Annotated in this window: 216 protein-coding genes, 2 tRNA genes, 2 pseudogenes and 1 riboswitch; of the genes and pseudogenes, 88 read left to right on the forward strand and 132 right to left on the reverse strand. The window is 66.4% G+C overall.

The features are described 5' to 3' along the window. The 3 genes from FR943_RS18575 to FR943_RS18585 all read left to right on the forward strand — a co-directional run. Nucleotides 1–1566, forward strand: a 1566-nt coding sequence (locus FR943_RS18575) for an HNH endonuclease signature motif containing protein (RefSeq protein ID WP_246585123.1), incomplete at its 5' end; no start/stop codon positions are given. 136 nt (nt 1567–1702) lie between these two features. Then, nucleotides 1703–1984, forward strand: coding sequence for a WhiB family transcriptional regulator (locus tag FR943_RS18580; protein ID WP_217159736.1), 282 nt, complete (start codon nt 1703–1705; stop codon nt 1982–1984). After that, nucleotides 1981–2454, forward strand: coding sequence for a hypothetical protein (locus tag FR943_RS18585; RefSeq protein ID WP_217159737.1), 474 nt, complete (start codon nt 1981–1983; stop codon nt 2452–2454). The genes FR943_RS18580 and FR943_RS18585 overlap by 4 nt, the downstream gene beginning before the upstream one ends. Here FR943_RS18585 and FR943_RS18590 read toward each other — a convergent pair. Continuing rightward, entirely contained in the window at nt 2447–4672 is a 2226-nt protein-coding gene (locus tag FR943_RS18590) for a heavy metal translocating P-type ATPase (protein WP_217159944.1), read from the reverse strand. The genes FR943_RS18585 and FR943_RS18590 overlap by 8 nt on opposite strands. A gap of 112 nt (nt 4673–4784) precedes the next feature. Between FR943_RS18590 and sigC the strand changes: the two genes are divergently transcribed. Continuing rightward, on the forward strand, nt 4785–5339 hold the full coding sequence (gene sigC / locus FR943_RS18595; protein WP_217159738.1) for an RNA polymerase sigma factor SigC: 555 nt from the start codon (nt 4785–4787) through the stop codon (nt 5337–5339). Here sigC and FR943_RS18600 read toward each other — a convergent pair. From FR943_RS18600 to FR943_RS18635, 8 genes are read right to left on the reverse strand one after another with little or no spacing between them, the layout of a single operon-like run. Further along, nucleotides 5336–6688 carry a PepSY-associated TM helix domain-containing protein gene (locus FR943_RS18600; RefSeq protein ID WP_308170599.1) on the reverse strand — a complete coding sequence of 451 codons (1353 nt, stop codon included), beginning with the start codon at nt 6686–6688 and terminating at the stop codon, nt 5336–5338. The genes sigC and FR943_RS18600 overlap by 4 nt on opposite strands. Then, nucleotides 6681–7007, reverse strand: coding sequence for a heavy-metal-associated domain-containing protein (locus tag FR943_RS18605; protein ID WP_308170600.1), 327 nt, complete (start codon nt 7005–7007; stop codon nt 6681–6683). The genes FR943_RS18600 and FR943_RS18605 overlap by 8 nt, the downstream gene beginning before the upstream one ends. A gap of 9 nt (nt 7008–7016) precedes the next feature. Continuing rightward, on the reverse strand, nt 7017–11090 hold the full coding sequence (locus tag FR943_RS18610; protein ID WP_308170601.1) for an AMP-binding protein: 4074 nt from the start codon (nt 11088–11090) through the stop codon (nt 7017–7019). Beyond that, nucleotides 11087–11326 (reverse strand): acyl carrier protein, encoded by a 240-nt coding sequence (locus tag FR943_RS18615; RefSeq protein ID WP_217159948.1) that lies wholly within the window; start codon nt 11324–11326, stop codon nt 11087–11089. The genes FR943_RS18610 and FR943_RS18615 overlap by 4 nt, the downstream gene beginning before the upstream one ends. Nucleotides 11327–11330: 4 nt before the next feature. Next, nucleotides 11331–12839: a fatty acid--CoA ligase FadD10 gene (gene fadD10, locus FR943_RS18620; protein WP_217159739.1), complete on the reverse strand. Its 1509-nt coding sequence runs from the start codon at nt 12837–12839 to the stop codon at nt 11331–11333. Continuing rightward, complete coding sequence (locus FR943_RS18625) at nt 12839–13357, reverse strand: FcoT family thioesterase (protein WP_372448184.1); 519 nt, start codon at nt 13355–13357, stop codon at nt 12839–12841. The genes fadD10 and FR943_RS18625 overlap by 1 nt, the downstream gene beginning before the upstream one ends. Before the next feature lie 2 nt (nt 13358–13359). Next, nucleotides 13360–14229: a (3R)-3-[(carboxymethyl)amino]fatty acid oxygenase/decarboxylase gene (scoE, locus tag FR943_RS18630; RefSeq protein ID WP_217159741.1), complete on the reverse strand. Its 870-nt coding sequence runs from the start codon at nt 14227–14229 to the stop codon at nt 13360–13362. Between the two features lie 41 nt (nt 14230–14270). Continuing rightward, the gene (locus tag FR943_RS18635; RefSeq protein ID WP_246585130.1) at nt 14271–15653 is read right to left on the reverse strand and encodes a PPE domain-containing protein; all 1383 of its coding nucleotides are present in this window, start codon (nt 15651–15653) and stop codon (nt 14271–14273) included. A gap of 110 nt (nt 15654–15763) precedes the next feature. Between FR943_RS18635 and FR943_RS18640 the strand changes: the two genes are divergently transcribed. Then, nucleotides 15764–16573 (forward strand): class I SAM-dependent methyltransferase, encoded by an 810-nt coding sequence (locus FR943_RS18640; RefSeq protein ID WP_217159742.1) that lies wholly within the window; start codon nt 15764–15766, stop codon nt 16571–16573. Nucleotides 16574–16588: 15 nt separating this feature from the next. On the opposite strand, the gene FR943_RS18645 is transcribed toward FR943_RS18640, so the two are convergent. Genes FR943_RS18645 through FR943_RS18655 form a run of 3 tightly spaced genes read right to left on the reverse strand, consistent with a single transcriptional unit; the run spans nt 16589 to nt 20079 of the window. Then, a complete protein-coding gene (locus FR943_RS18645) occupies nt 16589–17497 on the reverse strand; it encodes an HpcH/HpaI aldolase/citrate lyase family protein (RefSeq protein WP_217159743.1) in 909 nt (302 codons plus the stop codon). Nucleotides 17498–17526: 29 nt separating this feature from the next. Further along, nucleotides 17527–18711 (reverse strand): CaiB/BaiF CoA transferase family protein, encoded by a 1185-nt coding sequence (locus FR943_RS18650; protein ID WP_217159744.1) that lies wholly within the window; start codon nt 18709–18711, stop codon nt 17527–17529. A gap of 9 nt (nt 18712–18720) precedes the next feature. Beyond that, nucleotides 18721–20079, reverse strand: a complete 1359-nt coding sequence (locus FR943_RS18655; protein WP_217159745.1) for an LLM class flavin-dependent oxidoreductase — start codon at nt 20077–20079, stop codon at nt 18721–18723. 68 nt (nt 20080–20147) lie between these two features. Here FR943_RS18655 and FR943_RS18660 point away from each other — a divergent pair, with 68 nt between their 5' ends. Beyond that, nucleotides 20148–20798 (forward strand): GntR family transcriptional regulator, encoded by a 651-nt coding sequence (locus FR943_RS18660; RefSeq protein ID WP_217159746.1) that lies wholly within the window; start codon nt 20148–20150, stop codon nt 20796–20798. A 15-nt stretch (nt 20799–20813) separates the two neighbouring features. Here FR943_RS18660 and metE read toward each other — a convergent pair whose 3' ends face one another. Continuing rightward, the gene (gene metE, locus FR943_RS18665) at nt 20814–23087 is read right to left on the reverse strand and encodes a 5-methyltetrahydropteroyltriglutamate--homocysteine S-methyltransferase (RefSeq protein WP_217159747.1); all 2274 of its coding nucleotides are present in this window, start codon (nt 23085–23087) and stop codon (nt 20814–20816) included. 142 nt (nt 23088–23229) lie between these two features. Further along, a riboswitch (cobalamin riboswitch) is annotated at nt 23230–23423 on the reverse strand. Between the two features lie 77 nt (nt 23424–23500). Between metE and FR943_RS18670 the strand changes: the two genes are divergently transcribed. Next, on the forward strand, nt 23501–24253 hold the full coding sequence (locus FR943_RS18670) for an enoyl-CoA hydratase (RefSeq protein ID WP_217159748.1): 753 nt from the start codon (nt 23501–23503) through the stop codon (nt 24251–24253). Nucleotides 24254–24263: 10 nt separating this feature from the next. Here the strand turns inward: FR943_RS18670 and FR943_RS18675 are convergent, their stop codons facing one another. The 8 genes from FR943_RS18675 to FR943_RS18710 all read right to left on the reverse strand — a co-directional run bounded on the left by FR943_RS18675 (nt 24264) and on the right by FR943_RS18710 (nt 33841). Then, nucleotides 24264–25457 (reverse strand): dihydrolipoamide acetyltransferase family protein, encoded by a 1194-nt coding sequence (locus FR943_RS18675; RefSeq protein WP_308170602.1) that lies wholly within the window; start codon nt 25455–25457, stop codon nt 24264–24266. Then, a complete protein-coding gene (locus FR943_RS18680) occupies nt 25454–26512 on the reverse strand; it encodes an alpha-ketoacid dehydrogenase subunit beta (RefSeq protein WP_217159750.1) in 1059 nt (352 codons plus the stop codon). The genes FR943_RS18675 and FR943_RS18680 overlap by 4 nt, the downstream gene beginning before the upstream one ends. Before the next feature lies 1 nt (nt 26513). After that, complete coding sequence (gene pdhA / locus FR943_RS18685; protein WP_217159751.1) at nt 26514–27614, reverse strand: pyruvate dehydrogenase (acetyl-transferring) E1 component subunit alpha; 1101 nt, start codon at nt 27612–27614, stop codon at nt 26514–26516. 219 nt (nt 27615–27833) lie between these two features. Then, complete coding sequence (locus tag FR943_RS18690) at nt 27834–28640, reverse strand: HpcH/HpaI aldolase/citrate lyase family protein (RefSeq protein WP_217159752.1); 807 nt, start codon at nt 28638–28640, stop codon at nt 27834–27836. Continuing rightward, nucleotides 28640–29128 carry a MaoC family dehydratase gene (locus tag FR943_RS18695; RefSeq protein ID WP_217159753.1) on the reverse strand — a complete coding sequence of 163 codons (489 nt, stop codon included), beginning with the start codon at nt 29126–29128 and terminating at the stop codon, nt 28640–28642. The genes FR943_RS18690 and FR943_RS18695 overlap by 1 nt, the downstream gene beginning before the upstream one ends. After that, on the reverse strand, nt 29125–30288 hold the full coding sequence (locus tag FR943_RS18700; protein ID WP_217159754.1) for an acyl-CoA dehydrogenase family protein: 1164 nt from the start codon (nt 30286–30288) through the stop codon (nt 29125–29127). The genes FR943_RS18695 and FR943_RS18700 overlap by 4 nt, the downstream gene beginning before the upstream one ends. Continuing rightward, nucleotides 30285–32282 (reverse strand): acetyl/propionyl/methylcrotonyl-CoA carboxylase subunit alpha, encoded by a 1998-nt coding sequence (locus tag FR943_RS18705; protein ID WP_217159755.1) that lies wholly within the window; start codon nt 32280–32282, stop codon nt 30285–30287. Before FR943_RS18705 ends, FR943_RS18700 begins: the two co-directional genes overlap by 4 nt. Before the next feature lie 17 nt (nt 32283–32299). Beyond that, complete coding sequence (locus FR943_RS18710; protein ID WP_218045929.1) at nt 32300–33841, reverse strand: carboxyl transferase domain-containing protein; 1542 nt, start codon at nt 33839–33841, stop codon at nt 32300–32302. Between the two features lie 82 nt (nt 33842–33923). Between FR943_RS18710 and FR943_RS18715 the strand changes: the two genes are divergently transcribed. Further along, on the forward strand, nt 33924–34520 hold the full coding sequence (locus FR943_RS18715; RefSeq protein ID WP_217159756.1) for an SACE_7040 family transcriptional regulator: 597 nt from the start codon (nt 33924–33926) through the stop codon (nt 34518–34520). Here FR943_RS18715 and FR943_RS18720 read toward each other — a convergent pair. Further along, a complete protein-coding gene (locus FR943_RS18720) occupies nt 34517–36376 on the reverse strand; it encodes an alpha/beta hydrolase family protein (protein WP_217159757.1) in 1860 nt (619 codons plus the stop codon). The two genes, FR943_RS18715 and FR943_RS18720, sit on opposite strands and share 4 nt — an antisense overlap. Before the next feature lie 118 nt (nt 36377–36494). Between FR943_RS18720 and FR943_RS18725 the strand changes: the two genes are divergently transcribed. After that, nucleotides 36495–37268 carry an MmpS family transport accessory protein gene (locus FR943_RS18725; RefSeq protein ID WP_217159758.1) on the forward strand — a complete coding sequence of 258 codons (774 nt, stop codon included), beginning with the start codon at nt 36495–36497 and terminating at the stop codon, nt 37266–37268. Nucleotides 37269–37277: 9 nt separating this feature from the next. Here the strand turns inward: FR943_RS18725 and FR943_RS18730 are convergent, their stop codons facing one another. Then, nucleotides 37278–38576 (reverse strand): MFS transporter, encoded by a 1299-nt coding sequence (locus FR943_RS18730; RefSeq protein ID WP_217159759.1) that lies wholly within the window; start codon nt 38574–38576, stop codon nt 37278–37280. A gap of 43 nt (nt 38577–38619) precedes the next feature. Here FR943_RS18730 and cmrA point away from each other — a divergent pair, with 43 nt between their 5' ends. Then, nucleotides 38620–39426, forward strand: a complete 807-nt coding sequence (gene cmrA, locus FR943_RS18735; RefSeq protein WP_217159760.1) for a mycolate reductase — start codon at nt 38620–38622, stop codon at nt 39424–39426. A gap of 88 nt (nt 39427–39514) precedes the next feature. Here cmrA and FR943_RS18740 read toward each other — a convergent pair whose 3' ends face one another. Next, complete coding sequence (locus tag FR943_RS18740; protein WP_217159761.1) at nt 39515–41089, reverse strand: helicase HerA-like domain-containing protein; 1575 nt, start codon at nt 41087–41089, stop codon at nt 39515–39517. 117 nt (nt 41090–41206) lie between these two features. Between FR943_RS18740 and orn the strand changes: the two genes are divergently transcribed. Then, nucleotides 41207–41854 carry an oligoribonuclease gene (gene orn, locus FR943_RS18745; RefSeq protein ID WP_217159762.1) on the forward strand — a complete coding sequence of 216 codons (648 nt, stop codon included), beginning with the start codon at nt 41207–41209 and terminating at the stop codon, nt 41852–41854. A gap of 41 nt (nt 41855–41895) precedes the next feature. Continuing rightward, nucleotides 41896–41971 (forward strand) — tRNA-His (locus tag FR943_RS18750). Between the two features lie 643 nt (nt 41972–42614). Here the strand turns inward: FR943_RS18750 and FR943_RS18755 are convergent. After that, on the reverse strand, nt 42615–44111 hold the full coding sequence (locus tag FR943_RS18755) for a PPE family protein (protein WP_217159951.1): 1497 nt from the start codon (nt 44109–44111) through the stop codon (nt 42615–42617). A gap of 32 nt (nt 44112–44143) precedes the next feature. Here FR943_RS18755 and FR943_RS18760 point away from each other — a divergent pair, with 32 nt between their 5' ends. After that, nucleotides 44144–44302: a hypothetical protein gene (locus tag FR943_RS18760; protein WP_217159763.1), complete on the forward strand. Its 159-nt coding sequence runs from the start codon at nt 44144–44146 to the stop codon at nt 44300–44302. A 43-nt stretch (nt 44303–44345) separates the two neighbouring features. On the opposite strand, the gene FR943_RS18765 is transcribed toward FR943_RS18760, so the two are convergent. Both FR943_RS18765 and FR943_RS18770 read right to left on the reverse strand, forming a co-directional pair. Next, entirely contained in the window at nt 44346–47363 is a 3018-nt protein-coding gene (locus FR943_RS18765) for an MMPL/RND family transporter (protein WP_246585124.1), read from the reverse strand. Then, nucleotides 47360–47788, reverse strand: coding sequence for an MmpS family transport accessory protein (locus FR943_RS18770; RefSeq protein WP_308170603.1), 429 nt, complete (start codon nt 47786–47788; stop codon nt 47360–47362). Before FR943_RS18770 ends, FR943_RS18765 begins: the two co-directional genes overlap by 4 nt. Nucleotides 47789–47961: 173 nt before the next feature. Here FR943_RS18770 and FR943_RS18775 point away from each other — a divergent pair, with 173 nt between their 5' ends. Next, nucleotides 47962–48360, forward strand: a complete 399-nt coding sequence (locus FR943_RS18775; RefSeq protein WP_217159765.1) for a DUF7715 family protein — start codon at nt 47962–47964, stop codon at nt 48358–48360. Between the two features lie 8 nt (nt 48361–48368). Here the strand turns inward: FR943_RS18775 and FR943_RS18780 are convergent, their stop codons facing one another. Continuing rightward, nucleotides 48369–49148, reverse strand: a complete 780-nt coding sequence (locus tag FR943_RS18780) for an SDR family oxidoreductase (RefSeq protein WP_217159766.1) — start codon at nt 49146–49148, stop codon at nt 48369–48371. 141 nt (nt 49149–49289) lie between these two features. Here FR943_RS18780 and FR943_RS18785 point away from each other — a divergent pair, with 141 nt between their 5' ends. Both FR943_RS18785 and FR943_RS18790 read left to right on the forward strand, forming a co-directional pair. Then, entirely contained in the window at nt 49290–49976 is a 687-nt protein-coding gene (locus FR943_RS18785) for a DUF899 domain-containing protein (RefSeq protein ID WP_217159767.1), read from the forward strand. Continuing rightward, nucleotides 49973–50443, forward strand: coding sequence for an SRPBCC family protein (locus FR943_RS18790; protein WP_217159768.1), 471 nt, complete (start codon nt 49973–49975; stop codon nt 50441–50443). Before FR943_RS18785 ends, FR943_RS18790 begins: the two co-directional genes overlap by 4 nt. A 6-nt stretch (nt 50444–50449) precedes the next feature. Here FR943_RS18790 and FR943_RS18795 read toward each other — a convergent pair whose 3' ends face one another. Beyond that, nucleotides 50450–51652 (reverse strand): L,D-transpeptidase, encoded by a 1203-nt coding sequence (locus tag FR943_RS18795; RefSeq protein ID WP_372448192.1) that lies wholly within the window; start codon nt 51650–51652, stop codon nt 50450–50452. Nucleotides 51653–51817: 165 nt separating this feature from the next. On the opposite strand from FR943_RS18795, the gene FR943_RS18800 reads away from it, so the two are divergent. After that, a tRNA-Lys gene (locus tag FR943_RS18800) sits at nt 51818–51893 on the forward strand. Between the two features lie 64 nt (nt 51894–51957). Here the strand turns inward: FR943_RS18800 and FR943_RS18805 are convergent. Together FR943_RS18805 and FR943_RS18810 are read right to left on the reverse strand one after the other, a co-directional pair. Further along, nucleotides 51958–52140 carry a hypothetical protein gene (locus FR943_RS18805; RefSeq protein WP_217159770.1) on the reverse strand — a complete coding sequence of 61 codons (183 nt, stop codon included), beginning with the start codon at nt 52138–52140 and terminating at the stop codon, nt 51958–51960. A gap of 960 nt (nt 52141–53100) precedes the next feature. After that, on the reverse strand, nt 53101–53328 hold the full coding sequence (locus tag FR943_RS18810) for a DUF3618 domain-containing protein (RefSeq protein ID WP_217159771.1): 228 nt from the start codon (nt 53326–53328) through the stop codon (nt 53101–53103). Between the two features lie 105 nt (nt 53329–53433). Here FR943_RS18810 and bcp point away from each other — a divergent pair, with 105 nt between their 5' ends. Then, a complete protein-coding gene (gene bcp, locus FR943_RS18815; RefSeq protein ID WP_217159953.1) occupies nt 53434–53907 on the forward strand; it encodes a thioredoxin-dependent thiol peroxidase in 474 nt (157 codons plus the stop codon). A 10-nt stretch (nt 53908–53917) separates the two neighbouring features. On the opposite strand, the gene FR943_RS18820 is transcribed toward bcp, so the two are convergent. The 5 genes from FR943_RS18820 to FR943_RS18840 all read right to left on the reverse strand — a co-directional run bounded on the left by FR943_RS18820 (nt 53918) and on the right by FR943_RS18840 (nt 67023). Continuing rightward, complete coding sequence (locus FR943_RS18820) at nt 53918–54907, reverse strand: calcium/sodium antiporter (protein WP_217159772.1); 990 nt, start codon at nt 54905–54907, stop codon at nt 53918–53920. 6 nt (nt 54908–54913) lie between these two features. Further along, nucleotides 54914–56242, reverse strand: coding sequence for a dipeptidase (locus FR943_RS18825; protein WP_217159773.1), 1329 nt, complete (start codon nt 56240–56242; stop codon nt 54914–54916). 31 nt (nt 56243–56273) lie between these two features. Further along, nucleotides 56274–56666, reverse strand: a complete 393-nt coding sequence (acpS, locus tag FR943_RS18830; protein ID WP_217159774.1) for a holo-ACP synthase AcpS — start codon at nt 56664–56666, stop codon at nt 56274–56276. A 35-nt stretch (nt 56667–56701) separates the two neighbouring features. Then, the gene (locus tag FR943_RS18835; RefSeq protein ID WP_217159775.1) at nt 56702–65995 is read right to left on the reverse strand and encodes a type I polyketide synthase; all 9294 of its coding nucleotides are present in this window, start codon (nt 65993–65995) and stop codon (nt 56702–56704) included. 545 nt (nt 65996–66540) lie between these two features. Next, entirely contained in the window at nt 66541–67023 is a 483-nt protein-coding gene (locus tag FR943_RS18840; protein WP_217159776.1) for a MerR family transcriptional regulator, read from the reverse strand. A 315-nt stretch (nt 67024–67338) separates the two neighbouring features. Here FR943_RS18840 and FR943_RS18845 point away from each other — a divergent pair, with 315 nt between their 5' ends. Then, nucleotides 67339–68607, forward strand: coding sequence for an MFS transporter (locus FR943_RS18845; protein WP_217159777.1), 1269 nt, complete (start codon nt 67339–67341; stop codon nt 68605–68607). Here FR943_RS18845 and FR943_RS18850 read toward each other — a convergent pair. Continuing rightward, a complete protein-coding gene (locus FR943_RS18850) occupies nt 68592–69812 on the reverse strand; it encodes a low temperature requirement protein A (RefSeq protein WP_217159778.1) in 1221 nt (406 codons plus the stop codon). The two genes, FR943_RS18845 and FR943_RS18850, sit on opposite strands and share 16 nt — an antisense overlap. A 203-nt stretch (nt 69813–70015) precedes the next feature. Between FR943_RS18850 and FR943_RS18855 the strand changes: the two genes are divergently transcribed. Beyond that, nucleotides 70016–70510: an AfsR/SARP family transcriptional regulator gene (locus FR943_RS18855; protein ID WP_217159779.1), complete on the forward strand. Its 495-nt coding sequence runs from the start codon at nt 70016–70018 to the stop codon at nt 70508–70510. A 141-nt stretch (nt 70511–70651) separates the two neighbouring features. Here the strand turns inward: FR943_RS18855 and FR943_RS18860 are convergent, their stop codons facing one another. From FR943_RS18860 to FR943_RS18880, 5 genes are all read right to left on the reverse strand, one after another. Continuing rightward, nucleotides 70652–71323, reverse strand: a complete 672-nt coding sequence (locus FR943_RS18860) for a twin-arginine translocation pathway signal (RefSeq protein ID WP_217159954.1) — start codon at nt 71321–71323, stop codon at nt 70652–70654. Nucleotides 71324–71325: 2 nt separating this feature from the next. Next, entirely contained in the window at nt 71326–72213 is an 888-nt protein-coding gene (locus FR943_RS18865; RefSeq protein ID WP_217159780.1) for an Rv1363c family protein, read from the reverse strand. Between the two features lie 148 nt (nt 72214–72361). After that, nucleotides 72362–73849 (reverse strand): FadD3 family acyl-CoA ligase, encoded by a 1488-nt coding sequence (locus FR943_RS18870; RefSeq protein WP_308170605.1) that lies wholly within the window; start codon nt 73847–73849, stop codon nt 72362–72364. After that, the gene (locus FR943_RS18875) at nt 73846–75036 is read right to left on the reverse strand and encodes an amidohydrolase family protein (RefSeq protein WP_217159781.1); all 1191 of its coding nucleotides are present in this window, start codon (nt 75034–75036) and stop codon (nt 73846–73848) included. The genes FR943_RS18870 and FR943_RS18875 overlap by 4 nt, the downstream gene beginning before the upstream one ends. A gap of 71 nt (nt 75037–75107) precedes the next feature. Beyond that, complete coding sequence (locus FR943_RS18880; protein ID WP_217159782.1) at nt 75108–76649, reverse strand: AMP-binding protein; 1542 nt, start codon at nt 76647–76649, stop codon at nt 75108–75110. 58 nt (nt 76650–76707) lie between these two features. Here FR943_RS18880 and FR943_RS18885 point away from each other — a divergent pair, with 58 nt between their 5' ends. After that, the gene (locus tag FR943_RS18885) at nt 76708–77424 is read left to right on the forward strand and encodes an enoyl-CoA hydratase/isomerase family protein (protein ID WP_217159783.1); all 717 of its coding nucleotides are present in this window, start codon (nt 76708–76710) and stop codon (nt 77422–77424) included. 80 nt (nt 77425–77504) lie between these two features. On the opposite strand, the pseudogene FR943_RS18890 reads toward FR943_RS18885, so the two are convergent. Continuing rightward, nucleotides 77505–78030: pseudogene (locus tag FR943_RS18890) on the reverse strand (VOC family protein). A 66-nt stretch (nt 78031–78096) separates the two neighbouring features. On the opposite strand from FR943_RS18890, the gene FR943_RS18895 reads away from it, so the two are divergent. Continuing rightward, nucleotides 78097–78528, forward strand: coding sequence for a Zn-ribbon domain-containing OB-fold protein (locus FR943_RS18895; protein ID WP_308170606.1), 432 nt, complete (start codon nt 78097–78099; stop codon nt 78526–78528). 12 nt (nt 78529–78540) lie between these two features. Then, nucleotides 78541–79686, forward strand: coding sequence for a thiolase family protein (locus FR943_RS18900; RefSeq protein WP_217159784.1), 1146 nt, complete (start codon nt 78541–78543; stop codon nt 79684–79686). A gap of 76 nt (nt 79687–79762) precedes the next feature. On the opposite strand, the gene FR943_RS18905 is transcribed toward FR943_RS18900, so the two are convergent. Then, on the reverse strand, nt 79763–80368 hold the full coding sequence (locus FR943_RS18905; RefSeq protein ID WP_217159785.1) for a TetR/AcrR family transcriptional regulator: 606 nt from the start codon (nt 80366–80368) through the stop codon (nt 79763–79765). Nucleotides 80369–80558: 190 nt separating this feature from the next. Between FR943_RS18905 and FR943_RS18910 the strand changes: the two genes are divergently transcribed. From FR943_RS18910 to FR943_RS18920, 3 genes are all read left to right on the forward strand, one after another. Further along, nucleotides 80559–81851: a cytochrome P450 gene (locus FR943_RS18910; RefSeq protein WP_217159786.1), complete on the forward strand. Its 1293-nt coding sequence runs from the start codon at nt 80559–80561 to the stop codon at nt 81849–81851. A 155-nt stretch (nt 81852–82006) separates the two neighbouring features. Beyond that, a complete protein-coding gene (locus FR943_RS18915) occupies nt 82007–82489 on the forward strand; it encodes a hypothetical protein (protein ID WP_217159957.1) in 483 nt (160 codons plus the stop codon). A gap of 3 nt (nt 82490–82492) precedes the next feature. Next, entirely contained in the window at nt 82493–82939 is a 447-nt protein-coding gene (locus FR943_RS18920) for an Rv2576c family protein (RefSeq protein WP_372448185.1), read from the forward strand. A gap of 102 nt (nt 82940–83041) precedes the next feature. Here the strand turns inward: FR943_RS18920 and FR943_RS18925 are convergent, their stop codons facing one another. Further along, nucleotides 83042–83398 (reverse strand): hypothetical protein, encoded by a 357-nt coding sequence (locus FR943_RS18925; protein WP_217159959.1) that lies wholly within the window; start codon nt 83396–83398, stop codon nt 83042–83044. A 211-nt stretch (nt 83399–83609) separates the two neighbouring features. On the opposite strand from FR943_RS18925, the gene FR943_RS18930 reads away from it, so the two are divergent. Continuing rightward, nucleotides 83610–84119: an Rv2253/PknI dimerization domain-containing protein gene (locus FR943_RS18930; protein ID WP_217159787.1), complete on the forward strand. Its 510-nt coding sequence runs from the start codon at nt 83610–83612 to the stop codon at nt 84117–84119. 124 nt (nt 84120–84243) lie between these two features. On the opposite strand, the gene FR943_RS18935 is transcribed toward FR943_RS18930, so the two are convergent. The 11 genes from FR943_RS18935 to FR943_RS18980 all read right to left on the reverse strand — a co-directional run bounded on the left by FR943_RS18935 (nt 84244) and on the right by FR943_RS18980 (nt 97130). Next, complete coding sequence (locus FR943_RS18935; RefSeq protein WP_217159788.1) at nt 84244–85971, reverse strand: MCE family protein; 1728 nt, start codon at nt 85969–85971, stop codon at nt 84244–84246. Further along, on the reverse strand, nt 85971–87353 hold the full coding sequence (locus FR943_RS18940) for an MCE family protein (RefSeq protein ID WP_217159789.1): 1383 nt from the start codon (nt 87351–87353) through the stop codon (nt 85971–85973). The genes FR943_RS18935 and FR943_RS18940 overlap by 1 nt, the downstream gene beginning before the upstream one ends. Continuing rightward, nucleotides 87350–88822, reverse strand: coding sequence for an MCE family protein (locus tag FR943_RS18945; protein WP_217159790.1), 1473 nt, complete (start codon nt 88820–88822; stop codon nt 87350–87352). The genes FR943_RS18940 and FR943_RS18945 overlap by 4 nt, the downstream gene beginning before the upstream one ends. Then, nucleotides 88822–89904: an MCE family protein gene (locus tag FR943_RS18950; RefSeq protein ID WP_217159791.1), complete on the reverse strand. Its 1083-nt coding sequence runs from the start codon at nt 89902–89904 to the stop codon at nt 88822–88824. The genes FR943_RS18945 and FR943_RS18950 overlap by 1 nt, the downstream gene beginning before the upstream one ends. Then, the gene (locus FR943_RS18955) at nt 89904–90929 is read right to left on the reverse strand and encodes an MCE family protein (RefSeq protein ID WP_217159792.1); all 1026 of its coding nucleotides are present in this window, start codon (nt 90927–90929) and stop codon (nt 89904–89906) included. The genes FR943_RS18950 and FR943_RS18955 overlap by 1 nt, the downstream gene beginning before the upstream one ends. After that, on the reverse strand, nt 90926–92140 hold the full coding sequence (locus FR943_RS18960; protein ID WP_308170607.1) for an MCE family protein: 1215 nt from the start codon (nt 92138–92140) through the stop codon (nt 90926–90928). Before FR943_RS18960 ends, FR943_RS18955 begins: the two co-directional genes overlap by 4 nt. A gap of 72 nt (nt 92141–92212) precedes the next feature. Then, nucleotides 92213–93070, reverse strand: coding sequence for an MlaE family ABC transporter permease (locus tag FR943_RS18965; RefSeq protein WP_217159794.1), 858 nt, complete (start codon nt 93068–93070; stop codon nt 92213–92215). 9 nt (nt 93071–93079) lie between these two features. Continuing rightward, nucleotides 93080–93877, reverse strand: coding sequence for an MlaE family ABC transporter permease (locus tag FR943_RS18970; RefSeq protein WP_217159795.1), 798 nt, complete (start codon nt 93875–93877; stop codon nt 93080–93082). 126 nt (nt 93878–94003) lie between these two features. After that, nucleotides 94004–94135 carry a hypothetical protein gene (locus FR943_RS26690; RefSeq protein ID WP_275957468.1) on the reverse strand — a complete coding sequence of 44 codons (132 nt, stop codon included), beginning with the start codon at nt 94133–94135 and terminating at the stop codon, nt 94004–94006. 281 nt (nt 94136–94416) lie between these two features. After that, the gene (locus tag FR943_RS18975; protein WP_217159796.1) at nt 94417–95661 is read right to left on the reverse strand and encodes a CaiB/BaiF CoA transferase family protein; all 1245 of its coding nucleotides are present in this window, start codon (nt 95659–95661) and stop codon (nt 94417–94419) included. Continuing rightward, complete coding sequence (locus tag FR943_RS18980; protein WP_217159797.1) at nt 95658–97130, reverse strand: aldehyde dehydrogenase family protein; 1473 nt, start codon at nt 97128–97130, stop codon at nt 95658–95660. The genes FR943_RS18975 and FR943_RS18980 overlap by 4 nt, the downstream gene beginning before the upstream one ends. 266 nt (nt 97131–97396) lie before the next feature. Here FR943_RS18980 and FR943_RS18985 point away from each other — a divergent pair, with 266 nt between their 5' ends. The 5 genes from FR943_RS18985 (at nt 97397) to FR943_RS19005 (ending at nt 101109) form a co-directional block, all read left to right on the forward strand. Further along, nucleotides 97397–98098, forward strand: coding sequence for an SDR family NAD(P)-dependent oxidoreductase (locus FR943_RS18985; protein WP_217159798.1), 702 nt, complete (start codon nt 97397–97399; stop codon nt 98096–98098). Between the two features lie 45 nt (nt 98099–98143). After that, nucleotides 98144–99019, forward strand: coding sequence for a mycofactocin-coupled SDR family oxidoreductase (locus tag FR943_RS18990; protein WP_217159799.1), 876 nt, complete (start codon nt 98144–98146; stop codon nt 99017–99019). Nucleotides 99020–99053: 34 nt separating this feature from the next. Continuing rightward, nucleotides 99054–99248 (forward strand): ferredoxin, encoded by a 195-nt coding sequence (locus FR943_RS18995; RefSeq protein WP_217159800.1) that lies wholly within the window; start codon nt 99054–99056, stop codon nt 99246–99248. A 31-nt stretch (nt 99249–99279) separates the two neighbouring features. After that, complete coding sequence (locus FR943_RS19000) at nt 99280–100641, forward strand: cytochrome P450 (protein WP_217159801.1); 1362 nt, start codon at nt 99280–99282, stop codon at nt 100639–100641. Between the two features lie 120 nt (nt 100642–100761). Continuing rightward, nucleotides 100762–101109: a hemophore-related protein gene (locus FR943_RS19005; RefSeq protein WP_217159802.1), complete on the forward strand. Its 348-nt coding sequence runs from the start codon at nt 100762–100764 to the stop codon at nt 101107–101109. A gap of 27 nt (nt 101110–101136) precedes the next feature. Here the strand turns inward: FR943_RS19005 and FR943_RS19010 are convergent, their stop codons facing one another. Both FR943_RS19010 and FR943_RS19015 read right to left on the reverse strand, forming a co-directional pair. Further along, nucleotides 101137–102309: a cytochrome P450 gene (locus FR943_RS19010; protein ID WP_218045949.1), complete on the reverse strand. Its 1173-nt coding sequence runs from the start codon at nt 102307–102309 to the stop codon at nt 101137–101139. A gap of 76 nt (nt 102310–102385) precedes the next feature. Further along, entirely contained in the window at nt 102386–103168 is a 783-nt protein-coding gene (locus FR943_RS19015; RefSeq protein WP_217159804.1) for a spirocyclase AveC family protein, read from the reverse strand. 260 nt (nt 103169–103428) lie between these two features. On the opposite strand from FR943_RS19015, the gene FR943_RS19020 reads away from it, so the two are divergent. Next, nucleotides 103429–104070: a TetR/AcrR family transcriptional regulator gene (locus FR943_RS19020; RefSeq protein WP_217159805.1), complete on the forward strand. Its 642-nt coding sequence runs from the start codon at nt 103429–103431 to the stop codon at nt 104068–104070. Here FR943_RS19020 and FR943_RS19025 read toward each other — a convergent pair. The 9 genes from FR943_RS19025 to FR943_RS19065 form a co-directional block, all read right to left on the reverse strand. Further along, complete coding sequence (locus FR943_RS19025) at nt 104064–104939, reverse strand: mycofactocin-coupled SDR family oxidoreductase (protein ID WP_217159806.1); 876 nt, start codon at nt 104937–104939, stop codon at nt 104064–104066. The genes FR943_RS19020 and FR943_RS19025 overlap by 7 nt on opposite strands. Before the next feature lie 31 nt (nt 104940–104970). After that, nucleotides 104971–106239 (reverse strand): cytochrome P450, encoded by a 1269-nt coding sequence (locus tag FR943_RS19030; RefSeq protein WP_217159807.1) that lies wholly within the window; start codon nt 106237–106239, stop codon nt 104971–104973. 99 nt (nt 106240–106338) lie between these two features. After that, a complete protein-coding gene (locus FR943_RS19035) occupies nt 106339–107547 on the reverse strand; it encodes a cytochrome P450 (RefSeq protein ID WP_217159960.1) in 1209 nt (402 codons plus the stop codon). 34 nt (nt 107548–107581) lie between these two features. Continuing rightward, nucleotides 107582–109066 carry an aldehyde dehydrogenase family protein gene (locus FR943_RS19040; RefSeq protein WP_217159808.1) on the reverse strand — a complete coding sequence of 495 codons (1485 nt, stop codon included), beginning with the start codon at nt 109064–109066 and terminating at the stop codon, nt 107582–107584. Next, nucleotides 109059–110111: an SDR family oxidoreductase gene (locus FR943_RS19045; protein ID WP_217159809.1), complete on the reverse strand. Its 1053-nt coding sequence runs from the start codon at nt 110109–110111 to the stop codon at nt 109059–109061. The genes FR943_RS19040 and FR943_RS19045 overlap by 8 nt, the downstream gene beginning before the upstream one ends. Then, nucleotides 110104–111249, reverse strand: coding sequence for a spirocyclase AveC family protein (locus tag FR943_RS19050; protein ID WP_217159810.1), 1146 nt, complete (start codon nt 111247–111249; stop codon nt 110104–110106). Before FR943_RS19050 ends, FR943_RS19045 begins: the two co-directional genes overlap by 8 nt. Continuing rightward, nucleotides 111246–112367, reverse strand: a complete 1122-nt coding sequence (locus tag FR943_RS19055; protein WP_217159811.1) for an ABC transporter substrate-binding protein — start codon at nt 112365–112367, stop codon at nt 111246–111248. Before FR943_RS19055 ends, FR943_RS19050 begins: the two co-directional genes overlap by 4 nt. 89 nt (nt 112368–112456) lie before the next feature. Continuing rightward, on the reverse strand, nt 112457–113305 hold the full coding sequence (locus FR943_RS19060) for a CbbQ/NirQ/NorQ/GpvN family protein (RefSeq protein ID WP_217159812.1): 849 nt from the start codon (nt 113303–113305) through the stop codon (nt 112457–112459). 144 nt (nt 113306–113449) lie between these two features. Beyond that, the gene (locus FR943_RS19065; protein WP_217159813.1) at nt 113450–115144 is read right to left on the reverse strand and encodes a nitric oxide reductase activation protein NorD; all 1695 of its coding nucleotides are present in this window, start codon (nt 115142–115144) and stop codon (nt 113450–113452) included. A 150-nt stretch (nt 115145–115294) separates the two neighbouring features. Between FR943_RS19065 and FR943_RS19070 the strand changes: the two genes are divergently transcribed. Then, complete coding sequence (locus tag FR943_RS19070) at nt 115295–116266, forward strand: SDR family NAD(P)-dependent oxidoreductase (RefSeq protein WP_217159814.1); 972 nt, start codon at nt 115295–115297, stop codon at nt 116264–116266. Between the two features lie 83 nt (nt 116267–116349). After that, nucleotides 116350–117684, forward strand: a complete 1335-nt coding sequence (locus FR943_RS19075; RefSeq protein WP_217159961.1) for a TetR/AcrR family transcriptional regulator — start codon at nt 116350–116352, stop codon at nt 117682–117684. Nucleotides 117685–117863: 179 nt separating this feature from the next. Here the strand turns inward: FR943_RS19075 and FR943_RS19080 are convergent, their stop codons facing one another. Further along, nucleotides 117864–119039, reverse strand: a complete 1176-nt coding sequence (locus FR943_RS19080) for an acyl-CoA dehydrogenase family protein (protein ID WP_217159815.1) — start codon at nt 119037–119039, stop codon at nt 117864–117866. Between the two features lies 1 nt (nt 119040). Then, the gene (locus FR943_RS19085) at nt 119041–120045 is read right to left on the reverse strand and encodes an acyl-CoA dehydrogenase family protein (RefSeq protein WP_217159816.1); all 1005 of its coding nucleotides are present in this window, start codon (nt 120043–120045) and stop codon (nt 119041–119043) included. Nucleotides 120046–120321: 276 nt separating this feature from the next. On the opposite strand from FR943_RS19085, the gene FR943_RS19090 reads away from it, so the two are divergent. The 4 genes from FR943_RS19090 to FR943_RS19105 are packed head-to-tail and all read left to right on the forward strand — an operon-like array spanning nt 120322 to nt 123929. Continuing rightward, nucleotides 120322–121446 carry an amidohydrolase family protein gene (locus tag FR943_RS19090; RefSeq protein WP_217159817.1) on the forward strand — a complete coding sequence of 375 codons (1125 nt, stop codon included), beginning with the start codon at nt 120322–120324 and terminating at the stop codon, nt 121444–121446. Nucleotides 121447–121465: 19 nt separating this feature from the next. Beyond that, on the forward strand, nt 121466–122620 hold the full coding sequence (locus FR943_RS19095) for an amidohydrolase family protein (protein ID WP_217159818.1): 1155 nt from the start codon (nt 121466–121468) through the stop codon (nt 122618–122620). Then, complete coding sequence (locus FR943_RS19100; RefSeq protein WP_217159819.1) at nt 122620–123012, forward strand: Rieske (2Fe-2S) protein; 393 nt, start codon at nt 122620–122622, stop codon at nt 123010–123012. Before FR943_RS19095 ends, FR943_RS19100 begins: the two co-directional genes overlap by 1 nt. Then, a complete protein-coding gene (locus FR943_RS19105; RefSeq protein WP_217159820.1) occupies nt 123012–123929 on the forward strand; it encodes an alpha/beta fold hydrolase in 918 nt (305 codons plus the stop codon). The genes FR943_RS19100 and FR943_RS19105 overlap by 1 nt, the downstream gene beginning before the upstream one ends. A 17-nt stretch (nt 123930–123946) precedes the next feature. On the opposite strand, the gene FR943_RS19110 is transcribed toward FR943_RS19105, so the two are convergent. Beyond that, nucleotides 123947–124420, reverse strand: coding sequence for a hypothetical protein (locus FR943_RS19110; RefSeq protein WP_217159821.1), 474 nt, complete (start codon nt 124418–124420; stop codon nt 123947–123949). Nucleotides 124421–124453: 33 nt separating this feature from the next. Here FR943_RS19110 and FR943_RS19115 point away from each other — a divergent pair, with 33 nt between their 5' ends. From FR943_RS19115 to FR943_RS19155, 9 genes are all read left to right on the forward strand, one after another. Beyond that, nucleotides 124454–125746, forward strand: a complete 1293-nt coding sequence (locus FR943_RS19115) for an NADH-ubiquinone oxidoreductase-F iron-sulfur binding region domain-containing protein (RefSeq protein ID WP_217159822.1) — start codon at nt 124454–124456, stop codon at nt 125744–125746. Continuing rightward, complete coding sequence (locus FR943_RS19120) at nt 125743–125964, forward strand: ferredoxin (RefSeq protein ID WP_217159823.1); 222 nt, start codon at nt 125743–125745, stop codon at nt 125962–125964. Before FR943_RS19115 ends, FR943_RS19120 begins: the two co-directional genes overlap by 4 nt. Nucleotides 125965–126047: 83 nt before the next feature. Next, nucleotides 126048–127703, forward strand: a complete 1656-nt coding sequence (locus FR943_RS19125) for a thiolase C-terminal domain-containing protein (protein ID WP_217159824.1) — start codon at nt 126048–126050, stop codon at nt 127701–127703. A gap of 4 nt (nt 127704–127707) precedes the next feature. Continuing rightward, nucleotides 127708–128589, forward strand: a complete 882-nt coding sequence (locus FR943_RS19130; protein WP_217159825.1) for an alpha/beta fold hydrolase — start codon at nt 127708–127710, stop codon at nt 128587–128589. Continuing rightward, nucleotides 128589–129407, forward strand: a complete 819-nt coding sequence (locus FR943_RS19135) for an NAD(P)-dependent oxidoreductase (protein ID WP_217159826.1) — start codon at nt 128589–128591, stop codon at nt 129405–129407. Before FR943_RS19130 ends, FR943_RS19135 begins: the two co-directional genes overlap by 1 nt. Further along, the gene (locus FR943_RS19140; RefSeq protein ID WP_217159827.1) at nt 129407–130195 is read left to right on the forward strand and encodes an NAD(P)-dependent oxidoreductase; all 789 of its coding nucleotides are present in this window, start codon (nt 129407–129409) and stop codon (nt 130193–130195) included. The genes FR943_RS19135 and FR943_RS19140 overlap by 1 nt, the downstream gene beginning before the upstream one ends. 149 nt (nt 130196–130344) lie before the next feature. Next, the gene (locus FR943_RS19145) at nt 130345–131547 is read left to right on the forward strand and encodes a cytochrome P450 (protein WP_217159828.1); all 1203 of its coding nucleotides are present in this window, start codon (nt 130345–130347) and stop codon (nt 131545–131547) included. After that, nucleotides 131547–131747: a ferredoxin gene (locus FR943_RS19150; protein WP_217159829.1), complete on the forward strand. Its 201-nt coding sequence runs from the start codon at nt 131547–131549 to the stop codon at nt 131745–131747. Before FR943_RS19145 ends, FR943_RS19150 begins: the two co-directional genes overlap by 1 nt. Nucleotides 131748–131757: 10 nt before the next feature. Beyond that, a complete protein-coding gene (locus FR943_RS19155) occupies nt 131758–132525 on the forward strand; it encodes an alpha/beta fold hydrolase (protein WP_217159830.1) in 768 nt (255 codons plus the stop codon). A gap of 34 nt (nt 132526–132559) precedes the next feature. Here the strand turns inward: FR943_RS19155 and FR943_RS19160 are convergent, their stop codons facing one another. The 5 genes from FR943_RS19160 to FR943_RS19180 form a co-directional block, all read right to left on the reverse strand. After that, complete coding sequence (locus FR943_RS19160) at nt 132560–133477, reverse strand: LLM class F420-dependent oxidoreductase (RefSeq protein ID WP_217159831.1); 918 nt, start codon at nt 133475–133477, stop codon at nt 132560–132562. Between the two features lie 13 nt (nt 133478–133490). After that, entirely contained in the window at nt 133491–133787 is a 297-nt protein-coding gene (locus FR943_RS19165; protein WP_217159832.1) for a DUF1330 domain-containing protein, read from the reverse strand. A gap of 15 nt (nt 133788–133802) precedes the next feature. After that, nucleotides 133803–134006, reverse strand: a complete 204-nt coding sequence (locus FR943_RS19170) for a ferredoxin (RefSeq protein WP_217159833.1) — start codon at nt 134004–134006, stop codon at nt 133803–133805. Next, nucleotides 134006–135286, reverse strand: a complete 1281-nt coding sequence (locus FR943_RS19175; protein ID WP_217159962.1) for a cytochrome P450 — start codon at nt 135284–135286, stop codon at nt 134006–134008. The genes FR943_RS19170 and FR943_RS19175 overlap by 1 nt, the downstream gene beginning before the upstream one ends. A 137-nt stretch (nt 135287–135423) precedes the next feature. Beyond that, on the reverse strand, nt 135424–136176 hold the full coding sequence (locus FR943_RS19180) for an SDR family NAD(P)-dependent oxidoreductase (protein ID WP_217159834.1): 753 nt from the start codon (nt 136174–136176) through the stop codon (nt 135424–135426). 65 nt (nt 136177–136241) lie between these two features. Here FR943_RS19180 and FR943_RS19185 point away from each other — a divergent pair, with 65 nt between their 5' ends. The 4 genes from FR943_RS19185 to FR943_RS19200 are packed head-to-tail and all read left to right on the forward strand — an operon-like array spanning nt 136242 to nt 140262. After that, nucleotides 136242–136895 (forward strand): TetR/AcrR family transcriptional regulator, encoded by a 654-nt coding sequence (locus tag FR943_RS19185; protein ID WP_217159835.1) that lies wholly within the window; start codon nt 136242–136244, stop codon nt 136893–136895. A gap of 15 nt (nt 136896–136910) precedes the next feature. Further along, the gene (locus FR943_RS19190; RefSeq protein ID WP_217159836.1) at nt 136911–138218 is read left to right on the forward strand and encodes an acyl-CoA dehydrogenase family protein; all 1308 of its coding nucleotides are present in this window, start codon (nt 136911–136913) and stop codon (nt 138216–138218) included. Between the two features lie 59 nt (nt 138219–138277). Continuing rightward, the gene (locus FR943_RS19195; protein ID WP_217159963.1) at nt 138278–139267 is read left to right on the forward strand and encodes a phosphotransferase family protein; all 990 of its coding nucleotides are present in this window, start codon (nt 138278–138280) and stop codon (nt 139265–139267) included. Further along, complete coding sequence (locus FR943_RS19200) at nt 139264–140262, forward strand: NADPH:quinone oxidoreductase family protein (RefSeq protein WP_217159837.1); 999 nt, start codon at nt 139264–139266, stop codon at nt 140260–140262. The genes FR943_RS19195 and FR943_RS19200 overlap by 4 nt, the downstream gene beginning before the upstream one ends. Here FR943_RS19200 and FR943_RS19205 read toward each other — a convergent pair. After that, entirely contained in the window at nt 140226–140597 is a 372-nt protein-coding gene (locus tag FR943_RS19205) for a limonene-1,2-epoxide hydrolase family protein (RefSeq protein ID WP_217159838.1), read from the reverse strand. The genes FR943_RS19200 and FR943_RS19205 overlap by 37 nt on opposite strands. 312 nt (nt 140598–140909) lie before the next feature. Here FR943_RS19205 and FR943_RS19210 point away from each other — a divergent pair, with 312 nt between their 5' ends. Then, the gene (locus FR943_RS19210) at nt 140910–142100 is read left to right on the forward strand and encodes a cytochrome P450 (protein WP_217159839.1); all 1191 of its coding nucleotides are present in this window, start codon (nt 140910–140912) and stop codon (nt 142098–142100) included. A gap of 97 nt (nt 142101–142197) precedes the next feature. Here FR943_RS19210 and FR943_RS19215 read toward each other — a convergent pair whose 3' ends face one another. The 9 genes from FR943_RS19215 to FR943_RS19255 form a co-directional block, all read right to left on the reverse strand. After that, the gene (locus FR943_RS19215) at nt 142198–142701 is read right to left on the reverse strand and encodes a hypothetical protein (protein WP_217159840.1); all 504 of its coding nucleotides are present in this window, start codon (nt 142699–142701) and stop codon (nt 142198–142200) included. Nucleotides 142702–142715: 14 nt separating this feature from the next. Then, nucleotides 142716–143369 carry a TetR/AcrR family transcriptional regulator gene (locus tag FR943_RS19220; protein ID WP_372448187.1) on the reverse strand — a complete coding sequence of 218 codons (654 nt, stop codon included), beginning with the start codon at nt 143367–143369 and terminating at the stop codon, nt 142716–142718. A gap of 117 nt (nt 143370–143486) precedes the next feature. Then, on the reverse strand, nt 143487–144635 hold the full coding sequence (locus FR943_RS19225; protein ID WP_217159841.1) for an acyl-CoA dehydrogenase family protein: 1149 nt from the start codon (nt 144633–144635) through the stop codon (nt 143487–143489). Between the two features lie 15 nt (nt 144636–144650). Continuing rightward, a complete protein-coding gene (locus tag FR943_RS19230) occupies nt 144651–145808 on the reverse strand; it encodes a thiolase family protein (protein ID WP_217159842.1) in 1158 nt (385 codons plus the stop codon). After that, nucleotides 145808–146623, reverse strand: coding sequence for an enoyl-CoA hydratase/isomerase family protein (locus FR943_RS19235; protein WP_217159843.1), 816 nt, complete (start codon nt 146621–146623; stop codon nt 145808–145810). The genes FR943_RS19230 and FR943_RS19235 overlap by 1 nt, the downstream gene beginning before the upstream one ends. Further along, complete coding sequence (locus FR943_RS19240; protein ID WP_217159965.1) at nt 146620–147837, reverse strand: CaiB/BaiF CoA transferase family protein; 1218 nt, start codon at nt 147835–147837, stop codon at nt 146620–146622. Before FR943_RS19240 ends, FR943_RS19235 begins: the two co-directional genes overlap by 4 nt. Before the next feature lie 31 nt (nt 147838–147868). Next, entirely contained in the window at nt 147869–148627 is a 759-nt protein-coding gene (locus FR943_RS19245) for an SDR family NAD(P)-dependent oxidoreductase (RefSeq protein ID WP_217159844.1), read from the reverse strand. Between the two features lie 16 nt (nt 148628–148643). After that, a complete protein-coding gene (locus tag FR943_RS19250) occupies nt 148644–149834 on the reverse strand; it encodes an acyl-CoA dehydrogenase family protein (protein ID WP_217159845.1) in 1191 nt (396 codons plus the stop codon). Nucleotides 149835–149889: 55 nt separating this feature from the next. Next, a complete protein-coding gene (locus FR943_RS19255; RefSeq protein WP_217159966.1) occupies nt 149890–151185 on the reverse strand; it encodes an amidohydrolase family protein in 1296 nt (431 codons plus the stop codon). 237 nt (nt 151186–151422) lie between these two features. Here FR943_RS19255 and FR943_RS19260 point away from each other — a divergent pair, with 237 nt between their 5' ends. From FR943_RS19260 to FR943_RS19290, 7 genes are all read left to right on the forward strand, one after another. Continuing rightward, nucleotides 151423–151953 carry a carboxymuconolactone decarboxylase family protein gene (locus tag FR943_RS19260; protein ID WP_217159846.1) on the forward strand — a complete coding sequence of 177 codons (531 nt, stop codon included), beginning with the start codon at nt 151423–151425 and terminating at the stop codon, nt 151951–151953. A 24-nt stretch (nt 151954–151977) separates the two neighbouring features. Further along, nucleotides 151978–153336, forward strand: coding sequence for an aromatic ring-hydroxylating oxygenase subunit alpha (locus tag FR943_RS19265; RefSeq protein ID WP_217159847.1), 1359 nt, complete (start codon nt 151978–151980; stop codon nt 153334–153336). Continuing rightward, nucleotides 153329–153658 carry a hypothetical protein gene (locus FR943_RS19270; protein ID WP_217159848.1) on the forward strand — a complete coding sequence of 110 codons (330 nt, stop codon included), beginning with the start codon at nt 153329–153331 and terminating at the stop codon, nt 153656–153658. Before FR943_RS19265 ends, FR943_RS19270 begins: the two co-directional genes overlap by 8 nt. Before the next feature lie 11 nt (nt 153659–153669). Beyond that, nucleotides 153670–154896 (forward strand): metal-dependent hydrolase family protein, encoded by a 1227-nt coding sequence (locus tag FR943_RS19275; RefSeq protein ID WP_217159967.1) that lies wholly within the window; start codon nt 153670–153672, stop codon nt 154894–154896. After that, nucleotides 154880–155326 carry a nuclear transport factor 2 family protein gene (locus FR943_RS19280; RefSeq protein WP_217159849.1) on the forward strand — a complete coding sequence of 149 codons (447 nt, stop codon included), beginning with the start codon at nt 154880–154882 and terminating at the stop codon, nt 155324–155326. The genes FR943_RS19275 and FR943_RS19280 overlap by 17 nt, the downstream gene beginning before the upstream one ends. Next, on the forward strand, nt 155323–156447 hold the full coding sequence (locus tag FR943_RS19285) for an acyl-CoA dehydrogenase family protein (protein WP_217159850.1): 1125 nt from the start codon (nt 155323–155325) through the stop codon (nt 156445–156447). Before FR943_RS19280 ends, FR943_RS19285 begins: the two co-directional genes overlap by 4 nt. 74 nt (nt 156448–156521) lie before the next feature. Further along, a complete protein-coding gene (locus FR943_RS19290) occupies nt 156522–157262 on the forward strand; it encodes an acyl-CoA dehydrogenase family protein (protein ID WP_217159968.1) in 741 nt (246 codons plus the stop codon). Nucleotides 157263–157352: 90 nt separating this feature from the next. Here FR943_RS19290 and FR943_RS19295 read toward each other — a convergent pair whose 3' ends face one another. Both FR943_RS19295 and FR943_RS19300 read right to left on the reverse strand, forming a co-directional pair. Further along, nucleotides 157353–158834, reverse strand: a complete 1482-nt coding sequence (locus tag FR943_RS19295; RefSeq protein ID WP_217159851.1) for an adenylate/guanylate cyclase domain-containing protein — start codon at nt 158832–158834, stop codon at nt 157353–157355. Nucleotides 158835–158850: 16 nt separating this feature from the next. After that, entirely contained in the window at nt 158851–159633 is a 783-nt protein-coding gene (locus tag FR943_RS19300) for an enoyl-CoA hydratase (RefSeq protein WP_217159969.1), read from the reverse strand. Nucleotides 159634–159804: 171 nt separating this feature from the next. On the opposite strand from FR943_RS19300, the gene FR943_RS19305 reads away from it, so the two are divergent. Continuing rightward, nucleotides 159805–160524, forward strand: a complete 720-nt coding sequence (locus FR943_RS19305; RefSeq protein ID WP_217159852.1) for a TetR/AcrR family transcriptional regulator — start codon at nt 159805–159807, stop codon at nt 160522–160524. A 397-nt stretch (nt 160525–160921) separates the two neighbouring features. Continuing rightward, nucleotides 160922–161767: a mycofactocin-coupled SDR family oxidoreductase gene (locus tag FR943_RS19310; RefSeq protein WP_217159853.1), complete on the forward strand. Its 846-nt coding sequence runs from the start codon at nt 160922–160924 to the stop codon at nt 161765–161767. Here the strand turns inward: FR943_RS19310 and FR943_RS19315 are convergent. Further along, a complete protein-coding gene (locus tag FR943_RS19315; RefSeq protein WP_217159854.1) occupies nt 161760–162584 on the reverse strand; it encodes an SDR family NAD(P)-dependent oxidoreductase in 825 nt (274 codons plus the stop codon). The two genes, FR943_RS19310 and FR943_RS19315, sit on opposite strands and share 8 nt — an antisense overlap. A gap of 39 nt (nt 162585–162623) precedes the next feature. Between FR943_RS19315 and FR943_RS19320 the strand changes: the two genes are divergently transcribed. After that, nucleotides 162624–163901, forward strand: a complete 1278-nt coding sequence (locus FR943_RS19320) for a hypothetical protein (protein WP_217159855.1) — start codon at nt 162624–162626, stop codon at nt 163899–163901. 5 nt (nt 163902–163906) lie between these two features. Here FR943_RS19320 and FR943_RS19325 read toward each other — a convergent pair whose 3' ends face one another. The 9 genes from FR943_RS19325 to FR943_RS19365 form a co-directional block, all read right to left on the reverse strand. Beyond that, nucleotides 163907–166333, reverse strand: coding sequence for a CaiB/BaiF CoA transferase family protein (locus FR943_RS19325; RefSeq protein WP_217159856.1), 2427 nt, complete (start codon nt 166331–166333; stop codon nt 163907–163909). Between the two features lie 74 nt (nt 166334–166407). Continuing rightward, nucleotides 166408–167376, reverse strand: a complete 969-nt coding sequence (locus FR943_RS19330; RefSeq protein ID WP_217159857.1) for an enoyl-CoA hydratase/isomerase family protein — start codon at nt 167374–167376, stop codon at nt 166408–166410. After that, on the reverse strand, nt 167373–168530 hold the full coding sequence (locus FR943_RS19335) for a M24 family metallopeptidase (RefSeq protein ID WP_308170608.1): 1158 nt from the start codon (nt 168528–168530) through the stop codon (nt 167373–167375). Before FR943_RS19335 ends, FR943_RS19330 begins: the two co-directional genes overlap by 4 nt. Before the next feature lie 14 nt (nt 168531–168544). After that, a complete protein-coding gene (locus FR943_RS19340; RefSeq protein WP_217159858.1) occupies nt 168545–169807 on the reverse strand; it encodes a M24 family metallopeptidase in 1263 nt (420 codons plus the stop codon). After that, nucleotides 169804–170976 carry an amidohydrolase family protein gene (locus FR943_RS19345; protein WP_217159859.1) on the reverse strand — a complete coding sequence of 391 codons (1173 nt, stop codon included), beginning with the start codon at nt 170974–170976 and terminating at the stop codon, nt 169804–169806. Before FR943_RS19345 ends, FR943_RS19340 begins: the two co-directional genes overlap by 4 nt. A gap of 41 nt (nt 170977–171017) precedes the next feature. After that, entirely contained in the window at nt 171018–172247 is a 1230-nt protein-coding gene (locus FR943_RS19350; RefSeq protein WP_217159860.1) for a cytochrome P450, read from the reverse strand. Between the two features lie 20 nt (nt 172248–172267). Further along, nucleotides 172268–172462 carry a ferredoxin gene (locus tag FR943_RS19355; RefSeq protein ID WP_217159861.1) on the reverse strand — a complete coding sequence of 65 codons (195 nt, stop codon included), beginning with the start codon at nt 172460–172462 and terminating at the stop codon, nt 172268–172270. Then, entirely contained in the window at nt 172459–173124 is a 666-nt protein-coding gene (locus FR943_RS19360; RefSeq protein WP_217159862.1) for a TetR/AcrR family transcriptional regulator, read from the reverse strand. The genes FR943_RS19355 and FR943_RS19360 overlap by 4 nt, the downstream gene beginning before the upstream one ends. A 75-nt stretch (nt 173125–173199) precedes the next feature. Further along, nucleotides 173200–174009: an SDR family NAD(P)-dependent oxidoreductase gene (locus FR943_RS19365; RefSeq protein ID WP_217159863.1), complete on the reverse strand. Its 810-nt coding sequence runs from the start codon at nt 174007–174009 to the stop codon at nt 173200–173202. Between the two features lie 180 nt (nt 174010–174189). Between FR943_RS19365 and FR943_RS19370 the strand changes: the two genes are divergently transcribed. From FR943_RS19370 to FR943_RS19380, 3 genes are read left to right on the forward strand one after another with little or no spacing between them, the layout of a single operon-like run. Then, complete coding sequence (locus FR943_RS19370; protein ID WP_217159864.1) at nt 174190–175263, forward strand: oxygenase MpaB family protein; 1074 nt, start codon at nt 174190–174192, stop codon at nt 175261–175263. Next, on the forward strand, nt 175263–175496 hold the full coding sequence (locus FR943_RS19375; protein ID WP_372448190.1) for a hypothetical protein: 234 nt from the start codon (nt 175263–175265) through the stop codon (nt 175494–175496). Before FR943_RS19370 ends, FR943_RS19375 begins: the two co-directional genes overlap by 1 nt. A 5-nt stretch (nt 175497–175501) precedes the next feature. Then, a complete protein-coding gene (locus FR943_RS19380; RefSeq protein ID WP_217159865.1) occupies nt 175502–176125 on the forward strand; it encodes a TetR/AcrR family transcriptional regulator in 624 nt (207 codons plus the stop codon). Nucleotides 176126–176135: 10 nt separating this feature from the next. On the opposite strand, the gene FR943_RS19385 is transcribed toward FR943_RS19380, so the two are convergent. The 9 genes from FR943_RS19385 to FR943_RS19425 are packed head-to-tail and all read right to left on the reverse strand — an operon-like array spanning nt 176136 to nt 185988. Next, nucleotides 176136–176975 (reverse strand): alpha/beta fold hydrolase, encoded by an 840-nt coding sequence (locus FR943_RS19385; RefSeq protein WP_217159866.1) that lies wholly within the window; start codon nt 176973–176975, stop codon nt 176136–176138. After that, entirely contained in the window at nt 176972–177553 is a 582-nt protein-coding gene (locus FR943_RS19390) for an NADPH-dependent FMN reductase (protein ID WP_217159867.1), read from the reverse strand. The genes FR943_RS19385 and FR943_RS19390 overlap by 4 nt, the downstream gene beginning before the upstream one ends. 6 nt (nt 177554–177559) lie before the next feature. Next, the gene (locus FR943_RS19395; protein WP_217159972.1) at nt 177560–178546 is read right to left on the reverse strand and encodes a cyclase family protein; all 987 of its coding nucleotides are present in this window, start codon (nt 178544–178546) and stop codon (nt 177560–177562) included. A 14-nt stretch (nt 178547–178560) separates the two neighbouring features. Further along, nucleotides 178561–179388 carry a coniferyl-alcohol dehydrogenase gene (locus tag FR943_RS19400; RefSeq protein WP_217159868.1) on the reverse strand — a complete coding sequence of 276 codons (828 nt, stop codon included), beginning with the start codon at nt 179386–179388 and terminating at the stop codon, nt 178561–178563. 14 nt (nt 179389–179402) lie between these two features. Continuing rightward, complete coding sequence (locus FR943_RS19405; protein ID WP_217159869.1) at nt 179403–180710, reverse strand: LLM class flavin-dependent oxidoreductase; 1308 nt, start codon at nt 180708–180710, stop codon at nt 179403–179405. Continuing rightward, a complete protein-coding gene (locus tag FR943_RS19410; RefSeq protein WP_217159870.1) occupies nt 180707–182521 on the reverse strand; it encodes an FAD-binding protein in 1815 nt (604 codons plus the stop codon). Before FR943_RS19410 ends, FR943_RS19405 begins: the two co-directional genes overlap by 4 nt. Continuing rightward, complete coding sequence (locus FR943_RS19415) at nt 182518–183441, reverse strand: 3-carboxyethylcatechol 2,3-dioxygenase (RefSeq protein WP_218045938.1); 924 nt, start codon at nt 183439–183441, stop codon at nt 182518–182520. Before FR943_RS19415 ends, FR943_RS19410 begins: the two co-directional genes overlap by 4 nt. Then, the gene (locus FR943_RS19420; RefSeq protein ID WP_217159872.1) at nt 183398–185080 is read right to left on the reverse strand and encodes a bifunctional 3-(3-hydroxy-phenyl)propionate/3-hydroxycinnamic acid hydroxylase; all 1683 of its coding nucleotides are present in this window, start codon (nt 185078–185080) and stop codon (nt 183398–183400) included. Before FR943_RS19420 ends, FR943_RS19415 begins: the two co-directional genes overlap by 44 nt. Further along, nucleotides 185077–185988, reverse strand: a complete 912-nt coding sequence (locus FR943_RS19425; protein WP_217159873.1) for an alpha/beta fold hydrolase — start codon at nt 185986–185988, stop codon at nt 185077–185079. Before FR943_RS19425 ends, FR943_RS19420 begins: the two co-directional genes overlap by 4 nt. A 130-nt stretch (nt 185989–186118) precedes the next feature. On the opposite strand from FR943_RS19425, the gene FR943_RS19430 reads away from it, so the two are divergent. Both FR943_RS19430 and FR943_RS19435 read left to right on the forward strand, forming a co-directional pair. Further along, nucleotides 186119–186844: an IclR family transcriptional regulator gene (locus FR943_RS19430; RefSeq protein ID WP_217159874.1), complete on the forward strand. Its 726-nt coding sequence runs from the start codon at nt 186119–186121 to the stop codon at nt 186842–186844. Between the two features lie 7 nt (nt 186845–186851). Beyond that, a complete protein-coding gene (locus FR943_RS19435; RefSeq protein ID WP_217159875.1) occupies nt 186852–188492 on the forward strand; it encodes an FAD-dependent oxidoreductase in 1641 nt (546 codons plus the stop codon). Nucleotides 188493–188535: 43 nt separating this feature from the next. On the opposite strand, the gene meaB is transcribed toward FR943_RS19435, so the two are convergent. Together meaB and FR943_RS19445 are read right to left on the reverse strand one after the other, a co-directional pair. Continuing rightward, a complete protein-coding gene (gene meaB / locus FR943_RS19440) occupies nt 188536–189417 on the reverse strand; it encodes a methylmalonyl Co-A mutase-associated GTPase MeaB (protein ID WP_217159876.1) in 882 nt (293 codons plus the stop codon). Nucleotides 189418–189428: 11 nt separating this feature from the next. Next, a complete protein-coding gene (locus FR943_RS19445; RefSeq protein WP_217159877.1) occupies nt 189429–190589 on the reverse strand; it encodes a thiolase family protein in 1161 nt (386 codons plus the stop codon). Nucleotides 190590–190668: 79 nt separating this feature from the next. On the opposite strand from FR943_RS19445, the gene FR943_RS19450 reads away from it, so the two are divergent. Beyond that, the gene (locus FR943_RS19450) at nt 190669–191433 is read left to right on the forward strand and encodes an SDR family NAD(P)-dependent oxidoreductase (RefSeq protein WP_217159878.1); all 765 of its coding nucleotides are present in this window, start codon (nt 190669–190671) and stop codon (nt 191431–191433) included. Between the two features lie 88 nt (nt 191434–191521). Then, nucleotides 191522–192307, forward strand: a complete 786-nt coding sequence (locus FR943_RS19455; protein WP_217159879.1) for an SDR family NAD(P)-dependent oxidoreductase — start codon at nt 191522–191524, stop codon at nt 192305–192307. Nucleotides 192308–192431: 124 nt separating this feature from the next. Here the strand turns inward: FR943_RS19455 and FR943_RS19460 are convergent, their stop codons facing one another. The 4 genes from FR943_RS19460 to FR943_RS19475 are packed head-to-tail and all read right to left on the reverse strand — an operon-like array spanning nt 192432 to nt 196379. Further along, nucleotides 192432–193196: an enoyl-CoA hydratase/isomerase family protein gene (locus FR943_RS19460; RefSeq protein WP_217159880.1), complete on the reverse strand. Its 765-nt coding sequence runs from the start codon at nt 193194–193196 to the stop codon at nt 192432–192434. A 4-nt stretch (nt 193197–193200) separates the two neighbouring features. Next, nucleotides 193201–194289, reverse strand: a complete 1089-nt coding sequence (locus tag FR943_RS19465; RefSeq protein ID WP_217159881.1) for an acyl-CoA dehydrogenase family protein — start codon at nt 194287–194289, stop codon at nt 193201–193203. After that, nucleotides 194276–195106 carry an acyl-CoA dehydrogenase family protein gene (locus tag FR943_RS19470; protein WP_217159882.1) on the reverse strand — a complete coding sequence of 277 codons (831 nt, stop codon included), beginning with the start codon at nt 195104–195106 and terminating at the stop codon, nt 194276–194278. Before FR943_RS19470 ends, FR943_RS19465 begins: the two co-directional genes overlap by 14 nt. Beyond that, the gene (locus tag FR943_RS19475; protein ID WP_372448193.1) at nt 195084–196379 is read right to left on the reverse strand and encodes a class I adenylate-forming enzyme family protein; all 1296 of its coding nucleotides are present in this window, start codon (nt 196377–196379) and stop codon (nt 195084–195086) included. Before FR943_RS19475 ends, FR943_RS19470 begins: the two co-directional genes overlap by 23 nt. 236 nt (nt 196380–196615) lie before the next feature. On the opposite strand from FR943_RS19475, the gene FR943_RS19480 reads away from it, so the two are divergent. Next, nucleotides 196616–196927 carry a 2Fe-2S iron-sulfur cluster-binding protein gene (locus FR943_RS19480; protein WP_217159883.1) on the forward strand — a complete coding sequence of 104 codons (312 nt, stop codon included), beginning with the start codon at nt 196616–196618 and terminating at the stop codon, nt 196925–196927. A 58-nt stretch (nt 196928–196985) separates the two neighbouring features. Here FR943_RS19480 and FR943_RS19485 read toward each other — a convergent pair whose 3' ends face one another. The 4 genes from FR943_RS19485 to FR943_RS19500 all read right to left on the reverse strand — a co-directional run bounded on the left by FR943_RS19485 (nt 196986) and on the right by FR943_RS19500 (nt 201102). Beyond that, entirely contained in the window at nt 196986–198047 is a 1062-nt protein-coding gene (locus FR943_RS19485; RefSeq protein ID WP_217159884.1) for a CaiB/BaiF CoA transferase family protein, read from the reverse strand. A 73-nt stretch (nt 198048–198120) separates the two neighbouring features. After that, a complete protein-coding gene (locus FR943_RS19490) occupies nt 198121–199077 on the reverse strand; it encodes an LLM class F420-dependent oxidoreductase (protein ID WP_217159885.1) in 957 nt (318 codons plus the stop codon). Beyond that, nucleotides 199077–199475, reverse strand: coding sequence for a cobalamin B12-binding domain-containing protein (locus FR943_RS19495; protein ID WP_217159886.1), 399 nt, complete (start codon nt 199473–199475; stop codon nt 199077–199079). Before FR943_RS19495 ends, FR943_RS19490 begins: the two co-directional genes overlap by 1 nt. 37 nt (nt 199476–199512) lie before the next feature. Next, a complete protein-coding gene (locus FR943_RS19500) occupies nt 199513–201102 on the reverse strand; it encodes a methylmalonyl-CoA mutase family protein (protein ID WP_217159887.1) in 1590 nt (529 codons plus the stop codon). A 255-nt stretch (nt 201103–201357) separates the two neighbouring features. On the opposite strand from FR943_RS19500, the gene FR943_RS19505 reads away from it, so the two are divergent. From FR943_RS19505 to FR943_RS19515, 3 genes are read left to right on the forward strand one after another with little or no spacing between them, the layout of a single operon-like run. Then, nucleotides 201358–202206, forward strand: coding sequence for an SDR family oxidoreductase (locus FR943_RS19505; protein WP_217159888.1), 849 nt, complete (start codon nt 201358–201360; stop codon nt 202204–202206). Further along, the gene (locus tag FR943_RS19510) at nt 202203–203705 is read left to right on the forward strand and encodes a class I adenylate-forming enzyme family protein (protein WP_217159889.1); all 1503 of its coding nucleotides are present in this window, start codon (nt 202203–202205) and stop codon (nt 203703–203705) included. Before FR943_RS19505 ends, FR943_RS19510 begins: the two co-directional genes overlap by 4 nt. Nucleotides 203706–203714: 9 nt before the next feature. After that, a complete protein-coding gene (locus FR943_RS19515) occupies nt 203715–204017 on the forward strand; it encodes a hypothetical protein (RefSeq protein WP_217159890.1) in 303 nt (100 codons plus the stop codon). A 73-nt stretch (nt 204018–204090) separates the two neighbouring features. Here the strand turns inward: FR943_RS19515 and FR943_RS19520 are convergent, their stop codons facing one another. The 7 genes from FR943_RS19520 to FR943_RS19550 all read right to left on the reverse strand — a co-directional run bounded on the left by FR943_RS19520 (nt 204091) and on the right by FR943_RS19550 (nt 210861). After that, entirely contained in the window at nt 204091–204828 is a 738-nt protein-coding gene (locus FR943_RS19520) for an SDR family NAD(P)-dependent oxidoreductase (RefSeq protein ID WP_217159891.1), read from the reverse strand. Between the two features lie 53 nt (nt 204829–204881). Next, a complete protein-coding gene (locus FR943_RS19525) occupies nt 204882–205970 on the reverse strand; it encodes a phosphotransferase (protein WP_217159892.1) in 1089 nt (362 codons plus the stop codon). Next, entirely contained in the window at nt 205967–207169 is a 1203-nt protein-coding gene (locus FR943_RS19530) for a cytochrome P450 (protein WP_217159893.1), read from the reverse strand. Before FR943_RS19530 ends, FR943_RS19525 begins: the two co-directional genes overlap by 4 nt. Before the next feature lie 114 nt (nt 207170–207283). Beyond that, complete coding sequence (locus FR943_RS19535) at nt 207284–208234, reverse strand: LacI family DNA-binding transcriptional regulator (RefSeq protein WP_217159974.1); 951 nt, start codon at nt 208232–208234, stop codon at nt 207284–207286. A gap of 83 nt (nt 208235–208317) precedes the next feature. Beyond that, nucleotides 208318–209652, reverse strand: a complete 1335-nt coding sequence (locus tag FR943_RS19540; RefSeq protein ID WP_217159894.1) for an MFS transporter — start codon at nt 209650–209652, stop codon at nt 208318–208320. Between the two features lie 85 nt (nt 209653–209737). Continuing rightward, nucleotides 209738–210271 (reverse strand): alkyl hydroperoxide reductase AhpD, encoded by a 534-nt coding sequence (gene ahpD, locus FR943_RS19545; RefSeq protein ID WP_217159895.1) that lies wholly within the window; start codon nt 210269–210271, stop codon nt 209738–209740. Nucleotides 210272–210273: 2 nt separating this feature from the next. Then, nucleotides 210274–210861: a peroxiredoxin gene (locus FR943_RS19550; protein ID WP_055116075.1), complete on the reverse strand. Its 588-nt coding sequence runs from the start codon at nt 210859–210861 to the stop codon at nt 210274–210276. A 269-nt stretch (nt 210862–211130) separates the two neighbouring features. Between FR943_RS19550 and FR943_RS19555 the strand changes: the two genes are divergently transcribed. From FR943_RS19555 to FR943_RS26695, 5 genes are all read left to right on the forward strand, one after another. Continuing rightward, nucleotides 211131–212519 carry a neutral zinc metallopeptidase gene (locus tag FR943_RS19555; protein ID WP_217159975.1) on the forward strand — a complete coding sequence of 463 codons (1389 nt, stop codon included), beginning with the start codon at nt 211131–211133 and terminating at the stop codon, nt 212517–212519. Between the two features lie 46 nt (nt 212520–212565). Then, complete coding sequence (locus tag FR943_RS26480; protein ID WP_246585125.1) at nt 212566–213084, forward strand: DUF4333 domain-containing protein; 519 nt, start codon at nt 212566–212568, stop codon at nt 213082–213084. A 92-nt stretch (nt 213085–213176) separates the two neighbouring features. After that, nucleotides 213177–215009 carry a fatty acyl-AMP ligase gene (locus FR943_RS19565; RefSeq protein WP_217159896.1) on the forward strand — a complete coding sequence of 611 codons (1833 nt, stop codon included), beginning with the start codon at nt 213177–213179 and terminating at the stop codon, nt 215007–215009. 228 nt (nt 215010–215237) lie between these two features. Beyond that, a complete protein-coding gene (locus FR943_RS19570; RefSeq protein WP_217159897.1) occupies nt 215238–215453 on the forward strand; it encodes a ribbon-helix-helix domain-containing protein in 216 nt (71 codons plus the stop codon). A 39-nt stretch (nt 215454–215492) separates the two neighbouring features. After that, the gene (locus FR943_RS26695) at nt 215493–215651 is read left to right on the forward strand and encodes a PIN domain-containing protein (protein ID WP_275957469.1); all 159 of its coding nucleotides are present in this window, start codon (nt 215493–215495) and stop codon (nt 215649–215651) included. Between the two features lie 243 nt (nt 215652–215894). Here FR943_RS26695 and FR943_RS19580 read toward each other — a convergent pair whose 3' ends face one another. Continuing rightward, entirely contained in the window at nt 215895–216245 is a 351-nt protein-coding gene (locus tag FR943_RS19580; RefSeq protein WP_217159898.1) for a hypothetical protein, read from the reverse strand. 27 nt (nt 216246–216272) lie between these two features. Next, entirely contained in the window at nt 216273–216629 is a 357-nt protein-coding gene (locus tag FR943_RS19585; RefSeq protein ID WP_217159899.1) for a DUF732 domain-containing protein, read from the reverse strand. 155 nt (nt 216630–216784) lie between these two features. Here FR943_RS19585 and FR943_RS19590 point away from each other — a divergent pair, with 155 nt between their 5' ends. The 5 genes from FR943_RS19590 to FR943_RS26885 all read left to right on the forward strand — a co-directional run bounded on the left by FR943_RS19590 (nt 216785) and on the right by FR943_RS26885 (nt 222073). After that, complete coding sequence (locus FR943_RS19590; protein ID WP_217159900.1) at nt 216785–218242, forward strand: type I restriction-modification system subunit M; 1458 nt, start codon at nt 216785–216787, stop codon at nt 218240–218242. A 2-nt stretch (nt 218243–218244) separates the two neighbouring features. Beyond that, the gene (locus FR943_RS19595; protein WP_246585144.1) at nt 218245–219408 is read left to right on the forward strand and encodes a restriction endonuclease subunit S; all 1164 of its coding nucleotides are present in this window, start codon (nt 218245–218247) and stop codon (nt 219406–219408) included. Continuing rightward, nucleotides 219408–220631 carry an exonuclease domain-containing protein gene (locus FR943_RS19600; RefSeq protein WP_217159902.1) on the forward strand — a complete coding sequence of 408 codons (1224 nt, stop codon included), beginning with the start codon at nt 219408–219410 and terminating at the stop codon, nt 220629–220631. Before FR943_RS19595 ends, FR943_RS19600 begins: the two co-directional genes overlap by 1 nt. An 80-nt stretch (nt 220632–220711) precedes the next feature. Next, a complete protein-coding gene (locus tag FR943_RS19605) occupies nt 220712–221338 on the forward strand; it encodes a hypothetical protein (RefSeq protein WP_217159903.1) in 627 nt (208 codons plus the stop codon). 66 nt (nt 221339–221404) lie between these two features. Further along, the gene (locus FR943_RS26885; protein WP_217159904.1) at nt 221405–222073 is read left to right on the forward strand and encodes an exonuclease domain-containing protein; all 669 of its coding nucleotides are present in this window, start codon (nt 221405–221407) and stop codon (nt 222071–222073) included. On the opposite strand, the pseudogene FR943_RS26485 reads toward FR943_RS26885, so the two are convergent. Both FR943_RS26485 and FR943_RS19615 read right to left on the reverse strand, forming a co-directional pair. Continuing rightward, nucleotides 221990–222541 (reverse strand): annotated as a pseudogene (locus tag FR943_RS26485) (RES family NAD+ phosphorylase); the annotation flags it as partial. The gene FR943_RS26885 and the pseudogene FR943_RS26485 sit on opposite strands and share 84 nt — an antisense overlap. A 6-nt stretch (nt 222542–222547) precedes the next feature. Beyond that, nucleotides 222548–223219 carry a hypothetical protein gene (locus FR943_RS19615; protein WP_217159905.1) on the reverse strand — a complete coding sequence of 224 codons (672 nt, stop codon included), beginning with the start codon at nt 223217–223219 and terminating at the stop codon, nt 222548–222550. Nucleotides 223220–223278: 59 nt separating this feature from the next. On the opposite strand from FR943_RS19615, the gene FR943_RS19620 reads away from it, so the two are divergent. Together FR943_RS19620 and FR943_RS19625 are read left to right on the forward strand one after the other, a co-directional pair. Beyond that, a complete protein-coding gene (locus tag FR943_RS19620) occupies nt 223279–223512 on the forward strand; it encodes a type II toxin-antitoxin system Phd/YefM family antitoxin (protein ID WP_217159906.1) in 234 nt (77 codons plus the stop codon). Beyond that, nucleotides 223509–223904 (forward strand): type II toxin-antitoxin system VapC family toxin, encoded by a 396-nt coding sequence (locus tag FR943_RS19625; RefSeq protein ID WP_217159907.1) that lies wholly within the window; start codon nt 223509–223511, stop codon nt 223902–223904. Before FR943_RS19620 ends, FR943_RS19625 begins: the two co-directional genes overlap by 4 nt. Nucleotides 223905–224531: 627 nt before the next feature. Here the strand turns inward: FR943_RS19625 and FR943_RS26490 are convergent. Genes FR943_RS26490 through FR943_RS19635 form a run of 3 tightly spaced genes read right to left on the reverse strand, consistent with a single transcriptional unit; the run spans nt 224532 to nt 226510 of the window. Beyond that, nucleotides 224532–225518: a DUF4185 domain-containing protein gene (locus FR943_RS26490; protein ID WP_308170609.1), complete on the reverse strand. Its 987-nt coding sequence runs from the start codon at nt 225516–225518 to the stop codon at nt 224532–224534. Beyond that, nucleotides 225434–226192 carry a hypothetical protein gene (locus FR943_RS26495; protein ID WP_246585127.1) on the reverse strand — a complete coding sequence of 253 codons (759 nt, stop codon included), beginning with the start codon at nt 226190–226192 and terminating at the stop codon, nt 225434–225436. Before FR943_RS26495 ends, FR943_RS26490 begins: the two co-directional genes overlap by 85 nt. A gap of 3 nt (nt 226193–226195) precedes the next feature. After that, the gene (locus tag FR943_RS19635; RefSeq protein ID WP_308170610.1) at nt 226196–226510 is read right to left on the reverse strand and encodes a type VII secretion target; all 315 of its coding nucleotides are present in this window, start codon (nt 226508–226510) and stop codon (nt 226196–226198) included. A 192-nt stretch (nt 226511–226702) separates the two neighbouring features. Here FR943_RS19635 and FR943_RS19640 point away from each other — a divergent pair, with 192 nt between their 5' ends. After that, nucleotides 226703–228478, forward strand: a complete 1776-nt coding sequence (locus FR943_RS19640) for an ATP-binding protein (protein ID WP_217159908.1) — start codon at nt 226703–226705, stop codon at nt 228476–228478. After that, nucleotides 228475–229368 (forward strand): hypothetical protein, encoded by an 894-nt coding sequence (locus tag FR943_RS19645; protein ID WP_217159909.1) that lies wholly within the window; start codon nt 228475–228477, stop codon nt 229366–229368. Before FR943_RS19640 ends, FR943_RS19645 begins: the two co-directional genes overlap by 4 nt. A 7-nt stretch (nt 229369–229375) precedes the next feature. Here FR943_RS19645 and FR943_RS19650 read toward each other — a convergent pair whose 3' ends face one another. Both FR943_RS19650 and FR943_RS19655 read right to left on the reverse strand, forming a co-directional pair. Next, nucleotides 229376–229744 (reverse strand): SpoIIAA family protein, encoded by a 369-nt coding sequence (locus FR943_RS19650; RefSeq protein ID WP_217159910.1) that lies wholly within the window; start codon nt 229742–229744, stop codon nt 229376–229378. Nucleotides 229745–229961: 217 nt separating this feature from the next. Then, entirely contained in the window at nt 229962–230615 is a 654-nt protein-coding gene (locus FR943_RS19655) for a nitroreductase family protein (RefSeq protein WP_246585128.1), read from the reverse strand. Nucleotides 230616–230686: the final 71 nt, after the last annotated feature.

Raw genomic sequence — 230686 nt, forward strand, 5'->3', positions numbered from 1 at the left:
GAGTTGGATCTGCGCCGGGAAGCCGAACTGGCCGACACCATCTTTTGGACCACCGACCCCTTCGAAGCCGTCACCGCCGAAATCTCGGCCGCGCTGCGCATCACCCGCCAGCGCGCCGGCACCCAAATCCGCTACGCCCGCGCATTGCGCGACCGGTTTCCCCAGGTGGCCGCCCTGCTGGCGGCCGGGCTGATCGATTTCCGGATCGTGCTGGCCATCATTTTCCGCACCCAGAACGTCAGGGCTGAGGTGTGCCAGGAGCTCGATGCCATGCTGGCCCGCCACGCTGGGAAGTGGATGCGGCTCTCAGAGAACAAGCTGCACGACCACATCGATGAATGGGTGATCAAACTCGACCCCAACGGACAACGCGTCCCCACCCCCGTCGATGACAGCCGCCACATCACCGTCGAACCCGGAGTGGCCCCCGGTGTGGCCAGCATCTGGGCCAACGTGCACGCCGAAGACGCTGCGGCCTTCGACCAAGAACTCAACTCCCTGGCCCGCACCGTGTGCAAAGACGACCCCCGCACCCACGCCCAACGCCGCGCCGACGCCCTCGGACCCCTGTCACGACGCGAAGCCCAACTGCCCTGCCGGTGCGGACTCGATGACTGCCCAGCCAAACAAACCCGCGCCGCGGCCGAAGCCGCCGTGATCCATGTGCTGGCCAACCAGTCCACCCTCACCGGGGACTCCAACGATCCGGGCTATCTGCCCGGATACGGCATCCTGCCCGCCGACACCGTGCGCCACCTGGCCGCCAACGCCAAGTGCAAACCGGTCGTGATACCCACCAACAGCAGTAGCGGCGACCGCGTAAGCACCAGCGACGCGGCCGACACCGCAGACAATGCTGACGCCGGGCAGACCCGCACAGCCGAAGCGACCGGCGCCGCAAACACCGCTGACACCGCGCAAACCGGCACCGCAGATGCTGCCGACACCGACGCCGTCGATTCGCCCAGCGGCCCGGTGGATACCGACACCGCCGGCAACTCCTCCACCCCAGATGCCGAGCCCGGTTACCGCCCGTCGGTGGCGTTACGCGAGTTCATCTACTGGCGAGATCTCACCTGTCGCTTCCCCGGCTGCGATGCCCCCGCCATGGGCTGCGATGTCGACCACACCGTGCCCTACCCCCACGGCCCCACACACCCGTCGAACCTCAAAATGTATTGCCGCGCACATCATTTAGTGAAGACTTTCATCACCGGCTGGTCCGACCGCCAACTACCCGACGGCACAATAGAATTCACCACACCCACCGGCCACACCCACCACACCACACCCCACGGCGCTGAACTGTTCCCCACCCTGGCCCAGCCCACCGGAGAGCTGGATTTCCCTGAGAACGCCGAACCGCAGGAGCCGGAAACTCCCAGCGGCGACCGCAGCCAACGCACCATGAAAATGCCGCGCCGCTCCAAAACCCGCGAACAACAACGACTCGAACGCATCGAGGACGAACGCCAAGAACGCTCCGCCCTCAACACCGCCCTGCAAGTCGAACACGACTACCAAGCCTGGATCGCCGAACACCACGCACCACCCCCACCATTCTGAACAGTGGGCCTTACCCCTCGGCGCAGTCCTCAGGCGCTGTGGGGTCGGCCGGATGTGCTCGGTGTCGGAACTAACCGCGCCGCGCTCCCGACCAATGGGCAGGACCACCCGACCAAGGCGAAGGGATATTTCGCGTATGCACCAGTCGCGGCGATTGCCCGAACCCCGCGTTGAACTGTGGGACTGGCAACAGCTGGGCCGCTGTCGCGATACGGGGCCGGCAGTCTTCTTCGGGGCCGACGGCGAGGATCGCCGCACACGGCTCAACCGGGTTCGGCAGGCCAAGCAGGTCTGCGCGGACTGCCCGGTGCTCTCCGCCTGCCGTGACCACGCGCTCACCTCGGCCGAGCAGTACGGTGTCTGGGGTGGACTGACGGCAAGCGAGCGCAGCGCGCTGATGAGCAAGGCATTCCAATGACATCTGGAGAGATCACCACCGAAATCGAGACCGAGCTGCGGGCCATCGAGCAGCGGGTCTTCGAGGACGTGTGGATCGGTACGTGGCGGGCTCGCGCCCTGGCCGGGCTGGCCGCGGTGCTGGCGGCCACGGCGGTGGCGGCGGTGGCGGTGGCGGCCGGGGCAGCACCGGCGACCGGCGGGCACCGGGTATCCGTGGTGGCCGTCGCCCTGTTCGGACTGTCGGCCGGGGCATCCACTTTTGCGCTGTTGCGTCGCCGATTTCGCTGGTGCTGTCTGGCGACCTGTCTTTCGGCGCTGGCCACGGTGAGCGGCGCGGGCACGTTCTGGTGGCATCACACCGCACACACGAGCTTCTGGCTGCCGGCGGCGGGTGGTCTGACGGCCGCCGCGCTGACCGCGGGATGGCTGGGGGTGTGTCTGGCTCCGGTCGCGTCGTCTCAACCGGATATGCGCGCTGGGCTCAGCTGAACGTATTCGGTTGCACGGTCCCGTAATTACGCAACCGCAGACTGTTCGACACCACCAGGAACGACGACACGGCCATCGCCGCACCGGCGATCAACGGGTTCAGCAGGCCGGCGGCGGCGATCGGAATCGCGGCGATGTTGTACCCGAACGCCCAGATCATGTTCACTCGAATCGTCCGCATCGTGGCGCGGGCCAGCCCCAGGGCCTGCGGTACCGAATCGAGGTTGTCGCGGACCAGGATGATGTCGGCCGCGCCGATCGCGACGTCGGTCCCCCGACCGATCGCCAACCCGAGATCAGCACAGGCCAGGGCCGGCCCGTCGTTGATCCCGTCGCCGACCATCGCCACCACGCGGCCTTGTTCGCGCAGCCGCTCGATCGCGCCCACCTTGTCCTCGGGCAGCACCTCGGCGACCACATCGTCGATGCCCACCTCCGCGCCGATCGCGGCGGCGGTGGCAGCGTTGTCACCGGTCAACAGCATGGTTTTCATGCCCTCGGCGTGCAGGTGCGCGATGGCCTCGGCCGCCGAGTCCTTGACCGCGTCGGCCACGCAGACGGCGCCGCAGACGGTGTCGCCGTGCGCGACGAACACCACGGTCTGGCCCTGCGACTCGCCCTTTTTGCGGGCGGCCGCCAGGTTGGCGGGCACCACCCGATCCCGGGTGACCCAGGCCGGCCGCCCGACGGTCACCTCGACGCCGTCGACCGAGCCAACGACACCGTGGCCGGCGAATGCCTGAAAGTTGTCCACCGCGGCGAGATCACGCCCGGCGCACGCGGCGACGATCGCATGCGCCACCGGATGTTCAGACGCCGCTTCGACGGCCGCCGCGTAGCCGAGCACATCCTCGGAATTCCACTGCTCGGCGGCAACCACATTGGTGACCTGCGGCTGACCGGTGGTCAGGGTTCCGGTCTTGTCGAACACGACGGTGTCGACCGTGCGGATCGCCTCCAACGCCCGATGTCCCTTGAGGAAGATCCCCAGCTGAGCCCCGCGTCCCGAGGCCACCATCATCGCGGTTGGGGTCGCCAGGCCCAGGGCACACGGGCACGCGATCACCAGCACGGCTAGGGCCGCCGCCACCGCCCGGTGCACGTCACCGTCGACCAGCAGCCAACCGAGGGCGGTGGCCGCTGCGATGGCGAGCACGCACGGTACGAACACGGCCGAGATGCGGTCGGCGAGCCGCTGCGCATCGGCTTTCTGCGCCTGGGCCTGCTCCACCAGGCGCACCATCCCGGCGAACCGGGTGTCGGGTCCCACCGCGGCCGCCTCGACGACCAGTCGGCCGTCGAGCACCACGGTGCCGCCGACCACGCTCGAACCTTCTTGGGTGTGTACCGGTTTCGACTCGCCGGTCATCGCACTGACGTCGACCGCGGCTGCTCCGCTGACCACGAGTCCGTCGGCCGCAATGGCCTCACCGGGGCGGACGACGAAGCGCTGGCCCTCCTTGAGTTCGTCGGCCGGCAGCACGAGTTCGTCACCGTCGGGCAGCAGCACCGTCACCGACTTGGCACCCAACGCGGCCAGCGCCCGCAGCGCTCCCCCGGCCCGGGAGCGGGCCCGGGCCTCGAAGTAGCGGCCGGCCAGCACGAAGACCGTGACGCCCGCCGCGACCTCCAGGTAGATGGCCTTGCTGCCCAGCAGTGCCTGCCAGATGCCGGTGGCCTCGTAGGTCTGGTGATCGAAGAAGATCGTGTACATCGACCACACGGTGGCCGCGGTGACGCCGATGGAGATCAGGGTCTCCATGGTCGCGGTTCCGTACCGCGCGTTGCGCAGCGCGGCGCGGTGGAACGGCCACGCGGCCCAGGTCACGATCGGCGCCGCCAGCGCCGTGAGCACCCACTGCCACCCGGTGAAACGCGTGTCGGGGACCACGGCGAACATCACCGACAGATCAGCCAGTGGAATGAACAACACCGCGGCCACGGCGAGGCGCCGGAGCAAACTGCGAGCATGTGCGGCGTCGGGATCGACGTCGGGCACCGATCGCTCCACGCGAGGAGCCGCCTGGTAGCCGGCTCGCTCGATGACCCCGCACAGTTGCTCGATCTCGACATCCGGGGTGGCTTCCACGGTGGCCACGCGGGTGGCGAAGTTCACCGACGCGCGCACCCCGTCGATCTTGTTGAGTTTGGTCTCCACTCGCGCAGCGCAGGCACCACACGACATTCCGGTGATGTCCAGCGCGATGCGCTGCTTCATCTCCTGGTCGGGGACAGTTGCTGTCGTCACCGCCACTCCCAATTGCTCACTCTCATTTGTCGCGCGAGCCCAGTGCAAAGTTCCCGGGCCGCATCGCATAGTGTCGACGTCTGTGACTACCGAACGCCGCGAGGACCAGGTTACGACGCTGGCGCTGGCCGCCGGCCGCGGTGATTCGGCAGCGCTCGAGCAGTTCATCCGGTCCACGCAGACCGACGTCTGGCGAACTGTCGCCTACCTGGGCGACGCGGGTTCGGCCGACGATCTGACCCAGGAAACCTTTCTGCGCGCGATCTCCGCGCTTCCCCGGTTCAGTGGCCGGTCCTCGGCCCGCACCTGGCTGCTGTCGATCGCGCGGCGGGTGGTGGTCGACCAGATTCGGCACAAGCAGAGCCGGCCGCGCACCCACCACGGGGTGGACGTGGAGCAGGTGCTCGACAGCTACCGCCCGGTGGGCGGGTTCGAGAAGATGGTGGAGATCCGCTTGCTGCTGGACGGGCTGGACCCGGACCGGCGGCACGCGCTGCTGTTGACGCAGGTGCTCGGCCTGTCCTATGCCGAAGCCGCCGAGGTGTGCGGCTGCCCCGTGGGCACCATCCGGTCCCGGGTGGCGCGGGCCCGCGAAGATCTCGTCGCGGCCGCCGAGCGCGACGATCTGACCGGTTAGACCGGCTGCTCCGCTCGCCGGTACTGCCACCACCCGACCACGACGTCGACGGCCACGAAGGCCGCCAGGCTCACCCCGAGCAACGGAACGAACCAGCCCACGACGGCCGTCACGATCACCACGGTGACCGCGGCGGCCGGTGGTAGTTCGGTGAGCACACCGCGGCGCGGCGGCCGGCCCCACCGTCCCCGACCGACGGTGGGGCGACGCCGCCACCACAGCAGGTAGCCACGCACGATCACGGTGACCAACGCCACCGCGAGACCCAGGAGCAGGAGCTGGTTGGCCAGGCCGAACAGCAGCCCCATGTGGAGCTGGATGCCCCAGGCCGAGAGCTTTGCGGCCCACGGCCAGTCGGCGAACCACGAGATGTCGGTCACCCTCCCCGACAGGCCGTCGACGGCGACCGCGTTGTTCGACATCACCCAGGGCTGTCGAGTCTGGGTGACGGTGAAGGCGGTGTGGGCGTCGGCCGGGATGGCGGCCTCGACGTGGCCACCGACGCCGGCCTCGCGGGCAGCTGTCAGCACCCGGTCGATGTCTGCCACCCTCGGGTCAGCGGGTGGACTGTTCGCGCCCGACGGGGCAGCGCTGTGATGTCCTTCGTGGCCCGACGATGTCGACACGGTGGGCGTCGTCCACGACAACGCCGCACGCAGCTCGTCGACGTTCGCCCCCGCGTACCGCGACCAGGTCAGCCCGGTCGCCGACAGGAACAACAATCCCACGGCAATCCAGATCCCCACGGCGCCATGCCAGTTCAGCGTCCGTACCCGTCCGCGTCCAGAGCGGTCAGGCGTGAACAGCCTCGCGGCCGATTCTCCGCGGCTCGACATGCGCCGGTAGCGGTCCCACCAGAGAAACACCCCGGCCAGGGCGATCAGCCACAGCCAGGAGGCGGCCAGTTCGCTGTACAGCCGCCCCGGCTCACCCAGGTGCAGGCTGCGGTGGAGCTGGTCGATCCAGGTGCGCAGCGGCAATGCGCCGCCGCTGCCGTACACCGTCAGCTCACCGTGTGAGGCGGCGGTCACCGGGTCGATGAACACGGCGTGCCGCTCGGATTCGCCCAACGCCGGATCGTCGAACATCACCCGGGTGGTCTCGTCCGGTCCGGTTGCCGGCCGGACGGCGGTCACCGGCAGATCGGGCCGTTGCGCCTGGGCCGCCCGAATCTGTTGGGCCACCGGCAGCATCGCCCCGCTGCTGTCGGTGTGCAGTTGATCGCGATAGACCAGCTGTTCGATGCTGGGAGCAACGGCGTACAGCCCGCCGCTGACGGCGGCGATCAGCAGGAAGGGGCCGACGAAGATCCCGGCATAGAAATGCAGGCGGCGCAGGAAGTCAGCCACCCAGATGCCCAAAACTCAGCCGGCCGACCAGCCTGGTCAGCGCCGAGGGTTGGGGGCGGTCTGGTGCCGCGGTGGTGCGCTCTGCGGCTCGGTAGCCGGCCTGTTCGACGGCTGCGCACAGCTCCGCGACGGTGACGCCGTCGTGGGTGTCGACCGTCGCGATCTTGGTGGCGATGTCGACCGAGGCGCGCACGCCGTCGATCGAGTTCAGCTTCTTCTCCACCCGGCTGGAACATGCTCCGCAGGACATTCCCGTCACGTCGAGGTGAATGCGTCGGACACCAGATGCCTGGTCGCTGCGTGCTGCTGCCTCTGTCACTGCCGTTCCTCACTGTCGCGGGCACCGTCGATTGATAGGTCGTTCCGAAGGGGCGATGAGTTCCTGGATCGACGGCGGTATCGCCGTGAGCGTGTCGACGGAGTCGATTTCCAGTGGTAGGGCCGGGTAGGAGGCCAGATATTCGGGGTAGGACCGCCCGCCGAGCATCGTGCCCAGGCTGATCCAGGCGTCGATCACCGACCATCGGCCCGGATTGGCCCTGGCCCATTCGCTGCGGTCCAGACGCTGTTTCCAGTCCGGGGCGGCGAGGGGTTCGGCGCCGAATGCGCCGAGCAACTCCGGATAGGACACTGGCGGTGCACACAGCACGTCGATCTTGCGTCCCAGCCGCGGCGGTCCGCCGAACTCCGGCAGCCGGCCCAGGACGGCGCGCGCGGCGGCGTGGCCGGTGGTCACCTGCTCGGTCAGCTCCACCGCGGGATAGGCGTGCAGCGCAGCGCAGGCGTCGGCGAGCGAAACCAGAATGTCGGCACCGGCGCGCACCTGCCCGGCGGTCCCCAGAATGCGGGGCAGCCGCACGATCGTGAAGTCGAGTTCCCCGGGCGCCCCGGCCACCGCCAGCTCGGCCAGGGCCTTGGACGCGGCGTACGGGTACGGTGCCTGCCGTGGGTCGACCACCGTCGGCGCGAACACGTCGGCACTGACCACATACGTCGACAGGTGCACCAGCCGGGTACTCGTGGCCGCGCAGGCGTCGGCGATGGCCGAAACCAATTCCAGGTTGACCCCACGTATTTCGCGGTACGGGAGCACCGCGTTGGTGTTGCCCGCGCAGTTGACGAGGGTGCCGGCCCCGGTTCTGCGGATCAGCGCCGCCACTTCCGACGCGTCGAACCCGGCCGACAGGTTCTCGATCCGGACACCGGGCGTGTGGCGCAGCCTGGACCAAATTCCGCCGGGCGGAAACGATCTGGAGGCGAACACCACTTCCGGGATCTGCCTGCCTGATTCGGCAAACTCCAGAATCGCCTCGGCGACACCGGTTCCCACGATCCCGGATGCGCCCAGCACCAGGACCGGGCCCTGGCGGGCCGGGCGGCGAGGAGTCGACACCGCGATGAGGTCGCGTTCGATCGCGGCGGCGTCGGCCCTGGGTCTGTCGGCGGTTGCGGATTCACCGACCAGATTCGCCGCGGTGTCGGCACTGATCAGGTCCAGAATGGAGATCTCGCGTCCGAGCCGGCGCCGTGTCTCGGGCAGTATCCGCACCAGGTCCAGCGATCCGACGCCCTCGCGCAACAGCGAGGTATGGGGTGCGATCGGCCGGCCGAGGTGCCGACCCCACACGACGGCCAGATCGGCTGCCTGCTCCGCGAATTCGGGGTCGTTCGGCCCGGTGTCGCCGGTCGGCACCAATGCGCACAACCGCGCGGTGTCGATCTTCCCGCTCGGTGCCCTCGGGATGCTCGCGACCGCCGTGACGAAGAACGACGGCACCCGGGCACCGACCAGGATGTCTTTGATCCGCTCGGACACGTCCATGCCCGCGCCGCCGTCGGCGTTCGGCCGGCCGGCGAACCAGACTCCCAAACTGCCGTTGTGCGGGTGCACCGCGACGTCGTACACGCCGGGCTGCGCCGCGACGCGGCGGGTGACCTCCGCGGTGTCGACACGCTTGCCCGCCACTTTGACAACCGCATCTTTACGCCCGGCGAAGACCGCACACCCGGCATCGTCGACGATTACCCGGTCGGCGGTCGCATAAGCCCGACGCTGCGCGCCATCGGCCAGGGTGACGGTGCCGAAACTGGGGCTCGCGGCGCCGAGGTAGCCGTCGGCCACCAGGTCCCCGATTACCACGACCTCGCCGAAGGCCACCACCACCGTGTCCGCCACCAGCGGCCGGCCCAGCCGCCGGCGCGCGTCGTGTTCGATGACGCGACCATCGTCGATGATCGGCAGGTAGGTCACCACCACGGTGGCCTCGGTCGGCCCATAGCTGGAGATCAGTGAGATACCTTCAGCGGCAGCGGTATCGAGCCACCTGTCCACGGCGTCGGGGCGCACGGGCTCGCCGCCGATCACGATCTGTCTGAGCCGAGTCTCGCCGACATCACACCACAGGTGCCACACGGCGGTCGGCAGGTCGACGATCGTGGCGGAGCTCGTCACGAGATCTCGGTTCAGCGCCGGCAGATCTCCGGTTTTCACCGCGGTCGAACGCACCAGGGTGGCACCGCTGAGCGCGGCTCCGAAAATCTCCTCCACACTGATGTCCGATGTCAGTGGTGCGCATTGCAGGACGGTGTCCTCCGGTCCCCACCCGTAGGCACGGACCTGCGCGGCGCAGAACATCGCCAACGAACCGTGGTTGACCCGAACGAGTTTCGGTTCCCCGGTCGATCCCGACGTCGGCATCACGTAGGCGATCCGGGTCGACAACAGCGGATCTGCGCGCACCTGCGCGATGCGTGCGTCCACCAGGCGGCGACGCGCCGCGTCCAGGGGTGCCTGCAGATTCGCCGACGTAATGTCGAGTACGTGTGCCGCGATGTCGCCGGCCTGGGCCGTGATCCGCTCGACCCGCGAGGCGAATTGCTCCGGGTCGTCACAGACGCTGTAGCCACAGCCGGCCAGGTGACAGGCGATGATGAGAGCGGTTGTCCTGTCGGTGTTGTCGTCGGTGAACACCACCACATCGCCCGGGCGGGCACCGTGGTGGAGTAGCCAGGAGATCCAGGGATCGACGTGGCGGCGACGACATTCGGCGATCACCCCGTCGCGGGCCAGGAACCACGCCGGCGCTGCCGGGGGGCAGGTCGCGCCGTCGGCGATGACACGCCAGTCGTCGACGATCATCGCGAGGGGGCGGTCCCACATCTGCGGCATCGACGTCAGGGCCTGCGCGATCCGACCCGGCGTGGCCGCAGCGGCTTGTGGCGCATCGGCTCTGTCCCAGATGTCGAGGGTCAGGGTGCGGGCCGATTCGTCCAGGATTGCGGCCACGGTCATCCCCTCGACGGGGCCGATCTCGGTGGTCGCCGGCGTGTCGACCAGGTACGGTCGCAATTCCGGCGCGCAGGGCGCACGCAGGAAATTGAGCGTCACGGCCTCGACGGCCGTGGTCCGCTGTAGTGCCAGATACATTCGGCGGTAGTGTTCTTCGCGCAGCCAGCGGCGCCGCCCAGCTCTGACGTAGCCGCGGTCCATGGTGCGCACCACGTCGGCCACCGAGGCGAATGCCGGGAAGCGAACGGGCTGCGCTATCGAGTTGACGAGGCACGTGGCCACCTCGAGGGCGGGATCGCCGAATCGGTTGTCCACCGCGTGCACCAGCAGGCTCGCGGTGGTCTGCCGCACACTGGCATCCACGGCGGTGGCCGCCGCGGCGACCAGGACGTTGAGGGCGATTTGTTCGCGGTCGGCCAGGTCGGCGATGCGGTCATAGTCCGATCCACGGATCACCACCGAGCCGATGCGGATCCCCTTGGCCGCCATACCGGGAACGGTGTCGGCACGATATTGCGGGCCGCCGTGGCCGGCGTCCGTGGTGAGTTCACGCCGCACGGCATCGCTGAGCCGGCCGTGGGATTCGTCGATCCGGCTCGCCTCCCGCCGGTGTGCCGCGGCCACGTCGGTGAGGTTTGTGCTCGGGCCACCGGCGCAGTCGATGTCGTCGGCCGAGTCGGTGCGCAGGTGGCGGCCGAGGTGGGCCTCGATGATTCCGATGGCGCCGCCGTCGAGCAGGATGTGGTGGGCTTGAATTTCAAGACCCTGCACCAGTCCATTGCTGTCCACCTCGACGGTGTGGCGCACCAGCGGCTGTTCGAGAATGCCCGACGTCCACAGCGGGGCCGGTTCGTCAGCGCTGGACAGGTGCACGATGTCATCGACCCGCAATCGGGGTACCAGATCGGGATATCGATCCGCTCCCGTCCGGTCCGCCAGCACGCACAGCTGGATCGGATTGGCCAGGATCGTCTTCCGCAGCGCCGCCAGGAATTCCGCCTGGCCGATCGGCTCAAACCGGTACCGTCTGCCGATCAAATACAGGTGCGGATCATCGTCTCGCAGGACACCGTTGTAGATGTTGCGCTGCGACCGGCTCAGCGGGAGGTTCACGAGGCCTGCCTCGTCTCCCAGGCGCGGACCTCTCGCACCCAGCCTGCGACCGACAGGGTCTCGGCCAGTCTCCGCGGCAGGTCCGACTCCCGGTCGATGCCAAGGTGTTTGATCAGCAGGACGAACCGGACGGAGTCGAGCCCGAGATCTCTCAGGTCGGTGTCATCGCCGTCGACGAGATCGGATTCCTCGACGTAGAGCACCTCCGCCAGCGCGGCGACGATCCTGCTCCGCAGGTTCTCATCCACCTGCGGTCACCAGTGACGACCGGATGATCTTGCCGGACTGCGTTCGCGGAATCTGCGCTACCACAACGATTCTCGACGGCCGGGCCATGGGTTCGGACTCCTGGCGAAAACGCGCCGCGATGGCGTGCTTGAGCTGCCGGGCTCCAGATTCGTCGAGATCAGTGGCCGGAACCACGGCCAGGCCCACCAACGCCCCGAACTCATCGTCGGGGATCTCGTAGCAGGCAGCTTCGCCGACTCCGGCGACGCCCTCGGCGATACGGTCGACCTCGTCGGGCACGATGTTCACACCCCCGCAGATGATCATCTCCGACGACCGTCCGACGATGTAGAAGAATCCGTCGTCGCGGCGGTCGAGCACGTCGCCGGTGTTCACCCAGCCGTCGACCAGCGTCGCCGCCGTCCGAGCGGGATCGTCCCAGTACCCCAGCATGTTCGCCGGAGACTTGATCCACAGCGTACCGTCGGGATCGAGGCGAACCTCGACACCGGGATAGGGCCGCCCGACCGCACCGGCGGCAATTTTGGCCAGCGATCCGTCCTCGGTGGGCAGACACAAAGCGGTACAACCGGTTTCGCTGAGCCCATACACCTGTGCCGTGTGCACTCCGGCCGCCTCGACAAAACCGATGTCGTCGGCAATCGCCCGGGAGCCGCCGTAGCCCACCATCCGCAGGGACGGCGGAACTGGCGTGCCCGTCGAACGCAGCTCGGATACCAGGCGGGCCAGCAGGGTGGGTACCAGACACGTGGTGGCCACGTCATTGGCGATGAGGATCTCCGCGATGGATCCGGCGCCCTCACCGCCGGTGAGGCACAGCCCGCCCTGCATCAGGCAGTTCAGGATCCACCACAGTCCGCCGATGTGTGTGGCGGGCAGCGGCGAGTACGTGGTTTCCCCGACCACCCAGTTCACCCAGCTCAACTGCTCGGCCTGCAGGATGTCGGCGATGGCGTAGAAGGTCCGGTTGGACAGCAGCACAGCCTTGGGCGCTCCGGTGGTCCCGCTGGTGAAGATCATGGCCAACGGATCGTCGGCTCCCAGGGCGACAGCGGGGGCAGAGCTGGGCGCGCCCGAGGCGGGGCCGACCGCGTGTTCTACGGCGAAGGTGGGTATCGACCGAAGTGATTCCGAGAGCCCCGAAACCCGGAGCCGACTGCGTGGTGTGATCAGTATTGCGCCGGGGCGGGTGATCTCGGCGAATCGGTCGATGGTCGCCGGTGGCAGGCCGCTGTCCACCAGCACGGCGATCGCGCCCACGCGCGCGCATGCCAGCACCGACAGGTAGGTGTGCGGACCGTTGTCCGAGATGACGAAGACACGGTCTCCCCGGGCTATCCCGCAGGACACGAGAACAGTTGCCAACCGCTCGATCTCGGACATGAGTTCCCGGTACCGCAACACGGCTGAACCGTCGCAGCGGCGCAGGGCGATGGCCTCGGGCCGCTGCCGGGCCTGCTCGCCGATGCGGCCCAGCACAGTCGCGGGTGGGTATGCCATCACGGGATATTGAGGGCGGCCAACTCGACTTCGCCGCAGGCAGCCCCGCCGTCGGCATCCCAAAACTCGACCGAGCAGGGAATCTTGAGATAGCGGATGGTTCGATCGACGACTTCGAAGTCCTTGCACAGCAGGCGTGCCGAGAAACTGTGGGATTTGATCGGACGTTTGAACCGTGAAGTCGTGCTCTTGATCAGCATGCTCGGCAGCTGGTGATCGAAGTAGTCCTCGATGGACCAGCCCCGGAATTCCGGGATCACCTCGTTGAGGATGGCCGGCGCGAACGCACTATAGGCGAGCTGGTTGAAGCACAAGACCCATTCCGCGGCATTGAAGTGGCCCGTGTCGCGGATGTATGCGGGTTCTTTGATGCTGAAGTTCCCGGTGGCCGACACCGAATGCGCGGTGGCCTCGTACTCGGCGTCCAGAAGATAGCGGCAGCCTTTGTAGGCATACGGTTCCAGAACCTTGACCAGAAGGTCCTCGGGGATCGGCGTGGTGCGCAGCGCGGTGCTCATGGTCATACTCCGTATCCAGGTGTCGTAAGGCCGTCCAGCATGGTCAGCCGATGAGTCGTCAACGTGCCCGTCGTGGTGCCATGTTTGGCCCGGTGCATCAGAACCCGGTTGTCCCACAACACGACATCGCCGACTTCGTAGTGTTGGGTGTGGATGAACGGCGAGCTGAAGTCCGGGTCGAGTTGCCCGGTGGCCGCCAGTAGGTCGGTCAGCACGGTGGGCTCCAGAACGTTGCCCTCTGCGTCCTCGATCTTCGTGGTGCCGGAGGCACAGATGTAGAGGATTTCCTGCCCGGTCCTGGGGTGTCTGATCACCGTCGGCCAGCTGATCGGCGGTGTGGTGGTCGAGATCTCGTCCCAGACTTCACCGATCGGCCGGTAGACGTCATGTGGCCGAATCTTGATGTGCCGCCGGGGATCATGGGTGGCGAACGTGCCGCGAACCCGATCCCGCATGTCCTCGGGCAGAGATTCCCAGACCTTGTTGAGATCGATGAAGTAGGTCCCGCGGTCGGCTCCCGGAACGGCCAGCGGCACCACCATGGAGAACGCGAAAGGCTCGGGCATGAACATGTAGTCGATGTGCCAGAACGCCCCGGTCCGGGGTACACCGGCACCTTCCTCGGTCGACGAGACGAAGATCTCCGAGTGGTCGTGGTGGTGATAGATCGGCTCGTAGTACGTGACGACATCACCTACGATGCGGCCCAGCTCGAGGAACTCTTCCGGGCTCGGGTGGACGTCTTTGAGGACGACCAGCTTGTTCTGGTAGACGATCTCACGGATCTCGTCTCGGGTGACGGTGTCGAGATACTTGGGGTCGATTCCCGTGACCTTCGCCCCGAGCCCCTCGCCCTTCACATTCAGCGGCATGTCGGATTGGTCGCATCAAACCTCTTGAAAGTTCCCGCTATTCACGAACCGCTTCCCGGATCGCGTCGCCAACTGGCGGGAAGCACGGGGGCGGCGGCCTCGGCGGTTTCGGATGCGCGTTGGATCAACCCCGCCGCGGGTGCGTTCACCTTCACCTGAGCCGTCCCGGCGAAACCCAGGGCTGTCGTTCCCGTCTCACTCGGCGACGGTGCCGCAGTATCGACCTCGTCGGGCTCGCCGGCGGAATCGAGGAACTCGTAGCGGTGACTGTGTGCCCGCGTGCGGTTGCGCCCGGTTCGATTCCGACGGCTGCGGCGCACGGCCGCCGCACGCGCAGCGGTCACGGCGGAGCCGACATCGGCCATGCTCTCAGGGGATTTCGTGCCGGCTCTGGGCCCCGATGTCACTGCGGGCGGATCGAAGCCCGGCACGGCGTAGCTCACCGCGGGTCCCGCCGCCGAGCCGGTGGTGGGCGCGGCGGTGCTCGTCGCCGCACCCGAACCATTGGACTGCGGGACGCCCGGGGCCGACCCGGATACCACCGTTGTCGCCCCGAATTGCGTGGCCGGGCCGCCGCGGCGCCCGTCGGCACCCGCGGCGGTCATCGGAACCACCCCCGTTGGCAACAGCGGGTTCTGCAGTACCGCCAGGGCGGCGAGCGCGCTGAGCGCACTCAGCGCCGGCGCGAAGAACGGGAGCAGCAACAGCGCATAGGAGGCGTAATAGGGGTACCAGAGCATGTCGTAGAGCACCAAGGCAATGACCGCGAGGATGGCAGACTCGACCGGGCCGAAGCCCAGCCGGCCGAAGAACTGCTGAAACATCTCCAACAACTGTTCGGGATCACCGGCGTTCGTCAGGAGATCCGAGATCGACTGCTGCGCACGTTGCGTTTCGGCTCCCGGCGCGAGGATCGGTGGGGCCGGTCCGGTCTGTGGAACGGCCGCGGCCGCGCTTGTCGCGACTGCCTCGTAGGTCGTCATCACCTCGGCAGCCTGCAGCCACATCCGAGCGTAATCGGCCTCGTTGATCGCGATTGGGATGGTGTTGACGCCAAAGAAGTTGGTGGCCAACAGCACACCGTGGGTGACATGGTTCGCCGCGAGCTCGGCCAACGTCGGCATGCTCGCCACCGCGCCGGCATACGCGGCGGCGACGGTCTCGTGCTGGACAGCGGTGACAGCGCTGTCGGTAGCGGCCTGCTCCAGCCAGGCCAGGTAGGGACCGTGGGCAGCCAGGTACTGCGCAGCGCTCGGGCCTTGCCAGCCACCGGCCTGCACCTCGGCCAGAATCTGCGTGAGTTCGACTGCTGCCAAGCGGTATTCGGTGCCCAACGCCTGCCATTGCGCTGCCGCCGCATGCAGGGAGCCCGGGCCCGGACCCGCGGTCAACAGCGCCGAGTGCACCTCTGGCGGCATCGCCAGCCACACCGGTGCGGTCAGGTCATCACCTCCTCGCCGTTCGGCTTGTCGGTGTGTTGGTCGATCCGTGGCGCCGGAAAGTTCCCGCCGGGTTGCCGAGTACGGTCGTGCCCATGCCAGTCATCGACGCTCGCCATCTGACGGCGATATCAGAAACCGCATTGCTGACGCTGCACCAGCGAGCAACCGAGGCGGCCCGCCCCGACGGCGTGATCGAGGACCCGATGGCGATCACCCTGCGCGACAGCCTCGGCTACGACTATGCGCGGTTCGGCCGCACCCACCAGGCCACTGCCCTGCGGGCCCTGGCCTTCGATGCCGCATCGCGCCGGTACCTGCAGACGCATCCCCGGGCCACGGTGGTGGCCCTGGCCGAGGGGCTGCAGACCAGCTTCTGGCGCCTCGACAACGGCGAAATGACCTGGCTGTCCATCGATCTGGAACCGGTGGCGCAGCTGCGGCGGGACCTACTGCCGGCCTCCGATCGGCTGGCCCTGCTCGCGCAGTCCGCGCTCGACCAGTCCTGGATGGATCGCGTCGACACCGCCGACGGTGTGCTCATCACCGCCGAGGGACTGTTCCAGTATCTGGAGCGCGACGCAGTGTTCGACCTCATCGCGGCGTGCGCCGGCCGGTTCCCCGGGGGACAGCTGATCTTCGACAGCGTGCCGCGTCTGCTGAGTGTCTTCTCGCAACGGCGTGGCATCAGGCTCAGCCCGCACTACACCGCGCCGCCGATGCCGTTCTGGTTCACCGCCGACCGCTACCACGAGCTGCGCGCGATTCCCGGGGTCCGCGCCGTGTACGAGCTGGACATGCCTGCGGCGCGGGGCACGATCGTGCCCCGCGCCGCGGCGGTGGTCTACCGATCCCGGTGGCTGCGACGCTTCCGGGCGCCCACCAACGTCGTCGAGTTCGGCTGAGGTGTTCGGACGAACTCAGGCCGCGCTGATCAGCGCGGCACGCGCCAGGACCTCTTCGGCCTTCTTCACGTGGGCGGCGTCGACGAGGACGCCGTCGACCCCCACCGCACCGCGCCCGGCGGCCTCGGCCTCGCGGTAGGCCGCGACGTTGCGGTGGGCCAGCGCGATCTCCTCGGCGCTCGGGGCGAACACCTCGTTGGCGATCGGCACCTGGCTGGGATGGATGGCCCATTTGCCGGTGTAGCCGTACAGCGAGGAGCGTCGCGCTTCGGCCTCGTACCCGGCCACGTCCGCATAGTCCGGGTACGGCGAATCGATCGCGTCGATCCCGGCGATGCGCGCCGCCACCATGATCTTGTTGCGGGCGTACGCCCAGAAGTCGCCCGGGTACTCACCCATCGGCACGAAGTTGGTGTCCACCCGCGCCCCCTGCGACAGCGAGAAGTCGCCCACTCCGAAGATCACCGCATCCAGCCGCGGACTGGCCCGGACGATCTCTTCGGCATTGGCCAGCCCTTCGACCTCCTCGATCAGCACCTCCAACCGAATCTTGCGATCCAGCCCCAGTTTCTCCTCCAATTGGGTGAGCAGCACGTCGACCCACCAGACGTCCCGGGCCGTGCGTGCCTTGGGAATCACGATGGTGTCGAGTTGGGCTCCGGCGTGGGTGACGACCTCGATGATGTCGTCGTGACACCACGGGGTGTCCAGGCCGTTGATGCGGATGGCGCGGGCGGTGCGGCCCCAGTCGAGTTCGGTCAGGGCCCGAATGGCCTTGGCACGCGATTCCACCTTGAGCCCCACCGGGGTGGCGTCTTCGAGATCGAGGAACACCAGGTCGGCACCACAGGTGACACCCTTGACGAACATGTGGTCATTGCAGGCCGGCAGCGCCAGCTCGGAGCGGCGGATCAAATCAGTCATCGTTGCTTATTCCTTTGCGTCACTGAGTGTTAGAGCACGCCGGCGGCATGCAACTTGTCGATTTCTGCAGCGGTCAGGCCCAGTAGCTCGTGGTAGACCTCGGCGTTGTGCTGACCCAGGCGCGGGCCCAGTGAGTCCACGCGTCCGGCGTTCGCCGAGAAGCGCGGCACCGGTGCCTGCACCGTCATCGCACCGAGTTCCTCGTCGTCGAGCCGGACGAAGACCTCGCGGTGGCGCAGTTGTTCATCGGCGACCAGCTGGGTGATGTCGTACACCGGCGCCGCGGCCACCTCAGCGGCGTCGAACACCGCCATCGCCTCCGACAGCGTGTGTGCCCCAACCCATTCCGCCACCACGGCGTCCACCTCGGCCGCGCGGGCCAGCCGACGTTGCGGATCGGCGAAGTCGGCATCCGACACCAGGTCGTCGCGACCGATCGCCCGAAATACCCGCAGCGCCAATGCCGGCGAGCTGCCGGACATGGCCAGCCAGCGGCCGTCGGACGTGCGGTAGGTATTGCGCGGCGCCGAGATGTCCCAGCGATTGCCGGCCCGCTGCGGCACGATGCCCAGCTGGTCGTAGCCCAGCAGGGTCTGCTCCAACAACCGGGCCAGCGGGTCGACGAGGTTGATGTCGATCAACTGGCCGGCCGCACCGTGCACGTCGCGGTGGTAGAGCGCCATCATCACCGCGTAGGCGGCGTTGAGCGACGCGATGCCGTCGGCCAGCATGAACGGCGGCAGGGTCGGCGGTCCGTCGGATTCCCCGGTGATGTGGGCGAATCCGCTCATCGCCTCGCCGAGGGTGCCGAATCCCGGCCGCTCACTCTTGGGGCCGCTCAACCCGAATCCGGTGATGTGCAGCATCACGATGCGGTCGTTGACCTCGCGCAGCGACTCGTAGTCCAGACCCCATTTGCACAGTGTCTGCGGGCGGGTGTTGACGATCACCACGTCGGCATGGGCGACCAGACGCCGCACCAACTCCTGTCCTTCGGCCACCCGCAGGTTGGCCGTGATCGATCTCTTGTTGCGGGACACTGATTTCCACATCAACCCGATGCCGTCACGCTGGTGGCCCCAGGTGCGGATCGGGTCACCCTGGCCCGGTTGCTCCACTTTGATCACGTCGGCGCCGAACTCACCCAGGTAGGTGGCGGCCAGTGGTGCCGCCGCCAAGGTGGCGAGGTCGAGTACCCGTACACCCTCGAGCATGCCGCCCATCTACGACGCGGACCGGGTCAGTGTGCGGGCGGGGCGATCCAGCCCCAGGTGATCGCGCAGCGTGGAGCCCGTGTAGGCGGTGCGGAACAGTCCGCGGTGCTGCAGTTCCGGCACGACCATCCGGACGAAGTCCTCGTAGGAGCCGGGGGAATGTGTTGCAGCCATGACGAATCCGTCGCAGGCGCCGCTGGTGAACCATTCCTCCATCTGGTCGGCCACCTGCCGGCCGGTCCCGACGAAGCGGGGGCCTTGCAGCAGGGTGGCGCGGTGCCCGGCCAAATCCCGCACGGTCACGGTGTCCCCGCCGATGTGGGCCCGCAGGTTCTGCACCAGGCCGCGGATCCCCGACACCGAGGCGATCAGATCGTCGGTGACCGGGTCGTCGAGATCGTGTTGGGCGAAGTCGTAGTTCATCAGCTCCGACAGCAGCGTCAGTGAAGCCATCGGATCCACCAGGTCGTTGAGGAACATGTCCTCGCGTTCCTTGGCATGGGATTCGCTCTCCCCCACCACGGCATAGGCCATCGGGCAGATCCGCACCGAGGCCGGGTCCCGGCCCGAATCGGCGACGCGCTGCTTCTGATCGGCGTAGTGCGAGCGGGCCACATCGATCCCTGGGTCACCGGTGAAGATGAGATCGGCCCAGCGCGAGGCGAATTCCCGTCCCCGGCCAGACGAGCCGGCCTGCAGGATGACCGGACGGCCCTGCGGGGTACGCGGTACGGTCAGTGGTCCTCGGGCCGAGAAGTAGCGCCCGACGTGGCCGAGTTCGTGCACCTTGGTGGGGTCGGCGTAGCGTCCGGAGACCCGGTCGTGGGCGATGGCGTCGTCTTCCCAGGTGTCCCAGAGCCCGGCCACCACGTCGAGGAATTCGTCGGCCCGGTCGTAGCGCTCGTCGTGGCCGAGGTGGGATTCGATGCCGAAGTTCTGGGCCTCGCTGTCGTTGACCGAGGTGACCACGTTCCACGCGGCCCGCCCGCGCGACAGGTGGTCCAAGGTGGCGAAGGTGCGGGCCACATGGAACGGGGCGTAGTAGGTGGTCGAGTAGGTGGCGCCGAGCCCGATGTGCGACGTGGTCTGCGCGAGCACCCCGAGGATGACGCTGAGATCGAGCTTGACCGGGCGGGCTCCGTAGCGCACCGCCTCGGCCACCGAACCGCCGTAGATGCCGGGCATCGCCAGCCGGTCATCGAAGAACATCAGGTCGAAACAGCCCTCTTCGAGCTGGCGGCCGATCTTGGCGTAGTACGACGCGTCGAGATAGCCGTGTTCGGTGGCCGGATGGCGCCAGGAGCCGGCGTACACCGATGTGCTGCCGGCCTGCATGAATGCCACGAGGGACATCTGATCGGTTCGCATGGCCAGAATCTAACATCTGATATATCAGATATCAAGGGTATCGTGCACCGCGCCGGTACGCTGCACGGATGACCCCGGTCGACATCTCCGGCACCGTGCGCGAGCGAGCGGCCCGCGAGCTGCGCAACCGCATCATCACCGGCGCGATGGCACCGGGAACCCGGATCGACCTGGATGCCATCACCGAGGAGTTCTCGACCAGCCGCACCCCGGTGCGCGAAGCCCTCCTGGAGCTGTCGTTCGAAGGGCTGGTGCGGGTGGCGCCGCGCAGTGGCATCACCGTCATCGGGGTCAACGTCGAGGACGTGACGGACAGCTTCACCATCCTCGGCGTGCTCACCGGCCAGGCCGCCGCCTGGGCCGCAGAGCGGATCAGCCCCGACGAACTGACCCACCTGCGTGACCTCGCCGCCGACGTCGCGCGACGCTCCGGCGACGACAGCATCGGCGAGGCCAACTGGCTGTTCCACCAGGCGATCCACCGGGCGGCCCACTCCCCCCGGCTGCTCACCCAGATCCGGCAAGCCGCCCGGGTGGTCCCGTCGAATTTCCTGACCGTGTTCCCCGAACACGAGAAACATTCCCTCGACGAGCACGAGGAGTTGCTCGACGCCCTGGAAGCCAGGGACGCCGACCGGGCCAGAACGATCGCCGAACGTCACGTTCTGGAGGCCGGCCGGTCCCTGGCCACCTGGCTGGAACAGCAGTCGGCGGTGTGACCCGGCCGGCGTGACTCAGCCGGCGCGCACCTCCTCGGCCGCAGCGACCAGATTCTGCAGCGACGCAGTCACCTCGTCGGTGCTGCGGGTCTTCAGTCCACAGTCCGGGTTGACCCAAAGCCGTTCGGCCGGAACCGCTTCGAGCGCCTCCCGCAGCGATGTCGCCATCTCCTCGATGCCGGGCACCCGCGGTGAGTGGATGTCATAGACACCCGGGCCCACACTGTTGGAGAAGCCCACGGCGTTGAGATCGCCCAACACCTCCATGTGTGAACGCGCCGCCTCGATGGACGTCACATCCGCATCCAGCTCCGCGATCGCGCCGATCACCTCACCGAACTCGGAATAGCACAGGTGGGTGTGGATCTGCGTCGAGTCGGCGACGCCGGACGTCGACAACCGGAAGGCATCCACCGCCCAACGCAGGTATGGCTCTTTGTCTTTGGAACGCAGCGGCAACAGCTCCCGCAGCGCCGGCTCGTCGACCTGGATGATCGCGATGCCCGCCGACTCCAGATCGACCGTCTCGTCGCGGATCGCCAAAGCCACCTGCGCGGCGGTCTCGGCCAACGGCTGATCGTCGCGGACGAACGACCAGGCCAGGATGGTGACCGGCCCGGTCAGCATGCCCTTGACGGGTTTGTCGGTCAGCGACTGGGCGTAGGTGATCCAGTCCACCGTCATCGGCTTGGGCCGGGCCACGTCGCCGTACAGGATCGGCGGGCGCACGCAGCGGCTGCCATAGGACTGCACCCAGCCGTTCTGGGTGGCGAAGAACCCGTCGAGTTGTTCGGCGAAGTACTGCACCATGTCGTTGCGCTCGGGCTCACCGTGCACCAGCACATCGAGGCCCAACTCCTCTTGGAGCTTGATGACGTCGGCGATCTCGGCTTTCATCCGCCGCTCGTACTCGGCGGCGTCGATCTTGCCCGACCGCAGCTCGGCACGAGCAACGCGAATGGCCGTGGTCTGCGGGTAGGAGCCGATCGTGGTGGTGGGCAGCGCCGGCAGGTTGAGCCGATCCTGTTGTGCCGCACGACGTTGATCGGCCGGACCGCGCTGCGCACCGGACGCCACGATCTCCGAGATCCGGCCTCGGACCGCAGCGTTGTTGAGCCGCGGGTCGGCCTTGCGCGAGGCAATGGCCGCATCGGATGCGGCGATCTCTGCGCCGATGGCCTCGCGCCCGTCCCGCAGGCCGCGCGACAGCGCGACCACCTCGGTGACTTTCTCGAAACCGAAGGCCAGCCAGCTGCGCAGCGCCGCGTCGATGTCGTGTTCGGCATCGAGGGTGTACGGCACGTGCAGCGTCGAGCACGACGTAGAAACTGCGACGGCCTCCGCCGACCCCGCCAGCGCGGCCAGCGTTCCCAGCGCTTTCTCCAGGTCGGTCCGCCAGACGTTCCGTCCGTCGACCACACCGGCGACCACCAACTTGTCGGCCAGTTCCGGCGCCGCGGCAACCGCGGAGGAGTTTCCGGCGACCAGGTCCACACCGATGGCCTCGACCGGGGTCCGCGCCAACGCCGGCAGCGAGTCGGTCAACTCGCCGAAATAGGTCGAGACGAAGATCGCCGGACGCTTCGCCCGGCCACCGAGCCGGGCGTACGTGCGCTCGGCGAGCTCTGCCGCGTTTTGCAGACCGTCGGTCACCAGGACCGGCTCGTCGAGTTGCACCCACGGCACGCCCCGATCCGCGAGCAGTTCCAACAGTTCGGCATACACCCCGACCAGCTCGTCGAGCCGGGTGATCGGCGTGTCCGCGCCGTCGACCGCTTTGGCGAGCGCCAGGAACGTGATCGGACCGACGAACACCGGCCTTGCCGGAACACCTTGGGCCACAGCCTCGTCCAACTCACCGACCACCTTGGCCGGGTTGAGCGAGAACGCGGTGTCCGGGCCGATCTCGGGCACGATGTAGTGGTAGTTGGTGTCGAACCATTTGGTCATTTCCAGCGGCGCGATCGCGTCGTTGCCGCGAGCGGCGGCGAAGTAACGATCCAGCTCGTCGGCCACGCCGGCCACCCGCTGCGGCAACGCCCCCACCAGAACGGCCGTGTCGAGCACCTGGTCGTAGTAGGAGAAGGTGTTGACCGGAACCGAATCCAGCCCTGCGGCCACGAGCGACTCCCAGGTGTCGCGACGCAACGTGGCCGCCACCGCCGCGAGTTCGGCCCGGTCGATACGACCGGCCCAGTATTTTTCGACGGCGCGCTTGAGTTCCCGGTTCGGGCCGATACGCGGCGATCCGAGGATGGTGGCGGTGAACGGTGCTGCAGTGGTGCTCATGACGTAGTCCTCATGGCGATGTCCTCCAAGTACATACGGGATGGCCACCGCCAGGAGGCATTGAGCCGAGCACGGTCACCCGCCACGAGTGAGCCGTTTTCGGCCACTGCCCATTCCACGAGGCGATGAACCACCGGACGCGGCGCGCCCGGTACAACTGGCAGGTCTTCGGACTCACAGGCGCGCACTCACGTACACCTACTGGCCGTCGCTTCCCGGCCCTGCGGGCCAGTGCTGATGACGGCGGTCGTTCCTGCATACCGCTGCGGGACAGTCCCGGATTCTCACCGGGTTCCCTCTCATGTCGCACCTCAACCAGCATGCGACATTCGGTGTCGGCGCCGCACATACCCCGGCGCCGGCAAACCAGCTGCGCCGCCCAGGTTACCCGCCGCACGGGCTAGGGTGAATCCATGCCGGATTCCGTGTTGGTCAGCGTCGACGACCACGTCGCCGTCATCACCGTCAACGATCCCGATCGCCGCAACGCGGTCACCTTCGAGATGTCGGCCGCGCTGCGTGCCGCGGTGGCCGACGCCGAAGCCAACCCCGACGTGCACGCCGTCATCGTCACCGGTGCGGGCAAGGCGTTCTGTGCCGGCGCCGATCTCACTGCCCTCGGCGAAGCCACCGAGGACGGCCTGCGCAAGATCTACGACGGGTTTCTGGCGGTCGCCAATTGCACGCTCCCGACGATCGCCGCGGTCAACGGTGCCGCAGTGGGCGCCGGGCTGAACCTGGCGCTGGCCGCCGACGTGCGGATCGCCGGCCCGGGGGCATTGTTCGATCCGCGATTCCAGAAGCTGGGCATCCACCCCGGCGGCGGCGCCACCTGGATGCTGCACCGGGCCGTCGGGCCGCAGGTGGCGCGTGCGGCTCTGCTCTTCGGTGTGCGGTTCGATGCGGAATCCGCAGTGCGCCACGGGTTGGCGCTGTCGATCGACGGAGATCCGGTGGGGGCGGCCCGCCGGCTGGCCGCCGGTCCGGCCGCCGCACCGCGTGACGTGGTGATCGCCACCAAGGCCTCGATGCGGGCCACCGCCAACCCGGGGGTGGTGGATCTCGATCAGCATCGCATCGCGGTGGACACCGAGCTCGGCCCGCAGGCGCGGTCCATCGAATCCCCGGAATTCGCCGAGCGTTTGGCCGCCGCCAAACGTAAGTAGCGGCCCCGGGTTACCGGTCGAGCAGCGCCAGTTCGGGCGTCTCGATCAGGCGGCGCAACTCACCGAGGAATGCCGCAACCTGGGCACCGTCGAGCACGCGGTGGTCGAACGCACAGGTCAGGGACATGGTCGGACGGGCAACCACGGCGCCCTCGAGCACCACCGCACGCGGCTTGATCGAGCCCATACCCAGGATGGCCGCCTCGGGATAGTTGATCACCGGCACCCCGTCGTCCAGACCGAGGGCACCGAAGTTCGACACCGTGAACGTCGAACCGGCCAGCTGTGCCGGGCCCAGGGCCCCGGCCCGGGCCTGCTCGACGAGCTGGGCCACGGTCACCGCCAGCTCGCGGGTGGTCAGCGACTGTGCGTCGCGGACCACCGGAACCAGCAGCCCGCGCGCCGCGGCCACCCCGAAGCCCAGGTGGACCGCCGGATGCCGGTGGACCTGCGGGCCGTTCGCGGTTTCCAGCCAGGTGGAGTTCAGCAGCGGATGGCGTCCCAACGTCAGTACCAGCAACCGCAGCGTCAGCAGGAACGGGGTCACCGGCACCTCCGGATCGGCCACCCGGATCCGGTCCCGCAGCTGCAGCAACGCGGTGCAGTCGACCTCCACCCGCCCATGGGCGTCTGGGATCTCCTTGTGTGACAACGCCATCCGGCGTGCCATCGTGGCCTGCACCGCGCCCACGTCGAGGACCTCCGCACCGCCCGCGGCGGCCAGCACGTCGTCGCGGGTGACGATGCCGTCGGGACCGGACCCCGGCGCCAACGTGTCGAGATCGACCTGTAGATCGGCGGCCAGTTTGCGCACCGGTGGCTTGGCGAGCGCCCGCGGGCGGCCCGGTTTCCGCCGGCTGGTGTCCATCGTGTCATCGGCCCCGTAGCCGACCAGCACCGACTTCCGGGGTGTGGCACCGTTTTTGACGGGCTCGGCGGGCGTCGTGGTCGGCTCGGTGGTCGGCCCGGCGGTCTCGATCCGGACCAGCACTGACCCGACGGTCAAGGTGCCCCCGGCCGCGCCGCCGAGCTCGAGCACCTGCCCGGCGAAGGGGCTGGGGATCTCGACCTCGGCCTTGTTGGTCTCGACGGTGCACAACGTCTGATTGAGCTCGACGGTGTCGCCCACCGCCACACTCCAGCTGGTGATGGTCGCGTCCTGCAGTCCCTCGCCGAGGTCGGGGACCAGGAACTCCCGGTTCACGGTTGCCCCATCGCACGCTCGACGCAGTCGAGCAGCCGATCCACCCCGGGCAGCCATGCCTTCTCCAGGCGTGCCGGCGGGTAGGGCGTGTCGAATCCGGTGGCGCGCAACACCGGGGCCTGCAGGTGGTAGAAGCATTCTTCGGAGATTCGGGCGGCCAGCTCAGCCCCGAAGCCCAGGGTGCGCGGGCCCTCGTGCATCACCACGGCTCGGCCGGTGCGCCGCACCGACTCGGCCACCGTGTCGAAGTCGAGCGGGTTGAGCGAGCGCAGGTCGATCACCTCCAGGTCCCAGCCGCGCTCGAGCGCCAAGTCGGCCGCGCCCAGCGCGGTGCCGACCAGCCCACCGTAGGTGATCACGGTGGCGTCAGTCCCGTTGCGCCGCACCACAGCCCGGCCGATCGGAGGTGCCGGGGCGTTGGTGTCGACCGGTTCGCGGGCCCAGTAGCGCCGCTTGGGCTCCAGGAAGATCACCGGATCGGGGCTGCTGATCGAATACCGCAGCAGCCAGTAGGCGTCGGTCGGGGTCGACGGGACGACAACCTTGAGACCGGCGGTGTGCAACCAGTACGTCTCGGTGGATTCCGAGTGGTGTTCCACCGCACCGATTCCACCGAACGACGGGATCCGCACCGTCACACCCATGTTCACGTCACCGTGGGTGCGCATCCGATATTTGGCCAGATGGCTGGCGATCTGGTCGAAAGCCGGATAGCTGAACCCGTCGAACTGGATCTCGGGCACCGGGACGAACCCGCGGATCGCCAGGCCGACGGCAATGCCGATGATCGCGGACTCGGCCAGTGGGGTGTCGAAACACCGCTGGGTGCCGAAGGTTTCGGACAACCCCTCGGTGACCCGGAAAACCCCACCGAGGGTGGCGACGTCCTCACCGAACACCAGGACCCGCTCGTCGGCGGCCATCGCATCGTGCAGCGCCCGGTTGATGGCGGCCACCATGGTCAGCTCGGTGGGCGGCGCCATCGTGGTCAGTATCGGTTCCCAGGGCTCCGGTGAATCACCTTGAGCAGCAGGCCGGTCGATGATTTGGGTCATGTCACGCCTCCTTCGCCAACTCCACCGACAACGCGTCGCGCTGGTTCGCCAGATCCGGGGTGATCTCGGCGTACACGGTGTCGAACAGCTCGGCCGGATCGGTGTCGGCGGAGCCGACGAGGGCGTCACGCACCTCGGCGCACAGCCGCCGCGACCGCGCCTGGACGCGCTGCTCCAGACGCTCGTCGAGCACGCCCACGGTCTGCAGATAGGTTCGGTAGCGCGAGATCGGATCACGGGCCCGCCATTCCTCGAGCTCCTCGGCCGGCCGGTAGCGGGTGGGATCGTCGGACGTGGTGTGGGGACCCATCCGATAGGTGACGGCCTCGATGAGGGTGGGACCACCGCCGCGGCGAGCCCGCTCGGCGGCCTCGGCCATCACCGCATAACAGGCCAGGACATCGTTGCCGTCGACGCGGATGCCGGGCATGCCGTAGCCGATGGCTCGGTGTGCGATGGACGGGCCGGCCTGCTGCCGGCTGACCGGCACCGAGATCGCCCACTGGTTGTTCTGCACGAAGAACACGCAGGGCACGGCGAACACCGACGCCAGGTTCAGCGCCTCGTGCACGTCGCCCTCGCTGGTGGCTCCGTCACCGAGAAACGCGACGGTCACCGACTTCTCGCCGAGACGCTCGGCGGCCATCGCCGCCCCGACGGCGTGCAGGCCGTGGGTGCCGATCGGGATCGCGATGGGGGCCACGCAGCGGTCGGTGAACCCCCGGCCTCCATGCCAATTGCCCCGCCACAGCGCGCCCATCTGGGCCGGGGTGATCCCGCGCAACACGAACGCACCGATCTCCCGGTACTGCGGGAACAACCAGTCGGTCTTGTGCAGGCAGGCTGCCGCGCCGATCTGCGCGGCCTCCTGGCCCCGGCAGGAGGCGTACAGGGCCAGCTCGCCCTGGCGCTGCAGGTTGACGAATTCGGTGTCCAGATCGCGAGTGACAACCATCGACTCGTAGAGCCAGGCCAATGTCTCGGGGGGCAGTTCGCGGCTGTAGCGGCTTTCCTCGGTCGGTGACCCGTCGGCGTCGACGAGACACACCGGATCGAGTTCGACGTTCAGCGCCGCAGACGACGCCGTATACGACTCAGCCATACCGCCTCCTTCTCGGGTGGCGGCATGTTGCGCCGCCAGTCCATGAGGTGCTCAGGGCGGCGGCGGTACAAGCAAAACCCCTGGTGAGAGGCCTCCGACCAATGCCTGGGTGTGGCGCTAGTCGGACGATCCGCTCGGCCCGTCGCAGCACTGGGGCATACCGCCATTATGCGCTCGAGGTGACAGCGGTCCGCGTCATCGACGCGCGAGCGGACGAAATCAGGGCGCCAGGGCGACGATGCGCTCAGCGCGGCGCAGGACCGGAGCGTCGACCATCAACCCGTCGTGCTGAAAGACGCCACGCTCCGTCGCCACCCGGTCGAGCACCGCGCGGGCCCAGGCGACCTCCTCGTCGGTCGGGGCGTAGGCCGCCCGGATCACGGCCACCTGGGTCGGGTGAATCGCGACCTTGGCGTCGAAACCGACGGCCACCGCGTCATCGGACTCGGCGCGCAGCCCGTCCAGGTTCTTGATGTCGACGTACACCGCGTCCAGCGCCACCTTGCCGTAGGCCTTGGCGGCCAGCAGGGTCTGTGACCGGACGTGCTGGGCCACGTCGCGGTACGTGCCGTCGGGCCACCGGTTGGCCGTGCCGCCGGTGACCGCGAACAGATCCTCGGCCCCCCACATCACCGCGCAGGCGTTGTCGGGTTTCACCAGCTCCACCACGTTCAGTGCGGCCAGCGGGGTTTCGATCAACACCACGACGTCCAGCGGTGCCAGCGCGCGGACCTGCTCGGGATGCTCGGACTTCGCCAGCATCACCGTGGTGTAGTCGGTGGCCGCCACGGCCTTGAGGTCGAGCTCGTGATCGGGCGTGGTGGTCGGGTTGACCCGCACCACCGTGCGGGCCGGGTCCAGCCGGGTGTCGATCAGGGCCTGACGGGCCGCCTCACGGTCCTTGGCCGCCACCCCGTCCTCGAGGTCGAGAATCACTACATCGGCTGCCGCCGCGGCCTTTTCGAACCGCTCGGGCCGGTCGGCCGGGCAGAACAGCCAGCCCGGGCCCGGTGCTTGCAATGCCATCAGGAATCCCCCTCCGGACGCATCCGCATCAGGGCCTTGCGGGTGGCTGTGGCCACGACGTCTCCGTGCTGGTTGCGTCCGGTGTGCACGAACGTCACGATGCCCTCCCCCGGCCGGCTCTTGGATTCCCGCTTCTCGGTGACGACGGTTTCGGCGTAGAGGGTGTCGCCGTGAAACATCGGCTTGGGGAAGGCGATCTCGGAGAACCCGAGGTTACCGACGGTGGTGCCCTGGGTCAGCTGCTGAACCGAGAGCCCGACCAGGGTGGCCAGGGTGAACATCGAGTTCACCAGCCGCTGGTTGAACGGCGGTTGCTGCTCCGACCAAGCCGCATCGAGGTGCAGTGCCTGAGTGTTCATGGTCACCGCGGTGAACAATGTGTTGTCGGCCTCGGTGATGGTGCGGCCGGGACGGTGCTGGTAGATGACGCCGGGCTCGAACTCCTCGAACCACAGCCCGCGCTGCTCTATGACTTTCTGTTCTGTCACAGGCCCGCCTCTCGCGCGATCAGCATCAACTGCACTTCCGTTGTCCCTTCCCCGATTTCGAGAATCTTGCTGTCCCGGTAATGCCGCGCCACCGGGTACTCGTTCATGAACCCGTAACCGCCGAAGATCTGCGTGGCGTCGCGGGCGTTGTCCATCGCGGCCTCGCTGGAGACCAGCTTGGCCACCGAGGCGGCCTTCTTGAACGGCTTGCCCGCGAGCATCAGGGCCGCGGCGTCATAGTAGGCGGCGCGGGCGGCGTGGGCGCGGGCTTCCATCCGGGCGATCTTGAAGGCGATGGCCTGGTACGTGCCGATCGCCGCGCCGAACGCCTGACGTTCCTTGGCGTATTTGACGCATTCATCCACGCAGCCCTGGGCCACGCCGACCGACAACGCGGCAATGGCGATGCGGCCCTCGTCGAGGATGCGCAGGAAGTTGGCGTAGCCGCGGCCCCGCTCACCGAGCAGGTTCTCGGCGGGCACCCGGACATCGTCGAAGCTCAGCGGGTGGGTGTCCGAGGCGTTCCAGCCGACCTTGTTGTAGGCCGGTTCGGCGGTGAAGCCCTCGGTGGGCACCGGCACCAGGATCGACGAAATCTCCTTCTTGCCGTTGGCGGCCTCGCCCGTCACGGCCGTCACGGTGACGAGCTTGGTGATGTCGGTGCCGGAGTTGGTGATGAACTGCTTGGAGCCGTTGATTACCCAAGTTGACTCATCCAGCTTCGCGGTGGTCTTGGTGGCCCCGGCATCGCTGCCGCCGCCGGCCTCGGTCAGCCCGAACGCACCGAGTGCCTTGCCGCTGGCCAGCAACGGCAGCCACTCCTGCTTCTGCGCCTCGTTGCCGAAGCGGTACACCGGCATCGCGCCGAGCGAGACCCCGGCCTCCAGCGTGATCGCCACGCTCTGGTCGACCTTGCCGAGTTCTTCCAGGGCCAGGCACAGCGCGAAGTAATCGCCACCCATGCCGCCGTACTCCTCGGGGAACGGCAGGCCGAACAGGCCCATGTCAGCCATGCCGGCCACGACCTCATACGGGAACGAGTGTTCCTCATCGTGTTTGGCGGCCACCGGTGCGACGACGCTCTGGGCGAAGTCACGAACGGTCTTGGCCAGCTCCGCGTAGTGATCCGGCAGCGTGCCGGTGGACAAAAAGTCGGTCATCCTTCGATCTCCTGTGTTGCAGCGGTGATTCGAGCCAACGGCTGACCCACCTTGACCTGGTCGCCGACGGCGACGAGTAGTTCGGCCACACCATCGGTCGGTGCGGTCAGGGCATGCTCCATCTTCATCGCTTCCACGGTGACCACCATGGTGCCCGCAGTCACCTCGGCCCCGCTGGACACCCCCACGGCGACAACGGATCCCGGCATCGGGCTGAGCAGTTCGGCATCACCGCTGTGCTCGTCGTCCGGCCGCACCGGCGCCTCGCGCACCTCTTCGACGGCGTAGCTGTGCCCGCCGCCGGCGAGCCAGAGCTGACCGATCCCCTGGCTGAGCTGAGCGGTGACCAGATACTCGGTGCGCAATCCGTCCAGGGTGAGGATCAGCCGATCGCCGGCCAACGCCGCACTGACGGTGTGGATGTCACCGTTCTCCACGGTGGCGGTGGCCCGCTCCGGGGCTCCGGTGAGGTACACGTGGTCGGTGCGGTCGGCAGCGCGCAGCCGGAACGCGGCCGGGGCGCGTTCCCCGATCCGCCAGCCCGTCGGCCGGGCCCACAGACGGTCGCCGGCCTGCACCCAGGTGCTGATCCACTGGTAGGCCGCCGCGGCGATCAGCTCGGCATCTCCGAGGGGCTGCGGCGTGAAATCCGGTGCCCGCCGGTCCAACAGGCCGGTGTCCAACCGGCCGGCCGCGACGTCGGGATCGGCCAGCAGGAAGCACAGGAACTCCACGTTGGTGGTCAGGCCCAGCACCGCGGTGTCGGCCAGGGCCCGGTCCAGCTTGTGCAGCGCCGCGGTCCGGTCCGCGCCGTGAGCGATCACCTTCGACAGCATCGGGTCGTAGTCGCTGCCGACGACGGCGCCGGCAGCCAGGCCGGAATCCACCCGCACGCCGGGTCCGTCGGGCTCGCGCAGCCCGAGCACCGGGCCGCCGGTGGGCAGAAATCCGTTGGCCGGATCCTCGGCGTACACCCGGGCCTCCACCGCATGCCCGGTCATCACGATGTCGCCCTGGGCGAGTGCGAGCTTCTCCCCGGCGGCGATGCGCACCTGCTGTTCCACCAGGTCGACTCCGGTGACCATCTCGGTGACCGGGTGTTCCACCTGCAGCCGGGTGTTCATCTCCATGAAGAAGAACTCGTCGGGCGCATCGGCGGACACGATGAATTCCACCGTGCCGGCACCCGTGTAATCGACACTACGCGCGGTGTCGCACGCCGCGGCGCCGATGCGCGCCCGGGTTTCGGGATCCAGCAGCGGCGAGGGCGCCTCCTCGATCACCTTCTGGTGGCGTCGCTGCAGGCTGCATTCCCGCTCCCCCAGATGGATCACGTTGCCGTGACCGTCGGCGAGCACCTGCACCTCGATGTGGCGGGGCCGCAACACGAACCGTTCCAGGAACAGGGTGTCGTCGCCGAACGCCGACGCGGCCTCGCGGCGGGCACTGGCCAGCGCGGCCGGGAGATCGGCGGACTGCTCGACCACCCGCATGCCCTTGCCACCGCCACCGGCCGACGGCTTGACCAGGACCGGGAAACCGACCTCAGGCGCGCCCGCGATCAGGTCCTCATCGGTCAGGCCCGGACGCGAGATACCCGGCACCACCGGGACACCGAACGCCGAAACCGCGGCCTTGGCCGCGATCTTGTCGCCCATCGTGGCGATCGCCGAGGCCGGCGGGCCGATGAAGACGATGCCAGCGGCCTGCAGCGCGGCGGCGAATTCGGCGTTCTCCGAGAGGAATCCGTACCCGGGATGGACTGCCTGGGCGCCGGTGCGCTGCGCGGCCGCCACCACCGCGTCGATGTCGAGGTAACTCTGCCGGGCCGCGGCCGGACCGATCCGGACGGCCACATCGGCTTCGGCCACATGGCGCGCCCCGGCATCGGCGTCACTGAACACCGCGACCGACCGGATGCCCATGGCCCGCAGGGTGCGGATGACCCGCACCGCGATTTCGCCGCGGTTGGCGACCAGAACGGTGTCGAACATTGAACTCGATCCCATCATCACATCCGGAACACGCCGTAGGAGACCGGCTCCAGCGGAGCCTGGCCGACAACCGAGAGAGCCAGTCCGAGCACGGTTCTGGTGTCTGCCGGGTCGATCACCCCGTCGTCCCAGAGCCGCGCGGTCGAGTAGTACGGGTTGCCCTGGTGCTCGTACTGGGCCCGGATCGGCGCCTTGAACTGCTCTTCCTCTTCGGCGCTCATGTCACCACGCACGGTGGCCAGCACCGAGGCCGCCTGCTCGCCGCCCATCACCGAGATGCGTGCATTGGGCCACATCCACAGGAACCGCGGCGAGTAGGCGCGTCCGCACATCGAGTAGTTGCCCGCGCCGTAGGAGCCCCCGATCACCACGGTCAGCTTCGGCACCCGGGCACAGGCCACCGCGGTGACCATCTTGGCGCCGTGCTTGGCGATGCCCGAGGCCTCGTAGTCGCGGCCGACCATGAAGCCGGCGATGTTCTGCAGGAACAGCAGCGGGGTCTTGCGCTTGTCGCACAACTCGATGAAATGTGCTCCCTTGAGCGCAGATTCGCCGAACAGCACCCCGTTGTTGGCAACGATGCCGACCGGTTGGCCGTGGATGCGGGCGAACCCGGTGACCAGGGTGGTGCCGTATTCGGCCTTGAACTCGTTGAATTCGCCACCGTCGACGATGCGGGTGATCACCTCGTGTACGTCATAGGGCACCCGGGCGTCCACCGGGACGACGTCGTAGAGCTCGGTCTGGTCGGCCACGGCGTCCACGGTGGGCGCCACCTCCCACGGCGGGGCGTCAGCCGGGCCCAGGGTCGCGACGATGTTGCGCACGATCCGCAGCGCGTCGCGGTCGTCGTGCGCCAGATGGTCGGTGACCCCGGAGGTCTTGGAGTGCAGATCCCCACCGCCGAGCTCCTCGGCGGTGACCACCTCACCGGTGGCGGCCTTCACCAGCGGCGGGCCGCCGAGGAAGATCGTGCCCTGATTGCGCACGATCACGGCCTCGTCGCTCATCGCCGGCACATAGGCCCCGCCCGCGGTGCAGGATCCGAGCACGGCGGCGATCTGGGCGATGCCCTGCGCGCTCATGGTGGCCTGGTTGTAGAAGATCCGGCCGAAGTGCTCGCGGTCCGGGAACACCTCGTCCTGGCGGGGCAGGAATGCCCCGCCGGAATCGACCAGGTAGATGCACGGCAGCTTGTTTTGCAGCGCGATCTCCTGGGCGCGCAGGTGCTTCTTGACCGTCACCGGGTAGTAGGTGCCGCCCTTGACCGTCGCGTCGTTGGCCACGATCAGGCACGCCCGGCCCGAGACCCGGCCGATACCGGCGATCATCCCGGCACCGGGACACTCGTCGTCATACATCCCGTCGGCGGCCAGTGCGGCGATCTCCAGGAAGGGGCTGCCCGGGTCCAGCAGTCCGTCGACGCGGTCGCGGGGCAGCAATTTCCCCCGGTCCACATGGCGTTGACGGGCCCGTTCGGGGCCGCCGAGGGCGGCGGTGGCGAGCTTGGTGCGCAACTGCTCAACCAGCGCCAGGTGCTCGTCGCGGTGCGATGACAAGGCAGCTCCATTTGAGTTAATGACAACTAACTCATGGTAGGTTAGTTTCCATTAACCGAGTTGTCTACCCTCCGGAGGCGCCATGCCCGACAGCGCCGTCACCCGTCGCAGCAAGGCCAAATCGGATCGCCGCGACCAGCTGATCGCCGCCGCCGAACGCCTTGTCGCCGAACGCGGTTATCTGGCGGTACGGCTGGAGGACATCGGCGCCGCCGTCGGCATCAGCGGGCCGGCCATCTACCGGCACTTCCCCAACAAGGAAGCCCTGCTGGTCGAACTCCTCGTCGGCATCAGCACCCGACTGCTGGCCGGCGCCCAGGCGGTCATCACATCCGGCGAGAACCCCGCCGATACGCTCGACGATCTGGTGGATTTCCACCTGGACTTCGTCTTCGGCGAACCCGACCTCATCCGCATCCAAGATCGCGACCTGGCCCACCTGCCCGAGGCCGCCAAACGGCAGGTACGGCGCTCACAGCGGCAGTACGTCGAGATCTGGGTGTCGGTACTGACCCAGCTCGATCCGGACCTGGCCACCGACGACGCCCGGGTCATGGCCCACGCCGCGTTCGGCCTGCTGAACTCCACCCCGCACAGCGTCAGACCCGCTGTATCGAAAGCACATTCGCGCGCCATCCTGCGCCGGATGACGCTGGCCGCGCTCACCGCCGGCGATTAGACATCGAACGCCTTGGACAACCACCGGGTCGCGGCGTCGACCAGTGCCGCGCGATTCTCCCGCTTGACGATCTCATGCCCGTCATCCTCGAAGATCAACAGCTCGACGGTGCGTTCCAGTTCGGTCAGCGCCTCGAACATCTGCAGCGATTCGTCGGGCAGCACGTTGGTGTCGTTGCCACCGTGTACCAGCAGCAACGGAGCGATGATCTCGGCCGCCCTCGGCAGCGGCGAAAGCCGTTCCAGCAGATCACGATCCGCCACCGGGTGGCCGTACTCGGGATACGAGGCCGCCGCGATCCAGGGCTCGGTGGTGCGGTAGAAGCTGTTCAGGTCGCTCATCCCGCAGATGCTGATCCCGGCGACGAACAACTGTGGATGAAAGGCCAATGCCGCCTGGGTCAGATAGCCACCGTAGGACCACCCGGTACAGGCCAGCCGATCCGGCGCGGCCACCCCCTGATCCACCAGATACCGCGCGCAATCCGCGACGTCGTCGATCGCGGCGAAGCGCAACTCCTTGTCGTCCGCGTGCACGAATGCCCGGCCGAATCCCCCGGAGCCCCGCACATTCGGCGTCAACACCGCAAAGCCGGCATCGACGAGGGCGCTGAAGATCTCGTTGTAGGCCGGCCGGGCCTGCCCCTCCGGGCCGCCGTGCAGGAACATCACCGCACCCACCGCCGCGGCCGGCGGCCGGTACAGCCACGCCGTCAGCTCCAAGCCGTCCCGCGCGGTGATCCGCTCCAGCGTCGGCGCGGAGGCGAGCGGGCCGCGGCTGGGTTCGCGGTCGATCCGCTCCCATTCCAGTGAGCGAGGATCGACGAGTTCGACCGTGCGCGGCAGCGACGGCCCCTGCACCGTCATCGCCACCATCGACCCACCGGCACTGATGCTGAGCTCACCGGCCACCGGACCCGGCAACGGAATCGGCGCCGATAATGTCTCGTCGGCATACTCCAAGATCTGCAATTCGCTGCGGCCGTCGATGTTCCACAACATCGCCACCGTGGACAGGTCGTCGCTCACCACGAACTCGTCGAGGTCGTACCCGGGCCGCTCGGCGACCACGTGGTACCACACCCCCTCGGCGGTAACCGTGATCTCCAGCAGCCGGGCGTAGCCGGCACCGTTGTCGCTGCGGATCAGTGCGCGCACAAAGCCTTCGGTGCTGTTGGGTCCGTAGGTGCCGGCCGGGTGATACAGCGTCGTCTCACCGTCGAGGCCGCTGCGCAACCGGCGGGGGGTGTGATCGTCGAGGATCACCCCGAAGTCGGTGACCGAGCCGGGATCGGCTGGTAGCAGCGCGATCTCGGTGAGCCCCCACAGCAGGATGAGTTCCTGGTACCCACGCGGGCCGACCCGCACCAACGAGGCGCCGGCCCAGGCGTCCACCAAGCGACCGCCCGAGCGGCGATCGAGCACCAGGGTGTCCCCGGTGGCCGGATCGATCAGACACGAACTGCCGACACCGTCCTGCCCGGTGAGGATCGCCGCCACCTGGGTGCCGTCCCAACCGATCAGTTCGGCGGTGCCCTCGGCGTCGGGCGGCCAATAGTCGATACGACGAGCGTCTCGATCGTCGGGGTCGGTGGTCACCACCCAGATCTGGCTGCGGGTCCCACCCTCCGGGGCCACCTCACAGGCCAGCCAGTGCCCGTCGGCGGAGTGGATCACCTTCGTCACCGGCCCGATCACCGGCAATTCCACGTCACGCGAGGAGCTGGCCCGCCACCCGCGCAGGAAACGCTGGACCGCGCGCGGATAGCCGCCGTCGTCGACCAAATGCGCAAAGGCCGTCGCGTCCGGCGACAACGACGCGCCGTAATTCACCCGCACGTGCTGATCTGCGGCCACCTCGCATCCTCCCGTCTGCTTCGCGCTCTACACCGACATCTTCCCGCGACAGCGCGCGTGACCTCGGTCGCGGCACACTGAGCATCCGCACAGGTACCCTCGCAGCCATGAGGTGGGCATGACCGATTCACCACGCCGCGACGGGTCCGAAACGACCCAATCGTTCGACAGCGGCTACCCCGTGGACTATCCAGATCCGGCGTACGCGAACCAACCGCAGTACGGCGCGTACCCGGCTGTGCCGCAAACCGGGCCCGCGTCGGTGCCGAACCCCACCCAGCAACTGCCGTCCTATCCGCCCTACGGGTACGACGCGGGCGGCACCGGGCAGTACGGCGCGGGTTCCCCGCCGCCGAACGCGCCGGCCCCACCAGAGCCCGACAACCCCGAACCTCGACTGTGGCTGTGGATCCTGGCCGCCGTCGCCGTCCTGGTGGTGCTGGGCCTGGTCGTCGCGCTGGTGATCGCCAACGGGTCCCGGCAGGAGACCGTGGTGGCACCGCAGCCACCGCTGGCCCCGCAGCCGGGTTTCACCACGTCACCGAGCACCCCCACCACCACCTCGCGGGCCCCGCGGCCCGTCCCGGCCCCCGGCACCGCGCCGCCGACGACGTCGCCCACCGGGCCGACCGAGACCGTCACCTATGAGGTGACCGGCGAGGGACGTGCCATCAACATCACCTACCTGGACACCGGGAACATGCTCCAGACCGAGTTCAACGTGCTGCTGCCGTGGAGCAAGCAGGTCGAGCTGGCCCAGCCGGCGAGTGAGACTGCCAGTGTGAGCGTGGTGAACTTCGGCCCCGAGGTGGCGTGCACCGTGACCGTCGGCGGCGTCCAGACCCAACACCGCACCGGGTCGGGTATCACGATCTGCGTCGGCACCCGCTGAGCCGTCGGCTCAGTGCGCCGGCACGGCGGAACTGGGCTTCCGTGCCGGCACCCGCACGGCCAACATGCCCGCCAGTCCCAGCGCCAGCACCAGTACCAGTCCACCCATCCCGGCCCGGTCGGCGCCGAACACATTGATGAAAATGGAGAACAGCAACGGCGCTAGGGGGGACGCTGCGCGTCCGACGGTGGTGTAGAGCCCGAACGCGACGCCCTCCTTTCCGTCCGCGGTGATCCGCAGCATCAGGGTGCGGGCCGAGGCCAGCGTCGGCCCGATGAACAGACACAGCAACAGGCCGCACACCCAGAAGGCCACCGGTCCTGACAGCACCAGCAAGGCCAGCCCCACCGCGATCAGGGAGACCAGCGATCCGACGATGACGGGCTTGGAACCCAGCCGGTCATCGAGTTGCCCACCGATGACGGCCCCGAGCGCGGCGATCACGCAGGCACTGATCCCGAACAACAGCACGTCTGCCTCGGAGATGCCGTAGACGCTGACCCCCAGCACCGCGCCGAATGTGAAAACCCCGGCCAGCCCATCGCGGAACACCGCGCTGGCCAGCAGGTAGTAGACGACATTGTGGTCGCGTTGCCACTCGCCGCGGATCTCGGACCACAACTTGCGGTAGGCGCCGAAGAAGCCGACCCGCTCAACAGGGGGCGCCTCGGTCACCGGCGGCACCATCACGAACATCGGCAGCGCGAACAACGCGAACCAGACCGCGGTCAGCAGCATCACCGCTCGCACGTTCTGCCCGTCTTCGGTCTGGATGCCCAGCACCCCCCCGTCACCGGCCATGAATCCGACGTAGGCCAGCAGCAACAGCACGACGCTGCCCCCGTAGCCCATCGCCAGGCCGAGCCCGGAGATCCGCCCTGACGTCTCAGGGGTGGACAGCTGTCGCAGCATGGCGTTGTAGGGCACGGTGGCCAGCTCGTTGCAGGCCGCGGTGCACGCCAGCAGGATCAACCCCGGCAGCAGGTAACGGTGGTCGTCGCGGATCAGGCTCATCGCCGCGGTGAACGCCACCGCGGCACCCGTCATCACCGCCAGTACCCGACGCCGCCGCTGCGGCGCGTCGACCCAGATCCCGACGGCGGGCGCCAGCAGAGCCACCGCGAGACCGACGGCGAACATGGCCCAGCCCAGCCAACTGGCCGGCGAGGTGTCGCCGGGCAGGTCCGATCCGACGCCTTTCGTCAGATACACCGAGAACACGAACGTGATCACGATGGCGTTGAGGCCGGTGGCGCCGCAGTCCCACAGTGCCCACGCGAGCACCCTGGCTCGGCCGGGGTTCGTCATGACCGCCACCCTATGGGTTTTGCCTCCTTCTAGGATTGGCGCCATGCCTGTACCCGCACCCAGTCCGGATGCCCGTGCCGTCGTCACCGGCGCGTCGCAGAACATCGGCGAAGCGTTGGCCACCGAACTCGCCGCCCGCGGCCACCACCTGATCATCACCGCGCGACGCGAGGACGTGTTGACGTCGCTGGCGCAGCGGCTCACCGAGCGCTACGGGGTGACCGTCGAGGTCCGTGCCGTCGACCTCACCGATCCGGCGGCCCGCGACGTCCTGTGCGACGAGCTGGCCCAGCGGGAGATCTCGATCCTGTGCGCCAACGCCGGTACGGCCACGTTCGGCCCGGTGATCGATCTGGACCCGGCCGGCGAGAAGGCGCAGGTTCAGCTCAACGTGCTCGGCGTGCACGATCTGGTGCTGGCGGTGCTGCCCGGCATGGTCAAGCGCGGCGCGGGGGGCATCTTGATCTCCGGGTCGGCGGCCGGCAACTCGCCGATCCCCAACAACGCCACCTACGCCGCGTCCAAAGCCTTCGCCAACACCTTCAGCGAATCGCTGCGCGGCGAGCTCAAGGGCGCGGGCGTGCACGTCACGGTGCTGGCGCCGGGCCCGGTGCGCACCGATCTGCCCGACGAGGCCGAGCAGTCCCTGGTGGAGCGGCTGATCCCCGACTTCCTGTGGATCTCAACCGAATACACCGCCAAGCTGTCACTGGACGGCCTGGAGCACAACAAGATGCGGGTGGTTCCGGGCGTGACGTCCAAGGCCATGTCGATCGCCAGCGGGTACGCGCCGCGGGCCATCGTCACCCCGATCGTCGGCGCCGTCTACAAGAAGCTCGGCGGCGGCTAGGAATACGCTCCTTCTCCGCCGAAATGGCATTCCGGCCGCGAAAGTTCGAGTGGCGGCCTGCTGGAATGCCGTTTCGGCGGACCGGGGGCTAGCGGCGCCGGCGGCCGGTGCCGAAGATGCTGCGGGTGATCTCGCGGCCGATCACCGTGCCCGCCGAACGCATCGCGCTCTTGAACGCCGGGCTGGACATCATCTTGTCGAAGAACCCCGGCTCGGCGGGCTCCGCGGGCGCGGGCATCGCCTCGATGTCGCCGGAGGCCTCCACCCCGGCGAAGCCGCCCGGATCCTCCGGCGACGGCGGCGGGGCCAGCTTGGCGGCCAACCGCTCGTAGGCCGAGTCCCGGTCGATCGTCTGACCGTAGGTGGCCTGCAGCGGGCTGGCCTTCGCCGCCGCGGTGATCGCGTCGGTGCCGATGGTGTCCATCAACGACCGCGGTGCCCGCATCCGGGTCCAGGCCACCGGCGTCGGCGCGCCTTTCTCCGACAGCACGGTGACGATGGCCTCACCGATGCCCAGTGACGTCAACGCCTTCTCCAGGTCGTAGACCTCGGTCTTCGGGTAGGTCCGCACGGTCTTGGACAGCGCCTTCTGGTCGTCCGGGGTGAATGCGCGCAACGCGTGCTGCACCCGGGCGCCCAGCTGCGACAGCACGTCGTTGGGCACGTCGGTGGGCAACTGGGTGCAGAAGAACACCCCGACGCCCTTGGACCGGATCAGCTTGACCGTCTGCTCGACCTGCTCCAGGAAGGCCTTGGACGCGTCGTCGAACAGCAGGTGCGCCTCATCGAAGATGAAGACCAGCTTGGGTTTGTCGACGTCGCCGACCTCGGGCAGCGTGGTGAACAGATCGGCCAGCACCCACATCAGGAACGTGGAGAACATCACCGGCCGCGCCGCCTGGGTGCCCAACTCCAGCAGGGTGATGATGCCGCGGCCCTGCGCATCGGTGCGCAGCAGATCCGCGGGCTCCAGCTCGGGCTCGCCGAAGAACGAGTCCGCGCCCTCGGCCTCCAGGTTGACCAGGGCCCGCAGGATGACGCCGGCCGTCGTGGTCGACACCGCACCCAGCGCCTTGAGCTCGGGCTTGCCCTCGTCGCTGGTGAGGAACTGGATCACCGAGCGCAGATCCTTGATATCCAGTAGCGGCAGACCCTTCTGGTCGGCCCAGTGGAAAATCAAGCCCAGGGTGGACTCCTGAGTCGTGTTGAGACCCAACACCTTTGACAGCAGAATCGGGCCGAAGCTGGTGATGGTGGCCCGCACCGGCACCCCGATGCCCTCGGTGCCCAGCGACAGGAACTCCACCGGGAAAGCCGTCGGCGTCCAGCTGTCACCGGTGTCCTTGGCCCGCTGATCGACCTTCTCGTCGGTGGCGCCGGGCTTCGACAACCCCGACAGGTCGCCCTTCACATCGGCCATCACCACCGGGACACCCGCCGCCGACAGCTGCTCGGCGATCACCTGCAGCGTCTTGGTCTTGCCGGTACCGGTGGCGCCGGCGATCAAGCCGTGCCGGTTGACCGTGGCCAACGGGATGCGCACCTGGGCGGCCGGGTCGACGGTGCCGTCCACCACGACCGTGCCCAATTCCAGTGCCTGGCCTTCGACGGCGTAGCCGGCAGCGATCTGCTGCGCGGGGGTGGCTGTCGATTCGGTGGTCATGCGGCGGTCCTCCCGTTATTCACGAACGAGCTAATCGGGGTTCGACACTACTTGCCGAGCGGCACGCGCGGTGGGTGTGACGGCTCATATTCGGCCATAGGAATACTGTGGATCTTCGTGCGAGACGAACTGGTATGGATCGACTGCGAGATGACCGGCCTCGACCTGAAGGCCGATCGTCTGATCGAGATCGCGGTGCTGGTCACCGACGCAGACCTGAACATCCTGGGCGACGGCCTCGACGTGGTGATCCACGCCGACGACGATGCCCTGTCAAACATGGTTGACGTCGTCAAACAGATGCATGCCCGCTCGGGTTTGACCGAGGAGGTGCGCCGATCCACCGTCGACGTGGCCACCGCCGAGGACATGGTGCTCGAATACATCCGCACCCACGTCAAACAGGCCAAGGCCGCCCCCCTGGCCGGCAACTCGATCGCCACCGACCGCGGCTTCATCGCCCGCGACATGCCCAAACTCGATGATTACCTGCACTACCGGATGATCGACGTCAGCTCGATCAAGGAACTGTGCCGGCGCTGGTACCCGCGGATCTACTTCGGCCAGCCCGCCAAGGGGCTCGCGCACCGCGCGCTGGCCGACATCCACGAGTCGATCCGCGAACTGAAGTACTACCGCTCGACCGCGTTCGTCGCTCAACCTGGGCCGTCTACCAGCGATATTGCCGCCATCGCGGCCGAGCTCGGCGCGCCGGAGGGCGACGCACCCGAAACCGATTCGGCCGAAGAGCCCCCGAGCAGTTAGTATCTACGAGCCGCATACGCTCCAAAGGCTGCGCGGCGATGGTGGCTGTAGTTCAGTTGGTAGAGCACCAGGTTGTGATCCTGGCTGTCGCGGGTTCGAGTCCCGTCAGCCACCCCAACTGAAACATCGCCCCACCTGCAAATGCGCGGGTGGGGCGATGTTCGTTTCGGAGGACAGGGGCGGTGTGGCGATCAACCAGCCACCACTGCTGCTATTGGGTGGGCGCGCAACCTTCGATCAGGGTGTCGCGAGAGTCCAGACGGGAGTTTCTGTGCCGCTGCTCCTAACACACCAAACCAAGTAGTCGTTGTCGATCGTGCTAATCGGAAGTCGCCGTCTGTCCCAGGCGGCCCGCAGCTCGAACCCATCACCACCGTTTCATAGTTCCCGTTGAGCGGTGTCCATTGGGTTGTTCTCCCCGTTGGGCTGGTGCCGACTATCGAGCAGATCATCTCGCCCGCTGCGCTGGGCACGATCTTGTTCGTATCGGCGCACGGCGTTCCTGCGACGGGAGCTTCCGCATGTGTCACCGAAGCGGTAAGGGGCGGCAGCAGCGCCAGCGCAATGGCGGCTACCGCAATACGTGTAACAACACGTCCGACACCTCGGTCCACCATTCACCCCCTGGTCCGGCTTGATTATCAGCCCTGTAGGCGGACACTGCCGACGTTTACCGAAACCCGTACCCTCGCCCCCATGCGCGGATCAGCGACGCTGCACATCAACGCCACTCCGTGAGCCGGCGCGGCACCGGCCTCGCTCAGTCCTTCGAGTCGGCATCCCACGTCGACGGCAACAGCGGCACCGCCGGGCCGTCACCGAATTCGGCTGCGTCCAATGTCGTCAATCCAGTCGTCGTGGCATCCGCCTTGTGCTGCACGCCCGTGAAGCCCAGCGGTCCCGCACCGCGGACCGACGCCGTCGGCTCCGGCGGATCGGTTTGGCTGCCCACATCTGCGTCCACATCCATGTCCAGGTATTCGTCACCGTGGCCACGGTCCTGCACCCTGGCGCGGCGGCGGCGTCGGGCGCGCGCCTCGCGGGCTTGTTGGCCGGCCCCGACGGGGGCTATATCGGGCGCAGCAGCCTTCTTCTTGGCGACGGCCGCCGCGCCGGCGGTCGCCGCAGATGGGACGCCGACGCCCGGCGAGCCGATCAGGTAGGGCGGGAAGAATCCCGGTCCCGGCGCAGGCGGGGCGGGCGGTGCCGCCGAAGCGGTGACGGTCGCGGTCGCCGACGCACCGGGTACGGGTGCCGCGGGGGCCGACGGCGCGCCCGGTGCGGTTGCGCCGCCGGGCACCGTCGAGGCTCCCCCGGCCGCCGACCAGGACTCGGGCTCCGCGCCGGCCGGAATCTCGGCGATACCCGGTGCGACCGGCGTGATGACGGCCAGGCCGGCGACCGCCCACCCAACGTTGGCGATCACCAGGCTCAACGCGGGCTGGATCAGAGCCGGGGACAACTGGACGACCACCTGCAGCAGCTGTGAAGCGTGGAAAGCCATGTCGGCCAGCACCATCGGCAGATTGGTCAGCAGGGCCGCAGGATCGTTCAGCAGGTTGTCGATCAACAGCGCGATGTTCTCCGCCTGTTCGTGGCCGACTTCCACCCACCACCGCGGATCCAGCGGGCTCAGGTCTCCGTGCGATCCGTGGTCGTGATCGTCGTCCCCGTGTTCGTGCTCGTGATCGTGGTCGTCATGTTCGTGGTCGTGCTCGTCGTCGTGATCGTGCTCGCTGTGCAGGATCGGCGGGGCCACCGGGGTGGACGGCGCGGATGCCACCGCGGCCTCGGACACCCCGTGGTAGATGTCCATGGTGGTGGCGGCCTGGATCCACATCCGCACGTAGTCGGCCTCGTTCACGGCGATCGGAATGGTGTTGATACCAAAGAAATTCGTGGATGCCAGCACTGCCTGCCTGGCATGGTTGGCGGCTAACTCGGCCAGCGTGGGCATCGTGGCCAGGGCCCCGGTATGGGCCGCGGCAGCGGTTTCCTGCCCGGTGGCGATCGCCGCGCTGTCGGCACCGGCCTGGTACAGCCACGTCAGGTAGGGAGCATGCGCGGCGACATACTGTTCGGCGCTGGGGCCCTGCCATGCACCGGCCTGTACCGAGCCGAGCAGTGTCGCGAGTTCGTCTGCCACTGCGGCATATTCGACGCTCAACGACGACCAGGCCCCGGCGGCGGCCAACATCGGCCCTGAACCCGGACCGCTGCTCAGCAGCGCCGAATGCACCTCCGGCGGCGAGGCCATCCATATCGCGGCCACGAGGCAACCTCCACCTGATGAGCGATCCAATCACTATTGGACATGATTATCATTATCAGGCGATCGGTGAGATTGCAACCTGCGAACAGTTCCCCGTGGATCGCGTCAGCGATGACGATGCGACATACGCTCGCGGAATACACTGCGGCACCATGCATTTGACCCCCTCCGATTGATCCACCAATCAGAGGGGGCCAGCGCTGCAATGACCCGGGTCGGTTAACCCGCGGGCCGCGGAATCTGCTCGGTCGGCCCGTCAGGGTCGGTGCCCGACCCGCCGGGCCGATCCTCGCGGGTGCCCAACAGCGCGCGCACCAGCGGCCGTGGCCCGTAGGGGCGCAGCATGGTGCTGGCCGGACGGGGCCGCACGATGTGCGGCCACCAGAACCAGCGGCCCAACAGGGCCGCGATCGACGGGGTCATCAGGGACCGGACGATGAGCGTGTCGAACAGCAGCCCGATACCAATCGTGCTGCCGGCCTGACCGATCGACCTCAGGTCGCTGGCCACCATCGACATCATCGTGAACGCGAACACCAGGCCCGCAGCCGTGACCACCCCACCGGTGCCGCCCATCGACCGGATGATGCCGGTCTTGAGGCCTGCGCCGATCTCCTCCTGGAACCTCGAGACCAGTAGCAGGTTGTAATCACTACCGACCGCGAGCAGGACGATCACGCCGAACACCGGGGTGATCCAGTTCAGATCCAGCCCCAGCAGGTGCTGCCACACAAGCACCGAGAGCCCGAATGCCGCACCCAGTGACAACAGCACCGTGCCGACGATCACCACCGCCGCCACCAGCGAGCGGATGATGACGAGCATCACGATGAAAATCAGTGTCACCGCTGCCAATCCGACCAGCAGGATGTCGTACTTCGCCCCGCTTTGGATGTCGTTGTAGATCGCGGCGGTGCCGGTCAGGTAGAACTTCGCGTCGGCCAACGGGGTGCCCTTGACCGCGTGGCGGGCCGTCTCCAGTTCCGGCTTGACCGCCTTGATCCCCTCGGGCGTCGCCGGATCCTCGTCGAGGGTCACGAAGAACCGGGCCGATTTGCCGTCGGGCGACAGGAAGATCTTCAACCCGCGCTGGAAATCCGGATTGTCGAACGCTTCGGGCGGCAGATAGAAGAAGTCGTCGTTCTTCGACGAGTCGAACGCCTGCCCCATGGCGGTCGCCGTCTCGGTCATCCGGTCCATCTGCTTGACCATCCCCGCGAAGCTGCTGTGGATGGTCTGCAGGGTGCCCTGCATGGTCTTGGCCACCGTGATCATCGCCGGGAATTCCCCCACCATCTGCTTCATGGTGGTGACCATCTCGTTCATCGCGTTGGCGACCTTGGGCATCGTGGTGTCCATGTTGCCCACGTCGGCAACCAGGGAATCCATGTGGTCGGTGAACGTGTCCACGCCGTCAAGGGCGTCGAACGCCGACCGGGTCGACAAGCACACCGGGATGTTGTCACAGTGCGGTTCCCAGGACAGGTAGTTGCGCACCGGACGCCAGAAGTCGTCGAAATCGGCGATGTGGTCGCGCATCTCCTTCAGGGTGTCCCGCATCGTGCCCATATCGGCGGTCATGGTGTGGGTGATCTCGCTCATGTCGGCGGTACTACCGCCCATGTCGCCGGCGGAGCCGGTCATCTTGGTCATCAGCGCCTGCATGCGCTCCATGGAGCCGACCATCGTGCCGAGATCATCGCTCATCGTCAGCATGTCGCCCATGCGGTCCTTCATGAACTGCAGGTTCGCGGCGATCGGGACCGACTGCATGCTGATCTGGAACGGGATCGAGCTGTGCTCGATCGGACCGCCCAGCGGTCGCGTAATGCTTTGCACGCGAGCGATTCCCGGCAACCGGAAGATCTCCTTGGCGATCCGGTCCAAGATGATCATGTCGCTGGGATTGCGCATGTCGTGATCGGCTTCGATCATCAAGATGTCCGGGTTCAGCCGGGCAGCCGAAAAATGCTTCTCCGCAGCGTCATAGCCCACATTGGACGGCACGCTGGACGGGATGTAGTAGCGGTCGTTATAGCTGATCTTCATCGTCGGCATGATCGCGATACCGATCAGCACGGCCACCAGCGACGCGACGAGCACGGCTCCGGGCCAGCGCACGTTCGCCGTCCCGATTCGCCGCCACCGGCGGTTCTTGATCTTGCCTTTGGGTTCCAGCAGACCGAACCGGGTCCCCACCGCCACGACGGCCGGACCCATCGTCATCGCTCCGGCGATGACGATCAGCATGCCCAGCGCGGACGGCAGACCCAGCGTGCTGAAGTAGTCCAACCGGGCCAGATGCAGACAGGCGGTGGCGCCGGCAATCGTCAACCCCGACCCGACGATGACGTGGGAGGTGCCACGAACCATCGTGTAATACGCGGTTTCCGAATCTTCGCCGGCCTGACGCGCTTCCTGGTACCGGCCGATCAGGAAGATCGCGTAATCGGTACCCGCCGCGATCGCCAGCGACGAGAGCAGCGCCACCACGAACGTCGAGAAGCCCAACAGACCGTGGTCACCCAGCAGGGCGACGACGCCGCGGGCGGTGCCCATTTCCACGCCGACCATGGACAGCGCGAGAAGTGTTGTGCTGATCGATCGGTAGGTGAGCAACAGCATGATGATGATGACCACACCGGTGACACCCATCATCTTGAACATGCTCTTGTCGGCGGCCTCGGTCATGTCCGCGGTCAATGCCGCCGGCCCGGTGACATAGGCCCTGATCCCTGCCGGAGGCGCGTGCTCGGCGACGATCTCGCGGACCGCGTCGACGGAGCGGATCCCCTCGGTGCTGCCCTGATTGCCCGCGACGTTCAACTGCAGGTAAGCGGCTTTGCCGTCGCCGCTCTGGACCCCGCCCGCGGTGACCAGATCACCCCAGAGGTCCTGGACGTGCTGAATGTGCTCGGTATCGTCCCTGAGCCGCTGGACCAGTCCGGCGTAGTACTCGCGGGCGTCCTTGCCGAGTTCCTCGTCGCCTTCCAAGACGATCATGACGATGCTGTCGGAATCGGATTCCCCGAAATTCGCGCCGATCTGTTTGGCTGCGATCACCCCCGGTGCGTCGTCCGGCGACATCGACACGGCATGCTCGCGGGCGACGGCCTCGATCTGCGGCACGAAGACGTTCGTCACGATCGTGATGCCCACCCAGAACACGATGATCGGCACCGCCAGGGCCCGCATCGTGCGCATCAGCTTTGACGGCGGCTTTCCGGTGGCGCTCATGCTGCCTTCACCAGACAGAAGGTTTGTGCGTCATGACCTTTGGCGGTCTGCTCGTCCTTGACCACACCGTTGACGGTGATACGGCACCCGATGGTGTCCGCATCGCCCTGGGCGATGACCTGGGCGATGACGGACGGGATGGTCGTGGTCAGTGTCTGCGTCCAGGGCAGCGAGGTGAACGGCGCGTCGAACGACTTGGCGTTCTCGTCGAGGTAGCTGATCTTGCCCACCGCGTCCGCGGGGCCGAAGACCTCGTACGTCACCTTCTTCACGTTGACGGACACGATCGCCTCGGTCTTCTCCGGTTCGGCGAAAATCTCGTCCGAGCCGAACATGCCGCGTAGTTGCATCACCCCCACGGCACCGAGCAGCGCCGCCACCAGGACGAGCAACAGCACCCACGTGCGTTTCAGGACGACGAGCACAATCAGCCCCCTTCGATAGGTCCCAACCCCGAGGATAATACCCCATGGGGTATTCGATCCATACGCATCCAGCCGGAGGGCACTCCGTGATGACATGACGTCCACCGCACGACGGCGGCTTGGTACCGTGCTCGAAGGCCGACGATCACGACCGGCGGGGCAGGGGGAAGAATATGAAAGTCCTTGTGGCCAAACGGCCTTCACGACCTTTTGCCGCCGCCGACCGCTGGTCGGCCACCGCCGGTGAGGTCGTCGTGGCACCGCTGGTCTGTGATGACGCCGCATGTGGGTGCGACATCGTGCACCAGGGCATCACCTCGCACGGCTACTCGACGATGGCGGCCGTCGGGGAAATCAGCACACCGCCGGACAACTTGATCGCCGCCTGCCGAACACACCTGGCGGCCAGTCCGTGGGCGGGCGTGGTCAACGAACCCGCCGAACTGGACCTCATCGCTTCCGACCTCATCACCGATATGTGTGAGGTGGCCGCGCGACACCCGGTCGGGACGCTACTGCGGATGACGTTCGACCGACACCGCGGCGGCTGGGACTACCAGCCGCTGAATTGAACCGCGGGTTACTCCCCGGCGTCGGTGCGCGCTGCGCCCTTCCTGATCCGGGGTGCCAGCTGCACGATCTCGGGCACCACGGTCGGGTTCTCGTACGCGGTGGTCACCAGCGACACCAGTGTGTTGGCGACGTCGCGCAGTGCCGACATCCGGGCCGGCAGCGCACCCTGTTCCACCCAGGTCTTGAGCAACTGGTCCAGCAGGTCGCGGTCGGCGCCGCGCAGGATCTCGGTGTCCTCGGTGGGACCGACACCGACCCGCAAGAGGGACAGTTCCGGATGCTCGATACGCCAGGAATGCATGATTTCGTCGAGGGCGGCCTTGCTCGCACTGTAGGCAGCCACCCCGGCGCGGGGCCGGCCCACGTCGTAGCTCGAGGCCACCAGCACCACACCGTTTTCGGACAGCCGGGGCGCGGCAGCGCGCAACACGTTGTTGGCGCCCACGGTGTTCACGCTGAACGCATGCAGCCAGGTGGCCACATCGGTGTCCTCGATGTAGGCGAACGGGATCACCGTACTGGTGAACACCACGGCGTCCAGCCCGCCCAGCGCGTCAGCCGCCTCGTTGACGACGCGGTTGATGGCCGCGTAGTCCTCGACGTCGAGTTCGAACCCGTGCCCGTCGATGGCGTCCGCCAGGGATTTCAGCAGGTCAATGCGGCGCGCCGCCACCGCGACCTTGGCGCCGCGTTCGGTGGCACTGACCGCAACAGCGTGGCCGATGCCCGACGAGGCACCGACGACGAGGAGACGCAGTCCGGCTGCATCGGCTCGTTGACCGCTCATTCTGGATCAACCTCCCTGGTTCATCGCTAGGTGTTAGGTCACCCTTCGCTCGTCGGACATTACCGCGTGCGATGAGTTCCGGGCGCGCGGTGGGTCCACTTGAGAGAACGAGATTCTCCGAACAGCGATCAGGAGCCCATCATGACGACAGGAAAGCCCCCGGTAGTCGACCAGCAGACCTGGCGCACCGCTCTCGATGACCTACGACGCCGGGAGAAGGCCGCGACCAGGGAACTGGACGCGATCGCGGCTGCACGACGGCAGCTGCCGATGGTGGAGTTGCCCGACTACACGCTCATCGCGGCCGACGGCCCGATACGGCTGGCCGACGTGTTCGCCGGGCGCACGCAATTGATCACCTACCACCACATGTGGACCGACGGTGCCGACTGGCAGTGCGGCGGCTGCACGGGGTTCACGTCCCAGTTCACCCGGCTGGATTTCCTCGACAACTACGACGCCCGCTTCGTCATCGTCACCAACGCGCCCATCGAGGAGGCCTTGGCCTACCGCCGCAAGGTCGGCAACGCCATGGAGTGGTACTCGTCCTCGCAGAGTTCATTCGGCGCCGACGTCGACGCGGCGCCCAACGGCGGCTTCGCGGTCAACGTCTTCTTCCGCGACGGGGATACCGTCTATCGCACCTGGCACACCAACGGCCGTGGCACCGAACAGCTCAGCCACACCTTCGCCCTGATCGACGTACTGCCCTACGGCCGACAAGAGGATTGGCTGGATTCACCCGACGGATGGCCGTCGCGGCCGACATACTCGGGCTGGCTGGACAGCCCCGATATCGCCCGTCTGTACGGAAAGGCCGACGCATGACCGCCGATCAGCGCTACGTCGTCACCCGCACCATTCCCGCGTCGCCGTCGGAGGTGTTCGCCGTGCTGGCCGACCCGGCCCGGCACCGCGACACCGAGCCCGGCGACTGGGTGCGCGACGCGATCGACCCCGAGCCGATCACCGCAGCGGGCCAGATCTTCGCGGTCAACATGTTCCTGCCGCAGGCCGGCGGCCACTATGTCATGCACAACCTGGTAACCGTCTTCGAAAAGGACCGGGCCATCGCCTGGCTGCCCGGCCAACTCGACGACGCCGGCCACCATGCCGCCGGCGGTTGGTCCTGGTGCTACGACCTGTCCCCCGACGACGGCCAGACGGACGTCACCCTCACCTACGACTGGACCGACACCCCGCAGAGCTTCCGCGATCAGATCGGTGGCATGCCACCGTTCGGCTCCGACTTTCTCACTGAATCACTTGCGGCGCTGGAAAGTTCAATCAGCTAGCCGACATCAGAGGCTGGCATTGCCGGTGCGCCACTGTTCCCAGGGAATGTTCCAGTCCCCCAGCCCCTCGGTGCCGGGCAATACCGAACCGACGGTGTTGACCACCTCGACGATGTCGCCGCGCTTGGTGTTCTCGTAGAACCAGCGGGCATTCGCGGTGCTGACATTCAGACACCCGTGGCTGACATTGCTGTAGCCCTGGCTACCCACCGACCACGGTGCACCGTGCACGTAGATACCGCTGTAGGACATCTGGGTGGCGAAGTCGACCTCGGTGCGATAACCGTTGGGCGAGTTGACCGGGACCCCGTAGGTCGACGAATCCATCACCAGGTGGTCGAAGCGGTCACCGATGATGTAGACCCCGTTGTTGGTCGGAGAACTGTTCTTGCCCATCGAGATCGGCATCGCCTTGACGACGTCACCGTTACGCCGGACGGTCAGCGTCTTGGTGTTGTCGTCGGCGGTGGCGATCACCTCGTCGCCGATGGTGAAGCGGGTCTTGGCATTGCCCTGGCCGAACAAGCCGTCCCCCAACTCGACACCGTGGGTGTTCACGGTGACCTCCACCGAGGTGCCGGGCTTCCAGTATCGGGCTGGGCGCCAACGCACTTCGCGGTTGTTGAGCCAGTAGAACGCGCCCTCGACCGGCGGGGTGGTCTTGACGGTGATGGCGCGCTGAGCCGCCAACCGATCGGTGATGTTCTCGTCGAAACGCACGGCCACCGGCTGCCCGACCCCGACCACTTCTCCGTTGTTGGGCAGCACATAGGGCATCGTCAGATTGGCCGGCGAATGGGTTTCGAACCGCAGCCTGCGATTGGCGACACCACCGAGGCCCAGCGACTGCGCGTTGAGGGTGTATTGCTCGTTGTAGTCGAGCGGGTCGGTGCTCGACCAGGTGAGCCCATCGGCACTGAGCTTCCCGGCGACAGCGGCACCGTCTTCATCGGTCATGGACACGGCGCCGAGAACACCGTTTTCCGCACTGACCGTGACGGGCGCACCGATGGTGACCCCGACCGCCCCGTCGGTGACCGAGGCCTTGACCCTGGGCACCAACAAGTCACCGTATGGCGTGCCCTTGTCGGTGATCGACGGCGGCGGCCCCTGCGGCTCCGACCCCCCGCAGGCCGTCAGGCCCAACATCAATGCGGGGACCAGGGCAACGGCCACCCGCCGGAAGAGATTCCGGCGAGGATGCATCATCAGCTGCATCTCCCCCATTGTTCACCTGCCCCTCACCCGACCAACAGCAAATTATTGGCGACAGTCTAAGGGCTGCCGGGGATTCCCGCGCGCGAGTAAGCCCCGCAGCACCCGCCACCAGCGGATTTCACTGTTGAGTGAATGTCCTGTTATTGTCTCTCACGCGCGCCGTTAGCTCAGTTGGTAGAGCAGCTGACTCTTAATCAGCGGGTCCGGGGTTCGAAACCCTGACGGCGCACCAACCAAAAACCCTGCCTCGGCAGGGTTTTTGCGTTTCGGCGAGAGACCGCCCCGGCTTCGGTGCGCTATCTGGCCCGATATCCCTCCGCCAGCCGGTCGGCAATACTCGACTCGGCTTCCTCCAGCAGCATCTCCACCGCCCCGGCGAGATGCGCGGCCGCGTAACCGCGGTCCCGGTATTGCTCGCTCTTGAAGCGATCGAGTTCCCGGCGTAGATCGCCGAGGGTTTCATCGCTCACATGCGCCATATGGCTACCTCCAGTCGGTGTGACCAAAGCCCACATCGCCATCCGGAGGTTCGACCTGGGCCATCGGGTGTTGTCAGCGAATCCCGGCGATACAACCGTCGGGGTCAACTGCACCGGAGAACGCGCATGCAGCCATCCTGGCAAACGGCAAAAAAGTTAGCTGCAACGCGATACCCCCTTGTCACACGATTGTCACGTGTTGCGGCCAGGACCAAGATCCAGGCTCGCCTCCCCAATCCTGACGTGAGGTCGACCTTAGCTGTACACCTATGCAGTAGCAACCGATTCGTCCAGAAAGAGCCGTTCTGCCCATGCAATGCAGTGGTTTTCGCAGCGGGGGCCACCGTGCCGTCGAGTTGCGCAGCACCCGTGCGTGTACCAGAGAAACCGGAGTTTGCCAATCGTTACTCCCATGGCACACCCGCCCGGGCCACCGGCGGCGTCGCCCGCAGCCCGATGACCTCAGCAAACTGGCTGCGAACGCGGCGCCACCGGGCCCGGGCCGCCCCGGCCGACACCCAGGCGACGGAATACCTTTGCGGAGAGTTGGCGCGACAAGCCTGCAACAACGACTTCAACCGACAGCGGAGAATGTGCTGACGATCGGCGCGTACGATCGTCAAGCCCGATCAGACGTCGCATGTTGACGTGATCGTAAGTTACTGCATAGAATGCAGAGTCGGCTGCTTTTGCAGTTCAGACGCCTAAACCATGCTAATCTGAACGTTAGCTGACTCGATGCGACTCAGCACAGCGTGGCGACAACGCCAAGATAAGAGGCATTAGCTGATGACTACCGCAGGGGGCGTCGACCCCACGGCTGCATCCACCTCAGCGTTCGTTGCTGCAGATCAACCCGTCATGGTGCACAGCTGCAGCCGCCTCGGGCGCGTCGCCAACCCACCGAGTTTCTCGTTGGCGGACTGGCTCCTGCTCCGTCGCCGATAACCCGCCGACGACTCAGCGGTTCTTGATTCGTCTGACGACGACGAACACCACCAGCGCACCCGCACCGGCCAGCGATGCCGCCACCGCCGGCTTCTTGACGAACCCGATGACCGCGGACTTGACGTCATCGGCCAACCGCTGCGGATTGGCCCGCTCGGCCAGGGAGTCGACAGTCAGTGCCAGTTGATCGCGCGCCTGATCGATGTCGCGCTTGATGCTGTCCGGGTCCCGGTTCGCCACTGTTTGCTCCTCCAAGCCGCTCCACGTCGTGCTGCCCTGCCGCACTACCCTAGATCAGCCGGCCCCGTGACGACGGAACCGGTCGACGAGAAGGGATACCCACGCATGCCGCCAACCCCGCGCCTGGAGGTGGGAGACACCGCCCCGGCTTTCAGCCTGCCCGACGCCGACGGCAACACCGTCAAGCTGTCCGACTACAAGGGCCGCAAGGTCATCGTGTACTTCTACCCGGCTGCATCCACCCCGGGCTGCACCAAGCAGGCATGCGATTTCCGCGACAGTCTCGCCGAACTCAACGAGGCCGGACTCGACGTCGTGGGCATCTCCCCCGACAAGCCCGAGAAGCTGGCCAAGTTCCGTGACAAGGAAGGCCTCACCTTCCCGTTGCTGTCCGACCCCGCCCGAGAGGTGCTCACGGCCTGGGGTGCGTTCGGCGAAAAGACCATGTACGGCAAGACAGTTCAGGGCGTGATCCGCTCGACCTTCCTCGTCGACGAAACGGGCAAGATCGCCGTCGCACAGTACAACGTGCGGGCCACCGGCCACGTCGCCAAATTGCGCCGCGACCTTTCGGTCTGAACACGTCCCGTCAAGCCTGGAAGCTCACAAGGAAAACCAGGTAGCCGAGGTAGGCCGCGACCATCGCGGCCCCCTCGGCCCGGTGCACCCGCCGGCCCGAGATGAAGATCGGGATGCAGACCAGGCTGGCGGCAACCATGATCGGAATGTCGATCCACACCAGGTTGTGCGTCAGCCCCAGCCCGTGGGCGGGCACCAAGCACGTGATACCCAGGATCAGCAGGATGTTGTAGACGCTGCTGCCGAGCAGGTTTCCCACCGCGATGTCGCGCTCGCCGCGCACCGTGGAAATGAGCGTCGTCACCAATTCCGGTGCCGAGGTGCCGATCGCCACGATGGTGAGGCCGATCAGAGCGTCCGACACTCCCCACTCTCGCGCGATCCCGACCGCGCCGTCGACCAGCCACTCCGCGCCGACTATCACCACCGCGATCCCGGCGAGGGTCGCGGCGAGGTGCTGAAGTGTGCTGGTGCCAACCTGTTTCGTCGCCTCCCCAGCCTGCTGTGTGGGCGGGAAGGCGTGGGCGTAAGCGTCGAGGGTGACCGGGCTCTCGCGTCGGGACATGCGGATCAGCATCACGCTGTAGCCGATGGCGCAGCAGACCAGAATGAGCCCGTCCAGCCGCGACAGCTCGCCATTGACGGCGAGTATCCACAGCAGCACCGCCGCCCCGGCCATCACCGGCAGGTCCAGGCGCAGGGTGCGTTGCTCGATTGCCAGCGGGCGCATCAGCGCGCTGAGACCGAGGATGAACATGATGTTGACGACGTTGGTTCCGGCGATGTTGCCCACCGCCAGTTGGCCGCTGCCTTCCAGCGCGGCGGTCACACCGACGGCGAGCTCGGGCAGGCTGGTGCCGATCGACACCACCGTCAGGCCGATCAGCATCGGACTGAGGCCCAGCCGTGGCGCCAGCGCCGCACCGCCGCGAACCATCACCTCGGCACCGATCGCCAAGGCGACCAGCCCGACGATGAACCAGCCGACGCTGCCCGTCATCGATGGCTAGCGGGCGAGCTTTTCGAGCAGCAGCGCCTCAGCTGTCGCCGCTTTCTGCAAGACCCCCAGATGCAGGCTTTCGTTGATGCTGTGGGCTTGGGTGCCGGGGTCCTCGACGCCGGTCACCAGGATCGTCGCGGCCGGGAACGCCTCGGCGAATTCGGCGATGAACGGGATCGATCCGCCCATACCCATGTCCACCGGGTCGGTGCCCCAGGCAGTCCGGAACGCCGAACGTGCGGCGTCGTACACCGGGCCGGAGGCATCGATGGCGTAGGGCTGACCGACGTCGCCCGGTGTGACGGTGACCTGGGCACCCCAGGGCACCTGATCTTCGAGGTGCCGGGTCAAGGCCTCCAGATGCGCGTGAGCGTCGCCGCCGGGGGCCACCCGCATGCTGATCTTGGCGCTGGCGCGTGGGATCAGGGTGTTCGACGACTTGTCGATGGGTGTGGTGTCGATGCCGATGACGGTGATCGCCGGCTTGGCCCACATGCGTTGCACCACTGAGCCGGAACCGATTTCGGACACCCCGTCGAGCAGACCCGACTCTTGGCGCACCCAGTCTGGGCCGCGGTCGACGTCGGCCGCCGTCGCCTCGTGCAGACCGGCGACCGCGACATTGCCGTCGTCGTCGTGCAGGCCGGCCAGCAGCCGCACCAGCACGCTCAGCGCGTCCGGCACCACCCCACCCCACAGGCCCGAGTGCAGCCCGTGGTCCAGGGTCGCCACCTCGACCACGCAGTCGGCCAGCCCGCGCAGTGTGACCGTGAGCGACGGGATCTCGGTGCTCCAGTTGTCCGAGTCGGCGATGACGATGACGTCGGCCGCCAGGGCCTCCTTGTGCGCGGCCAACAGTGCGCCCAGAGAGGGCGACCCGGATTCCTCCTCGCCTTCGACGAACACCGTCACACCCACCGGCGGTTTGCCGTCAAAGGCCCGGACGGCCGCGAGATGGGTTGCGATACCGGCCTTGTCGTCGGCGGTGCCGCGGCCGTAGAGCCGGCCGTCGCGTTCGGTGGGTTCGAACGGTGCGGAATCCCATTGGGCCGGATTGCCTTCGGGCTGCACGTCGTGGTGGGCGTACAGCAGCACGGTGGGTGCGCCGGCGGGCGCCGGGTAATGCGCGATGACGGCTGGGGCGCCGCCTTCGCTGACGATGCGGACCTCGGGAAAGCCCGCGTCCGACAAGAGCTTTGCGACGGCCTCGGCGCTGCGCTGCACTTCGTCGCGGCGGGCCGGGTCGGCCCATACCGATTGGATGCGGACCAGGTCCTCCAGGTCGGCTCGTACCGACGGCAACACCTGCTGTACCCGCTGCACGACATCAGTCATGGTGTCGACACTAGCCGCACTGTCGAGAGAGCTAGAGCTCCTCGATGATCGCCACCGCGGCGGCGGTGTCGGCCTCGTGGGTGAGCGAGACGTGGATGGTCACGCTCTCCAGGTGCTTGGCGATCTCGCCGGACAGCCGCACCTTGGGCCGCCCCCACATGTCGGTGACCACCTCGATGTCGCGGTGGATCCCCTCCGGCAGGGCCGGCCGCTTGGAGAACCGTGAGCCCGACCAGGCCTTGATCACGGCCTCTTTGGCCGCCCACCGAGCCGCCAGGTGCCGGGCCGCCGACGAACTCTTATCGGCGGCGTCCCGGCGCTCACCTGGCGTGAACGTCTCGGCGAACACCGTTCCCGGTCGGTCCACCTGCTCGGCGAAATCAGGTATGGAAACCAGATCGATGCCTACGCCCACAATCGCCATGGAGCCGAACCTAGCTCACCGCTGTCCGCACCCACTCACCGCACATACAGATCGTCGTCGCCGAGGCGGGCGTCCGCGTTCAGCAACATCGCGGCTTCCTGGCGCTTCTCCGGCACGTCGTGGTCGAACCGGCGATCGGCGGGCTTCTCGTACATCGGCCGCCCGCCGGCGATGGCCGAGGCCAACCGGCGCTGACCGGCCAGCGTGCGCTGCTCGGCCCGCTTGCGGTATTCGTCGCGCTCGGCCGGTCCCAGCGCAGCGATGAACGCCTCCGGGTGCACGAGGGCCACCAGACCCGACACGTGGCCGAACCCGAGGCTCGTCACCAGACCCGCCTTGAGCGGGAACTTCCCACGCAGGTCGAGGGCTTCACGCACCCAGACGAAGTGGCCGGAGGTGGCCAGCTCGTCGTCGACGCAGTCCAGGCTGCGGTTCGGCGGGATGATGCCGTCACGCAGGATCTGGCACAGCCCCATCATCTGGAACACCGCCGCGCCGCCCTTGGCGTGCCCGGTCAGAGTCTTCTGGCTGACGATGAACAGCGGATTGCCCGGTGAACGGCCCATCGAGTCGGCCAGCCGCTCGTGCAGCTCGGTCTCGTTGGGATCGTTGGCCAGCGTCGAGGTGTCGTGCTTGGAGATCACCGCGATGTCGTCGGCACCCACACCCAGCTTGGCCAGCGAGCGGGCCAGCTGCGAATCCTTGCCGCCACGACCGGCGCCCAGAGCACCCAGGCCCGGAGCCGGGATCGAGGTGTGCACACCGTCGGCGAAGCTCTGCGCGTAGCCGACGACGGCCAGCACCGGCAGGCCCATCTTGGCGGCCAGATCACCGCGGGCCAGCAGGATGGTGCCACCGCCCTGGGCTTCCAGGAAGCCGAGACGACGACGGTCGTTGGCGCGGGAGAACTTCGAGTCGCTGATGCCCTTGGCGCGCATCATCTCGGTGTCGGCGGTGGCCGCCATGTCACCGAAGCCGATGATGGCTTCCAGGGTCAGGTCGTCGAAGCCGCCGGCGATCACCAGATCGGCCTTGCCGAGACGGATCTTGTCCACACCCTCCTCGACCGAGACGGCCGCGGTGGCGCAGGCGCCGACCGGGTGGACCATGGCGCCGTAGCCGCCGACGTAGCTCTGCATGACGTGTGCCGCAACGACGTTCGGCAGCACCTCCTGCAGGATGTCGTTCGGCTTGGCCCGCCCCAGCAGGTTGCCGTGGTACATGGTCTGCATCGAGGTCATGCCGCCCATGCCGGTGCCCTGCGTGGAGGCCACCAGGCTCGGGTGCACCCAGCGCATCAGCTCGGTCGGGGTGAAGCCCGAGGACAGGAACGCATCCACGGTCGCCACGATGTTCCACAGCGCGACCCGGTCGATCGAGTTGGCCATGTCCGGGGTGATGCCCCACACCGTCGGGTCGAACCCGGTGGGGATCTGGGCACCTACCGTGCGCGACAGCTTGGTCTTGCGCGGAACCCGAATCTCGGTGCCCGCCTTGCGGATCACCTGCCAGTCAGCCGAATCCGGCACCGGCCGGGCCACGGTGTGCTCGGGATCGAAGGACACGAACGCCCGGGCATCGGCCTCGCTGGAGACCACGAACGAGAAGTCCTTGTCGAGGAACACACTGACCAGCAGCGGCGAGGCGTGATCGGGATCGATCGCACCGTCGTCCACGAACTCGCGGATACCGCAGCGCTCCACCACAGCGTCGTGATAGCGCTCCACGATCTCCGATTCGGGCACCAGCTCACCGGTTTCGGTGTCGTACCAGCCGGCCTTGGGATCGTCCTCCCACTTGACCAGGCCGGTCGTCCAGGCCAGTTCCAGCACGCCGGCCGCCGACAGCTCGCCGGAGACCTCCATCTCGAAGCGGGTGCGTGACGAGCCGTACGGCCCCAGCTCCGCGCCACCGACGATCACCACCAGGTCGGCCGGGTCGACATCGAGGTCGGCCCACTCCGGTGTGGGTGCGGGGTTGTGGCCCCGCGGCGGGGACGGCAGCGCCGGGATGGTTCCCTCGGCCTCGTCATCCTCGGATTCCGCTGAGGCGGAGGCCATGTCCTCGCGGGCCTTGGCAGCCAGCTCGGCCATGTCGATCTTGATGTCACCCAGGCCGCCGGTCAGGTCAGCCTTGATCGGCGCATCGGCCGCGGCCACCTTGGCCTCCACCGTGCACAGGTTCAGCAGCATGGCTGCCATCTCGGCGGTGCTGTAGGTGGTGACACCGGCCTCCTCCACCGCGCTGACGATGGCGTCGTTGTGGCCCATCAGCCCGGTGCCCTTGGTCCAGCCGATCAGCGCGTGCGCCAACGAAACCCGCTCGGCCCACGAGCTCTCCGCACTCCAGCGGTTCACCAAAGCGTCGAGCGCGGACTTGGCTTCGCCGTAGGCACCGTCGCCACCGAACATGCCGCGGTTCGGCGATCCCGGCAGCACCACGTGCAGTCGCGAGGCGATGTCCCGCTCGGCACCGATCGTCGACAGCCCGCCGATGAGCCGCTGCACGGCCCACAGCAGAACCTTCATCTCCATCTCGGAACGCGAACCCGCCTCCGACAGATCCCCGGCCACGCGCGGCGCGGCGAACGGGAACAGCAGCGTCGGGGTCTGCGCGTCCTTGAGGTGGATCGATTGCGGCCCAAGGCTTTCGATCTGCTCGCTACCGACCCACTCGACCAGCTTGTCGATGTCGGCGTAGGACGCCATGTTGGCCGGGACCACCCACAGGGTGGCGCCGAAGCGGGCGTTGTCGCGGTAGAGCTCCTTGTAGAACGCCAGCCGGTCGTCGTCCAGACGCGAGGTGGTGGCGATCACGGTGGCACCGCCGTCGAGCAACTGCCCGACCACCGCGGAGGCGATCGACCCCTTCGACGCACCGGTCACCACGGCGACCTCGCCGGAATACCGGCCGGTTCCGGGGTTCTCGGCGCCGGCCGCGATCCGACCGAACAGCGAGGCGTGGACGTTGCGGCCGGCCGCCAGGGCCTTGCCCTGCCACCAATTGGCCTGGGTGGCAACCACATGTCCGGCACCTTCGAAGCGCTCCGACAGGCGCGGCCAGTCCGCGTCGATCTCGCCCTCGTCGGCCAGCCACAGCTTGACCAGGTCCTCGCGGGCGCTGGCCCAGCGGTCGTCGAACACGACGGCCTTCTTGGCCTCGAACGCCGGGGCCACCAATCGCGGCCAGTCCGAACCGAGTTCGGTGGTGACCAGATCGATCAGCTCGGCATCGGTGACGGCCTCGGTGACACCCACGGGCGCGTCCAGTCCCAGCTGACCCAGGATCGTGCGCGCGGCCGAGGCCAACACGCCGTCGGGACCGGTGACCTTCTCGGCGAACTCGTTGAGCGCGGCCGAATCCACCACGCCGCCGCCACCGGCACCGCCGGCCGAGGGCAGGCTCACCGGAACGCCCTGCCGGGCGCCCACCGCGGCCACCGCGGCATCGATCACCTTGTCGACATCGGCGGCACTGGCCAGCGCCCCCGGGTGCAGGCCACCCAGATCGCCGCCGCGAACACTGCTGCCCTCACGGGTGCCCAGCGCCACCTCGACGGTGACGTGCTTGGCCCAGCCCGGACCCAGCTCCCAGGTCTTGGTGACCCGCTCGGCGATGTAGCCCGGGCGCTTGCCCGACGGCCCGAACACCGTGCGCAGCTGATCGTTGATGGCATCCGAGAGCACCGGACCGAACGGCTTGTAGGTCCGGGCCAGCTTGCTGACCTGCCCCTTGAGCGCGCCCAGATCAGCCTCGGCCGCACCGTCGATGGCGCCCAGGTTCAGCTCGGAGCCCAGGTCGACCAACAGCTGGTTGCGTCGTGAGGACGCCCCGTCGGTGATGGACTCGATGGAGTCCAGTGCCTCGATCTGGTCGATGCGCATCTTGGCGCTCAACGCGATGAGACCGACTGTGGCGTCGGCGGCGTCGAACGTCAGGTCGTCGGGCCGCGGAGCGCCAGCGGGCGCGACATTGGGCGTGAGTCCACCGGACGGAACGGCCGGTGCGGCGGCCGGGGCCGGCGCTGCCTCGGCAGCCGGAGCGGCCTCGGATTCCGCGGAAGCCGGTGCCGGACTTTCCTCGGCCTCCGGCTCCGGTTCCGGATCGGTGTCACTGGCGAACAGCACCGCGGCATCCCGCTCGGCGTTGAGCACCTCGACCGTGCTGTGCGCGTACTCCGGCAGCTTGAGCGTGTTGGTGGCCAGGCCGGCGACGGTCGGCGCGTTCTTCACACCGATCTCGACGAACCGCTCCACCCCGAGACCGCCTGCGGCCTCTTCGATGAACAGCAGGTCCTGGGTCTCGATCCAGCGCACCGGGCTGGCGAACTGCCAGGCCAGCAGCTCGATGACGATCTTGCGGCACAACTCGATCGGCCGCTCGTTACGCCAGGTGTCGTAGTCGGCGAGGATCTCGTCGAGCGGCTCGGCCGGCACCAGATCGCGGATCTCCTGGATGAAGTCGCGGTCCAGCGTGAACGGCCGGGGCACCAGGTTGGGGATGTAGCGGCCGACGACCAGCTCCGGGTCGCGGTCGCGCGGCAGCACGCGTTCCAGGCTGCGCCGGAAGTCGTCCACGCCCACCCGCAGCACGCTGGAGTGGAAGGGCACGTCGATACCGGGCACCAGGATGAATGATCGCTTGCCGCCGGAGATCTCGCGACGCCGCTCGACCTCTTCCTCCAGCGCCTCCAGCCCGCGGACGGTGCCGGCGATCGCGTACTGCGAACCACGCAGGTTGAAGTTCACGATCTGTAGAAACTCACCAGTATTCGCCGCGATTTGCGCGACGAAGTCCTTGACGTCCTCGTCGGCGAGGTCGATCTGCGACGGCCGGATCGCGGCCAACCGGTAGTTGGACCGGCCCCGCTCGTCGCGCGGCACGATGTCGTGCATCTTGGAGCCGCGGTGGAACACCGCCTCCAGCAGACCTTCGAGTTCGATGACGCCGGAAACGCAGGCCAGCGCGGTGTATTCGCCGACGGAGTGCCCGCAGGCGATCGCGCCTTCGACGAACGCGCCCTGCTCGCGCATCTCGGCCACCTGGGCGGCAGCCACCGTCGCCATGGCGACCTGGGTGAACTGGGTCAGGTACAGCACGCCCTCGGGGTGCTCATAGTGCACACCGGAGGCGATCAGCGAGGTCGGGTTGTCACGGACCACGTGCAGCACCGAGAAGCCCAGGGTCTCGCGGGTGAACGTGTCGGCGTTGTCCCAGACCTTGCGCGCGGCCTTGGACCGGGCCCGGACCTCCATGCCCATGCCCTTGGACTGAATGCCCTGACCGGGGAACGCGTAGACCGTCTTGGGAGCGGCGAGTCGCGCGGTGGCGGCCATCACCAGCTCGGAGCCGATGCGGGCCTGCACCTCGAGAACCTCGGCGCCGACGTCGATTCCGATCCGGTCGACGCGGAAGTCGACCTCGTCGCCCGGGGAGACCATGCCCAGGAAGCGGGCGGTCCAGCCGACCAGCTTGGCCGGCGGAACCGGCTTGCCGTCGGTGGCGGTGACGACGTGCTGGGCAGCGGCCGACAGCCACATGCCGTGCACGATGGGCGATTCCAAGCCGGCCAGCAGCGCGGCGGCCCGGTCGGTGTGGATGGGGTTGTGGTCGCCGGACACCACGGCGAACGGCCGCATGTCGACCGGCGCGCCGATCGCGACGTCACGCCGGCGACGGCGCGGGGTGTCGGTGGCGTTGTCGGAGATCGCGCCGCCGGCCCGGACCGGGTCGGTCAGCTCGGCTGCACCGGTACGGCCACGGATGGCGAACCGCTCCTCCAGCTTGGCCAGCTCGGTGCCATCGCTGCTGCTCACCGACACCGAAACCGGCACAACGCGGCCGACTTCGGTGTCATGGGCAGCCGAAGCCGTTGCGGTGACGGTCAATTCCGTCGGCTCCGTCGGCAACGCGGCCAACAGGTGAGCTGCGTGGTCCAGGTGCACGAGGCTCAGCAGACCCTCGACCACCGGGAATCCGGTGTCGGTGGCAGCGGAGCCGATCGCGGCGAACACCGCGGGCCAGCACCGGCCCACCAGGGCGTCGGGGACGATCGTCAGCGTCGGCGCCAACGGGGCGCCGAAGGTGGCGGTGACACCGGTGTGGTCGGCGACCTGCTCCGGGTCCCAGGCGACGGTGACCGTAGCGGTCCCATCGACCACGGGCGGCAGGGCGTCCGGTCCGTCGACACCGGCGGCGATGGCGAGCACCGACCGCATCGCTGTCGCGGCGTCGGCGACCTCGACGACCGGGGCGCCGCCGCTGCGGATGGCCTCGGTCAGGGTGAACCGGATGTCGATCCAGGTTCCCGACAGCGGCACCGAGAGCACGACGTGCTGATCGTCGGCGACCTCAAGCCGGGCGCCGGTGGACGGGTGTGTGGCAGAACGGTTTTGCGAGCCCTCGCGGACCTGCCACTCCGACGGCGCCGCGATCCGGTGCACCGGGTTGACCGAGGTGCGCCCAGCCCACAGCACGTCGGGGGCATCCAGCAGCACGGCCAGCGGCCCGGTGACATCGTCACGGCCCTGACGGCGCGACAGCACCGGCTGCGGCTGGGCACCGGCGGCGAGCACCTCGTCGACGGCGGCCTGCTCGAAGCGGTCCAGCAGCTCGCCGACGGGCTCATCGACCCGGGTGATCCCGGCCACCGCGGCGGTGCCCGGGATGACGCAGACCTGGTCGGCGTCGTAGCGCGCGTCGTGGGCCTGCCACAGCGAGTCGGAGCGCCACCAGCGGCGGACATCCTTGTCGATCACCGGCACGAAGTTGACCGGCTTGCCCAGCGTCTTGCACAGCTCGACGAAGAACGGCACGTCGGCCGGGTGCAGCTGCACCGAGGCGGCGTCCGGGTAGGCCGAGACCAGGGCAGCCAGCGCGGCCTTGGGATCCTCCAGCAGCACCTCGCCATCGCCCGCGGAATCGAACAGTGTCTCGATCGGGCCGAAATCCTGTGCGTGCAAACGTGATTCGGCGCGCTTGAGCATCTGCTCGAAGCGGTCACGCCAGGTGATGTCCAGCCACGGCGAGTCGTCGCGCTTGGTGTCGGCGGTGGTGTTGCCGTCACCGATGGCCAGCTCGATGTAGCGGCGCAGCCACTGCAGGTAGGTCATCTCGGCGACGTCGCCGAAGTACGGCTTGGCGGTGTTGGCCATCGCCGCGATGATCTCGTCGCGACGCGCGGCCACCGCCTCGGCGTCACCGGCCACCTCGTCGAGCAGCCGGCCGCAACGCGATGCGGTGTTGTCGATCTCGTGGATGTCGGCGCCGAGCTGGCTGCGCCCGGAGGCCATGCCGTTGGCCGCCTTACCGGCGCCCACCCACGCCTCGGTGCCCTTGGTGTCCACCAGCAGCTGCTTGACCGCGGGTGAGGTGGTGGCTTCCAGGGTGGCCATGGCGGCGGTGCCGACCAGGATGCCGTCGATCGGCATCAGCGGGTAGCCGTGCGCGGCCGACCAGCGGCCGGACAGGTATTCGGCGGACCGCTCCGGGGTACCGATGCCACCGCCGACGCAGATGGTGATGTTGGACCGGCTGCGCAGCTCGGAGTAGGTGGCCAGGAGCAGGTCGTCGAGGTCCTCCCACGAGTGGTGACCGCCGGCGCGCCCGCCTTCGATGTGCACGATCACCGGCTTGGTGGGCACCTCGGCGGCGATCCGGATGACCGAGCGGATCTGTTCGACCGTGCCGGGCTTGAACACCACGTGGCTGATGCCCAGATCGTTGAGCTCACCGATGAGTTCGACGGCCTCTTCGAGGTCCGGGATGCCGGCACTGACCACGACGCCGTCGATGGGTGCGCCGGACTGACGGGCACGCTGCACCAGCCGCTTCCCGCCGACCTGCAACTTCCACAGGTACGGATCGAGGAACAGGGTGTTGAACTGGATGGCGCGGCCCGGCTCCAGCAGCTCGCCCAATTCGGCGATGCGGTCGTTGAAGATGGGCTCGGTGACCTGGCCGCCACCGGCGAGTTCGGCCCAGTGGCCGGCGTTTGCTGCAGCGGCGACGATCTTGGCGTCCACTGTGGTGGGCGTCATACCGGCGAGCAGGATCGGCGACCGTCCGGTCAGCCGGGTGAACTTGGTCGAGAGTTTCACCGATCCGTCGGGCAGGCTCACCACGGTCGGCGCGTAGCTCGTCCACGGCCGGGCCACCTCGGGCACCGCGCCGATGGTGAACAGGTTGCGCTGTCCGCCGCGGGTGGCGGCGGGCACGATGCCGACGCCCAGCCCGCGGACCACCGGCGCGGTGAGGCGGGTCAGGATGTCGCCGGGACCGAGGTCCAGAATCCAGCGGGCACCGGCCTCGTGCAGGTCAGAGATCTCGTCGACCCAGTCCACCTGGCTGACCAGGATGGCCTCGGCCATCTCGCGGGCGAGTTCGACGTCGATGCCGACGGCCTCGGCCCACCGGCCGACGATGTCGACACCGTCGGCCAGGCGCGGGGTGTGGAAACCGACCTCGACCTGGACCGGTTCGAAGACCGGGGCGAACACCGCGCCGCCGCGGACTTTGCTCTTGCGCTCGGCCTCTTCCTTCTCAGCGATCTGGTTGCAGTACAGCTCGAAGCGCGACAGCTGCTCGGGTGTGCCGGTGATCACCACGGAGCGGCGGCCGTTGCGGATCGACAGCACCGGCGGCAACACGGTGCGCACGTCCTGGCTGAACTCTTCGAGCAGCTCGTAGATGCGCTCGGGCTCGGCGTTGGTCACCGACACCATGGGCGGCCGGTCGCCCAGCACGGTGATCCCGCGGCGGCGGGCCACCAGCGTGCCTGCCGCGCCGATCAGCTGTGCCAGTGCCAGCAGCTCCACGTCCTTGGCGCCCTTGGCGGCCAGCGCTGCGACCGCCAGCACGCCCTGGGAATGGCCGGCGACGGCCACCGGCGGAGTGGCGACCAGGTCCATGCCCTGGCGGGCCAGCGCGCGCACCGCGGCGATCTGGGTCAGTAGGACACCGGGCACCGACACGGCGGCCGAGGTCAGCTGCTTGTCGGAGGGCACCGGTTCCTCGGCGGCCAGCGCCCGGACCCACTGCAGCGGTTCGAAGCCGATGGGCCGGACCACGACCAACTCGGCGGCGACGGGCTCCAGCAGCAGCTCGGCCTCACCGGCCAACGTCGCCAGCTCGGCCTCGATGCCGGCCGAGGACACCAGCTCTTCCAGGGTCTCCAGCCAGGCACTGCCCTGGCCACCGAAGGCGACCGCGTACGGCTCGCCGGCGCTCAGCCGATCGACCAGGGCATGGGTGGAGTCAGCCTGCCGACCGTCGGACCCTGAGTCGTCGTTGCGACCGGCGGACACCCGGTCGTGTTCATAGATCGTCACTGGCGCTATCTCCTCGGTGCTGCTGCGGTTCTGCGTGGCGGCTGTCGCGTGCGGTATTTGGGTGGTCCGTGCGGTTCAGGGGTCTACGTGTGTGGGCGCGGTGTGGCTGCCCGGACGACAGACCAACGGCGATTCAGCGTCGAATCAAGCCGGAACACGGTTCCTCCCGAGCCCAACGGATCAGTGTCACGCGCGTTCCCGCTGCACTAAGAGTGGCATAAGAACAGATGTAAGTTTTCCGCCCAGATTGGTTACTGGCGAGTTCTACGCATGGGTAACCGCCGGTAACGTCACACCGTGCCGAGTGGTGGCCAAAGACATTCGGGACAAACGTCCTGTTGGCAGGTGGTTACGGTCGAGTAGGTGCAACTGTGCAGATCAAGGCAGTATTGTTATCGAATCGTTATCTAATTTTCCGGCCACATCTGCAGCGCCGAACAGACCGTGAGTCAACAGACAACTGAGCCAAATCTGTCTAGCGAACCGCGGCTCGCCGGCCAAAAAGTTTGCTGGAATATCTTACTAGTCGGTAACAATTCCGCCGGTTACCCGGTGTGGGCCGACGCCGGTCGCAGGGTCGCCGTCAGCCGGGCCATGATCCGCACGCACAGTGCCCGATCCTCGGTGCCACCGACCATCTCGGCCAATACCGGGTCGGACAATTCCACCCGGCCGTCGGTCACGTGGGCCACACCGGCCGCGACGAGGGTGCGCGCGTCATCGTCGGTGGGGTCCACGTCCAGCCCCGACTCCGACACCCGCCAGCTGGAGGGATCGATTCCCAAGGTGTCGGCCAAGCCCCGCCCACCCCGCAGACCGGCGAAGAACTCGGAGATGTGCGCCGAGTTGAAGCCTTTGGCCAATAGCTGGCTGATCGCCGCCAACTGCGCCACGTGCCGTTCCCCGTAATAGGCCGAACGGCCTACGCGCCGAGGCGAATCCAACAGTCCGCGTTCACGGTAAGCCCGGATATTTCGAGCACTGACGCCAGAAATGCGCGCCAAGTCCTCCAGACGGTACTCAACCAAGCCGACGTCCTCCGCGTCGGTTCGAACAGCGAATCATGCTGACACCCTACGCGCGAAAAATAGCGTGAGCAAATTCATAACTACACTATTCACTTATTCAACAGCTGCATCAGAAGCGTCACCATCTGCAGATATATTCGGATGCTCTTTGCAAAGAGAACATGATTATGCGATTTCAGCCAACTCTATCCAGTCGCCGAACCCGGGTCCGGCGACCACAGCCATCTCCGCGACAATGAGGTCCGGTCGCTTCGACGTCCTGGGTACGAGAGCATGGATGTCTGCTCGACAAACATTTGGACGAAAGGTTCCCGCGTGCGCGCCTGGATCGTTTGGGGCACCGGGTTACTCGCTTACATCATCGCGGTGCTCGACCGCACCACGCTCGGTGTCTCGGGTTTGCAGGCCGCCGACAGATTTGCCGCGAGCCCCGGGGTGCTGTCCACCTTCGTCGTGCTGCAGGTGATCGTGTACGCCGCAGCGCAGGTCCCCGCCGGGCTGCTCCTGGACCGCTTCGGTTCCCGGGTGCTCATCGTCTGCGGCGCCGCCCTGATGACAACCGGCCAGCTGATTCTCGCGCTCAGCGAGTCACTGCCGGCGGCCATCGGCGCACGGGCCATCGTCGGTCTGGGCGACGCGCTGACCTTCATCTCGGTACTTCGGCTGGTGCCCTACTGGTTCGAACCGGCCCGGGTCCCACTGGTCGCCCAGCTGACCGGAATCTGCGGGCAGCTCGGCCAGGTGCTCTCGGCCGTCCCGTTCCTGGCGATCCTCACCGGCTCGGGATGGACGCCGGCCTATCTGTCCGTGGCGGCGTTCGGCCTGGTGGTGATCGTGTTGGCGCTGGCCCTGATCCGCAACACACCGCACGGCGCCGCCCTGACCCCCGAGCCGATCTCGCTGCACACCACGCTGTCCCGCATCACCACGGTCTGGCTGCGGCCGGGCACCCGGCTCGGCTTCTTCACCCACATGGGCACCCAGTTCTCGGTGACGGTGTTCGCGCTGATGTGGGGTGTGCCCTATCTGACCGTGGCGCAGGGCCTTTCGGCGACGGCGGCCGGATCGCTGCTGACCGTCTCGGTGGCGTCGGCCATCACCGCAGGCATCATGATCGGCATCGTCACCGGCCGCCACCCACATCGCCGGTCGCGGCTGGTGCTCTGGATCATCGCGAGCAACGCCCTGGTGTGGACGGTCGTGTTGGCCTTGCCCGGCCCGGCTCCCGCCTGGTTGTTGGTGGTGCTCGTCGTGGTCATCTCCGTCGGCGGGCCCGGTTCGATGGTCGGCTTCGACTTCGCCCGCACCTTCAACCCCAGCCACACGCTCGGCACCGCCCAGGGCATGGTGAACATGGGCGGGTTCCTGGCCGCCCTACTGGTCATGCAGGCGATGGGGCTGATCCTGTCCGGCACGGACAGCTATTCGTTCACCTCATTCCGGCTGGCCTGGTCGGCGCAATACGCGGTGTGGGCGCTGGCCACCGTCGGAATTCTGGTCACCCGGGCCAAGGCGCGCCGATTGTTGGCCGCCGAACAGGAACGAATGCTGTTGGAGAGCTTCGAGGCTCATCCGGGGCGGTGAGCGCCGAGTCGATGCGCGACCGCCACCGCGGCATGCCGATGCCCGACCGCCTCGAAGCCGACGACGACCACCAGCGGTGCCGCGGTGACCACCAACAGACACACCGCCATCGACATGCCACCGGCTGCCAACACCACCCCCGCCGCCAGCGCCGCCGCGGCGAGCACCAGCAGCATCGCATGTACGACATCGAAATCGCCCACCAAAAGCGAGTAGATGACGAACATCGACACCAGGTAGACGCCCACCGGAATCGCGACGGCCAGCACGGTGCCGACCGAATCCAGGGTCGACTCTCCGTCGATGTAGTAGGCGGCGACGTGCAACCCGGCACCGGTCGCCACGATCGCGCCGAACACCGCCAGATGCAGGTAGCCGTACCAGAACGACAATTGCCTGCGGGCATGCAGCAACTCGCCGGCCGGAACCAGGAAATACACCCACCACATGCCGAACGTCAGCCCAATTCCGGCGGCCACCAGCAGGATCGAGTCGGTGGACCAACCGTGCTCGCCGACCTCGGCGGTCAGCGATGCCACCGTGCCGACCACCCCCTCGCCGAGCGCGATGATCGCGAGCAACCCGTAGCGCTCGGCGATGTGGTGGGCATGCCACGGGGTGCCGCCCATGCGTCGCTCGGCCAGGACCGGGCCGCTCATCTCCACGGCCACCAACACCAACGCAGTGACGAAGAAGACCGGAACCGACGTCTGCACGAATATCTGGGCCACCCATCCGACCTGCGCGACGACGATCGCGCCGGCATAGGTCAGACACGCCGACCGGCGTGGCGGATCTTGGGCGGCCGCCCGTAACCACTGCCCCACCAAGGCAATTCGCATCACCACATAGCCGGCCACGATCACCGTGCTGTCGATGTGTCCGCCGTGTTCGACCGAGGCGAACATCGGCGCGATGCCCAGTGCGAGGACGATGACGCCGACCATCTGCAGCATCGTCGTCATCCGGTACACCCAGTCGTCGGTGTCGTACGCCGAGGCGAACCAAGTGAAGTTCATCCAGGCCCACCAGATCGCGAATGCCGCGAACGCGAAGCCCGCCAGCCCGGCCGCCACGTGACCCTCGGCCATCAGATGCGCAAGCTGCGACGCGGCCACCCCGAAGGCGATGACGAACGTGAGGTCGAACAACAGCTCCAGCGGCGTGGAGACCCGGTTCTGCTCGTGCGGGTCTCGGCCGGACATTCCGCTGAGCCGATGGGTTTGAACCGGGCCGGGCCTGTCTTCGTTCACACTGATATGTCCCTTCCTCGTCGCACTGCACCGACATTCCACCGCACCGATGGGCCGCACCGGGGATTGACCGCGGCGTGGTGGCAGGAATATGCCGCAAATACAGGTAGTGCACTACTGATGTCAGCGTTCCGGTCAGGCTCGAGGATGAGAGCGTGTCCAAGCAATTCACGCTGAACCTCATCGGAGAGTTCGCCGTCTACCGCGACAGGGAACCGCTGGCGTTGCCGCCGTCGTGCCGCCGGTTGGTGGCGCTGGCAGCCGTCAAGCGCGGCGAACTGCACCGCGGCTGGGTGTGCGACCTGCTGTGGCCGGGCAGCCCGCCGCACAAGGCGGTGGCGTCCCTGCGCTCGGCCCTGTGGCGGCTGCGGCCCGTGGGCGCCGACGCGTTGCTCGTGGTGCGGCACCAGTACATCAGGTTGGCGCCTGAGGTGAAGGTCGACTGGCACGAGGCGATGGCGTGGCATGAGGCGACGAGCGACGGCCGCGGGGCATCGGCCGTCGATCACCCCGACCTGTACCGGCTACTGCGCGGCGGTGATCTGCTCGAAGGGTGGACCGACGCCTGGTGCATCGCCGAACGCGACCGCTACCGAGCCGTCCGCCACGCCCTGCTGGGTGCCTCCGCGGGGGCGGGGTGCCGACCATGAGTGCGCTGCTGCTCAGCCTCGTGGTGATCAGTGCACTGGTGAGCGCATTGGCAGTGCATGAACTGCAGACGTGGCTCGAGCGCTGGGCGTACGAGCGCCACGCCCAGGACTGACGCCCTGCCGCCCCGCCGCTTTCTCGCGCTACACCGGGTCGAAGGACGAGATCAACCAGTTGCCGTCAATCTTGCTCATCCCAACTTTGACGGCGCTGGCAGAGAAGCTCCCGTTGGGGTTCTCCTGGCTGGTGGTGGCCTGGTTGACGAACACCAACACCACCGCAGAGTCCGGATGGATCTCCGAGACCGCCGAACGCACGACCGCCGCGGTGGTCTTCACCGATTTCTGCTTGGCAGCAGGAGCGACGATCTCCTCGGTGAATTTGGTGTAGTACGACAGGAAATCACCCGTCAGATGTGACTTCGCGGCCGAGAAATCCCGGTCGAGGCTATCCGGGGCATATGTCAGCAACGCGGTGGTGCCGTCGCCGGCGGCCTTGAGCACCGTCTCGGCGGCTGCCTGACCCGTCTGCTGATCGGGCCGGAACTGCGCGAAGTACAACCACCCGGCCAGCGCGGCCGACACGATCAGCGCCACCACCAGTGCCAGCGGGAACCACAGCCGCGCCACCCGCCGGCGCCATGTCGGCTCGTCGTTGGTGTCGGCCGGTGCGCCGGCATCATCGCCCTCGGGCGCGGCCTGCTCCTCGCCGTCGGCAGCGACGTCCGTCTCGGTGTCGGTGTTCTCTGTGTCGGTGTCCTCGACGTCCGTCTCGGTCTCGTTCTCGTTATCGGTCTCTTTGAGGTCCTGATCCAGGGTCACGGCACGAACTCGACTTTCGACAGCTTGATCTGATCACCTTCGCGGACCAGGTCGACGGCCACCCGCCAGGGCCGCGGTTGCTTGTTGGCACCCGTGGCGTTGGTGACCTGGGTGTTCACCGACACCAACGCGGTGGCGGTGTTCTCGGTCATGGTGTCCACGGCGGCGGCGGTCACCTTCGCCTCCGTGACCACCTTCGCGTCGCGGGACAACTTCACGAAGTCTTTCGACTGCGCTTCGAAGTCCTCCCGAAACTCGCCGGTCGAGTTGTCGAGGATGTTCTTGACCGCGTCTTCGACGTGATTGAAGTCCAGCGACATGAGCGTCACCACGGTTTGGCGGGCCGCGGCGGTGTATTCACTCACCAATTGCTGACGATGTTGCTCTTGCCGGTGATGCCAGATCATCCAGCCGCTCGCCGCGAGCAGGCCCGCGATGACAATGAGGGTGAGGCAGCTCGCCAGCACTTTCCAGAACAGCCGCGACGCCCGCGGCAGCCGGAGCCGGCGCCACGAGCGCGATGGCTTGGCCTCACCAGCTTCTCCCTCGGCGACAGCGGCCTCTTCGGCGTCGAAGTCGAGGACCGGCGCGTCCAGCTCTACCGCGGTGGAATCGGTGATCTCAGCAGACTCGGATTCGTTGACGGTGTCGCTGTCAGGCTCGCCGTCGGCCACGCCTTCCGGTTCGGTAGCCGCCTCGCTGGCCTCGCTACGCAACCTGATGGCGCGAGCCCTGGCCCGGGCGGCTGCCGCCACGGCCTCGGCCTCGGCGGCCTCGGCTTCGGCCAGTTCGGCCAGCTCCAGGGCATCCTCGGTGGAATCACCGGGCGATGCGTCAACTTCGCTAGTATCGAGTACCGGCGACGAAGGCTTGCGGGACGGCATGCCGACCTCCTGTCCGTTCAGCAGCCTGCTTAACGAGAATTACGTTATCAGTTTGCGGTAGTGACCCGAGAGTACATCATCAACAGCAGGCACTTAAACGGTCATTTAGCTGCGGAAATGGTGTTTACGCCCTGTGCGCTCTCGGCCGTTACTTGCCGCCGACCGACGCTACCCTGGCCTCAAGCTGGTTCTTCATCACCTTGCCGGTGGCGTTGAGCGGCAGTTCGTCGAGGAACTCGACCGACCGGGGCACCTTGTAGCCAGCCATGCGTTCACGCGCCCAATTGATCAGCTCTTCGGCGGTGACCGACGGGGCCCCGGGCTCATCGCGGAGCACGATGAAGACCTTGCCGACCTGCCCCATCCGCTCATCGGGGACCCCGATCACGGCCACCTGCGCGACCGCCGGATGCTCCAGCAGGTAGCCCTCGATCTCAGCCGGGTAGGCGTTGAAGCCACCGACGATGAACATGTCTTTCTTGCGTCCGACGATCCGTAACCGACCGGACTCGGTGAACTCACCGAGATCTCCGGTGTGCAGCCAGCCATCCTCGTCGATCGCCTCGGCGGTGGCCGCGGCATCGTCGAGATAGCCCTGCATCACGTTGTATCCCCGGACCAGAACCTCGCTGTCGTCGGCGATGCGGACCTCGACGTCCCGGCACGGGACGCCGGCCGTGGTCGCCACGTCCTCGGCAGTGTCGCCCGGTCGAGACAACGTCACGTTGCCCGCCTCGGTGAGGCCGTAGCCGGTCATCAACGTCTGGAACGGCAGTTCCTCTCGGATGCGTCGCACCAGTTCCACCGGAATGTCGGCGGCCCCGGTCACCCCGGCACGCAGCGTCGCCAAGCGGTTGCGATCGGTGACGGCCAGCAGCGAGTGATACAGCGTCGGGGGGCCGGGCAGCATCGTGACGCGTTCCCGCTCGATCAGTTCCACGACCCGATCGACGTCGAACACCGCGACCGGCAGCATCGTCGCGCCACGCAAGAAGGAGGCCACCAAGCCGGCTTTGAGGCCGAAGGTGTGGAAGTACGGGTTGATCATCAGATAGCGATCGCCCTCGCGCAGATCCGCCAGCGTCGCCCACTCCTCATAGGCTCGCAGCGTCTGGCGATGGTTCATCATCGCGCCCTTGGGCCGGCCGGTGGTACCCGACGTGAAGATGACATCGGCGACGTCGGTGGGCTCCACATCACGGGTGAGCGGTGACCCGCTGCCGAGGAAATCCGACTTCAGATCGATTGTCGGGACGTCGAGCTGAGTCGGCGAGAAGGCGAAATCCTGTCCGAGGAAACCTCTTTGGACCATCACCGCCTTGGCGCCACTGCGCGCGACGACATCGGCTGCCTCATCGGTCTTGAACCGCGTGTTGACCGGAACCAGGATTCCGCCGGCGGTCATGATCCCGAACGCCGAGATGATCCACTCGGCCGAGTTGGGAGCCCAGACCGCGACCCGGTCCCCCTTGTCGACGCCGAACTCGGCGAACGCACCCGCGGCCCTGCGGATGCGCTCGACGAGTTCGGTGAAAGTCAAGCGCAGCGGACCGTCGATGACAGCCTCGGCGTCGCCGAAACGGTCCGCTGCGCTCAAGACCATCTCGGGGATGGTCTGCCAATTCGGGTTTGTCACAGGGTGACGAGGCGACCCAGGTTGCCACCCATGATCTTGGCCTGATCCTCGACGGACAGGTGCTCGAGCGCGGTGACGTAGTGGGTCGGCTCGGCCAGGCCCTCAGGGTGCGGCCAGTCCGACCCGTAGAGCACCTGGTCTACACCGATCAGGTTGATCAGGTCGTCGATGCCCTCCTCGTAGAACGGGCTGACGTAGATCCGGTTCTTGATCTCCTCGATCGGGTTGCCCAGGAAGGCCTCGGGGGCCTTCTTGAACACCTCGGCCATCGAGTCCAGCAGCGGGAACATCCACTTCGATCCGGCCTCGACGATGCCCACCTTGAGCTTCGGGTGGCGGAACAACGCGCCGTGGATCACCCAGGAGCCCACCGCGTCCTGGATCGGGCGCCATTCGTTGAGGATGTTCATCGCGTTGGTCTGGAACGGCAGCATCTCCTGCACCGTGCCGTCCCACTCCGAGGTGTAGCGCGAGTAACCGCTGTCAGACGAGTGCATGCCGACGAACACGTCGTACTCGACGCAACGCTCCCAGAACGGGTCGAACTCGGGCAGCGCGAACGAACGCGGACCACGGAAGCCGGGCACCGGGGCCGGGCGGATCAAGATGGCGCGGGCACCGCGCTTGACGCACCACTCCAGTTCCTCGATCGCCTTCTCCACGATCGGCAGGGTGATCACCGGGGTGGTGAAGATGCGGTTCTGGTAGTTGAAGCCCCACACCTCGTCCAGCCACTGGTTCAGCGAGTGGATGATGACGTGGATGGCGACCGGATTGTCGCGCAGCCGCTCCTCGATGAGGCTGGCCAGCGTCGGGAACATCAGGGAGCGGTCGACGCCCAGCTCGTTCATCAGCTCCAGGCGCGGCTCCGGCTCGAAGAACGCCGGGATGGACCGCATCGGCTCACCGAACAGTTCCCGCTTGCTCTTGCCGTCGGGGTTACCGAACTTGAAGTATTCCTCCCAGGCGCCCGGCTTGGCGACATGCGAGAACGTCGGGTTCGGGATGTAGTTGCTGATGTGGCCGTCGATCGCGATCTTGGTGCGGCCGTTGACCTCGACGTACTGGACGATGTCCTTGTACTCCTTGGGGAGGTACTTGGTCATCGCCTCCGGCGGCTCGTACAGGTGGTTGTCCGCGTCGAACAGCGGAAACGGAATGTCGACCCTATGCGACAGTTGTCCCATGGAAAACTCCTTTGCAATTCACGAGAATCATATTCTCACTTGGTAGCTGCCGCAATGCCTGACCTACCCGGTCACCTGGTAGTTGCGGCAATCTCCTGCCGGATGACGAACTTCTGCACCTTGCCGCTGGCCGTCCGGGGAAAGTCTTGGGCAAGATGTAGCTCTTCCGGCCATTTCTGTCGGGCCACCCCATTGGCCTCGAAATGTGCCCGCACCTGCTCGAGAGTGGGCATCGCGCCGCCGTCGCGCACCCGCACGACGGCCGCCACCCGCTCCCCCAGGCGCGCGTCCGGGGCGGCCACCACGATCGCCTCGATCACGTCCGCCAGGCCCAGCAGCACCTCCTCGACCTCCAGTGCGCTGATGTTCTCGCCGCCGCGGATGATGAGGTCGGTGGTGCGATCGGTGATGGTGAGATACCCGTCGTCGTCGAGCACCCCGATGTCACCGGTGCGGTACCAGCCGTCGGCGTCGAAATGCTTTGCGGTGAGGGCGTCGTCGATGTAGCCCAGGCACAGATCCGGTCCGCGGCTGAAGATCTCGCCATCGGGCCCGAGCCGGATCTCCACCCCGGGGCGGGGGTTGCCGTCGGTGAACAACCGCTTGGCCTCCGGGGCGCCGGCGCCCGATCCGGTGATCGACGGGTGTTCGGTGCTGCCATACGAACGGAACACGAACAGGCCCAGATCGGCCAGCCGCCGGGTGACGGCGGCCGGCACCGTGGAACCGCCGAGCCCGACCGTGGTGAACCGGGCCAGGTGACGCTCGTCGAAGTCGGGATGGTCCATCAGGCTGGTGACGAAGTAGGGCGGACCCCCGCCGATCGACAACTCCTCGTGCTCGATCAGCTCCAGCACCTTGCCCGGGTCCCATACGTCGCACAGATCGATCGGGGCGCCTTCCAGCACCGGGATGAGGAACGCGCCGAGCATGCCGATGAAATGTCCGACCGGCGTGGCGGTGAGTTGACGGCCCCGGTCCGGCGGGTAGTTCTCCAGGAGTTGGCGGGTCTCGAAGCCCAGCGTCTGATGGCTGTGGACGACGCCCTTGGGCTCCCGGGTGGTTCCCGACGTGAACGCGATCAGTGCGGGGGCGGCCGGGTCGGTGGTCAGCGTGCCACTCATCGGCTCGTCGGCGAGCAGATCGTCGAAGCTGCTTTGGCCGACCAGTCCGACGATCGGCACGTCGGCACACAGGTCCGGCTGGAATTGCATGCGGCCGAACTGCTCGGTGGTGAGGAACACCTTCGGTTTCGCGGCCGCCATGATGTGGCCGAGCTCCCGGCGCCCGTAGAAGTGCACGATCGGCACCGTCACCGCGCCCAGGAAGGCCGAGGCCCAGAACGCGACCGCGGCCTCCATCCAGTTCGGCAACTGCAGCGCCACCACATCGCCGGGTCCGACGCCGCGATCGCGCAGACCCGCCGCCAGCCGCCGCGCGCTGTGCTCGACCTCGCCGAAGGTGCCTCGATACGGACGCATCGAGGAGTGCACGTAGAACCCGGCGTCGGGGCTGGCGGCCAGCCCGTCGGCCAGCATCTGGCCCAAGGTTTCGGGCCGCCACCAGCCTTCTTCGACGTACCGTTTGGTCAGCTCAACGGGGATGTCGCGCACGATGGTGATGTTATTCTCATCAAACGAGAATGCCAATCCCGGAACTGGAGAACGTTTGATGGTCGACCTCGAAATCGACGGCGAACTGGCGATCATCACGATCGACCGGCCGCAGGCGCGCAACGCCATATCACTGGACACCATGGATGCGCTGAACAAGGCGCTGGACGGGGCCGCCGGGACGCGGGCACTGGTGATCACCGGCGGCGGCGACCGGGCTTTCGTCTCCGGGGGCGACCTCAAGGAGTTGGCCGCGCTGCGTACCGAGCTCGAGGCTTCCGAGATGGCGTGGCGGATGCGCACGATCTGCGACCGCATCGCCGGATTCGACGGACCGGTGATCGCCGCGCTCAACGGCCACGCGCTCGGCGGCGGGGCCGAGGTCGCGGTGGCCGCCGACATCCGGATCGCCGCCGACGACATCAAGATCGGCTTCAACCAGGTGGCGCTGGCGATCATGCCGGCCTGGGGCGGGGCCGAGCGGCTGGCCACGCTCGTGGGCCGCAGCCGGGCGCTGCTGTTGGCCGGAACCGGCCGGATCCTCACTGCCCGCGAGGCCGAGCAGGCCGGTCTCGTCGATCAGGTCGTGCCGCGTTCCGAGTTCGCCGAGACCTGGCGGACGGCGGCACAGTTGCTGGCCCGGCGTCAGGCCGGTGAGGTCAAACGGGTGATCAACGGCGTGCCCACCACCGAGGCCGTCTCGGCCTTCGCCCGGCTGTGGTGCTCCGACGAGCACTGGACCGCCGCCGACAAGGTGATGAACAAGGGCAAGTAGCCCACCCCCTCTCTCGCCGAAACGGCATTCCAGCAGCGAAAGTTCGAGTGCGGGCCTGCTGGAATGCCGTTTCGGCGCGGCTAGCCGCGGCCCAACTCGCGGACGGGATCGCTGCCGTCCCAGCCGGCGGCCTGCTCGTACACATAGGCGGCCATCCCGCCCGACGCCATCGGTGAGCTCCATGATCTCCACGATGGCGGCCCCGGTGGGCGGCTCGAAGTAGGAGAAGCGCACGCCCTCGTCGCCGCCGGACCACACCTGCGGCCACCCGGCCGCAGCGAGGTTGGCCATGGCCTGGTCGTAATCGGCTGCCCAGTACGCGAGTTGATGGAAACCGCCGGCCGGTGCGCTGTCCAGAAACTCGGTGAAGATGCTCGGCGCGTCATCGAGTTGTTGGATCAACTCGATCTGCACGTCACCGCTGTTGGACAGGGCGAGCGACAGCCGCACCTCGCAGGGCTCACCGCGGTAGGTCACCCGCTGCGGCAGATCACGGATGACGAACCACGGGCCGACACCCATCTGCAGCCAGCGTGATATCGCGTCGTCCAAATCCGTGACGACATATCCGATCTGACGGATCGCACCGGGCAGGATGTCGGCCATACCGGAAGCCTACCGAGAGTGGGTTCTCACTAGACGAGAATTGCATTTCCGGTTATCGTCAGCGGCGTGTCAACACAGATTGCTCTGGCGCCCGAGATCTCAACCTGGCCCGACGAGAATCCCCAGCTGATCGGCAGCAAGTGCGGCAATTGCGGTGCCGCCGTCTTCCCGGTTCAGGACCACTGCCCCAAGTGCAGCAGTGCCGATACCGCCGAGGTGCTCCTGCCCCGGCGTGGCACCGTCGTCGCCTGGACCACGCAGGGGTTTCCGCCCGGCGCACCGTACGCCGGGCCGGCCGGCAAGGACTTCGTCCCGTTCGGCGTCGGCCTCGTCGAACTCGCCGACGACACCGGCCCGGTCATCCGCGTCGAGGGTCGGCTGACCGAAAACGACCCGGCCAAGCTGCAATTCGGCCAGGAAGTCGAACTCACCATGATCCCGTTCACCACCGATGAAGACGGCAACGAGGTTGTCACCTTCGCTTTCCAGCCCATCTAGAAAGGCCAGGACATGAGCAACGATGTAGCCATCATCGGCGTCGGCCTGCACCCGTTCGGCCGCTTCGACAAGCCCGCCGTGCAGATGGGCGCCGAGGCCATCCGGCTGGCGCTGGCCGACGCCGGCGTGGAGTGGAAGGACATCCAGTTCGGCTTCGGCGGCAGCTACGAGGTGTCCAACCCGGACTCGGTCACCCGTCTGGTCGGGCTCACCGGAATCACGTTCACCAACGTGTTCAACGCCTGCGCCACCTCGGCCAGCGCCATCCAGCAGACCGCCGACACCATCCGCCTGGGCAAGTACGACATCGGCGTCGCCGTGGGCCTGGACAAGCACCCGCGCGGCGCGTTCACCGACGACCCGGCCAAGCTGGCCCTGCCGCAGTGGTACGCCCAGAACGGGCAGTTCGTCACCACGAAGTTCTTCGGTATGAAGGCCAACAAGTACATCCATGACCACAACATCAGCCAGGAAACCCTGGCCCGGGTGGCCAACAAGAACTTCCGCAACGGTGAGAAGAACCCGAATGCGTTCCGCCGCAAGCCGATCTCGGTCGAGGAGATCCTGGCCTCGCCCGCGCTGAATTACCCGCTGACCCAGTACATGTTCTGCGCCCCGGACGAGGGTGCCGCCGCGGTCATCATGTGCCGCGCCGACATCGCGCACAAGTTCACCGACAAGCCGGTGTACGTGCGGGCCAGTGAGATCCGGACCCGGACGTTCGGGGCCTACGAGGTGCACGCCACCTCGGCGCCGCCGGAATCCGACGTGGCGCCGACGGTGTACGCCGCCAAGGCTGCCTACGAAATCGCCGGCATCGGGCCCGAGGATGTCGACATCGCCCAGCTGCAGGACACCGACGCCGGCGCCGAGGTGATCCACATGGCCGAGACCGGGCTGTGCAAGGACGGCGAGCAGGAGAAGCTGCTGGCCGAGGGCGCCACCGAGATCGGCGGCTCGATCCCGGTCAACACGGACGGCGGTCTGATCGCCAACGGCGAACCGATCGGGGCCTCGGGTCTACGCCAGATGCACGAGTTGGTCCGCCAGTTGCGTGGCGAGGCCGGCGAACGTCAAGTGCCCGGCAACCCGCGGGTCGGCCTGGCTCAGGTCTACGGCGCTCCGGGCACGGCCTCGGCGACCATCCTCTCGCTCTGATTCACCTGTGCGAGCAGACGCGGAGGCACCCCGGACGGCAGGTTTTGGGGTGCTTTCGCGTCTTCTCGCGGAGAAATCAGGCCGGCAGCTCAAGCGGTTGCGGTTCGCCTTCGAGCCGGCGCAGCCAGTCCTCGCAGAACGCCAACACCTCGGCGTGCCCCGCCGACATGCCCAACGCCTGCTCCATCACCATCACCCGCGACACACTGGCGGCCAAGAAGGCCCACACCACCGGCGGGACCTCTGTGGCGTCGACGCCGTAGCGGTCCAGCGCCGCCGTGATCGCCTCGGTCTCGGCGGCCCGGAATACCTCGGCGTACCGGCCGATCTCCGCGCGCAGCGCCTTGCGGTGGTTGGCCAGCCCCATGATCTCCATGGTCAGCCGGGTCGCACTGGGGTCGGTACCCAGCCGCCACAGCGCCCACAGGGGCTGCGGGGACTTCAGCACCTCGGCCTGGACCGCAAGCCCCTCCTCGGCACGGCGGACGAACACGGCCAAGAACAGGTCGTCCATGGTGCGGAAGTAGTAGTGCACCAGCTGGGGCTTGAGACCGGCCCGTTCGGCGACGCGTCGCGAGGTCACCGCGGCGTAGCCGTCCTCGATCATCAGCTGCTCAGCAGCATCGAGGAGCACCACCCGGTTCTTCGCGTCCGGCGCCCCGATTCTTCGCGCCGATGCCATACCCGGTCCTCCTTATCGCCTGCCCCCGACGACGTCTTGGGCGATCGTAATCGCCCCTGCGTCGCGTGATCTTGACCACGACTGTAGCGTCATGCTAAGCAGGTGCTCAGCAATTTTCGCAAATTGTTCGCACGGTGCAGCCCGTCGCGAAACCACCGCAGCGCATATCGATTTCGGAAGGCAGCCCACCATGACCGATTCCGGCACCACCGACTACGACACCGTCGACTACTTCACCGATCCCGCACTGGTGCCCGACCCGCACCCGTACTTCGATCATCTGCGCAGCAAGTGCCCGGTGGTGAAGGAACCGAACTACGGCGTCATGGCGATCACCGGGTTCGAGGAGGCCACCACCGTCCTCAAGGACACCGACACCTACTCGTCGTGCATCGCGGTGGCCGGCCCATTCCCGCCGCTGCCGTTCACCCCCGAGGGCGACGACATCACCGAACAGATCACCGCGCATCGCCCGCAGATGCCGATGTTCGAGCACATGGTCACCATGGACCCGCCCGAGCACACCGATGCCCGTTCCCTGCTCAACCGGCTGCTGACGCCGCGCCGGCTGAAGGAGAACGAGGACTTCATGTGGCGGCTGGCCGATCAGTGTCTCGACGATTTCATCGCCGACGGCAAGTGCGAATTCCTCAGTGCCTACGCCAAGCCCTTCTCACTCTTGGTCATCGCCGACATGCTGGGTGTGCCGGAGGAAGACCACGAGGAGTTCCGGACGGTGCTGGGCGCACCCCGTCCCGGAGCGCAGGTCGGCTCGCTCGACGGAGACCTGGTGGCCAGCAACCCGCTGGAATGGCTCGACGAGAAATTCATCAAGTACCTCGAAGACCGGCGCAAGGAACCCCGCGACGACGTACTGACCGCCCTTGCCACGGCGAACTACCCCGACGGTTCCGTCCCGCCGGTCATCGAGGTGGTCCGTTCCGCGACCTTCCTCTTCGCCGCGGGCCAGGAGACCACCACCAAGCTGCTCTCCGCGTCACTGCGGGTGCTCGGCGACCGTCCCGACATCCAGCAGGCCCTGCGCGACGACCGCAGCCGCATCCCGACCTTCGTCGAGGAGGCACTGCGGATGGACGCCCCGGTCAAGAGCCAGTTCCGGCTGGCCAAGAAGAACACCAAGCTCGGCGACATCGACGTCCCCGCCGGCACCACGATGATGGTGTGCCCGGGCGCGGTGAACCGTGATCCGGTCCGCTTCGAAGATCCGCACACCTTCAGCCTCGATCGCAAGAACGTCCGCGAGCACATCGCCTTCGGCCGCGGCGTGCACAGCTGCCCGGGCGGGCCGCTGGCCCGCGTCGAAGGCCGGGTGTCGCTGGAGCGGATCCTGGACCGGATGTCCGACATCGGCATCGACGAGGAGTTCCACGGCCCGGCCGACGATCGGCGCTACAACTACGAGCCGACCTTCATCCTGCGTGGCCTGACCGACCTGCACATCACGTTCAACCCGGTCAAGTAACCCATCGGTCTGAGAGGCGATTCCGCGGATCTCGTCTTCGCCGAGTTTGTTAATCTCCGATTGCGAGAATGACAATCTCACTGGCGAAGACGAGATTCCGGTTTCGGCACGGCGACGTCCGGTCTCGTTCTATAGTCAGCCGACCAGTGCGATCCATGGAGGTGTGTGTGAGGTCCAGCTTGATCCGCATGGCGTTGAGCGCCGCGCTCGGGTTGGGGACTGCAATCGCCCTGGCACCCCCCTCCCAGGCCATGTATTTCGGCAACTACGCCCTGCACATGCCGGACCGCCGGGACTTCCACACCTGGATCTGGTCAGCGATCACGCCGTGCAAAAACCCGGACTTTTCCAAGCGACGGGACTGCATCACCGTCCTCACCGTCCCCCAACCGGTCGCCAAGGCCGCCTATGTCAGCGCGGATGCCGTTCTCGTTGACGGCCGTTACACCATGACAATCGACGATCCGTTCGGCCTGCGCTGCGGTGACATCTACTACGGGCCCACGATCCCGACCCACGACGTCTACAACTGGGATGCCAACACTCTTGCGGGTGAGATGGTCTCCTCGTTCGACGCCGGCTGCGACGGCACTCCCGGAGGTTCGTTCACCTACCCGTTCACCCTGTCGAGGATGTGACCGATGCGCCACCTGACGAATCGAGTTTTCGCCGTCGCGACGGCCGCCACGATGGCGACAGGCGCTTTCGTCGCGGCCGCACCGGCCTTCGCCGACGACCTGGAGCCGCCCGGTCCGCCGCTCCACCACGTGCGCTACACCGTGACAGCGGATGGCCCGATCTGGGCTCACATCTACTACCGCGACACTGAACCGGCCATATTCTCGGATTACAGCCACAATCCGTATCAGTTCAGCCCGCGGGCCGACGCCGACATCGGGCCGGACAAACCGTGGGTACTGGAGGCAAACCTTGCCGACCCGGACCTCTGGGCATTGGTCCTGGTGCAAAGCGGCGAGGCACCCGGTTTCCCGACGCCGGGGTTCAACTGCGAACTCGCGGTTGACGGAGTGGTCGTCGAGACCAACAGCGGCCCCAAGGGCGCGCTGTGTTCGATCCGCAATTGGTAGACGCTGCCAGCCCAACGTCGCAACCATAAAAGCCGCTCTGACAACGGCAAACGCCTGAGGCACGCTTCTCACGTCGCCTCAGGCGTTTACTCGTTCTAGGTCTCAGGCATCTCCGCGGCGCCAACGGCTTTCACCGTTCATCGGCACACAGCTCAGGAACAGTCCGTCGGGCGCCTGAGCCACCATGTACTGCTGTTCCAGGCACAGGCTGTTCTCTTCGCGTATACCGGCCATCGGCGGAGAACGGAACCACCTCGGCTCATAGCGACGCGGCGATCCACAGAACACCAACCTGCCCCAGTTGTTGCGGGCGTCGACTCCGAACACGTAATAGGACGTGTTGTCGCACGGCGCACCCAAGACGGCGTTCGGGTTGATGCCGGGCACGCAGAAGGCGTCATTGCACGTCTGTGGTCCCGCATTTGCCTGCGGAGCACTCAACATTCCGGCGACAATCATCGAAGCGGCCGCCACCATGGTCACACGCACGTCACTACTTTCGCACAGGTGGTAACTAAACTCTCTATTTTGGAGAATATTGCTACGCAGCTCCGCCCAGAACGGCCCGGCGCCTCGCCACGATCGAGCCAATCCTGACGAGACAGCCAGGCGATAGTGATATTCTCCGCACTTGAGAATGACAATATCGGTGCCCAGAAGGAGAAGCTACATGTCGGCCTCCAAGGCGCGCGCCAGCGCGGCAATTCTTGCCGGCGTCGCAACAATCGGCCTGAGCAGCGCAAGCCCCGCCGGCGCCTCCGAGCAATGGGGCATCAACGGTACGTTCGCCACCTCCTCCAATGGGGACTGGGCGAAAGTCAATGAGCGCTATGAGGATCAGCCCTCGACGCGCAGCACCTGGACCATCAGCACCCAGTGCATCTCCCCCACCGAGTGCACCGGGACGGTGAACAGCGACGAGGGGTGGACCGCACCGATCTACACCACGAACGGACTGTGGTACGTCAAGCGCACAGTACCCAACTGGCGGTTCTGCGCCGACGGCACGCCCGTCGAGGGCCTGAAGATCTTCAAGATCTATCCGGTCGGCTGGGATGGCCGCTACGATGTCAATGCCAGCGAGTACACCGGTGAGGACCAGACCACCGGTCCGAGCGGCTCGTGTGGGCGCAACCAGTGGCCTGCCATCCGCATGCCGTTCTACATGAAGCCCATCTAGCGCTTTCGGCTGACCAAGCGCCAGGCGAAAGCGAAAGGCCAGACAGCAAAGGGGAAAGGCCACGGGCGACCGTGGCCTTTCCCCTTTTCCGCGCTGGTCCTGCACCTGATGGCCTAGGCGAGGCCTAGGTGGGCATCAGGTCCTGCCACGACTTCGGCGCCGACGCGAGATTCGCCTGCCGGTACATGTTTCCGTCTGAACCCATGTATTCCCCGGTCCGCGGGTTGTACTCGGCGATCGCCACCGATGGCTCGTCGGCGGTGCCGCCGTTGAACGCGCTCGGCGCAAAACTCGGTGCGGGTGCCGGCCCTGGCGCTTGGCCTTCCCCATGCGGGACCGACGGAATCTCGGTCGCACTCGGCAGGTCGGCCGGCGGAGTTGGCACCGCGTTCGGATCGGGTGCAGGCGCAGGCGGCTGACCCGGAACCGGTGGCTCCAGGTACAGCGGTTGCCCCGGTAGCAGAGGACCCGGGCCGGTCCCGGCGAAGCTCGGCGCCGGCTGCGGTTGCGGGGCTGCCCCGGGCGGTGGTGCGCCGACCCCGGGCGGCAGCGGCGACCCTTGTAGCGGCCCGAAGATGTTGGCATCCGGCAGTACTCGCGAGTCCGGCGGCACACCCTGGGAAATCAGATTGGGGTCGAGCGGGTACGGACCGAGGGCATGTTGACGCTGCGCGATCGGTTGGAAACCCTCGGGGTCGTTACACAGCTCGACCGTCGGAGCACGCTTACCGGGATGCCCCATGCAGGGGTAGTTCCGCGCGCCGCGCACCGCGATCGGCGAGTCCTGGGGCAGCTTGCAGTAGAGGTTGTCCGGCGTATCGATGACCGTTGTATCTGCCGGAGACCGCCACGACGACGGCGGCAGGAACCCGACCGTGCACGACGGCGGATCACCGAGTCCGAGGGAAAACTCGCCGTTGGGCAGACCTGTCGGATTATTGATCGGCAGATAGGTCTGAATCTGCGCCACATATGGCGGCAGCAAGACCAGCAGCTGCTCGATCGACGGGTTGTATGTCACACCGATCTGCCCGAAGGTGGTCAGATTCGCCAGCAGGATCGGCAGGGTCGGCTTGATCTGCTCGAGCAGCTTGGAGGTCTCCTGAGCGAAACCCGGGCCCTTGCGCAGCAGTGTCCGGACCTCTGGATCATTGTCGGCGACCTGTCCGGTGATCCCGGCCAAGCTGGCAGCCCAGGTCCGGATCGAATCGGTGGTCTGCGCCTGCGCATCCAGGAACGGGACCGAGTCATCGATCAGGGTGCGGGTCTGGTCCGAGATTGCGTTGGCGTCCTTGGTGATGGTCGACGCTGAGTCCAACAGCGAACCGAAGTCATAGCCGGTGCCGTTGAACGCGTTGTACGACTCGTCGAGGAGCTGGCTCAGCTTGTCCTTCGGGATGGTGTCCACGAGCTTGCTGAGTTGGTCCAGCATCGGTCCGACCTGTTGGGGGACCTTGGTGTCCGACACCTCGATCACCGAGCCGTTGTCTAGGTATGGCCCGGAGTTGGTCCGCGGCAACAACTCCACGTACTGCTCGCCCACCGCCGACATACTCCGCACCTCGGCGGTCAGGTCGGCAGGCACCTTCGGATTGCGGTCCAACGACAGCGTCGCCTCGGCACCGTTCTCCGTCAGCTCAACCGAGGTCACCTTGCCGATCTGCGAGCCCCGATAGGTGACATTGCTGAACTGGTACAGGCCCCCGGTGCTGGGCAGCTCCATCTTGACCGTGATACGGCCGATCCCGAGCAGCGTCGGCACCTGCATGTAAGCGAACAGCATGACCGCCACACCGACCACCGACGCGACGGTGAAGATGATCAGCTGAGTCCGGATAAAGCGTGTGAGCATTACCCGCCACCCCCTGTCGTCTGTTCAGTAGTCGGCGGAGCCGGTGGCGCAGGCGTCGCCGGCGGTGAACCAGCTTGGGCCGCATACGGTCCCGCGAAGATCGTGGAATCGGGCGCGGACGCATTCATCGGGGCCGGCGGAGCCGCCCCGCCGGGCAAGCTCATCGGTGCCGGCGGCGACACCGGAAGCACCGGGCCATTGAACGTGGGCGGAGGCGGCGGTGCCGGCGCGGCGGCGGGTCCCGGCTCCGGTGGGAAAGCACCCGGTGGAGGCGGCTCGACCCCGGTCTTGAGCGGGTCGTAGGTGTAGTTGAGATAGGGCGGGTCACCGTATGTCGGAACCAGTTCCGCGTCTTCCTGTTCCCACCGCGTCCCCAGCATCAAGCTCCGTTTGAGGCGCGGAATGGTGAAGTCGACGGTCGCAAACAGGTTGTAGTAGTCACCGCGGATGGCCCGGTCCATGAAGCTCTGGGTGAACGGGAAGTGCGTGGCGTACTCCAGGACCCCGGCAAGTTCGGGACCCACATCCGCCAGCGCCTTGAGGGCGGGCTCCAGGTTGCGCAGGTTACCCACCAGGTCGGCCTGTGACTCGTTGACGAACTGGTTGGCAGTGGCGCTGAACGTGCCCAGCTTCTGCAGGGCGGTGGTGAACCTGGGCCGCTCCTTGATCAACACATCCAGTGCCGGTGGAATCTTCTCCAGCGCACGGGTGATCACGTCGCGTTGCCCGGCGAAGGTTGACGACAACCGGTTCAGACCCTGGATCGAGGCGACGATGTTGTCACGCTGCGCATCGAGTGCGCCGACAAACGTGTCCAACCGGGTGAGCAGATCCCGGAAGTCGGCCTCGCGTCCGTTGAGGGCAGTGCTGAAGTTGTGGACGATGTCGCCGAACTGTCCCAGGCCACCACCGTTCACCACGGCAGCGAGGGAGGACAGCGTCTGCTCGGTCGTCGGGTACGTCGACGAGTCGTTGAGCTGGATCGTCGCTCCCGGCGACAGTTGCCCTTGCGGCGCCTCCCCGGCCGGCGGATTGATCGCCAAGTGCATCGAACCGAGAAGGCTGGTTTGGCCAATGCTGGCGACGGCATTCGCCGGCACCACGACACCAGGCTTCACCGAGAACTCGACCTCGGCGTGCCAGTCTCGCACTGCCAGACTACGCACACTGCCAACCACGACATCGTTCATCAACACTGGGGAGTTCGGTTCCAGCGTCGCCACATTCGCGATCTCGACGTGGTAGACGCCAGCGTCCGCGCCCCGCCCCACCGCCCCGGGCAGGGGCAGTGAGTTGACGCCCTGGAAAGCGCAGCCACTGGTCATCAACGCGACACAGGACGCGGTGGCGATCGCCAGCCGCAGTGGCTTACCACTGATCATGCGGGTGGCGTCCCTTCTGCCGGCCCCGGAGGCACTTGCGCCTCAGGAGGTGGTGGTGGTGCTGCTGGCGCCTCGGCGGCAAGCGGACCGGGCGGAGGCCCGGGCACACCGGTCGGATTGAGCATGTCCGACACCGTGTTGGGCATGTTCGGTGGGTAGTACCCGCCTCCGGGAAGCATCTGCTGGGCACCGGGAGGAGGCGTACCCGGCGGCCGGCCCGTGAACGGCGGTGGCGGCGGCGGGCCGGGGTTGTAGGCCGAGATCGTCGGGGGTAGGTTCGGCGGCTCGGGCGAGCCTCCCCCGCCACCGGGCGCCAGGCCCGGCTCGGAGTAGACGATGTTCTCCGGGTTCGCCGACGGCATGAGGTACGGATCGATCGGGAAGGGCAAGTAGTTGAAGTTCAACAGCCGCAACGCCGGACCCAGGTACTGCGCGCAGAGCTTGGCGGTTTCCGGTGCCGTGGTGTTCTCGATCGCGCCGATCGAACCGCAGACGAAGTCCAGCGGGTTAGAGAAGTTGTGGAAGACGAACTGGCCCACCGCACTACCGGTGTCGGGGTTGTAGATGTTGTACCCGTTCATGAACGCGTTGGGCGCGATGTGCAGGAGGTTTTCGATGTTCATCTTGTTGTCCACCAAGGTCTGGGTGACATTGGCCAGCCTCTGCACCTGCTCGGAGGTCTGATCGCGAGTTCCGGCGACGAACCGCTGCACCTCGCCGACGGCCACCGACAGATTCGTCAGCGCCGCATCGAGATCCGACCGGCTGCCGTCGACCACGCTGGTCAGGGTGGCCAGCCGGTTCTGGAACTGCACCACCTGCTCGTTACTGTCCCGCAGCGCGGTGATGAAGGTCTGCAGGTTCTTGATGATGTCGACGATGTTGCCGCTGCCCTCGGCCAGAATGCGGGCCACCCCGGACAACTGCGAAATTGTCTGCCGCAGCTTGTCACCGTTTCCGGCCATCGCGTTGGCGGTGGTGTCGATGAATCGGGACACCGACGTCCCGTCCACCCCACTCTGCGGTCCAAGGTCGGTGGCCAACCGCATGAGCTGTTCCTTGACCTGATCCCACTCCACCGGGACGGCGGTGCGGTCCAGACCGATCACCGCATCGTCGGGCAGGGTCGGACCACTTGACCGGTAAGCCGGAGCCAATTGTACGTAGCGGGCGGCGACCAGGTTCTGGGCGACAATCACCGCTTTCGCGTCAGCCGGGATGGGCACGTCATGGTCGACCTTGAGGGTCACACGGGTTTGCGTGCCCTCCGGCTTGATCGATTCGATGGTGCCGACCTTGACCCCGGACACCCGAACATCGTCACCCGGGTACACACCGGTGGCTGACGTGAACAGCGCGGATATGGACTTCTGGCCGAAGAACTGCTGACGCAACACCACTGCGGCGCCCACTACCAGCAGCCCCGCCAGCGCCACCGCAAGCCACCTCACAAGTCGATTGCGACTCATCAGCGTGAACCTCCGGGAATTCCGTTGTAGGGCAGCGGAAGCTCCGCACGCGGTCCGGCGTTGTCGGCCGGTTGCCCGGCGTTGGTGCCACGTCGGAATCCGAACGCATAGTCCATGAACGGCTGCAGCAGCTGCGCGGGCTGCAGGTTCGGCACATATGCGTTGTAGTACGGACCGTTCGCCAACGTTTCGGCCTGGGACAACTGGAACTTCTTCATGTCCGGCAGCGCCTTGGTGATGTTGTCCCGGTTGCGTTCGAGCATCGCGGTCACCGAATTGAGCCGCTTGAGTGTCGGTGCCAGTTGTGCCTCGTTGTCGGCGACCAGCCCCGACAGCTGCTGTGCGACCGCCGAGGTGTTCGCCAGCAGGTCGACGATGGCCTGGCGCCGGTCGTTGAGCACACCGAGCAGGTCATTGGCGTTAAGGATCAACGTATTCAGCTCCTGGCTGCGCTCCGAGAGCACCACGGTCACATCGCTGGCGCTCTTGAACAGGCTGGCCAGGCTCTCGTTACGGCCATTGATCGACTTCGACAGCCGACTCAGACCATCGAATGTCGGTCCCAGCTTGGGGGCGATCTGGTCGATCGTCGCCGACAGCGTGTCCAGGGACTGGTTCAGCGACGACGTGTCGGTGCCTTCGGTGTTCGTGGTCAGATCGCTGACCGCGTCTGTCAGTGAGTATGGCGACGAGGTGCGCGAGGTCGGGATCACGTCCGTGGTGCGCAGTGTGCCGCTGCCGTCGGATTCCAGGGTCAGCACCCGCTCGCCCAACAGCGAACCGGTGCGGATGTGCGCGGTTGTCAGCGACCCCAGCGCGTACTTGCCTTCGGTGGTGAAGGTGATCAGCGCATCGCCGTTCTGCAGCGACACATCGGTGACCGAGCCGACCTTGATACCCGACAGGGTCACGTCGTTGCCCACGGCGATGCCGCCGGCCTCGGTGAACAACGCCTGGTGACGCACCGAGGAGGCCCACTGCAACAGCCGCTCGGGCTGCAACCCCACGGCGATCACCAGGATCATCAGCATGACGCCGATGAAGCCTGCCCTGATGAGATTGGATTCGCGGTACTTAAGCATCAGGGCTCCGCGCACCTCCCGCCTTCTTGCTTGATCATCGGGAACACCGCGGTCCGGCCTTGGAGGTCGGTGACGCGGAAGGAAAGACCGCAGATGTAGTACATGATCCAGCTGCCATACGAACCTAGCCGGGCGAGCTTGCGGAAATTGTCAGGAGCTTTCTGCAAGCCACGGTCCAGGACGATCTGGTGGTCGTCGAGCAACGTCGCCGTCCGGTTCAGCTGCTCGACCGTGCCCTTGAGCGGCGGCCGCGCTTCGGTGAGCAGGCTCGCGATCGAAGCCGTGCCGTTGTCGAGTTGGGTGACCGCGGTACCCAGCGGGTCCCTATCCTCCGACAGACCGCTGATCAGCTGTTCGAGCCGGTCGACAGTGCCGTCGAACTTCTTGCCATCTTTGGCCAGGGTGCCCACAACGGTGTTGAGGGTGTCGATCAGCTGTTGGATCACCTGATCGTTGTTGGCCAACGTGTTCGAGAACGACGAGGTCTTGCTCATCAGCGAATCCAAGGTGTCCCCTTGACCTTGGAAGATCTGGATCAGAGACGACGTCAGCGCATTCACGTCCTGCGGGTTGAGGCCCTGAATTACCGGCCGCAGTCCACCGAGCAGCAGATCGAGGTCGAGTGCACTTGCGGTGCGGTCCTTGGGGATCTGGGATCCGGCCGGCAGCAGTTTCGTCGACCCGGGGCTGTCCATCAGCTCCAGGTAGCGGTCACCCACCAGGTTCAGGTAGCGGACCGCGACCTTGGTGCTGGTGGTCAACGCGACGCTCCGGTCGGTGTCGAAGTCGACCAGGACAGACTTGTCCGGTTGCAGTGACACCTTCTTGACCGTTCCGACCCGGACCCCGGCGACGCGCACCGAGTCGCCTGCCTCCAGTCGGGAGGCATCGCCGAAGACGGCCGAATACCCCGAGTAGGAGCCACCACGGTATTCCGAGAAGGTCATGAACAGGAACGCGGTGAGAACGGCCATCACGACGGCGAACGCCGAGAACTTGATGAATGTGCTTCTGCCGCGGGTCATCCCGGCTGTCCGATCTGTGTGGTGTTACGTGGCGGACCATCCAGCGGGCCGAACAAGATCTGCTTGAGGCCGTCGGAGTTCAGCAGGATGCCCTGGTTGCCGTACTGCCAAGGGTTGGCGTCGGTGTCGACGACAAGGTACTTCGCCTTGTTGCCGAAACCGATGTCGGGTAGGCCCATGCAGTGCGGTCCGCCCTTGGCCGCCACCTTGGGCAGGTTCGACGGGTACCGGTAGCGTTCGATGCCCAGGGTGAAGGCGACGTTGACGAGCACGCCGGGATCGGGCTGCGGCGGCTGGTTTTTCGCGACAACCATACCCCTGAGCGCGCAGTTGAGACCCGGGGCATACTCGTTGAGCAGATTGGTGGTGGGCAGCATCAGGTTCAGTGTGGTGCTCAGCGCCTGCCGGTTGCCGCCGATCACGTCGTTACCGATGTCAGCCAGACCGATCGAGCTCACCAGAAAGTTGTCGAGGTTCTGTTGCTCGGCCACGATGCTGTCGCTGAGCCGGTTGGTGTTGTCGAACGTCTTGAGCAGGTCCGGCGCGGCGTCACCGTAGGCCGTCGACACCGCCGCCATGGACTCGATGTCACGGGTCAGATTGGGCAGGCTCGGCTCGATCTTCTTCAGGACCGCGTTGAAGTCAACCAGGGACTGCCCCATCGCCTCGCCGCGACCGGAGAAGGCCGATGACAGCGCGCCCAGGGTCTCGTTCAACTTCACCGGGTCGATCTTGTCCAGAACGTTGGTGAGTTGTTGGAACACGGTGTTCATCTCCACCGTGACGTGGTCGCCCTGCAGGGTCTGCCCCGGACGCAGCCGTTCTGCCGACGGATTGTCCGGCGGCACGAGCTGGACGTACTTGGCGCCGAACACCGTGGTCGACGCAATGTCGGCCTGCACATTGCCCGGAATCAGGTGCAGCTGCGCGGGATTCATCGCAAGGTGGAGCACGGCTTTGCCGTCGGCCCGCTGCTCGATCGAGCTGACCGTGCCGACCTGCACGCCCCGCATCTTGACCTTGGCGTCGGGATTCATCACCAGGCCGGCCCGATCCGAGATCAGGGTGATCGGCTCGGTCTTGGTGAAGCTGCCGCGGAACAGTGCGATCGCCAAGGCGATGATCAGGCCTACCACGGCAACCGTCGCCAGACCGGCCAGCGGTCTCGCTGAACTCCGCGCGCCAAAGCTGCGCCCCGCACGAGCTGCCACCGGCGTTGCGGTACTTGTGGTTTCGGACCGGTGGGCTGGGCCCGGACCGACGTTTCGTGTCAACTCTTCTCCCTAACCCGACAGGTTGAAGTTTCCGTTGGAGCCGTAGACCGACAGTGACACCAGCAGGGTCACCGAGACCACGACGATCAGTGAGGTGCGTACGGCGTTGCCGACTGCCACCCCGACCCCCGACGGTCCGCCGGAGGCGAAGTAGCCGAAGTAGGTGTGGATCAGCAGGATGGTGATGGCCATCAGGATGGCCTGCAGAAACGACCACAACAGGTCGATCGGATTGAGGAACGTCGTGAAGTAGTGGTTATAGAGACCACCGGACTGCCCGAGCAGCACCACGGTGGTGAACTGCGAAGCCAGGAACGACAGGATGACCGCGATCGCGTACAGCGGGGTGATGGCGATCATCCCGGCCACGATGCGGGTGGACACCAGGTATTCGACCGGGCGGATGGCCATGGCCTCCAGCGCGTCGATCTCCTCGTTGATCCGCATGGCGCCCAGCTGGGCGGTCACGCCGGCACCGAATGTGGCGGCCAGCCCGATCCCGGCAACCACCGGCGCGGCGATGCGTACGTTGATGAATGCCGACAAGAATCCGGTCAGCGCCTCGATGCCGATGTTGCCCAGCGAGGAATAGCCCTGGATGGCCAGCACACCACCGGTAGCCAGGGTCAAGAAACCGACGATCACCACGGTGCCGCCGATCATGGCCAAAGTGCCTGCTCCCATGGAGATCTCGGCGATCAGCCGAACGAGCTCCTTGCGATAGTGCATCGCCGCGTGCGGGGTGCCGGCCAGCGCCCGCAGATAGAACAGGGTGTGGTCGCCAATCCGGCTCAGCGTCGAAACCGGCTTGTTGAACTGCCGGGTCACCCGCGGATAGGTCGACCTCAAGATCGTCATTGTGCCCATGTCTGCCGCCTATCCCGACGTCATCCGGATACCGATGGCCGTGACGACCACGTTGATCACGAACAGCGCCATGAAGGCGTACACCACTGTCTCGTTGACCGCGTTGCCCACCGCCTTGGCGCCACCACCGCTGATCGTGAGGCCGCGATAGCAGGCCACCATCCCGGCGATCAGACCGAACAGCGCGGCCTTGACACACGAGATGACCACCTCCGGCACACCCGTCAGCAGCGTGATGCCGGCCGCGAACGCACCCGGGTTCACGTCCTGGATGAACACCGAGAACACGTAGCCGCCCAGGATGCCGATGATCACCACCAGACTGTTGAGCAGCAGTGCCACCAGGCCCGAGGCCAGAATGCGCGGCGTGACCAGACGCTGGATCGGGTTGATGCCCAGGACCTCCATCGCATCGATCTCTTCGCGGATCGTGCGTGAGCCCAGATCGGCGCACATTGCCGTGGCACCGGCGCCGGCCACGATCAGCACCGTCACCATCGGACCGAGCTGAGTCACCGCGCCGAACGCCGCACCCGCACCCGAGAGGTCCGCCGCGCCGAGCTCACGAAGCAGGATGTTGAGTGTGAAGCTCACCAGCACGGTGAACGGGATCGCCACCAACAGCGTCGGCGCCATCGACACCCGCGCCACGAACCAACACTGCTCCAGGAACTCCCGCCCCTGAAACGGCCGTTTGAAGATGAACCGGATGGCATCCAGCGACATCGCGAACAGCGCGCCGACGGCCTGCATCGGCCCCGACAGGTTGCGTGCCAGCGAGACTCCGGTCGACCATTTATCTGCCATTGACCAGTGGTCCCTCCAGGCTCGTTACTGCCGACACCACCGTCGGTGCGCCGATGTTAAGTGCTTCACCGCGCGGCTGCGCGAACAGGTCTGGTGCGTACTTTGCGTCATGCAGGCCGAGCCGGGTCATGCCACGACCACCGACCCGGCACCGGCCAACCGGCCGGTCGGGAGGTCATGCCCTACCGGATCGACCGAACCCGGTTGCACCGCAATGCCTTTCATGCCGACCGCCACGTGCGAGGTGCCGTCATACATTCGAGGCACCTCCTACGTTCGATGGATCGTTCGCTTCACCGCATGCAACGGTGAAGCCGGACAGACTTGTCCGCGTGACCGCCCCCCGGGTTCCTGATGCTATCGGACTCGTGATGTGTTGCGAGGGCAAACAACGCAGAACTTGCTCGGCTAGTTGACAATTGGGGCGGAGGCCTTTGCTCCGCCGCCCCGCGACGACGTCCCTACCGTGGGCTGCGCTGCACGCAGTCCACGGCGGGCGGTTCACGACGGAAGCGGAGAGAGGCATTTGCGGCGGCGACCTACGTGACCGCGCCGGCGGTCTTGAGCTCGATGATCCGATCCCAATCCAGGCCCAGTTCGACCAGGATGTCGTCGGTCTGTTCGGCGAAGCCCGGCGCCGGCCCGGTGCTCGGCGCCGACACGTCGAATTGCACTGGGTTGGCCACCAACTCAAGTTCGCCCGCCTGCACGAGGTATTCGTTGGCCCGGATCTGTGCATCCTGTGCGGCCTGCAGGGTGTCCTGCACGGGCGCCCAGGGACCGGCCAGCGTGGCAAATCGCTCACTCCACTCTGGCAAAGTTCGCTTCTTCATCGCCTCGGTGAGGATCTCGACCGCATCGGGGGTGTTCTCCGCGAACGACTCGGCCGTGGCGAACCTCGGATCATCGATGTAGCTCTCCAGGTCCATGTGCCGGCAGACGTCGGCCCAGAACTTGGTGGGCTGCATCATCACGAAGGAGATGTAGCGGTCATCGGCCGTCCCATAGAGCCCGACCAGCGGGTTGATCGGCGAGCCGTGCACACCCGGCGGCGGCGTCACCATCAGCTGGTTGAGGTGCTGGGTCAGCGCCACCGTGTGGCCCATCGACCACAGCCCACTGCCGAGCAGCGAGACGTCCACGACCGACGGCTCCCCGGTCCGTTCACGCTTGAGCAGCGCCGCGGCGATCCCGCCGGCCAGGTTGGTGCCCGAGATCGTGTCACCGTAGGCCGGTCCCGGCGGGGCGATCATGCCCTCCATCCCGGCCGGGGTGATGGTTGCCGCGGTACCGGCCCGGCACCAGAAGGCGGTCATGTCGTAGCCGCCCTTGACCGACTCCTCGCCACGCGGCCCCAGCGCACTGCCGCGGGCGTAGATGATCTTCGGATTCACCGCGCGGATGTCGTCGACGTCGATGCCGAACTTCTGCCGGTGTCCCGGCAGGAAGCTGGTGAGGAAGACGTCGGCCTTCTTCGCCAGTTCCAGCAGGATTTCGCGCCCCTCGGGCACCGACATGTCCAGCCCGATGCTGCGCTTGCCGCGGTTGGCGTGCTCGATGTTCGGGTTCGGGTCGCCCTCGACCCGCAGCGGTCCGGTCTGACGCAGGCCGCGTTGTGGATCACCTGTGACGGCGTGCTCGACCTTGATGACGTCGGCGCCCCACTCCCCCAGCACCGCTCCGGCCGAGGGGACGAAGCCGTACATCGCGACCTCGAGGACGCGGATGCCTTCCAACGGGCCGGTCACATTCCCCCGGTCGCTTCGCTCCTGCCCGCCGGTCATGACAACACCCGGGCGAACGTCTTCGACTCCATGAATTCCTCGAGTCCGGCCGTGCCCATCTCGCGGCCGATACCCGACTGCTTGTATCCACCGAACGGGCTGTCCGGACTGAAGTAGTTGCCGCCGTTGATCGAGAACGTCCCGGTCCGGATCCGGCGCGCGACCGCAAGCGCGCGGTCCTCGCTGCCGAACACCGCGCCGGACAGACCGTAGATGGAGTTGTTGGCGATGCGCACCGCGTCGTCGTCGTCTTCGTAGGCGATCACGGCCAGCACCGGTCCGAAGACCTCTTCCTGGGCGATCTCACTGTCCGGGTCGACGTCGGCGAGCAGCGTCGGGGTGTAGAAGTAGCCGGGGTCGACCTTTTCGCCACCGGTGACCAGCGTCGCTCCCGCCTCGACCGCGCGCTTGACCATGCCGTCGACCTTGTCGCGTTGCTTCTCGCTGATCAGCGGACCCATGTAGGTCTTGGGATCGGTGGGGTCGCCGTAGCGAACCAGGCCGAAGTTGTTCTTGATCAGCTCGACGATCTCGTCCTTGTGCTTGGCCGGCACCAGCAGCCGCGAAGTCAGCGCGCAGCCCTGACCGGCGTGGGTGACCATGCTGAACGCCGAGAACAGCGCGGCGGTGTTGAAGTCGGCATCGTCGAGGACGATCGCGGCCGACTTGCCGCCGAGTTCCAGGAACACCTTCTTCAGGGTCTCGCTGGCGGCGGCCATGATGCGCCGGCCGGTGGGCGTCGAACCGGTGAAGGTGACCATGTCGACGTCCGGGCTCGTGGTGAGGACCGCGCCCACCTCGGGGTCGGCGCCCGACAGCACGTTGACGACGCCGGCCGGGATGTCGGTGTGGTTGGCGATCAGCTCACCGAGGGCGAGCGTGACCAGGGGGGTGTCCGGAGCGGATTTCAGCACCACCGTGCATCCGGCGGCCAGGGCCGGCGCGAGCTTGGCCAGCGCCAGCTGGTTGGGGTAGTTGTAGGCGATGATCGCGGCGACGACGCCGCCGGCTTCCTTCTCCACCCACCGGTGATGCTGCATGCCGCGGCTCTCGATGTTTCCGAGATCCTCGGTCAGCGGGTAGGTCTTGAGCAGCTCGGCGTAGTACCGCACGATGTCGATCGGCTGGTCCAGCTGCGCGCCGGCGCACAGCGCCGCGGTGGCGCCCACCTCGGTGGTGGTCAGCTCGGCCAATTCGTCGCGATGCTCGACCAGGGCCCGGTGCAGCTGCTCCAGGCAACGGATCCGCAGTTCGGTGTTGGTGGACCAGTCGGTGGTGTCGAACGCCTGCCGGGCCGCGGCGACCGCAGCTTCGGCGTCGGCGACGGTGGCATCCGGCGCGTGGCCGAAGACCTCTCCGGTAGCCGGATTGACGGAAGGAAACGTCCGCGGCGTCTCGCGCAGCTCTCCGCCGATCAACAACTTCCGGTCAGCCCGCTGGTCCTCCGCGATGGTGGGCGCTTCCTGCATCATCCTCCTCAGGCGATTCCCTACTGTGATGGAAACTGCATTCTCATCACCGGCGAATCATACATTCGCTCGATGAGAACTCAAGTGAAAGATAGATTGGCTAGTCATGCCCTATTCGCTGCAGATCCGGCACCTGAGCCAACGGCACGCAGGTTGTGCGCGGATCTTGCGGTGCATACAGGTCCGAGAGTACGGTTCTCATAATCGGAAGGATGATTCTTGAGCACTGAGAGACCCCGGTTCCGCCCAACGGCCGGAGAACTGTCATGAAGAATGCCGTTGTCACCGGAGGAGGCTCCGGCATCGGGGCGGCCATCGCCGCCCGGTTGCGCGCCGACGGCCTGCACGTCGCAACCCTGGATCTGCAGCCCTCGGATGATGAGTTCGCCCATGTGGCCGACGTGACCGACCGCGCCGCCGTCGACGCCGCCCTCGGTGACGTGCGCGCCCAACTCGGTCCGATCTCAGTGCTCGTCAACGCCGCCGGGCTGGACTGCTTCAAACGCTTCAGCGACCTGTCCTTCGACAAGTGGCAGCAGATCATCGACGTCAACCTGAACGGCGTCTTCCACTGCATCCAGGCCGCACTGCCCGACATGCTCGAAGCCGGCTGGGGCCGGATCGTCAACATCTCGTCGTCGAGCACGCATTCGGGACAGCCGTTCATGTCGCCCTACGTCGCGGCGAAATCCGCGGTGAACGGCCTGACCAAGAGCCTGGCGCTGGAGCTGGGCCCCAGCGGCATCACCGTCAATGCCGTACCGCCCGGCTTCATCGACACCCCCATGCTGCGCAAGGCCGAAGGCAAGGGCTTCCTCGGCGACACCGACAAGCAGATTCAGCAGACCCCGGTGCGTCGGATGGGCAAGCCCGAAGACATCGCCGCTGCCGTCGCCTTCTTCGCCTCCGAAGAGGCCGGCTACATCACCGGCCAGATCCTCGGTGTCAACGGCGGCCGTAACACCTGACCCGTGCGCGACGCACACGAAACATATTGAAGCGAAAGGACAAACGTGGGAAACAGCGGAGAAGGCAGGGTTGCCGGGAAAGTCGCCTTCATCACCGGCGCGGGCCGCGGTCAGGGTCGCAGCCACGCGATCCGGCTGGCCGAAGAGGGCGCCGACATCATCGCGGTCGACATCTGTAAGGACTACGACACCGTCGGTTATAAGATGGCCACCCCCGACGACCTCGAAGAGACCAAGAAGTACGTCGAGAAGACCGGCCGGCGCATCGTCACCGCCCAGGCCGATGTGCGCAACGAGGCCGAGCTGCGGGGCGCCCTGGAGTCCGGGCTCGCCGAGTTCGGCAAGGTCGACATCGTGGTGGCCCAGGCCGGCGTCGCCGCGATGAAAGGCCAGCCCGCGATGCAGGCCTGGACCGACGGCATCAACACCAACTTCGTCGGCACCATCAACGCCATCCAGGTCGCGCTTCCGCACCTGACCGAAGGCGCCTCGATCATCGCGACCGCCTCGGCCGCAGCGCTGATGGACGCCCACAGCAAGCCCAATCCGGGCGCCGACCCGGGTGGCATGGGCTACATGATCTCCAAGCGGCTGATCTCGGAGTATGTCCATGCGCTGGCCACCGAGCTGGCGGTGCGCGGCATCCGGGCCAACGTCATCCACCCCACCAACTGCAACACCAACATGCTGCAGAGCGAGCCGATGTACCGCTCGTTCCGGCCGGATCTGGAGAACCCGACCCGTGCCGATGCCGAGCCGGTGTTCGGTGTCCAGCAGGCCATGAAGGTCAACTTCATCGAGCCGGAGGACATCAGCAATGCAGTGCTGTGGCTGGCCTCCGACGAGGCCCGTTACGTCACCGGTATGCAGTTGCGCGTCGACGCCGGTGGCTACCTCAAGTGGTACGACTACCACGTGTGACGCCGTACCAGATGAACTGAAAGGAGTTGGCGTAGTGAAGGTTTCGGTCGACGGCAGCCGCTGCCAAGGCCACACGCTGTGCTCGATGATCGCGCCGGACTCGTTCGTCCTCGACGACGTCGACGGTCACGCGTCACCAGTTTCCGACGTGGTACCCGCGGATCAGGAAGACGCGGTCCGCGAGGCCGCGCACTCCTGCCCTGAGCAAGCCATCGTCATCGAAGATTGACGCAGACCGAGAGGCCAAGGGAGACAACGCCGTGAGTATCGACGATGTCACGACCGACGACGACCGCAAGAAGAACAACTACCACTTCGACCGGCACACACCGGAATACCGGTTGCAGTTCGAGAAGATCACCGAGGAGATGCAGTCCCGGTGCCCCGTGGCCTGGACCGATGTCTACAACGGTCACTGGGTTGCCGCCGACAGCAAGCACGTGTTCGAGCTCGCCCGCTGCCCGGTGGTGTCCAACCACCACGACATCAGTGGTGAGACACCGTTCCAGGGCATCACCATCCCGAAAGCCAGCCGGGCCACCGTGGTTCGCGGCGGCATCCTGGAGATGGACGAGCCGGAGCACAGCGCCTATCGCGGTGCCCTGAACCCGTACCTGTCGCCGGCGGCGATCAAGCGCTGGGAACCGTTCGTCGACGAGATCACCCGCGCCGCGCTCGACGAGCACATCGAGTCCGGGCAGATCGACTTCGTCGAGCATCTCGCCAACGTGGTACCGGCCGTGTTCACGCTGGCGATGATGGGCATCGAGCTCAAGAAGTGGAATGTCTACAGCGAGCCCACCCACGCGTCGGTGTACACCCCGGAGCACTCTCCCGAGCGCGAGAAGATCAACGAGCAACACCGGGAAATGGGCATCGACATCATCAACAACATGATGGAGATCCGGGAGAACCCGCGGCCGGGCCTGGTCAACGCGATGCTGCAGCTGCGCATCGACGGTGAACCGGCCCCCGACATGGAGATCCTGGGCAACCTCGGGCTGGTCATCGGCGGTGGGTTCGACACCACCACGGCGCTGACGGCGCATGCGCTGGAGTGGCTCGGTGAGCATCCCGACGAGCGCGAACGCCTCAGCCGCGAGCGCGAAACCCTGCTGAACCCGGCCACCGAGGAATTCCTGCGGTTCTTCACCCCGGCCCCCGGCGACGGGCGCACCTTCGCCGATGACGTCGAGGTCGAGGGCCACAAGTTCAAGAAGTTCGAGCGGCTGTGGCTGTCGTGGGCGATGGCCAACCGGGACCCTTCGGTGTTCGAAAAGCCCAACGAGATCATGTTGGACCGTAAGGGCAACCGGCACTTCAGCTTTGGTATCGGCGTACACCGCTGCGTCGGTTCCAACGTGGCGCGCACGGTGTTCAAGTCGATGCTCACGGCAGTGTTCGACCGCATGCCCGATTACGTGTGCGATCCCGAGGGAACCGTGCACTACGACACGATCGGCGTGATCCAGGGCATGCGCAACCTGCCGGCCACCTTCACCCCGGGCAAGCCGCTGGGGCCGGGGCTGGATGAAACGTTGGAGAAACTGCAGCGCATCTGCAACGAGCAGGAGCTGGCCCGGCCGATCACGGAGCGCAAGGAACGCGCCGTCATCGACTGACCACGGTTTTCCAGTAGGAACGCCTGGTACGTGTGTCGCCTGTTAATCTCGGATGAGGTCGGGTCCGACAAACGTACAAGGCGTCGCCTCTTTCGGCGGACAACATGGGGGTTCCAACAAGTGATCACGTCGTCGCGCAAGTTCATCGCCGCAGCGCTCGGCGGGCTGGCCCTGTCCGTCCCGTTGACGCTGGCCGGGGCGGGGGTGGCATCGGCCCAACCCGACTTCACTGCGGTGGTGAACACCACCTGCAACTACGACCAGGTGATGGCTGCGCTCAACGCACAACGCCCGGACCTGGCCCAGCAGTTCAACGCGTCCCCTTTCGCCCAGGGTGCGCTGCGCAATTTCCTGGCGTCCGGGCCCGCCGAGCGTCAGCAGACGGTCAACCAGATCCAGGCCAGCCCGGCCGCTGCGCAGTACTTCGGACCGATCAACATGATCGCGAGCAGCTGCAACAACTACTGAGCCGCTCGGTTCGGTGTACCGAGCTGTTCAACCGGTCGTGACCGGCATGTGTGCCCAGCCCCGCACGCTCGACGTGCGGGCTCGGCTCGCGTGCTCGTAGTCGACCTCCCAATCGGTCCAGCGTTTCAGGACCTCTTCGAAGGCCACCCGCGCCTCCAGCCTGGCCAAAGCGGAGCCAAGGCAGAAGTGCAGGCCCTGGCCGAAGCTCAGATGACTGTCTTTGCGGTGGATGTCGTAGCGGTCCGGATCGGTGTACCGGGTGTCGTCCCGGTTGGCCGAGCCGTTGAGCAACAGCATGTAGGAGCCCTCGGTCACGGTCTGCCCGTACAGTTCGACGTCGCGCGCCACGTAGCGTGCCTGCACGGGTGACGGCGGTTCGAAACGCAGCGTTTCCTCCACCGCCGACGGGATCAGCGACGGATCGGCCGCCAGCTCGTGGCGTTGGTCCGGGTGCTCACCGAGCAACTGCCCCATGAAGCCGATGAGCCGGGCGGTGGTCTCGCCGCCGGCGCCGGCGATCATCGCCGTGTAGGCCAGAACCTCGGTACGGTCCAGCTGTCGGCGGGTCCCGTCGGGTTCTTCGACCTCGGCGTTGAGCAGCTCGGTCATCAGGTCGTCGGAAGGGTGGGTGGAGCGCCATTCGATGTATTCGGCGAATTCCGCGAGCGACTCGGCGAAGATCGTGGCGCTGACGTCGCCGGCCCCCTCGCCCACCGAGATGTTCTTGTCGGTGCGGTCACGGATCTTCTCCTGCCCTTCCTCGGGAATCCCGAGCAGGTAGCCGATGGTGCGCATCGGCATGATCGCCCCGAGGTCGGCGACGAAGTCGAACCCGTCGGCGTCCATCAGCGGATCGAGTGCGCGCGAACAGAATCCGCGGACCAGGTCCTCGACTGCCAGCATGCGCCGCGGTGTGAAGACCCGGGACAGCAGGCGCCGGTGCAGATCGTGCAGCGGTGGGTCCTCGAACAGCAGGATGCCCGGCGGCACCTCGATGCCGCTGAACAGGATGTCGGCGGTGGTGCCGTGCCCCGACCGGTAGGTCTGCCAGTCGGGCAGGGCCGCCGCGACATCGTCGTAGCGGCTCAGCGCGTAGAAGTTGTACTTGTCGTTGTAGTACAGCGGGGCTTCTTCGCGCATCCGCCGCCACACCGGGTACGGGTCGTCGTCGATCGTGAAATCGAATGGGTCGTAGTACAACTCCACCGCCGGGTCGATACTCACTGTCGTTCTACCTTCCAATCATGCGGGGTATCCCTGTCGTTCGCGGCCGACGCTATTGGGGCTGGTTCGGCACACCGGGGAAGAACTGCTCGCTCGGGCCCACGTTGACCCAGCCGCCGAGCTTGGTGATCAGGTGCGGTGCGAACACCGACGCGTAGGCCGCGTGGCCGATCACGATCACGGCGAGCACGGACAGCAGACCCGATTGCAGCCTGGTCTTGGCCACTTTGTCAGCCCAGATCTCGATCACGTTGCGGCCCTGGGAATCTGTGCGTCCGAGCAGGTAGGTGAACAGCATCATCTGCAAGCCCATCGCGATGGCGTCGTAGATCGGGTACTGATGCTTGGTGCCCTCCCACACCGCCAGCCCCTCGATGACGTAGCCGTAGTAGAACAGGCCGAGTCGGGCACCGATGATCGCGTTGAAGACGAAGGCCCACAGAAAACCGACACCGAAGCCGACCAGCAGCAGTGTCTGCGGCCGCCGCCAGCCCCGCGTCCGGCTCACCCAACGGCCAAGTGCCGCACCGATGATGGCCGGCAGCACGAAGTACCCCATGTAGCCGACGGGAACAGCCGAGGGCAGTCCGCCACCCCAGGTCATGTTGAGCGGCCACCACGATGGCATGCGCGGCAACTCGGGCGGGAACTGCGCGTACACCGCCCAGTCGTAGGGGGCTTCGATCCAGGAGAACGACAGCGCCGAGATGCACAACAGCAGCAATGGGTGCAGCCGGCCGCGTCGGACGCTCAGGTAGATGCCGACGGCCAGGAAACCCAGGCCGCTGATGTAGGCGAATGCGACGCCGGCGTTGATCAGGAGTTGCAGGTTCATCGGTCGCCCTCCGGGCCTGACGCGGGCTGCGCCTGTGGCGGTGTGCGACGCGCCTCCGTGTCGAAGTACAACACCAGGCCGACGATCAGGGCGATCAAGCCAAACAGAGTGCCCAACATGATGATTGCGCCCACTGCCACCTCCTCGGGACACGTTGTGCAAAGATTTTAATAGTGGACACTATTATTGCGCGCCGGTCAAGGTCGCCTATGGTGAAGGCGCAAGCCGGTGCCGATATGGGGAGACAGGAGAAACACGCCATGCCCCAGCGACGTTCGGCGCCAAAACGCCCCCGCGGCGAGGCGCGCCGGCTGTTGCTCGACGCGGCGCGCGAGCTGTTCTCCCGGCAGGGCTACCGCAGCACCACCACGCGAGAGATCGCGCAAGCCGCCGCCGTCAGTGAGTACCTGCTGTTCCGCCACTTCGGTTCCAAGGCCGGGCTGTTCCGGGAAGCTCTGGTGCTGCCGTTCACGGACTTCGTCGACGAATTCGGCCAGACCTGGCGGGCCGTGGTGCCGGAAGAAACCGATGAGGAAGAGCTGACCCGGCAATTCGCCGGCCGGCTCTACGACCTCCTGGTAGCGCATCGAGGCCTGCTCCTGACGCTCGTCGCGTCCGACGGGCTCAGTACCGAAGAGCTCGAAGGTACCGGTATCGCCGACATCAGACGTGCCCTCGGCCTACTCGGTCAGATCAGTGCGGAGGGCATGCAATTGCGCGGAATGCGGTCGACGCAACCCGACCTGCCGGCCCACTCGGCGGTGGCGTTGATCGTCGGTACGGTCGCCCTGCGTTCGACATTCTTCGGCGATCGCCCCCCGTCCCGAGAGGCGATCGTCGACGAACTGGTGCAGGCACTGCTGCACGGCTTCCTGCACCGTCCCGCCGCAGAGAACTACTGAGGACCGTTGGGCCACTTGAGCAGTGAACCGGCATCGACACGGATGTGCTGGCCGGTGATGTAGCGGGAGTCGTCGCAGGCCAGGAACACACCCAGATTGGCCATGTCCTCGGGTTCGATGTACGGAATCGGCATCGCCTGGAACAGGTTGAACAGCGGCTCGGCATCTTCACGGGTCGCGGTCTTGCCCGCGGCCTTGAGATCGGGGCGGAACACCCCGTACATGCCCTCGTTCTGCAGCAGGTGGGTGTTGCAGTTGGTCGGATGGATGGCGTTGACCCGAATCATCCTCGGCGCCAGGTGAAGACACATCTCGTCGACGTACTCCATGACGATGCGCTTGCTCCAGCCGTATCCGGCGCCGCCGGGGCCCATGTCGGGGCTGGTGGTGGTGCCACGGATCATCCCCGCGGTGGACCCGGTGACGATAATGGATGCGCCGTCGGGCAGATGCGGGATCGCCACCGCCACGGTGTTCATCACACCCAGCAGGTCGACGTCGGAGGCGTCGACGAAGCCCATCGGATCGGGATTGCCCATTGCCATCGGCAGGATGCCCGCATTGGCCACCACGATGTCGATCTTGCCGAGATCGGCGATCCCTGCCTCGACCGCGTCGCGCAATTCATGGCGCTCGCGGACGTCGGCCACCCGGGCGACCACACGGCGGCCAAGTTCCTTGATCTTGCGTTCGGTCTCGGCCAGGTCCTCGGGGGTGGCCAGCGGGTAGGGGTTGGACGGGATGTCGCGGCAGATGTCCACCGCGATGATGTCGGCGCCCTCCTTGGCCATCGCCACCGCATGTGCCCGGCCCTGACCGCGCGCCGCACCGGTGATGAAAGCGACCTTGCCGTCGAGCTTTCCGGTCATGTACTACTCCTTTGTCTGGCGCCGGCCGGGTTCAGCCGAGCGGGGTGAAGGTGATGTGCAGTTCGGCGAGACCGCGCATGATGAACGTGGGCTCGTAGGCGTAATTGCGGTTGTCGAGGGGCCCGTGATGCTCTTCGGAGATCGTGATATCGCTCATCCGGTCCAGGATCCGGTTCAGCGAGATCCGGCCCTCGGCCCGGGCCAGCGGCGCCCCGGGGCAGGAGTGGACGCCGCGGATGAAGGCGATCTGTTCCCGCACATTGCCCCGGTCGGTGTGAAATGTGTTGGGATCGGGGAATTTCCGCTCGTCGCGGTTGCACGCCCCCGGCAACACCATGACCGTCGTTCCCGCCGGTACCTCGACATCACCGATGCTGGTGGTCTTGCTGGCCATCCGGAAATGTGATTTGACCGGGCTCTCCAGCCGCAGGGTCTCCTCCAAAAAGGCCGGTATCTTGCTGCGGTCCTCGCGCAGCAACTTCTCGAAGCCCGGATTGTCCCCGATGAACCGCACCGCCGAACTCACCAGCTTGGTGGTGGTCTCGGTGCCGGCCGCGAACAGGAACGTCGACAGGTTCATCACGTCTTCGATGTCGGGTGTCGAGCCGTCCTCGTACTTCGCCTGCGCCAGCTCGGTCAGCACATCCTCGCGCGGTGTGCGCCTGCGGTCCTCGATGTAGGCATAGAACTTGTCGTTGAGCCACTGCAGCGGGTTGTGCGTGGTGGGCGCCTCCTTGCCGAGCTCACCGACAGTCTCCAGGGCGAACACCGCCTTGAACTCCTCGTGATCCTCGGCAGGGACCCCGAGCAGGTCGGCAATCACCAGCAGCGAGAACGGTTTCGCGTAGTCGGCGAGGAATTCGCAACCGCCCTTGTCGATGAAGGTGTCGAGCTGCTGATCGGCCAGCCGCCACATGAAGTCTTCGTTTTCCTTGAGCCGCTTGGGGGTGATCAGCTTGTTCATCAGGCCGCGGGTCCGGGTGTGCAGCGGCGGGTCCTGCGAGGTGATGTGCTCCCCCATCGGGACCGCGAGCCGATGTTGTTCGATCAGCTCGGTGACGTCGTCGCTCTCCCCCGGCGTGATCGGCATCCCGGAGAACGGTCCGGCCACCGACACACACGATGAGAAGGCCGGGTCCTTGTAGACCGCCAGTGCCTCGTCATAGCCGGTCACGGTCAGGACATTGAACGGAGTCGCCTGGGTGACCGGGCATTTGGACCGCAGATGGTCGAAGTAGGGATAGGGATCGGGGACGAGGGATTCGTCGGTGAAGAAGTCGATGGTCTCGAAATCGGTCATCTCAAGCTCTCTCCTGGTCACTTTCCTTGCGCGAACAGACGCGGAGGTACCCCAATTCGCGCTGTTTGGGGTACTTTGACGTCTGCTCGCCGGAATGGGTCATCCGAACAGCACCGGTAACGACGTCGGCGAACGGAAGACCTGCCCGCGGATGTGCGGGTCGTTCCCGTCCGGGTCAAGCCGCAGGTTCGGCAGCCGGTCCAGCAGCAGGTTGATGGCGGTGCGCATTTCCAGCCGGGCCAGATGCATACCCAGGCACACGTGCACCCCGTGGCCCCAACCCAGATTCGCCTTGGGAGTCCGGAAGATGTCGAACTCGTCGGGGTTTTCCCAGCGGTCCTCCTGGCGATTCGTCGAACCCAGCATCGGCATCACCGAACAGCCTTCGGGGATGTGCACCCCGCCGAGTTCGGTATCGCGGGTGGTGGTGCGGGTGATGGTCAACAGGGGTGGATTCCAGCGCACCGCCTCCTCGATGGCCTGTGGCAGCAGTGACCGGTCGGCGCGCACCGCATCCAATTGCGTGGTATCCGTGAGCAATGCGAACAGCAGGTTGCCCAAGGACCGATACGTGGTCTCCACACCGGCAGGCAGCAGAAGCCGCAGGAACGAGAAGATCTCCTCGTCGGTGAGCTTCTCGCCGTCGATCTCGGCCTCGGCGAGCAGGCTGATCATGTCCTCTTTGGGTTCCGAGCGGCGGGCGTCGAGGATGGGCGCGAAGTACTCACACAGCGCGGCCGCGGCGGCCAACCCGCGCTCGGGGTTCATGATCCAACTGAGCAGCGAGATCGACCACCGCTGAAACTGCGGATAGTCTTCCTCGGGCAGGCCCAACAAACCGGCGATGATCCGGCTCGGATAGTCGAAGGTGAACTGCTTGACCAGGTCGGCCTTGCCGTCGGCGGCGAATCTGTCGATCAGCTCGTTGCCCACCCGGCCGACAAGCTCGTCCTCCCAACGCGCCAATGCCTTCTGCGAGAAGGCCTTCGACACCAGGGAGCGCAGTCGGCCGTGCACCGGCTCGTCCATGCCCAACATCACCCGGTCGCCGAGCACCGGGCCGAACGCCGCAATGACCCCCGAGGACGAGAAGGTCTCGTTGTCGCGCAGCATCTGCTGGGCGTCCTCGTAGCGGTAGACAATAAAGACGGGCTTGCCCTCCTCCCCCGGCATCGCCGACATGTCGATCCGCTGGATCGGTTCCTCATGCCGCAGCCTGGCCAGCTCCGGGTAGGGATCACGGACGTCGCCGGAGACGGCATCGTCGAAGGAACCGAAGTCCTCTAGGTCATCGAATAACTGGGGCAAAGCTTCCTCCATAAGGGCTCCTTGGGTACTTGCGCTACCGGGCTGGGTAGGCCACAGACTTGATCTCGGTGTACTGGTGGAATCCCGCGATGCCGTTCTGTCGCCCGACGCCGCTGTCCTTGTAACCGCCGAACGGGGTATCCGCGCCGTAACCCGCGGTGCCGTTGAGCCCGATGAACCCGGCCCGCAGCCGGCGGGCCACCGCAAGGGAATGCTCCAGCGAACCCGACATGACGTTGCCGGCCAACCCATACGGGCTGTCATTGGCGATCCGGATGGCATCCTCTTCGTCCTCGTAGGGGATGACAGCCAACACCGGCCCGAAGATCTCCTCCTGGGCGATCGTCATGGAATTGTCGACATCAATGAAAAGCGTTGGGTTGACCCAGAATCCCTTGTCGAACTGGCTCGGTGCATCGGTGCTTCCGACGAGCATGGTGGCGCCTTCGTCGACGCCCTTCCGGATATAGCCGAGGATGCGGGACTGCTGCTTGGCCGAGATCACCGGACCGCAGAGCGTTCCGGGATCCTGCGGATCACCGGGGACGATGTTCTCGTAGATGGCCTTCAAGATCGCGACGCCCTCGTCGTAGCGGGAGCGGGGCAACAGCATTCGGGTGGGGGCGGCGCAGCCCTGCCCCGCGTGCAGCAATGGGCCGATACCGATCAGGCACGCGGTGTTGAAATCGGCATCTTCCAAGACGATGGTGGCGGACTTGCCGCCGAGCTCGAGGAAGAGCCGCTTCATCGTCGCGGCACCTTTCTCCATGATGCGCTTGCCCACGGCCGTGGATCCGGTGAACGAGATCATGTCGACTTTGGGTGACAGGGTGAGTTCCTCGCCGACGAGATGGTCGGATGCGGTGACGACGTTCACCACTCCCGGTGGGATGTCGGTGTTCTCGGCGATGAGCCGGCCCAGCCGGGTGGCGTTGAACGGGGTGTCCGGCGCGGGTTTGAGCACCACGGTGTTCCCGGTCGCCAACGCCTGGCCCAGCTTGTTGATGGCAACCTCGAACGGGAAGTTCCACGGGGTGATCGCACCGACCACCCCGACCGGCTCGTACCAGACCTTGCGCGTGGTGTTCACCCCGGTGACCGAGACCACGGTGTCGCCCAGATCGGTTTCCCACGGGAAGGTCTCGATGAGCCGCGCGGGGTATTTGAGCCCGTCGGCGAGGGGGGCGTCGAGTTGCGGTCCGTGCGTGACCGCACGCGGTGCACCCACTTCGGCGATGAGCTCCTCGCGCAACTGCTCCAGCTCGCCCTCGATGGCCTCGTGTAGTTGTTCCAGACAACGCTTGCGAAGCTGGTGGTTGGTCGACCAGTCGGTCTCGTCGAAGGACCGGCGGGCGGCGTCGATGGCACGATGCATATCGGCCGTCGAGGCATCCGAGACCTCGCCGAGCATCTCCTCGTTGGCCGGATTGATGTTGGTGAAGGTACCGGCCTCGCCGTCGACGAGCTTGCCGTCGATCAGCATCCTTGATTCGAAGGTGGGCTGCGGTGGTTCAGACATCGGTCGCACTCCCTTGCTGGGGTTGGTTTTTCGCAGCTGATCGCTTCGCCGCCAGCGACGCCAGCCGGATCAGCACCGGCTGCGGAAGTACCTTGGCGGCCACCACCATCGCCTTCTGGGAAGTGGTCAACGGATACGCACCGCCGCGCATCGCGCCGTGGCGCGGGATACCCATCATCACCCGCGTCATCTGATGGAGTCCGGCCGAGGGCAGCAACCGGTTGGCGACCAACAGCATTCGAGCATCCGGCCCGACCGCGGTCTTGGCGAAGGGCTTGTCGCCGTCCAGCGCCTTGGCCAGGCCCCTGGCGAAGTCCTCGGGTGAGCGCGCGGCGTGTTTCATCATCGCCCGGCCGCGTTTGTCCATCGTGCGGTGATGGGGTGCGTAGGGCCCGTCCAGGTCCCGGTCGTCGGTGGTTCCCGCGTCAGTGATGATGTCTGTGTCGTAGGTTCCGGTGACCAAGATGGTGACGCCGATGCCGAAGGGTGCCACTTCCCCGGCCATCGCCTCGCCCCAGCGCTCCAGCGCCCCCTTGACCGCCGAATACGGTGCGGTGGCCGGCATTCCACGCACGCCGGCCGCACTCGAGATCAGCACGATGCGGCCACGGCCGGCCTCACGCATCGCGGGCAGCAGCGCCTTGGTGAGCGCCACCGGACCGAAGACGTTGGTGGCGAACATGCGCTCCCAGAGTTCCGACGATGTCTCCTCCACCATGCCCGCCGCCGAGATGCCGGCATTGTGGACCACCGCATACGGTGCACCGACCGCTTCTTCGATCGTCTTGGCCGCAGCCGTGATCGAGGCGGTGTCCATCAGATCGAGCTGCACACCGATCAGCCGATCGTCGTCGTCACCGGCCCCGGTCGCTTTCCGCAACAGCGGCATGCCCTGATCCGGCGTGCGCATCGCCGCGACCACCCGCCACCCGTCGCGATACAGGCGCACGGCCGAGGCGAACCCCAGGCCCCGCGACGCGCCGGTGATGAGGACAGTCCGAGGCTCAGCAGTGCCCTGTTCGTCGCGCAAGCGCTCATCACCCATTCTGGTTCTCCGATGCGCACCGGTTGCTCTTCGAACCCAACTCGACGTCGACGTTGCGGGACGGCCCCTGCTGCCAGGTGGACCACTTTCCTACCGAGTACGGTCCCTCGGCCCCGTTCGCCCGGTAATACCCCTGTGGGTCATAGATCTTCGCCTCGGGATACGGCCATGGGCAGGCGACTGAGGTGGCCAGCCCGCTGGCCTTGATGGCCCAGAACCAGCTTCCGTAGGCGAAGTACGCAACATTGACGATCACGAACATCACCAGGAACGTGCCGAGTACCGGCTTTTTCGGGAACAGCCTGGCCTTCGCGGCGAGCTTCTCGGCCGTCGACTTTCCGGTGTCGTCGCGGTAGACCAGGATCGCTGCCGGAACCATCACGAACGTCACCGCCAGCGACTCCCAGATGAGCGGGAATTGGAAGGTGCTGCCGGGGAACAACGTGCCGAACGGGATTGCCTGGGAGTAGATGTACAGCCCGGTGCGCACCAGGCTGACCTCAAGGAAGGCGTCGAAGATGAAGCCGATCACCAACACCAAGCCGCCCAGGCTGATCAGTGGATGCCTGCTGACGAACGCCTCCGGACCACGTTTGGCCTGCCACTTGCGCAGAAGCCAGATGGCCGGGAAATACGGGCCGAAGTAAAACGTCACGTAGCCGAACACGATGAACGGTTCGACCGTCGGCGACATCATGATCAGGGGCCAGTTCTCCGGCCAGTGCACCAACGCCGGGTTGTACACCGCGTACGGCGCCCAGTTCATGATCGGGTCCTGCCACACGATCACCGTCGTGACCAACACCATCAAGAGCACCGGGCTGCCGGGATTGCGCCGCCAGGCACGGATGAAAACAATGGTCAGTACCACGACCATGAGCAGGGCGCCGACCTGCGGGACGATCTGCCAGTGATCAAAGGCCGTCAGAAACTCAACCGGACGAGGCCGCCCTTCCACGTTCGGGTTGGCCACCCGCGGGTCGACGTCCGTCCGCGCAACGGAGAGGAACATCCCCCAGAACGCCAGCCATCCGATAAGCGCAATCCAGCGTCCCCAGTTCGGGCCCTTACGGGGCGCCTTGTTCTCGGTGTCCGCCGGCGTCACGATGCCCGGCGGTGCGGCCTTCTCGGTGGTCATCGGGCTTCCTCTCCAAAACGGTCGACCAGGTGCGAATTGACGCCGTCTTCGTCGAGAGTCCGGGCCACCAGATACCCCGCCCCCATCCACGCGCGTCGTGTCCATTTGCCCAGGGACACCCGGGTTCCGGGGGCGCCGGAGGCGGCCGGCATCATCTTCACCCGCTCCAGGGCCTCCTTGACCCCGCGCGGGCTCAGCGGGTGCGAATCGGTGAAGGCCCGCACCAAGGTGGCCGCCACGTCGTGGTTGACGACCGATACGCAGTACTCGGGACGGCTGCCGTTGTAGCGCTTGGCGTAGCGGTCCAGCCAGGCCTGCCCGACCGGGTTGCCTTCGTCGTACTGATCCACTCCGACCCAACCCAAAAAGGCCTGCCACATGATCGGGTTGACCCAGGCGTTCTGGAATGCGGTGGTGGTGAAGCGGGGCGGATCCCAATTGACGGCCTCCAGCGCCGGGTTGATGAACACGATGCCGAAACCGAACCCGAGATGCACGATCGCCTCGGCCTTGGCTTCGTGCAACGTGCTCACCGCGGCGTTGATATCCTGCGCGGTCTGCGCGATCCCGGCTTCCGCGACGATGCGAATCCCCTTGCGGGCACAGGCACTTCGGAGATTCTTCAGATAGCTCTCACCGATCAGGTTCTGCTCGACCAGGACGCCGATCTCGGTCAGGCCACGCTTGGCGACGAGGTCCGCCAGGAAGATTGGTTCATCGGTCATCGACCCCTGGGGGAAGGCGAAGGTCCACTCACCGAGCCAGTCGTCGGTGCCCGTGACGCTGATCGCCGGCACCTTGAAACGTTCCTCGATCGCCTCACGGAGGGGCACGCAGTTGTCGGTGATGTTCGGGCCGAACACCACCAGGCAGCCCTCGTCGACGAGCTCGCCGTAGGCGTCGATGACCGCCTTGACCGAACCCTTCGGCAACCCTTCCACCTCGCGGTAGATCATCTGCACCGGCCGATCCATCAGGCCCTGTTCGACCGCCTCTTCGAAGACCAGGTCGAAAGTCTGGGTGAAGGAGGCCTTCAGTTCGTCCGGGAAGCCCGGCGGCAACGTGAAGTCCATCAGGTAGCCCACCTTGATGGGCTCGGCAGTGCTCTCGTAGGACATCTGACCTCCGCTATCCGGCGTTCATCGCGGGGAATGCCGCGCATACGACCTAATATTTGTTCTGAACCTAATGCGGGCCGAGGGCAGCGTCAATCACCAGATCCGGATTGACCCAGGTAGACCTCGATCAGCTCGTGCAGACCACGGCTGACGGCAACGTCATCGGTCAACGGTGCCGCGACCGCCACCTGCGCTGCCACGGCGATCGGGAGTCCTTCGGCGATCAACCGTCCGGCGGCGATCAGCACCCGGGTGGATGCGACCTCGCGCAGTCCGCCGGTCTCCAGACGCCGGATCGCCTGCCCGAACCGGACCAACTCGACCGCGGTCGAATGGTCCACCCCCGCCTCGTGGGCGATGATGCCCTCTTCAACCTCGGGTTCGGGAAAGCCGAACTCGATGGCCACCATCCGTTGGCGGGTGGAGTCCTTGAGATCTTTGAGAACGCTCTGGTAGCCGGGGTTGTAGGACATCACCAGACCGAATCCCGGTGCGGCATCCAGCGTGATACCGAGCCGCTCGATGGGCAGCTGTCGCCGATAGTCCGACAGCGGGTGCAATACCACGGTAGTGTCCTGGCGGGCTTCCACCACCTCGTCGAGGTAACAGATCGCCCCCTCGCGCACCGCGCGGGTCAGCGGACCGTCGGTCCAGACCGTCTCGTCACCGCGCAGCAGGTAGCGACCCACGAGATCAGCGGTGGTGAGATCGTCATGACAGGAGACGGTGATCAGTGGCCGTCCGAGGTCGTGCGCCATCGCCTCGACGAATCGCGTCTTGCCGCAGCCCGTCGGCCCTTTCAACACCAGGGCGAGGCCTTGGCGGTACGCCGCCTTGAACACCGTCTCCTCATTGCCGACCGGCTTGTAATAGGGTCGCTCGCCCAGGGCCTGCGAACCGGCTCCGTTCTGGTGCACGAGTCCGGACTGGTTAGCCATGACACACCTTTCGTCGTATCCGCCACGCTGCGGTACTCATCGCAGCGTAACCGGAACAGATGTTTGTTTCAAGCGTCTGACACAATTCTCGCCAACCACTTTTCGCAACCAATATCGTTCTGCGGCTTGGTATCACGCGGTCCGTCACGACACCCGACGACGCACCTCACCGGAACGGATGGCCGAGCGGAACATCGGCCCGATCACGCCGGCGAGCTGATCGGGGTTGGAGATGGTGGCGTGCGCGGCGCTACCGAACACCCGCCGCAGCGACTCCACGTCGGTGCTGGCCCCGATGGTCAGGCACACGCAGCCGGTACCCCGGCGCCGGGCCTCGGTCAGGGCGCGACGCGCGTCGGCGGCGCCGTAGGCCCGCTCGTAACCATGGTCGTAGGCCAGGCCGTCGGACAGCACGACCAGCAGCCGCCGCGACGTACCACCGCGCTCTTCCAAGACCGCCGACCCGTGCCGGATGGCGGCGCCGAGTCGCGAATACGCCCCGGGCTCCAGGCTGTTCAGCCGCCGGAAAACCTGCGCATCGAGGTGGTCGTTGAACCGCTTGACCGGAACCATCGTCACTGCCGACCGCCCCTGCGAGTAGTACGCGTACAGCGACACCCGGTCGCCCAGATCGTGCAGCGCCACCATCAGGTGCGCGACCGCCGTGCGCTGCTGCTGGTGCACCGTGCGCCCGGCAGTGCCCGGCTCGGCGGCCGAACCCGAGACATCCAACAGCAACAGCACCGACAGGTCCCGCCGGCGCCGCAGGCTGTCGAGGTAGACCGCCTCGTCGGGCACCGACCCGGCGCGCACCTCGACGCGCGCCTCCAGGGCGGCGTCGATGTCGATGTCGTCGCCCTGCGGTTGGCGATGACGACGGTGCAGACCCATCCCCAGCCGCGCCAACGGCCGCCGCACACTGATCGCATCCTCGATCTGCTGGGTGGCGTGCGCTTTGATCTGCGGATCGGCCTCACGGACCGTGCACCAGTCGAGCCGATAGCTCCTGCGCTCGGCGTTCCATTCCGGGTACTTCACACCCTCGGTCTTGATGTCGACGACCTCCTCCGAGGCCACCGAGGCCAGCGAGGACACCGCGTGCAATCCACGCCTGGTCGAGTTGGTCCGATGCGTCGGCGAGTCGGCGCCGGGCGGCCCGTCGCCGTTGCCGCCGGTCTTGCGAGCCGAGGACAGCAGCTTCTTCAGCCACTTGCCGATCGCCCCGCCGCCGCCGACCGGGCTGGAAAACAGATCGGGATCATCGGAGTCGTCGACGTTGTCTTCGTCGAGTTCCTCAAGTTCCTGCTTTTCCTGCTTCCGGGGCACATGGCCGACAGACTCTTGATCCGCTTGCCTGGCCGCGGCTGCGGCAGTCGCCAGGACCTTCTTGACGTTGAGCGCGCCGAAGCTCGACGGCGGATCGGGCAACGCATCCCTTCCGCGCGCGATCGACAGCGATGTCGCCGCCGAATCGCTGCGCTCGCCGAGGGTTCGATCAGCCAAGGCGCTCAGCGTGTTTGGCAGGAGCGCGGCATTGGCCATCAGGGCCCGGTGCCCCTCGACAGCCAGATAACGCCGGGCCAGCCGCCGGTGCCGAGCCAACTGGCCGACCACCTCCGGGTCCAGGCTGCCCGCCGCGATCAGCGACGCCTGCACGGCCACCGATTCGAGCTGTGCGCGCGCCGGCGCCGAGGGGTCGACGTACACGGTCTTGCCGTCGGTCCACGGCGCCGCCTGCGGGTCGTCCCCGGACACCGCGACCGGGCAGCCCCCGAGCGCGGACGCCAACAAGTCCAACCCGGAGAACCGGCCATCGACACCGCCGCCGTGGTCAGACATCTGACACCTCCGTACCCGCGTCGAGTTTGACCAAATATCTGGTCCACCGTAGAGTTCCCGCCTGAGTGGAGTCAATGGCGCCGGCTGTTTCGGGCCCTCCCAACTCCGCTCGGGCTATCAATCGACAAACCAAACGACAAGGGCAACATCATGATCGACTACGCCGGACAGGTTGCAGTGGTGACCGGCGCCGGGCGCGGGCTCGGCCGGCTCTATGCCCTCGACCTGGCCCGCCGGGGTGCCTCGGTCATCGTCAACGATGTGGGCGGCAGCATGGGCGGCGACGGTCACGACACCTCGGTCGCCGACCGGGTGGTCGACGAGATCTGCGCCGCCGGGGGCCACGCGGTTGCCTCCCACGATTCGGTCGCCAGTGCCGAGGGCGGACAGGCCATCGTCGACGCGGCCGTGCAGAACTTCGGCCGGCTCGACGTGGTGGTGAGCAACGCGGGGATTTTCAACAGCATTCCGTTCGAACAGATTTCCGCACCGGACTGGCGGCAGATGCTGCGCGTGCACCTCGACGGCGGGTTCTATCTGAGCCAGCCCGCGTACAAGGTGATGATGAAGCAGTCCTACGGCCGGTTCGTCTTCATCTCGTCGTCGGCGGGCAACTTCGGCCAGCCCATGGAAGCGCACTACGCGGCGGCCAAGACCGGACTCGTCGGGCTTTCCAACGTCATCGCCATCGAAGGGGCGGCACACGGCATCGCCTCCAACACCGTTCTCCCGACCGGCTTTTCCCGGATGGTCAGCGAGACCGTCGGCGACGAGAAGTTTCTCACCGAGTCCGGATTCATGCGGGCCATCCAGCCCGATCTCGTCGTACCGCTGGTCACCTTCCTGGCGAGCCGAAACTGCACGTTCACCCACCGCAACTACTCGGCATGCGCTGGGCGCTACGCGCGGGTCTTCGTCGGCCTCGGCGACGGTTGGCTGGCCGAGGACGGAACCCACCCCACCGCGGAGGACATCGAAAGCCATCTGGACGACGTGTCACGCACCGATGCCTTCACCGTGCCGGACTCGATCGTCGACGAAGTGCTACAGGTGTGTGAGCGCAGAGGGATCAGCGCCATGCCCGACAACGCCGACGTTGCATTTCCTGCGTCCCGCAGCTGACTAGCCGGACAAATGTTAGGTGAGCGGTAGGCTCAATTCCACGTGTTGGTCCCGGAAAACGCCGATGAGGAGGAATGCTCGAGATGGCTGGTGCCGATGCCGTTGGTCGCAGCTCCAAGCGCGGCCGGCCCGGCGCGAAGCGTGCCGCCTCGCTCGCAGCCGTGTCTGCTCCGACACCAAGCGAGCTGAGCCGGCGCAGTGAGATCCTCAAGACCGCGAACTCCGTGATCGCCACGACCGGCCTCCGTAGCTCGCTGCAGCAGATCGCTGATGCCGCAGGCATTCTCGCGGGCAGCCTCTATCACCACTTCGAGTCCAAAGAAACCATCCTCGTCGAGCTGATCAGGCTCTATCACGCCGATCTCGATCGGGTGGGCGAGGAAGCGTTGCGCCGCCTCGACAACCCTGACCCGGTCCCGGTGGCCGACCAGATCACCACCCTGGGTCGCGCGATCGCCCGCTGCGCGGTCGAGCACCGGGCCGCGCTGCAGATGTCCTTCTACGAGGGCCCGAGCAACGACCCCGAACTCATGGAGCTCACCGGTCGTCAACCCACGAAGATCCAGGAAGCGATGGTCCAGGCGCTGCGGGCCGGGCGCTGGCGCGGGGAGATCCGCTCCGATGTCGACCTGCCCACCCTGGCAGACCGGCTGTGCCAGAGCATGCTGCACGTCGGTCTCGACGTGATCCGGCACAACGCCAAGACCGACGACCTGGCCGCCCTGAAATGCCGAATCGCACTGGACGGTCTGGCTTCGAAGGCTCCGTCCGATGCCGAGCTCGATCGCTCGAAGGCCATTGCCGCCGCCGAGTCCATCATCAGCAGCTGGGACAACGACGAAGACGACACCGACCTCAAAGCCGCCCATCTACGGGCGGTGGCCCGCTCAGAGTTCGGCCGTCGCGGCTATGAGATGACCACCATCCGCGATATCGCTTCCGCAGCGGGGCTGGGAACCGGGACGGTGTACCGGATCATCGGCTCGAAAGATGAGCTGTTGATGTCGATCATGCTGGAATTCGGGCGCAAGGTCGGTGGTGCCTGGGCCGAGATCGTCCGAACCGACTCCACTGCGGTGGAAAAGCTCGACGCATTGAGCTGGCTGAATATCAACGCACTGGACCAGTTTCCCGACGAGTTCCGCATCCAATTGGCGTGGCTGCGCCATTCGCCACCGGACTCGGCCAACCCGGCCTGGTCGTTCACCACCCGGATCCGCCAGATGAAATCCCTGCTGTCCGAAGGTATCCGGGCCGGCGACATCCACATCGACAAGGCCGGATCGGACATGCTGGCCCGCTGCATCATCGGCGAGCAGTGGATTCCCGAGAACATCCTGGCCGACATCGGCACCCGCAACGCTTTGATCCTGGCCCGTGACACCGTGCTTCGAGGAGTCGGCATCCGAGGCGAGTGATCGCGGTAAACCTTAACGTTGCTCCGGGGCTACGGTCCCCGCGGCCCTCTTTTGTCACGCCAGAGTGGCTCCCGAGCTCGGGAGCCACTCTGGCGTGACAAAAGAGCGCGTGACAGTAGCGCCCGTGACTGTGACAGTGCGGGGTCGCGACAGCGGAATATCCCCTCGCCAAGAGAAACTCAGCGGCGCGGCAACCCCAGCACCTGGGTGGCGATGATGTTGCGCTGGATCTCTGAGGTACCACCGGCGATGGTGCCGCCGAAGCTGCGGGCATAGCGCTCGAACCAGCTCATGAAGTAGTGGTCGAGGTTCATGTGCGCGTATGGCCCCGTGGTGGTCGGGTGGGTCAACCCGTCCGGTCCGGCCGCCGTCAGCGCGTTCTCGAACGCGTTGCGCTCGGCTTCGGAGCCGAACAGCTTGAGCACCGACACCGAGGCGGTGTCTGCTTCGCCGCGCGAGGCCTTCGCCAGTGCGGCAGAACCCATGGCCCGCAGGGCTTGGTAGTCCATCACCGTGGTGGCGTACTGGTCGCGTTCCAGCTCGGTCTTCGGCGAGAAGTCGGCCAGCATGTTGTCGATGCGATCGGCGAAGCCCAGCCACATCATCGTGCGCTCGTGGCCCAGCGAGCCGTTGGCCACCCCCCAGCCGCCGTTGAGCGGTCCGACCAGGTTCTCGGCCGGCACCCGGGCGTCGGTGAAGAAGACCTCGTTGAAGTCCAGGTTCTCCTCGCCGGTCATGTCGGCGAACGGCCGGCACACCACACCGGGGGTGTCGGTCGGGATGATCAGCACGCTGATGCCCTTGTGCTTCGGGGCATCCGGGTCGGTGCGCACGAACGTCAGCAGCCAGTCGGCGTCGTGGGCGCCCGAGGTCCAGACCTTCTGGCCGTTGACCACGAAGTCATCGCCATCGGACACCGCGCGGGTACGCAGCGAGGCGAGGTCCGAACCCGCACTCGGCTCGCTCATGCCCAGCGACGCGGTCTTCTCACCGCGCAGCACCGGCACCGCCCAGCGTTGCTTCTGCTCGTCGGATCCGAACGAAAGCAGCGATGCCGCAATGATATTGACACCCTGCGGGTTGAAGCTGTGGTAGATCCGGCGCCGGCACAGCTCGTCGAGGTGGACGAAGGTCTGCACCACCGTGGCATTGCGGCCGCCGAACTCCGGCGGCTGGGCCGGCAGCAGCCATCCGTTGTCGAACAGCAGCCGCTGCCAGTCGCGGGCCCACTGCGGCATGTGCGACACCGAGCGGGGGCGCTCCAACGTCTGCGCCTCCGACGGGAGATTGGCATCCAGGAAAGCCGAGAATTCGGCGCGGAACTCCTCGACGTCGGAATCGTATGTCAGCTGCATGTCACAGTCCCCTGTAGGTCGTGCGGTACTCGGCGGCGATCGTCGCGCGATGCTCGGCGGCGCCGCCGAGCATCAGCTCGCCGGCCTTGGCCCGCTTCAGCGCGAACTGCACGTCGTTCTCCCAGGTGAATCCCATGGCCCCGAACAGCTGCAGGCCGTGCCGGAACACCACCGCCTGGCATTCCCCGGCCGCGGCCTTGGCCATCGCCGAGGCCAACCGCCGACGCGGGTCGTCGGCGGCGATGGTCAGCGCGGCGAAATACGAGAGCGCCCGCGCCCTTTCGATCGCGACGTGCATGTCGACGGCCTTGTGCTGCACAGCTTGGAACGACCCGATCGCCACCCCGAACTGCTGCCGCTGTTTGGCGTGTTCCAGAGCCAGGTCGAGCACTCGCTGCGAAGCCCCCACCATGGTGATCGCCATCCCGGTCAGGGCCAGGTGACGGGCCTTCTCGGTATCCGCATGAATACGGTCGGTGTCGTCGACGTGGACATCGTCAAAGGACACCTCGGCCACGTGCAGCACCGGGTCGAAGATCCGGCTGCGCCGGGCGACCACCTCGGCGGCGTCGACCAGGAACACGCCGCCATCGGTCACCACGGCCAGGTTCTGCGCACGGTCGCCGTCGAGCACGTGGTGCGCGATACCGCTGAGCACCCAACCGGTGGCATCCCGGATGGCGGTGACCCCGCTGTACACCGCGGCGCCGGCCACGGCCGCATCGAAGCGGTCCCCCACCAGCGGTGCGTACTGCGTCATGGTGGCCAGGTACGGCGTCAGATCGGTGGCCCGGCCGAGTTCCTCGAGCACGATGGCCAGCTCGACCGCGTTCTCCGAGTCGGTCAGCTCCGTCCAGCCCTGATCGATGTAGCTCTGCCACAGCGGTGCCGGGTCGACACCCTGCTCGGCCACTTCACGGACCAGCGTGGCCGGGCACTGTTTGGTCACCGCGTCGCGCACGGTTTCCTGCCATAGCCGCTGATCGGCATCGAATTCGAGTAGCACCCACCGCCTCCTGACCCACTGTCACGTCCGAATGAGAATAGCATTCTCTTTCTATGTTGTGACATTCTCCTTCAGCAAGTACCGGTTCTCCTGAACAGGCCACCGACTGGACGACCAGCACCGGCGCTTACCTGCAGCGAAGCGCTTAGTTCTTCCGAGAACTATGTTCTTGATATTGAAGAATATGGATCTAGACTGGCGGTACGGTCCGGCGTGAGACGCACGTCGCCATCTGCGGTGGGCACGACTCGTCCGGACGAACATCGGAGGACAGACTTGGCAATCAACGACCCCGCCCAGCCCGGCAGTGCCCAAACACCGCTCATCGATGCGAGCGTGCACGTCTTCTTCGGATCGAACAAAGACCTGCGGCAGAACTTCCTGAAGGAGCCGTTCGCCAGTCGCGGCTTTCCCGATTACGAGATGAACTGGTACGGCGCGCCGGGTGGCGAATATGCCAAGGGCACCAAGGGGCCCGACCGCCAGTACCCCGGCTCCGACCCCGACATCGCTGCGCAGCACCTGTTCACCGAACGCGGTGTCGACATTGCGATCCTGCACCCGATGACCCGCGGCATCATGCCCGACCGCCACCTCGGTACCGCGCTGGCGGCCGCACACAACGCGATGATGGTGTCGCGCTGGCTCGAACACCACGAGCACGGTGAGCGCTTCCGCGGCACTATCCGGGTCAATCCCGACGACATCGTCGGCGCCCTGCGCGAAATCGACAAGTACAAGGACCACCCCCGAGTCGTGCAGATCGGCATCCCGATGCAGTCGCGCGAACTCTATGGCAAGCCGCAGTTCTGGCCGTTGTGGGAGGCAGCCGCCGAGGCCGGTCTACCGGTGGCCGTGCACATCGAGGGCGGGGCCGGAATCCAGTTCGCGCCAACCCCATCGGGCAAGACCAGAACCTACGAGCAATACCTGGGTTTCATGGCGCTCAACTACATCTATCACCTGATGAACATGATCGCCGAAGGCGTGTTCGAACGGACCCCCGATCTGAAATTCGTCTGGGCCGACGGGGCCGCGGACATGTTGACCCCGTTCATGTGGCGGATGGACTGCTTCGGTCGCCCCCATCTGGAACAGACGCCGTGGGCCCCCAAGATGCCCAGCGATTACCTACCGGATCACGTCTACTTCGTCCAGGGCGCACTCGACGGTCCGGGTGACGTCGACTTCGCCGGTGAGTGGCTGAGTTTCACCGGCAAGGAAGACATGGTGATGTACGGCTCCAGCTACCCGCATTGGCAGCTGAACGAGCCGAAGATCCCCAGCGCGTTCAGCCCCGAACAGCGCGACAAGCTGTTGTGGCGCAATGCCGCAAAGCTTTACGGCCTGGAAGGTGAGTTCGCCAGTGCCGTCCCATCGTCCGCAGCCGCGGCCCAGTAGAGGCAGTGAGGAAGACCTCATGACAACCACACAGCCCATCACGACGAACCCGCGGGTGCCGGCCACCGAACGCATCGCGATTCGCTGCGTCGACTCCGACGTGCACCCGATGCCGCGGCGCGGCGAGCTACTCGACTACATCCCCGAGCCCTGGCGCAGCAAGTACTTTCTGAGCCACAAGGTCGGCGAGCAAATCTACTACGACGCTCCGGATTACGCGCACGCCTACGCGATGCGCGTGGACGCGTTCCCTCCCGATGGCGAGTTCGCCTGCAGCGACCCCGACATGGCGCTGCGCCAGCTGATCATGGAGGCCGGCTCCGACATCGCCATCTTGGAACCGACACACTCCGAGCACCGGCTGCCCGAGGCCACCGCGGCCTACTGCACGGCCGTCAACCGGTGGCTGGCCAACCACTGGCTGGATGACCACAACAACTGGCACCAACGCTGGCGCGGGTCGATCTGCATCGCCATCGAGGAACCGCAGACCGCGGTGGCCGAGATCGAGCAGTGGGCCGAACACCCCTACATGGCGCAGATCCTGATGAAGGCCGAACCACGCCCGTCCTGGGGTGACCCGAAGTACGACCCGATCTGGGCCGCGGCCACCAAACACGACATCACGGTCAGCTGCCACCTGTCCCGCGGCGAGTACGAGACGCTTCCGACCCCGCCGGTGGGCCTGCCCAGCTACAACCACGACTTCATGGTCAGCTACTCGTTGCTGGCGGCCAACCAGGTGATGAGTCTGATCTTCGACGGGGTGTTCGACCGGTTCCCGACGCTGCGGATCGTGTTCGTCGAGCATGCCTTCACCTGGATCCTGCCCCTGATGTGGCGGATGGACGCCATCTATAAAGCACGGCGGCCCTACATGGACATCAAGCGCAAGCCGAGCGAATACGTCAAGGACCACATCAAGTTCACCACCCAGCCGCTGGACTATCCCGAGGACAAGACCGAGCTGTCCCGGGCGTTCGAGTGGATGGAATGCGACAAGATCCTGCTGTACTCCAGCGACTACCCGCACTGGACGTTCGACGATCCCCGCTGGCTGGTCAAGCACCTGCCCGAACATGCCCGCGAAGCGATCATGTTCCGCAACGGCATCGAGACCTACAAACTGCCCGAGACCGTACCGGTCCTCGAGGGACAGGCCCGGGTGTTCTAGTGACAGACCAACCGAAGCGCCCCCGACTCGCACAGGGACGCGAACACGTCGTCGCCACCGTCGACGAAATCCCGCCCGGCACCCACAAACTGGTGCCCATCGGTCGGCACGGTGTCGGCGTCTACAACGTCAACGGCACCTTCTATGCCATCGCGAACTACTGTCCGCACGAGGGCGGTCCGCTGTGCTCGGGCCGTGCTCGCGGCCGCACCGTGGTCGACGAGAACGTGCCCGGCGACGCGGTGATGGTGCGCGACATGGAGTACATCTACTGCCCCTGGCACCAATGGGGTTTCGAGTTGGCGACCGGCACCACCGCGGTGAAGCCGGAATGGAGCATCCGTACCTACCCGGTTCGAGTGGTTGGAGAAGAAGTGTTGGTGATGGCGTGATGAGTGAGGCAACGGCGACCCTGGGTACCCCCGAGCTCAAGCCGGGCGAGAAGACGATCGCGATCAACGGCGGCAACGTCGTCTACGAGATCCTGGGCGAGCAGGGCGATTTCATCGCGCTGACGCCGGGCGGCCGGTTCAGCAAGGACATTCCGGGTCTGCGACCGCTGGCCGAGGCCCTGGTCGAGGGCGGCTACCGGGTGCTGCTGTGGGACCGGCCCAACTGTGGCCGCTCGGATGTGCAGTTCTACGGGCAGAGCGAATCGCACATGCGGGCCGAGACGCTCTACAAGCTGATCACCGCACTCGACATCGGGCCGTGCTACATCCTCGGCGGTTCCGGCGGCGCGCGGGATTCCATGCTCACCACGATGCTGTACCCGCAGATCGTCCGAAAGCTGGTGGTGTGGAACATCGTCGGCGGCGTGTACGGATCATTCGTCCTGGGCGGGCACTATGTGACACCGAGCATCCTGGCGGTGCGCGGTCTCGGCATCAAGGGATTGCTGAGCGTGCCGGAGTGGCGTGAACGGATCGAGCAGAATCCGGCCAACCGTCAGCGCCTGCTCGATCTCGACCCCGACGAGTTCCTCAAGGTCATGCTGCGCTGGCTGAACGCGTTCGTGTCCAAACCCGGCCAGACCATCCCCGGCGTGCCGGACGAGATGTTCGACAACATCACCGTGCCCACCCTGATCATCCGGGGCGGCGAGAACGACTGGGACCACCCCAAGCGCACCTCGCTTGAGGTGAGCTGCCTGATCAAGGGTTCCAAGCTGATCGATCCCCCCTGGCCCGAGGACGCCTGGGAGCGGGCCGGCGAGAAGTTCGCCCAGAGCGGCGGCAAGACGTTCTGCCTGTTCGACACCTGGGTGCAGGCCGCCCCGGCCATCGTCGAGTTCCTGAGGTCGTCATGAGCACCGCAGATGCGGGCTCAAACCGTGTGAATGTGGACCTCACAGTTCAGCGAGGCCTCCAGCGCCGTGTGGATACGGCTTTCCGGGATGCGGGTCAGATCGGTCTTGTGCAGAACCACCGTGACGACGTCCCACCCGTCCTGGTCGACGGTTCGGCTCACCTCACCGGTGAGCCCGAAGCCGGCCAGCACACCCAGCGCGTCCTCGTCGGTTCCGCGACTCACGAAGGTGACCACGCCGGCGCTCGGCGTCGTCCCAAAAGCCTTGGCGCACAATTCCATGGCAATTGCCTGCAGCTCTGGCGCGTTGTCACCGGCGATCAGTACCTCGACCTCGCGGCGCTGCGCGGGCAGTCCGGCGAGCTGATTGTCCAGCACCTCGGCCCCTCGTTCACCCAGCAACTCACGGAGCGTTGCCATGCCGTCGGATAGCTGCTGCGCCCCGAGCTCCCCAGCCGGGTCGACCCCGACGCGCACCACCGCAGTTCTCATGCCGGTAAGCCTAACCGGGGACGGGATGTGACGATGACAGCCGAACTGACGGTTGCGGTATGGCCGGGGCTCACGCCGCGCCTGCTGCGCGACGGGACCGAAAGCCTGGCCGACTACAAGCAGGCGGGCGGCTATGGCCCCCTTGCAGATCCGGACCAGCTGCTGGCCGAGGTGTCCGCGAGCGGCCTGCTCGGCCGCGGCGGTGCGGCCTTCCCGCTGGCGGTCAAGCTGCGGACGGTGCGCGACAACGGGCAGCGCGACGCAAATGGCACGGTGGTGATCGCCAATGGCGAAGAGGGTGAGCCCGCCTCGATCAAGGATCGCTGGTTGCTGCGCAACCGCCCCCATGCCGTGCTCGACGGCCTGCGGCTGGCGACGGCGATCGTGCGCGCCGAGCGCGCCGTGGTGTACGTGTCGGATGCTCAGGCAGCAGCCGCCGTCGAACGTGCCCTCGCCGAGCGAGCAGACGGCCGGGACGGCCCGCAGGTCGAATTGGTTACCGTCACACCGGGTTACGTGGCCGGCGAGGAGACCGCCGCGGTGCACGTCGTCAACGGCGGCCCGGCCAAGCCCACCGACAAACCGCCCCGCCCGTTCGAGGAGGGGGTGGCCGGCAAGCCGACCCTGATCAGCAATGTCGAGACGCTGGCCCACCTGGCCTACCTCCACCAGCACGGCGCGCAGGCGTTCCGTGCGCTGGGCACCGAGGCCTCCCCCGGCACATTTCTGGCCACCATCACCGGGGCCGGACTCCCGCCCGCGTTGTACGAACTCCCGCACGGCATCGCCTTCGCCGACCTGCTGACCTTGCACGGCGTTTCGAGCGACAACGTCCGCGGAGCGTTGCTCGGCGGCTACTTCGCCGGCCTGGTCAATCGCGACATCCTCGGGGCCACGCTGGATCACGAATCCGTCCGGGCCCTCGGCAGCGGACTGGGCTGCGGGGCGATCGGCATCCTCACCGACGACTGCCCGGTGGCGGTGGCGGCGTCGGTGCTGGCGTACTTCGACCGGGAGAACGCCGGGCAGTGCGGTTCGTGCTTCAACGGCACCGCCGCGATGGCGGCCGTGGCCACCGCGCTGCGCGACGGTGATGCCACTGCAGAAGACGTGGAACGGCTGCGGCGTTGGTCGGTGGTGCTGCGCGGCCGGGGCGCCTGCGCCACGCTCGACGGTGCCGCCAACGTGGCGGCCAGCCTGCTGGCCCAGTTCCCCGACCTGGTCCAGCGGCACCTCGAAAGTGGCTGTCAGACCTGCCGTTCCGGTGCCTTCACCGCCGCGCGGCCCTACGAAGTGGAGTCTCTGGAGGCGGTGGTCGCGGTATGAAGGTCAAGCTGGATCGCACGTTGTGCGATGGCTTCGGGTTGTGCGCCAAGCACGCCCCCGAGTACTTCCCGCTCGACGATTGGGGCTACGCCGTGCTCAAAGGTGACGGCAACATCCCCGAGGCCGACCAGGACGCGGTCCGGCGGGCCCTGCTCGACTGCCCGGTGCACGCGATCATCGAGTTGCGGGAGACACGGACCGAACGCGAGGCCGGCTGAGCACAGGGCAATGGATCACCGATACCGGAAACTGGTAACGTGATTCTCCACACAGAATAACCTGCTTACCACCGGAGCCGAGTTTGTCAGAGATACCGGGACGTCCGCTCCCCACGGTCACCACGCTCAACGAGTACTACTGGACGGCGGGCGCCGACGGGGTGCTGCGCATCCAGGAATGTCAGGACTGCAACGCCCTGATCCATCCGCCACAGCCGATCTGCCGCTACTGTCGCAGCCACAACATGGGTGTCCGCGACGTATCGGGACGCGGGTCGCTGGCCGGGTTCACGGTCAACCACCGGTTCGGCTTCCCCGACATGCCACCGCCGTACGTGGTGGCCGAGGTCGCCGTCGCCGAGGATCCCCGGGTCCGGCTCACCACCAACATCGTCGAGTGCGATTCCGAGGACCTCAAACTCGGGATGCCCGTAGAGGTCGATTTTCAGCACATCGAGGATGTCTGGCTGCCGGTGTTCAAACCCTCGGCCGACACCACCGCCACTCCTCCTGTTGCCGAACCCGTCGCGCCCCAGGACGTCGCCAAGTACGTGCGGCCGATGCTGACCAAGGAGAAGTTCGAGGACCACTCGGCGATCACCGGCATCGGGATGTCCAAGATCGGTCGCCGCCAGATGGTGCCCCCGCTGTCGCTGACCATCGATGCCGCCGAAAAGGCCGTCGCCGACGCCGGTTTGACCTTCGACGACATCGACGGTCTGTCCACCTATCCCGGGCTGGCCATCGCCGGGATGGGCGAAGGCGGCGTGAGCGCGCTCGAAGGTGCGCTCGGGCTGCGACCGACGTGGATCAACGGCGGGATGGACACCTTCGGGCCGGGCGGTTCGGTGATCGCGGCGATGATGGCGGTCGCCACCGGTATGGCCCGCCACGTGCTGTGCTTCCGCACTCTGTGGGAGGCAACGTTCGGCCAGTTGGTCAAGGAGGGCAAGATGTCCCCTCCGATGGGTGGCCGCAGCGACAACTGGCAGCACCCGTACGGCGCCACCTCCGCCGCACACACGTTGGCGCAGAACGCCGGTCGCCACTTCGACCGATACGGCACCACGCGCGAGACCCTCGGCTGGATCGCGCTCAACCAGCGCGCCAACGCCGCGCTGAACCCGACGGCCATCTACCGCGATCCGATGACCATGGACGACTATCTGTCGGCCCGCATGATCACGACGCCGTTCGGTCTGTATGACTGCGACGTGCCGTGTGACGGCGCGGTGGCCGTCATCGTGTCAGCGGTCGACGCTGCGCGTGATCTCGCCAAACCGCCGATCCTGTTCGAGGCGGTGGGCACCCAGATCGTCGAACGCCTCGACTGGGACCAGACCACGCTCACCCACGAACCCCAGGTGTTGGGCCAGAGCGCACACATGTGGTCACGAACCTCGTTGCGCCCCAGCGATGTCGACGTCGCCGAGCTCTATGACGGATTCAGCTTCAACTGCCTGTCCTGGCTGGAGGGGCTGGGCTTCTGCGGCATCGGCGAGGCCAAGGACTTCCTCGACGGCGGCCACAACATCGCCCGCGACGGCATCATCCCGCTCAACACCCACGGTGGGCAGCTCTCGCACGGCCGTACGCACGGCATGGGCCTGATCCATGAGGCGGTCACCCAGTTGCGCGGTGAGGCCGGCGAGCGTCAGGTGGCCGATGCCCGTGTCGCGGTGGCCAGCAGCGGCGGCCTGACCCCGAGCGGCGTACTGCTGATGCGCCGGGACGACTAGACCCATGAGCAAGGCCGAGCCGCACCCCAGGGTGGTGATGGTCGACGGCGTGCCGATGTCGGCGGTGGTGGCCGAAGCCCCGGACCAACGCGCCGTCGTCGTCGCATTACACGGCGGCGCCACCACGTCGGCGTACTTCGACTGCCCCGGCCATGCCGAGCTGTCACTGCTGCGGATCGCGGTCGCCCAGGGCTACACCGTGATCGCCCTGGATCGCCCCGGCTACGGCGCCTCGGCGGCCTATCCGGACGCCATGATGCGGCCCGAGCAGCGGGTTGCCCTGGCGTGGGGCGTGATCGAGCGCATCGCCGGTACCGCCGACCTGTTCGTGTTGGGCCACTCGCTGGGTTGCGAGCTGGCCCTGCATCTGGCCGTGGCGCAGCCCGAGGTGCTCGGCGTCTCACTGGCCGGCACCGGCCGCCGCTATCACCCGAGTGCCCAGGAGATGCTGCGCGGCGCCTCGCCGCAGAACCGCCCGCGTGGTCTGCGGGAGCTGCTCTGGGAGCCGGCGCGGCTCTACCCGTCCGACGTGATCGGCGCGGGACTGTCCGCAGGCGGCGCCCCGTACGAGGGCGACATCGTGAAAACCTGGTCACGACAGGACTTTCCGATGCTGGCCGGGCAGACCCGAGTCCCGGTACAGTTCCTGGCCGGCCAGTACGAGAACGTCTGGGAGTCCGACGCCGAAGCGCTGGCCGGGATCGCGGCGATGTTCACCGCCGCGCCGCGGGTGCAGACCGCAGAACTGCCCGACAGCGGCCACAACCTGAGCGTGGGACTGACCGCAGGGGCCTACCACCGCGCGGTGTTGGCGTTTGCCGACGAGTGCGTGGCCGGCCACGCCCGTGAGACTGTGAAAACCGAAGTGGAAGTGGAGGCACGTTGATGCGAGTCGGATTTATCGGGTTGGGCAGCCAGGGGGCACCGATGGCCCGGCGGATCGCCGAAGGCGGCTTCGAGACCACCCTGTGGGCCCGGCGCCCGGCCTCGCTGGAGCCCTTCGCCGACACCGCCGCCAAGACCGCGGGATCCCCGGCGGAGTTGGCTGCCGCCAGCGACCTCGTCTGCCTGTGCGTGGTGGGCGACGACGACGTCCGCCAGGTACTGGACGGCGAGACCGGGGTGCTCGCCGGGCTGGCCCCGGGCGGGATCATCGCCATCCATTCGACGGTGCATCCCGACACCTGCCGCGAGATCGCGGAAAAGGCGGCGGAACAAGGCGTCACGGTGATCGACGCGCCGGTCAGCGGCGGCGAGCCGGCCGCCTCGGCCGGCACCCTGCTGGTGATGGTCGGCGGCGACGAAGAGACCGTCGAAAAGGTGCGTCCGGTGTTCGCCACCTACGCCGACCCGATCGTGCACCTCGGTGGTGTCGGGGCCGGACAGGTCGCCAAGATCCTGAACAACCTGCTGTTCAGCGCGAACCTCGGGGCTGCCATGAGCGCGCTGGAACTCGGTGAGGCGCTGGGGGTTCCGCGCACCGCGCTGTGCGAGGTGATCTCGCGCGGCTCGGCCACCAGCAAGGCGCTCAACAGCATTGCGATGTTCGGCGGCACGCTGGACAACCTGGCCCCGATCGCCGGTGCGCTGCTGCAGAAGGACTGCCGGCATGCGGCCAGCCTGGCCGACGATGCTTCGGCACCCCAGGGCGCCGTGTTTGACGCGGCCGACAATGCCCTGGCCATCATGAACCATCCCCGCTGATGCGCGTCGGCTTCATCGGCGCCGGCCGGATGGGCGCACCGATGGTGCGCCGCCTGGCTGACGCCGGGCACCAGGTCCGGGCACTGGGCCGGGACGACGAAAAACGCGCTGCGGTGGCCGCACTCGGGGCCGAGCCGGTGGACTCACCGCGCGCGGCGGTCACCGACGCCGAGGTGACGATCATCTGCGTGTTCACCGATGACCAGGTGCTCGCGCTGTGCCCGGATCTGATCGACGAGGTGCCGGAAGGTTCGGTCCTGGTGCTGCACACCACCGGCAGCCCCCGCACCGCCGAAGCCCTCGCCGAACGTGGCGCCGCCCGCCGCGTCGCGATCATCGACGCCCCGGTCAGCGGTGGACCACACGACATCGCGGCCGGGACCGTCACGGTCTTCGCCGGCGGTGACGAGGACGCAGTGTCCCGGGCCCGCGAGGTGCTGACGGCCTATGCCGACCCGGTGTTGCACGTCGGCCCGGTCGGTTCCGGGCAACGGGTGAAGCTGGTGAACAACGCCTTGTTCGCGGCACAGATCGGCGCGGTTGCCGAGGGAGTGCGGTTGGGCGACCGGCTGGGCATCGACGAGGCGACGCTGCTGAGCGCCCTCACCCACGGCAGCGCCGCGAGCCGCGCACTGGGCGGCATCGCCGCCACCGGCTCGGCCGAGGCCTTCATCGCCCGGGTCGGCGAATTCATCGGCAAAGATGTCGCGGTGGTGCGCCGCACCGTGTCGGAGCTGGACGGTGACCTGGGCCGACTCGAGGGTCTGCTCGACTCCGCGCTGAAGTGAAGCAACCTCACATCACGACCTGATCAGCACCCATTTTGTGCTTTTCAAACAGCGCACGACGGATTACTGTTAGCGTTACAGTTCAGCAGTTTCCCGTAACGTGTCACAGCACTTCCGGCCCAGCCCGCCGCGAAGGAGGAGCCAGCCAAATGACCAAGGCCCAGGTGATTTTCGATCCGTTCTCCGAGGAGTTCTTCAACAACCCGTTCGACATGTACCGGCGGATGCGCGCCGACGCGCCGCTGTACTACAACGAGGAGCGCGATTTCTACGCCCTGACCCGGCACGACGATGTTGCGGCGGCGCTGAAGGATCACGAGGCGTTCTCGTCGTCGCGCGGCTGCGATCTGGCCATGGTGCAGAGCGACGAGCCGCCGCAGAAGTCGATCATCTTCATGGACCCGCCCGATCACCGGCACATGCGCAGCCTGCTGAACAAGGCGTTCACCCCCCGGATGATCCAGTCGCAGCGCGACACCATCGTCGAACAGATCGACCACTTCCTCGGATCGATCGACTCCGACGAGTTCGACATCGTCCAGGACTTCTCCGGGCCGTTCCCTGTCGAGGTGATCACCCGGATGGCCGGGGTGGATCCGGAATACCGCCAGCAGGTCCGGCACTGGATCGACACCAGTCTGTCCCGCGAGCCCGGCCAGATCGGCTACTCCGAGGCCGGCATGCAGGCCAACATCGATACCGGCATCTACTACTACGGGCTGGTGCAGAAGCGTCGGGAAAACCCGCAGGACGACATGATCAGCAAGCTGATCGCGGCCGAGATCCCCGGCGAGAACGGCGAGATGCGTCGCCTCGACGACATCGAGATCACCGGGTTCGCCACCCTGCTCGGCGGGGCGGGCGCCGAGACCGTGACCAAGCTCGTCGGCACGGCGATGGTGCTGTTCGCCCGGTTCCCTGAGCAGTGGCAGAAGCTGCTCGACGACCGCGAAAAGGTCCCGGCCGCAGTCGAGGAACTGCTCCGCTACGAAGGTCCGGTGCAGTACAACGTGCGCTACACCCTCAAGGACGCCCACGTCCCCAGCGGCACGATCCCGGCGGGCAAGGCGGTGTTCCTGATCAGCGCCGCGGCCAACCGCGATCCCGAGGCGTTCACCGATGCCGATGTGTTCGACATCGAGCGGGACCGCACCGAGGCCCAGAACCTTGGGCTGGGCTACGGCATCCACAGCTGTCTCGGCGCCGCCCTGGCCCGCATGGAGAGCGCCATCGCCCTGGAGAAACTGCTCGACTTCATGCCTCGCTACGAGGTGAAATGGGATCAGCTGCAACGGGTTCAGATGCAGAATGTCGCGGGGTACGCCAATGTGCCGGTGAAGGTGTTGCGCTAATGACAAGAAAAGTTCACGTCGACTTCGGCATCTGCGAGAGCAACGGGGTGTGCATGGGCATCATCCCGGAGGTGTTCGACCTTGACGACGAGGATTACCTGCATGTCCTGCAGGAGGAAGTGACACCGGAGAACGAGGCCCAGATCCTCGAAGCGGTCCGGCAATGTCCCCGGCAGGCCATTTCGGTCGAAGACGAGTAGCCCGTCGACGATGCGGTTCGTCTTCGTCCACGGCGGTTTTCACGCGGCTTGGTGCTGGGAGCGCACCATCGCCGAACTACAGAAGTTGGGCCATGACGGCGTTGCGGTGGACCTGCCCGGCCATGGTGCCCGACTGGCCGAAGAGTCGACGCTGGCGAACCGTCGCGCCGCGATCGTCGAGGTGATGAAGCCCGGGGATGTGCTCGTGGGCCATTCCGGCGGCGGGTTCGACGCCACCCTCGCCGCCGATGCGGCCCCTGAACTGGTGGGCCACATCGTGTACCTGGCCGCCGCACTGCCCAGAGAGGGCCGGACCTATCCCGAGGCGATGGCCATGCGGTCCGAGGAGGATCAACTCGGCGACGAATTCGACGGCGACGTCGGTGAGATGCTGGGCTACCTGCGCTTCGACGAGGACGGCGCGATGCACTTCGCCGACTTCGACGGAGCGTGGCGGTACTTCTACCATGACTGCGACGAGGCCACGGCCCGTTGGGCTTTCGAACGGCTGGGCCCCGAACGTTTCGGGGACACCACGGTCACGCCGGTGTCGGTGCCGCAGTTCTGGGCGGCTGATCTGCCTCGCAGCTTCATCCGGTGTCTGCAGGATCGTTCGATGCCAAAATGGCTGGCCGACACCGTGACACAGCGCCTCGGGGTGGAGCAACTCACCATCGACGCGTCGCACTCACCGTTTTTGAGTCGGCCGCGCGAGCTCGCCGAGCTGCTACTGCACGCCACCACCACCAGTCCGGTCACCGCCCTGACCCCGACGTAGCGCCGCCCTCACCGCAGAATCAACAGCGCGAAAGCTAAGCCGCGATCACCGTCTCACCGAACTGTTCGGTGGCTTCCAAAGCATGCGCCAGGCTGTCCCCGGGCAGCGTGACATGCAGCCAGGTCACCCCCAGCGCCGCCAACTTGTCGACACCGGCCAGATACTCGTCGGGATTGAAGTCGTCGGCGCCGGGATTGCCGCCCTCGAAGTTGTTGAACACGATGTCGACACTGTCCGGATCGCGACCGGCAGCCGCCAACCGGACCCGAAGATCCTCGATGCCGGCCGCCAAGGCGTCGAGTGAATCCATCGCGGCTGTTCCCGCGGTCTTGGCCAGACCCGGTGGTGCGGCGAACGGGCACCAACCGTCGCCGTGCTTGGCGACCCGGGCGCGCGCCGCGGACGTGTTGCCGCCGATCCAGATCGGTGGATGCGGATCGGCCACCGGTCGCGGATGCGCGGTGATACCGCGTGCGCTGAAGTCCTTACCCTCGAAGGTGTAGTCATCGGTGGTCCAGATGCCACGGATCACCTCGAGGGCCTCGTCGAACAGTGCAGCGCGCTCGTCGAAGGAGACGCCGAGCGCGGCGAATTCCCGCTTGAGATAACCGACGCCGACGGCCAGGGTGAATCGGCCGCCGGACATCAGGTCCAGCGTGGCACCGGCTTTGGCCACCACGAACGGATTTCGGTACGGCAGCACCACGATGTTGGGTACCAGACGCAGCGTGCTGGTGTGAGCTGCGGCGAAGGACATCGCCACGAACGGGTCGACCGCGTCATGGCCGCCGGCATCCAGCCACCGTTGCGACGGCGCCGGGTGGTCGGTGAACCCGAAGCCGTCGAATCCCGCTGCTTCGGCAGCCGCGGCCACCGCGGCAATCCCGCTGCCACTCACCAGATCCGGATGGTACGGGTGGGTGTGCATCGGGTGCGTGATGCTGTACCGCACTGCGGCTCCCGGCTCAGGTGGGGAAGCCGGAGAGGATGACGCCGTTGCAGTCGGCGGCGGCCTGACGCAGCTTGACCGCCTTCTGGTAGGCATCGGAGTAGTACCACGCACGCGCGGCGTCCACGGATTCGAATTCCAGCACCACCGTCTGGGTGCCGTGCCAGCTGCCCTCGATCACCTCAGCTTTCTGGTCGACGGCCAGGATGGTGGCCCCGGCCATCGCCTGGCCGGCCGCCTTCGCGTACTCGCCCATTCCGGCCGGGTCCTTGATGTCCTCGGTGATGATCACGTAGCCCTTGGCAGATGCCATATCCAAAATCCTTCTCTACTCTGTGTTTTCGCTGATCTCGCTGATCGCCCGTTCCGGGCAGTTGTCTATCGCCTCGCGCGCCGCATCCTCCAGCCCGGCAGGCACCTCCTCCGGGTCGGCCACCGCCCAACCGTCGTCTGACATCTCGAAGACCTCGGGGCACAGCGTCAGGCACATGCCGTGGCCGGCGCACCGGTCCTCGTCAACCCGGACCCGCATCAGGTGTCGAACTCCAGGTGCAGTTCGGTCAGGCCGCGCAGGATGAACGTGGGGATGTAGTTGTAGCGCCGGTCACCGTCGGATCCGTGCTCGGCCTCGGAGATCCGGATATCGGTGGTCCGGTCCAGCAGCCGCTCGATCCCGACCCGGGTTTCGGCCCGGGCCAACGGGGCGCCGGGGCAGCTGTGGATGCCGCGGCCGAACGCCAGGTGCTGGCGGGCGTTCTTGCGGGCCGGATCGAAGGTGTCGGGATCCTCGAAGCGGCGTGGGTCGCGGTTGGCCGCACCGTTGAGCACCATCACCGTGGTGCCCGCGTTGAGTTCGGTCTCGCCGATCGTCACCGGGCAGCGCGACAGCCGGAAATCACCCTTCACCGGGCTCTCGATCCGTAGCGCCTCTTCGATGAAGTTCGGGATCAGGGTGCGGTCTGCGCGCAGTTGACGCTGGATCTCGGGTTGTTCACACAGGACCTTCAACGCCGTGCTGAGCAGGCGCACCGTGGTTTCCTGCCCGGCCGAGAAGACATTCGTCGCCACCCGCGCGACGTCACCGACATCGGGGATGCTGCCGTCGGGGAACGTGGCCTCGGCCAGACCGGTCAGCACGTCGTCGCGCGGATTGGCCCGGCGATCCGACACGTAATCGGAGAACTGGCCGTACAGGAACTCGAGCGGGCTGTGCGACAGTGACTCCTTGCTGGTGCTGCCGATGCCGCCGCCCGAATTGTGCTTGATGCCGTTGACGAAGGCTTCCCGATCCTCGGCTGGGATGCCGAGCAGGTCGGCGATCACCAGCAACGTGAACGGGCCGGCAAAGCCCTTGATGAAATCCCCGCGGCCGGGGGCCAGGTAGCTGTCGAGCACCTCGTCGGCCAGCTGCCACATGGCGTCCTCGTTCTCCTTGAGGCGCTTGGGCGTGATCAGCCGCATCAGCAGCGACCGGTGGTCGGTGTGGGTGGGCGGGTCCAGTGTGGGCAACTGATCGCTGAACGGCAGGTCGTTGCGGTGCTTCTCGATCAGCGCCGTGACCTCTTCGGTGCTGCGGCCTTCCAGCGACACCGGGAAGCCCGGGAACGGTCCGGTCACCGAGAGGCAGGACGAAAAGGTCTCCTCGTCGTTGTAGACCTGCACGGCCTCTTCCCAGCCGGTCACCATGGTCACGTTGTAGTGGTCTTCGCGAGCGACCGGGCACTTGTTCCGCAGCGCTTCGAAGAAGGGGTACGGATCGTCGACCAATCGTTCATCGCGGAAAAAATCGATACCGGTTGGGTCGATCGCCATCTGTTGCTCCCGTTCCAGCCACACATATGAGAATGTGGCTCTCATCTACGAATAGTAGATTTCCACAGCGTCCGTTTTGCGTCAACGTCGGACCCCGATCCATCTGCGACAAGCAGCAAGAATAGTATTCTCAGCCACTACCCGCCCAGCATCGTCAGACCCCCGTCCACGGCGATCAGCTGGCCGGTGATGAAGCTCGCGCCGGCGGAGGCCAGGAACACCAGGACCGGCCCCAGATCACGGGCCGGATCCCCCAGCGCCCCACCCAGCGGGATGGTCATCTTCATCTGCTGGTCGACGAGCTCGGACAGCTCCGGTCCGAGGAAGTCCCGCAGCCGCTGCGCACCCGGGGTGTCGACCGCCGGGGCGAGCGCGTTGACCGTGACCCGGTCGGCCGCCCAGGCCTTGGCCGCCGACCGCGTCCAGGCCTGCACCGCGCCCTTGGTGGCCGCGTACACCGCCGAGATCGGGCTGCCCATCACCGCCTCGGCCGAGCCGAAGTTGATGATCCGCCCGCCGCCGTCGCGCATGACGGCGTGGGCCGCCTGGTTGGTGAAGATCGTCGCCTTGACGTTGGTGTCCATCAGGTGGTCGATGTCCGCCGCGTCGATCTGGCCCGGGACGCCCGGCTGCCACAAGCCCGCCGCGTGTACGAGCACGTCGAGTCCACCCATTGCCCCCACCGCAGCGTCCACCATCGCCTCGACCGCACCGGCATCCCGGACATCGCACTGCAGCCAGCTCACCACCGGACGCTCAGGGGGCGGGGTCCGATGAAAGGTGCCCACCACCTGCGCGCCCGCGGCGCTCAGCGTGTCCACAGCAGCCGCCCCGATTCCCGAGGCGCCGCCGGTCACCAGAATCCGGCGGCCCTGCAGCGGTGCGTCCATGGGGAAGATAGTTAGACAAACGTCAACTATTTGCAAGCGCCGAATTCCTTGTTACTGTCCGCAATATGGCCAGAGGAATCGGGGTAGAGGCTGCTGACGGTGGTCAGCGCCGCGCCTCGTTCCAGCGGGCCCGATCACACGAGACAAAACGCGCGCTGGTGCAGGCCGCGATGGCGCTGTGGCGCACCAACGGTTACGCCAAGACCACGGTTGCCGATATCTGCCGGGCCGCGGGCGTGTCCCGGGCCCTGTTCTACTTTTATTTCCCGGCCAAGGAGGATGTGCTGTTCGAGGTCGGCCTGACCTCCACCCGGTCGGCGCAGAAGCAGGTGAAATCGCTGATCGAAGGCGACTACGACGTGCCGGCGGTCATCACCGCGGCGCTGCGCAGCCTGGAACGGTCGATGGCACGCAATCCCCCCGAGTTGATCGTCGAGACGATCCTTGAGGGGTACCGCCACGAACACCGGATTCTGGCCGGCGACAGCGATCCCGACACTCGGGATGCCGACATGTTCGGCGAGTTGTTCGCCCGCGCCCAGGCCGACGGCAAGCTCGGCGCTCACGTCGACGTGGCCCATTTGTCCAGGCTGGCCCAGATCCTGGTCAGCGAGGGCGTCCGGCACTGGGCCGGCGGCGGTTTCGGCGGCCGTTCGTTCACCGACGTCGTCGCGCACGATATCGCCGCGATGATCACCGGCTACAACCTCAACATTTAGATCGGAGGACCCCCGATGGCGTGGGATTTCGAGACCGACCCCGAGTATCAGGCACTACTGGACTGGGCCGACGAATTCGTGACCCAGGAGGTCGAACCACTCGACCTGGCCTGGCCGCACCTGCAGTTCACCCAGCTGGACGGGCAGCGCCGGGAGGCGATCGACCCGCTCAAGGCGAAGGTACGCGAAAAAGGTTTGTGGGCCACGCATCTGGGCCCAGAACTCGGTGGGCAAGGTTACGGGCAACTCAAACTCGCACTGCTCAACGAGATCCTGGGCCGTTCGCAGTGGGCGCCGATCGTGTTCGGTTGCCAGGCCCCCGACACCGGCAACGCCGAGATCATCGCGCATTACGGCACCGAGGAACAGAAGCAGCGCTATCTCCATCCGCTCCTCGAGGGCGAGCTGTTCTCCTGTTATTCGATGACCGAACCGCACGCCGGTGCCGACCCCACCCTGTTCACCACCAGCGCAGTTAAAGATGCGGATGGGTCGAGCTGGATCATCAATGGTTGGAAGTTCTTCTCCTCCAACGCCGCAACCGCCTCATTCCTCATCGTCATGGTGGTCACCAATCCTGAGGTCAGCGCCTACCAGGGGATGTCGATGTTCCTGGTGCCCACCGACACCCCCGGCGTCAAGATCGTCCGTAATGTGGGCCTGTACGGCGAACGGGACAACGAAGGCAGCCATGCCCTGATTCACTACGACAACGTCCGGGTACCGGCAGAGGCATTGCTGGGCGGCGAGGGGCAGGCCTTCGTGATCGCGCAGACCCGGCTCGGCGGCGGCCGGATCCACCATGCGATGCGCACCATCGGCCTGGCGCAGAAGGCGTTGGACATGATGTGCGAACGTGCGCTGAGCCGCGAGACCCAGGGCAGCCGGCTCTCCGACAAGCAGTTCGTCCAGGGCTACATCGCCGATTCCTGGGCGCAACTGCTGCAGTTCCGGCTCATGGTGCTGCACACCGCGTGGAAGATCGACAAGTACAACGACTACAAGAAAGTCCGCAAGGACATCGCCGCGGTCAAGGTGGTGATGCCCACGGTGCTACACGACATCGCCTGGCGGGCAATGCAAATCCACGGTGCACTCGGGGTCACCAACGAGATGCCGTTCATGGGCATGGTAACCGGAGCCGCGGTGATGGGCCTGGCCGACGGACCGACCGAGGTACACAAGACCACGGTGGCCCGGCAGGTGCTGCGGGATTACCAACCGACCAGCGACACCTGGCCCACCGAATGGATACCCCGCAAGCGAGAGGCCGCGAAGGCGAAGTTCGCCGAATATCTGGAGGCAGAGGTGGACAACCTGTGACGCAACCTGATTCTGCTCCGCACCAGCGCGGTATCGACACCGCACGGCTTGCCGATTGGATGGACAACGCCGGCCTGCCCGGCAAGGGCGAGCCGACCGAAGCGCGGTTCCTGTCCGGCGGAACCCAGAACGTCATCTACGAGATCCGCCGCGGCGAACACTCCTGCGTGCTGCGGCTGCCACCGCCGGGGGCGCCACCGGACCGGGACAAGGGAATTCTGCGAGAGTGGCGCATCATCGAGGCCCTCGACGGCACCGACGTCCCGCACACCGCCGCGGTCGGGGTGTGCCCCGACGCCTCGGTGCTCGGCCGGCCGTTCTACCTGATGGGCTTCGTCGACGGCTGGTCGCCGATGGACACTCACGGCCGCTGGCCAGAGCCGTTCAACTCCGACCCGACTACCCGTCCGGGGCTGAGTTATCAACTGGCCGAGGGTATTGCGCTGCTGTCCAAGGTCGACTGGCAAGCCCGCGGGCTCAGCGATCTGGGCCGGCCCGACGGCTTCCACGAACGGCAGGTCGACCGCTGGATCGGGTTCCTCGAACGGATCAAGAACCGCGAGTTGCCCGGCCTGGAAGTGGCCACCGACTGGCTGCGGGCCCACAAGCCCCTCGATTTCATTCCGGGCCTGATGCACGGTGACTATCAGTTCGCCAACGTCATGTACCGCCGCGGCGCCCCGGCCATCCTGGCCGCCATCGTGGATTGGGAGATGGGCACCGTCGGCGATCCGAAGCTGGACTTGGCCTGGATGGTGCAGAGCTGGCCGACGGACACGGACAACCCAGAGCCGTCCGAGATGGGCTATGTCGACATGCGCGGCATGCCTTCTCGTGACGACGTCGTCGCCCACTACGCAAAGGTGTCCGGGCGGCAGGTCGACGATCTGGATTACTACCTGGTGCTGGCGAAGTGGAAGCTGGCGATCGTGCTGGAGCAGGGTTTCCAGCGGGCCGGCCAGGACGAGAAACTGCTGGCCTTCGGGCCGGTGGTCACCGAGTTGATGCGATCTGCCGCCGAGCTCGCCGAATCCACCGACTATCGGTGAAGGCCGCCGTCTGCCCCGAGTACGGGCCGCCAGAAGTCGTTCGCGTCGAAGACGTCCCCACACCCACGCCGGCGCCCGGTCAGGTGCGGGTCCAGGTCGGCGCGGCCGCGGTGAACTTCCCCGACGTACTGCTCGTGGCCGACCGCTACCAGATCAGCGTGCCGGTACCGTTTGTCCCGGGAAGCGAGTTCGCCGGGCTGGTCACCGAAGTCGCCGGTGACACTGAGGGTTTCGCCGTCGGTGACCGGGTGACCGGCACCGGGCTGTTCGGCGCGTTCGCCGAGCAGGTTTGCGTGCCGGCCGCCGGGCTGACTCGGATACCCGACGGCGTGGACGACCGCACCGCGGCGGCGTTCGGGGTGGCCCACCGCACCGCGTATCACTCGCTGCGGTCGGTGGCGCGGATCCAGCCCGGCGACGACGTGATCGTGCTGGGCGCCGGCGGCGGTGTGGGTTTGGCTGCCGTGCAGCTCGGGGCGGCGCTGGGCGCGAGGGTCACCGCGGTGGCGTCATCGCAGGACAAGCTCGCCGCCGCGGCCGAATACGGCGCCGCCGCGCTCGTCAACCATGCCGACGGCGATCTGCGCAGCGCGCTGCGGGAGGTGCTGCCCGAGGGTGCGCACGCGGTGCTCGATCCGGTCGGCGGCGAGCTGTCCGAACCGGCACTGCGGGCGCTGCGCCGCGGCGGCCGGTTCGTGACGATCGGCTACGCCTCCGGCGCGATCCCCCGTATCCCGCTGAACCTGGTGCTGGTCAAGGGGATTCACATCCTGGGCTTCCAATTCCAGGACGTGGCCCCGGACGAGTTCGCCCGCAACGAAGACGAGCTGCGCGCGCTGTTGGTCGACGGCACGGTCAGTCCGCACATCGGGACGGTGTATCCGCTGGTCGATACCGCCGCCGCGTTGCAGCACGTGGCCGACGGACGCGCCGTCGGTAAGGTCGTGATCGACCTCGGTCAGACCGCGTCGGTATCGAAATCCTTGGGCGGATAGAAATACTCCCGCCAGGCCGTGATCTTGCCGTCGGTGACCTCATAGGCACCCATCACCGGCCAGCTCATCTGCTTGCCGTTCACCACCCAGTGGTCGGTGCGCTCCATCAACACCACATCCCCGTCGACGGCGAGGTGCCGGACCTCAAGATCGACGCATTCACCACCGGCGAAGAACACCTTCATCATCTCGTAGATGGCATCCCGTCCGGCCAGCTGGGGCCAGTCAGGTCCGATGTCGAACGTGGCGTCCTCGGCGAAGTGGCTCATCACTTCGTCGACGTCGTTGCGCCCCCATGCGGCGATCTCAGCGCGGACGATCTCCTCAGCGGTCATCTACTCCCCCATTCGCCGGTGTGCATTTACACTCGTCCATCCGACTGTAATGATGATCTGAGCACTTGCCTAGCCCGCCACCGGCCCCGGAGCGAAGATGGTCCGGCGGGCCTGGGGCTGAGTTCTGCTGCAATCGAACAATTCCCACGGTGACATCACAGATGGCGATGACACTGGCGAACAGGTCGCCGGGATAGGGGCACGATGCTTGACCCTGGCCCGGGCCACCTGCTAAGCAGGTGCTCAGGAGAACCGGGCACATCCAGCTGAACCCAGCCCGTTTCAGCACCCTACTGCCCCGATGGAGGCCTCATGACTGCGCCGACCGCGCCAGCCGAACCCGATCTCTACTACGACCCCTACAGCGTCGACCTCAACATGAACCCCTACCCGGTCTTCGCCCGGATCAGGGAAGAAGCGCCGCTGTACTACAACGAACAGCACGACTTCTACGCGCTGAGCCGCTACGACGACGTCAACAAAGGCGTCATCGACCACGAGACCTTCATCTCCGGACGCGGCGCGCTGCTCGAGATCATCAAATCCGGCATGGAAATTCCGCCCGGCACACTGATTTTCGAGGACCCGCCGATCCACAACATCCACCGCAACCTGCTGTCCCGGGTCTTCACCCCGCGCAAGGTGCTGGCCCTGGAACCTCAGATCCGCGAGTTCACCGCACGTTGCCTGGACCCGCTGGTGGGAGCCGAACGCTTCGACTTCGTCAACGATCTCGGCGAACAGATGCCGATGCGGGTGATCGGCATGCTGCTCGGCATCCCCGAGGACCGCCAGCGGGCCATCACCGACCACGGCGAAGAGACCCTGCAGGGCCAGACGGTGGACGCGCTGGCCACCGGAGAGGTGTTCGCCGAGTTCATCGACTGGCGCACCCAGCATCCCTCCGACGACATCATGACCGACCTGCTCAACGCCGAGTTCGAAGACGAGACGGGCACGGTGCGCACCCTGCGCCGCGATGAGTTGCTGCTGTATTTGACCGTGATCGCCACCGCGGGCTCGGAGACCACCACCCGGCTGATCGGCTGGGCAGGCAAGACCCTCGCCGACTACCCCGATCAGCGACGCCAACTGGTCCAGAACCCCGAACTCATCCCCCAGGCCATCGAAGAGATCCTGCGCTGGGAGCCGCCGGCACTGCAGATCGCCCGCTATGTCACCCGCGACGTCGAATACTACGGGCAGACCGTGCCGGAGGGCTCGGCGATGCTGATGCTGGTCGGCTCGGCGAACCGTGACCACCGGCGGTTCGCGCCCGACGGCGATGTCTTCGACATCCACCGGGAACAGAAGTCACACATGACTTTTGGTGCCGGCACCCACTTCTGCATGGGTAACGCACTGGCCCGGCTGGAAGGACGTATCGCGCTGGAGGAGATCCTCAAACGCTTCGGAGAGTGGGAGGTGGACTGGGACAACGCCAAGCCGTCCGAGACTGCCGCGGTGCGGGGCTGGGCCGCCATGCCCACATTCGTGTCCTGACCCTGCTACGCCCCCTCCTACGCCGAAACGGCATTCCAGCAGGCGCTTTCTCGCACTTACGCTGCTGGAATGCCGTTTCGGCGGTTTGAGAGGGGGGTCAGCTGGCCGGGATCAGGTCGGCCGGCACCGAGCGGCTGACCATGGTGCCACAGCGGAATGCCTCGGTGTTTCCGACCACCTTGGCTTCGGGATCGTTGACCGCGGCCAGCGCGTGCGCCTTGAAAGCGCGTGCTGCCGCGGACAATTCGTGACGGACCGGATCCACGCTCAGATCTTCGGGACACTCGTCGCCCCACAGCGTCACCTCGGTGCGCCCTTGCTCCAGCGCGCCGAGAACGCCGCGCCGCACCCGCTCGTCGGTGTTGAACAGGTCGGCGGCCACGGCCACCGTCTGCGGATGCGGGCGGTCCTCCCAGGATTCCAACACCGACTCCAGCGCGATGGTCTCCACCCCGAGGATCTCCAGGGGCCGGACATCCTCGTCGGCGCCGATGAGCACCGTGACGTCCCACCCGGCCATCACCCGGTCGACCAGCCACCCGCCGGCGAACCGCACTGCGTCAACCACACAGGGGGCGACCACATCAAGCCGATACCGCATGTCGTCCTCCAATCTCACTGGCCGGCCGCCCCGTTGCGGCCGCCCGGCTGCTCGATCTCCCGCCCCAGCATCTCCGCGTAGCTCTTGAACACGTCGGTCAGCGGGAGCGAGGGATCGAGTAGCCATGAGGTCTCCATTCCATTGATGAATGCCAGGATCTCCACGGCCTTGGTGGCCGCGTCGAAGTCGGTGCGGTAACGGCCGGCGAGCTGCCCGCGGGTGATGATGTCGGTGACAATGTCACGCGCGGCTTGCTGCCGTTTCAGCAAACGATCGTGCAGTGGGGCGTCGGGCTGGATGTTCTCCACCAGCAGCACGGTGAAGGTGCCGACGAGCTCGGGGGCCCGGACAAACCGATCGGCCACCCGCTTGATCTCGTCTGCCAGGTCTCCGGACCGGTCCGCATGGACGTCGTCGTCGTGATCACGAATGTCGAGCACCGCATTGAGCAAGTGCTCCTTGGACTCGAAGTGGTGCAGCAGCCCGGCCGAGGTGACGCCGGCTTCCTTGGCGATCTGCGCCAGCGAGGTGTTGCGCCAGCCGTTGCGCGCCAACAGCCGCTCGGCCACCGAAAGTATCCGCTGCCTGCGGTCTTCCCCTTTGGCCAGCAGCGTCGCATAGGGACGCGCGTCCTCGGACTGCCCCTGTGCCCCAGACACCGAAGTCACCGAACTCCTTCGTCAAACCAACCTAGTGAACACACAGTAGGTTGGTTTTGGGGTCTGTGACAAGAGTCTCAGCGAAAGAATTCCCCGACGGGGGTCACATAGCGACGTCGTGCCCGGTCACAGCCCCAACGACTTGGCGATGATCACCTTCATCACCTCGCTGGTACCGGCGTAGATGCGGGCCACCCGGGCATCCGTGTACAGCCGGGCGATGGGGTACTCCATCATGTAGCCGTACCCGCCGAAGAGCTGCAGGCAACGATCGATGACCCGCGCCTGCATCTCCGTGCAGAACAGTTTCACCCGGGCCGCATCGGCCCCGGACAGCTCGCCGTCGACGTGCAGCGCCACCGCCCGGTCCAGCATCGCCTGCGCCGCCTCGACCTCGGTCGAGCACGCCGCGAGTTCGAACTTGGTGTTCTGGAACGAGGCCACCGGCTGCCCGAACGCCTTGCGGTCCTTCGTGTAGCCGATCGCCGCGGCGATCGCCGAGCGAGCCTGGGCCACCGAACCCACCGCCACGGTCAGCCGCTCCTGGGCCAGATTGTGGCCCAGGTAGCTGAAGGCCTCGCCCTCCTCACCCAGCACGTTGGCCACCGGCACCCGCACATCGGTGAACGAGAGTTCCGCGGTGTCCTGCACCTTGCAGCCCATCTTCTCCAGTTCGCGGCCCCGCTCGAAGCCGGCCATGCCGTCCTCGACGACCAGCAGAGTCAGCCCCTTGCGCCGGTTGTCCGGGTCGGTGGAGGTGCGCGCCACCACGACCACCAGATCGGCCTGGATACCACCGGTGATGAACGTCTTGGCACCGTTCAGCACATACTCGTCACCGTCGCGGACCGCCGTGGTACGCATTCCGGCCAGATCCGAACCGGTGCCGGGCTCCGTCATCGCGACGGCGGTCAGCAGCGTGCCCGCCGCCAGCCCCGGGAACCAGCGCTGCCGCTGTTCTTCGTTCGCGTAGTGCAGGAAGTACGGCAGGATCACCTCGAGCTGGGTACGCACGGTCGACAGCGTCACCAGCGCCCGGGCCGCTTCCTCCTGCAGCACCACGTTGTACCGGTAGTCGTCGATACCGGCGCCGCCGTATTCCTCGGGGATCGCCATGCCGAGCATGCCGAGTTCACCCATCTGCTTGAAGACGTCGCGGGGCATCCGGCCGCCCTTTTCCCACTCGGGATAGGCCGGGACAACTTCCTTCTCGATGAAATCCCGTGCCAGGGCCCGGAATGCTTCGTGGTCCTCGGTGAACAGATTGCGTTGCACTACTTCTCCCTAGCGTCAGTCGATGAGCTCGACCAGCGTGGCGTTGGCGGTACCGCCGCCCTCACACATGGTCTGCAGGCCGTAACGAATTCCGTTGTCGCGCATATGGTTGATCATCCGGGTCATCAACACCGCACCCGACGCACCGAGTGGGTGGCCCAGCGCGATGGCCCCGCCGAGCGGATTCATCTTGGCCTCGTCGGCACCGGTCTCGGCCAGCCAGGCCAGCGGCACCGGAGCGAACGCCTCGTTGACCTCGAACACACCGACCTCGTCGAGCCCGACGCCGGCCTTGTGCAGCACCTTCTCGGTGGCCGGGATCGGGCCGGTCAGCATCAGCACCGGATCGGCACCGGTCACCGCGCCGGCCCGGTACCGAACGATCGGCGAAAGACCCAGTGCCAGCGCACTTTCAGCCGTCATCACCAGCAGCGCCGCAGCGCCGTCGGAGATCTGCGACGAATTGCCGGCATGGATCACACCGTCCTCGGCGAAGGCCGGCTTGAGACCGGCCAGCTTCTCCACCGTGCTCCCCCGGCGCACCCCTTCGTCGGCCACCACCGGATCGACCTGATCGGCCGGGTCGGGAAAGACCGTGATCATCTGGTTCTCGAACGCACCGCGGTCCTGGGCGGCGGCGGCCCGTTCGTGCGAGGCCACCGAGTACTCGTCCAGCCGGGTGCGGTCGAAACCCCACTTCTTAGCGATCATCTCGGCGGAGATGCCCTGGTTGAACGAGAAATCCTGGTACCGCGCGAACACTTTCGGCCCATAGGGCTGACCGGTGGCCCGGGCCGCCCCCAGCGGCACCTTGCTCATCACCTCGACCCCGCCTGCGACGACGACGTCCTGCTGGCCCGACATCACGGCTTGTACCGCGAAATCAAGCGCCTGCTGGCTGGATCCGCAGGCGCGGTTGACCGTGGTGCCCGGGATGTGTTCGGGCCAACCCGCGGCCAGCACCGAATACCGGCCGATATTGCTGGACTGATCGCCGACCTGCGAGACGCAGCCCCACACCACGTCGTCGACGATGTCGGGGCTGATCCCCGCGCGCTCGACCAGTGCGTTGAGCACCAGTGCGGACAGGTCGGCGGCGTGGAATCCGGACAGGCCGCCGTTGCGCTTGCCGACCGGGGTGCGGACGGCCTCGACGATGACGGTTTCACGCATCAGCTCTGCTCCTTGCTCGCATGGTTGTCCCCCGTAGCTGCCGGCACCGCCCAGGTTCCGGTGAAGGACGGCTCGCGTTTGGCGGCGAACGCCGCATACGCCTCCCCCGAATCCGCCGTGGCGAAATTGCCCGGCTGAGCCCGGGCCTCGTTGCTCAGCGCCTGCTCGAACGTGGCGGTGGCACCGTCGTTGAGCAGCGCCTTGCTCTGCGCCAGCGCGAAAGGCGGTCCGGCGGCCAGCCGTGCGGCCAGCGCGTCCACGAAGCCGTCGATCTCCTCGGCGGGCTGGATCCACGTCACCAGGCCCAGCGCGTGCGCTTCTTCGGCCGAGACCATGTCGGCCAGCAGCACCAGCCGCTTGGCTTGCTGCAGCCCAACAAGTTTCGGCAGCAGCCAGGACCCACCGAGGTCGACCGACAGACCGCGTTTGGCGAAGATCTGGCAGAACCTCGACTCCGGGGTGGCGACCACCAGGTCGCAGCCCAGCGCCAGGTTCCAGCCCGCACCGACAGCCACGCCGGTCACCTTGGCGATGGTCGGCACCGAGAGGTTGTGCAGGGCCAGAGCCACATCGGTGAGACGCTGCAGCTTGCGCCGCGGGTGGACCTGCTCGCCGGTACCGATGTCGGCGCCGGAACAGAATGCGTCCCCGGCCCCGGTCAGCACGACGGCGCGGACGTCGTCGGCCGTGTCGGCGGCCCGCAGGGCGGCGGCCAGCTCATGCCACAGCTGCACGTCGATCGCATTCTTGCGGTGTGGACGGTTCAGGGTGAGGGTGCGCACTCCGTCGCGGTCCTCGGTCAGCAGGACGCTCATGAGTATTCCGGCCCGATCGCACCGTCGGCCCGCAGCTGCGCCAATTCAGCTGCGCTGTAACCGAGTTCACCCAGAACACCGTCGGTGTGCTGGCCGAGACCCGGCACCGCGCCCATCCCCAGTTCCATGCCGCTGATCACCGGCGGTGGCAACAGGGCCGAGATCTCGCCGCTCGGCGTGGGCACCTGACGCCAGCGATCGCGGGCTTTCAGGTGCGGGTGCGCGATGACCTCGCTGGGCAGGTTGTAGCGCGAGTTGCCGATCCCGGCCTCGTCGGCGGTCAGCTGAATATGGTCGAGATCATGCTGGGCGCACCAGGATTCGATGGCCTTGTTCAGCTCGTCGCGGTGCGCGCAGCGGTCGGAGTTGGTGGCGAACCGGGGGTCGTCGGCCAAATCCGGACGTTCGATGATCTCGCGGGCCAACCGCTGCCATTCGCGGTCGTTGGTGGTACCGAGCACCACGGTCTGCCCGTCGCGGGTGTCGAACGCCCCATACGGTGCGACCGCCGGCGAGCTCATGCCCAGCGGGATCTGGTCGATCCCGGAATGCTGGGTGTAGGTCAGCTGGTAGCCCATGATGTCGGTCATGGTGTCGAACAGGCTGACCGCCACGGCCGGCGCGACACCGGCGTCGCCGTTGCGGGCCCGGCCCAGCAGCAACGCCATGATGGACAGCGCCGAGTACAGACCGGTGGTGATATCGGCTACCGCCGCACCGGGTTTGGCCGGCATCCCGGCGAAACCCGTCGCGGCGCACGACCCCGACTCGGCCTGCACCAGCAGGTCGTAGGCTCGCTTCGCCGACAACGGGCCGCCCGGCCCGTACCCGTCGATCTCGAGCGGGATGACCTGCGGGTGGCGCACTTTGAGATCGTCGGGCCCGAGCCCCAGTCGCGCGGTGGCGCCGGGCGCCAGGTTCGACACGAAGGCGTCGGCACCGTCGAGCAACCGGTGCAGTACCGTCATCCCTTCGGCCGACTTCAGGTTGAGGGTGACCGATTCCTTGCCGCGGTTGGCCCAGACGAAATGGGCGGCCATCCCGTTGACCACCGTGTCGTAGTCGCGGGCGAAGTCACCCCCCTTGGGATTCTCGATCTTGATCACCCGGGCCCCGAAGTCGGCCAGCACCCGGGTGCACATCGGTGCGGACACCGCCTGCTCCATCGCGATGACGGTGATCCCGGCCAGGGGCAGGGCGGAACGGTCCGTCATCGGTGGTTCGCTCGTCAACTCGCTCACGAAGTCACATAACCATGCCGCCATCGACCGGCAGTACCTGGCCGGTGATGTACGACGCGGCGTCCGAGGCCATGAACACGAACGCACCGGCCACCTCGTCGGCCTCGGCCCAGCGCTTGAGCGGGATGCGGTTCATCATGTTGGCGGCGAACTTCTCGTTGGTGCGGATGGTCTCCGTCATCGGCGTGGCCGCCAGCGGGGCCAGGGCGTTGACCATGATGTTCTTTCCGGCGAGCTCCCGTGCCAGCGACTTGGTGATACCGATCAGGCCGGCCTTGGCCGCCGAGTAGTTCACCTGGCCCAGGGTGCCGGTGATCCCCGCCGACGAGGTCACGTTGATGATGCGACCGGTGCCGTCGGTCGGCATGTGCGGCAGCGCGGACTGGGTGACGTGGAAGGTGCCCATCACGTGGATGTCGAACGTGAGCCGGAACGTCTCGTCGGTCAGCTTCGGAAACATCGCCGGCGAGGTGACACCGGCGTTGTTGACCAGGATGTGCAGGTGACCTGAGCCGAGTGCGGCCGCCTGCGCCGTGGCGGCCACCGCGGCGTCGCGGTCACTGACGTCCAGCGCGGCACTGTCGGCTTTCCCGCCCGCAGCGTTGATCCGCTCGGCCACCGCAGCCGCGGCATCACCGCTGATGTCGGTGACGAGCACAGCCGCCCCGGCCGCGGCCAACGCCTCGGACACCGCCGCACCGATACCGGCGCCGGCCCCGGTCACCAGCGCCGAACGTCCGGTCAGGTCGAAATAGGTCTTCATGGATTCCGAAATCTCCTCAGTAACTCTTGGGCAGGCCGAGCACGTTGGCGCTCAGGAAGTTCAGGATCATCTCCTGGCTCACCGGGGCGATCTTCATCAGCCGGGATTCCCGGAAGAACCGGGAGATGTTGTATTCCTCGGAGTAGCCCATCCCACCGTGGGTCTGCAGGGCACGGTCCGCGGCGCCGAACCCGGCATCCGCGCACAGGTATTTGGCCATGTTGGCCTCCCGCCCGCACGGCTTGCCGTTGTCGTACAGCCAGGTGGCCTTGCGCAGGATCAGCTCGGCCGCATCGAGCCGGGCCAGCGAGTCGGCCAGCGGGAACGCGATGCCCTGGTTCATCCCGATCGGCCGGTCGAACACCACCCGCTCGTTGGCGTACTTGACCGCGCGGTCCAGCGCCACCCGGCCGATGCCCAGGGCCTCGGCGGCGATCAGCATCCGTTCCGGGTTGAGGCCGTGCAGGATGTACTTGAAGCCCTTGCCCTCCTCGCCGATCAGATGCTCGGCCGGCACCCGCAGATCGTCGATGAACAACTCGTTGGAGCTCACCGCATTCCGGCCCATCTTGTTGATGGGACGGATCTCGACGTGATCCCGGTCGAGGTCGGTCAGGAACAACGACAGCCCGTCGGTCGGCCTGCCCCCACGCTTCTCGACATCCTCACGGGACTCGGTACGCGTGAGCAGCAAGATCTTCTCGGACTCAAGGGCTTTGGAGATCCAGACCTTGCGGCCGTTGACGATGTAATGATCGCCGGAGCTGTCCCGACTCTTCTTCGCGAAGGTGGTGATCCGTGAAGTGTCCAGGCCGGCACCGGGTTCGGTGACACCGAAACACACGTGCAGGTCGCCGTTGACAATGCGCGGCAGCGTCGCCTTCTTCATCTCGTCGGAGCCGAACACCACCACCGGCTGCATGCCGAAGATCGACATGTGGATCGCGCTGGCGGCGTTCATCGCCCCGCCGGACCGCGCCACCTCCTCGGCCAGGATGGTGGCCTCGGTGATTCCCAGTCCGTGACCGCCATACTCCTCGGGGATGGTCATCCCGAGCCAGCCGCCCCCGGCGATGGCGTCGTAGAACTCCTGCGGGAACTCGTGGGCCTGATCCTTGGTCATCCAATAGTGGTCGTCGAACCTGGAGGCCAGCTCCGCAACGGATTTGCGGATCAGCTGCTGGTCCTCGGTCAGTTCGAAGTTCATACCGCCCGACACTCGTGTGTTCTCCTCAACTGTTCTGGGCCATGCTTCGTGCGTTTCAGTCCCGCGCGCCGGCAACGGCTTTCGCGTTGGCCTGGAAGTCGGCGAAGCTGGCGCCGGTCTTTTCCTTGTGGCTCAGGGCGCGGATGGACACGTCGTGCCCTTCGGCCTGCTTGCGTAGTGCACCGACGGTCGCCTGCTCCTTGGGGACGTGGACGAACGGGTCGAAGTGGTACAGCCGCATCGCGTTCTCGTGGGTGATCTTGTTGATCTCGTCGTCGGGCACCTCGTAGGTGTCGAACACCGCGCTCAACTCCTCGGGCGCACCGGGCCACATCGAGTCCGAGTGCGGGTAGTCCATCTCCCAACAAATGTTGTCCACACCGATCATGTGCCGGTTCTTCACCCCGACCGGATCGGAGATGAAGCAGGTCATGAAGTGCTCGCGGAACACCTCCGAGGGCAACTTGTCACCGAAGTCCTGATGCGTCCACGTCGAATGCATGTCGTAGGTACGGTCCACCCGGTCCAGGAAATATGGAATCCACCCGGTGCCGCCCTCGGACAACGCGATCTTCAGATCCGGGTAGGCCTTGATCGGCGCCGACCACAACAGATCCGCGGCCGCCTGCACGATGTTCATCGGCTGCAGCGTGATCATCACGTCCATCGGCGCGTCCGGCGCCGTGATCGCCAGCTTGCCCGACGAGCCGATGTGCACGTTCATCACCGTGTCGGTGTCCACCAGGGCCTCCCACAACGGCTTCCAGTACTCCAGGTCGTGGAAGGAGGGGTAGCCCAGCGTGGACGGGTTCTCGGTGAAGGTCAGCGAGTGGACGCCCTTCTTCGACACCCGACGGACCTCGTCGGCGCACAATTGCGGGTCCCAGATCGCCGGGATCGCCATCGGGATGAACCGCCCCGGGTTCGACCCACACCATTCATCGATGTGCCAGTCGTTGTAAGCCCGCACCAATGCCAAGGAGAACTCCTCGTCGTCGGTGGCGAACAACCGCGCCGCAAACCCCGGGAACGACGGGAAGTTCATCGTCGCCAGCACCCCACCGGCATTCATGTCCTTGACCCGCTCGTCCGGGTCATAGCAGCCCTTACGGATCTCGTCGAGCCCCTGCGGCTCCAGGCCGTACTCCTCCTTGGGCCGCCCGGCCACCGCATTGAGCGCCACGTTCGGGATCACCGTGTCCCGGAACTGCCAGGTGTCGCTGCCGTCGGGGTTGTGCACCAACCGCGGCGCCTCATCCCGGTACTTGGCCGGCAGGTGGTTCTTGAACATGTTCGGCGGCTCGATGATGTGATCATCGACGCTGATCAAGATCATGTCGTCTTTGTGCACTGCCTCACTCCGTTCCATGGGCCCGCCATATTGGTTCTCTATGGGAGAAAACTAGCTTCTCGTCTGAAGAGAATCAATGTCTGAAGCCGCTGACATGGAGATTTAGCCAGGTCACCACACAATCTGGACCCTCCTTGTTGACCATCGACGCAAAAGATGGAAATCTGTTAGTCGGAAATGAGAACCCGATTCTCACAACGGAGAGTCACGATAGGTCACCGAGAGGAGAACCGCCCCGTGCGCCTGGCCCCCCTGCCCGCCGAGGAGTGGGACGACGACGTGCGACGAGCACTGTCGGTCATGCTTCCCGAGGAGCGGCTCAATCCCGAGGGAGCGGGTACCGCACTCTCGACGCTGGCTCGACACCCTGCGCTGACCAAGGCCTTCCTGCGGTTCAGCAATCATCTGCTGTTCCGGTCGACGCTGGATCCGCAGACCCGCGAGTTGGCGATCCTGCGGATCGCCCACCGCCGCGAGTGTGAGTACGAGTGGACGCACCACGCCTTCATCGGCAAGGCCGAGGGACTCACCGACGAGCAGATCGCGAGCAGCACCAGTGGCCAGGCCTGCACTCCCCTCGACCAACTCGTGCTCGATTCCGTCGACGAACTCGACGGCCAATCGAAGATCTCGGACGGCACCTGGACCGCGCTGAGCGAGCACCTCTCCGAACACCAGCGCATGGACCTGGTCTTCACAATCGGCGGCTATGGCCTGATGGCCATGGCTTACAACACCTTTGGAATTGCGCCGGAATCCGGCCACTAACTCCAGAACAGAAAGAGGCAGACAATGGCGTTCTTCCCGAAGCCGGCCGCGGGCAGTTGGACAGAGAACTGGCCCGAGTTGGGCACCGCCCCGGTCAATTACGAGGATTCGATCGATCCCGAGCACTGGAAGCTGGAGCAACAGGCCATCTTCCGCAAGACCTGGCTGCAGATGGGCCGTGTGGAGCTCATTCCCAAGAAGGGCAGCTACATCACCCGCGAGCTGCCGTCGGTCGGCCCCGGCACCTCGATCGTCATCGTCAACGACGGCGAGCAGATCCGCGCCTTCTACAACCTGTGCCGTCACCGCGGAAACAAGTTGGTGTGGAACGACTACCCCGGCGAAGAGGTCTCGGGCAGCTGCCGCCAGTTCGTCTGCAAGTACCACGCCTGGCGCTACAACCTCAAGGGCGACCTGACGTTCATCCAGCAGGAGCAGGAGTTCTTCGACGTCGACAAGGCCGAATACCCGCTCAAGCCCGTCCGCTGCGAGGTGTGGGAGGGGTTCATCTTCGTCAACTTCGATGACGACGCGGTGTCACTCGAGGAGTACCTGGGCGAGTTCGGCCAGGGCCTCAAGGGTTACCCGTTCCACGAGATGACCGAGCACTACAGCTACCGCTCGGAGATCAAGGCCAACTGGAAGCTGTTCATCGACGCGTTCGTCGAGTTCTACCACGCGCCGATCCTGCACATGAAGCAGGCGGAAAAGGAAGAAGCCGAGAAGCTGGCCAAGTTCGGTTTCGAGGCGCTGCACTACGACATCAAGGGCGATCACTCGATGATCTCGTCCTGGGGCGGCATGAGCCCGCCGAAGGACCTGAAGATGGTCAAGCCCATCGAGCGCATCCTGCACAGCGGGCTGTTCGGGCCGTGGGACCGCCCCGACATCGACGGCATTCTGCCCGACGAGCTGCCGCCGGCGATCAACCCCGGCCGGCACAAGACCTGGGGCCAGGACTCGTTCGAGTTCTTCCCGAACTTCACCCTGCTGTTCTGGGTGCCGGGCTGGTACCTGACCTACAACTACTGGCCCACCGGTGTGGACAGCCACATCTTCGAGGCCGACCTGTACTTCGTGCCGCCGAAGAACCTGCGCGAGCGGCTGTCCCAGGAACTGGCCGCGGTGACGTTCAAGGAGTACGCGTTCCAGGACGCCAACACCTTGGAAGCCACCCAGACACAGATCGGCACCCGCGCCGTACTCGACTTCCCGCTGTGCGACCAGGAAATCCTGCTGCGCCACCTGCACCACACCGCGCACAAGTACGTCGACCGGTACAAGGAGTCGCTGGCCGCCGAAGCCAACGGGAACGGTTCGACGAACGGCAAGCACGCCGCCGCTGACGATGCGGCCACACAGAAGGATCCCGCAAATGTCTAAGCTGCCAGAGGAATTCGCCGACCTGGAGCGATTCAGCGACTGGTGCCTGCGCACGGAGGAAGAGCGCTACCAGAAGCGGCTCAACTCGACGATGGACGAGATGCAGGAACTGTACGACGCCGGCATGGCACGACTCGAGGACATCATGGTCTACGTCGACGCCCGCTTCCCGCTGTCGAGCATGCCCGACGATGCCAAGGCGCTGGTGCATCTCGGTCAATCCATCGTCATGGTGAGCTTCCCGATCGAAGTGTGGAAGCAACCGCGGGTGCTCGACAGCGGCGCGGCCTACGTCAACCTCATCAAGGAGCCGGTGGTCTAGGCGTGTCGAATGTGCTGACCCTCAAAGCCGCGGGTCTGGTCGACGTCGATGCCGGGACGATCATTCGTCCCGGCATTGTCCGTGTCGACGGAGACCGCATTGTCGGTATTGGTGGCGAGATCCCGGGCAACTCCGAGGTGATCGATCTCGGCGACTCGATCCTGCTGCCCGGCCTGATGGACATGGAGGTCAATCTGCTGATGGGTGGCCGGGGCGAGAATCCCGGCCTGTCCCAGGTGCAGGACGACCCGGCGACCCGGGTGCTGCGCGCGGTGGGCAACGCCCGGCGCACCCTGCGCGCCGGGTTCACCACGGTGCGCAACCTCGGACTGTTCGTCAAGACCGGCGGCTATCTGCTCGACGTCGCGCTGGGCAAGGCGATCGACGCCGGCTGGATCGACGGGCCGCGCATCGTGCCGGCCGGGCATGCCATCACGCCCACCGGCGGTCATCTGGATCCGACGATGTTCGCCGCGTTCATGCCGGGCGTGCTGGAGTTGACCATCGAGGAGGGCATCGCCAACGGGGTCGACGAGATTCGCAAAGCGGTGCGCTATCAGATCAAACACGGCGCTCAGCTGATCAAGGTGTGCTGCTCGGGTGGGGTGATGTCGCTGACCGGTGAGGCCGGCGCACAACACTATTCGGACGAGGAGCTGCGCGTCATCGTCGACGAGGCGCACCGCCGTGGGCTGCGGGTGGCCGCGCACACACACGGGGCCGAGGCCGTCAAGCACGCCGTCGCGTGCGGTATCGACTGCATCGAGCACGGGTTCCTGATGGACGACGAAGCCATCCAGATGTTGGTGGACAACGACCGCTTCCTGGTCACCACCCGGCGACTGGCCCAGGCCATGGACGTGTCCAAGGCACCGAAGGTGTTGCAGGACAAGGCCGCAGAGATGTTCCCGAAGGCCGAGACGTCGATCAAGGCGGCCTACGAGGCCGGGGTGAAGATCGCCGTCGGCACCGATGCCCCGGCGATCCCGCACGGCCGCAACGCCGACGAGCTCGTCACGCTGGTGGAGTGGGGCATGCCCCCGGCGGCGGTGCTGCGGGCGGCCACCACGGTGGCCGCCGACCTGATCAACGTCACCGACCGCGGCCGGCTCGCCGCCGGGCAGGTTGCCGACATCATCGCGGTGCCGGGCAATCCACTCGAGGACATCACCGTTACACAGCATGTGGATTTTGTAATGAAAGGCGGTAAGGTCTTCCGCAATGAGCACATCAACTAGCAAGCCCACCCGCACCGAGGATCTGATCGAGATCCAACAGGTGCTCGCCAAGTATGCGGTGACGATCACCCAGGGTGACATCGATGGCCTGATCAGCGTTTTCACCCCCGACGGCACCTACAGCGCCTTCGGTGAGACCTACACCCTCAACCGGTTCCCGGTGCTGGTGGACGCCGCTCCCAAGGGCCTGTTCATGACCGGCACCGCCCTGATCGAGTTGGTCGAGGGGGCCGATACCGCGACCGGAACCCAGCCGCTGTGCTTCATCGAGCATTCCAAGCACGACATGCGCATCGGCTACTACCGCGACACCTATGAGCGCACCGCCGACGGGTGGCGGCTGAAGACTCGTGCGATGACCTTCATCCGACGCAGCGGCGACCACGACCACGGCCGGCCGCACGCAATCGGCAGGCCCGAAGCAGGATGAGCGAGCTGCACGACCCCGCGACATTCCGGACCGCGCTGCGCACATGGCTCGGCGAGAATGACCTGACCCCGCCGGACGATCACTCGCTGGCCGCGCACATGAAGCAGTTCGCCCGGGTGATGCGCGCTCTCTACGACGGCGGCTGGGGCCGTTACGGCTGGCCCGAGCACGCCGGCGGGCTCGGTGGCCCAGATGTGTTGCGTGCCATTGTCGGTGAGGAGATCGTCGGCCGGCGGTTGGCCGAGCCGGGTCCGTATTCGATGATCGAGGTGCTGGCACCGACGATGATCGACTACGCCAGCCCGGAGCTGGCCGCCGAGATGCTGCCCAAGATGCTCTCCGGTGAAGAGCAGTGGTGCCAAGGGTTTTCCGAGCCCGGTTCGGGCAGCGATCTGGCGTCGTTGACCACCCGCGCGGTGCGGCGCGACGACGGCAAATGGGTGGTCAACGGTCAAAAGGTGTGGACCAGCTTCGCGCAGTTCTCCCACCGCTGCATCCTGCTCACCCGAACCGGCGACGCCGACACCCCCAATCACCAGGCGATCACGGCCTTCTTCGTCGACCTCGACTCCCCTGGCATCAGCGTCCGACCGCTGCACACCATGCACGATGTCGACGAGTTCTGCGAGGTCTACTTCGATGACGTGGTCGTCGACGAGTCCCGGATGCTGGGCAAGCCAGGCGATGGCTGGCAGCTGGCCATGGACCTGCTGCCCTACGAGCGCTCCACCTGCTTCTGGCAGCGCATCGCCTACCTCTACTCGCGCTTCGATGCCCTGATCGAGGCGGTGAAACGCCAAGGCCAGGTGGTGGATTCGGATCTCGGCGAGGTCTACCTGGCGCTACACACCCTGCGCTGCCGGTCGGCGGCCACCCAACGCCGGTTGGCCGAAGGGCACAAACTCGGGCCGGACACCTCGATCGACAAGGTGCTGCTGGCCGGTGCCGAGCAGTTGCTCTACGACACCGCACGCAATCTGCTGCCGGGCGTCATCGAATTCGAGGACTCCGCGTGGCGCACCGAGTACCTGTACTCGCGGGCGGCCACCATCTATGGCGGCACCGCCGAAGTGCAGCGCAACATCATCGCCCGCCGCCTGCTCGACCTCGGCAAGGAGTGATCGTGGACATCCAACAGGACACCTCCCTGGACGGCGAGTCACTCGCCCTGCTGGAAGACACCCTGCGCAAGACCATGCTCTCGGCCTCCGGTCCGGAACTGGACGCCGCGCTGGCCGAGTTGGGCTGGGCCGAGATGCTCTCCGACATGCCCGAGGTCGCCATGCCGCTGGTGTTCCGGCTCCTGGGCGAAACCGGTTCGCACGCTTCGGTTCTCAACGACGTACTGCTGGAGACCATCGGCGGCCTGCCCGGCGGCACCCCACCGATGCCCTACGCCGGCGGCGGCTGGGTGGTGTGGGAACGTACCGAGGGCAGCAACCCGGCGCTGGGTGGTCTGCCGTTGCTGCAGGTGCCCGACGGGCAACTGCTGCGAGTTTCCGAAGCCCGCCGGGCGTTGGGCTGGTGGCTGGTCGGATCGGCTCGGGCCATGCTGGCCCTGGCCCGCCGCCATGCGCTGGACCGGGTGCAGTTCGGCAAGCCCATCGCGTCGTTCCAGGCGGTGCGGCACAAGCTGGCCGAGACCCTGGTGGCCATCGAGGGCGCCGAGGCGACCCTCAGCCTGCCCGGTTCGGACAACGTGGACCTGACCTCACTGCTGGCCAAGGCCGCCGCGGGCAAGGCCGCGCTGACCGCGGCCAAGCATTGCCAGCAGGTTCTCGGCGGCATCGGTTTCACCGAGGAACACGAGCTGCACGTGCACGTGAAGCGGGTGCTGGTGCTCGACGGATTGCTGGGCAGCTCACGGGAACTGACCCGCAAGGCCGGTGCCGGAATGCGGGCCCGCGGTACCGCCCCGCGCCTGGCCCAGCTGTAAATTTTCCCCGCCGAGCAGACATAAAACTGTCCATTTCCACGTGGAAATGGGCAGTTTTGTGTCTGCTCGCGCTATGGGGTGACTCGCGATCTAGGGGGTGAGGGGTTCGGCGAAGACGGTGGCCGTCGAGCGGCCACGGAGCACAGTCGAACCCCGCACCACCCAGTGCCGGCCCTCGTCGGCGTCGGCATGCGCCAGCGCGCTGCCCGAGCACAGCACCGCCGATTCACGATCCTTGGCGTGGTCGGCCAGCCGGGCCGCTTCGTTGACCGCGTCACCGATCACCGTGTATTCATAGCGGTTCTCCGCGCCGAGGTTTCCGGCGAACACCGAGCCGCACGAAATCCCCACGCCGAACTCGACATCGGGTAGTTCGTGCAGCCGCGGGATCAACGCCCGGGCGGTGGCCAGCGCCGAGGTTGCCGGATTGTCCAGGCGCAACGGCGCACCGAAAACGGCCAGCACCGCGTCACCCTCGAACTTGTTGATCAGCCCATGGTGGTGCTCGACCGTGTCCACCACGATCTTGAAGAACCCGTTGAGCAGCTCTGCCACTTCCTGCGGCGGTCGCGACGCGGCCAGCGCGGTCGAACCGACCAGGTCGACATAGAGGACCGCGGCGTCGCGCACATCCCCGGCGACCACTCCGCCCTGTTGCAGCGCGTGGCGGGCCACGTCGGCACCGACGTAGCGACCGAACAGGTCGCGCAACCGGTTGCGTTCGGCCAGACCGGCCACCATCCGATTGAACCCGTATTGCAGCCGGCCGATCTCGGACGACTCGTACACCTTGACCGACACACCGGACCAGCCACGCTCGACGGCTTTCATGGCGAGCACGACTTCCCCGATCGGGTCCGACACCGAACGCGCCACCAGGAACATCGACCGCACCCCGAAGATCAGCGAGACGACGGCCAGCACCAGCACCGCCGTCTCCACCGGCGCCGTCTTCTGTACGAACCATCCGTTGGAGCGGGCCAACACGATCAGGGCGATTCCCAGGATCGGCAGGCCGCTGAACAGGGTCCAGATGGTGATCAACCGGGCCAGCACACCCGGCATCCTGACGATTGCGGCCGACGAGGCGGTCAGCGACGCCGCCACGATCGGGCGCAACATCCGCTGCGTCACCAGAAATCCCATGCACGCGGCCGCCACCCCGCCGAACAGGATTGCGCCGCCCATCAGATAAGCCACGCCCCCGCCGGCCCCGAGGTTCAGCAGCGTGTACACGACCGCGCTCACCGCCCAGGTGGAAAACTGGATGATGGTCTGACGTGGTGCGATGCGCATGGCGGCCCGCTGCTGCCGGGGCGTCGGATTCTGGCCCGCGGCATACCATTTGAATGTCGGATGGACGACGAGCCAGCCCACCACGGTGTCGACCACCGCCGCCGCGACCATCAGCGCGATCAGGGCAACCAGGTTCGCCTGTGTCAACAGCTGACGTGCGTCGCCGACGGTATTTCGACTCAGGGTGAGCACCACGAAGGTCACCGCAGCGGCCGCGGTGGTCTGCGCGTAGATCTGCCTGGCCGCGTAGCTGACGCTGAGCCGGATCGCCCCCATCGCCAGAGGCCCAGGCCTACTTGATGTTCTGTTTCATTCCGTCGATACCCATCAATACCGGCCAACCGCCGACGCTCAGCGCATTGCCGTGTCCGGTCTGATGAATGTCGAACACCGATTGGATGGCGGCGTAGAACCCCTGCACGTCGAGGGTTTGGTTGACCGCGCGCTTGGCCTGGCGCAACGCGAAGGCCGGCATCTGGGCGATCTGGGCGGCCAGTTCGGCGGTCTGGGCGTCGAGCTCGTCACGCGGCACCACCCGGTTGACCATGCCCGTGCGTTCGGCTTCCTCTGCGGTCAGCGCCCGGCCGGTGAACAGGATCTCCTTGGCCTTGCGGGCGCCCAGCTCCCAGGTGTGGCCGTGGTACTCGACACCGCCGATACCCATCAGCGCCACCGGATCGGAGAACAATGCGTCATCGGCGGCCAGGATGAGGTCGCAGGGCCAGCAGAGCAGCAGCCCGCCGGAGATGCAGCGGCCCTGGACCGCGGCGATCGACGGCTTGGGCACGTTGCGCCAGCGCAGCGTGTACTCGAGGTAGCGCCGCGATTCGTGCTCGACGAGGAACTCCAGCGTGATCTTGTCGGGCACCGGCCCGCCACCGCGCAGATCGTGGCCGGCCGAGAAGTGCTTGCCGTTGGCCCGCAGCACGATCACTTTGACCTCGTGATCTTCGGCGGCCCTGGTCCAGGCCGCATCCAGCTCGTCGAGCAGTTCGGAGTTCTGCGCGTTGGCGGCCTCGGGCCGGTTCAGCGTGATCGTGGCGACCGAGTCGGTGGCGTCGTAGTCGATGTACACGTCTTTCCTTCTGCTCACAGCTGCCCGCAAACAGTGCCCCGGCGGCGCCGATTTTGGTGTGAAACCCTTCTTCTCAAAGGACTTCTATAATTCCCATCATGAGAATACTATTCTCACAGTACGAAAGTTACAATCTCCGACACGTTGGCCGCGAGGGGGTCTGGCACCACAATGGCAAGGCGTTCTCCGGTACAGTCAGTTCATGTTCTCCCCACTCGACAAGCGTCGGAGCAGCCAGTGACTACCGCTGGCGAAGAACCGGCCTGGAAGCAACGAGCTGTCGAGCGGTCGATCAAAACGGCCAAGCTACGGGCCGCTCAGCGCGTCCAGCGCTTCCTGGATGCAGCCCAGGCGATCATCATCGAAAAGGGCAGCACCGACTTCACCGTGCAAGAGGTCGTGGATCGCTCTCGGCAGTCGCTGCGGAGCTTCTACCTGCAATTTGACGGTAAGCACGAGCTCCTGCTCGCCCTGTTCGAAGACGCGCTGAGCCGCTCGGCCGATCAGATCCGGGCCGCCACCTCGACCCAGGACGAGCCGATCGAGCGGCTCAAGGTCGCCATTCAACTGCTGTTCGAATCGTCGCGTCCCGATCCGGCCGCCAAGCGACCGTTGTTCACCGACTTCGCTCCCCGGCTGCTGGTATCACACCCGTCAGAGGTCAAGGTGGCCCACGCGCCGCTGCTGGCCCTGCTCACCGAGCTCATGGAAGAGGCCTCCGCGGCCGGCCAGCTCCGCGCCGGGATCAACCCGCGCCGGATGGCTGCCATGGCAATGCAGACGGTGATGTTCGTCGCACAGTCCAGTGGAGGCGTCGACGAGGCATCGATCCACCCGATCTCCGCCGACGAGGTCTGGGATTTCGTGGCCAACGGATTTGCCGCCAGCTAGCTGAGAATCTCGTTCTCCAGGTAGAAGAATTTGCCTTACCCACAAGCGCGGGTGCAATCTCCGCCGCGCGCGCCATCGCCCCACGCACAGGGCCGCCAGAGGCATTGACACCCGCGCGTCGCGCTCGATCGTCGAGCCCGGACGCCGCGACCCGGCCACTGTTCATGTCTTCGGAGCTGCCGGGGCGCCGACACGCACGTCCTCGGCACTCGATCCGCCGCGAATGCTCGCCGCGAGGGTAGCTGAGAATCCCATTCTTCTAAGCGAAGAGTACAAATTGCCCCAAACGGATCTGTCGTTGACACAGCAGGTTACCCGGTGACAGAGTGCTGAGCAGCTGCACAGTTTTTCGCGCATGCCTACGTTGCACAATCACGACACAGAACTGGGGTAATCAATGACTGGACGGGTGGAAGGCAAGGTCGCGTTCGTCACCGGCGCGGCCCGCGGCCAGGGGCGTAGCCACGCGATACGGCTCGCGCAAGAAGGCGCCGACATCATCGCGATCGACATCTGTGGGCCGATCCGCCCCGGCGTGGAGACCGCCATCCCGGCCTCCACCTCCGACGATCTGGCCGAGACCGCGAACCTGATCAAAGGCCTCAACCGCCGCGTCGTCACCGCCGAGGTCGACGTGCGCGATGCCGACGCCATCAAGGCCGCCGTGGACAGCGGTGTCGAGCAGCTCGGCCGCCTCGACATCATCGTGGCCAACGCCGGTATCGGCAACGGCGGCGACGTCCTGCACGAGACCAGCCAGCTGGACTGGGACGAGATGATCGACATCAACCTCTCGGGTGTCTGGAAGTCGGTGAAAGCCGGTGTGCCGCACCTGATCGAAGGTGGCCGCGGCGGCTCGATCATCTTGACCAGCTCGGTCGGCGGCCTCAAGGCCTACCCGCACTGCGGCAACTACGTCGCCGCCAAGCACGGCGTCGTCGGCCTGATGCGTGGCTTCGCCGTGGAGCTGGGCCAGCACAACATTCGTTGTAACACCGTGCATCCCACGCATGTCGCCACGCCGATGCTGCACAACGACGGCACGTTCAAGATGTTCCGGCCGGATCTGGAGAACCCGGGCCCCGACGACATGGCGCCGATCTGCCAGCTGTTCCACACCCTGCCCATCCCGTGGGTGGAGGCCGTGGACATCAGCAACGCCGTGCTGTTCCTGGCCTCCGACGAGGCCCGCTACATCACCGGTGTGACGCTGCCGGTCGACGCGGGCAGCTGCCTCAAGTAGTCGCGGTCCCCGGGCCCGGACCCAGTGTCGCGGCTCCGGTCTGCGGGTGGCGGTACCAGCCACCCGCAGCCCGGGTGCCACCGTCGACGTGGATCGTCTCCCCGGTGATGTAGGCGGACAGGTTGGACGCCAAGAACACTGCGGTACCGGCGATTTCGTCGACGTGACCGGCCCGGCCCAGCGGGACACCGCCGGCAGCGTTGGACAGCACCCCATCCGGGGTCAGGGCGACGAGCCCCTCGGTCAGGGTGAAGTCCGGTGCGATCGCATTGACCCGGATATTGTGCGGCGCGAGCTCGAACGAAGCGGTCTGGGTGTAGTTGATCACACCGGCTTTCGCGGCCGCATAGGCGGCGTAGCCGGGGGCCGCGCGCACTCCCTCGATCGACGTGAGATTGATGATGCTGCCGGGCAATTCGTCGGCCACCAACTGGCGCGCCACCCGCTGCGTGCACAGCAGGACATGACGCAGATTGCTCCGGTACAGCGCATCCCAGCCATTTTCGCGCGTCTCGAGCAGCGGCGAGGCGAACGTGCCACCGGCGTTGTTCACCAGAATCCGCACCGGACCCAGTTCGGCAGCCGTCTGCGCCAGCGCGGCATCCACCTGTTCGGATTCACGCACATCGGTGACGATCCCCAGCACACCGGTCGACTCGGCAGCTTCCGCACAGCTCTGCGGATCACGCTCCCAGATCGCCACCGAGGCACCGAAAGCCGCCAGACCGGCAGCAATACCCCGCCCGATACCAGTGCCGCCGCCGGTGACCACGGCCACCTGGCCGGTGAGCAGAATGTCAGAAGGATTGATGGCCATGGTTGTTGACGCTACCGACTCGACCGTCGATGAGGCCAGATGCAGCGCTGGGTGACCGGGGACGCCACCGGTACGCAGTTCCCCGCCGATCCGGACACCCTGCACGCCGCCGGACCCGATTTCCTCACCGCGGCCCTGCGGTCCTTCGGCGTACTGACACAACACAACCGGGTCACCGCGATCATTCGGTTCCAGGAGTGCGCGGGCGGGAGCACCGGGCGCAAGGCCCAGTTGGATGTGCGCTACGCCCACCCCACCGACCGGCTGCCCACCGAACTGTTCGTCAAGTTCTCCCGCGATTTCGACAATCCCCGCCGCGACCGCGGCAAGTCGCAGATGGAGCTCGAGGTGGCCTTCGGCGCGCTCTCGACCGGCACCGCGTTGCCCGTCACCGTACCCGTCTGCCTGTTCGCCGACTATCACCGTGACTCGGGCACGGGCATGCTGTTGACCGAACGGATCTCTTTCGACACCAACGGGATCGAACCGCACTACGACAAGTGCCTGGACTACCGGATGCCAGACCCGCTCGGTCATTACCGGGCGCTGTTGACATCGGTCGCCCGGCTGGCCGGCGCCTACAAGGCCGGCGCCCTACCCGACACGACCGCCGGCCAATTCCGTTATGACGCCACGAAAGTCACCGTCGGAACCCGGGTCCAGCACAACGCCGCCGAACGCACCGCGCAGGTCCACCGACTGGCCGCTTTCGCGGACAGCCACCCAGCGCTGCTGCCGGCCGCCCTCGGCCGCCCCGAGTTCATCACCAGGATGCTCGCCGACGTGAACCGGATCGCTGCCGCCGAGGACGCCGTCATGTCCTGGCTGGAATCCACCGACGACCAGATGGCGCTGTGCCACTGGAACGCCAACGTCGACAATGCCTGGTTCTGGTCCGAGACGGACGGAACGTTGAGCTGCGGGCTGCTGGACTGGGGCTGCGTCAGCGTGATGAATGTGGCGATGGCGCTGTGGGGTTCGCTGTGCAGCGCCGAGACCGAGCTCTGGGAGCGCCATCTCGACATGCTGCTGGACCACTTCGTCGCCGAGTTCCAGGCGGCCGGTGGGCCGACCCTCGACCTGACGCGGTTGCGCAGCCAACTGGTGCTCTATGCCGCGGTCATGGGTGTCGCCTGGCTGCTCGACGCACCCGCCCACCTGCAGACCGTGCTCCCCGCGGGCGGCAGCGACCGGACCGACCGCTGTGTGTCCGGCAATGAGGCTGTGCGGTCGGAGCTCCTGATGCTGAGCAACGTGGTGCACCTCTGGGACACCGAGGATTTCGGTGCGATGCTCGATGCCTTCGAGGCCGGCTGAGATCCTCAGCGAGCCGCCTTGCGGCGTCCGCCCACCCCCGGTTCGGTGCCGATCACGCCGTCCTCGGCCAGCGTGGCTATCTCCTCGTCGGACAATCCCAGCTCGGTCAGCAGTTCGTGATTGTGCTCGCCGAGCAGAGGTGCGGGGTGCCGGTGCAGTGTCCGCGGGCCGTTTGCCAACGAGACCGGCAGGGTGCTGTGCGGTGCCGGATTGTTCACCGGGTGCCCGACATGTTCGAAGAACCGCCGGAACCGTACCTGCGGCAGTTCCAGCTGGCGATGCGGCTGCATCACCTTGGCCACCGGAATTCCGGTCGGCCACAGGGTTTCGACGATGTCGTCGCCGCTTCGCGTCCGACACCAGGCCACCAGCTTTTCGTCGATCAGCTCATGGTGCGCCCGGCGACCGGCAGCGGTGTCCAACTGTGGGTCCATGGCCCACTGCGGCTCGCCGAGCGCCGAGCGCAGCGCAGCCCACTGGGCGTCGGTGCTGACCGCGATGGCCACCCAACTGTCGTCGCGGCCGAACTCGTCGATCCCGGCGCTCTGGTAGATGTTCTGCGGCGCCGCGGCCGGGCCCCGGTTGCCGTCGCGCTGCAACAGTGCGCCATACGCCGAGTATTCGATCACCTGCTCGGCAGCGATGTTCAAGGCGGCGTCGACCATGGCGGCCTCCACCAGCACCGCCTCCCCGGTACGGCGCCGGTGCTCCAGCGCCAGCATCAAACCCGACAGCGCGTGGATCCCGGCGTTGGGGTCACCGATCGAATACGGTTCGAACGGCGTGCGATCCGGATAACCGGTGAGCCAACTCAGCCCCGAGGCGTCCTCGATGATGTAGGCGAATGCCGGATTGTCGCGCCAGGGGCCGTCCAGACCGAAACCGGGCATCCGCACCATGACGATGTCCTCGCGCAGTTCCCGCAGCGAGTCGAAGTCCAGCCCGATCTGTTCGATCACCCGCGGGGTGAAGTTCTCCACCACCACATCGCAGGTGGCGATCAAGCGGCGCAACAGATCCCGCCCCTGTTCGGTCTGGAAGTCCAAAGTCAGGCTCTTCTTGTTGGTGTTGAGCGCGCTGAATATCGGCGAACGCTCCCACCACTGCTCCACGGTCGCCGGGATACCCGCGATCAGCCGGGTCCCGTCGGGCTTCGGCGTGGACTCGAGATGGATCACCTCGGCACCGAGCATGCCGAGCGGATGCGTGCAGGACGGGCCGGCCCAGAACGTGGTCATGTCCAACACCCGTAATCCGCTGAACGGCAACCGGTCCCCACCCGGCACACCGGAGGGGGCCGTGCGCGGGACGAGTTCGGCGGCCCGCACCTGCGCGGTGTGCTCCCCGAGACGCGGAGCCGGTGCCGGCGGGCGTAGCTCGGGGCCGGAGAACCGGTACGGCGCCGCAGGCTGGGTGAATCCGTCGCGCGGGTTGCGCACGAACGACTGCCGGGCCACGAAATGGTCCATCCCGGTGACGTTCTCACCGTTGCCGACGGGTGAGGTCGGAATCCGGAACGCCGTGGCAAGCTCACGGATGTCGTCCGCGCGTTGCTCACGCAACCAGCTGTCGAGCTCCTCGGCATGCAGGTTGGCCTGCTCGGTGATGGTGAGCTCGGAATTCTCGTCGATCCACTCGTCGTGTCCGGACATGGCGCACAGGTCCCACCACTGCTGTGCGGTACCGCACCCCAGCGCCACCAGCCCGTCGGCGGCCTGCGCCACCCCCGGCACCGTCGGCCTGCGCTCGCTGCGCCAGGGCCGGCCCAGCATCTCGAAGTAGGTCACCGGGTAGTACGTCAAGCCCAGGATCTGAGCTTCCAGCGCGGACAGGTCCACGAGTTCGCCGTGGCCGTCGCGCAGCGCCCGCGCCCGGAACGCCAGCGTCATCGCCGCGGCATACGCACCGGCCAGCCACTCCCCGACCTGCCCGCCGATCGACACCGGCGCCCGGTCCTGCACACCCCGGCCGATCCCGATGGCGCCGCCGGACCAGGCCTGCAGGGTGAATTCGGTGGCCGCCCGGTCACTCCACGGGCCGTCCAGTCCGAACGGGGTGATCGTGGTGACGATCAGGTGCGGATGGCGCCGAAACAAATCTTCAGGTGCGACCGACTGGGCGACAACCGATTCCGGCGACCAGATCACCGCGTCGGCCGCGGCCACCAGCCCGTCGAGCCACCGCATGTCGTCGGGGGCACCGGGATCCAAGGCCACGCTGCGCTTACCGCCGGCCAGGAACGCGAACAGGGCGCCGTCCGCGTCCGTCCCGATGTCGGCCCCCGACGCCGACCAGCGGCGCAGCGGGTCTCCCTCGGGCGCCTCGACTTTGATCACGTCGGCGCCACCGTCTGCCAGCAGCCGGGTCGCGTAGGCCCCGGCGATCCCCGAGGACAGGTCGATGACGGTGTAGCCGTCAAGTGGTGCAGTCATATCCGCTCTCTCGCCGAAACCGCATTCCAGCAGGCCGCTACTCGCATTTCTGCTGCCGGAATGCCGTTTCGCCGCTATTCGGGTTTGGCCCGGTTCTTCTTGGACAGCCGGAACTCGGGCGGGAACTTGCTGTCGTTGTCGTTGACGGCAGCCGACAGGCCGGAGTCGATGGATTCGAACATGTCCAGGTCCGCGTCGCTGTCGTTGGCCACCCCGTTGCCCATCGACTCGAAGAACGCACTCAGCAGGCTGCCCATGTACTCACCCTGCTGCTGCTTGAACACCTCGAAGAACAGCTTCTGCTGGAACACGGTGTCCACCGGGCGGTTCCGCGCACACGCCAACGCGTATTTGGCCACCTCGTCCTCCAGCTGGTCGCGCGGCACCACCTTGTTCAGGAAGTTGCAGTCATACATCTCGGCGGCGGTGAACGGCCGGCCGGTGAACACCATCTCCTGGAATTTGCGCAGCCCCATCATCTGCACCCAGGTCCACATGCGGGGCCCCCAGCCGTGATACCGGAACGACGGGTGGCCGAAGAGCGCATCCTCGGACGAAATCACCAGATCCGCGTCAGCACACTGGTAGAAGTGCCAGCCGTAGCAGTAGCCCTTGGCCTCAACGATGCTGATCTTCTTGAAGTCCTGCAGCGCGCGGTTGCCGGCCTGGGAGTTGGCGTACCAGGCGCTGATGGTGGCTCCGTTGCGGAAGGTCCCCTTCGGCGGGTACGTCACCTCCCCGACGCCGTCATCCTCCAGCCGCAACTCGGCCAGCCGAACCGCTGGATTGTCGTTGCCCTCCATGAACTCCGGGAGATCCGCCCCGCTGCCCAGGTTGTCCCCGACGCCGCGGATGATCACCACCTTCACGTCGTTGTCGGCGTTGGCCGCCCGCAACACATCTGCGTAGCGCAGGCGGGCCATCGACGTCGGCGCGTTGAGGAACTCCGGCCGGTTGAACGTGATCGTGGCGATCTTGGTCTTGGGGTCCTTCTCGTAGCGGATGATCTCTTCTGGGCTGGGCCGCTGCGGTGTTTCGGTCATGACGCCGTCCACGCCGGAGCGTCGGTGAGAACCTCGGGTCCCCGGTCGGTGATCAGCACCGCATCGCGGGTGAACACCGCCCCCACACCTTGTTCCCATACGTGCGCGGTAACGGCCAAAACCATGCCTTCCTCGAGTTGTTCTGCATCGGCGGTTGCCTGCAGTTGCGGTGAAACCACCGGCGGGTCGAAACCCAACCCCAGTCCGTGGGCGACCGGCATCGGCGGCACCTGCTCGCCCACCTCGGCGTACGCCGACAACAGCGCACTGGCCGGATTACCCGGACGGCAGGCGTCAATCAGCCTCTGCCACAGAGCATCACGGCGGTCGTACAACGCCGTCACACCAGCCTTGTCGGTGACCTCGCCGACCGGCCAGGTGCGCGCGACCTCGCCGAGGTATCCGCCGGCAAGCACCCCGGCGGATACTGCCACCAGATCGCCGTCGCGCAGCCGGCCGTCCGCCGAGGACCGCCGGAACGGCCGGTCCTTCGAGGTGATCCAGGCCGAATCCTGCGTGGCCGGGGTGCTCACCCCACCTGCCGCCTCGCACTCCAACAGGACTCCGGCGAGATTTCGCTCAGTGTTGCCCGGGGCCAGCGCGGCCACAGCGGCGCTCAACCCGTTCTCGGCCACCCGCAGCGCCACTCGCAGCGCGTCGATCTCCTGAGGAGTCTTGATGCGCCGCGCGGCCCGCATGGCAAGTTCGCCGTCCACGAGTTCGGCAGCAGGGAAGGCCATCGGCAGCAACTTGGCGAATGTCGGTGTCAGCGCATCGGTTCCGACTCGCTTGAAGGTCCCGGCACCTTCGATCCGCTGGAGGACCCCGATCAACGTCATCGGGTTCCAGCACAGTCCGTACAGATTTTCGCGGCCGATCTCCTCCGGGATACCCTCGTCCCACGTGCTGTTCAGATGGATGGCACCGGTCTCGCGGACCAGACTGCAAATCGGGCCGAACGGTCGGGTGCCGGCCACCCACAGCTGCGGCGCGCCCGTCACGTACCTGACGTTGGCCTGGCGTCCCAGCACCAACAGATCCAGATCATTGGCCGCCATCTGTGCCAGCGCGCGTTCGCGACGCCCGAAGCGCAGCGCAGGCGAATCAGGAGCCACATCAGAATTCGCGTCGATGTTGGGGGCTTGGATGCTCACGTGTGCACTCCCGCTCAGCGGTACGGATCGTAGGGGTAGTCGGTCAACGGCATCCAGCCGTCATCGGTGATCACCACGATCTCCTCGCTGCGATAACCACCGGTGCCGTCCTCCCAGACGACCGGCTCGAGCACCAGCAGCATGCCGGCCGGGAACACGAAGTTGTCATCGAACTCCGGCCCGAGATCGGTTCCGATCATGGGCATTTCCGCGGCGTTGGCCCCGATGCCGTGCCCGATGTAGAAGTGCGGCAGCCACGGCTTGCGCCCACCTGCCGCCGCGATGCCGGCGCGGGCCAGATCACCGCTGGTGGCCCCGGCCTTGGTGACCGCCAGCACTGCGGCCAGGATGTCGCGCCACTGGTGAAACTGCGCCTGCTGCGCTTCGGTGGGCTCCTGCCCGACGATCCAGGTGCGGCCGAAGTCCGAGCAGTAGCCGCCATAGGTGATCGACACATCGGTCCACAGCACGTCACCCTGTTTGAGCTCGCGCTCGGTGGACAGCAGCGGCAGGGCCAGGTCGCCGTGTGTGGTCCAGGCACCGTCGGCCAGGCTGGCCGGCATCACCTGCCAGATCGCCTCCAACATGCTGGCTGTCGCGCCGAGTTCGAAGGCCCGGCGGACGAAGTGCGCCGACAGGTCGATCTGACGCATCCCGGGCGCCAGCGACTTCTGCACGTCGACCATGGCTTCCTCGGTGATTCGGCAGGCCTGTCGCACCGCAGCGATCTGGTCCGGCGTCTTGACCAGCTTGGCCGCCCCCACCACCGGCGCGGCGTCGATCGGCGGTGTCGGGAACAGCCGATCACCGGCCCGACGCATCGCTCCGGTCAGTTCGTCGACGGCGACCGTCGCTCCGGGTGGGACGAGTTCGGCCAGCACCCGCCCGAAATGCTCGACACCTTCCTCGAATTCGAGGTACAGCGGCGGGTGCAGGTGATCGTCGGGCAGGTCGGCCTCCAGCGGGGCACCCTCGCGCGCCGGCAGGAACAGGTGCGGATACTCGTCATCGACCCCGACGATGGCGACCGGACGCTCGACGTGTGACAGGCCCGCATCCAGCAGCGGCCAACTGGCGCCGGTGGCATACACCACGTTGCCGTTGCCGAGCAGGACCAGGGCGTCGACGTCGTTGTCGCGCATGGCAGCACGAAGCCGCGCCCCGACCTCCCGGCGCATCCGGGAAAAGTCGGGTTCGGTCGGCACGTCGATCCAGCTCAACCCGTTCTGGATGATCGATGTCACCCCGGACCGTGCGGCCGCCGTCGCCGCGGTCATACCAATCCCAGGAACTTCTGGACGTTCGTGGACACGATCTTGACGGCGTTCTCCGGACCGACCGCCTCCACCACGGTGGCCAGTGACTTCTCCGAGTAGCCCCAGGTGCTCTCGTTGTGCGGATAATCGCTGGACCACATCACGTTGTCGACGCCGATCTGGTCGAGCAGCCGCAAGCCCAGCGGGTCGACCATGAACGAGGCGGACATGTGCTTGTCCCAGTAGTGCCGGACGTCATGCTGCAGTTCGTGGTTGAACATGTGCCGATAGGAGGCCAGCAGATGCTCGGCGTCCTGTAACGCGGTGGGCACCCAGGCGATTCCACCCTCGAACCAGCCGACCTTGAGATTCGGGTGACGATCCAGGATCCCGGAGAAGACGTACTTGGCGAACTGTTCCCGGAAGGAATCGACGTTGACCATCATGCCGACGACGACGCTGTTGTTCTGACACGGCGTCTTGGGTGGGGTCTCCCCGATGTGGTGACTGACCGGAACCCCGGACGCCTCGATCTCGTCCCACACCGCGTCCATGTCAGTGCTGCCGTAGTCGTAGATGTTGCCGTCGTCGTCCTTGCCCGGATTCAGCGGCAGCAGGAAGGTCTTGAGCCCAAGCGACTTCAGCTCCTCGAGCGTGCTGCGAGTACCTTTCGGGTCCCACCAGTTGATCAGCCCGACGCCGTAGAAGTGTCCGTTGGACTGCTCCTGCAGGGCCGCGATGTGCTCGTTGTAGATCCGGAACACCCGCTCCCGCAGCGCCTTGTCGGGATAGTGGAACAGCGCCAGCACCGCGTTGGGGAAGGCCAGCTCCTTGTCGATGCCGTCTTCTTTGAGCTCGCGCACCCGGGCGGCGATGTTGTTCGACGCCGCCCCGGCGAGGTCGTCGTACTGCATCAGGACGCGGCCGAAATCACCGCCGGTCCAGGCCTTGCCCTTCATACCGACCATGTACGCGCCGTCCTCGTACCAGATCCGTGGTGCGGCACCCTTGAGCTCTTCGGGGAAGCGCTCGTAGAAGATGTCGTCGGCGACCGAGATGTGGTTGTCGGCCGAGAAGATCTCGGTGCCCGGCGGTAGCCCGGGCAGGCCGGTCTCCGTCGCGTGACCGCGCCGGTTCTTGGGCGCACCGAAACCTTCTGGTGGATATAGGGTTTGAGTAGCGGTAGACACTTTCAGATCTCCATTCGGGCTGTCCGGGCTGAAAAGTCAGGTCACCAGGTGACGGGGAGTTCGTAGACGCCGTAGGCGAGGCGGTCGTGCTTGAACGGCACCTCGTCGAGCGGGATGGCCAGCTTCAAGGTGGGGATGCGGCGCAGCAGGGTGTGGAAGACGATCTGCAGTTCGGCGCGGGCCAGCTGTTGACCGACGCACTGGTGGCGGCCGTAGCCGAAGCCGAGTTGTTGGCCGGCGTCGCGGCTGAGGTCGAGCTTGTCGGGCTCCGGGTAGGCCTTGGCATCCCAGTTGGCCGGGGACAGGTCGATGATGACGCCGTCACCGGCTCGGATCGTCTCGCCGCTGATCTCGATGTCCTCCAGCGCCACCCGGCGCTGTCCGGTCTGGATTATGGACAGATAGCGCATCAGTTCCTCGACCGCGTTGGCGATCACCTTCGGATCCTCGGCGTCACGCAGGAAGTCGGCCTGCTCGGGGTTTTCCAGCAGGGCCAGGATGCCGATGCCGATCATGTTGGCCGTGGTCTCGTGTCCGGCGATCAGGAGTCCGGTGCCCAGCTGCGCGGCCTCCTTGACGCTGATCTCCCCGGCAGTCACGCGCTCGGCCAGATCGGACACCGCATCCTCGGCCGGGTTGGCCTGCTTCTCCTCGACGAGGTTGATCAGGTACTGGTGCAGGCTCATCGCGCCCTTTTGCATGGCGTCCGCTGCCGCGTAGCGGGCCAGACCGGCATTGGCGTGCTCCTGGAAGAACTCGTGGTCTTCGTATGGGACACCGAGCATTTCGCTGATCACCACGGTGGGCACCGGCAAGGCGAGCTTGGCAACGAGATCGGCGGGCTGCGGGCCGGCCAGGATCTCGTCGATGCACTCATCGGTGATCTTCTGGATGGCCGACCGCAATCCTTCGACCCGCCGGAAGGTGAACGGCTTGGACAGCATCCGGCGAAACCGGGTGTGCTCTTCGGCGTCAGAGGTGAACACCGACCGCGGCCGCTTGTCGACGGTGGCGAGCATGTGCTCGTTCCAGTGCGGGAAGCCCGCGATCCGGTCGTCCACGCTGATCCGAGAGTCCGCGAACAGGGTTCGCGCCTCCTCATGGCCGGTGATCAGCCACGGGGTACTGCCGTTCCAGATCTTCACGCGGAACAGCCCTTTGGGGTGGTCCAGCATCTGCGCGGGCGGGGCGAACGGGCACGCCGCAGCGCGCTCCATCGGGTACTCGGGGATGTCGGTGGTGGTCGTGGAATCGGCAAGCGTTTCAGACATCGGTGTGGGGTTCCTCTGTGTCAGTCTTCGATCTGGATGGCTAGGGCTGGGCAGGCCGCGGCGGCGCGGCGGGCGTTGTCGGTCTGGTCTTCGCCCGGCTCGGGTTCGAGCAGGACCACGACGCCGTCTTCGTCGCGCTGGTCGAACACTTCGGCGGCGTTGAGCACGCACTGCCCCGACGAGACACACTTGTCTTGATCGACAGTGACTTTCATGTGAGGTCGCTTTCTTGAGTAACCGGCGCCAACCACAGGCCGACGATCGCGTCGATCAATCCCGACGCGGCGCCCTGCCATGAAGTCCTGGGCACCTCCCCGCCCTGGGCCAGGGCCCGTTCCCGGTCGGCGCAACTGTGCATCAGCAGGTTGCGCGCCATGATGTTTCGTTCGGCGCGGATGGCGTCCGGCAGGTCGGGCAGGCAGCTGTTCATACCCTTGATGACCTGTACCAGCGACTCCGAACTGAGCGCATCGCGGACCACGATGCCGTGGTAGGCCGGATCGGTCATCACCTGCGCGGCGAAACGCGCATACCAGGTCGGATTACCCAGTGCCGCGAGGTGGTCGGTGAGCGGGCAGACCAGGCACGCCACCCAGTCCCGCAGCTCACTCGAATCACCGAGGCGTTCGATCATCTGCTCGCGCAGTGCTTCGACAGGTCCGCGGTGCTTGTGTTCGATGGCCCGGACGAGATCGGTCTTGGTACCGAAGTGGTATCCGACTGCGGCGTTGTTGCCCTGCCCGGCCGCCTCGCTGACCTGACGGTTGGACACCGCGAACACGCCATGCTCGGCGTAGAGCCGTTCCGCCGCCTTGAGAATGGCCTCCTGAGTGGAGCTGGCCCGGTCGGCCCGCGCCGTCCGACTGGCTGTGGTCACCGTTACAGTCAACGCCCTTCCTGTCACTAAGTCAAGCACTTGATTTAAAACTGGGGCGCCGGCGTCGTGCCTGGTTCAGGACTTGTTCTTACGGGCGATGACCTTGCCCGCCACAGTTCCGCCGTCGATCGGCAGCACCGTCCCGGTGACATAGCGCGATCGGTCGGTGGCGAAGTACAACGCCGCCTCGGCGACGTCTTCGACGGTCCCCTCGCGCTTGAGCGGGCGGTCGTTGCGCATCTGGGCCCGAATCCCGGCCTCGAACTCCTCGATGCGCTCACGTTCCTCCGGCGAGGCCGACTTCGCCACGATTGCGGTGCGGATATTGCCCGGGGCGATCGCATTGACCCGAATCTCGTAGTGCGCCAGCTCGATTGCCGCAGACTTGGTGAACTGGATGACGGCGGCCTTGGACGCCCGGTAGGTCATCACTCCCCCGCCGGCCTGAATGCCGCCGATCGAGGTCAGGTTGAGGATCGAACCACCGCCGTGCTCGGCCATGTAGCGCGCGGCATCGCGGGTGCCGGCCATCACGGCACGGACGTTCACCCGCATCACCGTGTCGAAGTCGGCCAGGTCGTCGTCGAGAAAGCGCCGGTGCATCCGACCCGACACCCCGGCGTTGTTGACCATGACGTCGAGACCGCCGAAGGCTTCCACCGCCGTCGACACCAGGGCACCGACTTGCTCGACATCACCGACGTCGGCGAACAGGAACCGGACGTCTTCGCCCAGTTCGTCGGCCAGCGCCTTACCGCGGTCGTCGTCGACATCACCGATCAGCACCCGGGCGCCTTCGGCGGCGAACCGACGCACCAACCCCTCACCGAGACCCGACGCCCCGCCGGTGATCACCGCGACTTTTCCCGCCAGTTCATTGCTCATGTAGGCCGCAAGCCCCTTCCTCGTCGGCCGCGCTCCGGCGGCGGTTCGACTCAACCCGCTCGACGGCGTTCAGTCAAGCAACTGATTTAACTCGGGGGCCTCCGTCGCACCTCGGCCTTGACCTTCGTGGGCGGCACGGGCCAGAATCCTACAAAGTGTAGGAAATTGAAGGGGGCGCTCATGGGCACGATCCGGGACTGGCTGTCATTACCCACCGCCGAGCCGGCCGAGGACTACGGATTCTTCGGGCCCGACTCGGTGACCTGGAAGGTCTGGAGCTATCCGACCTCGCTGTCGATCGGATTCCAGCGCGCGGTCGTCATCGAGGAGCTCGACCCCGCGCTCGTGGCCGCGGTGGACCACACCCAGGGCATCTACCAGCGCCCCCGGACCCGTTACGACCGCACGCTGCGCTACTTCGCCATGGTGGCCTTCGACGACAGCCCCTCGGCCGCCGAGGTCGCCGACGTCCTGGTCAAGATCCATTCCAAGGCGGTGGGCACGGACCCGGTGACCGGACGCAGCTACGACGCCAACGACCCCGCCTCTCAGCTGTGGATCCACCTGACCGCCTGGCATTCCATCCTGTGTGCCTATGAGAAGTTCGGCCCCGGCCGGCTGACCGATGAGGAGGAGCGGCAGTACTGGGACGAATGCGCGCGGGCCGCCGAACTACAGACGTTCGATCCGGCCGACGTGCCGCGCACCCGCGACGGCATCCGCGAGTACTTCGACCAGATGCGGCCGCAGCTGATCGGCTCGGACATCGCCAAGAAGGCGATGAACCACCTGCTGCGAGCCGAGGTGATGCTGCCGCGGATGCCGCTCCTGCTGCGGCCGGGTACCCGGGTGATCACGGCCCTGCTCCGTCGTGCCACCCTGGCCACCATGCCCCGGTGGATGCGAAAGATGGGCGGGCTGGGCACATCCCGCGTCCTCGACGCCGCCATCGTGCCGCCGATGAGCGCGGCGTTCACGGTGATTTCGATGAGCACCCGACTCCAGCTCATCCTGCTACGGCTGATCTCGCCGGCGACCTTGCCGATCGGCACCCGGGTGCTGCGCGGAATCACGCCGCACTGCCGGGTCACCACCACGCCGCGCGAAGCCCAACAGCTGTACGGCTACGCCATCCCGGCCCAGGCACATCGCGAGTTCCGCGAGAAGCAGCACGCCCGCGTCTTCGGCGAAGGCCGCCCGCCCAGCGAACAGGGCATCGTCGAATCCGAGCCCCTCCTCGGGACGATCAGCTGATGTCCGTGCTGCGCACCGTATTCGACCGTCAGGTGAGCATCCGCCAACTTTTCTATCTGGCGGTGACCGCCGGCGTCATCGTCGGGTTGCCCTACCTCATCGTCGGCGTCATCTGGGCCTCGATGCACGCCGACCACCTGCGCACGCTGTCGGGGGCCGATCAACTGTTCTCGATACTCGGCGAAGTCGTGGCCTGGCCCGTATTGCTGATCGCCGACGTCAGTCTGGTCTGAGTCCGTTGGTCGACACCGCCGCGAACCGAACCCGCGCCGAGCATCTCGGACCCCAGCGACGTCGTCCACAGGTGCTCGACACCGCCTTGGAGATCGCGGCCGCCGACGGGGTGGGCGCGGTCACCATGGGTGCCATCGCCGCCCGGCTGGGTGTCACCCGGCCGGTGGTGTACGCGTGCTATCCCGGCCGCGGCGAAGTGCTGGCCGCGCTGCTGCAACGCGAAACCGACCGCGTGCTGGCCGATTTGTCGGCGATGCTGCCGCCACCGCGTACCGGCTCGATCGAGCAGCTGTTCACCGACGGCTTCCGCGAGCTGCTGGCCGTGGTGCAAGACCAACCCGCGCCGTGGCGGATCATGTTCGCCACCGATCTGGATCCGGTTCTGAGCACCGCGATTTCGCAGGGGCGGGCGCAGCTCAGCGCTCAGGTCGCGGCCGTGATGCGCCCGCTGCTGGTGCGCCGGCAGGTCACCGATGTCGACCACCTACTGGGCCCGCTGTCCGAGGTCTTCCTGGCGATCAGTGAGGCCGCGATCCGGATGCTGCTCGACGAGGCCCAGCACTGGACACCCGCGAGCCTGGCCGCAGTGGTCGGCCCGGCCGCCTACCGGGCCCTGCGCGTCGGCTGACCGGGCTTGCTCAGTTGCGCACTGAGGACAGGAAATCCAGCAGTACCTCGACGAGTGCGGGGGGCTGTTCGATCTGTGGGCAGTGCCCGGCGTCGGCGATCACCGCGCTGCGAGCACCGGTGATCTGGCCGGCGATCTCCGCCGCCCACCCCGACGGCAGCAGCTTGTCGCGCTCCCCCTCGATGATCATGGCCGGCACGGCGATGCGGTGATAGGCGCGTTGCGACGACGGCGTCGCCGGCGCCTCCAGCCCCGGCCGCCGGAACCGGGCCGCCGCCAGGGATTCCCAGGCTCCCGGCGCGATGCTCGACTCGTACCGACGCTGCAGGTACGCCTCGTCGGCCGGGTACGCCGGGTCGGCGAACAGCGCGGTCACGATTCGCCGCATGCCGTCCAGGGTGGCGTCGTAGTCGTACAACGCCGCCGAGTGCTCGTTGCGCTGGATCTCCCCGCCTCCGCAGATCGCGGTGAGCGACCGCACCGGCAGCCGCGGCGTCTCGGAGGTGGTGTCCACGAGCAGGTTGATCGCACCCATCGAGTTGCCGACGAAATGAGCTGAGGCGACACCGAGTTCGGCGCAGAACCGGGCGATGTGACGGATCCGCATGCCACGGCCGTCGTTGAAATCGATGACCTTGGCGCTGTCCCCGAAACCCAGCATGTCCGGGGCGAGCACCCGATACTGCTCGGCCAGTGCGTCGATGACGCGCTCCCAGCCGAGTTCGGCGCCGGCACCGAACTCGCCGCCGTGCAGCAGCACCAGCGGATCACCCTGTCCCGCTTCCAGATAGCCGGTGGTCAAACCGTCGACGGTGATCGTCTTGCGCGTGAAGGTGTGCTGTGTCGTCACTGCCGCACTCCGCCCGTGCGCCCGAACGTCAACAGCTGAGTGGCCAGCAGGTCGAGCTGACCACGCACCGTATCGTCGGACAGGTCGCCGGTCTCGGACCAGATCTTGTCGGCCGAGTTGATCGCCACCCCCAGCGGCGTCGGCCAAGCCCGCAACGCGTGACCGATGGAACGCAACTGGCCCAGCGTCCCGACGGCGGCCTGCCAGCCGTAGGCACAGCTGATGCAACCCCACGGGGTGTTGTCGAGATACACCCGCGGGTCTTCACGCAGGTCCTCGATGTAGTCCAGCGCGTTCTTGACCAGACCGGAGATCGCCCCGTGGTAGCCGGGGGAACCCACCACCACCGCATCCGCGTCACGCAGTGCCGAGACGAACTCCAGCGCGGCGGGCGTGCGCTCCAGCGAATGCGGCGCGTACATCGGCAAGTCCAGATCCGGCCCGGCGAACATCCGGGTCCGGCCTCCTTGCCGCTCCACCGATTCCAGGCAGTACCGCACGGCCCGCTCGGTGGAGGAATCGGCGCGCAGGGTGCCGCCGAGCCCGACCACGAACGGGACCTTCTCAGTTGACGTCATACTTCCTCATTTGATCGCAATGGGATTCACCGGCGAGCCGACGGCGCCGGTGACGCGCAGCGGCGGGGCGATGAGCTGGAACTCGTAGACCCCGTCGGCGGCGCAGTCGGCGGCCAGCGCGCCGAGATCCCAGTATTCGCCGAGCATCAGGCCCATGTCGCGCAGACAGAGCATGTGCATCGGCAGAAACGTGCCCTCGACGCCGTTGGCCGGATCGGGGTCTTCGACCATCAGATTGTCGGCGGCCACGGCGGCGACCTCGTGGTCGTGCAGCCACGAGGCGCAGTGCCAGTCCAGCCCGGAGCCCGGCTCGGTTCCGTCGCCGTTGGCCAAAAACCTTGTCCACCAACCGGTGTGCACCACCACGATGTCACCGGCACCGATGGTCACGCCTTGAGCGCGGGCCACGTCGTCGAGCTCGGCCGGGGTGATCGGGTTGCCCGGTTCCAGGAACTGCTCGGCACCACGATGACGGACCACGTCCAGCAGCACCCCGCGCGACGTGATGCCCTTGCCGTCCACCTTGTCGATGCCACAGTGGAAGGCACCGAAGCTGGTGACCGAATCGGCCGGGAACCCGTTGTAGAGCTTGTCCTCGTAGTAGACGTGGCTCAGTGCATCCCACTGCGTGGCGGCCTGCAGCGGCATGACGATCATGTCGTCGTTGAACCGGAACGGGTTGTCCACGAAGAACTCGCTGACCTCATGGGCCACCGAATTGCGCAGCCACTGCGGGCCGTACCGGGCCAGCGTGTTGGCGTCGCCGCCGTCCACCGTCATCACGTGTGTCGGGTTCTGCCGGAATTGGAACGCCCCCTGCGGCCCGGCCGAGGAGAAGTCCCCGCCGAGCGCGAACACCTTGCCCTGGGTGACCAATGATGCACCCTCGGCGACCTTCTCGGCGGTGATCAGGTTCAGCGTTCCCAGCTCGTCGGCGTCGCCCCAGCGGCCCCAGTTGCGCACATCGTCGGCGACCTTGCGGAAGTCGCTCATCGTCGAGGCCACGCTCAGCTCCTCTGCTCGGGGTCGGCGGTCATCAGGGCCGCCTCACGCTGCGCCAGAATACCGCCGTCGGCCCAGATCACCTGGCCGGTCACATAACTGGCCGCGGCACTCCCGAGGAACAGCAGCAGCGCAGCCTGTTCGGCCGGCTCCGAATTTCGGCCCAGCGGGGTGGTGAACGAATCGAGGTACTGCTGCCCGTAGGCCGAACGCAGCTGGTCCAGAATGGGCGTATCGGTGACACCCGGCCCCGTGCAGTTGATCCGGACACCGCGGGCCCCGAGTTCGCCGACCCGGCGCATGCCGTAGAGAATCATCGCCTCCTTGGACAGTCGATAACCCCCGTCGGCCAGTGCCTCCGGATGCTCGGCGCACCAAAGCAACCCCTCGTCGACTGACCGGGTGTCGAGCAAACCCGCTGTGATATCGCGGTTTTCGCGATACCCGGACGCCGCGAGCGATGACACCGAGGTGATCGATCCGCCCGGTGCGATGCGCTCCTCGATCGCCTCGGTGAACTGCCGGGTGCCCAGGAAGTTGATCCGCACCACCAGAAGCGGGTCGCCGATGCCCGAGGACACCCCGGCCACGTTGAACAGGGCGTCCACCTGTCCCTCGACCGTCCCGGCCGCGCGGTCCACGGACTGCGGGTCGGCCAGGTCCAGCTCGATGAAGGTGTCGGGCCGGCGCTCGGGCGGCCGGACGTCCAGGCCCGTCACCCGGGCGCCGAGCTCACCCAGCGCCCGGGCGACCTCGGCGCCGATACCCGACCCGCAGCCGGTGACCACAACGTGCTTGCCGTCGTAGCGCACCAGCTCGCCTGGTGCAGACACGTGTGCGGCTCCGCTCAACCCGCGGTTCCCCGAGCTTCCTTCTCCGCCTGGGCCGCCTTGACCCGGCCTTCGTTGATCTCGGCCATCGCCTCGGGAATCTCACCGGCGGTGAACTTGTCACGACCGGTGGGCAGCCCGCCGAAGGCGTAGGTCTCGTCGAACAGCGGGGCATCCGACGGACGACGACGCGCCTCGACCTTCTCGATCACCGGCTCCAACCGCTTGGCCTTGTCCGCCACGGCCTTTGCATCCCGCTCGATGAACTCGGGCAGGATCTCCTTGCCCATGATCTCGATGGACTCCATGGTGCCCTCGTGGCTGCGCGGGTTGAGCAGCAGGATGATCTCGTCCACGCCGCTGGCTTCGTAGTTGCGCAGGAACTCGCGCACGGTGTCGGGTGAACCGATGGCTCCGCGGCCCGGGCCGTAGGCCAGGGTCGGATCCTCCTTGACCGCCTGCTCGTAGCGCTCCCACACCTTGGTGCGGCCGGGGGTGTGCATCCCGGTCAGGTAGTAGTGCATGATCCCGAACGAGAAGAATCCGCCGCCGATGCCCAGGCGCTTGAGCGCCTCGTCGTCGGATTTGGCCACCATCATCGACAGGTCACCGCCGATGGCCAGGATGTTGGGGTTGATCGCCGGGGTGACGGGCGCACCCTGCTCTTCGAACTCCTTGTAGTACCCGTCGACACGCTCCTTGAGCGCCTCGGGACCGGTGTAGGCGAAGCTCAGCGCGCCGATCGCCTTCTGCGCGGCCATCTGCACCGAGGACGGACGCGTGCACGCCACCCAGACCGGCGGGTGCGGGCTCTGCAGCGGCTTGGGAATCACGTTGCGGGCCGGCATCTCGACATGCTCGCCCTTGAAACCGGTGAACGGGGCCTCGGTCATGCAGCGGATCGAGACCTCAAGGGCCTCCTCCCACATGGTGCGCTTGTCGGCCGGATCGATGTCGAAACCACCCAGCTCGGCGACCGAGGAACCCTCACCGGTGCCGAACTCCACGCGCCCGTTGGACAGGTGGTCCAGGGTGGCGACGCGCTCGGCGATGCGGGCCGGGTGGTTGATCGGCGGCGGCAGGTGCATGACGCCGAAGCCGAGCCGAATGTCCTTGGTGCGCTGGCTGGCCGCGGCCAGGAACATCTCCGGCGCGGTGGAGTGGCAGTACTCCTCGAGGAAGTGGTGTTCGGTCAGCCAGACGGTGGAGAAGCCCGCCTTGTCGGCGGCCTCGACCTCGGTCAGGCCGTGCTGGAACAGCTGGTGCTCGTCGTCCTCCGACCACGGGCGGGGCAGCGGGAATTCGTAGAACAGCGAGATCTTCATCGGTTTCCTCCTGAGGGGTTGCTGACGTTGTCCTGGACGTGCTGGTTGGCGGCTGATGGGACGGGTTGTGCGGCTGACTGTTCGGCGACGAGGTCGGCGATGTGCCGGGCGGCCACATACCCGAACGTCATCGCCGGCCCGATGGTGGCGCCGGCTCCGGCGTAGCTGCGGCCCATGACCGCGGCCGAGACGTTGCCCACGGCGTAGAGCCCGGCCACCGTGCTCTCGTCGGACCGCAACACCCGCGCGTACTCGTCGGTGCGCAGTCCGCCCGAGGTGCCCAGGTCACCGAGAATGATCTGGAACGCGTAGTAGGGCGGTTTGCCCAGCGGACGCAGGTTCGGGTTCGGCAGCGTCGGATCGCCGTAATAGTTGTCGTAGGCGCTGTCGCCGCGGTTGAAGTCGTCGTCGTGACCGGCGTGGGCCAACTCGTTGAACCGCTCCGCGGTGGTGCGCAGATTCCCTTCGGGCACACCGATTTTGCGCGCCAGCTCCGCCCAGCTGTGCGCTTCGACCACGACACCGGAGTCCAGCCACGCCTGCGGCACCTTACGCCCGGTGGGCACCGGTGCGAACGGGATCTTCGGGATGGGCAGATGCCCGCCCACCACGTAGCGGTGGAACGAGTCGATGTCGGTGACCAGCCAGCACGGTATGTGGGTGACACCGGCCTGTTGGCCGGCGATCATCGCGTGGGCGAAATCCATGTACGGAGCCGCCTCGTTGATGAACCGCTTGCCGTCTCCGTTGACCACGAACTGCGAGGGCATCATGCGCTCGTTGAGCATGAACTGCAGCCGGCCATCGGGCCAGCAGATGGCCGGGAACCACCACGCCTCGTCGAGCAATTCGGTGGCACCGCCCACCTTTTCCCCGGCCCGGATCCCGTCGCCGGTGGCCGCCGGGTTGCCGAAGCTCCAATCTTTCTCCAGCACCGGCAGGTGTTCCTTGCGCCAGGCCATGTCGTGGTCGAACCCGCCGGAGGCCAGGATGACGCCTCCGGTCGCACGGATCCTGACGGTCCGCCCGTCCTTCTCGACCACCGCACCCAGTACCGCGCCGCTGTCATCGGTGATCAGCGAGGTCATCGGGGAATCCAGCCACAGCGGGATGTCGTGCTGCTTGAGCGCCAGGCGCATCCGGGCCGCCAGCGACTGGCCGATGGCGGCCATCCGGTCACCGAAGACCCGGGCCCGTACCATCCGCCAGATCAGCTTGAGCAGCACTGCCTTGCCGCGCCAGTTCTGCCGGATCTGGTAGAAGAGCCGAAGGTCCTTGGGCGCGAACCAGATCCCCTTGGGTGCCAGGGCCAGCGGGGCCAGCAGTTCCTGTTCGTGCTCACCGAGCGTGCGCAGATCGATGGCCGGCACGTTGATCGTGCTGCCCTGCGCGGATCCGCCCGGACGTTCCGGGTAGTAGTCGGCGTAGCCGGGTTTCCAGACGAATTCGAACCAGTCGCTGTTGCGCTCGAGGAAATCCATCATCTCGGGAGCGGCCTCGACGTACTTGCGCAGCCGGGCGTCGCTGACGGTGCCCTCGGTGATCTGCTTGAGGTAATCGAACACCGCATCCGGGGACGGCACATAGCCGGCCCGACGTTGTGACGGCGCCCCGGGCACCCAGATGCCACCGCCGGACAGCGCGGTGGAACCGCCGAAGTGGGACGACTTTTCGACCACGAGTGTTTTCAGCCCGGCGGAATCGGCGGCGAGCGCGGCGGTCATCCCCCCGCCGCCCGAGCCGACAACGAGCACATCCACGGTCTCGTCGAACGGCCGGTCGGCCCGCTGAGCGTTGTTTTCTGAGGTCATACTGCGATTCCTACCGCCGTCCTGATTGCGAATCCTGCGATCAATTCCGGTGCCGCCCGGTAAAAGTGGTGTCCGGTCCGGTACGGACCATTGGCTGCCAGGGCCGCAAACGCGGCCACCCAGGTTCGGATCTCGTGCGCCGAGTTGCCCCCTTCGGTGGCGATGAAGGTGTTCGACCAGCCGTCGAGATCGGCCAGCCGACCGTGGTCGAAGATCTCCAACAGTCCGTGGTCCCACTCGGGATTCAACGGCTGCCGCGCACTGTCGCCGTGGGCGAAGTCATGGGCGGCCTGGCGCACCGCGTCCTGGCGGGCCATCCGCTGCTCGGCGGTCATCGGGACCCCGTGCACAATCCGGTCCAGCGCACCCGGCGGCGCGGTGGCCAGCGTCGGCACCGGCGGATCATGCGACAGCCCACCGGAACCCACCACCAGCACCCGTTTGTCGAGGGTGGCCAGGAAGGAGCCGACCGCCGACCCGAGCGCGCGTGACCGGGACAACGGCCCAAGCGGCGTGGCCACCGAGTTGACGAAGATCGGCACGATCGGGCGTGCCGTCGCCTCGCCGAACAATTCCTGCAGCGGCTGCACGGTGCCGTGGTCGACATCCATGCTCGTCGAGATGGCGACGTCGACCCCGGCTTCCCACACCGCCTCGGCGCACTGCTGGGCGATGTCGCCCGCGACGTCGAGCGCGCCTTCGTAGGTGCCGTAATCCCCCACTCCGCAGGCAGCGGTGCCGATGCAAAACGGCGGCATCAGTCGGTAGAAGAACCCGTTGTAGTGGTCGGGCGAGAAGATGACGACCAACTCGGGGTCGTAGTCGGCAACAAACTGGCGAGCTTTCGCGACCGCCGAGCCGATGTCGTCGAGAAGGTCAGCCGACGGTCCCGGAAGATTCAGCAGTGGGCTGTGGGACATACAGCACAGGGCTACTGGCACCGTTCACTCCTCCCTCCACCACGTGCAGCACATCGAACAGGGCCGCGCTCAGTTCGGGAGCCCGCTGGGCGATGTCGGCGCCGGCGATGCACCGGTCCGGCCGCAGTACCAGTACCGACTCCGAGTGCCCGTCGAACCAGGATTTGAGCGCCCCGGTGCGGTCGCCGACGGTGATCACCGACCCGTCGTCTTGTGCACCGTCGTGGCCGGTCCAGAACAACTGGGTCTGCGGCCGGGCGGCGATGAACCTGGCGCCCAGGGCTTTCCAACGCGCATACGCCTGCTCCCCGAGCAGTGCCCGAGGATCGTTGTTCCAGCACAGCACCGCGAAATTCAGGCCGATCACATCGTCGAGCAGCACGTCGGACTGTTCTCGGGTGTCGACCCGTGGCTGGATGAACAACGTGCCCGCCGGGGTGTCCGCAGTCGGCGGCGTCGGGTGGTAGACCGCGCCCGACTCGTAGCGCGGCATGGGCTTGAACCGCATCTCCAGCACATAGCGCTTGAGCGCCGGGACCACCGAGGCACCGCGAATCAGTTTGTCCCGCAGCATCGCAACCTTGCGATTGGTGGGCGAAATGACCCGGCCGACCAGGGTGGACAGGTCGATCATGGCGCGGGCGTGCTTGCGGCGTTCGGTGTCGTAGCTGTCCAGCAGTGCATCGCCGGCCTGGCCGTTGACCACTGCGGCGAGTTTCCAGCCGAGGTTGGCCGCGTCCCGGATCCCGCTGTTGTAGCCCTGTCCCTGCCATACCGGCATCAGGTGGGCGGCGTCGCCGGCGAGCAGGAACCGGCCCTTGCGAAAGTTTCCGGCAATCCGCGAATGGTGGGTATACACCCGGCGCCGGATCACGTCGACCTTGTCCGGATGCGGTACGTAGCGGGCCAGCAACCGGGCCACGAACTCGGGATCCTCGGCCTGCTCGTCGGTTTCGTCGGCATGGATCATGAACTCGAACCGGCGGATGCCGTGGGCGATCGAAATCGAGGCGTACGGCCGGTCCGGGTCGGCACCGACCTCGCTGTTCGGGTGGCCCAGCGGATCGTTGGCCAGGTCCACCACCACCCAGCGGGTCGGCGAGGTGGTGCCCTCGAACGACACCCCCATGATGCGCCGGCTGGCGCTGCGCCCGCCGTCGCACCCGACCAGGTAGCGCGCCCGCACCGCGGGCGCGTCCGAGCCGAATTCGACGGTCACCCCGTCGGCGGTCTCGACGGCCGATTCCATCCGCCGGCCCCAGGCCACCTGCACGTGCTCGAACCGGTCCAGCCCGGCCAGTAGTTGCGCGTCGACGAGCGGTTGAACGAACCCGTTGCGCTTGGGCCAGCCGAAACGTGCGTCCGGAGGCGCCATTTCAGCCAGCAGTCGGCGGTTCCCGTCGTAGAAGCGCAAAATCTGGTTGGGCACGGTGTGCGGTAGGACCGCCTCCACCAGGCCGATGGACTGGAAGGTGCGCAGCGACTCGTCGTCGAGGCCGACCCCGCGCGGGTAATCGATGAGGGTGTCGCGTTCGTCGACCACCAGTGTCCGGACACCCTTGATCCCAAGGGAATTCGCCAGGGTCAGGCCGACCGGTCCGGCTCCGACGATGATGACGTCCACCTCGCGGTCGGTCACGAGGAACGCCCGAGCAGAAAGTCGAGATGCAGCCGGTTGAACGTGTCCGGGTCCTCGTACTGCGGCCAGTGCCCACAATTCGGCATCACTTCGAAGCGGGCACCCGGGATCATCGAGGCGATCCGTCGGCCTTCGCTGACGTCTGCGGTCGGATCGTCACTGGTCCACAACACCAGGGTGGGCGCGGTGATCGATCCGTATTCCTTCTCCCCCAGCAGGTTCCGGGCCCGGATCTGCGGGTCCTGCAGCGCCATGATGTCACTCATCGCCGCGACGAAGCCGGGTTGCCGGTAGACCGCCTGGCGGCTGGCCACGATGTCGTCGTAATCCTTCGTCTTGTCCGCCATCAGCCACTTGATCCGCGCCTGCACGGTCTCCCAGGTCGGGTTCTCGGCGGCGGCCATCGACAAGGTGATGATGCGCTTCATCACCTCGGGATCGGCCTGCGAGCCACCGGCGGTGTTGAGCACCAACCGGTCCACCCGGTCGGGGTGGTCGACGGCGGCCCGGGCGGCGACCCAGCCGCCCAGCGACTCACCCGAGATGTGGGCGCGCTGCGCGCCGATCGTGTCGAGGAAGGCGATCAGGTGATCGACATAGTGCGCCACCTCCAGCGGGTGGCCCGGCTTGTCGGTGTAGCCGTGACCGAGCATGTCGATCGACCACGTCGAGAAATGCCGGGCGTGCGCCTCCAGGTTGCGCACGTAGGCCTCGGCGTGCCCGCCCGAGCCGTGTAGCAGGACCAGCGCGGGCAGTGTCGGATCACCCGCGTGCAGATAGCGGGTGCGAACCCCGCCGACGTCGAGATAGCCCTGCGAGAACGCGACGCCCTGCAGATCGCTCCAGACGCTCTCGTGGTCGGTGGCCGAAACGGAACCGGATGCCGGCCCGGCGGCAGTGCTCGTCATGTTCCCCTCTCCGGAGGTAGTGAGAATGATATTCTCCGAATTTGTAAGCACTTTGCTCATATAGCGCACATCAGCGTGCATTATTATCAGAGCATCACTCTCGCGGTGCTATCTGTCAAGGAGGGGCGCGATGCCGGCCAAGGCAACCCAGCCGAAGGCACAAACGAAGGCCGACGGCACTCCCACCGGAGCGCCCGGTTCTCAAACTCTGGCGCGTGGGCTCAGCGCGCTCGCAGCCATTGCCGCAGCACCGACGGGCCTGACGGTGCAGCAGGTCGCCGACCATGTCGGGGCCCACCGCACGATCGCCTATCGGCTGCTGGCCACCCTGAGCCAGTTCCGTTATGTGGCAAAGGGCGAAGACGGGCGCTACCGGCCCGGTGCCGGGCTGGCCGCCCTCGGCTCATCGTTCGACAACAACATGCGCCAGCTCAGTGTCCCCACCCTGCGCGCCCTGGCCGACGAGCTCGGCAGCACCGTCTCGCTACTGGTGGCCGAGGGCGACCAGCAGGTGGCCGTCGCGGTGATCGTTCCGACACAGGTGTTCTACCAACTGTCCTTCCATGAAGGCAGCCGCCACCCGCTGGAGCGGGGTGCGGCCGGGGTGGCCCTGCTGGCGAGCATGCCGGCGCGCCCCGGCGAGCGTGAACTGGTCCGCCAGACCCGCGAGCAGGGCTGGGTGATCACCCACGGGGAGATCGAACCGGACACCTACGGTCTGGCGGTGCCGGTCCGTCGACGCCCGCCGTCACCACCTACCTGCATCAACCTCATCTCGCATCGCGAAGACGTCGTGTTGAACGGCAAGGACGCAGTGGTGCGCGCAGCAAACGAACTATCGGCGATCTTGTACTGAGAAGGGAATGACAGTGACCCGTACCGAATTTGAGTGGGATGACGAAGTCGACGTCGTGGTGCTCGGCAGCGGCGGTGCGGGGCTCACTGCCGCGCTGACCGCGTCGGTCAGCGGTGCATCCGTGGCGGTCTACGAGAAGGCGCCCACCGTCGGCGGCACCACCGCGGTCTCCGGTGGCATCGTGTGGATCCCGGCTCATGACCGCAGTTCCGAGGGGCCGCTGCCGGTCTCGGACGCGGTGGACTACCTGGAGGCCCAGTCGCTGGGCTACCTGGACGCCGACCTGGTCGACACCTTCGTGCGGACCGGCCAGGCGATGCTCGACTTCGTCGAGGAACACAGCGAGCTGCGTTTCGCCGTCGCCGAAGGCTTTCCCGATTACAAACCCGAACTGCCCGGCGGACGCCCCGGCGGAGGACGGTCCCTGAGCGCCGGCCCGGTGGATCAGGCCAAGCTCGGCGCGTGGAAAGACCGGATCACGTCCTTCCCAGCAGATTTCAGCAATGTGGGCATCGACGCGGAGACGCGGGCTCGCATCCATGCCGTCCACGACGATCCCGACGCCGACCTCTGCGTGGCCGGTACCGCACTGATCGCCGGGCTGCTGCGCGGCCTGCTAGAGCGTGGCGTGGAGCCGGTCACCGGGGCCCGCGCGATCGAGCTGGTCGGTGACGCCACCGGCATCACCGGCGTGCGCATCAGCTTGCACAGCACCGGCGGTGCCGACGTGAACGTCCGCGCCCGCAGTGGCGTCGTCCTGGCCACCGGCGGTTTCGAGTGGGACGCCAAGCTCGTCGAGGCCTACCTGCGCGGTCCGATGCGCGGTGCGGTATCCCCGCCGAACAACACCGGCGACGGGTTGCGGATGGCCATGGCCCACGGCGCCGACCTGGCCAACATGGGCGAGGCATGGTGGGTGCCGATCGTGCAGATCCCCGGCGACACCATCGACGGTCATCCGCGCAGCCGCAGCGTGCGGCTGGAACGCACCCGGCCGCGCAGCGTCATCGTCAACCGCGCCGGCAAGCGATTCCTCAACGAAGCCGGCGAGTACAACTCCATGGCCGGGGCCTTCCAATACCTCGACCCCAAACTGGGTTACGCCAACGACCCGGCCTGGATCGTGTTCGACTCGGTGCACCTGCAGCGCTACGGCTTCCTCGGGGTCCAGCCCGGTGATCCCGTGCCGGACTGGTTCTGCGAATCGGCCACCCTCGATGAACTCGGCGCCAAGACCGGCATCGACCCAGCCGGCCTGGCCGAGACCTTGAACCGCTGGAACGACAACGTCTCTCGCGAGGTCGACCCCGACTTCGGCCGCGGATCCAGCGCGTATGACGGATACTGGGGCGACAATTCGGCGGCCACCCCGGCCGGCCAGACGCTGGGCCCGCTCGACTCCGCCCCGTACTACGCGGTGCCGGTCAAGATCGGCGCCATGGGCACCAAAGGCGGCCCGCGCACCGACCGCGACGGCCGTGTCCTGCACGTCAACGGCACACCGATTCCGGGGCTGTTCGCCGCGGGCAACGCCATGGGCGGCGTGACCGGCAAGGCCTACGGCGGCGCCGGCGGAACACTGGGTCCCGCCATGGTATTCGGTTACCGCAGCGGATACGCGGCGGCGACGGGTAAGTCGGTCAGCTGAGGGTGGAGCCCGCGCCGAGGCTGTAGCCAGGTGCGAGTCCTGGCTACCGCGCTGAATCTGAGAACAACTGCTCGGCTGCCGTGTAGGGATCGGTACTGCCGTCGGCCACGGCGGCGGCCAACCGGTCCAGCTCGGCGTGGTTGCGCAGCAGCGTCTGGGCCAGTGACAGGATCTGGGTACGGGCCCGCGCAGTGCGTCGCGCCGCGGTGTCGGCGCGATGGTGCGCATCGATGGCCTCGACGAGTTCGGCCAGGCCATCACCTTGCGCCGCAACGAGTTTGAGTACCGGCACGCTGGCCTCGGCTCGTAGGTCACGAGCGGTCTGATCGGCGCCGTCGCGGTCGGCCTTGTTCACCACCACCAGATCGGCGACTTCCAGCAGCCCAGCCTTGGCGGCCTGGACGGCATCGCCCGCACCGGGGTTGAGGATCACCACGGTCGGATCGGCGATCGCAGCGATCTCGATCTCGGACTGCCCCACGCCCACGGTCTCCAGCACGATCAGGTCGTAGGACAGTGCGGCCAGCAGCCGAATCGCGGCGGGCACCGCCGCAGCCAGACCGCCCAGGTGACCGCGGGTGGCCACCGAGCGGATCAGCACGTCGGGATCGTTGATGTGGGCGGCCATCCGGATCCGGTCGCCGAGCAGCGCACCGCCGCTGTACGGGGATGACGGGTCGACCGCGAGCACCGCCACCCGTAGACCGCGCTCCCGGTAGGCACCGACCAGCGCGCCGACGGTCGTCGACTTGCCGGCCCCGGGCGGGCCGGTGATCCCGATGACCCGCGGGGAGGCGGGGCCGAGCACCGCGAGAACCTCGTCTCGACGGTCACTTTCGACCAAGCTCAGCAACCGCCCGACGGCGCGCTGCGATCCACCGCGCGCCGCGGTGATGAGTTCTTCGACAGTATGTGGGCCGGCCATCACGGAAGACACTACGGTGACGCCACCTCGATGACCGTCGCCGAGCCCATGCCGCCGCCGGCGCACATCGCGGCCACGCCGATGCCGCCACCGCGTCGGCGCAATTCGTACACCATCGTGGCCAGCATCCGGGCCCCGGTGGCGGCCACCGGATGACCCAGCGAGCACCCGCTTCCACTGACGTTGACGATGTCCGGGTCGATGTCGAGCAGCTTGACGGTGGCCACGCACATCGCGGCGAAAGCCTCGTTGATCTCGAACAGGTCGACATCGGACAGCGAAAGACCGGCCCGGCCAAGGGCTTTGGCGATCGCCTCGACCGGGGCCAGTCCGGTCGAGGCGGGATCGACCCCCACCGATGCCCAGGACTTGATGGTGGCCAGCGCGGGCAGTCCGAGCTCGTCGCTGGCAATGGCCAGTATCGCGGCGGCATCGTTGGCGCCGCACGCGTTGCCCGCGGTGATCGAGAACCCCTCGATCTCGGGATGCAGCGGCTTGAGTGCGGCCAGTTTCTCCAAGGTGGTGTCGCGGCGTGGGTGTTCGTCGGTGTCGAAGAGGCCGTGCGGCGTGTCGATCGCGACGATCTCTTCCTTGAACCGGCCCTCATCGATGGCCGCCACGGCCTTGAGGTGTGAGCCCAACGCCCACTGGTCCATCTCCTCGCGGCTCACCCCGGCCTTGACCGCGGCGTTCCAGCCGACGGTGATGGACATGTCCATGTTCGGCGCGTCCGGGGAGTCCGGATGGGTGGGCGGGAACCAGTTCGTCCACTCGGCGTCCTTGGCGCTGCTCGTCGCGCGGACGAAACGCGGCGACGTGGAGGCCGAGTTCACCCCGCCGGCCAGGATCAGTCGGTCCATCCCGGCGCGGATACTCGCGGCAGCCGTTTGCACGGCAGCCTGTCCGGCCGCGCAGTGCCGGTTGACCGCCAGCCCGGGTACCGAGGTCAGGCCCGCGGTGACGGCGGCATGACGGGCGATGACGCCACCGCCGTACAGGCCCTCACCCAGGATCACGTCGTCCACCGATCCGGCGAGCTCCGCGGGGATGTCGGCCACCGCGGCCCGCACCACATGGTCGGCCAGCACATACGCATCGGTATCACGCAGCGTGCCCTTCTTGGCGGTGCCGATGGGGGTGCGCAACGCGGACACGATGACGGCTTCGGGCATTGAATTACTCCCTGGTTCACCTGATACGAGAATGTTATTCTCTCAGTTAGAGAGTGCTAGTTGCAAGAAGGGGAACCATATGCAAATCGCCGGTAGCTCCGCGATCGTCGTCGGCGGTGCGGGTGGCCTGGGTGAAGCAACCGTCCGTCGGCTGCAGGCCGCGGGCGCCAAGGTGGTCATCGCCGACCTGGCCGATGACAAGGGCGCCGCACTGGAGAAGGAACTCGGTGTGCGGTACGTGCGCACCGACGCCACCTCCGAGGAGTCGGTCCTCGCCGCGATCTCCGAGGCCGAAGCCCTGGCCCCGCTGCGCATCTCGGTGGACACCCACGGCGGCCCGGCCAGCGGTGGCCGGCTGGTGGGCAAGGACGGGTCCCCCCTGGATCTCGACGGCTTCAAGAAGACCATCGAGTTCTACCTGACCGCGGTGTTCAACGTGATGCGGCTGTCGGCGGCCGCGATCGCCAAGACCGAGCCGCTGGAAGAAGGCGGCCGCGGCGTCATCGTCAACACCGCCTCGATCGCCGGCTACGAGGGCCAGATCGGCCAGCTGCCCTACTCGGCGGCCAAGGGCGGCGTGCTCGGCATGACGCTGGTCGCCGCGCGTGATCTGTCGCCGTTGGGAATCCGGGTCTGCACCATCGCCCCGGGCACCATCAACACTCCTGCCTACGGCAAGGCCGCCGATCAGCTGGAGCAGTACTGGGGCCCGCAGGTGCCCTTCCCCAAGCGGATGGGCCGCTCGACCGAGTACGGCCAGCTGGCACAGAGCATCATCGAGAACGACTACCTCAACGGCGAGATCATCCGCCTCGATGGGGCACTGCGCTTCCCGCCCAAGTAGTGGCGCACGTTCCCCCCTTGCACCGCGAACGTGCGCGTCTGTCGGTCAAAACGCCGATTCTGCGCGACGTTTCGTGCACACTCGCTGTATGACGACCGGGCACGAAACGTTGGTCGACCGCGACGGGACAGCAGGCAGCCTCGACGGGAAAGTCGCCTTCGTGGCCGGCGCCAGCCGTGGCATCGGCGCCACGATCGCGGCTGCCCTGGCGGCCGAAGGCGCCGCAGTGGCCGTGGCCGCCCGATCCGAACAGCCCGGCAAATTACCCGGCACGATCGGATCGGTGGCCGCGGCGATCAATGAATCCGGTGGCCGCGCGCTGCCGGTCGCCTGCGACGTCACCAGCGAGGAATCGGTGAACAAGGCTGTGGCGTCAGCGGTTTCGCAGTTCGGCGGCATCGACATCCTGGTGGCAAATGCCGGGGTGCTGTGGCTCGGCCCGATCGAGAACACGCCGCTCAAGCGCTGGCAACTGTGCCTGGACGTCAACCTGACCGGTGTGTTCCTGGTGACCAAAGCGGTGATCCCCGAGGTGCGCAGGCGCGGTGGGGGCTCACTCATCGCGATCACCACCACCGGCGTCGACATGGTCGAACACGGCTCCAACGCCTACTGGGTGTCCAAAGCCGCCGCCGAACGCCTGTACCTTGGGCTGGCCGCCGACCTACGGAAAGACAACATCGCCGTCAACTGTCTGAGCCCGTCGCGGGTGGTGCTGACCGAAGGATGGCAAGCCGGCGGCAGCGGGCTGCAGATCCCACCCCAGATGGTCGAGCCGCCAGAAGCCATGGGCCGCGCGGCCGTACGACTGGCCGGCCAGGATGCCAACGGCGTGACCGGCACGGTGCAGCGCTCCGAAGCACTCACCTGCTAGCTGCCGGCCTACCCCTTCGCACACGCGAGCGTGCGTGGAATGCTGCCCCGACACGGAGTGCCGGGCAGCAGACACGCACGCTCGCGGTGCTAGGTGAGCAGGGTGAGCTACGTGAGCAGGGCGATCAGTCCTTGGCGATCAGGCCATCGACGATCTTGTTGAAATCAGCCGTGCCGAAGGACACATACTCGGCGAGGTTGGCGTAATCCAGCGATGCCATCACCTGCTGCTCCAGCTGGATGTTCATCAGCCGCTTGGTGGCCTCGACTGCCTGCTTGGGCAGATCGATCAGCTTCTTGGCGCACGCGATCGCCTCGGCCAGCGGGTCTTCGACGACGTGGTTGGCCAAACCGAGCTCCACGGCCCGCTGCGCCTTGATCCGCACGCCGGTCAGCGCAAACTCCTTGGCCTGCAGCAACGAAATCTGCGAGCCCCAGACCAGCGGACCACCGTCGGCCGCCACCAGGCCGATCTGCACGTGCGGGTCGGCGAAGTGCGCATTCTCGGCCATGTAGACGACGTCGGACAGGGCGGCCAGGCTGCAACCGAGACCGACTGCGGGGCCGTTCACCGCCGCGATCACCGGGATACGGCACCGCACCATCCCGATGACGAGGTCCCGCCCGTGCTTGATCGTCTTCTGCCGCAGCGCTTCGTCGCGGCGCAGCTCATCGAGGTAGTTGAAGTCGCCACCGGCCGAGAAAGCCCGTCCCGCACCGGTGATCACCGCGGCCCGCGCCTCGGCATCCTCGTTGAGCGCCTCCCACAACCGCGCGAGCCCGACATGCAGGTTGTCGTTGACCGCGTTGAGCGCATCGGGGCGGTTCAGCGTGATGATGCGCAACGCACCGTCGGCCTGCACATCGATTTCGTCTGGCATTCCGTACATTTGGCTAGACCCCCAATCCGAGGATTCGCGACGCGATGATGTTCTTCTGGATTTGCGACGTACCACCCATGACGCTCTGCGCCCGGCTGTAGAGATACGCCTCCAACAGTTCTGGGTCCTTGGTCCCGGTGACCGACAACGCGGCATGCCCGACGGACTGCTCCACCCAGGTCATCAGCAGCTTGTCCAGCGATCCGTCGGGCCCGTGCTTGAGCCCGTCGAGCTGTTCGGACAGCCGGCGGCGCACGTGCAGCCGCAGCATCTCGGCCTGCACACCCGCCCAGGCCAGGTCCTCGGGAACTTTGCCCTCCACCCGAGATGCCATCTCGCGCACCAGTTTTCCGTAGCGCGCCGAATATCCCAGTGTCGACGGTTCACGTTCATGGCTGACCACCGTCATCGCCAGGCGCCAGCCGTCACCCGGCTCCCCGACCATGTTCGCGGCCGGCACCACCGCACCGTCGAAGGCCACCTGACCGAACTCGGTGGTGACGCCGTTGATCATCTGCAGCGGCCGCTGCTCGATGCCGTCCTGGTGCATCGACACGATGAATGCCGAGATGCCCTTGTGTTTGGCCACATCCTTGTCGGTGCGGGCCAGCACCAGGCACCAGTCCGCGACGTCGGAGTAGCTGGTCCAGATCTTGTGGCCGTTGATGATGTAGTTGTCACCATCGCGGGTCGCGGTGGTGGTCAGCGAGGCCAGGTCCGATCCGGCGCCGGGCTCCGAAAAGCCCTGGCACCAACGCTCGGTGCCGTTGATCATGCCGGGCAGGAAGCGCTGCTGCAGTTCCTTGCTGCCGTGGTGTCCCAGGCCGACGACCAGGTAGCCCAGGCTGGGACGCGGCGGGGCGCCGGCCCGGGCCGACTCCTCGTCGACGATGACGTCGTACACCGGTGGCAGATCCTGGCCGCCGAACTCCTTGGGCCAGGACGTGCCGAAGAACCCGGCGGCGTAGAGGGCTTGATGCCACTCCCCCATCCGGGCCCAGTAATCGTCGCCGGATGCCTTGAAGGACGCGGCGTTGTCGGCCAGCCAGGCGCGCAACCGGTCCCGGAAGGCAGCTTCCTCGGTGGAATCACGAAAGTCCAAGATCAGTGACCTCCAAGTCCTCTAGCTTGACAGGCCACAACTCGGTGGCCACCAGAACTCGGCGCAGGAACACATGCGCCAGGCATTCCCAGGTGTTTCCGATACCGCCGTGCACCTGGATCGCGGTCTCGCACACCGTGCGTGCGGCACGGGCGCAGTAAACCTTGGCGATCTTGCCGGCCCGCACGGCTTCGTCGGCCGGCAGCTCGTCGACTGCCCAGGCAGCATGACGCAGCACGCTGATCGACCCCTCGATCAGGGCCAGCCCGTCGGCGAGCAGGTGCGCGACGGCCTGATACGACCCGATCGTCGAGCCATACTGCTCACGGACTTTCGCGTAGTCGACCGCCAGCGCGTGCGCACCACGGGCCGCACCGACCAGGTCGGCGCAGGTGGCGGTCAGCGCCAACGCCCGCCAGCGCAACGCGTCCTCACTCGACAGTTCGGCGAGCTCGGCCGGCGACTCGACCGCGCCGACCGTGCTGCGGGTCAGATCCACCCCGGCCGTGGCGGCTTCGTCGGTGCCGACCGGAATCTCGCGGTCCAGACGACGACTCAGATCGTCGGCCAGCACCGGCCCGAGGAACGGCACATCGACCAGCCCGCGGGCGAACTCCTCGGCGATGATCGCCACTTCCACACCGGAGGCACCGTCGGAACGCAAGGTGCGCCACTCCGTGGCGGCGACCGTGCTTTCCAACCGGGAAATCCGGCCCTCATCCGACAGCTCTCCGACCGCATCCGGTCCGAGGTCGTCGGCCAGTTTCGCTGCGGCCTCTCGCAGCTGCTGCTGTTCAGACGTCAGACGAACGTCCATGCCGCTCCTTCAGCACTCGTCGCAATACCTTTCCGGAAGGTAACCGGGGTATCTCGGTTACGAACTCCACGCGGCTGGGCCGCTTGTACGACGCCAGCCGCGCACCGACCAGGTCGATGAGCTCGTCGGCCGACACCGCAGAACTTGTTGTCACGGCGGCTACCACGGCCTCGCCGTCGGCCGCGTCGGCCACGCCGAACACGGCACAATCGGTGACCGCCGGATGCCCGTGCAGCACCGCCTCGACCTCGGCCGGGGCCACCTGGAACCCGCGCACCTTGACCATTTCCTTGGAACGGTCGGTGATGCGGAGGTATCCGTCCTCATCGAGGTAGCCGATGTCCCCGGTGCGGTACCAGCCGTCGCAGAATGCGCCGGCGGTGGCATCCTTCGGCAGATAACCGGCCATCACGGAGTCCGACCGCACCTGGATCTCGCCGTCCTCGCCGATCCGGACGTCGACGCCGCGCACCGGGGTACCGACGGTGTCGATGCGCGTGGCGTCCAACGGGTTACAGGCGATCACGGGAAGTTCGGTGGTGCCATACGCGGTCAACCAGCGCACCCCGGAGCGCTCGGTCACGGCGTCGGCGACGCTGCGGGTCACCGGGGTGGCGCACCACATCACGTAGCGCAGCGAGGACAAATCGTGGCGACCCAGGTCAGGGTGCCCGGCCAGGGCCAAAGCGATTGGCGCCACGGCCATTTCGACCGTGATGCGATCGGATTCGATGTGTCGCAGCATGGTGTCGACGTCGAAGCGCCGGTGCAGCCGCATCCAGGCCCCGGTGTCGAGCACCATGGCGATGTTGAGCAGCCCCAGGATGTGCGACGGCGGCGTCATGATCTGCATGCGGTCGTCGGCGGTGAATCCCAGCGCGTCGCGCCAGTGCTCGATCGCCGCGGCGAACCCGCGATGCGTGTGCCGCACCGCCTTGGGCAGGCCCGTGGTGCCCGAGCTGAAGACGAACAGCGCGTCGGCGTCCGGGGCAGGCGGGTCGAACTGCCGACGGCCCGGGGTGATCGGCTCGTCCAGATGCAGCATCGGCATCTGCGATGCCAGCACCTCGTGGTCGCCGACCGCATGGCCCGGTGCGGTGAGAGCCAATACGTGGGCCACCTCGGTGGCCTTCCACGCCGGGCTGATCAGTACCGCCACCGCACCCAGGCCCCAGATGGCCCGCAACGCCACGACGAACTCGGGGCGGTTGGACGACATCATCGCGACACGGTCACCCGGCCTGACCCCACGATGCTCCAGCACAGTGGCCATTCCGCTGGTCAGCGCGTCGAGGTCGGCCAGGCTGTACTGCCGGTCCTCGAACGCGAGCACGGCGCCGGTATCGGTGACAGTCACCGAATTCGACCCCGCTGGCACATCGCACTGCCCTTTCCCTGAACATTGCCGAGTGAGCCCCGGCGAACACGTCAGCCGGGTTGAGAAGATACTATCATTTATGGAGAATGGTATTCTCTCTAAGTCAGAATGATAGTGCACAGGGGAGTCACATGACGGCAGAACCGATGGCCGGCAGCGCCGCGGACGGCAAGGTCACGATCGTGTTCGACCGCGAGCAGTTGTCCGTGCCGCGCAGGGACGGCGAAACACTGCTGGAGAGCGCGCGTCGCGCCGGCATGACGCCGCCTTTCTCCTGCGAGGCAGGCAACTGCGGCACCTGCATGGCCAAGCTCCTGGAGGGCACCGCCACCATGCGGGTCAACGACGCGCTCGACGACGACGAAGTGGCCGAAGGGTATGTGCTGACCTGCCAGGCCGTGCCGGACTGCGCTTCCGTGACGGTCTCCTACGACGAAGATTGAACTGAAGGTCTCGAAGGAGTCGCCGGTTTCTCCCGCAGGGTTGCCCGATCCCGGGCGATCACGACCCCGCGGCAGAAATCGGCGAATTCTGTCGGTACTCGTCGAACGACGGCGCGGGCCGATAGTCCGGCGTGTGGCCGGCGATCTGCACCGGGCTACCCACCAGCCGGAAATCCCCGGCGGTGACCAGCATCTCGGGGGTGGCGGCCAGCGCCTCGGGCAGGCTTCGCACCGCGGCGGCCGGAATGCCCAGCGGCTTGAGCCGTGACTCCCAGCTCGCGGCGGTATCGGTCGCCAACGCGGCGGTCACCAGAACGAGTACCTCGTCTCGCCGGGCCGCGCGTTCGGCCATCGTTTCGAAGCCGGCGATCCCCGCCTCGCCGGCGAACGACTTCCAGAAGCCGTCGTGCGTGATGAACAACGCCAGGTAACCGTCGGCCGTCGGAAACAGCTGTGCCGGCACGTAATACGAGTGTGCGCCGAATGGATGGCGGCGGGGTTCGACACCGTCGTTGAGGTACGCCGCAGCCCGGTAGTTCAGTTGCGAGAGCATGACGTCCCGCAACGAGACCTCCACCTGGCCACCCTTGCCCGAGACGATCATCGCCAGCAGGCCCAGTGCGGCCGTCAACCCGGTGGAGTTGTCGGCCGAAGAATAGCCGGGCAGCGTCGGTGGGCCGTCCGGATCACCGGTCATCGCGGCCACGCCGGTGGCGGCCTGGATCACGTAGTCGAACGCCGGATCGTCTCCCCCGTCGAGGCCGAAGCCGGTCATCGCGACACAAACGATCTCGGGGTTGTACTGGCGCAGGTTCTCATAGGTGAGGCCCAGCCTGCGGATCACCGACGGCTTCATGTTCACCAGCAATGCGTGTGAATCGGCCACCAGCTCACCGAGTTTCGCCTGACCGTCCGCCGAGGCGAGATCCAGACAGATGCTGCGCTTGTTGCGGTTGAGGCTGGCGAAGTAGCTGTCGCTGACCTGCCGCGAGATCTCACCACCCGGTGGTTCGACCTTGATCACCTCGGCGCCGAGATCGGCCAGCATCATCGTGGCGTACGGGCCGGCGAGCATCACGCCGACTTCGATGATGCGGATGCCCGCGAGCGGCCCCGTCATTTCGCCGAGACTACGGGTTTTGGCGTGAACTCGCCCAGAAGTCGCCACAAGTCGTAGTTTCGGCGTGGGCTTGTCACCGGACCGCCTTCGCGAGTTCGGCGATCACCTCACGGGTGCGGTACTTCGACGCGATCAGTTCGTCGCGGTTGTCGCCGATCGGCAACAGGCGCACCGACAGGTCCGTCACACCGGCGTCGGCGAACTGCTTGAACCGCTTCAGGATTGATTCCTCGTCACCGGCCGCGCACAGGTCACCGACGTTGCGGGCCTCACCCCGGTCGAGCAGCCGCTGGTAGTTCGGCGACGTCTCGGCCTCCGCCAGGATGCGGTTGGCCCGCTCCTTGGCCGACTCAATCTCCGAATTGGCGCACAGCGTGACCGGGATACCGGCCACGATGCGGGGCGCGGGCTTGCCGGCTTCGGCCGCGGCCTTGTTGATCTTCGGGGCGATGTGTTCGCCGATCGCCTTCTCATCGGCCATCCACAGCGACGTTCCGTCGGCGTGCTCACCGGCAATCTGCAGCATCACCGGCCCCAGCGCGGACACCAGCACCGGCATCGGGGTATCGGCGGCGAGCACGGTCGGGTTGTGCACCGTGAACGAATCATTCTCCACGTCAACGGGCCCCGGCCCAGAGATCGCGGTGTTGAGCACCTGCAGGTAGTCCCGTGTGTACGCCGCGGGCTTCTCATAGGGCAGGCCCAGCATGTCGCGCACGATCCAGTGGTGCGACGGTCCGACACCCAACGCCAGCCGGCCTCCCGACATGGCGTGTACCGAAAGCGCCTGCCGCGCCAGCGCGATCGGATGCTGCGCCTGCAGCGGCACCACCGCGGTCCCGAGTTCGATGCGTGTGGTGTTCGCCGCCATCAGCGCCACCATGGTCAGGCAGTCGAAGTCGTTGGGCACCTGCGGCATCCACGCGCTGTCCAGCCCAGCCGATTCGGCCCACTGGATATCGGAGACCAGTTTGGACACCTTGCGCGCCATGTCGCCACGCTCGGCACCGATCATCACACCAAGACGCATCAGCCGGCAACCTTTTCTGTCAGAGCACGAACATCGGTCACCAGCGTGTCGAGCGAGGTTCCGGTCGGGAACACCGCGGCGGCACCGGCATCGAGGAGTTTCTGCACATCGGACTGTGGGATCGTGCCGCCGACGACGACGGCGATGTCACCGGCATCGGCTGCCCGCAACGCCTCGACGGTGCGGGTAGTCAGCGCGACGTGCGCACCGGACAGGATCGACAGGCCGACCAGTGCAACGTCTTCCTGCAGGGCGATCGACACGATGTCCTCGATCCGCTGCCGAATGCCGGTGTAGATGACCTCGAATCCGGCGTCACGCAGGGTGCGCGCGACGATCTTGGCGCCGCGGTCGTGACCGTCCAGACCGGGCTTTGCCACCAAAACTCGTGTCGCCATATCTACTCAGGCCCTCTCTTCTTCGCGCAAGCGCTCATCAGAAGACCACCGGCTGCTGGAACTCGCCCCACACCGACTTCAACGTCGACACCATTTCTCCCACTGTGCAATACGCGTTGGCGCAGTCGATCAACCGGTGCATCAGGTTGTCGTCACCTTCGGCTCCTCTGGCCAACGCGGCCAATGTCTCTTTGACCGCCACGTCATCACGTTCAGCCTTGACCTTCGACAGTCGCTTGAGTTGAAGATCGCGCCCCTCGGCATCGAGCTCGTAGGTGGCGATGTCGGGTGCCGGTTCATCGACGACGAACTTGTTCACCCCGACCACCGGACGCTCACCGGACTCGGTCTCCTGGTGGATCTTGAACGCCTCGTCGGCGATCAGACCCTGCAGGTAGCCGTCCTCGATGCAGCGCACCATGCCGCCGTGCTTCTCCAGATCATCCATGATCTCGATGATCTTGGCCTCGGTGGCATCGGTCAGCGCCTCGACGAAGTAGGACCCACCGAGCGGATCGGCCACCTTCGTCACGCCGGTCTCGTAGGCGAGGATCTGCTGGGTACGCAGGGCCAGCGTGGCCGACTCCTCGGACGGCAACGCGAACGGCTCGTCCCAGGCGGCAGTGAACATCGACTGCACCCCGCCCAGCACGGCGGCCATGGCCTCGTACGCGACGCGCACCAGGTTGTTCTGCGCCTGGGGGGCATACAGCGAGGCGCCGCCGGCCACGCAGCCGAAGCGGAACATCGAGGCCTTGTCGGTGGTGGCGCCGTAGCGCTCCCGCACGATCGTGGCCCACCGGCGCCGGCCCGCACGGTATTTGGCGATCTCCTCGAAGAAGTCGCCGTGGGTGTAGAAGAAGAACGAGATCTGCGGGGCGAATTTGTCGATCGTCATCCGGCCGCGCTCGACGACGGTGTCGCAGTAGGTGACACCGTCGGCCAGGGTGAACGACATCTCCTGGACGGCATTGGCGCCGGCATCGCGGAAGTGCGCACCGGCCACCGAGATCGCGTTGAACCGCGGTACCTCGGCGGCACAGAACTCGATGGTGTCGGCGATCAGCCGCAGCGACGGTTCGGGCGGCCAGATCCAGGTGCCGCGTGACGCGTATTCCTTGAGGATGTCGTTCTGGATGGTGCCGGTGAGCTTCTCGCGCGGCACACCTTTCTTCTCGGCGGCGGCGACGTAGAACGCCAACAGGATGGCCGCCGTGCCGTTGATGGTGAAACTCGTGCTGATCTTGTCCAGCGGGATGCCGTCGAAGAGAATCTCGGCGTCGGCCAGGGTGTCGACGGCGACGCCGACACGACCGACCTCTTCGCCGTACTCCTCGTCATCGGAGTCGTAGCCGCACTGCGTGGGCAGGTCCAACGCCACCGACAGCCCCGTGCCACCCTGATCGAGCAGGTAGCGGTACCGGCGGTTGGATTCCTCGGCGGTGCCGAAGCCCGAGTACTGCCGGAATGTCCAGGTCTTGCCGCGATAGCCGGAGGCGAAGTTGCCGCGGGTAAACGGATAGCTCCCGGGGGGAGGCGGCTCGACCGCGCGATCGCTCGGCCCATAGACGGGCGCCAGCGGGATACCCGATGGTGTCTCTACTGAAGGGACAGCTTGCTCGCTCATCAGTGGATAACGTACTTGCTAAAAATGAGAATGCCAATACCGCATGGTGGAAATGTGGCGCCTGTACTGGCCGGGAGCGCTCCGACCTGCAGCTACGAGCGGCGATGACGAGACCGGTGAATGGGTCTGGTCGGCGCCGGTTCCCCGGGCGCCGCAACCGACGATTACGACACTTGCTAAAAATGAGAATGCCAATACCATTTGGGTACGGTTGATAACGACGCACAGCGGACGCTGCGCTCGACGAGGAGGACCATGTCCAGCCAGCAAGAGTCATTCACTGATCGCACGCTTGTCGTGTCCGGCGGCAGCCGCGGCATCGGGCTGGCGATCGCGCTGGGCGCGGCCCGCCGCGGGGCGAACGTGGTGCTGCTGGCCAAGACCGCAGAGCCCCACCCCAAACTCCCCGGCACCGTGCACACCGCGGTCGCCGAGGTCGAAGCCGCCGGCGGCAAGGGCGTCGCGGTGGTCGGCGATGTGCGCAAGGAAGAGGACGTCGCCCGCGCGATCGAGACGGCGGTGGAGCACTTCGGCGGCGTCGACATCGTGGTCAACAACGCCAGTGCCATCGCCACCGAGCCGACCGAGGCGCTGTCGGCCAAGAAGTTCGACCTGATGATGGACATCAACGTCCGCGGCACGTTCCTGCTGACCAAGGCGGCGCTGCCGCACCTGCGCAAGTCGGCCAACCCGCAGGTGTTGACGCTGGCCCCGCCGATGAACATGAACCCGTACTGGCTGGGCGTGCACCCGTCCTACACCTTGTCCAAGTACGGCATGACCCTGCTCTCGCTGGGCTGGGCCGCCGAATACGCAGACGCCGGCATCGGCTTCAGCTGCCTGTGGCCCGAGACCTACATCGAGACCTCCGCGGTGACCAACCTCGCCGACGGGCAGAACCTGGCGCAGTCGTCGCGCAAGCCCGAGATCATGGCCGATGCCGCCGTGGAGATCCTGTCCCGCCCGGCCGCCGAGGTGAACGGCCAGACCTTCGTCGACGCCGAGGTGCTCAAGGCCGCAGGTGTCACCGACCTGTCGCAGTACGGCGGCGGGGACGATCCGATCATCGACATCTTCATCGACGCGCCGGGGCAGGGCCTGTGAGCATCTCGCTGCTGCTGGAGATGGCGGTCTCGGGTGGTCCCGAGCGCACCGCGGTGGTCTCCGACGACCTGCGGCTGACCACCCAGGAGGTCAGCGATCTGGCCGACGGCGGTGCCGGGGTCATCGCCGCCTCCGGGGCGGCGCACGTCGCCTACGTCGGCACCGGCGGCGCGCTGCTGCCGCTGCTGCTGTTTGCCTCCGCCCGCGCCGCCGTGCCGTTCACCCCACTGAACTACCGGCTCAGCCGCGACGGCCTGCACGAGCTGATCGAGCGTCTGCCCGAGCCACTCGTGGTCACCGACGCCGAATACGCTGACGTCGTTGCCGGTGCGGGCAAGCAGGTGATCACCTCCGAGGAGTTCCTGGCCGCGGCGCGGGGCGCCGACCCCGCCGCCGAGTTCGCCGATCCGGACGCGGTCGCGGTGGTGCTGTTCACCTCGGGCACCACCTCGCGCCCCAAGGCCGTCGAGCTCACCCACAACAACCTGACCAGCTACATCACCGGAACCGTCGAATTCGCCTCGGCGGCAGAGGAAGACGCGGCACTCATCTGCGTGCCGCCCTATCACATCGCCGGGGTCAGCGCGGCCATGTCGAATCTGTACGCCGGGCGAAAGATGGTGTACCTGCGGCACTTCGATGCCGAGAAGTGGGTCGAGTTGGTCCGCGTCGAGGGCGTCACGTCGGCAACGGTGGTTCCGACCATGCTGGACCGTATCGTCACGGCGCTGGAGCGCGCCGGCGTCGAGCTGCCCACCTTGCGCAACCTCGCCTACGGCGGCTCCAAGGTGGCGCTGCCGCTGGTCCGCAAGGCGCTGCAACTGCTGCCGAACGTCGGCTTCGTCAACGCGTACGGCCTGACCGAAACCAGTTCTACCATCGCGGTTCTGGGCCCCGATGATCACCGCGAGGCATTGGCCGCCGAGGACGCCGGCGCGGCCCGGCGGCTCGGGTCGGTCGGTCAGGTGGTGCCCGGCATCGAGGTGCAGATCCGTGGCGAGGACGGCACCGTCTTGGGCGCCGGCGAGACGGGTGAACTGTTCGTCCGCGGCGAGCAGGTCTCGGGCCGCTACACCGACATCGGATCGGTGCTCGACGCCGAAGGCTGGTTCCCCACCAAGGATGTCGCCATGCTCGACGAGGGCGGCTACCTGTTCATCGGTGGACGCTCCGACGACACCATCATCCGTGGCGGGGAGAACATCGCCCCAGCCGAGATCGAGGACGTGCTCGTCGAACACCCCGAGGTCCGCGACGTCGCCGTCGTCGGCCCCGAGGACCCGCAATGGGGCCAGATCATCGTGGCCGTCGTGGTGCCCGCGCCGGGCGCCTCCCCGGATCCCGACGCGCTGCGCGATCATGTGCGTAGGCAACTGCGCGGATCCCGTACGCCCGACCGGGTGGTGTTCCGCGACGAGCTGCCCACGAACCCGACCGGCAAGGTACTGCGCCGTCAGCTCGTCGATGAACTTGCACCCGTCTCAGAGCCCACCCCCTAAGGAGTCAGCATGATCAAGAACGGCACCCGCCTGCAGAGCCAGGTGTGCGACACCCAGGTGATCGTGGTGCGCAGCGCCGACAGCCTCGACGATCTGCGGGCCGGAGGCGTGGCCATGATCCCGCTCGATGCCGAGAAGGATTCGGCCGCAACGATTGACCCGGCGTTCTCCGATGGCACCCTGATGGGCAAGCGCTACGTCGATGAGGACGGTGCCGAGGTGCTTGTCACCAAGGCCGGTGCCGGCACCCTGTCGGTCGGCGCCACCGCACTGAGCCTCAAAGAGGCCAAGCCACTGCCGGCCAGCGACTGAAGTTTCCTGCCGAGCAGACGCGCAGGTACCCCATTCCACGCGATTTCGGGTACCTACGCGTCTTTTCGCGCTGTCAGGGGTGACGGCTGGTCACTCCCCCATCCACGACGAGTTGCGTACCGGTGATGAACGACGCCTTCGGCGACATCAGGAACGCCACCGCGGCCGCGACCTCGTCAGGCTGACCGAGTCGGCCCAGCGGTGCGGCCTGTTCGAAGCCTGCCCGGATCTCCTCGATGTCCAATGCGATCTGCAGCATCGGAGTGTGGATGAAGCCTGGGCACACGGCATTGACGCGAATTCCCAACGGGCCCAACTGTGCAGCCATAGACCGCGTCATACCGAGCAAGCCGGCCTTGGAGGCGCAGTACGCCGGGATGAACGGGTTGGCCGCCAGACCCTCGATACTGGAGATGCCCACGACTGCGGGCGATCCACCGTCAGCTGCGGACCTCTCCAAGTGCGGCAGCAGCAGCTGCATCAACAGCGCCTGGGCACGCAGGTTCACGTCGAGCACCGCGTCCCAGGACTCCTCGGTGTAGGCACCGACCGGTTCTGGGAGCACGCGGCCCGCGGCGTGCACCAGGCCGTCGATGCCGTCGAGCGCCTGCGCAGTCTCCTCGACGGCCGCACTGAGCGCACCGGTGTCACACACGTCGATCACTGTCGAGGGCATGCCCAACCCTTCGGCCACCCCGCAGACCTCGGGAGCCATGTCCCACAACGCAACCCGTCGGCCGTCCGCAATCAGCGCCTCCGCACTGGCCCGGCCGATCCCCGACGCTGCACCTGTCACCACCACACCTGTCATGCCGGACAGGTTAGGGGCTGAACAGTGATCCGGGGACGATTTGGATATACCGACTAACCGATGAGATCGGCCAGCGCCTGGGCGGTCTGCAGGTCCTCGTACGCCGCTGAATACCGTTGGGCCAGAGCCAACGCGATGTCCGGGCGCTGCCAGAGCTCCCCCGCGCTGGCGGTGGCCAGCCAGGTCATCAGACCGTGCGCCACCGAAGCCCGGTACCGCAACCAGATCTCATCGGGCGACGGCAGTTCGTCGGCCGGCAGTCCGAGCTCGTCACGATACTCCTCGAGCAATTGGCGTTCGGCGACCCGGCGATCCTCGGTGGTCAGCGCGCCCTGCAAGAAATAGCCCAGATCCACGGAGAAGTTGCCGCGACGGGCCACCTGCCAGTCCAGGAAGCCGACGTCGCCGTCGGGAAGCGCTCCCGGAACGACGTAGGTGTTGCCGATGTGCGGGTCGCCGTGCAGCAGTGTCTGCGACGTCCCGGGCGCGGTGAGGGTCCGGATGAACGGCTTCCAAATCCCTTCCACCAGATGGTCGATGGTCAGGGCATGGACCGAGGCCGGCGCGTCGTCGCCGAGGCGTTCCAGTGCGGCCGGCAGGGGCGCCCACTGCATACCGTCCCAGGGTTCGAACGGCTCCAGCCACCCCAGGCCGGGATGGCGCACCCGCTCACCCCAGAACGCGCCGTGCAATCGGGCCAACCCGCGTACGCCCTGCGCGGCCTGTTCGACGGTCAGCGGCCTGGTGGCATCCCGCGGGTCGGCGGCACGGGCGGTGAGATCCTCCATGATCAGCACGAAGTCCTCGTCACCCTCGTCGATGGGCGCGGCGAACACCGTCGGATGTTCCAGCGGCAGCTCGACTTTGGAGTTGAAAAGCCTGGGCTCGTGCAGCAGGCCGCTGGTGTACTTGATCATCTCCTTGTGGCCGGGGTCGACAGCCTTGGCGAACACTGTCAGAGGCCCAGCCGGACCCGGTTTGTAGGTGACCGACAGGCGCGCACGACGGTTGGTGCCGTCGTCGCGCATGTCGACGCTGACGCTGTCTACCACCGTGCCCGGATGGTGGTCGGCCAGCGCCGCCGTCAACCACTCCGGCGTGACGTCGGCCCAGTCCTTGGGGACGGCCAGCGCGGCAGTCACGGGACGAACACTGGCATCGAATCCCAGCCGCGGACAGTCGATGTCGGCGACAACTCGGCGTTGTCCAGATCGACCTCCCACTCCGGCCAGCGTTTGAGCATCTCCTCCAACGCAATGCGGCCTTCCAGCCGCGCCAGCGCCGAGCCCAGGCAGTAGTGAGTGCCGACGCTGAACGCCAGGTGCTGGCGCTGCTCGCGGTGGATGTCGAAAATCTCACCGTCCGGCGGGAACTGGCGGCTGTCTCGCACGGCCGCACCGATGAGCATCATCATCACGCTGCCCTCGGGCACCGTCTGGCCGTGGAACTCGATGTCACGGGTGACGTAGCGGGCCACGTGCGGGGCCGGCGGCTCGAACCGCAGAAGTTCCTCGATCGCCTGCGGGATGAGCGCGGGGTTCTCCACCAGTTGACGACGCTGATCCGGGTGCTCGGCCAAAACCTTTGCCGCCCACCCGATCAGCCGAGTGGTGGTCTCGTTGCCCGCGCCGGCCACCACGTTGATGTAGATGAGCAGTTCCTCGCGGGTGAGCTTGCGGGTGACACCGTGCTCATCGGTGAATTCGACGTTGAGCAGATCGGTCATGATGTCGTCGGAAGGATTGTCCTTGCGCCAGTCGATGTAGGCCTCGAAGATCGAGCCGTCGACCAGGCCGTCCTGCGCCGCCGCCATGGGCTGACCGGCCTCGGTGCGCATCTGCGCGTTGCCGTGGTCGCGGATTTTTTCCTGGTCCTCCTCGGGAATGCCGAGCAGTGCGCTGATCACCCGCATCGGCATGATCGCGCCGAAATCCTTGATGAAGTCGATCTTGCCTGCGCCCAACAGCGGATCCAGCGATTGCGCACAGAACTCCCGGATCTTGGGTTCCAGGGCGTTGATCTTGCGTGGGGTGAACATCCGGGCCAGCAGCTTGCGGTGCACCGTGTGGATCGGCGGATCCTCGAAAATCAGGGCACCCGAGGGAATGTCGATGTTCGCCTTGATCAGTTCGATGATCGCGCCGCGGGCGGAGCTGAAGGTCTCGTGGTCGACGAGGCCCTTGTTGACATCGGCGAACCGGCTCAACGCGTAGAAGTCGTGCTGCTCGTTGTAGTACAGCGGCGATTCCTCGCGCAGCCGGGCAAACGTCGGATACGGGTTGGCGTTGATCTCGACGTCGTAGGGGTCGAAGTACACGTCACTGGTGGTGCTCACACTCACGGCGGTCCGCCTCTCTGAGGGCTGCGGAGAGTTACTTACCCGCGTAAGTTACACGGCGGGGCGGCCCCCGGACAAGACCGCGACGGCTTACGGTCAGCTGTTCACGGGTAACGCTCAGGTGCTCTCACGCACGATGAGCGTGGCCGGGTCACTGCCCTCGACGTCGGCGGCCGTGGGATATCCGAGTTCGGCCATCATGGCCGGGACCGCGGCATCGACAATTGTCTTGGCGTCGAACACCACGGAGGTCAGGGGTGGGGAACTCACCGCCCCCAGCGGTATCGCATCGACCCCCATGACCGCGAGGTCATCCGGGCAACGCAAGCCGGCCTGGCGTATCCCGTGCAGGACCACGAACGCCGTCTCGTCGCTTTGCGCACACACGGCCGTCACGCCCGCCGACACCCATTTCGACACGACCGCGGCCGCGTCGGATCCGTCGGTACCGACACTGTCGACCTCGATCTCGGGCAGGCCCTGCGCGTCGGCGGCCACCCGCAGACCCGACAACCAGTAGTCACCGAGCGGCCGCAGTACCTCGGCACCGGAATAGGCGAAGCCCAGCCGCGTGTGGCCGCGCGACATCAGGTGCTCCACCCGCATCGCTCCGACGGTCAGATGCAACGACCCGAGCGCGCGTAGCTTCTCGCTACCCAGATAGATCTGCGGGATTTTCGCCGCCTCCACCGCCGCCGCGGCAGCACCGGTGAGCGGGAACACGCCGGCAACGGCCACCGGATTGAGACTCGCCATCGCGTCGACGATGTTCTGACCGTCATCTGTCTCGAGCTGCATCGACAAAACGATGCCGTGGCGACCGAGCGCGGTGGTGAGACGACTGCCGACCTCCAGTGGAAGTTCTCCGAGGTCCGTCCGCGGCACGATGTAGAGCACCACACCGCTGCCGCCGACCGCGAGGTTTCGGGCCGCCAGGTTGGGCCGGTAACCGAGCTCGGCGGCCGCCTTGCGCACCGCGGCCTGGGTCTGCTCCGAGATACGTTGACCTTCAACGTTGTTGAGAACGTAGCTCACGGTCGCCGTGGAGACGTTGGCGAGCCTGGCCACGTCGGCTTTCGTCGGGCGGAGCCCGACGTTCGACCTGGCCGGGCGGCCTTCTGTCGACCTGGCCGGACGTCCTTTTGCAGCGCTCACGGTGTCATCGTGACACGTTGCTGGTCATTTGGTTGCTCTCCACCGCCCAGCGGCTGCCCCGCGCTCTCCCGCAAGGTCAGGACGGTGACCACCGAGACCACACCGGCGACAGCGAGATACAGCGCGGGTGCCAGGTTGTTGCCGGTCGCCGCGGTGAGCCAGGTGACCACATACGGTGTGGTCCCTCCGAACACCGCCACCGCGATGTTGTAGCCGATCGAGAAGCCGCTGTAGCGCACCCGGGTGGCGAACAGTTCGACACCGGCGGTGACCGCGGTCGCCACGTACACCGATTCGATCGCGGCCAGCAGGCAGTGGCCGATGATCGCTGCCGTCACCGAGCCCGAATTCATCAGCAGGAACAACGGATACGCGCCCACTGCGAAGCCGACCGCCCCGGCGATCAACAACGGCTTGCGGCCGATCCGGTCCGAAAGCGCGGCCAGCGGCAGGATGAGGAGCAATGCCACGAGGCTGGCCAGGGTGATCGAGACGAACGCCTGGGTCTTGCTGAACTGCAGCGCCTTGATGAAGTACGTCGGCAGGAAGGTGAAGACGACGTAATAGCCGACGTTGAACACGATGAACATGCCGACGACCTGCAGGATGGCGCGGCGCGCCGTACCGACTGCTTCCCGCAGCGGTGAGGTGGCCACCCGGTCGGCCTCGTCGAGTTTGGCGAATTCCGGCGTGTCGTCGAGCCGCAGCCGGATGTAGAGGCCGACCAGTCCCAGTGGGGCGGCCACCAGGAACGGGATGCGCCAGCCGTAGCTCTCCATTGCCTCGGGCGGCAGCAGCGCCTGCAGCAGGGTGACGGTGATCGACCCCAGCAGGAAGCCGAGCACCCCCGACCACGCGATGAACGTCACGGTCAGACCGCGCCGCCGCGTCGTCGAATACTCGGCGAGATACACGGCGCCACCGCCATATTCGCCGCCGGCCGAGAAGCCCTGCAGACACCGCAGCAGGAGCAGCAACAGTGGCGCGGCCACCCCGATGCCGGCGTAGGTGGGAAGCAGGCCGATCCCCAGGGTGGCCGCCGACATCAGCAGGATCACCACCGAAAGGACCCGCTGCCGGCCCAACCGGTCACCCAGGGGCCCGAACACGAATCCACCCAGCGGACGCATGAAGAACGCGGCCGCGAAGATTGCGAAAGTGTTGAGCAGCGCGGCGGTTTCGTTCCCGGCCGGGAAGAAGTTGGCGGCGATATAGGTGGCCAGAAATCCGTAGATGGCGAAGTCGAACCATTCCACCGCATTGCCGATCGACGCACCGACGATCGCCTTGCGCACGGTGGGATCGACACGGGGGGTGCGGGAATGCTCCATCAACAGAAAACTCGCCTCTCGGATCTCGAGAGGCGAGTTTATCTGTTGGGTTATGCGCATAAGCCCCTTTCTGGGGGCTTGTGCGTCACACAGCCGCGAGCGTGTCCGCGGTGAGCAGCGCCTGGGCCACCCCGGACACGATCGACGCCAACCGGATGGCTTCGAAGATCGCGGTGCGGGATACGTCGGCGTCGCGCAGCACCGTCTCGTGTGCCGAGAGGCAGTGCGAGCAGCCGTTGATCGCCGATACCGCCAGCGACCACAGCTCGAAGTCCTCCTTGGGCACACCCGGATTGGCGATGATGTTCATCCGCAGCCCGGCCCGCAGGTCGTCGTAGCGACCGTCGAGCTGGCCCTTGGTGCGGTAGAAGACGTTGTTCATCCCCATGATCGAGGCAGCACCGAGGGCGGCGTGGTAAGCCTCCTCGCTCAGCACGTCGAGAGCGTCCTCGGCGATCTCCTTCAGCAGTTGCTGCGACTTGGTGGCCGCGGCCGTGGCGACCAGCGCGCCCCACAGCTGCTGCTCGGTGAGCTCGGTGGACTTGACGATGCTGCCGAAGTTGAGCTTGAGGTCCTTCGCGTACTCCGGAAGCGCTTCCTTGATCTTGTCGACGCTCATGACTAGACCGCCTCGGACAGCAACTCGCCGGCGTTCAGCGTCGGGTCGCCCTTCTTCCAGTTGCAGGCGCACAACTCGTCGGACTGCAAGGCGTCGAGCACCCGCAGCACCTCGTCGACATTGCGGCCCACCGAACCCGCGGTCACCGAGACGAACTGGATCTCGTTGTTGGGGTCGACGATGAAGGTGGCCCGGTCGGCCACGCCGTCGGCGTTGAGCACGCCGGCCGCGGCAGTGAGCTCACGCTTGAGGTCCGAGACCATCGGGAACGGCAGCTTCTTCAGATCCTCGTGCTGCGCGCGCCACTGGAAGTGCACGAACTCGTTGTCCACCGAAACCCCGATAACCTTGGCGTCACGATCCTCGAAGTCCTCGTTGAGCTTGCCGAATGCGGCGATCTCGGTCGGGCACACGAAGGTGAAGTCCTTGGGCCAGAAGAAGATGATCCGCCACTTACCCTCGTCGTCCTTGTTGGTGACGCGGGTGAAATAGTCATCGGGCTGCTTGGCGTCGACCTTGGACAGATCTCCGCCAATCACGGCCGTCAGGTCGTATTCCGGGAACTGCGAGCCAATCGACAAAAGTGCCATTTGCAACCTATCCGTTCGTTGTTTTTTCTGGAGTGATTCCAGATTTCCTCCTCGATTGTGGCCCCGCCGCCGACGTCGTAGCAACTCGGTCGGACCGTGATTATTCGCACACCGGCACCTCTGCTGTGAGCCGGACATCACCGGTGGTCATCGAGTAGTCCGCACCGGACGTCAGCGGCAGAAGGTAAAACTGGCTGGGGCGTATCGCACGGAAGGCGGAACAGGTGGCGGCACTTCGCTGGTGGCTCGGTCTGGCCTGTTGCGCCGTGATGCTGGCCGGGTGTGGCAGCGCCCCCGTGGTCCAGGGCCGGGCCACCTCGATGCTGTTTCTCCCCGACCGGGTTGGCGGCCTGCCGGTGACCGACGGGCACAGTGGAAAGCGATCTGACGCACCCGCACCCGCGCGCCGGGCCGAGAACACCGACGGCGGCCAGATCGACGACCTGGCCCTGCTCGCCATCGACGACATCGAGGACTTCTGGTCGCAGAACTACGCCGGCGGCTCACTGCCGGGAACCTTCACCCCGGTCTCGAGGCTGGTGTCGTTCAACTCCGATGCCTCGCCCGGGATCGAGCTGTGCGGTGAGAACACTGTCGGGCTGACCAACGCCTTCTACTGTTTCAAGAGCGATGTGATGGCCTGGGACCGCGGCGTGGCCATTCCTGTTGCCGCACAGTACTTCGGCCAGATGGGCGTGGTCGGCGTGATGGCCCACGAGTACGGCCACGCGGTGCAGCAACAGGCCCGGCTCGTCGACGACACCACCCCCGTGCTGGTGGCCGAGCAGCAGGCCGACTGCCTGGCCGGGGTGTACCTGCGGTGGGTGGCCGCCGGCCATTCACCACGGTTCGAGCTGAGCACCGGCGACGGGCTCAACCACGTGCTGGCCGGCCTGATCTACATCCGCGATCCGCTGATGACGCGGGTCGACGCCGTGCTCACCGGCGGCGAACACGGATCCGCACTGGACCGCGTCAGCGCGTTCCAGATCGGATTCAGCGGCAACGTGGACCAGTGCGCGGCGATGGACTCCGCCGAGATCACCAAGCGGCGCGGCGATCTGCCCAAGTTCCTCGACCTCTTCGGCGACACACAGGGCGGCAACAGCACGATCACCGCCGCCCTGCTGGAGTCCGTCATGCAATCGCTGCGGCGCATCTATGCTCCGGCCAACCCGCCGACCCTGAGCACCGAACCCAGCGCCTGCCCCGACGCCGGCCCCTCACCCCCGGCGTCCTACTGCCCGGCCACCAATACCATCTCGGTCGACCTGGCCGGCCTGAAAGCGTTGGGAGAAGCCAGAACCGAGAACGACGAGCAGGAGCTGCTACAGGGCGACAACTCGGCGATCTCGGTGCTGACGTCGCGGTACGCGCTGGCCGTGCAACACGAGAAGGGCCTGACGCTCGACACCGCGGTGGCCGCCATGCGCACGGGCTGCCTGACCGGGGTGGGCCAGGCCGGGATGGCCGAGCCCGGGCAGTCGATCACGCTGTCGGCCGGCGACACCGACGAGGCGATCAGTGGCCTGCTCACCAACGGGCTGGCCGCCAGCGACGTCAACGGCCGGGTGCTGCCGGCCGGGTTCACCCGGATCCTGGCCTATCGGTCCGGGCTGCAGGGCGATGCCGCACAGTGCTACCAGAGGTTCCCGTGATGCTGCCGGCGGTCCCCGCGCGTCGCAGCCGAGACGAGGAGTGCCGATGAGCGGTCCCGAACAGCCGTGGTGGGCGCGGCCCGGCGGCGCGCCGCTGCCGGGCAATCACCCGCCCGGCCCGCCGGCGCGGCCCGGTTGGAGTACGCCGCCGACGCGATACCCGTCACCCCCGACGCCGCACCGGCCCCCGCCACCGCGACCGTCGAAGCCCCATCCCACGCCCGGCCCCAATCCGGTGGACCCGCGGTTGCTCATCGGCGCTGCCGTCGTCGTGACGCTCGCCGTGGTCGGTATCGGGGCGTGGGCATGGAGCCGCTCGGACGTCAACAGCACCCGACTGGACGTCCGTCAGGCCGAGGCCGGGGTGGCGCAGATCCTGTCCGATCCGATCAACGGATATGGCGCCAACCGGGTGGTGGCGGTGGCATGCAATGACGGACAGAACCCCGTCGTACGGGCGGGCGCGACGTTCACGTGCGCGGTCGAGATGAACGACACGCTGCGCCGGGTGATCGTGGAATTTACCGACGACACCGGCACCTACGCCGTGGACGGCCCGCGGTAAAGAGATCTGGGTCACATTTCTCGGGACTGGGTGACCACTCCCACCCAACCGCGCTGCGAGCCATATTTAGAGGCACTATTAGTCTTGCCCGTATGGGTCGGGATCCATTGACAACCAGTGGTGTTGATTCGTCGGCGTCGAGCATCGAGAACTACGTGCGCGCCGACGGCACAATCGTGGTGCCCGACGGCGTCACCCTCACCTCATTCTTGGATCGCAACCGGCTCATCTACGGCGACGAACCGTCCTACCGGTTCCTCGACTACTCGAGCAATCCCGACGGCCAAGCCGTCGAGCTCAGCTGGAACGCCCTCTGGGCGCAGGTGTGCGCTGTCGGCGCCCGACTGCAGCAGGTCACCCAACCCCGCGACCGGGTGGCGATCCTGGCTCCACAGGGGGTCGAATACGTCGCGGCCTTCTTCGCGGCGGTGCACGCCGGCAATGTCGCCGTCCCGCTGTTCGCGCCGGCCCTGGCCGGGCATACCGAGCGACTGGCCGCAGTGCTGGCCGATGCCAAGCCCACCGTGGTGCTCACCACGACCGCAGCGGCCGAATCCGTCCGTAACTTCATCAAGACGCTGCCCGCCGCCGAGCGGCCGCGCATGATCGCCGTCGACGCCGTCCCGGACACGCTGGCCGAGATGTACGTCAGCCCGTCGGTCGATTCCGACGACATCGCTTACCTGCAGTACACGTCCGGGTCGACGCGCACCCCGGCCGGCGTGGAGATCACCCACCGCAACGTGTGTACCAATGTCATCCAGATGATCTTGGCCGGCGACCTCGACACCGGCATCCGCAGTGTCAGCTGGCTGCCGCTGTACCACGACATGGGTCTGATCATGATCATGTTCCCGGCGCTGTGCGGTGGCCACATCAGCCTGATGGACCCGATGGCATTCGTCCGCCGCCCCTACCGCTGGATCAAGCGGCTGGCCGAAGAAGCTGCCCACGGTCGCACCTTCGCCGCCGCCCCGAACTTCGCCTTCGAGCTGGCGTCCGAGCGTGGCCTGCCGCCCGCGGGGGAGACGCTGGACATGACCAACGTCGTCACGCTCCTCAACGGATCCGAGCCGGTGACCATGTCCTCCGTCGAGAAGTTCACCTCCGCGTTCGCCCCGTACGGACTGCCCGCCACCGCGATCAAACCGTCCTACGGCATGGCCGAGGCCACCCTGTCGGTGGCTTCGATCGCACCGTCGGCCGCTGCCAGCGTGATCTACCTGGACCGCGACCAGCTCAGCGCCGGCCGGGCAGTCACGGTCGAGCCCACTGCCGAGGGGGCAGTGGCCCACGTGTCCTGCGGGCAGCCGATCCCCAACCAGTGGGCCGTGATCACGACCTCCGACGGCGACGAGGCACCCGACTGCACCATCGGCGAGATCTGGTTGCACGGCAACAACGTCGGTCGCGGATACTTCGGCCGCACCGAGGAAACCGAGCGGGTGTTCGGCAACAAGCTGCAGACCCGGCTCCCCACCGGCAGCCATGCCGACGGCGTCCCGGACAACGGCTACTGGCTGGCCACCGGGGACCTCGGGGTCTACATCGACGGCGAGCTCTACCTCACCGGCCGGATCAAGGACATGATCCTGATCGACGGGCGCAACCACTACCCCACCGACATCGAGACCACCGTCAGCGCAGCCTCCCCCGCGGTGCGTTCGGGCTACGTCGCGGCGTTCTCGATCAACGGCGAGCGCGGCGAGGAACTGGTGATCGTGGCCGAGCGGGCCGCGGGCGCCGGACGGGCCGAGCCCGGCCCGATCGTCGAGGCGATCCGTGCCGCAGTGTCCCGCCACCACCAGATCCGGGTGGCCGACGTGCGCATGGTCGCCGCCGGGGTGATCCCCCGGACCACCAGCGGCAAACTGGCCCGAAATGCTTGCCGCGCTGAGTATTTGAGCGGGAAGTTCGACAAGTAGAGCTTGTTTGGGCTTGGGTGGCTTGCTCCTGCGCTTAGCCAGCTGGCCTCTGCGCGCCGTTTTCGACGCCAGGGTCGTCCTTTGGCGAATTGAGCAGCCCTGGCGTCGATTTGGGCGTGGCACCCTTGGGCTGTCACCATCCCGTCGGGCACAATGCTTCCCCGTCATGCCTGACGGACTCGCGCAGCTCACTGCACGTATGACACCACCGGTCGTACGATACGTCTCGTGGAAAAGACCACCGCCCATCTGCCTGGCGACCTCAAAGCAGCGGTGAAGCGCACTGCCGAGGCGCGTGGTATCTCAGAAGCTGAAGTCATCCGGGAGTCCATCCGGGCCGGGGTCATCGCAGCGAAGCCGCGCCCTCTGGGTGGTCTTTATTCCGGTTCCGAACCAATCGCCCGCCGCGCCGACGACCTATTGGATGGTTTCGGCGAACGGTGATCGTCGACACCAGCGCTCTGCTCGCGCACTTCGACTCGAATGAGCCTGACCACCGCGGTGGCCAAGGTCATCGACAACAGCAACGAACCTCTGGTGGTATCCCCTTATGTGATTGCAGAGCTGGTTTACCTGGTAGCCACGCGTATCGGAGTGGATGCCGAGCTCGCCGTCCTGAGCGAATTATCTCGCGGTGCATGACAACTCGCAGATTTCGCCGTCGAGCAGCTCGAGCGAGCCGTCGCAATCGTCACGAAATACCCTGATCAACAGATCGGCGTCGCGGACGCCTCAAACGTGGTGCTGGCAAACCTATACCGGACACAGACCATCACAACTCTTGACCGCCGGCATTTCGAAGTTCTGCGGCCGATCGGAGGCGGTCAGTTCACCATCGTGCCTTGATGCAGAAGCGAAGAAATCGCGCTGGTCGGCGTGCGCGGGTCAGCCGGGCTCATCGACGGATATGACCAAGGTGGACGTCGGACTGTCGATATCAACATATTGGTGCCCCCCTGCGCCTCTGACGATCAGCGACTCAGCAAGGTCGATAATCTCTTCAATCTTTTCGATGTCGAGCCGCCAAACTACGCTGTCGCGCGCTGCCTCTAAAACTGCTGCGCCGCTTTGCTGCTCGATCCGATGCTGAACGCCTTCGCTGTCGAAACATGCAACTCCGGTGATTTGCGCCGACTGCAGCGCGGACACAAACAATCGCAATCCATCTCGGTCAGCGGTCGCTAGCGTGGCTGCGTCGCCGAAATAGCTGGAGGGTGTGATGCGAAATATGGTCATTGTTACCCTGTCCTCGGCGGAAGATGCTCAGGCGCCCACAACCGGCCCCGCATTGGCTTTGGCGTAGGCCGCCAGCACCGGCGTGACGTCAGGGCACATGTTCTGCGCGGCCGCCACGACGACAATCACGGTCTCGTAATCCGCGTAACCACCGCGGGCCACGTAGTTCAGGGCCGCCGGCACACCGGCACCGCCGCGCAACAGCCGGCACGCCATCTTGCCCTGATCGATGACCTCGGTGATCGATGAGTAGTACACGCCCTGGTTGTCGATTTGAGCGACGAAGTCGTACTGGTCGGCATGCGCGGGAGCGGCCAGCGTCACCGCCGAGACACCCGCGACCACAGCGGCCATCACGATTCGTACCTGGGTTGGCGTGCTCATGATGGACCTCCTTCTGATCGGTTGCCCGCAGTCGCGAGCCGAACAGAATGACAGAGGCCACCGACATCGGCGCGCCGTCGCCATATCCCGCAACTTGTCGGCGGGGTCGTATATACAGTCCTGTTCAGTTCTTGACGGCAGCAAGGGGCAGTGCAGTGATCACGGGTGAGCTGAAGAGCAAGGTCGACCGGGTGTGGGACGCCTTCTGGTCAGGCGGTATATCCAACCCCCTGGAGGTGATCGAGCAGATCACCTATCTGCTGTTCATCCGCCGTCTCGACGATCTGGAGATCCTTGCCGAACGCAAGGCCCGGGTGACCGGCAAGTCCGAGGGGCTGCGGTTTTCCCCGGAGCAGCAGCAGTTGCGGTGGTCGCAGTTCAAGAACTCCGAGCCGGCGGTGATGTTCACGACCGTCGGCGACAAGGTGTTCCCGTTCCTGCGTGAGCTGGGCGGCGACGGGTCGACGTACTCCGAGCACATGCGTGACGCCCGGTTCACCATCCCGACGCCGGCCCTGCTGTCCAAGGTCGTCGACATGCTCGACGACCTCCCGATGGCCGACCGCGACACCAACGGTGACCTGTACGAGTACCTCCTGTCCAAGATCGCCAGCGCCGGGGTGAACGGGCAGTTCCGCACCCCGCGCCACATCATCGAGCTGATGGTGGGTATGACCGCGCCCGGGCCGTCCGATGAGATCTGCGATCCGGCCTGCGGCACCGCCGGCTTCCTGGTGGCGGCGTCGGAGTATGTGCGCTCGACACACGAGTCGGTGCTGACCGACGCGGCTCAGCGGAAACACTTCCATAACAGCATGTTTCACGGCTACGACTTCGACTCCACCATGCTGCGCATCGGGTCGATGAACATGCTGATGCACGGCATCGAGTCCCCCGACATCCGCTACCGGGATTCCCTGTCCGAGGGGGCTTCTGAAGATGCGGAGAAGTACACCCTGATCCTGGCCAATCCCCCGTTTGCCGGGTCGCTGGACTACGAGTCCACCTCCAAGGATCTGCAGCGGGTCATCAAGACCAAGAAGACCGAGTTGCTGTTCGTGGCACTGTTTCTCAAACTGCTGAAGCCCGGTGGACGGGCCGCGGTGATCGTGCCCGACGGGGTGCTGTTTGGGTCGTCCAAGGCGCACAAAGAGTTGCGACGAGTCCTTGTCGAAGATCAGAAGCTCGACGGTATCGTGAAGCTGCCCTCGGGGGTGTTCCGTCCCTACGCCGGCGTGTCGACGGCGATCCTGCTGTTCACCAAGACGAACTCCGGTGGCACCGAGAACGTGTGGTTCTACGACGTCACCGCCGACGGATTCTCGTTGGACGACAAACGCAATCCGGTCGAGGCCAACGACCTACCGGACACACTGTCACGGTGGGCTTTACGCGGATCTTCGGAGCTGGAGCGAGCTCGCACCGAGCAGTCCTTCTGCGTGCCAAAAGATGACATCGCCGCCCAGGGCTACGATCTGTCGCTGAACCGGTACAAGGAGATCGTGCACGACGAGGTCGAGCACCGACCGCCGCTGGAGATCATCGCCGACATCGAGAAGCTCGAAGGTGAGATCGCTGCTGGGCTGGCTGAGTTGAAGGCGATGCTGTCGTGAAGATGGTTGCGTTAGGGAAGATCGTTTCAGTCGTCGGAGGTGGTACGCCGAGAAAATCGGCACCCGAATACTACGGTGGCCCCATACCGTGGGTGACCCCAAAAGATATGAAGCGACAGGTGATCACGAGCTCACTCGTGACATTGACTCAGCAAGGCCTACAGCACTCACCCGCGAAGCTTGTACCGAAGGATACCGTTCTCGTCGTCGTCCGCTCGGGAGTGTTGAAGCACACCTTGCCGGTGGCTCTGACGGGCGTGCCAGTGACGCTAAACCAGGATATGAAAGGCCTTATCCCCGGCGACGCAGTTCACGGTCCGTACCTTGCACGACTTGTGAAAGCGTTAGAACCAACTGTGCTGGGCTGGGTGCGGGCAACAACCGCCGACAACTTCCCAATCGACAAGCTCCTCGATTTTGAGATCAGCCTTCCCTCACTCGACGAGCAGCGCCGCATCGCCGCGATTCTCGACCACGCAGACGCACTACGCTCCAGACGCCGTCACGTCCTGTCGACCTTCGATTCACTCCGCGAGTCGGTGTTCATCGACATGTTCGGCCATCCATCGTCAAACGCACATGGACTGCCGACAGGAACAGTCAAAGACCTCGTTGAATCGACTGATTACGGTACGAGCGAGAAGAGTTCACAGCAGGGCGACATTGCAGTCCTGCGAATGAACAACATCACCTACAGCGGCGAGATTGACCTAAAAGACCTAAAGTACATGGATCTGCCAGTCGACAAGTACGACCGCTACACAGTACGTAGCGGCGACGTCCTCTTCAATCGCACAAATAGCGCTGACTTGGTTGGCAAGACTGCCGTTTACCACGGTAGTGCCCCGTTGGCCTACGCCGGATACCTTGTCCGACTACGAGTTCGAGAGGGCTTCTCACCGGACTACCTTTCTGGAGTATTGAACTCCGCATACGGCAAGGCCACGCTGCGTGGCATGTGCAAGAGCATCGTCGGTATGGCGAACATTAATGCCAAAGAAGTCCAGACCATTCGAACACTGATACCTTCCGCATCCGATCAAGGGAAGTACGCGGAGCGCGTGGAGGCGATTCGAGTCGCAAAGAGCCAGCATACTGCTGCGTTGGAGGTACTCGACGAACTCTTCGCCTCGCTCCAAGCCCGCGCCTTCCGAGGTGAACTCTGATGCCGTACGCCGTCATCGATTTCGAGACAACCGGCGTCGTGCCGGAGCGCACGGATCGGGTGGTCGAGGTCGGGATCGTGTTGACCGACGACACCGGCCGCATCGAGGAGGAGTGGACTACCCTCGTCAATCCCCACCGCGATCTGGGGCCGACGAACATCCACGGCATCGCGGCCGCCGATGTCACCGAAGCTCCGGTCTTCGCCGATATCAGCGATCACATCCTGGGCATGCTGGACGGCCGGGTCGTGGTCGCTCACAATGCCTCCTTCGACATGCGGTTCCTGCACCGCGAACTGCAGCTGGCCCGCTACGACATTGCCGAACGGCCGAAGGCATTGTGCTCGATGAAGTGGGCCGGCCGCATGATGGGCGCGGCCAAACTCGCGCATTGTTGTGAGGCACTCGGCATTTCGCTGGTCGACGCACATTCCGCGCTGGGTGATGCCCACGCGACAGCCGAACTGCTGTCACACCTGATCGGCACCTGTTGCACTTCGCCGGAGTGGCATGCCGATCACCTGCGGTGTTCGACGTTCACCTGGCCGTCCCGGTTACGCCGGGCCATGCAGGTGAGCGCAGTTCGTCGCGGCCATGCCGCCGCCGATGGTCATTCCTGGTTGAAGTCGGTGCTGCGGGCCGCCTGGATTCCCGGAAATCCCGAGAACGAGGCCGCTTACATGATGGTGTTGGACAACGCGCTGCTGGACCGCACCATCTCCCGATCCGAGGGCAAGCAGCTGCTCGCCACCGCGGAGGAGGCCGGGCTCTCCCGCGGCACCGTCGCGCAGCTGCACCAGGACTACCTGCGGGCTGTGGCCACCGAAGCGCTGGCCGACGGTGTGGTGACCGATGAGGAACGTGCTGAGTTAGATGCTGTCGCAACGGCATTGGGACTCGGCGCGCCCTACGTCAATGAAGCGTTGGACTGGGCCAAGGACAACGCGAACGACATGGGCGCCGACGCCCCCGGGTTCGCGCTGCGCCCCGGTGACCGGGTCGTCTTCACTGGCGAGATGAGCCGCCCCCGCGACGAATGGGTCGCCGAGATCTGCGCGGCAGGCCTTGCGACCGGAGGGATCAGCAAGTCGACCCGACTCGTGGTTACCGCAGACCCGGATTCCCTGAGCAGGAAGGCCGTCAAAGCCCGGCAGTACGGCATCCCCGTCGTCGATGAGACGACCTTCGCGAGGTTCTTCGCCAGCTACCAGGCCACCTACTGACGCGGCCCGTAGAGCCGATTTGATCCACCCCTGCCGGCGTTCGCCTCAGGGTTCGACTTCATGATGTCACAAGGGGTTCCATGACGATCAATGCCGATGTGGTGGCGCTCATCAACAAGCAGGGCGACAGGCTCGCGATCTGGCACGTGGTGATCGACCCGAGCTGGCCCATGAGCCGGCTGTGCGGGGCGTGGGTTGACACCGTGGCTCCGGCGCTCTCCCAGCAGCGGTATCTGCTGCCGTTCGATGATCGCCTACCCGAAGACCTGGACCACCTCACGCCCGACAGCGCCGGCATGCTGGATGCCAACGCCACCCGCGAAGCGATCGAAGCCGTCATCGACAAATTGGAGGCGCGGCACAAGGAGTCGCTCACCAAGGCCGGTAAGCCGCGCGCTCCGATCACCTGGCCGCGCCTGCCCGCACCGTTGGATTGGGCGAGCCTCCCGGCACCTCCCCGAGGCGTGGCCGACGACCCGTTGACCAGCGAGACGATCGCCGTCGCCGGCTGGGTCTCCCAGCTGGCCGACACCTGGTCCGGCATCGAGGTAATCCGACTGTCCCGTGACTACCTCGCCGACGAGGACGTAACGCCGCGCCCGATGCCCGTCGTCCTGCGCAGCGAAACCCCGTCAGCAGTACTCGCGGCCCCAGGTGAATTGGATGTGCCGTGCCTGTCGCCCACTCTGTCGTGGCACGACAACTGATCAGGAGAACAGGCACATAGATTTCGTCGCAATCGATTTCGAAACGCCAACCCCAACTATGCATCGGTGTGCGCGAAGGGCTGGGCGACCGCAAGTAACGGCGTCGTAGCCGACCAGGGATCGTGGTTGTGTCGGCCGCCGGCGGGGCTGGAGGAATTCGGCCCGTACAACGTCCGAGTACACGGCATCACCGCCGAAACCGTCGCCGACCAGCCGACATTCGCCGAGCGGGTACCCGAGCTGCTCGAACGCCTCAGCACACGGCTGCCCATCGTGGCACATAATGCGGTCTTCGACATCGGAGTTCTGGAGCAGGCACTGGCCACCTGCGGACAGTCTCGACCAGCGATCCCCCACCACTGCACGAGGGACTGGGCGAAACGGCTGATACAGCTCCCAAGTACACCCTGCCCCAGGTTTGTGCGCATCTCGGCGTCGTTCTGGGCAAGCATCATGACGCCGGGGACGATGCCCACGCTGCCGCGCTGGTTGCGATCCGACTCGCAGAATCCGTCGGAGCCTCGACCATTGCCGAGTTGGACGCGGCCTCGTTTCAGGTGTAGGTCACCCAACGACGGTGATGTCAAAGTCGTTGGCCAGCTGCATCACCCGTTCGTAGCCCTCCCCGAGGAAAAGCGGCAGCGGCGGCTGGTCAGGTTCAGGGCGCAGGTGCTCGAACCGGTTGACCCGATCGCCCCACAGCATCACGGCGATCGAGTCGTTGAATTGCCTTGATCTCCAGGCTAATCCATGGAACTCGTCACCGTACTCGTAGAGCGCTCTGCTCCATTCCGCCGTGCGGGGATAATGCCGGGCGCCCGACTCGATCAACTCGCCATGGGTGATCTGCAGTCGTCGGAGGCCGGCGCCGTGCAATTCGACGAGGTTCAGTGGAATCGTCGGAATGATGGTCGAGAGCACCTGGTGCACCAGATTTTTACGCTGGATTCGGCGCCCGCCCCCACGAACGGGCACGTCATGGAGGACCGTCTCCGACAACGCTCCCGCGTCCATGTCCGCGCCGTAGAGCGTCGGCACCACAGCCGATTCACGATAGATCGGGCGGAAGCGTCGCGAAACCTCGCTGCCGTTGAACTCGGTAGCACCCATTCGAATGTCGTGCACCCGCACGATTGGTTGGCCGGCCGGCCAGGGGTGCACCCGAGGCTTCGGTAAGCGCCTCGGCACATCCGGCACGCGCACCGGCCGCTACACCCCGACCCCGTCGAAGGCATGGCCCGCAGCGACCACCACATCGTCGGCCGCCCCCACCAGCAGATCGACCGGCCTACGGTCGTCGAGCCAACCGGTCCGCGAGGTAAACCACAGCGCGGTCTCCCAGCCATCCAAACCGTAGGGTTCGAGCACCTTCAACACCCGCTGGATGACTGGCCTCGGATTCCCGTCAGTGCCGAACTGGAACGCGGGATAGGCGCGAGCGCCCAGATGCTCGACGGCAAAGATGCGGCCCTCGGCGAGCCAACGCGAGGCCGTCGCGAAACGATTGCGGGCTCGCGAACCCGACAGGTCGGCAACCCGCTCGCCACTGTAGAGGCCGAACTCATCGATGAGTTCCTGGCGCGCGTCGGCATTTCTCTGTGCCTGCTGGGCGGCCTGGACCGACACCGTGCGCCGGGTGAACATGGCGTTGACCAGGTTCTCCGTCTGAATCTTCTCGCTGGTGACCAACTGCAGAAGCTGGGTGAGCTGTCCCGCCGTCCCCGCCTCCAGGGCAGCCACCATCACCACATCGTTGGCGCCCGGGTTGAGCTCTTTGATCTGCGGGACAAGTTCGGAGAACGCGACCTGTTGCTCGTCGACGAGGATCGATTTGTCATCTTTCGCCGACGTGAGTCGAATGATATCGATCTGTTTACTCATGCTACTCACGCTACGCCCACCAGTCTTCGCCGGCCACCTAAAGGGCCTACATTGGCGATATGAAGACGGTCACCAGCACCGAGGCAAAAGCTCGGCTGAACGCGCTGCTGGCAGAGGTCGAACGGACCGGCCGATCTGTGACCATCACCAGTCACGGACGTCCGGTCGCCGTGTTGGCACCGACAGTTGCGCGTCCGCGCACGTTCGGCCAACTGCCACACCTCGTCGTTCCGGACGACTTTGACGAACCGCTTCCCGACGACGAGCTTGATGCCTGGATGCCCACGTCGTGACGTCAATCCTGTTGGACACCAACGCGTTACTGTGGCTTGCGTCGACACCGGAAGGAATCACATCCGCTGCGCGCAAGGTACTCGAACATCAAGGCAATGAGCTGTTGGTTTCCGCCGTATCAGCATGGGAGGTGGCGATCAAGACGAGAATCGGACGGCTGAACGGCACCCCGCTGTTATCCGCGTGGGACGACGTCCTGGCAGGTATGAACGCCACCGAGGTGGTTATCAACGCCGCCGATGCCACCATGGCCGGCCAACTCGACTGGGAGCACAAAGACCCGTTCGATCGCATGATCGTGGCCCAGGCCGCCCACCGAGGCCTGACCATCACCACCAGTGACAGCCAGGTGGCACAGGGATCGTTGACGCCGGCGCTCCTCACTCGGTGAGGGCTGCTGCACCACTCCGGCTACAGCTAACTCAGACCTTCGGTATCCAACCCGACCACGACGGTGACAACACAAACCCACGCCCCTGAGGATCCTTACAGGCAGTGGTGCCCTTGTCGTCCACACCGCAGGTCACGCCATACACAGTCAACGTATGAAACGGTGGCAACTCCTTGCCCGTGGGGGGTTTGTCGCATGAGGTGTCGCTTGTTTGCCAGACATTCCTCCCAGTACTAATCGCATTTACGCCGTACATCCGCTTCGCAGGATCACATTCGAGTGGAGTAAGCGCTGGGAGGTTATTGCCCGTACAGCCCGCTGCAGACGAGCGATCGAAGCTACACCTGATCCCGTCGGGTGTGGTGAAGTTGTACGCCGTCGCTGCCGCGTTCGGCCTTCCGGGAGTCTCGTAATGGACTGCATAATCTTCAGGATTAGCGGCCGTAAACGAACTCATATCGGGGAAATCACCTGCCGCCAACGGTTTGCCAGGGACCGCAGGGCCCGGCGTAGGCGGGTCTGCGGCAGCCGTGCACGCCGAAGTCAGTCCAGTTGCTGCAACGAACATAAGCGTCGCAATGAGGCGAATCAGCATCGCGTTCCCATCTCGATCGGTGAAGCTGTGGTTCACCGATGTCCTGGTGCAACATTAACGTGAACATCCTGGACGTTATAGTGCACTGGCCCATTGCCGGGCTGGTACCACTGGCTACCGAATACGCCGAGATCGGTCAGAGTCGACCCGGGCAGGATATATCCGCCATAGGGGCCTGGCACGAAGTTCGGAGACCCTGGGACATTACTCATCGCCACAGTTGGATTTGCTCCAATCACGCTTGTCGGGCTGTCGCCGACATGCACCTCTACGGTGAAGTTCTCCGGGTTCCCATCGTGGAAATTCGGTCCCGCCAACACAGGACGTCCGTCAACTTCTCGGAAACTCAGTTCTCCCCAGGTCTGGCCAGGCGGCGTTATTGCCGTAGTGGCTGGTTGCCCTGCCGCTCCCCAAGTGTTTTCGGCAGGGTTATAGGGCTGCCAAGCTGAACGGTCGGTGATGTCTGCTGGATCAACCCGATACATGGAAACACCTTGGCTGCGATCGAAGGCATCAGCAGCGATGTAGACCTTGCCGTCGGTGCCCTGGTAGCCACTAATTTGCGTTGGTGGACTAGAGGTGTTGGTACCCACAGGTGCATGACCTGGTCCGGGGTCACCGTTTGGCGTCCACTTCTCATAGCTTCCCGCGACCGGTTGCCAGCCGCCAGCAGGATCGTTGGTGACCTTGACGAGCCACGAGCCGCCCTTCGGGTTCAGCCCTTCGTGGGTATTGGTGCCGACGACCATCATGTAGGTGTCCTTGCCGACCGTGACGCTGCCAGCTGGCAGGGCGTTATTCGCCCCAGCGGCAATGGCCTCTTCAGGTAGCGGGAACAGCGTGTTCGGGCCAGGCGACTCGTTCGGCAGTCCGCTGTTGAGATTTGTTCCTGTCAATGGCGGACCGAAATGGGGTTTGCCGTTCTTGTCGAAGGTCACGGGCACCGCCACCGAGGGGTAATGCGCGTTGCCGGGGCCGCCCACCGCAGGGTTGGCATAGGAATCACCGAAAATCGCCACCTTCTTCCCTTGGGCAGCGTGATGACCTCGCCCAGATCGGCAGCCCGAATTCCGGGGATCGCGTCCGGGTTGTCGGTGCCGGCGACCGGTCCCGTATTCCGCACTTCACCAGGAGCCAGCGGCCCGTCGGTAGGCACGCCGAGCAACTCCGCTAACGACGTCGGCGTGCGCGTAGGTTCGGGCAGCCCCGTCGCTTTTGCTATCGCGCTTGCCAAATCGGAGTCAATGCGCTGGCCCTCGGCCTCCGCGTCAGCGATCCGCGCCTCCAGGTCAGCGATCTTCTCCGCCACCCTCGTCTTGGTCTCGTCGTCAAGATCGTCGTAGTTGGATGGGACAATCACCTGGTCTGTTGCCTGATCGACTTCAACGGCGGGCGCTGCAGCAGCGTCATCGAGAATGGCTTTGACAGTGTTGGCAAGCACCTCCGCGTCGTGCTCCGCACGGTCCATCGCATCGGCCGCCGTAGATAGGTCCCCTGCCTTGACATCGTGCGCTGCAGCGCTCATCAGCATCGACGTCACTGCTTCCTGCGCGGCTTCACCCTGCCAAGCGGAGGCTTTCACCAATTGCTGGTAGAACTCCGCGGAGTTCGAATGATTGGCCGACATGGCCCGCGTCGATTTGGCAAGGTCAGCGATCTCCGGCACCCAGTCCCGCAAAACCTTCAATGACACGGATCACAACACCGATCCGGCGTCACTGATCCTTTCGGCGCCACCACGATCGGTGCCCTCATACGCGGTCGCCGCCTCTCGATGCCCTTCGGCGTGCCTGGTGAAGCGTTCGCCGAACTGTGTGCCATCCGTTTCCCAGGCCGCCAACATCCCCGGCAATGCAGCTGCTGCCGAACCTGCGCCCAGAGTTGCCTGACTTGCCCCCGAATGCGCCCTTTCATGCTCAGTGATGAATTCACCGGCATGACCATCGAGACGGTCTGCCGCCATTCGCAGCTCGATCGGATCAACCTTCAGTGGCTCGCTTTGCACCTCCACCACCCCCTCGCTAATGACTCCAGCTAACTTTCAAGAGTACATCTACGTCCGGTAGTCAAACGACACGAATTTCCTGCCGAATTGTTCCGACCAAAACTCATCCCAGGCCAGAAGGAACGAGCACCCGCACTTGTCGGTCCCCCATGCGATCCTGTGCGGTTCTCGAACGAGCCGACATGGGAAGGGCCAGCAATGCCTGAGCTTCAACAGCAGAACTTCCGAGTGAACCTCGGCGGGGTGATCGCGCTACTCAGCAAGAACCTCTACTCCAGCCCCGGGGTCTATATCCGCGAGTTGATCCAGAACGCGGTGGACGCGATCGCGGCCCGCGATGCGCTGGGTGAATCCCCGGCCCCGCGTGCGATTTCGATCTCGCCCTACGGGGTGACCTCGCCGGACTCGCCGGCTGACGAGTTCACCATCACCGATGCCGGCATCGGCGTCAGCGCACAGCAGGTCGAGCAGTTCCTGGCGACCGTCGGCGCCAGCTCGAAAAGCGATGAGCTGCAGCGCAGTCGTCGTACCTACATCGGTCAATTCGGCATCGGCCTGCTGAGTTGCTTCCTGATCGCCGACGAGATCACGGTCGTCTCCCGCAGCGCGACCGGTGCGGAGCCGATCAAGTGGGTGGGCCACAGTGACGGCACGTATACGATCCGAACAATCGACGGCGACATTCCCGTCGGCACCACCGTGCGGCTGCGGCCCCGTGCGAACATGATCGGCTGGGCTCGGGCCGAACAGGTCAGCCCGCTCGTGCAGAAGTACGCCGAGTTCCTCCCCGTAGCGATCACTGTGCTGACAAGCCAAGGCGCCAAGGTTGTTTCGCGAAACTACCCCTGGGCCCACGACTTCGGCGCCCACCGTTCCCAGGTGCAGCAAGGTGTATCGCCGGTCTACGGCGGTGTCGGGGTAGGCAAGCAGTTCGACGCGATCGAGGTCAACGACGCAGAACTCGGCTTACACGGTGTCGTGTACATCGGCACACCGTCGCGCCGCTCCAAGTCCGTCGGCCGTAACCGCGTCTACATCAACGACATGCTCGTCGACGAGGCCGAGAACGCGCTGATGCCAGGGTGGGCGTTCTTCGCCAAGGCCGTGGTGAACTCCACCCAACTGGAGCCCACGGCCAGCCGCGAGACCCTGGTGCACAACGCCGTGTTGACCCGGACTCGACGCAAGCTCGCCGACGCGGCCCTGAGCTGGCTGCGCGATCTCGCCGACACGGACCCAGAACGGTTCTCCGAGTTCGTTGCCGACAACGAACTGGACCTTCGTTCCGCCACAACAGATGGTGTCGCCGCCGAGAACCTCGAGTTGGCCGAGGTGGTCCTGCCGATGCTGACCATGCAGACAACCGAAGGACGCATGCGGTTGATCGACATCGTCGGCCACAACCCCAACGTCCTCTATGCCGTCTCCGTCAACGAATTTCGTACCATCGCCAGCTTCAACCCGGGCGGGAGAATCGTCGTCAACGCCGGCCACACCCTGGACCAGGAAGTGCTGCTGATGCTGCCTCAGGTGCTCGCTGGGGTAACGGTCACGCGCGCTTACCCGGCATCCGAAATAGCTGGGCTGGCATTGCCGTCGGCTGACGGTGAGGTGCTGGCGCTGGAGCAGCGAGGCACCCAGGCGCTCAACGCGTCCGGCTGCCGCGTGGTGGCGCGCCAGTTCCCTTCGACCGACCTGCCCGCGGTGTTCATCGGTCACGGGCAGATCGACATGGGCTCGCCCGGCTACGGCGACCTCGCACACATCGTCGTGAACTGGGACAACCGGGCCGTGCAGGCGCTGACCCGGACCACCGACGACCTGGTGTTCAGCCGGCTCATGCAACTGCTCTACGTCCAGGCTCGAATGGCCGCGCAATGCGACGGCCCCGAGGATCGCGTCCTGCTATCGGAGGCGCTCGACGACATCATCCTGCTCGCCGCCGGGGTGGACGGCACAGAGGTCGCCCGATGAGCGAGCAAGCACAGGCATCGGCCGAGGAACTCGAACAGCTCGGCGATGAGGCGCTCTCCGCAGAAGAGTTGGAGCAGGCACGGGAGCACTACGAGGATGCACATCAACTCCTTTGTGAGGCACTCGATCTGGCGCTTGGCGAGGACGCTGATTTCGAAGTCATCTCTATGATCACCGACGATCTGAACCGCGTCGGCGACAAAGCCCACGACGCCTGGAGCCGGCTGCAGCCGCCGCCGAAGTCGATGGACGAGCGCGCCGCGGAACTGCGCGCCGTGGTGGAGGAGTCGATGGAATCGGGCGACCTCGCTCATGCCTCGCACATGAGTTTCCGGCTCGGCGAGACTCTGGAGGATCTCGGTGACCGCGAGAGTGCCGAGTCCGCCTACCGACAGGCGGTGGCGCTGGCCCGGCAAGTCGATGCGGACGACCCGGAGTTGATGCTGGCGGCGTTCACCTCGCTCATCCACTTCCTTTCCCCCGCAGAGGAATCGGTGGCACTAGCCCAGGAAATGGCCGGCTATCTGATGGGTCGCGAGGACATGTACCACCCGATGCGGGCGGCCGAAGCGGCCTACCACTGTGCAATAACCGAGTTGAGGTTCGCCGAGGTAACAGCCCACCGGATGGATCACGCGATCCACGAAATCGCGTGCCCCACCATCGTCATGCTCGACGACATCTGTTTGCACGACAACAGCCAGGCACTGCAGCGGCTGATCGCCGATGTCCTGCGAAGCATCGGCCGCGACGTCGAAGCCGACCAGTGGCAAGCCGAGGCGGACAAATACGAGGACTGGTCACCCTTCATGGACCAGGAGATCCCCGGGCACGTGCACCTGTGGGACATCCGGACGGACCTGCCCGACCACGACGGGCGGGACGAATGAGCCGATCTCAGCCTGCAGCCCACTCCTTGGCCGCATCGAGCTCACCGAGCCCGAATACCTTGAGCTCACCGGGCACCATCCAAGCGAACGCGTGCATGGCGCGCGACACCCACTCCATGTCGGACACCACGGCGATCCGTCTGAAGGCGGAGTGATGACGCATCATGACACCGAAGCCGAGCTTCAGATCCTCCGCCAGTCCGCCGGGTCCGAATCCCTCGTAGTCCGGTGAAATCACCTCGACGATCCGGATCTCGCCGGTATCGAGCAATTTATCCATGGTCGGCCGGAAATCGCGCAGATCGTCACCGGCCACCCGGCCCGACACCCGGATACCGAACACGCCCTCGGGCATATCAGGAAGGACGTCGATCATGGGATCCCCTTTCGCCGAGACTCGTTGTCATACAGCCAGTGTGCGCTCCCAAGGCACTGTTTGACCATTCAGACTGGCATGGGAGAGCGCGGTCAAAACACGGATCGGGTAACTCGACCGGGAACACAAAGACCCCTTCGATCGGATGATCGTTGCGCAGGCGTCCCGTCGAGGCCTCACCAACCCCACGGTGACCACGGTATGAAAAAGCCGGGGCCTACAGAAACGGCCGATTGCCGTAGCGGTCGAGTGAGACGAACCCTCCGACCGGGCGCCGAGTCGTGGGACCGTACTTGCCTTTCGGCCAGCCCAGCGGGACGACCGCGCACGGCGTGACATTCCACGGCAGGCCCAGCGCACGCCTCGCCAACAACTTGCTCCACAACGGCAAGGTGATCAGCGCCGCGCCCAGTCCCGCCGCCCGTGCTCCGAGCAAAAGGTTTTGCACCGCAGGATAAATGGAACCGTAGGCACTGCTCACCGCCACCGGCGGCCACGGTGGAATGACTCCCTTGAGGCAGGCGACGATGACAACGGGGATCTCGTCGAAGTGGTCCGCCTGCCATCGCACCGCCCTCTCGATCCGGAGCATCTGGTCATCCATGCGGCCCACGACGAGGCGCTTGTAGATCGGGCCGCCGATCGTCAAGGCCCGGCGATTCAAGCCGCCGAGTTTCGCAACGACCTTGCGGTCCTTGACGACGATGAACTCCCAATTCTGTGCGTTGGACCCCGTCGGCGCCTTCATCGCGAGTTCCAGAAGGTGGAGCACCAGTGCATCGTCAACGGGATCAGGCTTGAGCCGACGGATAGCCCGTTGAGTCCGCATCGCCTCTTCGAGCGGCATGGTCAAGGCTTCGTGCTGCGTCATGGCCACAATTCAACACGGCCGGTCTCGCCCAGGGGTCTTCTCGGACGAACGCTCCGCCCACCAGCATTGAC

The organism is [Mycobacterium] fortunisiensis (genome assembly GCF_019050325.1).
Classification (GTDB): domain Bacteria; phylum Actinomycetota; class Actinomycetes; order Mycobacteriales; family Mycobacteriaceae; genus Mycobacterium; species Mycobacterium fortunisiensis.

Bases quoted from the DNA above. Each gene is read 5' to 3' on its own strand.
- FR943_RS18580 (WP_217159736.1), top strand. From the start codon at position 1,703: ATGCACCAGTCGCGGCGATTGCCCGAACCCCGCGTTGAACTGTGGGAC.
- FR943_RS18585 (WP_217159737.1), top strand. From the start codon at position 1,981: ATGACATCTGGAGAGATCACCACCGAAATCGAGACCGAGCTGCGGGCC.
- FR943_RS18590 (WP_217159944.1), bottom strand. From the start codon at position 4,672: ATGAAGCAGCGCATCGCGCTGGACATCACCGGAATGTCGTGTGGTGCC.
- fadD10 (WP_217159739.1), bottom strand. From the start codon at position 12,839: ATGGCATACCCACCCGCGACTGTGCTGGGCCGCATCGGCGAGCAGGCC.
- FR943_RS18625 (WP_372448184.1), bottom strand. From the start codon at position 13,357: ATGAGCACCGCGCTGCGCACCACGCCGATCCCCGAGGACCTTCTGGTC.
- scoE (WP_217159741.1), bottom strand. From the start codon at position 14,229: ATGCCGCTGAATGTGAAGGGCGAGGGGCTCGGGGCGAAGGTCACGGGA.
- FR943_RS18640 (WP_217159742.1), top strand. From the start codon at position 15,764: ATGCCAGTCATCGACGCTCGCCATCTGACGGCGATATCAGAAACCGCA.
- FR943_RS18645 (WP_217159743.1), bottom strand. From the start codon at position 17,497: ATGACTGATTTGATCCGCCGCTCCGAGCTGGCGCTGCCGGCCTGCAAT.
- FR943_RS18650 (WP_217159744.1), bottom strand. From the start codon at position 18,711: ATGCTCGAGGGTGTACGGGTACTCGACCTCGCCACCTTGGCGGCGGCA.
- FR943_RS18655 (WP_217159745.1), bottom strand. From the start codon at position 20,079: ATGCGAACCGATCAGATGTCCCTCGTGGCATTCATGCAGGCCGGCAGC.
- FR943_RS18660 (WP_217159746.1), top strand. From the start codon at position 20,148: ATGACCCCGGTCGACATCTCCGGCACCGTGCGCGAGCGAGCGGCCCGC.
- metE (WP_217159747.1), bottom strand. From the start codon at position 23,087: ATGAGCACCACTGCAGCACCGTTCACCGCCACCATCCTCGGATCGCCG.
- FR943_RS18670 (WP_217159748.1), top strand. From the start codon at position 23,501: ATGCCGGATTCCGTGTTGGTCAGCGTCGACGACCACGTCGCCGTCATC.
- FR943_RS18680 (WP_217159750.1), bottom strand. From the start codon at position 26,512: ATGACCCAAATCATCGACCGGCCTGCTGCTCAAGGTGATTCACCGGAG.
- pdhA (WP_217159751.1), bottom strand. From the start codon at position 27,614: ATGGCTGAGTCGTATACGGCGTCGTCTGCGGCGCTGAACGTCGAACTC.
- FR943_RS18690 (WP_217159752.1), bottom strand. From the start codon at position 28,640: ATGGCATTGCAAGCACCGGGCCCGGGCTGGCTGTTCTGCCCGGCCGAC.
- FR943_RS18700 (WP_217159754.1), bottom strand. From the start codon at position 30,288: ATGACCGACTTTTTGTCCACCGGCACGCTGCCGGATCACTACGCGGAG.
- FR943_RS18705 (WP_217159755.1), bottom strand. From the start codon at position 32,282: ATGTTCGACACCGTTCTGGTCGCCAACCGCGGCGAAATCGCGGTGCGG.
- FR943_RS18715 (WP_217159756.1), top strand. From the start codon at position 33,924: ATGCCCGACAGCGCCGTCACCCGTCGCAGCAAGGCCAAATCGGATCGC.
- FR943_RS18725 (WP_217159758.1), top strand. From the start codon at position 36,495: ATGACCGATTCACCACGCCGCGACGGGTCCGAAACGACCCAATCGTTC.
- FR943_RS18730 (WP_217159759.1), bottom strand. From the start codon at position 38,576: ATGACGAACCCCGGCCGAGCCAGGGTGCTCGCGTGGGCACTGTGGGAC.
- cmrA (WP_217159760.1), top strand. From the start codon at position 38,620: ATGCCTGTACCCGCACCCAGTCCGGATGCCCGTGCCGTCGTCACCGGC.
- FR943_RS18740 (WP_217159761.1), bottom strand. From the start codon at position 41,089: ATGACCACCGAATCGACAGCCACCCCCGCGCAGCAGATCGCTGCCGGC.
- FR943_RS18755 (WP_217159951.1), bottom strand. From the start codon at position 44,111: ATGGCCTCGCCGCCGGAGGTGCATTCGGCGCTGCTGAGCAGCGGTCCG.
- FR943_RS18760 (WP_217159763.1), top strand. From the start codon at position 44,144: ATGAGCGATCCAATCACTATTGGACATGATTATCATTATCAGGCGATC.
- FR943_RS18765 (WP_246585124.1), bottom strand. From the start codon at position 47,363: ATGAGCGCCACCGGAAAGCCGCCGTCAAAGCTGATGCGCACGATGCGG.
- FR943_RS18775 (WP_217159765.1), top strand. From the start codon at position 47,962: ATGAAAGTCCTTGTGGCCAAACGGCCTTCACGACCTTTTGCCGCCGCC.
- FR943_RS18780 (WP_217159766.1), bottom strand. From the start codon at position 49,148: ATGAGCGGTCAACGAGCCGATGCAGCCGGACTGCGTCTCCTCGTCGTC.
- FR943_RS18785 (WP_217159767.1), top strand. From the start codon at position 49,290: ATGACGACAGGAAAGCCCCCGGTAGTCGACCAGCAGACCTGGCGCACC.
- FR943_RS18790 (WP_217159768.1), top strand. From the start codon at position 49,973: ATGACCGCCGATCAGCGCTACGTCGTCACCCGCACCATTCCCGCGTCG.
- FR943_RS18795 (WP_372448192.1), bottom strand. From the start codon at position 51,652: ATGATGCATCCTCGCCGGAATCTCTTCCGGCGGGTGGCCGTTGCCCTG.
- FR943_RS18805 (WP_217159770.1), bottom strand. From the start codon at position 52,140: ATGGCGCATGTGAGCGATGAAACCCTCGGCGATCTACGCCGGGAACTC.
- bcp (WP_217159953.1), top strand. From the start codon at position 53,434: ATGCCGCCAACCCCGCGCCTGGAGGTGGGAGACACCGCCCCGGCTTTC.
- FR943_RS18820 (WP_217159772.1), bottom strand. From the start codon at position 54,907: ATGACGGGCAGCGTCGGCTGGTTCATCGTCGGGCTGGTCGCCTTGGCG.
- FR943_RS18825 (WP_217159773.1), bottom strand. From the start codon at position 56,242: ATGACTGATGTCGTGCAGCGGGTACAGCAGGTGTTGCCGTCGGTACGA.
- acpS (WP_217159774.1), bottom strand. From the start codon at position 56,666: ATGGCGATTGTGGGCGTAGGCATCGATCTGGTTTCCATACCTGATTTC.
- FR943_RS18850 (WP_217159778.1), bottom strand. From the start codon at position 69,812: ATGTCCGGCCGAGACCCGCACGAGCAGAACCGGGTCTCCACGCCGCTG.
- FR943_RS18865 (WP_217159780.1), bottom strand. From the start codon at position 72,213: ATGCCGTCCCGCAAGCCTTCGTCGCCGGTACTCGATACTAGCGAAGTT.
- FR943_RS18875 (WP_217159781.1), bottom strand. From the start codon at position 75,036: ATGGGACAACTGTCGCATAGGGTCGACATTCCGTTTCCGCTGTTCGAC.
- FR943_RS18885 (WP_217159783.1), top strand. From the start codon at position 76,708: ATGGTCGACCTCGAAATCGACGGCGAACTGGCGATCATCACGATCGAC.
- FR943_RS18900 (WP_217159784.1), top strand. From the start codon at position 78,541: ATGAGCAACGATGTAGCCATCATCGGCGTCGGCCTGCACCCGTTCGGC.
- FR943_RS18905 (WP_217159785.1), bottom strand. From the start codon at position 80,368: ATGGCATCGGCGCGAAGAATCGGGGCGCCGGACGCGAAGAACCGGGTG.
- FR943_RS18910 (WP_217159786.1), top strand. From the start codon at position 80,559: ATGACCGATTCCGGCACCACCGACTACGACACCGTCGACTACTTCACC.
- FR943_RS18915 (WP_217159957.1), top strand. From the start codon at position 82,007: ATGGAGGTGTGTGTGAGGTCCAGCTTGATCCGCATGGCGTTGAGCGCC.
- FR943_RS18920 (WP_372448185.1), top strand. From the start codon at position 82,493: ATGCGCCACCTGACGAATCGAGTTTTCGCCGTCGCGACGGCCGCCACG.
- FR943_RS18925 (WP_217159959.1), bottom strand. From the start codon at position 83,398: ATGATTGTCGCCGGAATGTTGAGTGCTCCGCAGGCAAATGCGGGACCA.
- FR943_RS18930 (WP_217159787.1), top strand. From the start codon at position 83,610: ATGTCGGCCTCCAAGGCGCGCGCCAGCGCGGCAATTCTTGCCGGCGTC.
- FR943_RS18935 (WP_217159788.1), bottom strand. From the start codon at position 85,971: ATGCTCACACGCTTTATCCGGACTCAGCTGATCATCTTCACCGTCGCG.
- FR943_RS18940 (WP_217159789.1), bottom strand. From the start codon at position 87,353: ATGATCAGTGGTAAGCCACTGCGGCTGGCGATCGCCACCGCGTCCTGT.
- FR943_RS18945 (WP_217159790.1), bottom strand. From the start codon at position 88,822: ATGAGTCGCAATCGACTTGTGAGGTGGCTTGCGGTGGCGCTGGCGGGG.
- FR943_RS18950 (WP_217159791.1), bottom strand. From the start codon at position 89,904: ATGCTTAAGTACCGCGAATCCAATCTCATCAGGGCAGGCTTCATCGGC.
- FR943_RS18955 (WP_217159792.1), bottom strand. From the start codon at position 90,929: ATGACCCGCGGCAGAAGCACATTCATCAAGTTCTCGGCGTTCGCCGTC.
- FR943_RS18965 (WP_217159794.1), bottom strand. From the start codon at position 93,070: ATGGGCACAATGACGATCTTGAGGTCGACCTATCCGCGGGTGACCCGG.
- FR943_RS18970 (WP_217159795.1), bottom strand. From the start codon at position 93,877: ATGGCAGATAAATGGTCGACCGGAGTCTCGCTGGCACGCAACCTGTCG.
- FR943_RS26690 (WP_275957468.1), bottom strand. From the start codon at position 94,135: ATGTATGACGGCACCTCGCACGTGGCGGTCGGCATGAAAGGCATTGCG.
- FR943_RS18975 (WP_217159796.1), bottom strand. From the start codon at position 95,661: ATGACCGGCGGGCAGGAGCGAAGCGACCGGGGGAATGTGACCGGCCCG.
- FR943_RS18980 (WP_217159797.1), bottom strand. From the start codon at position 97,130: ATGCAGGAAGCGCCCACCATCGCGGAGGACCAGCGGGCTGACCGGAAG.
- FR943_RS18985 (WP_217159798.1), top strand. From the start codon at position 97,397: ATGAAGAATGCCGTTGTCACCGGAGGAGGCTCCGGCATCGGGGCGGCC.
- FR943_RS19015 (WP_217159804.1), bottom strand. From the start codon at position 103,168: ATGAACCTGCAACTCCTGATCAACGCCGGCGTCGCATTCGCCTACATC.
- FR943_RS19020 (WP_217159805.1), top strand. From the start codon at position 103,429: ATGCCCCAGCGACGTTCGGCGCCAAAACGCCCCCGCGGCGAGGCGCGC.
- FR943_RS19025 (WP_217159806.1), bottom strand. From the start codon at position 104,939: ATGACCGGAAAGCTCGACGGCAAGGTCGCTTTCATCACCGGTGCGGCG.
- FR943_RS19030 (WP_217159807.1), bottom strand. From the start codon at position 106,239: ATGACCGATTTCGAGACCATCGACTTCTTCACCGACGAATCCCTCGTC.
- FR943_RS19040 (WP_217159808.1), bottom strand. From the start codon at position 109,066: ATGTCTGAACCACCGCAGCCCACCTTCGAATCAAGGATGCTGATCGAC.
- FR943_RS19045 (WP_217159809.1), bottom strand. From the start codon at position 110,111: ATGGGTGATGAGCGCTTGCGCGACGAACAGGGCACTGCTGAGCCTCGG.
- FR943_RS19050 (WP_217159810.1), bottom strand. From the start codon at position 111,249: ATGACCACCGAGAAGGCCGCACCGCCGGGCATCGTGACGCCGGCGGAC.
- FR943_RS19055 (WP_217159811.1), bottom strand. From the start codon at position 112,367: ATGTCCTACGAGAGCACTGCCGAGCCCATCAAGGTGGGCTACCTGATG.
- FR943_RS19060 (WP_217159812.1), bottom strand. From the start codon at position 113,305: ATGGCTAACCAGTCCGGACTCGTGCACCAGAACGGAGCCGGTTCGCAG.
- FR943_RS19065 (WP_217159813.1), bottom strand. From the start codon at position 115,144: ATGTCTGACCACGGCGGCGGTGTCGATGGCCGGTTCTCCGGGTTGGAC.
- FR943_RS19070 (WP_217159814.1), top strand. From the start codon at position 115,295: ATGATCGACTACGCCGGACAGGTTGCAGTGGTGACCGGCGCCGGGCGC.
- FR943_RS19075 (WP_217159961.1), top strand. From the start codon at position 116,350: ATGGCTGGTGCCGATGCCGTTGGTCGCAGCTCCAAGCGCGGCCGGCCC.
- FR943_RS19080 (WP_217159815.1), bottom strand. From the start codon at position 119,039: ATGCAGCTGACATACGATTCCGACGTCGAGGAGTTCCGCGCCGAATTC.
- FR943_RS19095 (WP_217159818.1), top strand. From the start codon at position 121,466: ATGACAACCACACAGCCCATCACGACGAACCCGCGGGTGCCGGCCACC.
- FR943_RS19105 (WP_217159820.1), top strand. From the start codon at position 123,012: ATGAGTGAGGCAACGGCGACCCTGGGTACCCCCGAGCTCAAGCCGGGC.
- FR943_RS19110 (WP_217159821.1), bottom strand. From the start codon at position 124,420: ATGAGAACTGCGGTGGTGCGCGTCGGGGTCGACCCGGCTGGGGAGCTC.
- FR943_RS19115 (WP_217159822.1), top strand. From the start codon at position 124,454: ATGACAGCCGAACTGACGGTTGCGGTATGGCCGGGGCTCACGCCGCGC.
- FR943_RS19120 (WP_217159823.1), top strand. From the start codon at position 125,743: ATGAAGGTCAAGCTGGATCGCACGTTGTGCGATGGCTTCGGGTTGTGC.
- FR943_RS19130 (WP_217159825.1), top strand. From the start codon at position 127,708: ATGAGCAAGGCCGAGCCGCACCCCAGGGTGGTGATGGTCGACGGCGTG.
- FR943_RS19135 (WP_217159826.1), top strand. From the start codon at position 128,589: ATGCGAGTCGGATTTATCGGGTTGGGCAGCCAGGGGGCACCGATGGCC.
- FR943_RS19140 (WP_217159827.1), top strand. From the start codon at position 129,407: ATGCGCGTCGGCTTCATCGGCGCCGGCCGGATGGGCGCACCGATGGTG.
- FR943_RS19145 (WP_217159828.1), top strand. From the start codon at position 130,345: ATGACCAAGGCCCAGGTGATTTTCGATCCGTTCTCCGAGGAGTTCTTC.
- FR943_RS19150 (WP_217159829.1), top strand. From the start codon at position 131,547: ATGACAAGAAAAGTTCACGTCGACTTCGGCATCTGCGAGAGCAACGGG.
- FR943_RS19155 (WP_217159830.1), top strand. From the start codon at position 131,758: ATGCGGTTCGTCTTCGTCCACGGCGGTTTTCACGCGGCTTGGTGCTGG.
- FR943_RS19165 (WP_217159832.1), bottom strand. From the start codon at position 133,787: ATGGCATCTGCCAAGGGCTACGTGATCATCACCGAGGACATCAAGGAC.
- FR943_RS19170 (WP_217159833.1), bottom strand. From the start codon at position 134,006: ATGCGGGTCCGGGTTGACGAGGACCGGTGCGCCGGCCACGGCATGTGC.
- FR943_RS19175 (WP_217159962.1), bottom strand. From the start codon at position 135,286: ATGGCGATCGACCCAACCGGTATCGATTTTTTCCGCGATGAACGATTG.
- FR943_RS19180 (WP_217159834.1), bottom strand. From the start codon at position 136,176: ATGGACGCACCGCTGCAGGGCCGCCGGATTCTGGTGACCGGCGGCGCC.
- FR943_RS19185 (WP_217159835.1), top strand. From the start codon at position 136,242: ATGGCCAGAGGAATCGGGGTAGAGGCTGCTGACGGTGGTCAGCGCCGC.
- FR943_RS19190 (WP_217159836.1), top strand. From the start codon at position 136,911: ATGGCGTGGGATTTCGAGACCGACCCCGAGTATCAGGCACTACTGGAC.
- FR943_RS19195 (WP_217159963.1), top strand. From the start codon at position 138,278: ATGGACAACGCCGGCCTGCCCGGCAAGGGCGAGCCGACCGAAGCGCGG.
- FR943_RS19205 (WP_217159838.1), bottom strand. From the start codon at position 140,597: ATGACCGCTGAGGAGATCGTCCGCGCTGAGATCGCCGCATGGGGGCGC.
- FR943_RS19210 (WP_217159839.1), top strand. From the start codon at position 140,910: ATGACTGCGCCGACCGCGCCAGCCGAACCCGATCTCTACTACGACCCC.
- FR943_RS19215 (WP_217159840.1), bottom strand. From the start codon at position 142,701: ATGCGGTATCGGCTTGATGTGGTCGCCCCCTGTGTGGTTGACGCAGTG.
- FR943_RS19230 (WP_217159842.1), bottom strand. From the start codon at position 145,808: ATGCGTGAAACCGTCATCGTCGAGGCCGTCCGCACCCCGGTCGGCAAG.
- FR943_RS19235 (WP_217159843.1), bottom strand. From the start codon at position 146,623: ATGAGCGTCCTGCTGACCGAGGACCGCGACGGAGTGCGCACCCTCACC.
- FR943_RS19240 (WP_217159965.1), bottom strand. From the start codon at position 147,837: ATGACGGACCGTTCCGCCCTGCCCCTGGCCGGGATCACCGTCATCGCG.
- FR943_RS19245 (WP_217159844.1), bottom strand. From the start codon at position 148,627: ATGAAGACCTATTTCGACCTGACCGGACGTTCGGCGCTGGTGACCGGG.
- FR943_RS19250 (WP_217159845.1), bottom strand. From the start codon at position 149,834: ATGAACTTCGAACTGACCGAGGACCAGCAGCTGATCCGCAAATCCGTT.
- FR943_RS19265 (WP_217159847.1), top strand. From the start codon at position 151,978: ATGGCGTTCTTCCCGAAGCCGGCCGCGGGCAGTTGGACAGAGAACTGG.
- FR943_RS19270 (WP_217159848.1), top strand. From the start codon at position 153,329: ATGTCTAAGCTGCCAGAGGAATTCGCCGACCTGGAGCGATTCAGCGAC.
- FR943_RS19280 (WP_217159849.1), top strand. From the start codon at position 154,880: ATGAGCACATCAACTAGCAAGCCCACCCGCACCGAGGATCTGATCGAG.
- FR943_RS19285 (WP_217159850.1), top strand. From the start codon at position 155,323: ATGAGCGAGCTGCACGACCCCGCGACATTCCGGACCGCGCTGCGCACA.
- FR943_RS19290 (WP_217159968.1), top strand. From the start codon at position 156,522: ATGCTCTCGGCCTCCGGTCCGGAACTGGACGCCGCGCTGGCCGAGTTG.
- FR943_RS19295 (WP_217159851.1), bottom strand. From the start codon at position 158,834: ATGGGGGCGATCCGGCTCAGCGTCAGCTACGCGGCCAGGCAGATCTAC.
- FR943_RS19305 (WP_217159852.1), top strand. From the start codon at position 159,805: ATGGCAAGGCGTTCTCCGGTACAGTCAGTTCATGTTCTCCCCACTCGA.
- FR943_RS19310 (WP_217159853.1), top strand. From the start codon at position 160,922: ATGACTGGACGGGTGGAAGGCAAGGTCGCGTTCGTCACCGGCGCGGCC.
- FR943_RS19315 (WP_217159854.1), bottom strand. From the start codon at position 162,584: ATGGCCATCAATCCTTCTGACATTCTGCTCACCGGCCAGGTGGCCGTG.
- FR943_RS19320 (WP_217159855.1), top strand. From the start codon at position 162,624: ATGCAGCGCTGGGTGACCGGGGACGCCACCGGTACGCAGTTCCCCGCC.
- FR943_RS19325 (WP_217159856.1), bottom strand. From the start codon at position 166,333: ATGACTGCACCACTTGACGGCTACACCGTCATCGACCTGTCCTCGGGG.
- FR943_RS19330 (WP_217159857.1), bottom strand. From the start codon at position 167,376: ATGACCGAAACACCGCAGCGGCCCAGCCCAGAAGAGATCATCCGCTAC.
- FR943_RS19340 (WP_217159858.1), bottom strand. From the start codon at position 169,807: ATGACCGCGGCGACGGCGGCCGCACGGTCCGGGGTGACATCGATCATC.
- FR943_RS19350 (WP_217159860.1), bottom strand. From the start codon at position 172,247: ATGTCTGAAACGCTTGCCGATTCCACGACCACCACCGACATCCCCGAG.
- FR943_RS19355 (WP_217159861.1), bottom strand. From the start codon at position 172,462: ATGAAAGTCACTGTCGATCAAGACAAGTGTGTCTCGTCGGGGCAGTGC.
- FR943_RS19365 (WP_217159863.1), bottom strand. From the start codon at position 174,009: ATGAGCAATGAACTGGCGGGAAAAGTCGCGGTGATCACCGGCGGGGCG.
- FR943_RS19370 (WP_217159864.1), top strand. From the start codon at position 174,190: ATGGGCACGATCCGGGACTGGCTGTCATTACCCACCGCCGAGCCGGCC.
- FR943_RS19375 (WP_372448190.1), top strand. From the start codon at position 175,263: ATGTCCGTGCTGCGCACCGTATTCGACCGTCAGGTGAGCATCCGCCAA.
- FR943_RS19390 (WP_217159867.1), bottom strand. From the start codon at position 177,553: ATGACGTCAACTGAGAAGGTCCCGTTCGTGGTCGGGCTCGGCGGCACC.
- FR943_RS19395 (WP_217159972.1), bottom strand. From the start codon at position 178,546: ATGAGCGACTTCCGCAAGGTCGCCGACGATGTGCGCAACTGGGGCCGC.
- FR943_RS19405 (WP_217159869.1), bottom strand. From the start codon at position 180,710: ATGAAGATCTCGCTGTTCTACGAATTCCCGCTGCCCCGCCCGTGGTCG.
- FR943_RS19410 (WP_217159870.1), bottom strand. From the start codon at position 182,521: ATGACCTCAGAAAACAACGCTCAGCGGGCCGACCGGCCGTTCGACGAG.
- FR943_RS19415 (WP_218045938.1), bottom strand. From the start codon at position 183,441: ATGTCCCACAGCCCACTGCTGAATCTTCCGGGACCGTCGGCTGACCTT.
- FR943_RS19425 (WP_217159873.1), bottom strand. From the start codon at position 185,988: ATGACGAGCACTGCCGCCGGGCCGGCATCCGGTTCCGTTTCGGCCACC.
- FR943_RS19430 (WP_217159874.1), top strand. From the start codon at position 186,119: ATGCCGGCCAAGGCAACCCAGCCGAAGGCACAAACGAAGGCCGACGGC.
- FR943_RS19435 (WP_217159875.1), top strand. From the start codon at position 186,852: ATGACAGTGACCCGTACCGAATTTGAGTGGGATGACGAAGTCGACGTC.
- meaB (WP_217159876.1), bottom strand. From the start codon at position 189,417: ATGGCCGGCCCACATACTGTCGAAGAACTCATCACCGCGGCGCGCGGT.
- FR943_RS19445 (WP_217159877.1), bottom strand. From the start codon at position 190,589: ATGCCCGAAGCCGTCATCGTGTCCGCGTTGCGCACCCCCATCGGCACC.
- FR943_RS19450 (WP_217159878.1), top strand. From the start codon at position 190,669: ATGCAAATCGCCGGTAGCTCCGCGATCGTCGTCGGCGGTGCGGGTGGC.
- FR943_RS19455 (WP_217159879.1), top strand. From the start codon at position 191,522: ATGACGACCGGGCACGAAACGTTGGTCGACCGCGACGGGACAGCAGGC.
- FR943_RS19460 (WP_217159880.1), bottom strand. From the start codon at position 193,196: ATGTACGGAATGCCAGACGAAATCGATGTGCAGGCCGACGGTGCGTTG.
- FR943_RS19470 (WP_217159882.1), bottom strand. From the start codon at position 195,106: ATGGACGTTCGTCTGACGTCTGAACAGCAGCAGCTGCGAGAGGCCGCA.
- FR943_RS19475 (WP_372448193.1), bottom strand. From the start codon at position 196,379: ATGGCCACTGTGCTGGAGCATCGTGGGGTCAGGCCGGGTGACCGTGTC.
- FR943_RS19480 (WP_217159883.1), top strand. From the start codon at position 196,616: ATGACGGCAGAACCGATGGCCGGCAGCGCCGCGGACGGCAAGGTCACG.
- FR943_RS19485 (WP_217159884.1), bottom strand. From the start codon at position 198,047: ATGACGGGGCCGCTCGCGGGCATCCGCATCATCGAAGTCGGCGTGATG.
- FR943_RS19490 (WP_217159885.1), bottom strand. From the start codon at position 199,077: ATGCGTCTTGGTGTGATGATCGGTGCCGAGCGTGGCGACATGGCGCGC.
- FR943_RS19495 (WP_217159886.1), bottom strand. From the start codon at position 199,475: ATGGCGACACGAGTTTTGGTGGCAAAGCCCGGTCTGGACGGTCACGAC.
- FR943_RS19500 (WP_217159887.1), bottom strand. From the start codon at position 201,102: ATGAGCGAGCAAGCTGTCCCTTCAGTAGAGACACCATCGGGTATCCCG.
- FR943_RS19505 (WP_217159888.1), top strand. From the start codon at position 201,358: ATGTCCAGCCAGCAAGAGTCATTCACTGATCGCACGCTTGTCGTGTCC.
- FR943_RS19515 (WP_217159890.1), top strand. From the start codon at position 203,715: ATGATCAAGAACGGCACCCGCCTGCAGAGCCAGGTGTGCGACACCCAG.
- FR943_RS19520 (WP_217159891.1), bottom strand. From the start codon at position 204,828: ATGACAGGTGTGGTGGTGACAGGTGCAGCGTCGGGGATCGGCCGGGCC.
- FR943_RS19540 (WP_217159894.1), bottom strand. From the start codon at position 209,652: ATGGAGCATTCCCGCACCCCCCGTGTCGATCCCACCGTGCGCAAGGCG.
- ahpD (WP_217159895.1), bottom strand. From the start codon at position 210,271: ATGAGCGTCGACAAGATCAAGGAAGCGCTTCCGGAGTACGCGAAGGAC.
- FR943_RS19550 (WP_055116075.1), bottom strand. From the start codon at position 210,861: ATGGCACTTTTGTCGATTGGCTCGCAGTTCCCGGAATACGACCTGACG.
- FR943_RS19555 (WP_217159975.1), top strand. From the start codon at position 211,131: ATGCTGGCCGGGTGTGGCAGCGCCCCCGTGGTCCAGGGCCGGGCCACC.
- FR943_RS26480 (WP_246585125.1), top strand. From the start codon at position 212,566: ATGAGCGGTCCCGAACAGCCGTGGTGGGCGCGGCCCGGCGGCGCGCCG.
- FR943_RS19565 (WP_217159896.1), top strand. From the start codon at position 213,177: ATGGGTCGGGATCCATTGACAACCAGTGGTGTTGATTCGTCGGCGTCG.
- FR943_RS26695 (WP_275957469.1), top strand. From the start codon at position 215,493: ATGAGCCTGACCACCGCGGTGGCCAAGGTCATCGACAACAGCAACGAA.
- FR943_RS19580 (WP_217159898.1), bottom strand. From the start codon at position 216,245: ATGACCATATTTCGCATCACACCCTCCAGCTATTTCGGCGACGCAGCC.
- FR943_RS19585 (WP_217159899.1), bottom strand. From the start codon at position 216,629: ATGAGCACGCCAACCCAGGTACGAATCGTGATGGCCGCTGTGGTCGCG.
- FR943_RS19595 (WP_246585144.1), top strand. From the start codon at position 218,245: ATGGTTGCGTTAGGGAAGATCGTTTCAGTCGTCGGAGGTGGTACGCCG.
- FR943_RS19600 (WP_217159902.1), top strand. From the start codon at position 219,408: ATGCCGTACGCCGTCATCGATTTCGAGACAACCGGCGTCGTGCCGGAG.
- FR943_RS19605 (WP_217159903.1), top strand. From the start codon at position 220,712: ATGACGATCAATGCCGATGTGGTGGCGCTCATCAACAAGCAGGGCGAC.
- FR943_RS19615 (WP_217159905.1), bottom strand. From the start codon at position 223,219: ATGAGTAAACAGATCGATATCATTCGACTCACGTCGGCGAAAGATGAC.
- FR943_RS19620 (WP_217159906.1), top strand. From the start codon at position 223,279: ATGAAGACGGTCACCAGCACCGAGGCAAAAGCTCGGCTGAACGCGCTG.
- FR943_RS19640 (WP_217159908.1), top strand. From the start codon at position 226,703: ATGCCTGAGCTTCAACAGCAGAACTTCCGAGTGAACCTCGGCGGGGTG.
- FR943_RS19645 (WP_217159909.1), top strand. From the start codon at position 228,475: ATGAGCGAGCAAGCACAGGCATCGGCCGAGGAACTCGAACAGCTCGGC.
- FR943_RS19650 (WP_217159910.1), bottom strand. From the start codon at position 229,744: ATGATCGACGTCCTTCCTGATATGCCCGAGGGCGTGTTCGGTATCCGG.
- FR943_RS19655 (WP_246585128.1), bottom strand. From the start codon at position 230,615: ATGACGCAGCACGAAGCCTTGACCATGCCGCTCGAAGAGGCGATGCGG.